General features: G+C 70.4%; 197 protein-coding genes, 6 tRNA genes, 3 rRNA genes and 1 pseudogene (2 of these 207 only partly in view). 143 read left to right on the top strand and 64 right to left on the bottom strand.

Going from position 1 to position 230,686, the window contains the following annotated elements; genetic code table 11:
- Positions 1 to 434, bottom strand: partial view of a glycoside hydrolase family 64 protein gene (locus OG206_RS09255; RefSeq protein ID WP_327122220.1) — the 5' end (the start) only. Its footprint begins 778 nt before the window's first position; 434 of the gene's 1,212 nt are visible here — the first part of the coding sequence; its start codon is at positions 432 to 434; the stop codon falls past the left edge of the window.
- 691 nt (positions 435 to 1,125) lie between these two features.
- On the opposite strand from OG206_RS09255, the gene OG206_RS09250 reads away from it, so the two are divergent.
- A complete protein-coding gene (locus tag OG206_RS09250) occupies positions 1,126 to 2,709 on the top strand; it encodes an acyl-CoA carboxylase subunit beta (RefSeq protein ID WP_327114148.1) in 1,584 nt (527 codons plus the stop codon).
- A 65-nt stretch (positions 2,710 to 2,774) separates the two neighbouring features.
- Complete coding sequence (locus OG206_RS09245) at positions 2,775 to 2,978, top strand: acyl-CoA carboxylase subunit epsilon (RefSeq protein ID WP_327114146.1); 204 nt, start codon at positions 2,775 to 2,777, stop codon at positions 2,976 to 2,978.
- A 105-nt stretch (positions 2,979 to 3,083) separates the two neighbouring features.
- On the opposite strand, the gene OG206_RS09240 is transcribed toward OG206_RS09245, so the two are convergent.
- The 8 genes from OG206_RS09240 to OG206_RS09205 form a co-directional block, all read right to left on the bottom strand.
- On the bottom strand, positions 3,084 to 3,665 hold the full coding sequence (locus OG206_RS09240) for a GTP-binding protein (protein ID WP_014048542.1): 582 nt from the start codon (positions 3,663 to 3,665) through the stop codon (positions 3,084 to 3,086).
- A complete protein-coding gene (locus OG206_RS09235; protein WP_327114139.1) occupies positions 3,646 to 4,302 on the bottom strand; it encodes a DUF742 domain-containing protein in 657 nt (218 codons plus the stop codon). Before OG206_RS09235 ends, OG206_RS09240 begins: the two co-directional genes overlap by 20 nt.
- Positions 4,303 to 4,391: 89 nt before the next feature.
- A complete protein-coding gene (locus tag OG206_RS09230; protein ID WP_327114137.1) occupies positions 4,392 to 4,805 on the bottom strand; it encodes a roadblock/LC7 domain-containing protein in 414 nt (137 codons plus the stop codon).
- Between the two features lie 10 nt (positions 4,806 to 4,815).
- The gene (locus OG206_RS09225; RefSeq protein WP_327114135.1) at positions 4,816 to 8,028 is read right to left on the bottom strand and encodes a sensor histidine kinase; all 3,213 of its coding nucleotides are present in this window, start codon (positions 8,026 to 8,028) and stop codon (positions 4,816 to 4,818) included.
- Positions 8,029 to 8,378: 350 nt separating this feature from the next.
- Positions 8,379 to 8,960, bottom strand: coding sequence for a GTP-binding protein (locus OG206_RS09220; protein ID WP_015611636.1), 582 nt, complete (start codon positions 8,958 to 8,960; stop codon positions 8,379 to 8,381).
- Positions 8,941 to 9,348, bottom strand: a complete 408-nt coding sequence (locus tag OG206_RS09215) for a DUF742 domain-containing protein (protein ID WP_003966010.1) — start codon at positions 9,346 to 9,348, stop codon at positions 8,941 to 8,943. The genes OG206_RS09220 and OG206_RS09215 overlap by 20 nt, the downstream gene beginning before the upstream one ends.
- 134 nt (positions 9,349 to 9,482) lie before the next feature.
- Positions 9,483 to 9,896 (bottom strand): roadblock/LC7 domain-containing protein, encoded by a 414-nt coding sequence (locus tag OG206_RS09210; RefSeq protein ID WP_006127850.1) that lies wholly within the window; start codon positions 9,894 to 9,896, stop codon positions 9,483 to 9,485.
- A 9-nt stretch (positions 9,897 to 9,905) separates the two neighbouring features.
- Complete coding sequence (locus tag OG206_RS09205) at positions 9,906 to 13,574, bottom strand: sensor histidine kinase (RefSeq protein WP_327114131.1); 3,669 nt, start codon at positions 13,572 to 13,574, stop codon at positions 9,906 to 9,908.
- A gap of 608 nt (positions 13,575 to 14,182) precedes the next feature.
- Here OG206_RS09205 and OG206_RS09200 point away from each other — a divergent pair.
- From OG206_RS09200 to OG206_RS09160, 9 genes are all read left to right on the top strand, one after another.
- A complete protein-coding gene (locus OG206_RS09200; protein ID WP_327114129.1) occupies positions 14,183 to 14,365 on the top strand; it encodes a hypothetical protein in 183 nt (60 codons plus the stop codon).
- Positions 14,366 to 14,658: 293 nt separating this feature from the next.
- Positions 14,659 to 15,435, top strand: a complete 777-nt coding sequence (locus tag OG206_RS09195) for a fumarylacetoacetate hydrolase family protein (protein ID WP_327114127.1) — start codon at positions 14,659 to 14,661, stop codon at positions 15,433 to 15,435.
- Positions 15,428 to 16,900, top strand: coding sequence for a glutamate--tRNA ligase (gene gltX, locus OG206_RS09190; RefSeq protein ID WP_327114125.1), 1,473 nt, complete (start codon positions 15,428 to 15,430; stop codon positions 16,898 to 16,900). Before OG206_RS09195 ends, gltX begins: the two co-directional genes overlap by 8 nt.
- Positions 16,901 to 17,044: 144 nt before the next feature.
- Positions 17,045 to 17,755, top strand: coding sequence for an HAD family hydrolase (locus tag OG206_RS09185; protein ID WP_327114123.1), 711 nt, complete (start codon positions 17,045 to 17,047; stop codon positions 17,753 to 17,755).
- A gap of 85 nt (positions 17,756 to 17,840) precedes the next feature.
- Positions 17,841 to 17,912, top strand: a tRNA-Gln gene (locus tag OG206_RS09180).
- An 18-nt stretch (positions 17,913 to 17,930) separates the two neighbouring features.
- Positions 17,931 to 18,003 (top strand) — tRNA-Glu (locus OG206_RS09175).
- A gap of 86 nt (positions 18,004 to 18,089) precedes the next feature.
- Positions 18,090 to 18,162: transfer RNA gene (locus tag OG206_RS09170), tRNA-Glu, on the top strand.
- A 12-nt stretch (positions 18,163 to 18,174) separates the two neighbouring features.
- Positions 18,175 to 18,246 (top strand) — tRNA-Gln (locus OG206_RS09165).
- Positions 18,247 to 18,266: 20 nt separating this feature from the next.
- Positions 18,267 to 18,339 (top strand) — tRNA-Glu (locus OG206_RS09160).
- Between the two features lie 473 nt (positions 18,340 to 18,812).
- On the opposite strand, the gene ndgR is transcribed toward OG206_RS09160, so the two are convergent.
- Positions 18,813 to 19,529 (bottom strand): IclR family transcriptional regulator NdgR, encoded by a 717-nt coding sequence (ndgR, locus tag OG206_RS09155; RefSeq protein ID WP_003966003.1) that lies wholly within the window; start codon positions 19,527 to 19,529, stop codon positions 18,813 to 18,815.
- Positions 19,530 to 19,702: 173 nt separating this feature from the next.
- On the opposite strand from ndgR, the gene leuC reads away from it, so the two are divergent.
- The 4 genes from leuC to OG206_RS09135 all read left to right on the top strand — a co-directional run bounded on the left by leuC (position 19,703) and on the right by OG206_RS09135 (position 22,863).
- Positions 19,703 to 21,127, top strand: coding sequence for a 3-isopropylmalate dehydratase large subunit (leuC, locus tag OG206_RS09150; RefSeq protein ID WP_327114122.1), 1,425 nt, complete (start codon positions 19,703 to 19,705; stop codon positions 21,125 to 21,127).
- A 5-nt stretch (positions 21,128 to 21,132) separates the two neighbouring features.
- Positions 21,133 to 21,726 carry a 3-isopropylmalate dehydratase small subunit gene (leuD, locus tag OG206_RS09145; protein ID WP_327114120.1) on the top strand — a complete coding sequence of 198 codons (594 nt, stop codon included), beginning with the start codon at positions 21,133 to 21,135 and terminating at the stop codon, positions 21,724 to 21,726.
- 104 nt (positions 21,727 to 21,830) lie between these two features.
- Positions 21,831 to 22,058 (top strand): hypothetical protein, encoded by a 228-nt coding sequence (locus OG206_RS09140; RefSeq protein ID WP_327114118.1) that lies wholly within the window; start codon positions 21,831 to 21,833, stop codon positions 22,056 to 22,058.
- 142 nt (positions 22,059 to 22,200) lie between these two features.
- The gene (locus OG206_RS09135; RefSeq protein ID WP_327114116.1) at positions 22,201 to 22,863 is read left to right on the top strand and encodes an HU family DNA-binding protein; all 663 of its coding nucleotides are present in this window, start codon (positions 22,201 to 22,203) and stop codon (positions 22,861 to 22,863) included.
- 81 nt (positions 22,864 to 22,944) lie between these two features.
- Here OG206_RS09135 and OG206_RS09130 read toward each other — a convergent pair whose 3' ends face one another.
- A complete protein-coding gene (locus OG206_RS09130) occupies positions 22,945 to 23,148 on the bottom strand; it encodes a hypothetical protein (protein ID WP_327114114.1) in 204 nt (67 codons plus the stop codon).
- 10 nt (positions 23,149 to 23,158) lie between these two features.
- Positions 23,159 to 23,842, bottom strand: coding sequence for a 2-phospho-L-lactate guanylyltransferase (gene cofC, locus OG206_RS09125; RefSeq protein WP_327114112.1), 684 nt, complete (start codon positions 23,840 to 23,842; stop codon positions 23,159 to 23,161).
- Between the two features lie 149 nt (positions 23,843 to 23,991).
- On the opposite strand from cofC, the gene OG206_RS09120 reads away from it, so the two are divergent.
- Genes OG206_RS09120 through OG206_RS09110 form a run of 3 tightly spaced genes read left to right on the top strand, consistent with a single transcriptional unit; the run spans position 23,992 to position 26,970 of the window.
- A complete protein-coding gene (locus tag OG206_RS09120) occupies positions 23,992 to 24,744 on the top strand; it encodes a lysophospholipid acyltransferase family protein (RefSeq protein ID WP_327114110.1) in 753 nt (250 codons plus the stop codon).
- On the top strand, positions 24,741 to 25,751 hold the full coding sequence (locus OG206_RS09115) for an NAD(P)H-dependent glycerol-3-phosphate dehydrogenase (RefSeq protein WP_327114108.1): 1,011 nt from the start codon (positions 24,741 to 24,743) through the stop codon (positions 25,749 to 25,751). The genes OG206_RS09120 and OG206_RS09115 overlap by 4 nt, the downstream gene beginning before the upstream one ends.
- 34 nt (positions 25,752 to 25,785) lie before the next feature.
- Positions 25,786 to 26,970: a D-alanine--D-alanine ligase family protein gene (locus tag OG206_RS09110; protein ID WP_327114106.1), complete on the top strand. Its 1,185-nt coding sequence runs from the start codon at positions 25,786 to 25,788 to the stop codon at positions 26,968 to 26,970.
- Between the two features lie 43 nt (positions 26,971 to 27,013).
- Here OG206_RS09110 and OG206_RS09105 read toward each other — a convergent pair whose 3' ends face one another.
- Positions 27,014 to 27,502: a DUF3515 domain-containing protein gene (locus OG206_RS09105; protein ID WP_327114104.1), complete on the bottom strand. Its 489-nt coding sequence runs from the start codon at positions 27,500 to 27,502 to the stop codon at positions 27,014 to 27,016.
- A gap of 20 nt (positions 27,503 to 27,522) precedes the next feature.
- Positions 27,523 to 27,756, bottom strand: coding sequence for an Lrp/AsnC family transcriptional regulator (locus OG206_RS09100; RefSeq protein ID WP_056791028.1), 234 nt, complete (start codon positions 27,754 to 27,756; stop codon positions 27,523 to 27,525).
- A 320-nt stretch (positions 27,757 to 28,076) separates the two neighbouring features.
- Between OG206_RS09100 and OG206_RS09095 the strand changes: the two genes are divergently transcribed.
- Complete coding sequence (locus tag OG206_RS09095) at positions 28,077 to 29,048, top strand: thiamine-phosphate kinase (RefSeq protein WP_327114100.1); 972 nt, start codon at positions 28,077 to 28,079, stop codon at positions 29,046 to 29,048.
- 10 nt (positions 29,049 to 29,058) lie between these two features.
- Positions 29,059 to 29,868, top strand: coding sequence for a bifunctional hydroxymethylpyrimidine kinase/phosphomethylpyrimidine kinase (gene thiD, locus OG206_RS09090; RefSeq protein WP_327114098.1), 810 nt, complete (start codon positions 29,059 to 29,061; stop codon positions 29,866 to 29,868).
- Positions 29,869 to 29,942: 74 nt separating this feature from the next.
- Here thiD and rpmB read toward each other — a convergent pair whose 3' ends face one another.
- The gene (gene rpmB / locus OG206_RS09085; RefSeq protein WP_003965989.1) at positions 29,943 to 30,128 is read right to left on the bottom strand and encodes a 50S ribosomal protein L28; all 186 of its coding nucleotides are present in this window, start codon (positions 30,126 to 30,128) and stop codon (positions 29,943 to 29,945) included.
- A 256-nt stretch (positions 30,129 to 30,384) separates the two neighbouring features.
- Between rpmB and OG206_RS09080 the strand changes: the two genes are divergently transcribed.
- The 9 genes from OG206_RS09080 (at position 30,385) to mutM (ending at position 39,464) form a co-directional block, all read left to right on the top strand.
- Positions 30,385 to 32,007 (top strand): DAK2 domain-containing protein, encoded by a 1,623-nt coding sequence (locus tag OG206_RS09080; RefSeq protein WP_327114094.1) that lies wholly within the window; start codon positions 30,385 to 30,387, stop codon positions 32,005 to 32,007.
- A gap of 51 nt (positions 32,008 to 32,058) precedes the next feature.
- The gene (gene recG / locus OG206_RS09075; protein WP_327114092.1) at positions 32,059 to 34,287 is read left to right on the top strand and encodes an ATP-dependent DNA helicase RecG; all 2,229 of its coding nucleotides are present in this window, start codon (positions 32,059 to 32,061) and stop codon (positions 34,285 to 34,287) included.
- Between the two features lie 98 nt (positions 34,288 to 34,385).
- On the top strand, positions 34,386 to 34,970 hold the full coding sequence (gene rsmD / locus OG206_RS09070; protein WP_327114090.1) for a 16S rRNA (guanine(966)-N(2))-methyltransferase RsmD: 585 nt from the start codon (positions 34,386 to 34,388) through the stop codon (positions 34,968 to 34,970).
- 26 nt (positions 34,971 to 34,996) lie between these two features.
- Complete coding sequence (gene coaD, locus OG206_RS09065; protein WP_327122219.1) at positions 34,997 to 35,476, top strand: pantetheine-phosphate adenylyltransferase; 480 nt, start codon at positions 34,997 to 34,999, stop codon at positions 35,474 to 35,476.
- 97 nt (positions 35,477 to 35,573) lie between these two features.
- Positions 35,574 to 36,710, top strand: a complete 1,137-nt coding sequence (locus tag OG206_RS09060; RefSeq protein ID WP_327114088.1) for an ATP synthase F0 subunit B — start codon at positions 35,574 to 35,576, stop codon at positions 36,708 to 36,710.
- A 137-nt stretch (positions 36,711 to 36,847) separates the two neighbouring features.
- The gene (locus tag OG206_RS09055) at positions 36,848 to 37,513 is read left to right on the top strand and encodes a YceD family protein (protein WP_327114086.1); all 666 of its coding nucleotides are present in this window, start codon (positions 36,848 to 36,850) and stop codon (positions 37,511 to 37,513) included.
- A gap of 2 nt (positions 37,514 to 37,515) precedes the next feature.
- Complete coding sequence (rpmF, locus tag OG206_RS09050; protein ID WP_003965982.1) at positions 37,516 to 37,689, top strand: 50S ribosomal protein L32; 174 nt, start codon at positions 37,516 to 37,518, stop codon at positions 37,687 to 37,689.
- A gap of 19 nt (positions 37,690 to 37,708) precedes the next feature.
- A complete protein-coding gene (gene rnc, locus OG206_RS09045; RefSeq protein ID WP_327114084.1) occupies positions 37,709 to 38,533 on the top strand; it encodes a ribonuclease III in 825 nt (274 codons plus the stop codon).
- A 76-nt stretch (positions 38,534 to 38,609) separates the two neighbouring features.
- Positions 38,610 to 39,464: a bifunctional DNA-formamidopyrimidine glycosylase/DNA-(apurinic or apyrimidinic site) lyase gene (gene mutM, locus OG206_RS09040; protein ID WP_327114082.1), complete on the top strand. Its 855-nt coding sequence runs from the start codon at positions 38,610 to 38,612 to the stop codon at positions 39,462 to 39,464.
- Positions 39,465 to 39,483: 19 nt separating this feature from the next.
- Here mutM and OG206_RS09035 read toward each other — a convergent pair whose 3' ends face one another.
- Complete coding sequence (locus tag OG206_RS09035; protein WP_327114080.1) at positions 39,484 to 39,885, bottom strand: winged helix-turn-helix transcriptional regulator; 402 nt, start codon at positions 39,883 to 39,885, stop codon at positions 39,484 to 39,486.
- A gap of 140 nt (positions 39,886 to 40,025) precedes the next feature.
- On the bottom strand, positions 40,026 to 40,958 hold the full coding sequence (locus tag OG206_RS09030; RefSeq protein WP_327114078.1) for a CAP domain-containing protein: 933 nt from the start codon (positions 40,956 to 40,958) through the stop codon (positions 40,026 to 40,028).
- A 154-nt stretch (positions 40,959 to 41,112) separates the two neighbouring features.
- Here OG206_RS09030 and OG206_RS09025 point away from each other — a divergent pair, with 154 nt between their 5' ends.
- The 4 genes from OG206_RS09025 to OG206_RS09010 all read left to right on the top strand — a co-directional run bounded on the left by OG206_RS09025 (position 41,113) and on the right by OG206_RS09010 (position 47,720).
- The gene (locus OG206_RS09025; RefSeq protein WP_327114076.1) at positions 41,113 to 41,394 is read left to right on the top strand and encodes an acylphosphatase; all 282 of its coding nucleotides are present in this window, start codon (positions 41,113 to 41,115) and stop codon (positions 41,392 to 41,394) included.
- Between the two features lie 435 nt (positions 41,395 to 41,829).
- A complete protein-coding gene (locus OG206_RS09020; RefSeq protein ID WP_203182693.1) occupies positions 41,830 to 42,042 on the top strand; it encodes a hypothetical protein in 213 nt (70 codons plus the stop codon).
- 312 nt (positions 42,043 to 42,354) lie between these two features.
- Positions 42,355 to 46,068, top strand: coding sequence for an AAA family ATPase (locus OG206_RS09015; protein ID WP_327114072.1), 3,714 nt, complete (start codon positions 42,355 to 42,357; stop codon positions 46,066 to 46,068).
- A gap of 233 nt (positions 46,069 to 46,301) precedes the next feature.
- A complete protein-coding gene (locus OG206_RS09010) occupies positions 46,302 to 47,720 on the top strand; it encodes a sugar porter family MFS transporter (protein WP_327114070.1) in 1,419 nt (472 codons plus the stop codon).
- Between the two features lie 98 nt (positions 47,721 to 47,818).
- Here the strand turns inward: OG206_RS09010 and OG206_RS09005 are convergent, their stop codons facing one another.
- Positions 47,819 to 49,210, bottom strand: coding sequence for a purine-cytosine permease family protein (locus OG206_RS09005; RefSeq protein ID WP_327114068.1), 1,392 nt, complete (start codon positions 49,208 to 49,210; stop codon positions 47,819 to 47,821).
- Positions 49,211 to 49,320: 110 nt separating this feature from the next.
- Between OG206_RS09005 and ftsY the strand changes: the two genes are divergently transcribed.
- Positions 49,321 to 50,526: a signal recognition particle-docking protein FtsY gene (ftsY, locus tag OG206_RS09000; protein WP_327114066.1), complete on the top strand. Its 1,206-nt coding sequence runs from the start codon at positions 49,321 to 49,323 to the stop codon at positions 50,524 to 50,526.
- 58 nt (positions 50,527 to 50,584) lie between these two features.
- Here the strand turns inward: ftsY and OG206_RS08995 are convergent, their stop codons facing one another.
- The gene (locus OG206_RS08995) at positions 50,585 to 51,235 is read right to left on the bottom strand and encodes a bifunctional DNA primase/polymerase (protein ID WP_327114064.1); all 651 of its coding nucleotides are present in this window, start codon (positions 51,233 to 51,235) and stop codon (positions 50,585 to 50,587) included.
- A 424-nt stretch (positions 51,236 to 51,659) separates the two neighbouring features.
- Here OG206_RS08995 and nsdA point away from each other — a divergent pair, with 424 nt between their 5' ends.
- From nsdA to ffh, 5 genes are all read left to right on the top strand, one after another.
- Positions 51,660 to 53,135 carry a transcriptional repressor NsdA gene (gene nsdA, locus OG206_RS08990; protein ID WP_327114062.1) on the top strand — a complete coding sequence of 492 codons (1,476 nt, stop codon included), beginning with the start codon at positions 51,660 to 51,662 and terminating at the stop codon, positions 53,133 to 53,135.
- Between the two features lie 338 nt (positions 53,136 to 53,473).
- The gene (locus OG206_RS08985; protein ID WP_327114060.1) at positions 53,474 to 54,826 is read left to right on the top strand and encodes an ammonium transporter; all 1,353 of its coding nucleotides are present in this window, start codon (positions 53,474 to 53,476) and stop codon (positions 54,824 to 54,826) included.
- Positions 54,823 to 55,161 carry a P-II family nitrogen regulator gene (locus OG206_RS08980; RefSeq protein ID WP_033304048.1) on the top strand — a complete coding sequence of 113 codons (339 nt, stop codon included), beginning with the start codon at positions 54,823 to 54,825 and terminating at the stop codon, positions 55,159 to 55,161. Before OG206_RS08985 ends, OG206_RS08980 begins: the two co-directional genes overlap by 4 nt.
- A gap of 32 nt (positions 55,162 to 55,193) precedes the next feature.
- Entirely contained in the window at positions 55,194 to 57,647 is a 2,454-nt protein-coding gene (locus OG206_RS08975) for a [protein-PII] uridylyltransferase (protein WP_327114056.1), read from the top strand.
- Between the two features lie 121 nt (positions 57,648 to 57,768).
- Positions 57,769 to 59,316, top strand: coding sequence for a signal recognition particle protein (gene ffh / locus OG206_RS08970; RefSeq protein ID WP_327114054.1), 1,548 nt, complete (start codon positions 57,769 to 57,771; stop codon positions 59,314 to 59,316).
- Positions 59,317 to 59,374: 58 nt separating this feature from the next.
- On the opposite strand, the gene OG206_RS08965 is transcribed toward ffh, so the two are convergent.
- Positions 59,375 to 60,235, bottom strand: a complete 861-nt coding sequence (locus tag OG206_RS08965) for an SAM-dependent methyltransferase (protein WP_327114052.1) — start codon at positions 60,233 to 60,235, stop codon at positions 59,375 to 59,377.
- A 521-nt stretch (positions 60,236 to 60,756) separates the two neighbouring features.
- On the opposite strand from OG206_RS08965, the gene OG206_RS08960 reads away from it, so the two are divergent.
- The 17 genes from OG206_RS08960 (at position 60,757) to OG206_RS08875 (ending at position 74,246) form a co-directional block, all read left to right on the top strand.
- On the top strand, positions 60,757 to 61,350 hold the full coding sequence (locus OG206_RS08960) for a hypothetical protein (RefSeq protein WP_327114050.1): 594 nt from the start codon (positions 60,757 to 60,759) through the stop codon (positions 61,348 to 61,350).
- A gap of 155 nt (positions 61,351 to 61,505) precedes the next feature.
- Complete coding sequence (gene rpsP / locus OG206_RS08955; RefSeq protein WP_015578912.1) at positions 61,506 to 61,946, top strand: 30S ribosomal protein S16; 441 nt, start codon at positions 61,506 to 61,508, stop codon at positions 61,944 to 61,946.
- 2 nt (positions 61,947 to 61,948) lie between these two features.
- A complete protein-coding gene (locus OG206_RS08950; protein WP_014153811.1) occupies positions 61,949 to 62,188 on the top strand; it encodes an RNA-binding protein in 240 nt (79 codons plus the stop codon).
- Between the two features lie 105 nt (positions 62,189 to 62,293).
- Positions 62,294 to 62,884, top strand: coding sequence for a ribosome maturation factor RimM (gene rimM, locus OG206_RS08945; protein ID WP_327114045.1), 591 nt, complete (start codon positions 62,294 to 62,296; stop codon positions 62,882 to 62,884).
- Positions 62,884 to 63,705 (top strand): tRNA (guanosine(37)-N1)-methyltransferase TrmD, encoded by an 822-nt coding sequence (gene trmD / locus OG206_RS08940; RefSeq protein WP_327122218.1) that lies wholly within the window; start codon positions 62,884 to 62,886, stop codon positions 63,703 to 63,705. The genes rimM and trmD overlap by 1 nt, the downstream gene beginning before the upstream one ends.
- A 124-nt stretch (positions 63,706 to 63,829) precedes the next feature.
- Positions 63,830 to 64,180: a 50S ribosomal protein L19 gene (rplS, locus tag OG206_RS08935; RefSeq protein WP_031100562.1), complete on the top strand. Its 351-nt coding sequence runs from the start codon at positions 63,830 to 63,832 to the stop codon at positions 64,178 to 64,180.
- Between the two features lie 45 nt (positions 64,181 to 64,225).
- On the top strand, positions 64,226 to 64,999 hold the full coding sequence (gene lepB, locus OG206_RS08930; RefSeq protein WP_327114043.1) for a signal peptidase I: 774 nt from the start codon (positions 64,226 to 64,228) through the stop codon (positions 64,997 to 64,999).
- The gene (gene lepB / locus OG206_RS08925; protein ID WP_327114041.1) at positions 64,992 to 66,050 is read left to right on the top strand and encodes a signal peptidase I; all 1,059 of its coding nucleotides are present in this window, start codon (positions 64,992 to 64,994) and stop codon (positions 66,048 to 66,050) included. The genes lepB (OG206_RS08930) and lepB (OG206_RS08925) overlap by 8 nt, the downstream gene beginning before the upstream one ends.
- Positions 65,968 to 66,849, top strand: a complete 882-nt coding sequence (lepB, locus tag OG206_RS08920) for a signal peptidase I (RefSeq protein ID WP_327122217.1) — start codon at positions 65,968 to 65,970, stop codon at positions 66,847 to 66,849. The genes lepB (OG206_RS08925) and lepB (OG206_RS08920) overlap by 83 nt, the downstream gene beginning before the upstream one ends.
- Before the next feature lie 50 nt (positions 66,850 to 66,899).
- Positions 66,900 to 67,676 carry a signal peptidase I gene (lepB, locus tag OG206_RS08915; protein WP_327114039.1) on the top strand — a complete coding sequence of 259 codons (777 nt, stop codon included), beginning with the start codon at positions 66,900 to 66,902 and terminating at the stop codon, positions 67,674 to 67,676.
- Positions 67,666 to 68,154 (top strand): NUDIX hydrolase, encoded by a 489-nt coding sequence (locus tag OG206_RS08910; protein ID WP_327114037.1) that lies wholly within the window; start codon positions 67,666 to 67,668, stop codon positions 68,152 to 68,154. The genes lepB (OG206_RS08915) and OG206_RS08910 overlap by 11 nt, the downstream gene beginning before the upstream one ends.
- A gap of 63 nt (positions 68,155 to 68,217) precedes the next feature.
- Positions 68,218 to 68,526 (top strand): DUF2469 domain-containing protein, encoded by a 309-nt coding sequence (locus OG206_RS08905; RefSeq protein ID WP_003965949.1) that lies wholly within the window; start codon positions 68,218 to 68,220, stop codon positions 68,524 to 68,526.
- A 131-nt stretch (positions 68,527 to 68,657) separates the two neighbouring features.
- Complete coding sequence (locus OG206_RS08900) at positions 68,658 to 69,017, top strand: YraN family protein (protein WP_327114035.1); 360 nt, start codon at positions 68,658 to 68,660, stop codon at positions 69,015 to 69,017.
- Entirely contained in the window at positions 69,017 to 70,639 is a 1,623-nt protein-coding gene (locus tag OG206_RS08895) for a YifB family Mg chelatase-like AAA ATPase (RefSeq protein ID WP_327114033.1), read from the top strand. The genes OG206_RS08900 and OG206_RS08895 overlap by 1 nt, the downstream gene beginning before the upstream one ends.
- Before the next feature lie 77 nt (positions 70,640 to 70,716).
- Positions 70,717 to 71,823 carry a DNA-processing protein DprA gene (dprA, locus tag OG206_RS08890; protein ID WP_442805828.1) on the top strand — a complete coding sequence of 369 codons (1,107 nt, stop codon included), beginning with the start codon at positions 70,717 to 70,719 and terminating at the stop codon, positions 71,821 to 71,823.
- Positions 71,824 to 72,759: 936 nt separating this feature from the next.
- Positions 72,760 to 73,596, top strand: coding sequence for an RNA polymerase sigma factor WhiG (gene whiG, locus OG206_RS08880; protein WP_327114029.1), 837 nt, complete (start codon positions 72,760 to 72,762; stop codon positions 73,594 to 73,596).
- A 92-nt stretch (positions 73,597 to 73,688) separates the two neighbouring features.
- Complete coding sequence (locus tag OG206_RS08875) at positions 73,689 to 74,246, top strand: TetR/AcrR family transcriptional regulator (RefSeq protein WP_327122216.1); 558 nt, start codon at positions 73,689 to 73,691, stop codon at positions 74,244 to 74,246.
- Positions 74,247 to 74,419: 173 nt separating this feature from the next.
- Here OG206_RS08875 and OG206_RS08870 read toward each other — a convergent pair.
- Positions 74,420 to 74,953, bottom strand: a pseudogene (locus OG206_RS08870) (murein hydrolase activator EnvC family protein); the annotation flags it as partial.
- 277 nt (positions 74,954 to 75,230) lie between these two features.
- Here OG206_RS08870 and rpsB point away from each other — a divergent pair.
- From rpsB to OG206_RS08845, 5 genes are all read left to right on the top strand, one after another.
- Positions 75,231 to 76,151 (top strand): 30S ribosomal protein S2, encoded by a 921-nt coding sequence (gene rpsB, locus OG206_RS08865; protein WP_014153797.1) that lies wholly within the window; start codon positions 75,231 to 75,233, stop codon positions 76,149 to 76,151.
- Positions 76,152 to 76,252: 101 nt separating this feature from the next.
- Positions 76,253 to 77,089, top strand: a complete 837-nt coding sequence (gene tsf, locus OG206_RS08860) for a translation elongation factor Ts (protein ID WP_327114025.1) — start codon at positions 76,253 to 76,255, stop codon at positions 77,087 to 77,089.
- A gap of 157 nt (positions 77,090 to 77,246) precedes the next feature.
- Positions 77,247 to 78,023 carry a UMP kinase gene (pyrH, locus tag OG206_RS08855; protein ID WP_327114023.1) on the top strand — a complete coding sequence of 259 codons (777 nt, stop codon included), beginning with the start codon at positions 77,247 to 77,249 and terminating at the stop codon, positions 78,021 to 78,023.
- Between the two features lie 115 nt (positions 78,024 to 78,138).
- Positions 78,139 to 78,696 (top strand): ribosome recycling factor, encoded by a 558-nt coding sequence (gene frr, locus OG206_RS08850; protein ID WP_031100531.1) that lies wholly within the window; start codon positions 78,139 to 78,141, stop codon positions 78,694 to 78,696.
- Positions 78,696 to 79,772: a phosphatidate cytidylyltransferase gene (locus OG206_RS08845; protein WP_327114018.1), complete on the top strand. Its 1,077-nt coding sequence runs from the start codon at positions 78,696 to 78,698 to the stop codon at positions 79,770 to 79,772. Before frr ends, OG206_RS08845 begins: the two co-directional genes overlap by 1 nt.
- A gap of 151 nt (positions 79,773 to 79,923) precedes the next feature.
- On the opposite strand, the gene OG206_RS08840 is transcribed toward OG206_RS08845, so the two are convergent.
- Positions 79,924 to 80,265 carry a DUF6233 domain-containing protein gene (locus OG206_RS08840; RefSeq protein ID WP_327114016.1) on the bottom strand — a complete coding sequence of 114 codons (342 nt, stop codon included), beginning with the start codon at positions 80,263 to 80,265 and terminating at the stop codon, positions 79,924 to 79,926.
- Positions 80,266 to 80,531: 266 nt separating this feature from the next.
- Between OG206_RS08840 and rlmN the strand changes: the two genes are divergently transcribed.
- From rlmN to OG206_RS08815, 5 genes are all read left to right on the top strand, one after another.
- The gene (gene rlmN / locus OG206_RS08835) at positions 80,532 to 81,638 is read left to right on the top strand and encodes a 23S rRNA (adenine(2503)-C(2))-methyltransferase RlmN (protein ID WP_327114014.1); all 1,107 of its coding nucleotides are present in this window, start codon (positions 80,532 to 80,534) and stop codon (positions 81,636 to 81,638) included.
- 311 nt (positions 81,639 to 81,949) lie between these two features.
- Entirely contained in the window at positions 81,950 to 83,044 is a 1,095-nt protein-coding gene (locus OG206_RS08830; protein ID WP_327114012.1) for a thiamine ABC transporter substrate-binding protein, read from the top strand.
- A 44-nt stretch (positions 83,045 to 83,088) separates the two neighbouring features.
- Positions 83,089 to 84,705, top strand: a complete 1,617-nt coding sequence (locus tag OG206_RS08825) for an ABC transporter permease (protein WP_327114010.1) — start codon at positions 83,089 to 83,091, stop codon at positions 84,703 to 84,705.
- A gap of 2 nt (positions 84,706 to 84,707) precedes the next feature.
- The gene (locus OG206_RS08820) at positions 84,708 to 85,730 is read left to right on the top strand and encodes an ABC transporter ATP-binding protein (protein WP_327114008.1); all 1,023 of its coding nucleotides are present in this window, start codon (positions 84,708 to 84,710) and stop codon (positions 85,728 to 85,730) included.
- Between the two features lie 109 nt (positions 85,731 to 85,839).
- Positions 85,840 to 86,292, top strand: coding sequence for an SRPBCC family protein (locus OG206_RS08815; protein ID WP_327114006.1), 453 nt, complete (start codon positions 85,840 to 85,842; stop codon positions 86,290 to 86,292).
- 57 nt (positions 86,293 to 86,349) lie between these two features.
- Here OG206_RS08815 and OG206_RS08810 read toward each other — a convergent pair whose 3' ends face one another.
- The 5 genes from OG206_RS08810 to OG206_RS08790 all read right to left on the bottom strand — a co-directional run bounded on the left by OG206_RS08810 (position 86,350) and on the right by OG206_RS08790 (position 91,482).
- Positions 86,350 to 87,483 (bottom strand): LOG family protein, encoded by a 1,134-nt coding sequence (locus OG206_RS08810; protein WP_327114004.1) that lies wholly within the window; start codon positions 87,481 to 87,483, stop codon positions 86,350 to 86,352.
- Positions 87,484 to 87,517: 34 nt separating this feature from the next.
- Positions 87,518 to 88,681 carry a hypothetical protein gene (locus tag OG206_RS08805; protein WP_327114002.1) on the bottom strand — a complete coding sequence of 388 codons (1,164 nt, stop codon included), beginning with the start codon at positions 88,679 to 88,681 and terminating at the stop codon, positions 87,518 to 87,520.
- Entirely contained in the window at positions 88,663 to 89,400 is a 738-nt protein-coding gene (locus OG206_RS08800) for an ABC transporter ATP-binding protein (RefSeq protein ID WP_327114000.1), read from the bottom strand. The genes OG206_RS08805 and OG206_RS08800 overlap by 19 nt, the downstream gene beginning before the upstream one ends.
- Before the next feature lie 226 nt (positions 89,401 to 89,626).
- Complete coding sequence (locus tag OG206_RS08795; protein WP_327113999.1) at positions 89,627 to 91,006, bottom strand: aspartate aminotransferase family protein; 1,380 nt, start codon at positions 91,004 to 91,006, stop codon at positions 89,627 to 89,629.
- Positions 90,991 to 91,482: an Lrp/AsnC family transcriptional regulator gene (locus OG206_RS08790; protein WP_327113997.1), complete on the bottom strand. Its 492-nt coding sequence runs from the start codon at positions 91,480 to 91,482 to the stop codon at positions 90,991 to 90,993. The genes OG206_RS08795 and OG206_RS08790 overlap by 16 nt, the downstream gene beginning before the upstream one ends.
- Before the next feature lie 177 nt (positions 91,483 to 91,659).
- On the opposite strand from OG206_RS08790, the gene OG206_RS08785 reads away from it, so the two are divergent.
- The 3 genes from OG206_RS08785 to OG206_RS08775 all read left to right on the top strand — a co-directional run bounded on the left by OG206_RS08785 (position 91,660) and on the right by OG206_RS08775 (position 95,196).
- Positions 91,660 to 93,099 (top strand): gamma-aminobutyraldehyde dehydrogenase, encoded by a 1,440-nt coding sequence (locus OG206_RS08785; protein WP_327113995.1) that lies wholly within the window; start codon positions 91,660 to 91,662, stop codon positions 93,097 to 93,099.
- 220 nt (positions 93,100 to 93,319) lie between these two features.
- Positions 93,320 to 94,483: an ABC transporter substrate-binding protein gene (locus OG206_RS08780; RefSeq protein ID WP_327122215.1), complete on the top strand. Its 1,164-nt coding sequence runs from the start codon at positions 93,320 to 93,322 to the stop codon at positions 94,481 to 94,483.
- A 176-nt stretch (positions 94,484 to 94,659) separates the two neighbouring features.
- Positions 94,660 to 95,196, top strand: a complete 537-nt coding sequence (locus OG206_RS08775) for a hypothetical protein (RefSeq protein WP_327113993.1) — start codon at positions 94,660 to 94,662, stop codon at positions 95,194 to 95,196.
- 138 nt (positions 95,197 to 95,334) lie between these two features.
- Here the strand turns inward: OG206_RS08775 and OG206_RS08770 are convergent, their stop codons facing one another.
- Genes OG206_RS08770 through OG206_RS08755 form a run of 4 tightly spaced genes read right to left on the bottom strand, consistent with a single transcriptional unit; the run spans position 95,335 to position 98,104 of the window.
- Positions 95,335 to 95,484: a hypothetical protein gene (locus tag OG206_RS08770; protein WP_327113991.1), complete on the bottom strand. Its 150-nt coding sequence runs from the start codon at positions 95,482 to 95,484 to the stop codon at positions 95,335 to 95,337.
- Positions 95,484 to 96,329 carry an SAM-dependent methyltransferase gene (locus tag OG206_RS08765; protein ID WP_442805827.1) on the bottom strand — a complete coding sequence of 282 codons (846 nt, stop codon included), beginning with the start codon at positions 96,327 to 96,329 and terminating at the stop codon, positions 95,484 to 95,486. Before OG206_RS08765 ends, OG206_RS08770 begins: the two co-directional genes overlap by 1 nt.
- Before the next feature lie 13 nt (positions 96,330 to 96,342).
- Entirely contained in the window at positions 96,343 to 97,047 is a 705-nt protein-coding gene (locus OG206_RS08760) for a glycerophosphodiester phosphodiesterase (RefSeq protein WP_327113987.1), read from the bottom strand.
- Positions 97,048 to 97,069: 22 nt separating this feature from the next.
- The gene (locus OG206_RS08755) at positions 97,070 to 98,104 is read right to left on the bottom strand and encodes an adenosine deaminase (protein WP_327113985.1); all 1,035 of its coding nucleotides are present in this window, start codon (positions 98,102 to 98,104) and stop codon (positions 97,070 to 97,072) included.
- 118 nt (positions 98,105 to 98,222) lie between these two features.
- Between OG206_RS08755 and OG206_RS08750 the strand changes: the two genes are divergently transcribed.
- The gene (locus tag OG206_RS08750; RefSeq protein WP_327113983.1) at positions 98,223 to 98,900 is read left to right on the top strand and encodes a DUF4190 domain-containing protein; all 678 of its coding nucleotides are present in this window, start codon (positions 98,223 to 98,225) and stop codon (positions 98,898 to 98,900) included.
- 105 nt (positions 98,901 to 99,005) lie between these two features.
- Here the strand turns inward: OG206_RS08750 and OG206_RS08745 are convergent, their stop codons facing one another.
- Entirely contained in the window at positions 99,006 to 99,545 is a 540-nt protein-coding gene (locus OG206_RS08745) for an NADAR family protein (RefSeq protein ID WP_442805940.1), read from the bottom strand.
- 218 nt (positions 99,546 to 99,763) lie between these two features.
- Between OG206_RS08745 and OG206_RS08740 the strand changes: the two genes are divergently transcribed.
- The 8 genes from OG206_RS08740 to OG206_RS08705 all read left to right on the top strand — a co-directional run bounded on the left by OG206_RS08740 (position 99,764) and on the right by OG206_RS08705 (position 109,455).
- The gene (locus OG206_RS08740; RefSeq protein WP_327113979.1) at positions 99,764 to 101,278 is read left to right on the top strand and encodes a gamma-aminobutyraldehyde dehydrogenase; all 1,515 of its coding nucleotides are present in this window, start codon (positions 99,764 to 99,766) and stop codon (positions 101,276 to 101,278) included.
- Between the two features lie 48 nt (positions 101,279 to 101,326).
- Entirely contained in the window at positions 101,327 to 102,577 is a 1,251-nt protein-coding gene (locus OG206_RS08735; RefSeq protein WP_327113977.1) for a polyamine ABC transporter substrate-binding protein, read from the top strand.
- 48 nt (positions 102,578 to 102,625) lie between these two features.
- The gene (locus OG206_RS08730; protein ID WP_327113975.1) at positions 102,626 to 103,777 is read left to right on the top strand and encodes an ABC transporter ATP-binding protein; all 1,152 of its coding nucleotides are present in this window, start codon (positions 102,626 to 102,628) and stop codon (positions 103,775 to 103,777) included.
- Positions 103,774 to 104,697 (top strand): ABC transporter permease, encoded by a 924-nt coding sequence (locus OG206_RS08725; protein WP_327113973.1) that lies wholly within the window; start codon positions 103,774 to 103,776, stop codon positions 104,695 to 104,697. The genes OG206_RS08730 and OG206_RS08725 overlap by 4 nt, the downstream gene beginning before the upstream one ends.
- Positions 104,697 to 105,503: an ABC transporter permease gene (locus tag OG206_RS08720; RefSeq protein ID WP_327113971.1), complete on the top strand. Its 807-nt coding sequence runs from the start codon at positions 104,697 to 104,699 to the stop codon at positions 105,501 to 105,503. The genes OG206_RS08725 and OG206_RS08720 overlap by 1 nt, the downstream gene beginning before the upstream one ends.
- A gap of 21 nt (positions 105,504 to 105,524) precedes the next feature.
- Entirely contained in the window at positions 105,525 to 106,940 is a 1,416-nt protein-coding gene (locus OG206_RS08715; RefSeq protein WP_327113969.1) for an NAD(P)/FAD-dependent oxidoreductase, read from the top strand.
- A 126-nt stretch (positions 106,941 to 107,066) separates the two neighbouring features.
- On the top strand, positions 107,067 to 107,525 hold the full coding sequence (locus OG206_RS08710) for a hypothetical protein (protein ID WP_327113967.1): 459 nt from the start codon (positions 107,067 to 107,069) through the stop codon (positions 107,523 to 107,525).
- Positions 107,526 to 107,610: 85 nt separating this feature from the next.
- Entirely contained in the window at positions 107,611 to 109,455 is a 1,845-nt protein-coding gene (locus OG206_RS08705) for a chitinase (RefSeq protein WP_327113965.1), read from the top strand.
- Here the strand turns inward: OG206_RS08705 and OG206_RS08700 are convergent.
- Together OG206_RS08700 and gabT are read right to left on the bottom strand one after the other, a co-directional pair.
- Positions 109,440 to 109,988, bottom strand: coding sequence for a phosphatase PAP2 family protein (locus OG206_RS08700; RefSeq protein ID WP_327113963.1), 549 nt, complete (start codon positions 109,986 to 109,988; stop codon positions 109,440 to 109,442). The two genes, OG206_RS08705 and OG206_RS08700, sit on opposite strands and share 16 nt — an antisense overlap.
- Before the next feature lie 395 nt (positions 109,989 to 110,383).
- The gene (gabT, locus tag OG206_RS08695) at positions 110,384 to 111,724 is read right to left on the bottom strand and encodes a 4-aminobutyrate--2-oxoglutarate transaminase (protein ID WP_327113961.1); all 1,341 of its coding nucleotides are present in this window, start codon (positions 111,722 to 111,724) and stop codon (positions 110,384 to 110,386) included.
- A 245-nt stretch (positions 111,725 to 111,969) separates the two neighbouring features.
- On the opposite strand from gabT, the gene OG206_RS08690 reads away from it, so the two are divergent.
- From OG206_RS08690 to OG206_RS08635, 12 genes are all read left to right on the top strand, one after another.
- Positions 111,970 to 114,336, top strand: coding sequence for an ATP/GTP-binding protein (locus OG206_RS08690; RefSeq protein ID WP_327113959.1), 2,367 nt, complete (start codon positions 111,970 to 111,972; stop codon positions 114,334 to 114,336).
- Positions 114,337 to 114,486: 150 nt separating this feature from the next.
- A complete protein-coding gene (locus OG206_RS08685; protein WP_327113957.1) occupies positions 114,487 to 116,064 on the top strand; it encodes a PucR family transcriptional regulator in 1,578 nt (525 codons plus the stop codon).
- 209 nt (positions 116,065 to 116,273) lie between these two features.
- Positions 116,274 to 117,719, top strand: coding sequence for an aldehyde dehydrogenase family protein (locus OG206_RS08680; protein WP_327113955.1), 1,446 nt, complete (start codon positions 116,274 to 116,276; stop codon positions 117,717 to 117,719).
- Between the two features lie 185 nt (positions 117,720 to 117,904).
- A complete protein-coding gene (locus OG206_RS08675) occupies positions 117,905 to 119,851 on the top strand; it encodes an acyl-CoA dehydrogenase family protein (RefSeq protein ID WP_327113953.1) in 1,947 nt (648 codons plus the stop codon).
- Positions 119,852 to 119,988: 137 nt separating this feature from the next.
- A complete protein-coding gene (locus OG206_RS08670; protein WP_327113951.1) occupies positions 119,989 to 120,483 on the top strand; it encodes a nucleotidyltransferase domain-containing protein in 495 nt (164 codons plus the stop codon).
- Positions 120,484 to 120,561: 78 nt separating this feature from the next.
- A complete protein-coding gene (locus tag OG206_RS08665) occupies positions 120,562 to 121,338 on the top strand; it encodes a hypothetical protein (RefSeq protein ID WP_327113949.1) in 777 nt (258 codons plus the stop codon).
- Positions 121,339 to 121,399: 61 nt separating this feature from the next.
- On the top strand, positions 121,400 to 122,653 hold the full coding sequence (gene dxr / locus OG206_RS08660; RefSeq protein WP_327113947.1) for a 1-deoxy-D-xylulose-5-phosphate reductoisomerase: 1,254 nt from the start codon (positions 121,400 to 121,402) through the stop codon (positions 122,651 to 122,653).
- Positions 122,650 to 123,960, top strand: coding sequence for a M50 family metallopeptidase (locus OG206_RS08655; protein ID WP_327113945.1), 1,311 nt, complete (start codon positions 122,650 to 122,652; stop codon positions 123,958 to 123,960). Before dxr ends, OG206_RS08655 begins: the two co-directional genes overlap by 4 nt.
- A gap of 181 nt (positions 123,961 to 124,141) precedes the next feature.
- On the top strand, positions 124,142 to 125,299 hold the full coding sequence (gene ispG, locus OG206_RS08650) for a flavodoxin-dependent (E)-4-hydroxy-3-methylbut-2-enyl-diphosphate synthase (RefSeq protein ID WP_327113943.1): 1,158 nt from the start codon (positions 124,142 to 124,144) through the stop codon (positions 125,297 to 125,299).
- Positions 125,300 to 125,448: 149 nt separating this feature from the next.
- A complete protein-coding gene (locus tag OG206_RS08645; RefSeq protein WP_327113941.1) occupies positions 125,449 to 126,294 on the top strand; it encodes a GNAT family N-acetyltransferase in 846 nt (281 codons plus the stop codon).
- A 29-nt stretch (positions 126,295 to 126,323) separates the two neighbouring features.
- A complete protein-coding gene (locus OG206_RS08640) occupies positions 126,324 to 126,899 on the top strand; it encodes a GNAT family N-acetyltransferase (RefSeq protein WP_327113939.1) in 576 nt (191 codons plus the stop codon).
- Between the two features lie 72 nt (positions 126,900 to 126,971).
- The gene (locus OG206_RS08635; RefSeq protein ID WP_327113937.1) at positions 126,972 to 128,675 is read left to right on the top strand and encodes a proline--tRNA ligase; all 1,704 of its coding nucleotides are present in this window, start codon (positions 126,972 to 126,974) and stop codon (positions 128,673 to 128,675) included.
- Between the two features lie 60 nt (positions 128,676 to 128,735).
- Here OG206_RS08635 and OG206_RS08630 read toward each other — a convergent pair whose 3' ends face one another.
- The 3 genes from OG206_RS08630 to OG206_RS08620 are packed head-to-tail and all read right to left on the bottom strand — an operon-like array spanning position 128,736 to position 130,691.
- Positions 128,736 to 129,656 carry an aminoglycoside phosphotransferase family protein gene (locus OG206_RS08630; RefSeq protein ID WP_327113935.1) on the bottom strand — a complete coding sequence of 307 codons (921 nt, stop codon included), beginning with the start codon at positions 129,654 to 129,656 and terminating at the stop codon, positions 128,736 to 128,738.
- A gap of 28 nt (positions 129,657 to 129,684) precedes the next feature.
- Positions 129,685 to 130,179 (bottom strand): ferritin-like domain-containing protein, encoded by a 495-nt coding sequence (locus tag OG206_RS08625; protein WP_327113933.1) that lies wholly within the window; start codon positions 130,177 to 130,179, stop codon positions 129,685 to 129,687.
- Positions 130,176 to 130,691, bottom strand: a complete 516-nt coding sequence (locus OG206_RS08620) for a hypothetical protein (protein WP_327113931.1) — start codon at positions 130,689 to 130,691, stop codon at positions 130,176 to 130,178. Before OG206_RS08620 ends, OG206_RS08625 begins: the two co-directional genes overlap by 4 nt.
- 171 nt (positions 130,692 to 130,862) lie before the next feature.
- On the opposite strand from OG206_RS08620, the gene rimP reads away from it, so the two are divergent.
- The 9 genes from rimP (at position 130,863) to OG206_RS08575 (ending at position 142,833) form a co-directional block, all read left to right on the top strand.
- Positions 130,863 to 131,360, top strand: coding sequence for a ribosome maturation factor RimP (rimP, locus tag OG206_RS08615; RefSeq protein WP_327113929.1), 498 nt, complete (start codon positions 130,863 to 130,865; stop codon positions 131,358 to 131,360).
- 2 nt (positions 131,361 to 131,362) lie between these two features.
- Entirely contained in the window at positions 131,363 to 132,403 is a 1,041-nt protein-coding gene (gene nusA / locus OG206_RS08610; protein ID WP_327113928.1) for a transcription termination factor NusA, read from the top strand.
- Positions 132,404 to 132,551: 148 nt separating this feature from the next.
- Positions 132,552 to 132,830 (top strand): YlxR family protein, encoded by a 279-nt coding sequence (locus tag OG206_RS08605; RefSeq protein ID WP_327113926.1) that lies wholly within the window; start codon positions 132,552 to 132,554, stop codon positions 132,828 to 132,830.
- 148 nt (positions 132,831 to 132,978) lie between these two features.
- Positions 132,979 to 136,110, top strand: a complete 3,132-nt coding sequence (gene infB / locus OG206_RS08600; protein WP_327113924.1) for a translation initiation factor IF-2 — start codon at positions 132,979 to 132,981, stop codon at positions 136,108 to 136,110.
- Between the two features lie 168 nt (positions 136,111 to 136,278).
- Entirely contained in the window at positions 136,279 to 136,575 is a 297-nt protein-coding gene (locus OG206_RS08595; RefSeq protein WP_327113922.1) for a DUF503 domain-containing protein, read from the top strand.
- A 26-nt stretch (positions 136,576 to 136,601) separates the two neighbouring features.
- The gene (gene rbfA, locus OG206_RS08590) at positions 136,602 to 137,063 is read left to right on the top strand and encodes a 30S ribosome-binding factor RbfA (RefSeq protein ID WP_327113920.1); all 462 of its coding nucleotides are present in this window, start codon (positions 136,602 to 136,604) and stop codon (positions 137,061 to 137,063) included.
- Positions 137,060 to 137,965, top strand: a complete 906-nt coding sequence (gene truB / locus OG206_RS08585) for a tRNA pseudouridine(55) synthase TruB (RefSeq protein WP_327113918.1) — start codon at positions 137,060 to 137,062, stop codon at positions 137,963 to 137,965. The genes rbfA and truB overlap by 4 nt, the downstream gene beginning before the upstream one ends.
- A 284-nt stretch (positions 137,966 to 138,249) precedes the next feature.
- The gene (locus tag OG206_RS08580; RefSeq protein ID WP_327113916.1) at positions 138,250 to 141,837 is read left to right on the top strand and encodes a serine protease; all 3,588 of its coding nucleotides are present in this window, start codon (positions 138,250 to 138,252) and stop codon (positions 141,835 to 141,837) included.
- Positions 141,838 to 141,879: 42 nt separating this feature from the next.
- On the top strand, positions 141,880 to 142,833 hold the full coding sequence (locus tag OG206_RS08575) for a bifunctional riboflavin kinase/FAD synthetase (RefSeq protein WP_327113914.1): 954 nt from the start codon (positions 141,880 to 141,882) through the stop codon (positions 142,831 to 142,833).
- 119 nt (positions 142,834 to 142,952) lie between these two features.
- Here OG206_RS08575 and OG206_RS08570 read toward each other — a convergent pair whose 3' ends face one another.
- From OG206_RS08570 to eccE, 8 genes are all read right to left on the bottom strand, one after another.
- Positions 142,953 to 143,963 (bottom strand): ABC transporter ATP-binding protein, encoded by a 1,011-nt coding sequence (locus OG206_RS08570; protein ID WP_327113912.1) that lies wholly within the window; start codon positions 143,961 to 143,963, stop codon positions 142,953 to 142,955.
- Complete coding sequence (locus OG206_RS08565; protein WP_327113910.1) at positions 143,960 to 145,021, bottom strand: ABC transporter ATP-binding protein; 1,062 nt, start codon at positions 145,019 to 145,021, stop codon at positions 143,960 to 143,962. The genes OG206_RS08570 and OG206_RS08565 overlap by 4 nt, the downstream gene beginning before the upstream one ends.
- Positions 145,018 to 145,944: an ABC transporter permease gene (locus OG206_RS08560; protein ID WP_327113908.1), complete on the bottom strand. Its 927-nt coding sequence runs from the start codon at positions 145,942 to 145,944 to the stop codon at positions 145,018 to 145,020. The genes OG206_RS08565 and OG206_RS08560 overlap by 4 nt, the downstream gene beginning before the upstream one ends.
- Positions 145,941 to 147,032 (bottom strand): ABC transporter permease, encoded by a 1,092-nt coding sequence (locus OG206_RS08555; protein ID WP_327113906.1) that lies wholly within the window; start codon positions 147,030 to 147,032, stop codon positions 145,941 to 145,943. The genes OG206_RS08560 and OG206_RS08555 overlap by 4 nt, the downstream gene beginning before the upstream one ends.
- 3 nt (positions 147,033 to 147,035) lie before the next feature.
- Positions 147,036 to 148,910, bottom strand: a complete 1,875-nt coding sequence (locus OG206_RS08550) for an ABC transporter substrate-binding protein (RefSeq protein WP_327113904.1) — start codon at positions 148,908 to 148,910, stop codon at positions 147,036 to 147,038.
- A 198-nt stretch (positions 148,911 to 149,108) separates the two neighbouring features.
- Positions 149,109 to 152,276, bottom strand: coding sequence for an SCO5717 family growth-regulating ATPase (locus OG206_RS08545; RefSeq protein ID WP_327113902.1), 3,168 nt, complete (start codon positions 152,274 to 152,276; stop codon positions 149,109 to 149,111).
- A gap of 356 nt (positions 152,277 to 152,632) precedes the next feature.
- A complete protein-coding gene (locus tag OG206_RS08540) occupies positions 152,633 to 153,355 on the bottom strand; it encodes a hypothetical protein (RefSeq protein ID WP_327113900.1) in 723 nt (240 codons plus the stop codon).
- Positions 153,355 to 154,707 (bottom strand): type VII secretion protein EccE, encoded by a 1,353-nt coding sequence (gene eccE, locus OG206_RS08535; RefSeq protein ID WP_327113898.1) that lies wholly within the window; start codon positions 154,705 to 154,707, stop codon positions 153,355 to 153,357. The genes OG206_RS08540 and eccE overlap by 1 nt, the downstream gene beginning before the upstream one ends.
- 223 nt (positions 154,708 to 154,930) lie before the next feature.
- Between eccE and eccB the strand changes: the two genes are divergently transcribed.
- From eccB to OG206_RS08515, 4 genes are all read left to right on the top strand, one after another.
- Positions 154,931 to 156,469 carry a type VII secretion protein EccB gene (gene eccB / locus OG206_RS08530; RefSeq protein ID WP_327113896.1) on the top strand — a complete coding sequence of 513 codons (1,539 nt, stop codon included), beginning with the start codon at positions 154,931 to 154,933 and terminating at the stop codon, positions 156,467 to 156,469.
- Between the two features lie 94 nt (positions 156,470 to 156,563).
- Positions 156,564 to 157,799, top strand: coding sequence for a type VII secretion-associated serine protease mycosin (mycP, locus tag OG206_RS08525; RefSeq protein ID WP_327113894.1), 1,236 nt, complete (start codon positions 156,564 to 156,566; stop codon positions 157,797 to 157,799).
- Positions 157,800 to 158,010: 211 nt separating this feature from the next.
- Positions 158,011 to 158,364, top strand: coding sequence for a hypothetical protein (locus tag OG206_RS08520; protein WP_327113892.1), 354 nt, complete (start codon positions 158,011 to 158,013; stop codon positions 158,362 to 158,364).
- Between the two features lie 56 nt (positions 158,365 to 158,420).
- Positions 158,421 to 158,726, top strand: coding sequence for a WXG100 family type VII secretion target (locus OG206_RS08515; protein WP_327113890.1), 306 nt, complete (start codon positions 158,421 to 158,423; stop codon positions 158,724 to 158,726).
- Between the two features lie 99 nt (positions 158,727 to 158,825).
- On the opposite strand, the gene OG206_RS08510 is transcribed toward OG206_RS08515, so the two are convergent.
- Entirely contained in the window at positions 158,826 to 159,059 is a 234-nt protein-coding gene (locus OG206_RS08510) for a DUF397 domain-containing protein (protein ID WP_014048676.1), read from the bottom strand.
- A 258-nt stretch (positions 159,060 to 159,317) separates the two neighbouring features.
- The gene (eccCa, locus tag OG206_RS08505; protein ID WP_327113885.1) at positions 159,318 to 163,274 is read right to left on the bottom strand and encodes a type VII secretion protein EccCa; all 3,957 of its coding nucleotides are present in this window, start codon (positions 163,272 to 163,274) and stop codon (positions 159,318 to 159,320) included.
- Positions 163,275 to 163,458: 184 nt separating this feature from the next.
- Between eccCa and eccD the strand changes: the two genes are divergently transcribed.
- The 6 genes from eccD (at position 163,459) to OG206_RS08475 (ending at position 170,512) form a co-directional block, all read left to right on the top strand.
- Positions 163,459 to 164,940, top strand: coding sequence for a type VII secretion integral membrane protein EccD (gene eccD, locus OG206_RS08500; protein WP_327113883.1), 1,482 nt, complete (start codon positions 163,459 to 163,461; stop codon positions 164,938 to 164,940).
- Positions 164,941 to 165,116: 176 nt separating this feature from the next.
- A complete protein-coding gene (gene rpsO / locus OG206_RS08495; protein WP_003965855.1) occupies positions 165,117 to 165,407 on the top strand; it encodes a 30S ribosomal protein S15 in 291 nt (96 codons plus the stop codon).
- Between the two features lie 272 nt (positions 165,408 to 165,679).
- Entirely contained in the window at positions 165,680 to 167,893 is a 2,214-nt protein-coding gene (locus OG206_RS08490) for a polyribonucleotide nucleotidyltransferase (protein ID WP_327122214.1), read from the top strand.
- Positions 167,890 to 169,281 (top strand): M16 family metallopeptidase, encoded by a 1,392-nt coding sequence (locus tag OG206_RS08485; protein WP_327113880.1) that lies wholly within the window; start codon positions 167,890 to 167,892, stop codon positions 169,279 to 169,281. The genes OG206_RS08490 and OG206_RS08485 overlap by 4 nt, the downstream gene beginning before the upstream one ends.
- A gap of 11 nt (positions 169,282 to 169,292) precedes the next feature.
- Entirely contained in the window at positions 169,293 to 170,045 is a 753-nt protein-coding gene (dapB, locus tag OG206_RS08480) for a 4-hydroxy-tetrahydrodipicolinate reductase (protein WP_327113878.1), read from the top strand.
- Between the two features lie 14 nt (positions 170,046 to 170,059).
- Positions 170,060 to 170,512, top strand: coding sequence for a hypothetical protein (locus OG206_RS08475; protein ID WP_327113876.1), 453 nt, complete (start codon positions 170,060 to 170,062; stop codon positions 170,510 to 170,512).
- A 42-nt stretch (positions 170,513 to 170,554) separates the two neighbouring features.
- On the opposite strand, the gene OG206_RS08470 is transcribed toward OG206_RS08475, so the two are convergent.
- On the bottom strand, positions 170,555 to 171,106 hold the full coding sequence (locus OG206_RS08470) for a hypothetical protein (RefSeq protein WP_327113874.1): 552 nt from the start codon (positions 171,104 to 171,106) through the stop codon (positions 170,555 to 170,557).
- A 93-nt stretch (positions 171,107 to 171,199) separates the two neighbouring features.
- Positions 171,200 to 171,439: a hypothetical protein gene (locus tag OG206_RS08465; RefSeq protein ID WP_327113872.1), complete on the bottom strand. Its 240-nt coding sequence runs from the start codon at positions 171,437 to 171,439 to the stop codon at positions 171,200 to 171,202.
- Between the two features lie 176 nt (positions 171,440 to 171,615).
- Between OG206_RS08465 and thyX the strand changes: the two genes are divergently transcribed.
- The 8 genes from thyX to OG206_RS08425 all read left to right on the top strand — a co-directional run bounded on the left by thyX (position 171,616) and on the right by OG206_RS08425 (position 182,094).
- Positions 171,616 to 172,353 (top strand): FAD-dependent thymidylate synthase, encoded by a 738-nt coding sequence (gene thyX, locus OG206_RS08460; RefSeq protein ID WP_327113870.1) that lies wholly within the window; start codon positions 171,616 to 171,618, stop codon positions 172,351 to 172,353.
- Between the two features lie 152 nt (positions 172,354 to 172,505).
- Entirely contained in the window at positions 172,506 to 173,405 is a 900-nt protein-coding gene (gene dapA / locus OG206_RS08455; RefSeq protein ID WP_327113868.1) for a 4-hydroxy-tetrahydrodipicolinate synthase, read from the top strand.
- 130 nt (positions 173,406 to 173,535) lie between these two features.
- Entirely contained in the window at positions 173,536 to 175,221 is a 1,686-nt protein-coding gene (locus tag OG206_RS08450; protein ID WP_327113866.1) for a ribonuclease J, read from the top strand.
- A gap of 637 nt (positions 175,222 to 175,858) precedes the next feature.
- Positions 175,859 to 177,384, top strand: a 16S ribosomal RNA gene (locus OG206_RS08445).
- Between the two features lie 296 nt (positions 177,385 to 177,680).
- Positions 177,681 to 180,806: ribosomal RNA gene (locus OG206_RS08440) — 23S ribosomal RNA — on the top strand.
- 79 nt (positions 180,807 to 180,885) lie between these two features.
- Positions 180,886 to 181,002, top strand: a 5S ribosomal RNA gene (gene rrf, locus OG206_RS08435).
- Together the 16S, 23S and 5S rRNA genes with 1 tRNA gene alongside form the textbook arrangement of a ribosomal RNA operon.
- Before the next feature lie 294 nt (positions 181,003 to 181,296).
- Positions 181,297 to 181,369, top strand: a tRNA-Thr gene (locus OG206_RS08430).
- 191 nt (positions 181,370 to 181,560) lie between these two features.
- Positions 181,561 to 182,094, top strand: coding sequence for a DinB family protein (locus tag OG206_RS08425; protein ID WP_327113864.1), 534 nt, complete (start codon positions 181,561 to 181,563; stop codon positions 182,092 to 182,094).
- Between the two features lie 87 nt (positions 182,095 to 182,181).
- Here the strand turns inward: OG206_RS08425 and OG206_RS08420 are convergent, their stop codons facing one another.
- The gene (locus OG206_RS08420; RefSeq protein ID WP_327113862.1) at positions 182,182 to 184,806 is read right to left on the bottom strand and encodes a SpoIIE family protein phosphatase; all 2,625 of its coding nucleotides are present in this window, start codon (positions 184,804 to 184,806) and stop codon (positions 182,182 to 182,184) included.
- A gap of 403 nt (positions 184,807 to 185,209) precedes the next feature.
- On the opposite strand from OG206_RS08420, the gene OG206_RS08415 reads away from it, so the two are divergent.
- The 11 genes from OG206_RS08415 to OG206_RS08365 all read left to right on the top strand — a co-directional run bounded on the left by OG206_RS08415 (position 185,210) and on the right by OG206_RS08365 (position 200,349).
- Positions 185,210 to 190,642, top strand: coding sequence for a HAMP domain-containing protein (locus tag OG206_RS08415; RefSeq protein ID WP_327113860.1), 5,433 nt, complete (start codon positions 185,210 to 185,212; stop codon positions 190,640 to 190,642).
- Positions 190,643 to 190,885: 243 nt separating this feature from the next.
- Positions 190,886 to 191,566: a response regulator gene (locus OG206_RS08410; RefSeq protein ID WP_327113858.1), complete on the top strand. Its 681-nt coding sequence runs from the start codon at positions 190,886 to 190,888 to the stop codon at positions 191,564 to 191,566.
- A gap of 109 nt (positions 191,567 to 191,675) precedes the next feature.
- Positions 191,676 to 194,432: a DNA translocase FtsK gene (locus OG206_RS08405; protein ID WP_327113856.1), complete on the top strand. Its 2,757-nt coding sequence runs from the start codon at positions 191,676 to 191,678 to the stop codon at positions 194,430 to 194,432.
- Positions 194,433 to 194,644: 212 nt separating this feature from the next.
- Entirely contained in the window at positions 194,645 to 195,445 is an 801-nt protein-coding gene (locus OG206_RS08400; protein ID WP_327113854.1) for a helix-turn-helix domain-containing protein, read from the top strand.
- A gap of 184 nt (positions 195,446 to 195,629) precedes the next feature.
- On the top strand, positions 195,630 to 197,108 hold the full coding sequence (gene rimO / locus OG206_RS08395; protein ID WP_327113851.1) for a 30S ribosomal protein S12 methylthiotransferase RimO: 1,479 nt from the start codon (positions 195,630 to 195,632) through the stop codon (positions 197,106 to 197,108).
- Positions 197,105 to 197,908, top strand: coding sequence for a CDP-diacylglycerol--glycerol-3-phosphate 3-phosphatidyltransferase (pgsA, locus tag OG206_RS08390; protein WP_327113849.1), 804 nt, complete (start codon positions 197,105 to 197,107; stop codon positions 197,906 to 197,908). The genes rimO and pgsA overlap by 4 nt, the downstream gene beginning before the upstream one ends.
- On the top strand, positions 197,905 to 198,402 hold the full coding sequence (locus tag OG206_RS08385) for a CinA family protein (RefSeq protein ID WP_327113847.1): 498 nt from the start codon (positions 197,905 to 197,907) through the stop codon (positions 198,400 to 198,402). Before pgsA ends, OG206_RS08385 begins: the two co-directional genes overlap by 4 nt.
- A 124-nt stretch (positions 198,403 to 198,526) precedes the next feature.
- Positions 198,527 to 198,901, top strand: a complete 375-nt coding sequence (locus tag OG206_RS08380) for a helix-turn-helix domain-containing protein (protein ID WP_327113845.1) — start codon at positions 198,527 to 198,529, stop codon at positions 198,899 to 198,901.
- Between the two features lie 215 nt (positions 198,902 to 199,116).
- Positions 199,117 to 199,587: a Dps family protein gene (locus OG206_RS08375; RefSeq protein ID WP_327113843.1), complete on the top strand. Its 471-nt coding sequence runs from the start codon at positions 199,117 to 199,119 to the stop codon at positions 199,585 to 199,587.
- Positions 199,588 to 199,612: 25 nt separating this feature from the next.
- Positions 199,613 to 199,801, top strand: a complete 189-nt coding sequence (locus tag OG206_RS08370) for a CsbD family protein (RefSeq protein WP_327113841.1) — start codon at positions 199,613 to 199,615, stop codon at positions 199,799 to 199,801.
- A gap of 254 nt (positions 199,802 to 200,055) precedes the next feature.
- Positions 200,056 to 200,349, top strand: a complete 294-nt coding sequence (locus OG206_RS08365) for a hypothetical protein (RefSeq protein WP_327113840.1) — start codon at positions 200,056 to 200,058, stop codon at positions 200,347 to 200,349.
- Here the strand turns inward: OG206_RS08365 and OG206_RS08360 are convergent.
- Positions 200,346 to 201,152 carry an Fpg/Nei family DNA glycosylase gene (locus tag OG206_RS08360; protein ID WP_327113839.1) on the bottom strand — a complete coding sequence of 269 codons (807 nt, stop codon included), beginning with the start codon at positions 201,150 to 201,152 and terminating at the stop codon, positions 200,346 to 200,348. The two genes, OG206_RS08365 and OG206_RS08360, sit on opposite strands and share 4 nt — an antisense overlap.
- 57 nt (positions 201,153 to 201,209) lie before the next feature.
- Positions 201,210 to 205,910: an Lhr family ATP-dependent helicase gene (locus OG206_RS08355; RefSeq protein WP_327113837.1), complete on the bottom strand. Its 4,701-nt coding sequence runs from the start codon at positions 205,908 to 205,910 to the stop codon at positions 201,210 to 201,212.
- A gap of 101 nt (positions 205,911 to 206,011) precedes the next feature.
- Here OG206_RS08355 and OG206_RS08350 point away from each other — a divergent pair, with 101 nt between their 5' ends.
- Genes OG206_RS08350 through OG206_RS08340 form a run of 3 tightly spaced genes read left to right on the top strand, consistent with a single transcriptional unit; the run spans position 206,012 to position 207,969 of the window.
- The gene (locus OG206_RS08350) at positions 206,012 to 206,875 is read left to right on the top strand and encodes an AraC family transcriptional regulator (protein WP_327113835.1); all 864 of its coding nucleotides are present in this window, start codon (positions 206,012 to 206,014) and stop codon (positions 206,873 to 206,875) included.
- Positions 206,876 to 206,884: 9 nt separating this feature from the next.
- Positions 206,885 to 207,667: an AzlC family ABC transporter permease gene (locus OG206_RS08345; RefSeq protein ID WP_327113833.1), complete on the top strand. Its 783-nt coding sequence runs from the start codon at positions 206,885 to 206,887 to the stop codon at positions 207,665 to 207,667.
- The gene (locus OG206_RS08340; protein ID WP_327113832.1) at positions 207,664 to 207,969 is read left to right on the top strand and encodes an AzlD domain-containing protein; all 306 of its coding nucleotides are present in this window, start codon (positions 207,664 to 207,666) and stop codon (positions 207,967 to 207,969) included. Before OG206_RS08345 ends, OG206_RS08340 begins: the two co-directional genes overlap by 4 nt.
- 10 nt (positions 207,970 to 207,979) lie before the next feature.
- Here OG206_RS08340 and OG206_RS08335 read toward each other — a convergent pair whose 3' ends face one another.
- Positions 207,980 to 208,894, bottom strand: a complete 915-nt coding sequence (locus OG206_RS08335) for a hypothetical protein (RefSeq protein ID WP_327113830.1) — start codon at positions 208,892 to 208,894, stop codon at positions 207,980 to 207,982.
- Between the two features lie 79 nt (positions 208,895 to 208,973).
- On the opposite strand from OG206_RS08335, the gene OG206_RS08330 reads away from it, so the two are divergent.
- From OG206_RS08330 to recX, 4 genes are all read left to right on the top strand, one after another.
- Positions 208,974 to 209,168 (top strand): DUF3046 domain-containing protein, encoded by a 195-nt coding sequence (locus OG206_RS08330; RefSeq protein WP_327113828.1) that lies wholly within the window; start codon positions 208,974 to 208,976, stop codon positions 209,166 to 209,168.
- Positions 209,169 to 209,480: 312 nt separating this feature from the next.
- A complete protein-coding gene (locus tag OG206_RS08325; protein ID WP_327122213.1) occupies positions 209,481 to 210,602 on the top strand; it encodes an AI-2E family transporter in 1,122 nt (373 codons plus the stop codon).
- Between the two features lie 646 nt (positions 210,603 to 211,248).
- Positions 211,249 to 212,379, top strand: coding sequence for a recombinase RecA (gene recA, locus OG206_RS08320; RefSeq protein ID WP_327113826.1), 1,131 nt, complete (start codon positions 211,249 to 211,251; stop codon positions 212,377 to 212,379).
- Between the two features lie 3 nt (positions 212,380 to 212,382).
- Positions 212,383 to 213,075 carry a recombination regulator RecX gene (gene recX / locus OG206_RS08315; protein ID WP_327113824.1) on the top strand — a complete coding sequence of 231 codons (693 nt, stop codon included), beginning with the start codon at positions 212,383 to 212,385 and terminating at the stop codon, positions 213,073 to 213,075.
- 357 nt (positions 213,076 to 213,432) lie between these two features.
- On the opposite strand, the gene OG206_RS08310 is transcribed toward recX, so the two are convergent.
- The 9 genes from OG206_RS08310 to OG206_RS08270 form a co-directional block, all read right to left on the bottom strand.
- Positions 213,433 to 214,149, bottom strand: coding sequence for a DUF6197 family protein (locus tag OG206_RS08310; protein WP_327113822.1), 717 nt, complete (start codon positions 214,147 to 214,149; stop codon positions 213,433 to 213,435).
- Between the two features lie 183 nt (positions 214,150 to 214,332).
- A complete protein-coding gene (locus tag OG206_RS08305; RefSeq protein WP_327113820.1) occupies positions 214,333 to 214,761 on the bottom strand; it encodes a rhodanese-like domain-containing protein in 429 nt (142 codons plus the stop codon).
- A complete protein-coding gene (locus OG206_RS08300; RefSeq protein ID WP_327113818.1) occupies positions 214,758 to 215,291 on the bottom strand; it encodes a cysteine dioxygenase in 534 nt (177 codons plus the stop codon). Before OG206_RS08300 ends, OG206_RS08305 begins: the two co-directional genes overlap by 4 nt.
- 235 nt (positions 215,292 to 215,526) lie before the next feature.
- Positions 215,527 to 215,613 carry a putative leader peptide gene (locus OG206_RS08295; RefSeq protein ID WP_311605579.1) on the bottom strand — a complete coding sequence of 29 codons (87 nt, stop codon included), beginning with the start codon at positions 215,611 to 215,613 and terminating at the stop codon, positions 215,527 to 215,529.
- Positions 215,614 to 215,645: 32 nt separating this feature from the next.
- Positions 215,646 to 217,280 (bottom strand): FAD-dependent monooxygenase, encoded by a 1,635-nt coding sequence (locus OG206_RS08290; protein WP_327113816.1) that lies wholly within the window; start codon positions 217,278 to 217,280, stop codon positions 215,646 to 215,648.
- A gap of 188 nt (positions 217,281 to 217,468) precedes the next feature.
- Entirely contained in the window at positions 217,469 to 218,383 is a 915-nt protein-coding gene (locus tag OG206_RS08285) for an amino acid ABC transporter permease (RefSeq protein ID WP_327113814.1), read from the bottom strand.
- Positions 218,380 to 219,048 carry an amino acid ABC transporter permease gene (locus tag OG206_RS08280; protein WP_327113812.1) on the bottom strand — a complete coding sequence of 223 codons (669 nt, stop codon included), beginning with the start codon at positions 219,046 to 219,048 and terminating at the stop codon, positions 218,380 to 218,382. The genes OG206_RS08285 and OG206_RS08280 overlap by 4 nt, the downstream gene beginning before the upstream one ends.
- A 98-nt stretch (positions 219,049 to 219,146) precedes the next feature.
- Positions 219,147 to 219,983 (bottom strand): glutamate ABC transporter substrate-binding protein, encoded by an 837-nt coding sequence (locus OG206_RS08275; protein WP_327113810.1) that lies wholly within the window; start codon positions 219,981 to 219,983, stop codon positions 219,147 to 219,149.
- A gap of 62 nt (positions 219,984 to 220,045) precedes the next feature.
- Positions 220,046 to 220,831: an amino acid ABC transporter ATP-binding protein gene (locus OG206_RS08270; RefSeq protein ID WP_327113807.1), complete on the bottom strand. Its 786-nt coding sequence runs from the start codon at positions 220,829 to 220,831 to the stop codon at positions 220,046 to 220,048.
- Positions 220,832 to 221,185: 354 nt separating this feature from the next.
- Between OG206_RS08270 and OG206_RS08265 the strand changes: the two genes are divergently transcribed.
- A complete protein-coding gene (locus tag OG206_RS08265) occupies positions 221,186 to 221,878 on the top strand; it encodes a response regulator transcription factor (RefSeq protein WP_327113805.1) in 693 nt (230 codons plus the stop codon).
- Between the two features lie 14 nt (positions 221,879 to 221,892).
- Positions 221,893 to 223,287, top strand: coding sequence for a sensor histidine kinase (locus OG206_RS08260; RefSeq protein WP_327113803.1), 1,395 nt, complete (start codon positions 221,893 to 221,895; stop codon positions 223,285 to 223,287).
- A gap of 120 nt (positions 223,288 to 223,407) precedes the next feature.
- Here the strand turns inward: OG206_RS08260 and OG206_RS08255 are convergent, their stop codons facing one another.
- Entirely contained in the window at positions 223,408 to 224,403 is a 996-nt protein-coding gene (locus OG206_RS08255) for a TAXI family TRAP transporter solute-binding subunit (protein ID WP_327113801.1), read from the bottom strand.
- A gap of 99 nt (positions 224,404 to 224,502) precedes the next feature.
- Here OG206_RS08255 and miaB point away from each other — a divergent pair, with 99 nt between their 5' ends.
- Positions 224,503 to 226,017: a tRNA (N6-isopentenyl adenosine(37)-C2)-methylthiotransferase MiaB gene (gene miaB / locus OG206_RS08250; RefSeq protein WP_327113799.1), complete on the top strand. Its 1,515-nt coding sequence runs from the start codon at positions 224,503 to 224,505 to the stop codon at positions 226,015 to 226,017.
- Between the two features lie 14 nt (positions 226,018 to 226,031).
- Entirely contained in the window at positions 226,032 to 226,751 is a 720-nt protein-coding gene (locus OG206_RS08245) for a class III extradiol dioxygenase subunit B-like domain-containing protein (protein WP_327113797.1), read from the top strand.
- A gap of 69 nt (positions 226,752 to 226,820) precedes the next feature.
- Here OG206_RS08245 and OG206_RS08240 read toward each other — a convergent pair whose 3' ends face one another.
- On the bottom strand, positions 226,821 to 227,078 hold the full coding sequence (locus OG206_RS08240; protein ID WP_327113795.1) for an antitoxin: 258 nt from the start codon (positions 227,076 to 227,078) through the stop codon (positions 226,821 to 226,823).
- Between the two features lie 177 nt (positions 227,079 to 227,255).
- On the opposite strand from OG206_RS08240, the gene miaA reads away from it, so the two are divergent.
- The 4 genes from miaA to OG206_RS08220 all read left to right on the top strand — a co-directional run.
- Positions 227,256 to 228,194, top strand: coding sequence for a tRNA (adenosine(37)-N6)-dimethylallyltransferase MiaA (gene miaA, locus OG206_RS08235; RefSeq protein ID WP_327113793.1), 939 nt, complete (start codon positions 227,256 to 227,258; stop codon positions 228,192 to 228,194).
- 107 nt (positions 228,195 to 228,301) lie between these two features.
- Positions 228,302 to 228,739, top strand: coding sequence for a hypothetical protein (locus OG206_RS08230; protein ID WP_327122212.1), 438 nt, complete (start codon positions 228,302 to 228,304; stop codon positions 228,737 to 228,739).
- Positions 228,740 to 228,818: 79 nt separating this feature from the next.
- A complete protein-coding gene (gene dapF / locus OG206_RS08225; protein ID WP_327113791.1) occupies positions 228,819 to 229,691 on the top strand; it encodes a diaminopimelate epimerase in 873 nt (290 codons plus the stop codon).
- 141 nt (positions 229,692 to 229,832) lie between these two features.
- On the top strand, positions 229,833 to 230,686 hold the 5' portion of the coding sequence (locus tag OG206_RS08220) for a RelA/SpoT family protein (protein ID WP_327113789.1). Its footprint extends 1,291 nt past the window's final position; only the first 854 of its 2,145 coding nucleotides appear in the window; its start codon is at positions 229,833 to 229,835; the stop codon falls past the right edge of the window.

Raw genomic sequence — 230,686 nt, 5'->3', positions numbered from 1 at the left:
CAGGTGCGCCCGTAGTTGGGGTCCGTCGCCGTCGCGAAGGCGGGCTCGACCAGGGACGGGCCCGGGTTCAGGTAGAAGTCCAGCTTGTCGTCGCGCACGAAGTAGACGCGCGCTCCGTACATCTGCGGCAGCGTCAGGACGACCGGGCCGGCACCGGCGGCCTTGAGCGGGATGGCGCAGTCCACCGGCAGGGGCGTCTGCGGGGCGCCGGGGGAGTCGGGGCGGTAGACGCCGCCGTCCGGGCGGAGCAGGACCCAGCGGTCGGTGCCCTGTTCGTGGCCGGTGACGTACGCGCGCACGGTGCCGGGCAACGAGCGGTTCTCCAGGGCCAGTTCGCAGGTCGCCGGGGCGGCCGAGGTGCGCGGGCTGAGGGCGCTGCCCCAGACCGGGTAGGTGAGCGCGGTCGCGGAGGCGGCGGCGCCCGTCAGGAACATTCTGCGCGAAATCACGAAGGAACTCCCGGGATGTGGGGGGTCGCAGACAGGGCTGTGGGGGGTGGAGCGGGGAGGAGCGGCCGTGAGGGCGTCTGCGGTGCGCACTACTTTCGCGACGCCTCCCGCAAGCGTCAAGAGTTATGACTGAGAGCGCTCTCATGAACGTGCTTTTCTTTACAACTCGACGCCTCTGGAGGGGTTTTGGCGACTCCTGGTCCGGCTTCGGATGCGCATGGTGAACAGGCTCTGAACGCGCCGGCGGGTGGACGTGCGGGGATCGGCGCCCAGGCGTCGGCAGCCGCGGATGCGGCGCGCGCAACGACGGGCGGGCCTCGCACCGTGCCCCAGGCGGGACCCGCGGTCCGCCGTGTGCCCTTTAGGAACGGCGCCGTACGGTGCGGGGCGTCACCTGTTGGAGGGGTGGTGCGTCAGAATCCCGCTCCGGGGCTCTCCTCTGCCATTGTGGTGTCACCGGTCGGCCGCCCCGGTGGATCCGCGGCGTGGCGCGCGGGCCCCGATGTGTCGGGGGCCACAACGAGGGGTTTGTCGGAGCCCTACAAAGCGAAAGTCCGCCGGGCTGGTGGATGGGCTGCACGGTGCGTGGGTTCTGTCAGGTGTTACCAGGAATCCGGGCAGGAGACTGTGTGGAGTGGACGGCGGTTTTGTGCTGTCGGCTTCGTAGGGTCGATGCATGACCGTTGTGGACGAAATCCCGGGCGAGCCGAGCGACACGCGTGGCCGCGTGGCCGAACTTCTGTCGCTGCGCGAGCAGGCCCGGCGTGGACCGAGCGACCGGGCGACCGAGGCGCAGCACGCCAAGGGCAAGCTGACGGCCCGCGAGCGCATCGCGCTGCTGCTGGACGAGGGATCGTTCAAGGAGGTCGAGCAGCTTCGCCGGCACCGGGCGACCGGATTCGGCCTGGAGACCAAGAAGCCGTACACCGACGGTGTCATCACCGGCTGGGGCACGGTCGACGGCCGGACGGTGTTCGTCTACGCCCACGACTTCCGCATCTTCGGCGGCGCGCTGGGCGAGGCCCACGCCACGAAGATCCACAAGATCATGGACATGGCCATCTCGGCCGGTGCCCCGCTGGTCTCGCTGAACGACGGCGCGGGCGCCCGCATCCAGGAGGGCGTGTCCGCGCTCGCCGGATACGGCGGGATCTTCCAGCGCAACACCCGGGCCTCCGGCGTCATCCCGCAGATCTCGGTGATGCTCGGCCCGTGCGCGGGCGGTGCCGCCTACAGCCCGGCACTCACCGACTTCGTCTTCATGGTCCGTGAGACCTCGCAGATGTTCATCACCGGTCCGGATGTCGTCAAGGCGGTCACCGGCGAGGAGATCACCCAGAACGGCCTCGGCGGCGCCGATGTGCACGCCGAGACCTCGGGCGTCGCGCACTTCGCGTACGACGACGAGGAGACCTGCATCGCCGAGGTCCGCTACCTCATCGGGATGCTGCCCTCCAACAACCGGGAGAACCCGCCGGTCCACCCGAGCGACGACCCGGCCGACCGGCGCGGCGACGTCCTGCTGGACCTGGTGCCGGCCGACGGCAACCGCCCGTACGACATGCACAAGGTCATCGAGGAGCTCGTCGACGACGGCGACTTCCTGGAGATCCACGAGCGCTGGGCCCGCAACATCGTCTGCGCCCTGGCGCGGCTCGACGGCCAGGTCGTCGGCATCGTGGCCAACCAGCCGCAGGCCCTCGCGGGTGTCCTGGACATCGAAGCGTCCGAGAAGGCCGCGCGATTCGTCCAGATGTGCGATGCGTTCAACATCCCCCTCGTCACTCTGCTGGACGTACCCGGCTTCCTGCCCGGCGTCGATCAGGAGCACGGTGGGATCATCCGCCACGGTGCGAAGCTCCTGTACGCGTACTGCAACGCGACCGTGCCGAGGATCTCGCTGATCCTGCGCAAGGCCTACGGAGGCGCGTACATCGTCATGGACAGCCAGTCCATCGGTGCGGACCTCACCTACGCCTGGCCGACCAACGAGATCGCGGTGATGGGCGCGGAAGGTGCCGCCAACGTCATCTTCCGCCGCCAGATCGCGGACGCCGAGGACCCCGAGGCCATGCGTGCCCGCATGGTCAAGGAGTACAAGGCCGAACTGATGCACCCCTACTACGCGGCCGAGCGCGGCCTGGTCGACGACGTCATCGACCCCGCCGAGACGCGCGAGGTGCTGATCGCCTCGCTCGCGATGCTCCGCAACAAGCACGCCGACCTGCCGTCCCGCAAGCACGGCAACCCGCCGCAGTAGTCGCAGCCGCAGCGGCCACCCCGCCCACGCCCGCGACCACCTGCCCAGAAGACGGAGACACCACCATGAGCGCCACCCCCGCCGATTCGGTCCTGCGCGTCGAGAAGGGCCAGGCCGGCCCCGAGGAGCTCGCCGCCATCACCGCGGTCCTGCTCGCCCGGGCGGCCGGCCGTGCCGACGTACCCGCCCGCCGTGGCCGTGACACGGCCGGATGGCGCCGGCTGGAGCGCACCCCCGGCTTCCGCGCTCCGCACAGCTGGCAGGGCTGATACAGGCTCTGAGGCCGTTCCGGAGCCCTGACCGGACTCCTTGGACGCACGAAGGGCCCCGTACTCCTGGGAGAGTACGGGGCCCTTCGCCATACGGCGGCGGGATCAGCGCAGACGGGCCATGAGGGCGTGCTCGACCAGGGTGATCAGAGCGCTCTTGGCGTCCGCGCGGTGGCGGGCGTCCGTCGTCAGGATCGGAGTGTCCGGGCCGATCTGGAGTGCTTCGCGTACCTCGTCGGGGGTGTAGGGCTGGTGTCCGTCGAAGCCGTTGAGCGCGATGACGAAGGGGAGGCCGCTGTTCTCGAAGTAGTCGACTGCGGGGAAGCAGTCGGCGAGGCGGCGGGTGTCGACGAGGACGACGGCGCCGATGGCGCCGCGGACCAGGTCGTCCCACATGAACCAGAAGCGGTCCTGTCCGGGGGTGCCGAACAGGTAGAGGATCAGGTCCTGGTCCAGGGTGATGCGTCCGAAGTCCATGGCCACGGTGGTCGTGGTCTTGTCCCCGGTGTGGGTCAGGTCGTCGATGCCCGCCGATGCGGACGTCATCACGGCTTCGGTGCGCAGCGGGTTGATCTCCGAGACGGCACCGACAAACGTGGTCTTACCCACGCCGAAGCCCCCTGCCACCACGATCTTCGCCGAGGTAGTGGAGCGGGCTGCTCCGCCGCTAGAGCTTGCGAAGTCCACTGAGCACCCTTTCGAGCAGTGTCACGGCTGGTTGGCCGCCGGCGGCCTCGTCGCCGCCGGGCTGATGAATAGCGACGAGTCCGGCCTCTGCCAGGTCGGCGACGAGGATCCGGGCAACGCCGAGTGGGATCGAGAGCAGGGCCGAGATCTCGGCCACCGACTTGATCTCGATGCAGAGCCGGCAGATCCGCTGGTGCTCGGGCAACTGCCCTTGCAGCCGGGCCGGATCGGCCGTGGTGCTGACCAGTGCCTCGATGGCGAGCTGGTAACGCGGCCGGGTCCGGCCGCCGGTCATGGCGTACGGACGGACCAGCGGGTTGTGCGCCGAGGGCTTCTCGGGCGCGGGCTCCTGCCGCTGGACGGGCTGGATGCGGGACGGCGGCGCCTCGTACCGCTGCGGCGGCCGCTGTTCGTGCTGCGGCTGCTGGTACGGAGGCTGCTGCTGCGGCCACCCGGGATCGGGCTGCTGCTGCCAGTCGCCGCCCTGCTGGGACTGCTGGTAGGGCTGATACGGCTGGTAAGGGTCTTGCGGACCCTGTCTGCCGGGCATGGAGGGGGCGTTGAAACGGTTGTCACCCTGCTCACCCGGGACCCGCTGACCGCCCTCGTACGGGTGTCCGCCTGTGGGTGTTGCCACGTTTCCTCCTCCGACTGCCGGTCGCCATCCCAGTGGTGCCGCGCCACCGCACCTTATGGCGCGGTGACGAGAAACGCACTGTCTGTCTATTAGTTAAGAAGACTTCCCTGCAGCTCGGCGCGGAGATCCGGGGTGAGGACACTTCCTGCACGGTCTACGAGAAGTGCCATTTCGTATCCAACCAGGCCAATATCGGCGTCCGGGTGGGCGAGGACGGCGAGTGAGGATCCGTCGGAGATGGACATGAGGAAGAGAAATCCTCGCTCCATCTCCACAACGGTCTGATTTACGGCACCGCCTTCGAAGATCCTGGAAGCACCCGCCGTCAGCGATGTCAGACCGGAGGCGACGGCCGCCAGCTGATCGGCGCGGTCGCGCGGGAAACCTTCGGACATCGCCAGCAGGAGTCCGTCGGCGGAGACCACCACAGTGTGGGACACCCCGGGGGTGCTGTCCACGAAGTTGGTGATCAACCAGTTCAGATTCTGCGCCGCCTGGCTCATCGGGCTCACACTAACGCTCCTGGTTGTAGGTATTACTTGTGTCCGACCCCGCGGTACGTCCCCGCTGGACCCCGCGGCGCAGGTTGCTCAACCTGCCCCGCACGTCCTCCGGAGCGCGGGAGACCTGGGGGCCGCCCTGCTGGGTCTGCTCCGCAGTGCCCTCGACCAGATTGGCCTTGGGCACGCGCCGGGGGAGTCCGGACGGGGTGATCCCGCCCGCCTTCGGATCCCGGAGCTTCTCGGCCCGCTCCCAGCGTTCGTCGTTCGCCGAACGCCAGTCCTCGCCGTTGCCGTCGGAGGTCTCCGTCTGCTGCTCCGGAACCTCCGGCTGCGGCCGCTGCGCCGGCAGCGCAGGCTGATCGTTTCCGCGGCCGGTCGGCTGCCAGTGCTGCTGGCCCGCACCACGGCGCGGGAGACCCGCTTCGGTCAGATCGTGACCGGGGCTGGGGGTGGGTCCCGGGCGGTCGAAGCCTACGCGCTCCGCCTCTTCGGCGGGAGGGCTCGGCGCAGATTCCGTTTGGGCCTGCACCTGGGGCTCGAAGGCACCCTGGTAGGAACCCTGAGCCGCCCATTCGCCCTGCTGGGACTGATCACCCGGCGGTGCGAACTGATCGGAGTACTGCTCCTGGGAGCCGCCCTGGGTCGGGTACGCGGATTCCGCATAACCGTTCTGCTGCGGCTCCTGGTACCCGTTCCCCGCGGCGTACGGCTCGTAGCCGGCCTCGTAGGCGGGCTGCTGCGCGTACTCCTGCTGCCCCTGGCCGTACTGCTCGGATGCGTACTGCCCCTGGGCGTACTGACCCTGCGGGAAGCCCTGCTGCTGCGCCTCCTGCGGGAAGCCCTGCTGCTGTGCGGCGCCGTTGCCCTGGAAGTCCGGGCGCTCGCCACCGGCCTGCGCCTCCAGAGCGGCACGCCGCTCCTCACGCATCAGCGAACGGTTGACCGGGTCCAGCTGCGGGGAGTCCGCCGCAGGGGTGTCGTAGCGGGAGTCGTCGAAGCCGAGCTCCGCCGCCGTACGCATCGGAAGCGGCTGCGGCATGGGGTCGAACGCGGTTGCCTGCTGTTGCTCCGGAATGATCGAGGAGACGGTGAAGTCCCCCTCGGGCGAGGAGTCGCCACCACCACCGTGGGTGATGGGGTCCGGCAGCATGACCAGCGACGTGGTGCCCGCCTGCTCGCCCGAGGGGCGCAGCTGGACACGGATGCCGTGCCGGTCGGCAAGCCGGCCGACCACGAACAGACCCATGCGCTGGGACACCGCGGCGTCCACGGTCGGCGGGTTGGCCAGCTTGTGGTTGATGTCCGCGAAGTCCTCGGCGGTGAGGCCGATGCCCTTGTCGTGGATCTCGACCATGACCCGCCCGTCAGGCAGCCGGGTCGCGGTGACGCGGACCTTGGTCTGCGGTGAGGAGAAGGTGGTCGCGTTCTCCAGCAGCTCGGCCAGCAGGTGCACGAGGTCGGTCACGGCCTGGCCGTGGATCTCGCTCTCCGGCACGCCGGTGAGCTCGATGCGCTCGTAGGACTCGACCTCGGACGAGGCGGCACGCAGCACGTCCACCAGCGGAACCGGCTGGTTCCAGCGGCGGCCGGGCTCCTCGCCCGCGAGGACGAGGAGGTTCTCGCCGTTGCGGCGCATACGCGTGGCCAGGTGGTCCAGCTTGAAGAGGATCTCCAGCTGGTCCGGGTCCGCCTCGTTGTTCTCCAGATCGGTGATGAGGGTCAACTGGCCCTCGATGAGCGACTGGTTGCGGCGCGAGAGGTTGGTGAAGATCGCGTTGACGTTGCCCCGGAGCATGGCCTGCTCGGCCGCGAGCCGGACCGCCTCGCGGTGGACCTGGTCGAAGGCGCGGGCGACCTCGCCGATCTCGTCCTGGCTGTTGATCGGGATGGGCTGTACCCGGGTGTCCACCCGGCCGGGCTCGGTCCGCGACAGCTGGTCGACGAGCATCGGGAGCCTCTGCTCGGCGATGCCGAAGGCGGCCGTACGCAGCTGGCGCATCGAGCGGCTCATCTGGCGGGCCATGAGTCCGGCGATGATGAAGGCCGCCAGCAGCGCGATGATCACGATCGCGGCGTTGACGATGGCGTCGTTCCTGGCGTCGGTGGAGATCTCCGCCGCCTCGGTCACCGCCTTGTCGACGAGCTCGTTCTCGACCGTGGTGTAACCGTCGAACTTCGCGGTGGCCGCGGCCATCCAGGTCTCGGGCGTGATGCCCTTGGCCTTCAGCTCGTCGGGCTGCTTGCCCTGCCCGATCTGCTGCGCCATGCCGTCGAACACCGAACCGTCGATGCTCGGGGGCGAGACGAAGGGCTTCCCGGCGGCCTTCGCCTGGGCCTTGGCGGCCTTCAGCTGCTCGGCCCCCTCGGCGGCCTTGCCGGCCATGACCTCCTTGAGGCGGGCAGCGTCCGCCCCCGTGCCTCCGGAGATGAACTCGCCGAGGGCGATCTGTTCCAGGTAGTTGTACGAGCTGAACGCCGTGACCTGGCCGTTGAAGTTGCGTTCCTCCTGGCTCGGCCGAACCAGCAGGTGCATGCCGATCGAGCGCTGAAGCGATTCTGCGGCCTTGGCCAGCTCGATCGCGTACACGGTCCGGCCGTAGCTCGTGATGTTGCCGGTGCCCAGGCCGAGCTCGTTGGAGAACTCCATGAGCGAGTGCTGGACCTTGGTGTAGCCCTCTTCCGTCTTCACCGGGTCCATGGCCTCGGCGTAGGCGGCCTTGCGCAGCTCGGGGAGGAGCGGCTCCTCCACCTTGAACAGCTTCAGGCGGCGGTCGAGCCCTTCCTTGTCCGGCATGTCCTGCACGGCTTCGGCGAACTTCGCGGCGGCGGCGTCGGTGGTGGCACGCACCTCCTCGACCTCGGAAGCGGCGCGCTTGTTGGACAGCAGCGGCTGGGCGGTGAGGTCTCGCTCGTTCAGCAGCGCCTGTCCGTACTCCCCGGCCGCGCGGACGACCAGTGCCGTCTTCTCGGCGTCCTGGGCTTCGTTCCAGGTGTCGACCGACCCCTTCACCTGGAATCCGCCCATGACCAGGCCGACCAGCGCGGGTATCAGGAGAATCGCGTTCAGCCGGGTGGGCACCCGCCAGTTGCGCGGTGACAGCCGGCTGGTGCTGCCCCCCGCCGGCTCCGCCTCGGACGTGACCGAAGGCGACACCGCGGCGCGCGGAGGGGTGAAGTTGCCCCGCTCCGGCTGCGCTGCGGAGCCCTCGTTGCTTCGCCTCACTCGACCAACAACCTCTCGGCGTCGGCACCTACGTTGTGCCGGATTATCGTTCAGGGGGCCGTACTACTCGGTAGTTCGAGGCATTGCAGCACGCGGACGGGTCGCGTTCCAAACAGTCGGAATCTGTAATTCCGGGTGACGCCCGTCAAAGATAAAACGGGCATAAAGAGCGAGCCCCGTCAAAAGGCGAGGCTCGTGTGCGCGCAGCGGCACCGGGCGTACGCGCCGGGTGGCGATGGCGGGACAATTCACTGTCGAAATGTTATGAACACGGGGGCGGATCGTGTCAAAGGACACAGCCCGCCCCCGTGTGACTACAGCAACTTCCGTAGATCGATACGGACTTGCGCCTACTTCAGCCGAGCCATGAGGGCGTGCTCGACCAGGGTGATCAGGCCGCTCTTGGCGTCCGCGCGGTGGCGGGCGTCCGTCGTGATGATCGGCGCGTCGGGGCCGATCTGGAGTGCTTCGCGTACCTCGTCGGGGGTGTAGGGCTGGTGTCCGTCGAAGCCGTTGAGCGCGATGACGAAGGGGAGGCCGCTGTTCTCGAAGTAGTCGACTGCGGGGAAGCAGTCGGCGAGGCGGCGGGTGTCGACGAGGACGACGGCGCCGATGGCGCCGCGGACCAGGTCGTCCCACATGAACCAGAAGCGGTCCTGTCCGGGGGTGCCGAACAGGTAGAGGATCAGGTCCTGGTCCAGGGTGATGCGTCCGAAGTCCATGGCCACGGTGGTCGTGGTCTTGTCCCCGGTGTGGGTCAGGTCGTCGATGCCCGCTGACGCGGACGTCATCACGGCTTCGGTGCGCAGCGGGTTGATCTCCGAGACGGCACCGACAAACGTGGTCTTACCCACGCCGAAGCCCCCTGCCACCACGATCTTCGCCGAGGTGGTGGCGCGGGCCGTACCGCCGCTAGAGCTTGCGAAGTCCACTGAGCACCCTTTCGAGCAGTGTCACATCCGGCGCGCCGCCGGCCTCTCCATTGCCCGGCTGGTGGATGGCCACCATGCCGGCTTCCGCCAGGTCTGCCACGAGGATCCGCGCCACACCCAGGGGCATGGAGAGCAGGGCCGAGACCTCGGCCACCGACTTGACCTCACGGCAGAGGTGGCAGATCCGCTGGTGCTCGGGGAGCAGCGTCCCGAGGTGAGCGGGGTCTGCCGTGGTGCTGACCAGCGCCTCTATGGCGAGCTGGTAACGCGGCCGGGTCCGGCCGCCGGTCATTGCGTACGGACGGACCAGCGGCTGGTCGCCTTCACCGTCGTACGACGCGTGGTGCAGTGCGCCGTACGGATCCGGTGAGGCGGGTGGCGGGGTCATAAATCCTCCGGGCGTGACAGCAGGGGGTCGGCCTGCGGTCTCAAGGTGGCCGGTGGGGGGCTCGTGCGGCCGGATGGGTGAGGGTTTTGAGTAGTACCTGGGGGGATCGTGTCGGGCGCCTGCCGCATGGCCGGCTAGTGGAGCAGACTGCCTTGTAGCTCGGCGCGGAGATCCGGGGTGAGGACGGTCCCCGCGCGGTCGACGAGAAGGGCCATCTCGTACCCGACCAGACCGATGTCCGCGTCCGGATGGGCGAGGACGGCGAGTGACGATCCGTCGGAGATGGACATGAGGAAGAGGAAACCCCTCTCCATCTCCACGACCGTCTGGCTCACGGCGCCGCCTTCGAAGATCCGGGAGGCCCCTGCCGTCAGCGACGTCAGACCGGACGCGACGGCCGCCAGCTGATCGGCGCGGTCGCGCGGGAAACCTTCGGACATCGCCAGCAGCAGGCCATCCGCGGAGACCACCACCGTGTGCGACACCCCTGGGGTGTTGTCCACGAAGTTGGTGATCAGCCAGTTCAGATTCTGCGCGGCCTGACTCATGGGGCTCAACTAACGCTCCTGCTGGTGAGTGGGGCCGAGATGGAAACTGCCGGTAGACGAGCCGTTGTTGGCCTGTCGTCCCTGCTGGATGCCCCGGCGGAGATTGGTCAGACGGCCGCGTACGTCATCGGGCGCACGCGAAACCTGGGGTCCGGACTGATGATTCTGCTGCTGAGCGGTGCCCGGTACCAAATTGGCACGTGGGACCCTGCGAGGCAGCCCGGACGTGGTGATCCCGCCCGCGGCGGGCTTCTTGACCCGCTCCGCCTGCCGCACGAGCTCGTCGTTGGGCGAAGCGCGCCAGGAACTCGTGACGCCCCCGTCGGCCGCACCACGCCGGGGCATGGGCGGAGCCGGGTTGCCGACGGGCTGGGGAGCGGCCGGTGCCTGCGGCTCGACGGCCGGCGGCTGCTGGCCGCCCTGCTGCGGGCCGTGGAACCAGTTCGTCTCCAGCGTGTCGAACAGCGGCGTACGTCCGTCACCGGGACCGGCGGGCGGCAGCACCTCGTGCTGCTGCGGCAGCGCCGGACGGTGCGGCAGCTCCCCGGCGGAAGGGGCCGGGTGCCGCGGTGCCCCGAAGCCGGCGTTGTCCTGCCGGTCCGGTGCGGGCATCTGCGGACGCTGCGGTGCCTGGGCGCCGTAGCCCTGGTCCTGCGGCATCGGCGCGCCGAAGTCCGGACGGGCGAACTGCGCGGTGCTCGCCGCGTCCGGGACCTGCGGCGCCTGCGGCGCGGAGAAGTCCGGGCGGGCGAACTCGGCCGTGGCGCCGTATTCCTGACGGTCGTTCACCGGCGGACGCTGGTTCTGCGGGCTGAACTGCTGGTTCGGTGCGGAGCTGCCCGGCCGCGCGAAGCGTCCGGCGTCCGTCTCCTCGTGACCGCGGGGGACGTCCGGCTGCGGGCGCCCCTGGGCGCCCTGCTCCTCGGCGCCCCAGTTCTGGGTCTGCGGGTGCTGCGCCTGCGGGTTGCCGCCAGGCAGCTCGGCCCGCGGTCCGCCGGACGGCGGCAGCTGGCGGCCGGGGCCGCCGGGCTGCTGCGGGGCGCCCTGACCGAACTGGGCCTGCTGCGGCTGCGGGGACTGCCGGGCGGGCGGGCCGCTCTGCTGGCCGGCCTGCGATCCGGAGTGACCGAAGAGGTTCGGCCGGTTCGGGTCCGTACCAGCCGATCCGTCCTGCGGCCCGCGTGCGCCCATCCGGGCACCGCCGCCGAAGGCTCCGGAGAGTCCGCCACCCTGACGCGGCGCCTCCGGGCGGCCCTGGTTCGGCAGGCCGGGGGCCTGCTGGTTGCCGAACTGCTGGCCGTTGCCCTGCTGCGGCTGGCGCGGTCCGCCGTCGCGCGAGGGCAGCGCGGCCCGCGGCGCGGAACCCGCGCCGACCTGGCCGAGCGGAGCGGACGAGCCCAGACCCTTGGCGGGAGCCCCTCCGGGGCCCGCGAGGCCGGGACGCTGCCCGCCGCCGGGAGCGCCGCCGGCGAGGAGCCCGCCGGGTGCGCCGCCCTGCTGGCCGTTGCTCTGCTTCGGCGGCTGCTTGCCACCGTGCGCGACCTCCATGGGCAGCATGACGAGCGCGGTCGTACCACCGGAGTCGGAGGGACGCAGCTGGATCCGGATGCCGTGACGCAGGGACAGCCGGCCGACCACGAACAGACCCATGCGGCGTGACACCGAGACGTCCACGGTCGGCGGCGAGGCCAGCCGCTCGTTGATCGCGGCCAGGTCCTCGGGGGAGAGGCCGATGCCGGTGTCGTGGATCTCGACGAGCACACGGCCGTCGGGCAGCGCGTGACCGGTGACCCGGACCTTCGTCTGGGGCGAGGAGAACGACGTGGCGTTCTCCAGCAGCTCGGCGAGCAGGTGCACGAGGTCGTTGACGACGCGGCCGGCGACCTCGGTGGCGGGCACCGCGGCCAGTTCGATGCGCTCGTACTGCTCCACCTCGGAGGCGGCGGCACGGAGCACGTCGACCAGTGGCACGGGACGCGTCCACCGGCGGCCGGGCTCCTCACCCGCGAGGACGAGGAGGTTCTCACCGTTCCGGCGCATACGGGTCGCGAGGTGGTCGAGCTTGAAGAGCGAGGACAGCTGGTCCGGGTCGGCCTCGCGGGACTCCAGTTCGGAGATGAGCGAGAGCTGACGCTGGATGAGGCCCTGGCTGCGGCGCGAGAGGTTGGTGAACATCGCGTTGACGTTGCCTCGCAGAAGCGCCTGCTCGGCGGCCAGACGGACCGCCTCGCGGTGCACGTCGTCGAAGGCCGCGGCCACCTTGCCGATCTCGTCGCGGGAGTGGACACCGACCGACTCGACGGAGGTGTCGACGTCCTGCGGGTCCGTCTCGGAGAGCTGCTTGACCAGCTCGGGCAGACGGTCCTGGGCGACCCGGGTCGCGGTGTCCTGCAGGCGGCGCAGCGAGCGGATCATGGACCGCGCCACGACGAAGGCGCCGACCAGTGACACACCGAGGACGATGAGGATGATCGCACCGTTGAGGATGGCGTCGCGCTGCGACTCCTCACGGAGCTCGCGGGCCTTGCTCTCCATGTCACCGAGGAGGGTCTCCTCGATGGTCTTCATGGCCTGGATCTTGTTGGAGCTCTGGTCGTACCAGTCCATGTACGTACGCGACTTGCTGCCCTCCATGCCCAGCGGGCTGTCGAGCACCCTCTTCGCGTACATGTCGGCAGCCTTGATCTCGGGGTTGCCGTTGTCCAGCGGCGCGAGGAGATCGGTGGAGCTCTTGCCCGTCGACTCGTAGGTCGACTCGAACGTCTGGAGGGTCGTGTCCGCCTTGTGGAGCGCGTTACGGCCGAACGCCTGGTCGTTCGGGTTCAGGTGGGTCTTCTCGCTGTCGCCGCCCGGGAGGGCCGCGGCGATGATGGCCCGCTCGACCGAGGCGTACTCCTTGGAGGAGGAGAAGGCGGCCAGGGCACGGGTGCGCTTGATCATCTCCGGGTTGCTGGTGGCCTGCGCCATGTCCTGGGAGAGGCTCAGCAGGGAGGTGATCAGCTGGCTGTACTGGTCGACCGTGTTGAGGCTCGGCGAACCCTTCGCGTAGGCGTCCTTGCGGATGCTCGTGATGTTGCCGAGCTGGTTGCTGATCTGGCTGACACTCGCGTGGATGCTGTCCAGGGCCGCGTCGCCGGGCGTGTTGCGGATCTCGTCCGTGGCCTCGAGGAAGGCCTGCTCGGCACGGTCGGTGCGCTTGCGGGGCTCGGTGACCTTGAAGTCGGTGGCCTTCACGCCGTTCGTCAGCGGACCGGCCGACTTGTCGCGCTCCTCCTGGAGCGCGTTGGCGAGCGCGGTCGCCTGCTTCGTCATCTTGGTGAGCAGCTGCATGTGCTCCAGCTGATCGATGTCGTTCATCGACTCGTTGATGCGCAGCCCGCCCAGGGTGGTCGCGGCGACCACGGGGAGGGCGAGCAGGGAGACCAGACGCGTGCTGATGCGCCAGTTGCGCAGGGCTATGCGTGAGCCGGTGTTGCTGGGGCCGGCCGGCTTGGCGGGCGCCGTGACGTCCGCACTCGCGCCGTTCTGGGCGCCGGGGCGCTGCGCCCGGTCGCCGCCGTCACCGGCCGCACCGGAATTCTGGGCGTGCTGGGGTGAGGCGCCGCGGTCGTTCCCGCCGCGCGGCTCCTGATCCGCCGGAGTTTCCCCTCGGCCCTGGCGGGGCTGGGGCGACCCCATGCCATCCCTCTTGAAACGTCCCTGCACTAGCGTCGCAACCTCTGGACCAGGCGTCCCTCCGCGCGTGGCACGGCAGGACGGTGTCGGCGTCGTGGGGCGCTCGACGCGCCCCATGGTGGTCGTGAGTGACCGGCGTACTTCCCCCTCCCGCCGCCACTCGGCGCTGCGTTGCGCCCCTGCGCGCTGGGCCTGAAACCCGCGGCGGTGCGTGGAATTCCAGCACAGTGGAGGATCTCCAACAAGGCCCGTGTACCGGGCTGTGACCTGTATGACACGGTGTGATGGGTGGGTAACAAGGCGTGGATCGTGTTCGGGGTCAAATGGGGTGAATAGGGGTGTCGTCGAGGGGGGTGAGGGGTGTCCCAGTCGACATGATCGGGAGCGGAATGACAGATTCAGTGACGGATTGTCTGCTTTGCCTCACGCGATCGACTGTCCGTGATGAGTGGATTGTCGCTCACTTCGTGAGCAAACTCACATGATGATCGACGTCTCTTCCCGGCCCGGGCGGGGAATCGGATGTTTAGCCTGACGCTTTACAGGGATAGCGAATCCGACAACCGGCGCCCCTCCTGGTGGCGCCCCAGCGGCAAGGGCCCATACGGCAGATGAAGACGACGATGACGTTCCGCAACATTGCCAACCCCCGGCGCACCACGCTGGCGCACCTCGACGGCGCCGGGACCCTGCACACGCCGGAACAGCCGGAGCACGCCGTCGACCTGCCGACCCAGACGGCCAACCCCCGCCGCACCATCCTCATGGAGGCCCCGGTCGCGGCCGCCGGCTGAGCGCCTGTCCGGTGACCCCTGATCGGGCGGTCACGCCCCGGCGCGCCCGCTTTTCCGGACGAAGGCCACCCGACAGCCTCTGAGGCCGGCGAGACCCCGGCGCCGCCCGCCCCGCGGCACCGCGCAGACGTCCGCGGTATCGACGCAAGGCCCCCGCAGCCCGGCTGCGGGGGCCTCCGTGTGCCCGTGTCGGCGCGTCCCGACGACGCCGGTAATGGGGGCGGAGCCCGCCGGGCGAGGCGATAGCCTGGAGCGTCAGTCTTCAGCCAGCAAGTGAGGGGCTACAGCTTCCCGTGCGCATCGCCAGGTTCTCCATCGACGGCAATGTCGCCTTCGGCGCGGTCGAGGGCGACAGCCCCGACAGCCTCGTCCTCGACATCATCAAGGGCATCCCGTACGCCGACTTCGAACTCTCCGGGACCAAGGTCCCGCTGAAGAAGGTCCGGCTGCTCCCGCCCGTGCTTCCGAACAAGGTCGTGGCCATCGGCCGTAACTACGCGGAACACGCCGCCGAGATGGGCAACGAGGTCCCGGACGTCCCCGTGGCCTTCTTCAAGCCCACCACCTCGGTGATCGGCTCGGGCGACGCCATCGAGTACCCCTCGTTCTCCGACGAACTGCACCACGAGGCGGAGCTCGCCGTGGTGATCGGGCGCATGTGCCGCGAGGTCCCGCGCGAGCGGGTCAAAGACGTCATTTTCGGCTACACCTGCGCCAACGACGTCACCGCCCGCGACGTCCAGCGTCGCGAGAGCCAGTGGGCCCGCGCGAAGGGCTTCGACACCGCGTGCCCGCTCGGGCCCTGGGTGGAGACCGACGTCGACCCCGGCAACCTGGCCATCCAGGCCACGGTCAACGGCGAGCAGCGACAGCTCGGCCGGACCAGCGACATGATCCGCTCCGTGGAGGATCTGGTCGTCCACATCACGGAGGCCATGACACTGCTCCCGGGCGACGTGATCCTGACGGGGACCCCCGCGGGCGTCGGACCCCTGCACGTCGGCGACGAGGTCGCCGTCACCATCGAAGGCATCGGCACTCTCACCAACAAGGTGATCAAGCGTGGCTAACCCCCCTGTCCGTGTACGTTTCTGTCCCTCCCCGACCGGCAACCCCCACGTGGGCCTGGTCCGGACAGCTCTCTTCAACTGGGCCTTCGCCCGGCACCACCAGGGCACCCTGGTCTTCCGCATCGAGGACACCGACGCGGCGCGCGACTCCGAGGAGTCGTACACGCAGCTGCTCGACTCGATGCGCTGGCTCGGCCTCGACTGGGACGAGGGCCCCGAGACCGGCGGCCCCCACGAGCCCTACCGCCAGTCGCAGCGGATGGACCTCTACAAGGACGTCGCCGAGAAGCTCCTGGCCGCCGGGTACGCGTACCCGTGCTACTGCACCACCGAGGAGCTCGACACCCGCCGCGACGCCGCCCGCGCCGCCGGCAGGCCCTCGGGCTACGACGGCCACTGCCGTGACCTGAGCGACGCGCAGAAGGCCGCGTACGAGGCCGAGGGCCGCACCTCGATCATCCGTTTCCGGATGCCCGACGAGGCGATCACCTTCACCGACCTGGTCCGCGGCGACATCACGGTCCAGCCGGAGAACGTCCCGGACTACGGCATCGTCCGTGCCAACGGTGCGCCCCTCTACACGCTCGTCAACCCGGTCGACGACGCGCTGATGGAGATCACCCACGTCCTGCGCGGCGAGGACCTGCTCTCCTCGACCCCGCGCCAGATCGCCCTGTACCGGGCGCTCATCGAACTGGGCATCGCCAAGTACACCCCTGCGTTCGGCCACCTGCCGTACGTCATGGGCGAGGGCAACAAGAAGCTCTCCAAGCGCGACCCGCAGGCCTCGCTCAACCTCTACCGCGAACGGGGTTTCCTGCCCGAGGGGCTGATCAACTACCTCTCGCTGCTCGGCTGGTCGATCGCGGAGGACCGCGACATCTTCGGCCGTGACGAACTGGTGGCGGCGTTCGACATCGCCGACGTCAACGCCAACCCGGCGCGCTTCGACCTGAAGAAGGCCGAGCACATCAACGCCGAGCACCTGCGGATGCTCGACGTGAAGACCTTCACCGAGGCGTGCGGCCCCTGGCTGAAGGCCCCCTTCGCGCCCTGGGCCCCCGAGGCCTTCGACGCGGAGCAGTTCGCCGAGATCGCCCCGCACGCGCAGACGCGCGTCACGGTCCTCTCGGACATCACGGCCAACGTGGACTTCCTCTTCCTGGACGAGCCCGTCCACGACGAGGCGTCCTGGGCGAAGGCCATGAAGGAGGGCTCCGACGCCCTGCTCGTCACGGCCCGGGCCGAGCTGGCCGCGGCGGAGTGGAACGCCGAGGCGCTCAAGACGGCCGTGCTCACCGCCGGCGAGAAGCACGGCCTGAAGCTCGGCAAGGCGCAGGCCCCGGTCCGTGTCGCCGTCACCGGCCGCACGGTCGGCCTGCCGCTCTTCGAGTCCCTGGAGATCCTGGGCCGCGAGAAGACGATCGCCCGGATCGACGCGGCACTGGCGAAGCTCGCGGCGTAGCGCCTCGCGGTGTCGCGGTGGGCGGTCACGGGAGCACCCGTGACCGCCCACCGGTGTTTCCGGGGGAGGGCCGGGGTCCGCGACCGGGCCCCGTGTTGTCCGGTCGGCCCGCATCGGCCGCACGACACGGGTAGGTTCGCCCGTATGGCCATCCGTGCGGTTCTCTGGGACGTCGACGACACGATCTTCGACTACGCGGGATCGGACCGCACCGGTCTCCTCACGCACCTGCGGGAGGAGGGTCTCCCCGATGACGGCGGGGACCACCACGCCCGGTGGATGAGCATCGCCTCGGTGCACTGGGCGCGGGTCGCCGCCGGCGAGTCCGACTGGCACGCGCACTGCCGCGACCGGGTCAGGGACTTCCTCGGCCGGGAGCTGAGCGACCGGGAGGCCGACGCCTGGTTCACGCGGTACACCGGGCACTACGAGCGATCCTGGGTGCTCTTTCCCGACACGCTGCCCGTACTGGACGCCCTGGCGGACACGCACCGGCACGCCGTGCTGTCGAACTCCTCGGTCGACCACCAGGAGCGCAAGCTGCGGGCGCTCGGCGTGCGCGACCGCTTCGAGGTCCTCCTGTGCGCGCGGGAACTGGGCGTCTACAAGCCGGACGCCAGGGCCTTCCTCGCGGCGTGCGAGGCGATGGAACTCGATCCGCACGAGGTGGTCTACGTGGGGGACGAGCCCGACATCGACGCCGCGGGAGCCGTGGCCGCCGGACTGACCGGCGTCTGGCTGGACCGCAGGGGCAGAGGCGGGCGGCCCGAACTCGTCCGGATCACGGGCCTCGGTGAACTCCCCGGGCTGCTGGCAGGCAATACCCGTTTTGGAGCGCCGGACACCTTCGGGTAATGTTCTTCCTGCGCCGCCCGAGCGGGCCGAAAGATCCGGTCGGGAAGCGCAGACAGAAACACTACCCCCAAGGGTTGCGTTTCAGTGGGCTATGGTGTAATTGGCAACACTACGGTTTCTGGTACCGTCATTCTAGGTTCGAGTCCTGGTAGCCCAGCGCAAGATCAAGTAGCAAGCCCCCGTTGTGTAGCGGCCTAGCACGCTGCCCTCTCACGGCAGTAGCGCCGGTTCGAATCCGGTCGGGGGTACAGATCCTTCCCGCGAGAACATCTGGGTCGCACCCACGTTCTTGCGGTGGCAATATCCGGCTAGCGCCGGATGGAGGATCGCTAGGGCCCCCGTTGTGTAGCGGCCTAGCACGCTGCCCTCTCACGGCAGTAGCGCCGGTTCGAATCCGGTCGGGGGTACTTGTCACACCATGGGCTATGGTGTAATTGGCAACACTACGGTTTCTGGTACCGTCATTCTAGGTTCGAGTCCTGGTAGCCCAGCGCAAGTCAGCAGTAACCACGCCCCCGTTGTGTAGCGGCCTAGCACGCTGCCCTCTCACGGCAGTAGCGCCGGTTCGAATCCGGTCGGGGGTACAACACAGCAGGAAGAGAAGGGCCCTTCACCTCGGTGGGGGCCTTTTTCTCGTGTCCGCCTGCCGACGCCTCGCTGCTTCCTGCGTGGCGTACTGCTCCGACGCGTCCGGATCCGGCACTGCCACCTCCCGTACAGGGCGGGCGGGTTGGGCGAGGCGCCCGACTTCGCGGGGACGTCCGGGCGGACGAGGACCGTCGCGGGGGTGACCAACGAGCGGCGCGCGGGGGAGAGTTCGCCGTGCTCCATCGCCGAACCGCACGGTCCGCGCGCGTGCACGCCGCTCACCGGCCGGCGTGCTGCCGGGGGAGAGGGGATGCGGAGTTCCCGCCACCTCGTGCGCGGAGCGCAGGGCGGCGGATGCCGCTGACTCCGGGAGGGGGCGCCGGAGGGGGCCGGGATGAAGCACCGGGGTGAAGGGGGCCGCCACGGCGCTGGGGCGGCCTGGGGGAGGAGAACCAGGAGCCGAAAGGTCTCAGCCCGTGCGGCGCAGGGCCTCGCTCAGCCGTGCGGCCGAGTCGATGACCGCCTGGGCGTGCATCCGCCCCGGATGACGGGTGAGGCGCTCGATCGGCCCGGAGACGGACACCGCGGCGACCACCCGGTTCGACGGGCCGCGTACCGGGGCCGAGACGGAGGCGACGCCCGGCTCGCGCTCGCCGATGGACTGGGCCCAGCCGCGTCGGCGCACTCCCGAAAGGGCGGTCGCGGTGAAGCGGGCGCCCTGCAGGCCCCGGTGCAGGCGCTCCGGCTCCTCCCAGGCCATCAGGATCTGCGCGGACGAGCCCGCCTTCATGGTGAGCGTGGAGCCGACCGGCACCGTGTCCCGCAGGCCGGACAACCGCTCCGCGGCGGCCACGCAGATCCGCATGTCGCCCTGTCGGCGGTAGAGCTGCGCGCTCTCGCCGGTGATGTCGCGCAGATGCGTGAGTACGGGTCCGGCCGTCGCCAGGAGGCGGTCCTCGCCGGCCGCGGCCGCGAGCTCCGACAGCCGGGGGCCGAGAATGAAACGGCCCTGCATGTCCCTCGCCACCATGCGGTGGTGTTCGAGTGCCACGGCAAGTCTGTGTGCCGTAGGCCTTGCGAGCCCTGTCGCCGCGACCAGCCCGGCGAGGGTGGCCGGACCGGACTCCAGGGCGCTCAATACCAGAGCTGCCTTGTCGAGAACGCCGACGCCGCTAGAGTTGTCCATACGACGATACTCGCGTCTCACTCTGTGAAACGCAAGTTCAATTTTCCCCGGAAGTTGCGAACCTGTAGGAGCGGCCTTACCGGGGCCCGCAGCCACCGCCCCGCTCGGGGGTCCGGACGGCGGCACCCGAATCTCTAGTTGGGCCGGCGAAGACGCCGGCCGAAGGGAAAGCGATGGGTAGGACACTCGCGGAGAAGGTCTGGGACGACCACGTCGTCCGGCGCGCCGATGGCGAGCCCGACCTTCTCTTCATCGATCTGCACCTGCTGCACGAGGTGACCAGCCCGCAGGCGTTCGACGGTCTGCGCCAGGCCGGCCGCCCGGTCCGGCGTCTCGACCTCACCATCGCCACCGAGGACCACAACACCCCGACCCTCGACATCGACAAGCCGATCGCCGACCCCGTCTCGCGTGCCCAGCTGGAGACCCTCCGCAAGAACTGCGCGGACTTCGGAGTCCGGCTGCACCCGCTGGGAGACGTCGAGCAGGGCGTCGTACACGTGGTCGGCCCGCAGCTGGGCCTGACCCAGCCGGGCACCACGGTCGTCTGCGGTGACTCGCACACCTCCACCCACGGCGCGTTCGGCGCGCTGGCCTTCGGTATCGGCACCAGCCAGGTCGAGCACGTCCTGGCCACCCAGACGCTGCCCCTGGCCCGCCCCCGCACGATGGCGATCACCGTGGAGGGCGAACTCCCCGACAGTGTCACCGCCAAGGACCTGATCCTGGCCATCATCGCCCGGATCGGCACCGGCGGCGGCCAGGGCTACATCCTCGAATACCGCGGTTCCGCCATCGAGAAGCTCTCGATGGAGGCCCGGATGACGATCTGCAACATGTCGATCGAGGCCGGTGCCCGCGCCGGGATGATCGCGCCGGACGAGACCACCTTCGACTACCTGCGAGGCCGTGACCACGCGCCCGAGGGCGAGGAGTGGGACGCGGCGGTGGAGTACTGGAAGACGCTGCGCACCGACGACGACGCCGTCTTCGACGCCGAGGTCGTCATCGACGGCCCGTCGCTCGCGCCGTTCGTCACCTGGGGCACCAACCCGGGCCAGGGTGCGCCCCTGTCCGCCGCCGTCCCCGACCCCGCTTCGTACGAGGACGCCTCGGAGCGCCACGCCGCCGAAAAGGCCCTTGAGTACATGGGGTTGACCGCGGGCCAGCCGCTGCGCGAGATCAGCGTGGACACCGTGTTCGTAGGTTCGTGCACCAACGGGCGTATCGAGGACCTGCGCAACGCGGCCTCGATCATGGACGGCCGCAAAGTCGCCGACGGCGTACGGATGCTGGTCGTCCCGGGTTCCGTCCGGGTCGCCCTGCAGGCCGTGGAAGAGGGCCTGGACAAGGTCTTCACCGCCGCCGGCGCCGAATGGCGGCACGCGGGCTGTTCGATGTGCCTCGGCATGAACCCCGACCAGCTGGCCCCCGGCGAGCGCTCCGCCTCCACCTCGAACCGGAACTTCGAGGGCAGGCAGGGCAAGGGCGGCCGCACCCACCTGGTCTCCCCGCAGGTCGCCGCCGCGACCGCGGTGCTGGGCCACCTGGCCTCGCCCGCCGATCTGTCCGACGTCCGTACGCCCGCCGGAGTCTGAGAGTCATGGAAGCATTCACCGCACACACCGGCCGGGTCGTCCCGCTGCGGCGCAGCAACGTCGACACCGACCAGATCATCCCGGCCCACTGGCTGAAGAAGGTCACCCGCGACGGCTTCGAGGACGGACTCTTCGAGGCCTGGCGCAAGGACGGGGACTTCGTCCTCAACCGCCCCGAGCGCAAGGGTGCCTCGGTCCTGGTCGCGGGTCCCGACTTCGGCACGGGCTCGTCCCGTGAGCACGCGGTCTGGGCCCTGCAGAACTACGGTTTCAAGGCCGTCATCTCCTCCCGGTTCGCCGATATCTTCCGCGGCAACTCCCTGAAGAACGGTCTCCTGACCGTCGTCCTCGACCAGGCGGTCGTGGACAGCATCTGGGAGCTGGCCGAGGCCGATCCGACGGCCGAGGTGACCGTCGACCTGGAGAAGCGCCAGGTGCTCGCCGAGGGCATCACGGCCGACTTCGAGCTCGACGAGAACGCCCGCTGGCGGCTGCTGAACGGGCTGGACGACATCAGCCTCACCCTTCAGAACGAAGCGGACATTGCGACTTACGAGGCGGCCCGTCCGTCCCACAAGCCGCGCACGATTGACGTCTGAGCAGCGCTTTTCCCGAACTGCGCCCCCTGTCCTCGGACAGGGGGCGCAGTCGCTTGTTGAGACCCCCTCGGGCGACAACTCGCCCCAGATGGCACAATCGGTGCATGGAACGCGACAGCCAACTCGAGCTCTATGGCCACGTCGCCGACCGATTGAAGGAAGCGCACGCAAAGGTGCGCGCACTGCAAGTCCCGGAGGGCGTAAGGATGGCGCTGTCCCGGAAGCTGATGGTCGTCACGGCCGCGGCTAAGCACGATCTCCCAGGCGCGGCACGGCGTCTGGACCGGTTGATGAAGGACCTCGATGAGGGCCGATTCCCCGAAGGTGACTGACTCTGCGGACAGCGCAGCGGTCGACTTCGTTGCGGCACTAGGGTGATTAGCCCGTTTCGTGTTTGATTTGCGGTATATATCTGCCTAACGTGCGAAAAAGCCTGAACAGTTTCGTTCGGGCAATGTCTCCGAAGGGGAAGACGTGAACAAGGCGCAGCTCGTAGAAGCGATTGCCGACAAGGTCGGCGGCCGCCAGCAGGCCGCTGACGCGGTCGACGTGGTACTCGATGCGATCGTCCGTGCGGTCGTCGGCGGCGACCGTGTCTCGGTCACCGGTTTCGGTTCGTTCGAGAAGGTCGACCGCCCCGCCCGCTACGCCCGCAACCCGCAGACGGGTGAGCGCGTCCGGGTCAAGAAGACCTCGGTGCCCCGCTTCCGTGCGGGACAGGGCTTCAAGGACCTGGTGAGCGGCTCCAAGAAGCTCCCCAAGGGTGGCGAGGTCTCCGTCAAGAAGGCCCCCAAGGGCAGCCTCTCGGGCGGTTCTTCCACCCGCACGACGGCGAAGGCCGCTGCGAAGAAGGCCACCGCCAAGAAGGCCACGGCCCGCAAGACCACGGCGGCCGCGAAGAAGACCACGGCAGCCGCGAAGACGGCGACGCCGGCGAAGAAGACCACCACGGCGGCCGCGAAGAAGACCACGGCGGCGGCGAAGAAGGCGACGCCGGCGAAGAAGGCCACCGCCACGAAGAAGGCCGTAGCGGCCAAGACAGCGCCCGCCAAGAAGACCACGGCGAAGAAGGCGCCCGCGAAGAAGACCACGGCACGCAAGACCACAGCCAAGAAGGTCACCGCACGCAAGAAGTGAGACCGGGCACCGCTCGTTCCTCACACGCGCCGGGCCGGGCTCCCCTCGGGGAGCCCGGCCCGCGGGCTGTCCGGAGGCCGTTCAGAGCGTCTGCAGCGTCACGAGGGTGATGCGCAGCGACGTGCCCTCGCCCTCGGTCTCGATCCGTACCCGCTGCCCCGGACGGAGCAGCCGCAGCCCTCCCGCGTCGAACGCCGGAGCGTCGAAATCCACCGGTGTGCCGTCGTCGAGGAGCACGCTGCCGCTGCGGGTCCCCGGGTCGTACGTGAACGAAGTCGCCTGCATGACCGGCAGCCTATCGGTCCGCGGCAGGCGCCACAGGGGCCGTCAGAACCGCGGTGAACCGCCCGACGCCCAGCGCGAGCGCCGCCCGCAGGTCTTCGCCCGTGTCCACGTCCCGGCGGACCGAATGGAGGCCGGACGGTGTGATCTCCACCGCGCCGGAAGCGAGATGCCGCGCCCTCGACGAACCGCCGAAGGCCGGGCGCAATTCCACTCCGGGTGCGGCGGAAAGAAATGTCGTTCCGATTCCCTGGGCATCGGCGACAAATGCGCGGGGAAATGCCGTCGCGAAATCGAGCACGCGAGCCAATTCGTGCGGACGGAGTGCGGGGAGATCCGCATTGAGCGCCGCCACCGCCGCGCCGCGTCCACACCTGCGCACCGACCGGGCACCGTGTTCCAGCGCCGCGTTGAGCCCCGCGGCAGGGGTGTCGGCCACCGTGCGGGCACCGAGGGCCGACAGCGCCGCACCGGCCACCGGATCGTCCGTGACGACCACCACATCACGCACCGCGGGGCAGGCCAGCGCCGCCGCGACGGTGTCCTGCGCGAACGCCAGGGCCAGGCGGGGCCGCAGCTCCCCGCCCACCGCGCGCCCCAGCCTGCTCTTGGCCCTGGCCAGCGGCTTCAACGGGACGACCAGGGACCAGGGGCCGGTCGGGTCGGTGTTCGTGGCGATCTCCCCCTCGTGAGGCATCAGCATTTATTCTCGCCTGCCGGTACGACAACCCGGCGGTCCGCCCCCACGCGTGAGGCGTACCGTGTTCCCCACACGCAGGGGCCCGGGGCAGTGAGCATCGCCGCGAGCCGCGCAGCAGCTCAGTAGTCCTAGAGGAAGGCCTCCGAGTGTCCCGCCGCAGAATCGGCTTCTGGTACCGCCTGGCTGCGGTGATCGCGAAACCGCCCCTGGTGGTTCTGTTCAAGCGGGACTGGCGGGGGATGGAACACATTCCGGCCGAGGGCGGATTCCTCACCGCGGTCAACCACAACTCGTATCTGGACCCGCTGTCCTACGCGCACTACCAGTACAACACCGGACGCGTGCCGCGGCTGCTCGCCAAGGCCGGACTGTTCAGGACCCCGTTCGTCGGCATGATGCTGCGCGGCACAGGACAGATCCCCGTCTACCGCGAGACGACCAACGCGCTCGACGCCTTCCGGGCCGCCGTCGAGGCCGTCGAGCGCGGTGAATGCGTCGCCTTCTACCCGGAGGGCACGCTTACCCGCGACCCCGACATGTGGCCGATGGTCGGCAAGACCGGCGCCGCCCGCGTCGCGCTGATGACCAAGGCCCCCGTCATCCCCGTCGCCCAGTGGGGCGCCAACCTCGCGATGCCGCCGTACGCCAAGGAGAACAAGCTCCGGCTGTTCCCGCGCAAGACCCTCCGGGTACAGGCGGGACCGCCCGTCGACCTGTCGAGCTACTACGGCCTCGACCCGACGCCCGAGGTGCTGCGCCGGGCGACCGAGACCATCATGGCCGCGATCACCGCCCAGCTCGAGGACCTGCGCGGCGAGAAGGCGCCCACCGAGCTCTACGATCACCGCAAGGCCCGTGCTGAACAGCGGCGCAAGGCAGAGGGAAAGGGATCCACGTGACGCACCCCGCCAAGGCGGCCGTCTTCGGAACCGGCTCATGGGGTACGGCCTTCGCCATGATCCTCGCCGACGCGGGCTGCGAGGTCACCCTCTGGGGGCGCCGGGCAGAGGTCGCCGAAGCGGTCAACACCACCCGCACCAACCCCGGGTACCTGCCGGGAATCGAGCTCCCCGCCTCGATCCGGGCCACCACGGACGCGGCGGAGGCGCTGCGCGGCGCCGACTTCGCCGTCCTGGTGGTGCCCTCCCAGACGCTGCGCGCCAACCTCGCGGACTGGGCCCCGCACCTGGAGCCGGACACGGTCCTCGTCTCCCTCATGAAGGGCGTCGAACTCGGCACCGCCAAGCGGATGAGCGAGGTCATCGAGGACGTCACGAAGGTGACCGCCGACCGCATCGCCGTCGTCACCGGCCCCAACCTCGCCAAGGAGATCGCCGAGCGCCGCCCCGCGGCGGCCGTCGTCGCCTGCGCGGACGAGAGCGTGGCCCAGCGCCTCCAGACCGCCTGCCACACCCCGTACTTCCGGCCGTACACCAACACCGACGTGGTGGGCTGCGAACTCGGCGGCGCCGTGAAGAACGTCATCGGCCTCGCCGTGGGCATCGCCGACGGCATGGGCCTGGGCGACAACACCAAGGGCTCGCTCATCACCAGGGGCCTCGCGGAGACCACCCGCCTGGGCATCGCCATGGGCGCCGACCCGCTGACCTTCTCCGGACTCGCCGGACTCGGTGACCTCGTGGCGACCTGCTCGTCCCCGCTGTCGCGCAACCACACCTTCGGAACCAACCTCGGCCGCGGGATGACGCTCCAGGAGACCGTGGCCGTCACCAAGCAGACCGCCGAGGGCGTCAAGTCCTGCGAATCGGTGCTCGATCTGGCGCGCAGGCACGGTGTCGACATGCCGATCACCGAGACGGTCGTCGGCATCGTCCACGAGGGCAAGCCCCCGGTGGTCGCGCTGAAGGAGCTGATGTCGCGCAGCGCCAAGCCCGAGCGGCGCTGACTCGGGCTCTACCAGCAGGTACGCTCATCGCGATATGAGCAGCCAGAACCTCCCCCAGAGCACCGAGAGCCCCCTCGGCCCCGAGCAGAGCTCCGAGCAGGGCCGCAAGCCGCGCGTGGCCGTCGTGTTCGGCGGCCGGAGTTCCGAACACGGCATCTCGGTCGTCACGGCGGGCGCCATCATGAGCGCCATCGACCGGACGAAGTACGACGTCCTGCCGATCGGCATCACCAGGGACGGACGTTGGGCCCTCACGTCCGACGACCCGGCCCGGATGGCCATCACCAACCGGCAGGTCCCCGACGTGGACCAGCTGGCCGAGTCCGCCCGCGGAGCGGTGACGCTCTCCGTCGACCCCGGCAACCGTGACGTCGTCGTCGGCGAACCCGGCGCGGTCCCCACGGCGCTCGGCGAGGTCGACGTGGTCTTCCCCATGCTCCACGGCCCGTACGGCGAGGACGGCACGCTCCAGGGCCTTCTGGAGCTCTCCGGGGTGCCGTATGTCGGCGCCGGTGTCCTGGCCTCGGCCGTCGGCCAGGACAAGGAGTACATGAAGCGGGTGTTCACCTCCTTCGGGCTGCCGGTCGGGCCGTACGAGGTCGTCCGCCCCCGGGAGTGGGAGTCCGACCGGCCCGCCGCCCGCAAGCGCATCATGGAGTTCGCCGCCGAACACGGCTGGCCGCTCTTCGTGAAGCCCGCCCGCGGCGGTTCCTCCATGGGCATCACCAAGGTCGACGACCCCTCCGGACTCGACGAGGCGATCGAGGAGGCCCGCCGGCACGACCCCAAGTTCCTGGTGGAGTCCCTGCTGCGCGGCCGCGAGATCGAATGCGGTGTCCTGGAGTTCGAGGACGGACCGCGCGCGAGCGTGCCCGCCGAGATCCCGCCGGTCACCGCGCACGACTTCTACGACTTCGAGGCCAAGTACATCGACTCGGCGGCCGGGCTGGTGCCCGCGCCGCTCACCGAGGAGCAGACAGCCGAGGTCCGGCGGCTCGCCGTGGACGCCTTCGAGGCCGTGTCCTGCGAGGGACTGGTGCGCGCCGACTTCTTCCTCACGGAGGACGGCACGTTCGTCATCAACGAGATCAACACCATGCCGGGATTCACCCCGATCTCCATGTACCCGCGCATGTGGCAGGAGAGCGGTGTGAGCTACGGGGAACTGGTCGACCGGCTGATCCAGGCCGCGCTGAACCGCCCCACCGGCCTGCGCTGAGCCGTACGAGGGCCGCCCCGCCGGGGGACGGCCCTCGAAGCCCTCAGAGGCTGCCGGGCACCGTCTTCGCGACCGGCGCCGCGAACGCCGACAGCGGGGTGGCGTCGTGCGCGTACTTCGGCCCGAGCGTCACCTCGACGTACGCCTTGCGATAGGTGGTCGTGAACCGCGGGCCGTCGCCCTCGCGCTGCTCCAGCAGCCAGTTGACGCCGTCCGCCTCCACCGCCTTCGACTGGGAATCGTCCATCCTCGCGGGCCGGGGGACACCGCAGCGCAGTACGATCGCCCCGTCCCCCCAGCCGGCGGTCAGATCCGACTCCGGTGAGGGGTCGCTCCGTTCCAGACCGGCGACCGTCTCCGGCAGTTCCCCGTGCAGTGCCTCGCAGTACCCGGCTGCCTCCGACGACGGAGTGGGTACCGCCACGGACGGCTGGGAACCGCCGGCGGAACAGCCCGCCGCGGCCAGGACGAACAGGGCGGCGGACACGGAGAGAACACGGGGTCCGGGAAGCGGGCGGCGGGTGCGGGTCACCGGGCCAGCGTAGACAGGGGTCAGAGGTGGACGACCGGGCAGGTCAGGGTTCTCGTGATGCCGTCCACCTGCTGGACCTTGGCGACCACCATGCGGCCGAGCGCGTCGACCGTGTCGGCCTGTGCGCGCACGATCACGTCGTAGGGGCCTGTGACGTCCTCTGCCTGAATCACTCCCGGAAGTTTTGCGATGGTCTCGGCGACGATCGACGCCTTGCCCACCTCGGTCTGGATGAGGATGTACGCCTGTACCACGGAACCTCCAGGGCGGCCACGAGGATCATGTGGGGGAAAGGGACGCCACGTTATCGCGTCGCCGCGGGCCGCGGGGAGACCCACGGGCCGGTTGACGCCCACAGCGTGGCGTACGCACCACAGAAGTTGACGTATCTCTTGACGGTACCGACAGCAGTTGGGGCTCGCGACCGCAAGCCCACCGGGGCGGAAGGGGGACGGTGACGCCCGCACGACCCGGGGCCGCCGGTGCCCCCGGGCCGTTCGTCCACGGCCCGGACCTCCGGCCGCTGAAGCAGCACGGACAGGTGTCCGGTGCGATACATGAGAGGTGAGACTCGGTGAAGGGAACCGTGGGCGAGTTGGGGGAGTTCGGGCTCATCAGAGAGCTCACTTCCCGGCTCACCACCACTCCGGCGGTACGGCTGGGACCCGGCGACGACGCCGCGGTCGTGGCCGCTCCCGACCGCAGGGTCGTGGCCAGTACGGACATCCTGCTGGAAGGGCGGCACTTCCGCCGCGACTGGTCCACCGCGTACGACGTCGGCCGCAAGGCGGCCGCCCAGAACCTCGCCGACATCGCGGCCATGGGCGCCGTGCCCACCGCCCTGCTCCTCGGCCTCGTCGTACCCTCCGACCTCCCGGTCACCTGGGCCGCCGAGCTGATGGACGGGCTGCGCGACGAATGCCAGGTCGCCGGTGCCGCGGTGGTCGGTGGCGACGTCGTCGGCGGTGACACCATCACCGTCGCGATCACCGCGCTCGGCGACCTGCGCAACCACGAACCCGTCACCCGCGCCGGTGCCCGGCCCGGCGACGTCGTCGCCGTCACCGGCTGGCTCGGCTGGTCCGCCGCCGGATTCGCCGTGCTCTCCCGCGGGTTCCGCTCACCCCGCGCCTTCGTCGAGGCACACCGGCGCCCCGAACCGCCGTACCACGCGGGCCCGGCGGCGGCCGGACTGGGCGCCACGGCCATGACGGACGTCAGCGACGGGCTCGTCGCGGACCTCGGGCACATCGCGGAGGCCAGCAAGGTCCGCATCGACCTGCGCTCGGGGCTCATCGACATCCCCTCGCAGATGTCGGACATCGGACAAGCCGTCGGGGTCGACCCCCTGCAGTGGGTGCTCACCGGGGGAGAGGACCACGCGATCGTGGCGACGTTCCCCGCGGACGTGAAGCTCCCCGCCCGCTGGAAAGTGATCGGCGAGGTCCTCAACCCGTCGGCGCTGCCCCAGGTGACCGTCGACGGTGCCCCGTGGACCAGCAAGGGCGGCTGGGACCATTTCGGGTCCATCGAGGACGCCCAGTAGATTCCGGGGCATGACAGCACCCGCCGCCGTACCGCCCCGTGTCCTCACCGTCGCCGGATCCGATTCCGGCGGCGGTGCGGGCATCCAGGCCGACCTGAAGACGATGCTGGCCCTCGGCACGCACGGGATGAGCGTGCTCACCGCCGTGACCGCCCAGAACTCGCTGGGCGTGCAAGGCGCCTGGGAACTCCCGGTGGAGGCCGTGCGCGCCCAGTACCGGAGCGTCGTCGACGACATAGGTGTCCAGGCCGTGAAGACGGGCATGCTGGGGTCGGCCGCGCTCGTCGACACCGTCGCGGGACTCCTCGCGGGCACACGGGCTCCCGTCGTCGTCGATCCCGTCGGGGTCTCCAAGCACGGGGACGCCCTGCTCGCCACCGAGGCCCTCGAATCCGTACGCACGAAACTGCTGCCCGTCGCCACGGTCGCCACCCCCAACCTCGACGAGGTGGCCCAGATCACCGGCATCACGGTCACCGACGAGGCCGGAATGCGCAGAGCCGCCGCCGAGATCCTCTCGTACGGACCCCGCTGGGTCGTCATCAAGGGCGGTCATCTGCCCGGCGACGCCGTCGACCTGCTGACCGACGGCTCCGAGGAACACTGGCTGCGCGCGCCGAGGTACGACAACCGGCACACCCACGGCACGGGCTGCACCCTCGCCTCCGCCATCGCGTGCGGACTGGCCTGCGGCCAGGACGTGCCGACGGCCGTGCGGAGCGCGAAGGAGTACGTCACCGGCGCGATCCGGGCCGGCTTCGCGCTGGGCGGCGGCATCGGCCCCGTCGATCACGGCTGGGCGCTGCGCCCCGCACGGTGAAGACAGCAAAAAGCCGGTCCACCGAGGTGGACCGGCTTTTTGGGCAACCGGAAGGCTGCGCTACGACGGGGACGTCAGCGCGCGACCTTGCCGGCCTTGATGCACGAGGTGCAGACGTTGAGCCGCTTCGGCGTCCGACCGACCACTGCACGCACGCGCTGGATGTTGGGATTCCAGCGACGGGACGTACGGCGGTGCGAGTGCGAAATGCTGTTGCCGAAGCTCGGCCCCTTGCCGCAAACGTCGCAGTTGGCAGCCACGGGTCACTCCAAAGACTTCAGATGCACTTACAGTGAATTCCGGCGCGCCGGAATCATTTTACTGAAGTGGCGGTACCGGAGGAATGTCCCGACTTTCGTCGGGCAACCGAAGCAGCATACAACGCCTGCGTCGGAGATACGAAACTACCACGGCTTCCCGGGCCCTCCTCCCCGCACCTCTGCCCGCCGGACCTGCGGGTGAGGACTACTCTGCGGTTCAGCCAGCCCCCCACGGCCGCCCCAAGGAGGACCAACGGTGCCGCAGTCCCACGACGTTCTCGACGCCGTCGCGGTGCGCACCTGGTGCTCGCTGGCCCTGGAGGCCCTGGGCCGGGAGCGTTCGGCGATCGACGCCATCAACGTCTACCCCGTCGCCGACGGGGACACGGGCACCAACCTGTACCTGACCGTCGAATCGGCGGCGGCGGCGGTCGAGGCGGTGTTCGCCGCCCACGAGACGGGTTCCACACTCCCCGCCCCCGCCGACGTCGTACGGGCCATGGCGCACGGCGCGCTCATCGGAGCCCGGGGGAACTCCGGCACCATCCTGGCGCAACTGCTGCGCGGCATGGCCGGAGTGCTGGCCGAGGCAGGTGACGCACCTCACCTGCGGACCGCCCTCGCGGAGGCCGCCGCCGCGGCGCGCAAGGCCGTCGCCCATCCCGTCGAAGGCACGGTGCTGACCGTCGCCACCGCCGCCGCCGAGGCGGCCGGGGCGGCGCCTGCCGGTGCGGGCCTCAGGGACGTGCTCGACGCGTCGTACGGAGGCGCCCTGGCCGCCTTGGCCGCCACCCCCGGCCAGTTGGCCGCCCTCGGACGGGCGGGCGTCGTGGACGCGGGCGGACAGGGCCTGGTCGCCGTGCTCGGAGCCCTGCTGGAAGCCGTCGGCGGCCGCCCCGCGGAGCGCACCGTCCCTCAGGGCCCCGATCTCCCGCCGCGCACCGGGGACTGCGGCGACGCCGACCCGGACGGCGGCCCCGCCTTCGAGGTCATCTACCTGCTGGAGGCCTCCGACGACGCCGTGACCGGGCTGCGGGCCCGGCTGGACGCCCTCGGGGACTCACTCGTCGTGGTCGGCGGCGACGGCCTGTGGAACGTCCACGTCCACGTCGACGACGCAGGGGCGGCCGTCGAAGCCGGGGTCGAGGCCGGGCGGCCCTACCGGATCCGGATCACGCACTTCGCCGCCGACCGGGTCCGTGCCCACCGCGAACCCGTCCAGCGCGCGGTCGTCCTCGTCGTCCCCGGCGACGGACTCTCCGGCCTGTGCACCGACGCCGGTGCGACCACCGTCCTGGCCCGCCCCGGCGAGCCGCCCGCAAGCGGCGAACTGGTCGACGCGATCCGCCGGGCCCACGCCCGCGAGGTCGTCCTGCTGCCCAACGACGCGCAGCTGCGCCACACGGCGGCGGCCGCCGCCGAACAGGCCAGGACCGAAGGCATCCGCGTCGCCCTGGTCCCCACGCGCGCCGCCGTCCAGGGCATCGCCGCCCTCGCCGTCCACGAACCGGGCCGCGGCTTCGACGAGGACGTCGTCGCCATGACCGCGGCGGCCGGTGCCACCCGGTACGCCGAACTGGCCGTCGCCGAGCGCCAGTCGTGGACGATGGCGGGGATCTGCCAGGCCGGCGACATCCTCGGGCTGATCGACGGGGACGTCGCCGTCATCGGCGAGGACGTGCCCGCCACCGCCCGAACCGTCCTCGACCGGATGCTGTCGGCCGGCGGCGAACTCGTCACCCTGGTCCTGGGGGAGGACGTCCCCGACAGCCTCGCCGACACCCTCAGCGCGTACGTGCGCGAGGGCTACCTGGCCGTCGACACCGTCGTCTACCGGGGCGGCCACCAGACCGCACCCCTGCTCATCGGCGTCGAGTGACGCCGTGCCCCGCGCCGCGCCCGGCGACATCTGTCAGTACCGTGGTGTGCAATGGACCGCGTGTCCGCTTTCGATGAACCCCTGAAGAAGCTACTCGGCGGAGCCACCGCGAAGGTGATGGCCGAACACCTCGACCTGCACACGGTCGGTGACCTGCTCCACCACTACCCGCGGCGGTACGAGGAGCGGGGCCGGCTGACGGCGCTCACGGACCTCCCGCTGGACGAGCACGTCACGGTCGTGGCCCAGGTCGCCGACGCGCGGATCATGATGTTCAACAACGGCCGGGGCAAGCGGCTCGAAGTGACCCTCACCGACGGCAGCGGCAGGCTCCAGCTCGTCTTCTTCGGGCACGGCGTCCACAAGCCGCACAAGGAGCTGCTGCCCGGGCGGCGCGCCATGTTCGCGGGCAAAGCCTCCGTGTTCAACCGGAAGATGCAGCTCGCCCACCCCACGTACCAGCTCCTCGACGCGCGGAACAGCGACGAGGAGGCCGACGTGACCGAGGCCGTCGACGCCTTCGCGGGCCGGCTGCTGCCGATCTACCCCGCCTGCAAGCAACTCGACTCCTGGCGGATCGCCAAAGCCGTCGACACCGTCCTGCCCAGTGCCCAGGAGGCCGTCGACCCGCTTCCCCCCTCGCTGCGGGAGGGGCGGGGCTTCGTCCCGCTCCCCGAGGCGCTGCTCAGGATCCACCGTCCTCAGACCAGGGCGGACGTCGCGGCCGCGCGTGACCGGCTGCGCTGGGACGAGGCCTTCGTCCTCCAGGTCGCCCTCGCCCGCCGCAGGTACGCCGACACGCAGCTTCCGGCGGTGGCCAGGAAGCCCGTGTCCGCAGGAGTGCTCGACGCCTTCGACGCCACGCTCCCCTTCACCCTCACCGAGGGCCAGCAGAAGGTCACCGAGGAGATCTTCGGCGACCTCGCGGCGGAACACCCGATGCACCGCCTGCTCCAGGGCGAGGTCGGCTCCGGCAAGACGCTGGTGGCCCTGCGGGCCATGCTCCGGGTCGTCGATGCGGGCGGCCAGGCCGCGATGCTCGCCCCGACCGAAGTGCTCGCCCAGCAGCACCACCGGTCGATCACCGAGATGATGGGCGAGCTGGCCGAAGGAGGAATGCTGGGCGGCTCCGACCTGGGCACGAAGGTCGTCCTGCTCACCGGGTCCATGGGCACGGCCGCCCGCCGTCAGGCACTGCTCGATCTGGTCACGGGCGAGGCGGGACTGGTCATCGGCACCCACGCGCTGATCGAGGACAAGGTCAAGTTCCACGACCTCGGCCTGGTCGTCGTGGACGAGCAGCACCGGTTCGGGGTGGAGCAGCGCGACGCCCTCCGCTCCAAAGGGAAACAGCCCCCGCACCTGCTCGTCATGACCGCCACACCCATTCCGCGCACGGTCGCGATGACGGTCTTCGGCGACCTGGAGACCTCCGTGCTCGACCAGTTGCCGGCCGGACGCTCCCCGATCGCCAGCCATGTCGTGCCCGCCAAGGACAAACCCCACTTCCTCGACCGCGCCTGGGAGCGGGTCCGCGAGGAGGTCGGGAACGGCCACCAGGCCTATGTCGTCTGCCCACGCATCGGCGACGAAGGGGACGAAGCGGCGGAGAAGAAGGACAAGGCCGCAAAGAAACAGGCCGCCCCAGCCGAGGACCCGGAGAAGCGCCCGCCGCTCGCCGTGCTGGACATCGCCGCCCAGCTGTCCCGTGGCCCGCTGAGCGGCCTGCGCATCGAGGTCCTCCACGGCAGGATGCCGCCCGACGACAAGGACGACGTCATGCGGCGCTTCGCCGCCGGCCAGGTCGACGTCCTCGTCGCCACCACGGTCATCGAGGTCGGGGTGAACGTCCCCAACGCCACCGCGATGGTGATCATGGACGCCGACCGCTTCGGGGTGTCCCAGCTGCACCAGCTCAGGGGCCGAGTAGGCCGCGGCAGCGCCCCCGGCCTCTGCCTGCTGGTCAGCGAGGCCCACGAGGCGAGCCCAGCCCGGGCCAGGCTCTCCGCGGTCGCCGCGACCCTCGACGGCTTCGAGCTGTCCCGCATCGACCTCGAACAGCGGCGGGAGGGCGACGTCCTCGGCCAGGCCCAGTCCGGCGTCCGGTCCTCCCTGCGGGTGCTCAGCGTCATCGACGACGAGGAAGTCATCGCGGCGGCCCGTGAGGAGGCGGTCCGGGTCGTCGCGGACGACCCGCAGCTCGACCGGCTCCCCGAGCTGCGCATCGCGCTGGACGCACTTCTGGACAAGGACCGGGAGGAGTACCTCGACAAGGGGTGACGGGGGTGACCGGGCGGAAATCCGGGGACGCCATATCGTGGGGAGCACGGCACACGTCCCGTCCTGTGCGCCGCCCGCGACCCGAGGACCAGACACCCATGACCCGCGTGATCGCCGGCACGGCCGGCGGACGCCGCCTGGCCGTCCCGCCCGGCACCGGCACCCGCCCCACATCCGACCGTGCGCGCGAGGGCCTGTTCTCCACATGGGCCGCGCTCCTCGGCACCATCGACGGCATCCGCCTCGCCGACCTGTACGCCGGCTCCGGCGCGGTGGGCCTGGAAGCCCTCTCCCGCGGCGCCGTCCACGCACTGCTCGTGGAGGCCGACGCCAAGGCGGCGCGTACGGTCCGCGAGAACATCCGGACCCTCGGTCTGCCCGGTGCGGAGTTCCGCGCCGGGCGGGCGGAACAGATCGTCACGGGACCCGCACCCTCGGAGCCGTACGACGTGGTGTTCCTCGACCCGCCGTACGCCGTCACCGACGACGATCTCCGGGAGATCCTGCTCACACTCCGTGCTCAGGGCTGGCTCACGGGCGACGCCCTCGTCACGGTGGAACGGAGCACGAGAGGCGGCGAATTCGGCTGGCCCGACGGTTTCGAGCCGCTACGGGCCCGCCGCTACGGCGAGGCCACGCTTTGGTACGGTCGCGCCGCCTCTACGTACGAAGACGCACGATGACCGCACCGGAGAGCGAGGGAACCACGTTGCGCCGCGCCGTCTGTCCGGGGTCGTTCGACCCCATCACCAACGGACATCTCGACATCATCGGTCGAGCCTCGAAGCTGTACGACGTCGTGCACGTCGCCGTGATGATCAACCAGTCCAAGAAGGGCCTGTTCACGGTCGACGAGCGGATCGAGATGATCCGCGAGGTCACGGCGGACTTCGGCAACGTCGAGGTCGAGTCGTTCCACGGGCTGCTGGTCGACTTCTGCAAGCAGCGCGACATCCCCGCGATCGTGAAGGGGCTGCGGGCCGTCAGCGACTTCGACTACGAGCTGCAGATGGCCCAGATGAACAACGGCCTCTCCGGTGTCGAGACGCTGTTCGTGCCGACCAACCCGACCTACAGCTTCCTGTCGTCCTCCCTGGTCAAGGAGGTCGCCACCTGGGGCGGCGACGTGGCGCACCTGCTGCCGCCCACGGTCCACCGCGCACTCACGGAGCGTCTCGGCGAGAAGTGATGCGCTGACCGACCGTCACCAGGTGTCGGACGGGAGGCGACTGGCCGTACAGTCGTCCCGTCCGTCTCCAACAGCGGCAGAGAGTGGCGAGCACACGGTGGACGTGCAGAAGAAGCTCGACGAGATCGTCGAAACGGTCGGGAACGCCCGGTCCATGCCCATGTCGGCGTCCTGTGTGGTCAACCGGGCCGAACTGCTCGCGCTGCTGGAGGAGGTGCGCGAGGCACTGCCCGGCTCGCTCGCCCACGCCCAGGAACTCATCGGCGGCCATGAGCAGCTCGTGGAACAGGCCCGGCAGGAGGCCGACCGGATCATCGAGTCCGCCCGCGCCGAGAGGGGCTCCCTGATCTCGGGCACGGAGGTGGCCCAGCGTTCCCAGGCGGAGGCCGACCGGATCCTGTCCGAGGCCCGCAGGGAGGCCGACGAGGTCCGCGCGGAGGCCGACGAGTACGTCGACAGCAAGCTCGCCAACTTCGAGGTCGTCCTCACCAAGACCATCGGCTCCGTGGACCGGGGCAGGGAGAAGCTCCTCGGACGCGGCGAGGGCCTCGACGAGCAGGGCTACCAGGACCCCGACTTCGCCGAGGCCCCGGAGCGCAGCGCCGACCCCGAGACGCTCAGGCGGCGCGCGGACGACTACGTGGACACCAAGCTCGGTGCCTTCGAGGCCGTGCTCGCCAAGACGCTGGAAGCCGTCGGCCGGGGCCGGCAGAAGCTGCACGGCCGGGTCGCCACCGACGACCTCGGCGCGCACATGGCCGCCCAGGACGCCGCGGGCGGCGGGCAGCACACCAGCGACGAGGACCACTGGGCCGGCCTCGCGGAACTCGCCACCCCCGAGCCGCAGCAGATCCCCCGGCAGCCGGACTACGCCGAACCCGTCCATCAGCCCTACACGGAGCCCGTGCAGCCGGACTACGCGCCGGTGGCCGGCTACCAGGACCCCGCACAGACGGGCTTTTCCGCTCAGCCCGGATCCGAGCCCCAGTACGCGCAGACGTACGGCTACCAGGACCAGCAACAGCTCCAGGACGGCTACGGATATCCGCAGCAGCAGGCCGACCCGTACGCGTACCAGCAGCAGGCGTACGACCCGAACCAGCAGCAGGAGTACTGGCCCCAGCAGGGCCAGGTGCCCGCGCAGCAGGGCGAGAGCGCGCTCGACGAGACCAGCCTCTTCGACACGAGCATGATCGACCTGGAGCAGCTGCGCCGGTACGAGCAGGGCCGCTGACCGGAGCGGGCCGTACCGGATTGGGAGCTGGGCGGTACGTCCAGTATCCTGGCTGTTCGGTCGCGCGTATGTCCGCGATCCAGGCTGCCCTCTTTCCATCCGGACAGGGGTGGCCCTCCCGAAACCGCACCACGCACATGATCTCGAAAGCAGGAAAAGCCCTGAACGGCCACCTCGACCACCGCAGCCCTCTCGTGTTCGATACGCGCGAGCTCGGCCGGCGTCCGGGTACCCAGAAGCGGCTGACCCGCACGGCGGAAGCACCGAAGGACCTCGGCATCGACGGGGTCGTCGGAGTTCCGGAGAACGCGCCCCTGGCGCTGGACCTCCGCCTCGAATCGGTCATGGAAGGGGTGCTCGTCACAGGCACCGCCCGTGCGACGGCCGAGGGGGAGTGCGTAAGGTGTCTGGAGCCGCTGACCCTCGAGGTCGAAGCGGATTTCCAGGAGATGTTCTCGTACCCTGACGCCGATGACCGGAACCGCAGCAGGAACGCGGACCCGGTCGACGACGCCGAGGACGACGAGGACAGGTTTTTCCTCGAGGACGACTCGTTCGACCTCGAGCCTGTGCTGCGTGACGCGGTGGTGCTCGCACTGCCGCTGCAGCCGGTGTGCAAGGAGACCTGTGCCGGTCTGTGTTCCGAATGCGGGATCAGGCTGGACGAGAATCCGGGCCACCACCACGACGTCGCCGACATCCGTTGGGCGGCACTGCAAGGACTCGCCGAGACCGTTCAGGACGGCGAGAAGGACAACATGGGCGGCGCCGAACCGGGCGTCGACGAGAAGCAGGAGAAGTAGCCGTGGCTGTTCCGAAGCGGAAGATGTCGCGCAGCAACACGCGCCACCGCCGGTCGCAGTGGAAGGCTGCGGTCCCCACCCTGGTTTCGTGCGAGCGTTGCCAGGAGCCGAAGCTCCAGCACATTGCGTGCCCGAGCTGCGGCACCTACAACAAGCGCCAGGTCCTCGAGGTCTGAGCGGCTGGTGAGAGGCCCGATGTCTGAGTTGTCCAGCGCCAAGAAGCAGGCAGACAACATCAACACAGCCTCGTCCCACACGCTTCTGGAAGGGCGGCTCGGGTATCACCTCGAGTCCGCCCTTCTGGTGCGTGCGCTGACCCATCGTTCGTACGCATACGAGAACGGCGGTCTGCCCACCAACGAGCGGCTGGAGTTCCTCGGGGATTCCGTGCTCGGCCTGGTGGTCACGGACACGCTGTACCGCACCCACCCCGACCTGCCCGAAGGCCAGCTGGCCAAGTTGCGGGCCGCGGTGGTCAACTCGCGTGCGCTTGCGGAAGTGGGCCGCGGCCTCGAACTCGGCTCCTTCATCCGGCTCGGCCGCGGTGAAGAGGGCACGGGGGGCCGGGACAAGGCTTCCATCCTCGCCGACACCCTTGAAGCGGTGATCGGCGCCGTCTATCTCGACCAGGGCCTCGGCGCGGCCTCGGAGCTGGTGCACCGGCTCTTCGACCCGCTGATCGACAGGTCCTCGAGCCTCGGAGCCGGCCTGGACTGGAAGACCAGTCTCCAGGAGCTCACCGCGAGCGAGAGCCTCGGAGTCCCCGAGTACCTCGTCACGGAGACCGGACCCGATCACGAGAAGACCTTTACTGCTGCTGCTCGCGTCGGTGGTGTCTCGTACGGCACCGGCACCGGCCGTAGCAAGAAGGAAGCGGAGCAGCAGGCGGCGGAGTCCGCCTGGCGCGAGATCAGCGCCGCCGCGGAAGCGCGGGAGGCAGCGGCGAAGGCGGCTGCCGACGGAGGGGTCGCCGACACCCCTGCCGACCCGTCGCCGCACTCGGGCGCCGCTCCGGCCTGACCCGTCCAGGAGCCCCTCGGTGCCACGTGCACCGGGGGGTTTTCGCTGTCCCTTTCCCCTCGAAGGAGTGCCCGCCGTGCCCGAACTGCCCGAGGTCGAAGTCGTACGGCGCGGTCTGGAGCGCTGGGTCTCCGGCCGCACCGTGAGCGGCGTCGAGGTCCTGCATCCGCGTGCGGTCCGCCGGCACCTCGCGGGCGGGGCGGACTTCGCCGCGCGGCTCCGGGGCCTGCGTTTCGGCACGGCGATGCGGCGCGGGAAGTACCTCTGGGTCCCTCTCGACGAGGCGCACTCGTCGATGCTGGGCCACCTCGGCATGAGCGGTCAGCTCCTCGTGCAGCCCACCGCGGCGGCGGACGAGAAGCACCTGCGGATCCGTATCGGCTTCGACGACGACCTCGGCACCGAGCTGCGCTTCGTGGACCAGCGGACCTTCGGCGGACTGTCGCTCCACGAGAACACCCCCGACGGGCTGCCCGACGTCATCGCGCACATCGCCCGCGACCCCCTCGACCCGGCCTTCGACGAAACGGCGTTCCACGTGGCGCTGCGTCTGCGCCGCACCACGGTCAAGCGTGCCCTGCTCGACCAGTCCCTGATCAGCGGGGTCGGCAACATCTACGCCGACGAGGCGCTCTGGCGCAGCCGGCTCCACTACGAACGGCCGACGGCCACCCTGACCCGGCCGAGGACGGCGGAGCTGCTCGGCCACATCCGTGACGTGATGCGGGAGGCCCTGGCCCAGGGCGGCACCAGCTTCGACAGTCTCTACGTCAACGTGAACGGTCAGTCCGGCTACTTCGACCGGTCACTGGACGCGTACGGACGTGAGGACGAGCCCTGCCACCGGTGCGGCACACCGATCCGCCGCCGCCCCTGGATGAACCGGTCCAGCTACTTCTGCCCCCGCTGCCAGCGCCCGCCGCGCGTCTGAGTGCGGCGGCCGCGGAGTCTCAGGCTCCCCGAGCCGCGTCGTAACGGTCCCGGGCCTCGATGACCTCGGGCATCCGGCCCTCGACGAGGCGGATGAGGTCCAGCAGCCTGCCCGCGACCTCGCGCCCCAGGGCTGTCAGCTCGTAGTCGACGCGTGGCGGATTGGTGAGCTGGGCGTCCCGGTGCACCAGACCGTCGCGCTCCAGGGCCTGCAGCGTCAGGGAGAGCATCTTCTCGCTGACACCGTCGATCCGGCGGCGCAGCTCGTTGAAGCGGGCCCCGCTTTCGTGCAGCGCGCCCAGGGTCAGGCCGCCCCAGCGGCCCGTGACGTGCTCCAGCGTCCCGCGCGAGGGGCACTGCCGTGAGAAGACGTCGAACGGCGACTCGTCGCCGTGCACGTGTTCCGTCTCTGCCAGAGCCATGCCCGAGAGCTTACGCCTGTGCAGTGCTCACTCCCGGTGAGCGCTGCACAGGCGTAAGCGGGAACGCGACGGGACGAGCGCGCCCGCCCCCGTACGTCAGGGGCGGGCGCGCCGTTCGGGCCTGCTGCGCGGACGGCGGATCAGAAGCCGAAGTCCTGAGTCCACCAGGGGCCGCCGGCACCGAGGTGCACGCCGACGCCCAGCGTCGTGTAGTCGCAGTTGAGAATGTTCGCGCGGTGACCGTCGCTGTTCATCCAGGCATCCATCACGGCCTGCGCGTCGGCCTGGCCGCGGGCGATGTTCTCGCCGCCGAGCCCTTCGACACCGGCAGCCGCAGCGCGGTCCCACGGGGTCGCCCCATCCGGGTCCGTGTGGCCGAAGAAGTCCCGCGCGGCCATGTCCTCGCTGAAGTCCTGTGCGAGCGCGGTCAGCGACGCGCTCCTGGTGACCGGGCTGCAGCCGACCTTCGCGCGCTCCTCGTTGACCAGTGCGAGCACCGCCGCCTGCGCGGAGGTGGAGGCAGGGCTCGACGGTGCGGTGGCCGCACGCGTCGGGGCGGCCGACGGGGTCTTCGAGGCGGTGGGGGCCTTGGTGGCCTGCCGGGACGACGCGCTCTTCTTCAGGGCGGGAACCTTCGTCCTCTCCGGACTCTTCGCCGCCCGCTTCGACGCGCTCGCCGAGGGCTTGCCGCTCGGCTTCCCGCTCGGGGTGGCGGAGGGGGACGCCGACGGCAGGGCCGAGGAGTCCGCGCTGCTGCCCGCTTCGGCCGACGCCGAGGTCCCGCCGGTCGGCTCGGCCGACGCGTCGCCCTGGGTCAGCAGGTCGGGGCCGCCGCCCGAGCGGACCTGGTCCGCGGCCGGTCCGCCGCTGACGCTGTAGGTGTCTCCGCCGGGCACGAGGCCGGAGGCGACGGCGACGGCGCCGACGGCCACGGCCGCCGAGATGCCGAGCAGTCCGGCGCGTACGGGCCGTCGTGCTCGCTTCCTCCGGCGTGCACTCCGGGGCCCGCCCGCCGCTTCTGCCGCGTGCTGCTCAGCGGCCGGGGCTGCGCCTGCGCGTCGATGGCGTCCCATGCGCTGTGCCTTCCTCGTGCTCCGGGCGTCGTTGCGACGTCACCGTATTCTTGATCAAACTCACCCGTTCGGGTGAGCTATTGCGAGGGGACCTTACGCCATGGCGGATTGGGGCGCCGTGCTCGTTGTGCAATTGGCCGGTTAGCGTTCGGGCATGAACACAGATGCGCGCCTCGTCGTATGGGTACGCGGCCGAGTACAGCAAGTAGGGTTTCGCTGGTTCACCAGGGCAAATGCTTTGGAGATCGGCGCGCTCACCGGCTTCGCCCTCAATCTCGACGACGGCCGGGTGCAGGTGGTGGCGGAAGGGCCGCGTGAGAATTGCCACCGCTTGCTCGACTGGCTCGGCTCCGACGACACACCCGGTCGCGTGGACGGAGTCACTGAGATCTGGGACACGCCTCGCGGTGGATATGAGGGATTCGCGATCCGCTGACGGCCGCCCGGGGAGAAGGCGCGGATCCGCTTCGTGTCCGACGGGGCGCCGGGCGTGACCGGGAGGGCGGGAAAGGCACCGCACCCGAAATGACCTGCGAAAGCGCCTGGCGGCGGCACATGGTTGCCAAGAAGTGGATGTCATGCAAGGCTGCGGCTCCGACGAAGGTCTCCCTATCCCTCGGGTGCCCGCAGGAGAGTCGCGCCGCATGATCGACAGGCCGCGCGCCCCCGGGACTCCCGGCCGTCGGCGTGTGATCGTGTTGACCGTCAAACTTTTTGGTGAGACGCTGAAAACCCCGCGCACCTCAGCTGTTCGGCAGGGCTGGTGACAGCAGAACAGCAGTGGACACTCATCACTGCCGAACACCGCGGGTGCGATTCCCACGACCCGCACCGCATTCGGTCGGTCACTCAGTGTGGAGGACCATCCATCATGGCAAAGGCGCTTCTCGGTTACGTCGGCGGTTCCGACCCGCGACTCCTCGCCGAGATGCGACGGCTTCAGAAGCGCGTCCAGGACCTGGAATCCGAGCTCGTACGGATCCAGGACGAGAACGACGCGCTCAACGCCGCCGCCCACCACCAGGAGTCGCTGCTCGACAGCATCGACATCGACGTACCCCAGGCGGAGCCCGCGCTGACCTGACCGTCAAGGCCCTGCCGGGTCCGGTGGGGCCGAACGTGCCAGCTGCTCGGGATCAGCCATGAAATGTCTTCGTCACGGATCGCTGTCCTGGATCACCGGGGATCTCCCGGGACCGGGTCACTCCGCGATCCGTCACGCAAGGCTGTGTGCGAACGCCGCATGAGCGGTGTCGCGCGTGATGTACAAGGGACGCTTCGGCGTCCCTTCTTTCATTCCCCCGGCCCGCCCCCGGTCCGTCGCTCTTCGCTTAACGTCTGATGTGCCCTGCACCTTCATCAGCGAAACCGAGAGTGAAAGGTAGAGTCCGGCGGCGTGCACCTCAAGGCCCTGACCCTGCGTGGTTTCAAATCATTCGCCTCCGCCACGACCCTTCGGTTCGAACCGGGGATCACCTGCGTCGTCGGCCCCAATGGGTCGGGCAAATCCAATGTGGTGGACGCGCTCTCCTGGGTCATGGGTGAGCAGGGCGCCAAATCATTGCGCGGCGGCAAGATGGAAGACGTGATCTTCGCCGGTACCACCGGGAGGCCACCGCTCGGCCGCGCCGAAGTGTCGCTGACCATCGACAATTCCGACGGCGCGCTTCCCATCGAGTACGCCGAAGTGACGATCACACGGATCATGTTCCGCAACGGCGGCAGCGAATACCAGATCAATGGCGACACCTGCCGGCTGCTCGATATCCAGGAACTCCTCTCCGACTCCGGGATCGGCCGTGAGATGCACGTCATCGTCGGCCAGGGCCGGCTCGACTCCGTCCTGCACGCCGACCCGACCGGACGCCGCGCCTTCATCGAAGAGGCCGCGGGTGTGCTCAAGCACCGCAGGCGCAAGGAGAAAGCGGCCCGGAAACTCGAGGCGATGGGAGCCAACCTCGCCCGCGTCCAGGACCTCAACGACGAACTGCGTCGCCAGCTCAAACCGCTGGGACGGCAGGCAGCCGTCGCCCGCAGGGCCGCCGTCATCCAGGCCGACCTCCGCGACGCCAGGCTGCGGCTCCTCGCCGACGACCTGGTGGGACTGCGGGAGGCGCTGCGCGGCGAGATCGCAGACGAGGCCGAGCTCAAACGGCGCAAGGAGACCGCCGAGGCCGAACTCAAGGCGGCGCTCGCCCGTGAGGCGGACCTGGAGGACGAGGTCCGGCGGCTGGCGCCGCGGCTGCAGCGGGCCCAGCAGACCTGGTACGAACTCTCCCAGTTGGCCGAGCGGGTACGGGGCACGATCTCGCTCGCCGACGCCCGGGTGAAGAGTGCCACCGGGGCGCCCGACGAGGAACGGCGCGGGCGTGATCCCGAGGACATGGAGCGCGAGGCCGCACGGATCCGTGAGCAGGAGGCGGAGCTGGAGGCCGCCCTCGAAGCGGCGGAGCACGCGCTGGAGGACACCACCGCACACCGGTCGGAGCTGGAGCGGCAGCTCGCCGCCGAGGAGCGCGCGCTGCGGGACGCGGCCCGCGCCATCGCCGACCGGCGAGAAGGACTCGCGCGGCTGACCGGGCAGGTCAACGCCGCCCGCAGCCGGGCGGGTTCGGCGCAGGCCGAGATCGACCGGCTGGCCGCAGCGCGCGACGAGGCGCAGGAGCGGGCGGTCGCCGCGCAGGAGGAGTACGAGCAGCTCAAGGCCGAGGTCGAGGGCATGGACGCGGGCGACGCCGAGCTGGCGGAGCGGCACGAGGAGGCCAAGCGGGAGCTCGCGACGGCCGAGGCGTCACTGGGAGCCGCGCGCGAGGAGGTCACCGCCGCGGAGCGCAGCCGCGCCGCCGTCTCCGCGCGGCACGATGCCCTGTCGCTGGGGCTCCGCCGCAAGGACGGCACCGGGGTGCTGCTGGGCGCGGGCGACCGGCTCCCCGGGCTGCTCGGCCCCCTGGCCGAGCTGCTCACCGTATCCCCGGGACATGAGGTCGCGGTGGCGGCGGCGCTGGGCGCGGCAGCCGACGCGGTCGCGGTGACGGATCCGGCCACGGCCGCGGAGGCGATCCGTCTGCTGCGCAAGCAGGACGCGGGCCGTGCGGCGCTGGTACCGGGCGGTGCCGGCCCGGGGCTGGTGCCCGCGCAGGGGGCGGAGCAGCCGCAGGGGCCGCCGGCCACCACCGCCGCGGGCCAGGTGCCCGGGCAGGCATCGGGGGCGGAGCACGGCGCCGCGGTGCCCGCCGGACAGCCCGCGCACTCCCCGTCCGCCCTCGCCGTCGCCACCGGGGACTGCCCCGCGCCCCAGGTGGCGGGTCTGCTGCACGGACCCGCCGAACTGCTCGGCCGCGTACGGCGCCTGGTGCGCGACATGGTCGTGGTCGGGACGCTGGAGGACGCCGAGGAGCTGGTCGCCGCACACCCCGGTCTGACCGCGGTCACCGCCGAGGGCGACGTCCTGGGCGCCCACTTCGCGCACGGCGGGTCCGCCGGGGCTCCCAGCCTGCTCGAGGTGCAGGCCTCCGTCGACGAGGCGGCCGCCGAACTGGCGGAGCTGGAGGTCCGGTGCGAGGAACTCGCCTCGGACCGGCGCGCCGCGGCCGCGCGGCGCGGTGACACCGCAGCGCTGGTGGAGGAGCTGGGGGAGCGGCGCAGGGCCGCCGACCGCGAGAAGTCGGGGGTCGCGCAGCACCTGGGACGGCTGGCCGGGCAGGCCCGCGGCGCCGTGGGGGAGGCGGAGCGTACGACGGCCGCAGCGCTCCGGGCGCAGGAGGCGCTGGAGCGGGCCACCGAGGAGGCCGGGGAACTGGCGGAACGTCTGCTGGTCGCCCAGGAGACGCCCGTCGAGGAGGAGCCGGACACATCCGTACGGGACCGGCTCGCCGCCGACGGTGCCAACGCGCGTCAGACCGAGATGGAGGCACGTCTCCAGGCCCGCACCCACGAGGAGCGGGTCAAGGCGCTGGCCGGCCGGGCGGACTCCCTGGACCGGGGGGCCCGCGCGGAGCGTGAGGCCCGCGCCCGGGCCGAGCAGCGCCGTGCCCGGCTGCGCCACGAGGCCGCCGTCGCCCAGGCGGTGGCCTCGGGGGCCCGGCAGCTGCTCGCCCACGTGGAGGTCTCGGTCGTACGGGCGGACGAGGAGCGGACCCGTGCCGAGGCGGCCAAGGCTGAGCGGGAGCGGGAGCTCGCTGCGGAACGCGGCAGGGGCCGTGACCTCAAGAGCGAGCTCGACCGGCTCACCGACTCGGTGCACCGCGGCGAGGTGCTCGGGGCCGAGAAGCGGCTGCGCATGGAGCAGGTCGAGGCGAAGGCGCTGGAGGACTTCGGTGTCGAGCCGGCGGCCCTGGCCGCCGAGTACGGACCGGAGCAGCCGGTACCGCCGTCGCCCGCCGCCGAGGGCGAGGAGCTGCCGGCCGATCCCGAGCACCCGCGCAACCTTCCGAAGCCCTTCGTCAGGGCCGAGCAGGAGAAGCGGCTGAAGGCGGCCGAACGGGCGTACCAGCAACTCGGGAAGGTGAATCCTCTCGCCCTGGAGGAGTTCTCGGCACTGGAAGAACGGCACAAGTTCCTCTCCGAGCAGCTCGAAGACCTGAAGAAGACCCGGGCCGACCTGATGCAGGTCATCAAGGAGGTCGACGAGCGGGTCGAGCAGGTGTTCACCGAGGCGTTCCGTGACACCGCCCGTGAGTTCGAGGGCGTCTTCTCACGGCTCTTCCCGGGGGGTGAGGGACGGCTGGTCCTCACCGATCCGGACAACATGCTGACGACCGGCCTCGACGTGGAGGCCCGGCCGCCGGGCAAGAAGGTCAAGCGGCTCTCACTGCTGTCGGGAGGCGAGAGATCCCTTACGGCCGTTGCCCTGTTGGTCTCCATCTTCAAGGCGCGGCCGAGTCCCTTCTACGTCATGGACGAGGTCGAGGCGGCCCTGGACGACACCAATCTGCAGCGGCTGATCCGGCTCATGGAGGAGCTCCAGGAGACTTCCCAGCTCATCGTGATCACACATCAGAAGCGGACGATGGAGGTCGCCGACGCGCTGTACGGGGTCTCGATGCAGGGCGACGGGGTGTCGAAGGTGATCAGCCAGCGGATTCGCCGGGAGACGCGCCGCCCGGCCTGACAGCACGCCAGGGCTTCTTTACTCGATCTTCAACACTTCACAGTGTGATGCGGGGATTCCTGGGCAGGTGTGGGGCCACGCCTTCGCCGGAGGCGCATCTTGACTTCAAAATTTGAATGCACAGCCTCAGTGACGCCGCGTTTAGCTTCAAGTGGTGGTCGGTGAGGTGTTGTGCGCCACTAAGAGGGCTCACCCCCCACACCTGACGTTGCGGCCAGGTACCAGGAGTTCATGTGACCAGCACAGCGCGCGGACCGGAGTCCGGAGCCCGGGATGCCCACCCGGATCATCTCGGCCATGTCATCTTCATCACGGCGGCCGCGGCGATGGGCGGCTTCCTCTTCGGCTACGACAGTTCCGTCATCAACGGCGCGGTCGAAGCCATCCGCGACCGTTACGACATCGGGTCGGGCACGCTCGCACAGGTCATCGCCATCGCCCTGATCGGCTGTGCGATCGGAGCGGCCACCGCGGGACGCATCGCCGACCGCATCGGCCGTATCCGCTGCATGCAGATCGCCTCGGTGCTCTTCACCATCAGCGCCGTCGGGTCGGCGCTGCCGTTCGCCCTCTGGGACCTCGCCATGTGGCGGATCATCGGCGGCTTCGCGATCGGCATGGCCTCCGTCATCGGCCCGGCCTACATCGCCGAGGTCTCACCGCCCGCCTACCGAGGCCGCCTCGGCTCGTTCCAGCAGGCCGCCATCGTCATCGGCATCGCCATCTCGCAGCTGGTCAACTACGGCATCCTGCAGATCGCCGACGGCGACCAGCGGGGCGACATCGCCGGCCTCGAGGCGTGGCAGTGGATGCTCGGGGTGATGGTCGTCCCGGCGATCCTCTACGGGCTGCTGTCCTTCGCCATCCCCGAGTCGCCGCGCTTCCTGATCTCCGTCGGCAAGAGGGACCGTGCCCGCAAGATCCTCGAAGAGGTCGAGGGCAAGAACATCGACCTCGACGCGCGCGTGAACGAGATCGAGACGGCCATGCGCCGCGAGCACAAGTCCAAGTTCAGCGACCTGCTCGGGAGCCGTCTCGGCTTCCTGCCGATCGTCTGGGTCGGTATCGGTCTCTCGGTCTTCCAGCAACTGGTGGGCATCAACGTCGCCTTCTACTACTCGGCGACGCTGTGGCAGTCCGTCGGCATCGACCCGACGGACTCCTTCTTCTACTCGTTCACCACGTCGATCATCAACATCATCGGCACCGTGATCGCCATGATCCTGGTGGACCGGGTCGGCCGGAGGCCGCTCGCGCTCGTCGGATCCATCGGCATGGCCGTCGCGCTGGCGTTCGAGGCCTGGGCCTTCTCCGCGAATCTGGTCGACGGCAAACTGCCGAACACCGAGGGCACCGTCGCCCTGATCGCGGCCCACGTCTTCGTGCTCTTCTTCGCACTCTCGTGGGGTGTCGTGGTCTGGGTCTTCCTCGGCGAGATGTTCCCGAACCGGATCCGGGCCGCCGCCCTCGGTGTCGCCGCGTCGGCGCAGTGGATCGCCAACTGGGCGATCACCGCGAGCTTCCCGAGCCTGGCCGACTGGAACCTCTCGGGCACCTACATCATCTACGCGTGCTTCGCCGTGCTCTCCATCCCCTTCGTGCTCAAGTTCGTGAAGGAGACCAAGGGCAAGGCGCTGGAGGAGATGGGCTGATCCCCGCTGTCCCGTTCCCGACCCGCTGCCCCGGTCCGGCCCCGTGCCGCCCGGGGCGGCTGCGTGCGGTGGACGAGGGCCGGCGCGAGGTGGGGGCGTCAGAAGACGGCGGGCCGGACGCCCGTGGCGGCGACGGGGCGCGGCAGCAGCGCGTAGACCCCCGCCGAGACGAGGACCGTCGCAGCCCAGCCCAGACCGCTGCGCCCCACCCAGGTGGAGGCGAGCGGGCCGCTGAACCACTCGACGTCGGTGAACAGCAGCCCTGTCACGAGGGCGACGGCCCAGGCGGCCACGGCCGGCCGGCTGAACCCTCCGGCGTACCAGTAACCGCTGCCCGGCGCGGTGTCCATGAGCGCCGCCGGGTCGTACGTACGGCCCCGGAGCGCGTCCACGCCGAAGACACCGATCCAGGCGGAGAACGTCACGCCGAGCAGGGCCAGGAACGACAGGAACGTGTCGAGGAAGTTCCTCGCCACGAGCATCAGCAGCCCGCCGAGCAGCAGGCTGATTCCGGCGTTCACACCCACGGCCCAGGCCCGGGGAATCGCGAAGCCGAGCGTCTGCGCGGTGAAGCCGGCGGAGTACATGGACATCGCGTTGATCAGCACCATGCCGAGCACGGCGGCCAGGAGATAGGGCACCGAGACCCACGTCGGCAGCAGTTCGCCGATGAAGGAAACCGGATCCCTCGTGACCGCCAGGCCGGGGGAGCTCACCGCCATCACCGCGCCCATCGCCACCATCGGCAGCACGGTGACGAGGGCGCCGCCCACGGCCGCGCAGACCATCCCTGGGCCGGACGCGGAACGCGGCAGGTAGCGGGCGAAGTCGGGGGCGGACGGGACCCAGCTGATCCCACCGGCGGCCAGCGTCCCGATCCCCGCGATCAGCAGCGCTGCCGGGGCGGGCGGCCGGTCGAGGACGGACCGCCAGGGGGTCGAGGCCGCGAGGTGGGCCAGCACGAGCAGGCTCGCGCCGCCGAACAGCCAGGCCGAGGACCGGGAGCAGAGCCGAAGGGCCCGGAAGCCGAGGCCCGAGACCAGGAAGCCCGCGCCGACGAAGGCCGTCAGGGTCAGCAGGATCAGCGTGTGGCTCCTGCGCAGGCCGAACAGCAGGTGCAGCACGGCCAGCAGCGCGTAGGAACCCGTGACCGCGTTGACGGTCTCCCACCCCCAGCGGGCCACCCACAGGACGGACCCCGGCAGGAGGTTGCCGCGCTGCCCGAACACCGCACGGGACAGCGCCATGCCGGGTGCGCCGCCGCGCTTGCCCGTGATCGACACGAGGCCGACGAGCCCGAACGAGAGCACGGGTGCGGTGAGTCCCACCACCAGCACCTGCCACAGGTTCAGCCCGTTGAAGACGGTGAGTCCGGCGCCCACGATCAGCAGCAGCACCGTCAGGTTCGCCGTCACCCACGTGGGGAACAGTGCGGGGACCCGGCCGGTGCGCTCGGCGTCGGGTACGGGATCCAGGCCGCGGTTTTCCACGGGCAGCAGCGTACCTTTACCCCCAAAAGTGGCATACCGCCCCGACGGTCTCCGCTGCCGCCGTCCGGAACCGCGCCCGGGCCGCGCCCGTGGCCGATACTGGACACGTTATGGACATCGTCATCCTTGCTGTAGTCATCGCCCTGGTCGCGGTCGGCCTGATCAGCGGGCTCGTGGTCAGCAGCCGCAAGAAGAAGCAGCTGCCGCCCTCGGCACCGTCGAGCACGCCGACCATCACTCCTCCCGCCGAGCCCCATGTCGGCGAGGAAGCCGAGACGTCGCGCGACGAAGCGCGGCGCACCATCGAGGAGGTCGGTCTCCCCGGCACCGGGACTCCCGTCGAGGACACCCCGGTGGTCCTCGAGCCGGAGATCCCCCAGCTCGAAGTACCCGAGCCCACCGCGGGCCGCCTGGTGCGCCTGCGCACCCGGCTCGCCCGTTCGCAGAACACCCTGGGCAAGGGGCTGCTCACGCTCCTGTCCCGCGACAACCTCGACGAGGACACCTGGGAGGAGATCGAGGACACCCTCCTCACCGCCGATGTCGGCGTGGCCCCCACCCAGGAGCTCGTGGAACGCCTCCGCGAGCGGGTCCGTGTCCTCGGTACCCGTACGCCCGACGAGTTGCGCGCACTCCTGCGCGAGGAGCTCATCACGCTGCTCGGTCCCGGTCTCGACCGCGAGGTGAAGACGGAGGGCGGCGCGGAGACTCCCGGTGTCGTCATGGTCGTCGGCGTCAACGGCACCGGCAAGACCACCACGACGGGCAAGCTCGCCCGCGTGCTCGTCGCCGACGGCCGCAGCGTCGTTCTCGGTGCCGCCGACACCTTCCGCGCCGCCGCGGCCGACCAGCTCCAGACCTGGGGTGAGCGCGTCGGCGCACGCACGGTGCGCGGTCCCGAGGGCGGCGACCCCGCGTCGATCGCCTTCGACGCGGTGAAGGAAGGTATCGCCGAGGGCGCCGACGTGGTGCTCATCGACACCGCGGGCAGGCTCCACACCAAGACCGGCCTGATGGACGAGCTCGGCAAGGTCAAGCGCGTCGTGGAGAAGCACGGTCCGCTCGACGAGATCCTGCTCGTCCTGGACGCCACCACCGGACAGAACGGCCTGGTGCAGGCGCGGGTGTTCGCCGAGGTCGTCGACATCTCCGGCATCGTCCTGACCAAGCTGGACGGCACCGCGAAGGGCGGCATCGTCATCGCCGTGCAGCGCGAGCTGGGGGTCCCGGTGAAGCTCATCGGCCTCGGCGAGGGCCCGGACGACCTGGCCCCGTTCGAGCCGGGCGCCTTCGTGGACGCGCTGATCGGCGACTGACCGAGGCAGGGTGCGTTGCGAAGGGCGGTGGACCGAGGGGTTCACCGCCCTTCGGCGCTCACCACCGGTGACATATGTAGGCGAGCGTGCCGAGCAGCAGCCTGGCCTGCGGGGGAGCGGCGGCCGTCCCGGGCGCCGGCGGCCGCAGCCAGCGGACGGGACCGAGGCCGCCGAGGTCCGAGGGCGGAGCCGTGATGTACGTGCCCGCCCCGAGCGCCCTCAGGTCCAGATCCGCGTCGTCCCAGCCCATCCGGTAGAGCAGGCCGGGCAGTCCGGCGGCTGCCCCTGGGGCGACGAAGAACTGGGCGCGCCCTGTCGGGGTGACGGCCACCGGCCCGAGCGGCACTCCCATCCGTTCCATCCGGACCAGCGCGCGGCGGCCGGCGGTCTCGGGGGCGTCGAGCACGTCGAAGCTCCGGCCGACGGGGAGCAGCACCGACGCGCCCGGCACCTCGGCCCAGGCGTCCGCGGCCATGCCGAGGGTGGCGCCGGGCGGGACCTCCGGCGCGAAGCCCAGCGGGTGGGCGCCGGGGGCGGCGCACCCGGGGTCGCCGCACGAGCAGACCCCTGCGGCCGCTCGCGCGCCGGGCGTCACGGCCCAGCCCCACAAACCCGTGTACTCGGCCACCGCCGTCGCCCAGCCCGCACGGCCGCGTCGCCGCGCGCCGCCCGGGCGCATCTCCCGGATGCCGCCGATCGTGAAGCCCATGCCCCCTCCAACGGGTCCGACTCACCGGTGGTTACGACCCGGAGTCTCCGAAGGCATCCGCGGCCGCCCCGGACCGGCGGCGCGTGGGGGTGGCGTACAAGGGGTGCGCGATGCGGCTCCCGCGCCCCAGAACGCTTCACTCCGCCTGCTGCTGATCGCGGTCTGTCAAGTCAATCGCGGACTGCCCGGAGCGGGTTCATCCGAAGGGGTGGCGAATGGTGGCGTTTCAGCAATCACCCTCGCGGCGACGGTGATCGTAGGATTACCGTCGGTACTCGAACCTGCAATTGCATGTGCGCCCGGGTATGCCCCGGGCAATCCGATGATCTGTTCGATGGTGCGCAACGCGCGTACAGACGGCACCGAGGCACGGCATTCTGATAGAGGTTCGCGCGACGGGTTTCAGCGGGATGGGGGCGTTCCAGTGAGTGGCAGCGGCGCAGGCGAGACGGATGCCGGAAAGCGCTCCAACGCGCGGTTGGGTTCGTGGTTCGTGCGCAGCGGCTGGTCGAAGGGGGAGCTCGCCCGGCAGGTGAACCGCCGGGCACGCCAGATGGGCGCCCACCACATCAGTACCGACACCTCCCGGGTGCGCCGCTGGCTCGACGGCGAGCAGCCCCGCGAACCGATCCCGCGCATCCTCTCGGAGCTCTTCTCCGAGCGCTTCGGCACCGTGGTCGCCGTCGAGGACCTCGGACTGCGCGCCACCCACCAGGCACCCTCGGTAGCGGGCGTGGACCTGCCCTGGGCCGGTCCCCAGACCGTCGCCCTGCTCAGCGAGTTCTCCCGCAGCGACCTCATGCTCGCCCGGCGCGGATTCCTCGGCAGCTCGCTCGCCCTGGCCGCGGGGCCCACTCTCATCGAACCCATGCAGCGCTGGCTGGTCCCCGTGGCCCCGGCGGCGCACGGCGAACCCGAGCGCCAGGTCGCGGTGAGCCGGCCGTCCCGGCTCTCCGGGCCGGAGCTCGACCTGCTGGAGTCCACCACGGCGATGTTCCGTCAGTGGGACGCCCAGTGCGGCGGCGGGCTGCGCCGCAAAGCCGTCGTGGGCCAGCTGCACGAAGTCACCGACCTGCTGCAGGAACCCCAGCCCGAGGCCACCTCGAAGCGGCTCTTCCGCTGCGCCGCCGAGCTGGCCGAGCTGGCGGGCTGGATGAGCTACGACGTGGGCCTCCAGCCCACCGCGCAGAAGTACTTCGTACTCGCGCTGCACGCCTCCAAGGAGGCGGGGGACAAGCCGCTCGGCTCGTACATCCTCTCCAGCATGAGCCGGCAGATGATCCACCTCGGCCGGCCCGACGACGCACTGGAACTCATCCACCTCGCCCAGTACGGAAGCCGGGAGTGCGCCACCGCCAGGACCCAGGCCATGCTGTATGCGATGGAGGCGCGCGCGTACGCCAACATGGGCCAGCCGAGCAGGTGCAAGCGAGCGGTCCGGATGGCCGAGGACACCTTCGCCGACGCCGTGCTCGACGACGAGCCCGAGCCCGACTGGATCCGTTTCTTCTCCGACGCGGAACTGCACGGCGAGAACGCCCACTCCTACCGTGACCTCGCCTACGTGGCGGGCCGCAGCCCCACCTACGCCTCACTCGCGGAGCCCGTCATGGCCCGCGCCGTGGACCTCTTCGGGGACGACGACGAGCACCAGAGGTCCTACGCCCTGAATCTGATCGGCATGGCCACGGTGCATCTCCTCAAGCGCGAGCCGGAGGAGTCGACGGTGCTGGCCACCCGGGCCCTGAAGATCGCCAAGAAGGTGAGATCGGAGCGCGTCAACACCAGGCTCCGCAAGACCGTCGACACCGCTGCCAGGGACTTCGGTGACATCCCCGAGGTCGCCCTGCTGACCGACCTGCTCACCGAGCAGCTCCCGGAGACCGCCGAAGCGGTCTGACCGGCACCCGCACCACCGGCCACGACAGCCGCCCCGTACCACCCGACTCGGCTCCCCCATTGCCAGGTCAGCGGGTCGCTGTCGTGGCCGGTTCACGTCCCGGGGCGTGCCGCCCGCACCGTATGCGGCGCTGCGGGCATGGTAGGCAGCGCACCGGGTCCGGCACCGGTGGTTCATCGGTACGTAACACGTGGGCCCCCTTCGTCACTGCGGCGAAACATCGTGCGGCATTCGTGGAAACCGCGTTGCGCGAATGTCATGGCGCATAACCGGCCCGCACCTTTTCACCGTGGTCCCGCACCCCCGCACGAGGCCGCACCGACGACGAGGAGACGCCGATGCCCCCAGGCATCACGACGCTTGCCGCAGACGCCCCCGAGCTGTCTGCCGCCAACACAGGGTTCATGCTCATCTGCACCGCCATGGTGATGCTCATGACCCCGGGTCTGGCCTTCTTCTACGGAGGCATGGTCCGCGTCAAGAGCACCCTGAACATGCTGATGATGAGCTTCATCAGCCTCGGGATCGTCACGATCCTGTGGGTGCTCTACGGATTCAGTCTCGCCTTCGGCACCGACGTCGGCTCCGTCATCGGATGGAGCTCGGACTACGTCGGCCTCAGCGGGATCGGGGTCACCGAGCTGTGGGACGGCTACACCATCCCGGTGTACGTCTTCGCGGTCTTCCAGCTGATGTTCGCCGTCCTGACGCCCGCCCTCATCAGCGGCGCCCTCGCGGACCGTGTCAAGTTCACCTCCTGGGCGCTGTTCATCACCCTCTGGGTCACGGTGGTCTACTTCCCGGTCGCCCACTGGGTCTGGGGTGCCGGCGGCTGGCTCTTCGAGCTGGGTGTCATCGACTTCGCCGGTGGTACGGCCGTCCACATCAACGCGGGTGCCGCCGCCCTCGGCGTGATCCTCGTCATCGGCAAGCGGGTGGGCTTCAAGAAGGACCCGATGCGGCCGCACAGCCTGCCGCTCGTCATGCTCGGCGCGGCTCTCCTGTGGTTCGGCTGGTTCGGCTTCAACGCCGGCTCGTGGCTCGGCAACGACGACGGTGTCGGTGCCGTCATGTTCGTCAACACGCAGGTCGCCACCGGTGCGGCGGTCCTCGGCTGGCTCGCCTACGAGAAGGTCCGCCACGGCTCCTTCACCACCCTCGGCGCCGCCTCCGGCGCCGTCGCGGGCCTCGTCGCCATCACCCCCGCGGGCGGTGCGGTCAGCCCGCTCGGCGCCATCGCGATCGGTGTGATCGCCGGTGTCCTGTGCGCCATGGCGGTCGGTCTGAAGTACAGGTTCGGCTACGACGACTCCCTCGACGTCGTCGGCGTCCACCTCGTCGGCGGTGTGCTCGGCTCCCTGCTCATCGGCTTCTTCGCCACCGGCGGAGTGCAGTCCGACGCCAAGGGCCTCTTCTACGGCGGCGGACTCGACCAGCTCGGCAAGCAGGCCGTCGGTGTCTTCGCGGTCCTCGCGTACTCTCTCGTCGTCTCCGCACTCCTGGCCCTCCTCCTCGACAAGACCATCGGGATGCGCGTCAGCGAGGACGACGAGATCTCCGGCATCGACCAGGTCGAGCACGCCGAGACCGCCTACGACTTCAGCGGCGCCGGCGGCGGCTCCGCCCCGCGCACCACGGCATCGGCGCCCGGTAACGGGGCAGCCCCGACGAACAAGAAGGTGGACGCATGAAGCTCATCACCGCAGTCGTGAAGCCGCACCGGCTGGACGAGATCAAGGAGGCCCTCCAGGCTTTCGGCGTCCAGGGCCTCACGGTCACGGAGGCCAGCGGCTACGGGCGTCAGCGCGGCCACACCGAGGTCTACCGGGGCGCCGAGTACACCGTCGACCTCGTCCCCAAGATCCGCATCGAGGTGCTGGTCGAGGACGAGGACGCCGAACAGCTCATCGACGTGGTGGTCAAGGCCGCCAGGACGGGCAAGATCGGTGACGGAAAGGTCTGGAGCGTCCCGGTCGACACGGCCATCCGCGTACGGACGGGCGAACGCGGCCCGGACGCACTCTGACCGACGGATCCTGTGAACGGAAAGGCAGCTGGGTGACGAGCACCGAAGTGACCACCGAATCCGAGGACTCGGGACCCAGCGGCTACGCGGCGGCCCGGCTGCGCCTCCTTCAGGAGGAGGTGCGGTCCGGGCCGCCGCGCCGTGCGGCCCTCGCCCGGCTCACCGACGACTGGCTGACCGGACTGTTCACCACGGCCGCCCAGCGGGCGGGCATCCGGGGAGCGGCCCTCGTCGCCGTCGGCGGGTACGGCCGCGGCGAACTCTCCCCCCGCAGCGACCTCGACCTGCTGCTCCTGCACGACGGCACCGCCGACGCCTCGGCGGTCGCCGCCCTCGCCGACGGAATCTGGTACCCCGTCTGGGACCTCGGCCTCGCCCTCGACCACTCCGTACGCACCCCCGGCGAGGCACGCGGCACCGCGGCGGACGACCTCAAGGTGCAGCTCGGACTGCTCGACGCGCGGCCCGTCGCCGGTGACATCGGCCTCGTCGCCGGACTGCGGACCGCGATCCTCGCCGACTGGCGGAACCAGGCCCCCAAGCGCCTGCCGGCCCTCGACGAGCTCTGCCGCGAGCGCGCCGAACGCATGGGCGAACTGCAGTTCCTCCTCGAACCCGACCTCAAGGAGGCCCGCGGAGGCCTCCGCGACGCGACCGCCCTGCGCGCCGTCGCCGCCTCCTGGGTCGCCGACGCCCCCCGCGAAGGGCTCGCCGAGGCCCGGCGCACCCTGCTCGACGCCCGCGACGCCCTCCACCTCACGACCGGACGGGCCACCGACCGCCTCGCCCTGCAGGAACAGGACCAGGTCGCCGGGGCCCTCGGCCTCCTCGACGCCGACGCCCTGCTGCGCCAGGTGTACGAGGCCGCGCGGACCGTCTCGTACGCCACCGACGTCACCTGGCGCGAGGTCAACCGTGTCCTGCGCTCCCGCTCGGCACGCCCCCGGCTGCGGACCCTCCTCGGCGGTGGCGCCAAGGCCGCCCCCGAGCGCACCCCGCTCGCCGACGGCGTCGTCGAGGCCGACGGCGAGGTCGTCCTCGCCCGCACCGCACGCCCGGAACGCGACCCCGTGCTCACCCTCCGCGCGGCGGCCGCCGCGGCCGAGGCCGGACTGCCGCTCTCCCGCCACCTCGTGCGCCACCTGAGCACCGCCGCCCAGCCGCTGCCCGTGCCGTGGCCTCCCCAGGCCCGCGAGGAACTCGTCACCCTCCTCGGCGCCGGGGCAGCGACCGTGGGGGTCTGGGAGGCCCTGGAGTCGGAGGGCATCATCACCCGCCTGCTGCCCGACTGGGAGCGGGTCCACTGCCGGCCGCAGCGCAACCCCGTCCACACCTGGACCGTCGACCGCCACCTCGTCGAGACGGCCGTCCGCGCGTCCCACCTCACCCGCCGGGTCGGCCGCCCCGACCTGCTCCTCGTCGCGGCCCTGCTGCACGACATCGGCAAGGGATGGCCCGGGGACCACTCCGTGGCCGGCGAGGTCATCGCCCGCGACATGGCCACCCGCATCGGCTTCGACAAGCAGGACGTCGGTGTCGTGGCCGCACTCGTGCGCCATCACCTGCTGCTCATCGACACGGCCACCCGGCGCGACCTCGACGACCCGGCGACCGTACGCTCCGTCGCCACCGCCGTCGGCAGTGCCTCCACGCTGGAACTCCTGCACGCGCTCACCGAGGCCGACGCGCTGGCCACCGGCCCCGCCGCCTGGAGTGCCTGGCGCGCCTCGCTCGTCGCCGACCTGGTCAGGCGCGTCGCCGCGCTCCTCGCCGGGGAGGAGCCGCCGGTGCCGGAACCTCTCGCCCCCAGCGCCGAGCAGGAGCGTCTGGCCGTCGAGGCCCTGCGCACCGGCGAACCCGTACTGTCGCTGCACACCCGGCCGGAAACGCCCTCCGAGGACGGCGAACCCGAGCCCATCGGCGTCGAACTCCTCATCGCCCTGCCCGACCGCCCCGGGGTGCTGCCCGCCGCTGCCGGGGTGCTGGCCCTGCACCGCCTCACCGTCCGCGCCGCCGACCTGCGGGCCGTCGAGCTGCCGACCGAGCTGGGAGGCACGGCCGATCTCCTGGTGCTCAGCTGGCGGGTAGCGGCCGAGTACGGCTCGCTCCCGCAGGCCGCCAGGCTCCGCGCCGACCTCGTACGCGCCCTGGACGGCTCCCTCGACATCCGGGCCAGGCTCGCCGAACGCGAGGCCGCCTACCCCCGGCGGCGCGGGGTGAAGGCCCCGCCGCCCCGGGTGACCGTCGCGGCGGCCGGATCGTGGCTGGCCACGGTCATCGAGGTCCGTGCCCAGGACGCCCCGGGGCTGCTGCACCGGATCGGCCGCGCGCTGGAGCAGAGTGCGGTGCTGGTGCGCAGCGCCCATGTCTCCACGCTCGGGGCGAACGCCGTGGACGCCTTCTACGTCACGGACGCCGAAGGCGCGCCGCTCCCGCCGGAACGGGCCGCCGAGGTGGCCGGAGAGGTCGAGAAGGCGCTGGGCTGACCCCCTGCTCCGGGCCCGTACGTCACGAGAACCGGGCGAGGGCTTTGCGTTCTCCGGGGTCCGGATACCCTTGAGGGCGACCGACCTGCCCCGCCCCCGACCCTGAGGACCGACGAGCGCCGTGTTCGATACTCTCTCCGACCGCCTTAGCGCGACTTTCAAAAACCTCAGGGGCAAGGGCCGCTTGTCCGAGGCGGACATCGACGCCACGGCTCGCGAGATCCGTATCGCCCTGCTCGAGGCCGATGTCGCCCTCCCCGTGGTGCGCGCGTTCATCGCCAACATCAAGGAGCGGGCGCGCGGCGCCGAGGTCTCCCAGTCGCTGAACCCCGCCCAGCAGGTCGTCAAGATCGTCAACGAGGAGCTCGTCGGCATCCTCGGCGGCGAGACCCGCCGGCTGCGGTTCGCGAAGAACCCGCCCACCGTGATCATGCTCGCGGGTCTGCAGGGTGCGGGCAAGACCACCCTGGCCGGAAAGCTGGGCCTCTGGCTCAAGTCCCAGGGCCACTCCCCGCTGCTCGTCGCGTGCGACCTCCAGCGGCCCAACGCCGTCAACCAGCTGAGCGTCGTCGCCGACCGCGCGGGTGTCGCGGTGTACGCGCCGGAGCCGGGCAACGGCGTGGGCGACCCGGTCAAGGTCGCCAAGGACTCCATCGAGTTCGCCAAGGCCAAGGTGCACGACATCGTCGTCGTCGACACCGCCGGCCGCCTCGGCATCGACGAGGAACTGATGCGGCAGGCCGCCGACATCCGTGACGCCGTCAGCCCGGACGAGATCCTCTTCGTCGTCGACGCGATGATCGGCCAGGACGCGGTCAACACCGCCGAGGCCTTCCGCGACGGTGTCGGCTTCGACGGTGTGGTGCTCTCGAAGCTCGACGGTGACGCCCGCGGTGGTGCTGCCCTGTCGATCGCCCACGTCACGGGCAAGCAGATCATGTTCGCGTCGAACGGTGAGAAGCTCGAGGACTTCGACGCCTTCCACCCCGACCGCATGGCGTCCCGCATCCTCGACATGGGTGACCTGCTCACCCTGATCGAGCAGGCGGAGAAGACCTTCAGCCAGGAAGAGGCCGCCAAAATGGCCTCCAAGCTGGCGTCGAGCAAGGGCAAGGACTTCACGCTCGACGACTTCCTGGCGCAGATGGAGCAGGTCAGGAAGATGGGCTCCATCTCCAAGCTGCTCGGGATGCTGCCCGGAATGGGACAGATCAAGGACCAGATCAACAACATCGACGAGCGCGACGTGGACCGCACGGCCGCGATCATCAAGTCGATGACCCCGAAGGAGCGCGCCGAGCCCACGCTCATCAACGGGTCGCGCCGGGCCCGTATCGCCAAGGGCTCGGGTGTCGAGGTCTCCGCGGTGAAGAACCTCGTGGAGCGCTTCTTCGAGGCCCGCAAGATGATGTCGAAGATGGCCCAGGGCGGCGGCATGCCCGGGATGCCCGGCATGCCGGGCATGGGTGGCGGTCCCGGCCGTCAGAAGAAGCAGGTCAAGCAGGCCAAGGGCAAGCGCAAGAGCGGCAACCCGATGAAGCGCAAGGCCGAGGAGCAGGCCGAGGCTGCCCGCCGGGAGCAGGCGGCGCAGGGTGGCGCGTTCAACCTGCCCGCCCAGGAGGAGAAGAACTTCGAACTCCCCGACGAGTTCAAGAAGTTCATGGGCTGACCGGCCCGTCGCACGCGAAGGGGCGCCCCGCCCGGCGGGGCGCCCCTTCGCGTTCCCGTCAGGTCACGCACACCAGGTAGCGGAAGACGTTCGGCATCCACACCGTGCCGTCGGCCCGCAGATGCGGATGCAGGGCCTCCGCGATCTCCTTCTCGACCTGGGCGCGGTCCGTCGCGCGTACGGCGGCGTCGAACAGGCCGGTCGACAGCAGCCCCCGCACGGCGCTGTCCACGTCCGCGTATCCGAACGGGCAGGACACCCGCCCGGAACCGTCCGGCTTCAGTCCCGCCCGTGCCGCCACGTCCTCCAGGTCGTCCCGCAGCGCCGGCCGCCAGCCGGCCTGGGTGCGCGGGGCGCGCGCGGACTCGGTGAGCCGGGCCGCGACCCGGAGAACCGGAGCCGTGGCACACCGCTCCGGCGGGCCCCAGCCGGCCAGCACCACCGTGGTCCCGCGGACGGCCAGTGGCACCGCCGACGCCAGTGCGGGCGCGAGCCCCTCGGAGTCACCGTCCGCGCACCCGATCGGCTGGAAGGCGGTCAGCAGGTTGTACGGCGCCGGGCGGTCCGCGCCGGCCGCCGCGACGCTGTCCACGAGCCTGGCCCGCGGAGCCCCGCTCCCCTCCTCCTGCCCCGCGCCGGCCAGGAGCCGTTCCCGGGCGAGGGCGAGCCGTTCCCGGTCGCTGTCGACGCCGGTGACGCGCGCCCCGCGTGACGCCGCCATCAGCAGCGCGAGCCCGGAACCACAGTCGAGGGAGAGCATCCGCGTGCCGGAGCCCACCTCGAGGCGCTCGTACACCGCCTCGTAGAGGGGCGCGAGCATGCGCTCCTGGATCTCGGCCCAGTCACGGGCGCGGGTACCGGCGTCCACCGGATCGGACGAGTCCGCGTACCTGTGGTGCCGGACGAGCGTTGGTGTCATGGAATGCGCCCCAATCCGCCGTGAGGTCGGTCGTGCCCGAGTGAGGTCCCCCATGTCTGTGTGCTGTGTATGTGTGCCCACAGCCCCCGTATGTCAGGGAACTCCGCATCGGCGGTCCCGTCCAGGGGTCGGACGGGGCGGGATCACATTGCTCGCGTGCTCCGGTCGTGCGCCCCCGGCGTCGCGCGGTGCGCGCGGACGCCGGGGTGCGACGCGCCGGCCGCTCGCTTCCTCACAGTCTTACCCGACACGCCGGGCGCAGCACGTCGAGCGCTCCGCGCCCGCCCTGCCGCCGGTGTGCCGCCTCTGCTCCGTCCCGGGTAATGTCCCCTGAGGGTGCCGGGTCCGCGCCGGTGCGTACGTGCGGCTACGTCCTACCTTGGTGCGAGCTGTGATGCTTCTCCGCTGATCTGCGCACCCGCCCTCGTCGCGGCGCATGGAGGGAAACTGACTGGTACGTGCAAATTATTTGGGATGCCCCGGAATAGGAACACCGGAGCGCTCAGGCTCGTTGTCACGACGTGAGCACGACACCACCTGTACTTGCCGCAGAGCTGGCACAGGCGTGGGCCGACATTCAGCGGTACCACCCCGAGCTGCCCGATCTTGCCGCGCCAGAGTCCCTGATCGGAGAGTCCTCGTCCGCCTGTGGCGCCGAGCTCTCCTTCGAACGGCTGCTCCATGAGGCAGTCCACGGCATCGCCGCCGCACGAGGTGTCCGGGACACCTCGCGAGCGGGCCGCTACCACAATCGACGCTTCCTCGCGATCGCCGAGGAGCTGGGCCTCGACCATGCCGAGGAGCCCCACCCCAGCAGCGGATTCTCGCTGGTGACCCTGAATACCGAGGCCAAACGCAGATACCGTCCCACGGCGGAGCGGCTGCAGCGCGCTCTCAAGGCGCACACCGTCGCCACGGCCGCGGACACCAAGCGCTCGTTCCGCGGTCCCGCCGCCCGGCACGGTTCGTCCGGGGGAGGCGTGCGGGTCAAGGCCGTCTGCGACTGCGGTCGCAACGTCCGCGTCGTCCCGTCCGTCCTCGCCCAGGCGCCGATCATGTGCGGCGGGTGCGGCAAGCCCTTCCGTATCCCGGAAGCGGCGGTCGCGGTGGGGTGACCCCATGGGGTGTGGCACAATGGTCAGCTGTACTCGACAGTCGCACAGGACCCCTCTCTCCTCCGGCTGACGCGTCCATCGGGCACCCGAGTACCGCAACCCCACGTGGCATCTTTTGTGCCCAACCACGTCACAGACCAGGAGAGACCACTTCCGTGGCAGTCAAGATCAAGCTGAAGCGTCTGGGCAAGATCCGTTCGCCTCACTACCGCATCGTCGTCGCCGACTCCCGTACCCGCCGTGACGGCCGGGCCATCGAGGAGATCGGTCTGTACCACCCGGTGCAGAACCCTTCCCGCATCGAGGTCAACGCGGAGCGCGCACAGTACTGGCTGTCTGTCGGCGCCCAGCCGACCGAGCCCGTCCTCGCGATCCTGAAGCTCACCGGTGACTGGCAGGCCCACAAGGGCCTCCCGGCCCCCGCGCCGCTCCTGCAGCCGGAGCCCAAGGCTGACAAGCGCGCCCTGTTCGAGGCCCTGGCCACGGACGGCGACGAGGCCAAGGGTGAGGCCATCACCCAGAAGGCCAAGAAGTCGGACAAGAAGGCGGACGAGGCGGCCGACGCTGCCGCGTCCACCGAGTCGACCGAGGCCTGAGCATGCTCGAGGAGGCTCTTGAGCACCTCGTGAAGGGCATCGTCGACAACCCCGACGATGTGCAGGTCGCCTCGCGCGATCTGCGCCGTGGACGCGTGCTGGAGGTCAGGGTTCACCCCGACGACCTCGGCAAGGTGATCGGCCGTAACGGCCGCACCGCGCGCGCCCTGCGTACCGTCGTGGGTGCCATCGGTGGACGTGGGATCCGGGTCGACCTCGTCGACGTGGACCAGGTTCGCTGAAGAGTTGAACACCGGCCGGGGCCGGGGAGGGCTTTCGAGCCGTCCCCGGCCTTTGTCGTCCGTACATCACCGCCTCCTCAGCAAGAGAACACCGGGAGAAACAGCGTGCAGTTGGTAGTTGCGCGGATCGGTCGCGCCCACGGCATCAAGGGCGAGGTCACCGTCGAGGTGCGCACCGACGAGCCCGAGCTCCGGCTCGGGCCCGGCGCCGTCCTGGCCACCGAGCCCGCCCACGTGGGGCCGCTGGCCATCGAGACCGGCCGGGTGCACAGCGGAAGGCTGCTGCTGCGGTTCGAGGGGGTGCGCGACCGCACGGCCGCCGAGGCGCTGCGCAACACCCTGCTGATCGCCGAGGTGGACCCCGCGGAACTGCCGGAGGATCCCGAGGAGTTCTACGACCACCAGCTGATGGACCTCGACGTCGTCCTGGCCGACGGCACCGAGATCGGCCGGATCACGGAGATCACTCACCTGCCCTCGCAGGACCTCTTCATCGTGGAACGCCCGGACGGCAGCGAGGTGATGATCCCGTTCGTCGAGGAGATCGTCACCGAGATCGACCTGGAGGAGCAGCGTGCCGTCATCACGCCGCCGCCCGGTCTGATCGACGAGAGCGAGGCCGTCATCGCGTCCGTGCGCGACGAGGACAGCGCCGGCGACGACGCCGCGGACGACGGGAAGAAGGGCGGCGCGTGATGCGGCTGGACGTCGTCACGATCTTCCCCGAGTACCTCGAACCCCTGAACGTCTCCCTCGTCGGCAAGGCCCGCGCCCGGGGCAGCCTCGACGTACACGTCCACGACCTGCGTGACTGGACCCACGACCGGCACAACACCGTGGACGACACCCCGTACGGCGGCGGCCCCGGCATGGTCATGAAGACCGGCCCGTGGGGCGAGGCCCTGGACGACGCGCTGGCCGACGGATACGAGGCAGGGGCGCACTCCCCGGTGCTCGTGGTGCCTACACCCAGTGGCCGGCCCTTCACCCAGGAGCTCGCCGTGGAGCTGTCGGAGCGGCCGTGGCTGGTCTTCGCTCCCGCCCGCTACGAGGGCATCGACCGCCGGGTGACGGACGAGTACGCGACCCGGATGCCCGTCGTCGAGGTCTCCATCGGGGACTACGTCCTGGCCGGCGGGGAGGCCGCCGTCCTGGTGATCACGGAGGCCGTGGCCAGGCTGCTGCCGGGGGTGCTCGGCAACGCCGAGTCGCACCGGGACGACTCCTTCGCGCCCGGAGCCATGGCCGACCTCCTGGAAGGCCCGGTCTACACGAAGCCCCCCGAGTGGCGTGGCCGGGGCATCCCGGACGTGCTGCTGAGCGGGCACCACGGGCGCATCGCGCGCTGGCGGCGGGACGAGGCATTCCGTCGTACCGCGCTCAACCGGCCGGATCTCATCGAGCGTTGCGAGGCATCCGGCTTCGACAAGAAGGACCGCGAGATCCTCTCCATCCTCGGCTGGTCCCCGGAGCCCGGCGGCCGATTTTGGCGCAGGCCGCAGGCCGTGGAAGAATAGGCCCGCTGTACGTCCGGCGTGCGCCCCTGCCACAGGGGGACAGACGCCCGCCCGATGGGATCAGCATCCCGACCTCACTCTCTCCCGTCGATGACCTGTGGCATCGGCGAAGAAAGCAGACAACATGACTTCCCTGCTCGATGGCGTCAACGCCGCCTCGCTCCGCACCGACCTCCCGGCGTTCCGCCCGGGTGACACCGTCAACGTCCACGTGCGCGTGATCGAGGGCAACCGCTCCCGTATCCAGCAGTTCAAGGGCGTAGTCATCCGTCGCCAGGGCTCGGGCGTCAGCGAGACCTTCACGGTCCGCAAGGTCTCCTTCAGCGTCGGCGTCGAGCGCACCTTCCCGGTGCACAGCCCGATCTTCGAGAAGATCGAGCTCGTCACCCGCGGTGATGTCCGTCGCGCCAAGCTGTACTTCCTCCGTGAGCTCCGCGGCAAGGCCGCGAAGATCAAGGAGAAGCGCGACCGCTGATTCACCTCCGGCGTCCACAGCGGGGCCGGATAGAATCCGGCCCCGATGGACACGGAAGCACAGCACACGGAGCGCGATCGTTCCTCAGGCCCCGCAGACGGGCCGGAGGAGGGGTCGCGCTCCGCGCATGTCCGGGACCGGCTGCCCAGGTCGGTGTCCTGGGGGCGGACGGCGTTCCTGGGGATGGCCTGCACCGCGGCCCTGCTGCTGTTCAGCGCGTTCGTGCTCCAGCCCTTCCTCATCCCCAGCGGATCTATGGAACCCACATTGAGAATCGGGGACCGGGTACTCGTCAACAAACTGGCGTACCGTTTCGGATCCGAACCCCGGCGCGGCGACGTGGTGGTCTTCGACGGCACCGGATCGTTCGTGCGGGAGGCGGACACCGGCGGCGACCCCGTGGGCGAACTGCTGCGCGGGGCGGCCGCGTCCCTGGGACTGGCCGAGCCCGCCGGGACGGACTTCGTGAAGCGGGTGGTGGGCGTGGGGGGCGACCGGGTGGTCTGCTGCGACAGGCTGGGAAGGCTCGAGGTGAACGGCACCGCGGTGAGCGAGGGCTACATCCACCCCGGGGACAGACCGTCCGAGGTCGCCTTCGACATCGTGGTGCCCGGCGGCACCCTGTGGGTGATGGGGGACCATCGCAGCAGGTCCCGGGACTCCCGCGACCACCTCGGGGAGCCGGGCGGCGGCATGGTGCCGCTCGACCGTGTGATCGGGCGGGTCGACTGGCTCGGCTGGCCGCTCGGCAGGGTCGGCTCCCTGGAGGGCACGGACGCCTTCGCGGGCATACGGCCGACAGGCGCGGACCGTGGGTAACCGCGGGCGTGGCCGCGACGGGACGGACGCCAGTCCTCCGCTGCCCACCGGATCACGGCCGACGACCCCACGCTCGCTGCCCACACGGGCGGAGCGGAGAAAACTCGCCCGCAAGGTGAAACGCCGCAGACGCAGATCCGCGATCAAGGAGATTCCGCTCCTCGTCGTGGTGGCCCTGCTGATCGCGCTGGTGCTGAAGACCTTCCTCGTCCAGGCCTTCGTGATCCCCTCCGGGTCGATGGAACAGACCATCAGGATCGGCGACCGGGTACTCGTGGACAAGCTGACCCCGTGGTTCGGCTCCGAACCCGAGCGCGGTGACGTCGTCGTCTTCAAGGACCCCGGTGGCTGGCTGCAGCAGGAGGCCCCCGCCACCGAGGACCCGCCGGCGGGCATCAAGCAGATGAAGGAGTTGCTGACGTTCATCGGGCTGCTGCCCTCCGAGGACGAACAGGATCTGATCAAGCGCGTGGTCGCCGTCGGGGGCGACACCGTGAAGTGCTGCGGTACCGACGGCAGGATCACGGTCAACGGCGTGGCGCTCGACGAGCCCTACCTGAACCCCGGTGATGTGCCCTCCACTCTCAAATTCGAGGTAAAGGTTCCGCAGGGCCGGATCTTCGTGATGGGCGACCATCGGTCCAACTCCGCGGACTCGCGCTTCCACCTCGACAAGCCCGGAAACGGCACGGTCTCACAGGACCAGGTCGTGGGCAGGGCCGTCGTGATCGCCTGGCCGTTCGGTCACTGGCGCAGGCTGGAGGAGCCCGGGACGTACGCGTCGGTCCCCGACGGGCGCGCCAGGACGACTGCGGGGCCGAGCCCGTCGAATAGTCTGTCCTCCCAGGATCGCAACGGAATGGTCCTGCTCCCGACCCCTGCGGAACTCCCGCTCGTTATGGGAGTGGTGGGCCTGCGCCGGATCGGACGCGGGCGGTGGCACGGAGTGAGGAGTGGATGTGGGGGATTTGGCGGTCGGCGCACGATCCGGACACGACGAACCCGAGGACCGGCCTTCTGGCGAGGGAGTTCCGGTGGGTGCGGACAGTGACGGCGATGCCGCGGGCGGTGGCAGCAGGGCGGTGAAGAAGCCGCGCTCCTTCTGGAAGGAACTGCCGCTCCTCATCGGTATCGCGCTCATTCTCGCGCTGCTGATCAAGACCTTCCTGGTACAGGCGTTCTCGATCCCCTCGGACTCGATGCAGAACACCCTTCAGCGGGGTGACCGGGTACTGGTCGACAAGCTGACCCCGTGGTTCGGCGCGGAGCCGGAGCGCGGCGAGGTCGTGGTCTTCCACGACCCGGGCGGCTGGCTCGAGGACACCGCGACGCCCGAGCCCAACGCGGTGCAGAAGTTCCTGAGCTTCATCGGGCTGATGCCGTCGGCCGAGGAGAAGGACCTGATCAAGCGGGTCATCGCGGTAGGCGGTGACACGGTCGAGTGCAAGAAGAACGGGCCGGTCACGGTCAACGGCAAGGCGCTCGACGACAAGTCGTTCATCTTCAAGGGCAACAGCGCGTGCGACGACGAGCCGTTCGGTCCGGTCCACGTGCCCAAGGGCCGGATCTGGGTGATGGGCGACCACCGGCAGAACTCGTGGGACTCCCGTTACCACCAGGAGCTTCCCGGCGGCGGCACGGTTCCCAACGACGAGGTCGTCGGCCGGGCCATCGTGATCGCATGGCCGATCAGCCGCTGGGCGACCCTGCCTGTGCCGAAGACGTTCGACCAGCCGGGGCTGAACGCTGCGGCCTCCGCCGCCGTGCCGGGAGCACTCGGTGTAGCCGGTGCGCTGCCCCTCGTGTTCTGGCGTCGCCGCAGGCTGACCCACGGGCGTACCGCCGGGTAGGGTGCCGACTCGGATCAGCGATTGTCGATCTCCGATGGGGGAGCGCTGGGATGAGTGGAACAGGACGTACGGATGACGGCCACGGTCGGCTCGGCACTGTGTTGTCGAACCTGGCCGTGGCCGTCGGCTGTGTGCTCTTCCTCGGCGGATTCGCCTGGGGAGCGGTGGTGTACGCGCCGTACACGGTGCCGACCGACTCGATGTCACCGACGGTGAACGCCGGGGACCGGGTGCTCGCCGAGCGGGTGGACGGCGGTGACGTGCGGCGTGGTGACGTGGTCGTTTTCACCGACTCGGCCTGGGGCGACGTGCCGATGGTCAAGCGTGTCGTCGGCGTCGGCGGTGACACGATCGCGTGTTGCGGCGACGACGGCCGCCTCACCGTCAACGGCAAGCCCATCGAGGAACCGTATCTGCGGGCGGACGGCGCCTCGTCACTCGTCGGCGCGGACGGCAAGGCCCCCGCCTCCGCCCAGAAGTTCACGGCCGACGTTCCGGAAGGACAGCTGTTCCTCCTCGGGGACGAGCGCGACACCTCGATGGACTCCCGCGTCCACCTGGAGGACCCCGGGCACGGTTCCGTACCGCGCAGTGCCGTCCAGGCGCGCGTGGACGCCGTGGCGTGGCCCCTGGACGGCATGATCGGCCGGCCGCAGGCCTTCGCGTCCCTGCCGGGAGGGGTGTCGTCCAGCGGGCCCCTGCCGCTGCAGGCCGGCGCCCTGGTGGTGGGAGTGGTCCTCATCCTGGGCGGAGCGGCCTACGGCCCTTTGGCGGCCCGGTCCGCCCGTGGCCCGAAGAGGCGGAAGGCGTCCGCCGGTGCCCGCTGAGGCACGCAGGGTCGCCAGGGTGATCCTCCTGGACCCTGACGACCGGATCCTGCTGCTCCACGGCTTCGAGCCCGACGACCCGGCCGACACCTGGTGGTTCACCCCGGGGGGCGGGCTGGAGGGGGACGAGACCCGCGAGCAGGCCGCGCTCCGTGAGCTCGCGGAGGAGTCCGGGATCACGGACGTCACGCTCGGTCCGCTGCTGTGGACGCGGGTCTGCTCCTTCCCGTTCGACGGGCGTCGCTGGGACCAGGACGAGTGGTACTTCCTGGCCCGTACGTCGCAGACCTCCACGGACCGGACGGGGCACACGGAGCTCGAGCTGCGCAGCGTTGCCGGTCTGAGGTGGTGGACTTCCGCCGAACTGCTGGCCACGCGTGAGACGGTGTACCCGACCAGGCTCGCCGGGCTGCTGCGCACGCTGCTCGACGAGGGTCCCCCGAGTGTTCCGCTGGTCCTCGCCCCCGAAATCGTCTAATCGGCCAGGGGTGCGCGGGGCTGACGCACAATAGGGGGACGCACGGCTGAAGGGGAACATGCCATGAGTGCCGAGGACCTCGAGAAGTACGAGACCGAGATGGAGCTGAAGCTCTACCGGGAGTACCGCGATGTCGTCGGTCTGTTCAAATATGTGATCGAGACCGAACGGCGCTTCTACCTCACCAACGACTACGAGATGCAGGTGCACTCGGTTCAGGGTGAGGTCTTTTTCGAGGTTTCCATGGCGGACGCGTGGGTCTGGGACATGTACAGGCCCGCCCGGTTCGTCAAGCAGGTCCGCGTCCTGACGTTCAAGGACGTGAACATCGAGGAGCTCAACAAGAGCGACCTCGAGCTTCCCGGAGGCTGATGCCGACGGCGCTCCCCGGTATCCCGGCTCACTCGTACGAGTGGCCGGGATTTCCACAATGAGGGGGTTATCCACCAAGATCCAATGGATTGCGCGTGAGGCGTCATCGTCGGTGCCGGAGGTGGTGCCGAATGAACGCACGGGGGGCACTCGGGCGGTACGGCGAGGACCTGGCGGCGCGGCTGCTGGCGGATGCCGGAATGGCCGTCCTGGAGCGCAACTGGCGATGCCGGGCGGGAGAGCTCGACATCGTCGCCATGGACGGCGACGCGGTGGTCGTCTGCGAGGTGAAGACACGCAGGGAGGGCTCCTTCGAGCATCCGATGGAGGCAGTCACGCCGGCCAAGGCCGACCGGCTCCGCAGGCTCGCGGAGATCTGGCTCGACAGGCACGGCGGGCCGCCGCCAGGCGGGGCCCGGATCGATCTGGTCGGGATCCTCGTGCCCAGGCGGGGCGCTCCGGTCGTCCAGCACGTGCGGGGCGTGGCCTGATGGGATTCGCGCGGGCGTGCTCGGTGGCGCTGGTCGGCGTCGAGGGTGTGGTGGTGGAGGTCCAGGCCGATCTGGAACCGGGTGTGGCGGCCTTCACGCTCGTCGGACTGCCGGACAAGAGCCTGGTGGAGAGCAGGGACCGGGTCAGGGCCGCGATCGTCAACAGCGGGGCGGAGTGGCCGCAGAAAAAGCTCACGGTGGGGCTCTCGCCCGCCTCCGTCCCGAAAAGCGGTTCGGGTTTCGATCTCGCTGTTGCGTGCGCGGTGCTCGGCGCGGCGGAGCGGATCGACCCGGCGGCCATCGCCGACGTGGTGATGATCGGAGAGCTCGGCCTGGACGGCCGGGTGCGACCCGTGCGCGGGGTACTGCCCGCGGTGCTCGCGGCGGCGGAGGCCGGGTACCGCCAGGTCGTCGTCCCGGAGCAGACGGCGGGGGAGGCCGCCCTGGTGCCGGGCATCTCGGTCCTCGGCGTGCGGAGCCTGCGCCAGCTGATCGCCGTCCTGGGTGACGAACCCGTACCGGACGAGACGGCGGCCGACCTCGGCCGCCCCGACGCGATGCTCGCCGGGCTGATGGTCCCGGGTGCGGGCATCGGCTCGGGGCTGGTGCCGCTCTCCGCCGACGGCACGGGGCACCGGCCGGACCTGGCCGACGTCGCGGGCCAGGTGCGGGCACGCACGGCCCTGGAGGTGGCGGCGGCGGGCGGACACCACCTGCTGCTCTCGGGTCCGCCCGGCGCGGGGAAGACCATGCTGGCCGAGCGGCTCACGGCGATCCTGCCTGCGCTGACCCGGCGGGAGTCCCTTGAGGTGACGGCGGTGCACTCGGTCGCGGGCATCCTCCCGCCGGGGGAGCCGCTGATCGGCAGGGCGCCGTACTGCGCCCCGCACCACTCGGCGACGATGCAGTCGCTGGTCGGCGGGGGAAACGGCCTTCCCAGGCCGGGAGCGGTGTCACTCGCGCACCGGGGCGTCCTGTTCCTGGACGAGGCTCCGGAGTTCTCGGGCAGGGCGCTGGACGCGCTGCGCCAGCCGCTCGAGTCCGGGCACGTCGTGGTCGCGCGTGCGGCCGGGGTCGTGCGGCTGCCCGCGCGCTTCCTGATGGTCCTCGCGGCGAACCCCTGCCCGTGCGGCAGGCACACCCTGGCCGGGTCGGGATGTGAATGCGCGCCCTCCGCGGTCCGCCGCTACCAGGCGCGGCTGTCCGGTCCGCTGCTGGACCGGGTGGATCTGCGGGTGGAGGTCGAGCCGGTGAGCAGAGCCGACCTGCTGGGCGGCGGAGGCCGGGGCGAGTCCTCGGCCGAGGTGGCCGCCAGGGTGCGGCAGGCCAGGGCCAGGGCCGCCGAACGGCTCGCCGGCACACCGTGGACGACCAACAGTGAGGTACCCGGCCACGAGCTGCGTACCCGGCTGGTCGCGGCGCCCGGCGCGCTGGCGGCCGCCGAGCGCGACATGGAGCGCGGCGCCCTCACGGCCCGCGGGCTGGACAGGGTCCTGCGCGTGGCGTGGACGGTGGCCGACCTGAGAGCCGCGGACCGTCCCGACGCCTCGGACATCGCCGTCGCCCTGGAGCTCCGGACGGGCATCCAGCGCGGCGTCCCGATGCGGGCGGGCGCCTCGTGAACGGGCAAGGTGTCCAGAGGCAGGGCCCGCCACCTGACGGTCACCGGGAGAGGCTGGCCCGTGCCGCACTGACCCGCGTGTTCGAACCCGGGGACGAGCGCGGCGGCCGCTGGCTCCGGGAGATGGGCCCCATCGAGCTGATGCGGCGTCTGACTGTCGGTGACGGACCGGGGCAGTTGCTCGAAGGGGCGAGCGTCACGCGCCTCGCGGGCTGCCGCCTGAGGGCATCGGGTGTCGATCCCGGGCGGGACCTGGCGGACGTGTCGGCGATCGGCGGGCGGTTCATCTGTCCCGGTGACCGGGAGTGGCCGACCCAGCTCGACGATCTGGGCGACGCGCGGCCCATCGGGCTGTGGGTCAGGGGCGCCCCCGACCTCCGGCTGTGGGCCCTGCGCTCGGTCGCGGTCGTCGGGGCCCGGGCGTGCACCCCGTACGGCGCCCATATGGCGGCGTCCCTCGGAGCGGGGCTTGCCGAACGGGGCTGGGTGGTGGTGTCCGGTGCGGCCTTCGGGGTGGACGCCGCGGCTCATCGCGGTGCGCTCGCCGCCGGAGGGGCGACCGTCGCGGTGCTGGCCTGCGGAGTGGACGTCGCCTACCCCAGAGGGCACACCGAGCTGATCGGACGCATCGCGGAACAAGGCCTGATCGTGGGGGAGTTGGCTCCTGCGTCACATCCGACCCGCAGCAGGTTCGTGATGCGGAACCGCGTCATCGCCGCGCTGACCCGCGGGACAGTGGTGGTGGAGGCGGAATACCGCAGCGGTTCGTTGGTCACCGCCCGCAACGCACAACGGTTGGGCCGTCATGCGATGGGTGTCCCCGGCCCCGCCACCAGCGGACTGTCGTCCGGAGTCCATGAACTCCTGCGCGGTGAGGGCACCCTGGTCACCGACGCCTCGGAGGTGGCCGAACTCGTGGGCAGCATAGGCGACCTGGCCCCGGTCCGGCGCGGCCCGGTGCTGCCGAGGGACCGGCTGGACGCGGACACCGCACACGTCCTGGACGCGCTTCCGCGCAGCGGGGCCGTGGGCGTGCCCGATGTGGCCCGCGAGGCCGGGGTGGGCGCCGACGAGACGCGCGCCCGGCTGTACGAACTGCACTCCATGGGGTTCGTCGAACGCGACGGCGGAGGCTGGAGGTTGGCGGAGGCACCTCCGTCGGCGGCAGGCGACGCGCTCCCGTAGCTGCCGTGCCTCGCCGCTCGCCGCCTTGTCCGCGGGGCGAACGTACGGTGTGAGGGGGTGCCGCGCCCACTTCCGGGCTCTTCCCGGCGGGTGCCGCACCCAGGTCCCCGGGGAGGTTCTGCGGCCGCAGTCCTCGTGGCGGCTCCCGGTTGACCGGCGCCCGCCGGGTGCCGTGCGCCGGGTGCCGGTTTCGAGCCGCCCTCCCCTCGGCTCGCGCGTGGACATCGCGCTCATGCCTCCGGCGTCCGGTTCACCCATGACGGTGAGATCCAGGCGCGGGCGTCGGACCGGCGCAACCGGACGCCCGCGGTGACCCGGCGGGCGCACCACGTGGCGGCGTCCCCTCGGCGGCCTTGCTGTCGGGGTGCCTATGGGTTCGGCTGCCCGGTTGCTTGTTGCCGAGGCGCCCGCGTCTTCGGGTGCCCGCATGTCTCCCCAGGTAGCGGTGCGGCGCCGGCCCGGCCGTCCGCCCGGATGCCCCCTCGTCCACGTTCACGCTCCGAGTGGCTGACGCGGCGGGTCGTCCGGCGTTCACGCCACGCCGTGCGTCGCCCGCAACGGTGCGCAGACCTCGGCCTGTTGTACGAACCGCACTTACTGGGGTTCGTCGAACGCGAGGGCGGCCGATGGCGGTTGACACCGGTACCCACACGCAATGGGGACGTGCGGCGAGGCGGTACTTGACCCGGAGCATTCGGGTGAAAAGGTGTTGCCGATGACCTCAGCAGCACCCGGTCAGGCCTCCGGGGGCCGGTGCGCGCGGCGGCGTCCCCCGCCTTCGGCCGCGTCCGGGGGTGGGGGAAATGAAACGCAATCGCACCGCACGGTTCCCTTGTCCTGAGCGCACCGCAACACCTCAGTCACGCTACGCTCACAAGGAATCCGCCCCAGAGACACGTCCCAGCACTCCCACAGCAGAACGGCTCAAGGCACCACATGCCCCAGCACACCTCCGGGTCTGACCGCGCGGCAGTCCCACCGGCTGCGCGTGGCACTGTGCGCCCCGCCGCTCCTTCCTCACTCGAAGAGTTGTGGCGTTCCTACAAGACCACCGGTGACGAGCGGCTGCGTGAGCAGCTGATCCTGCACTACTCGCCCCTGGTGAAGTACGTGGCCGGGCGGGTCAGCGTCGGGCTGCCGTCCAATGTGGAGCAGGCGGACTTCGTCTCCTCCGGCGTCTTCGGGCTGATCGACGCCATCGAGAAGTTCGACATCGAGCGCGCGATCAAGTTCGAGACCTACGCCATCACCAGGATCCGCGGTGCGATGATCGACGAACTCCGCGCGCTGGACTGGATTCCCCGGTCCGTCCGGCAGAAGGCGCGCAACGTCGAGCGTGCCTACGCCACCCTCGAGGCACAGCTGCGGCGTACCCCCTCGGAGGCCGAGGTCGCGGCGGAGATGGGCGTCGCCCTGGAGGAACTGCACGCGGTTTTCAGCCAGTTGTCGCTCGCCAATGTGGTGGCCCTGGAGGAACTGCTCCACGTCGGCGGTGAGGGCGGCGGCCGGCTGAGCCTGATGGACACCCTCGAGGACACCGCCGCCGACAATCCGGTCGAGGTCGCCGAGGACCGTGAACTCAGACGACTGCTCGCACGCGCCATCAACACACTTCCGGACCGGGAGAAGACCGTGGTGACCCTCTACTACTACGAGGGCCTGACCCTTGCCGAGATCGGCAACGTCCTCGGGGTCACCGAGAGCAGGGTCAGCCAGATCCACACCAAGTCCGTGCTCCAGCTCCGCGCGAAGCTGGCCGACGCCGGACGCTGACGGAAGCGGCCCCGCCCACCCCGCGTATGCCCACTCCCTTCCGACGGGCGCCGCCGTAGAGTGGACGGGTGCCCAGGATTCGAGCGGCCTCCGTGGCCGAGCACCGGACCATGCAGCGCGGCGCCCTCCTGGACGCCGCTCGCTCCTTGCTGTCCGAGGGCGGTACGGAGGCGCTGACCTTCCCCGCCCTCGCCGAGCGCACCGGCCTCGCCAGGTCCTCCGTGTACGAGTACTTCCGCTCCCGCGCAGCCGTCGTCGAGGAGCTCTGCACCGTCGACTTCCCCGTCTGGGCCGCCGAGGTCGAGAACGCCATGGAGCGCGCCGGTACGCCGGAGGCGAAGATCGAGGCCTACGTGCGCAGGCAGCTCGACCTGGTCGGGGACCGCAGGCACCGTGCGGTCGTGGCCATCTCCGCGAGCGAACTGGACGCGGGTGCCAGGGAGAAGATCCGCGCCGCGCACGGCGGGCTGATCGCCATGATCGTCGAGGCGCTCGCGGACCTCGGCCACACCGAGCCGAGACTGGCGGCCATGCTGCTCCAGGGCTCCGTGGACGCCGCTGTCCGCAGGATCGAGCTGGGTGCGGCGGAGGAGCCGGGCGTCGTCGCGGACACCGCCGTGGCCATGATCCTGCGCGGCGTGCGGGGCTGACCTGACTCACGTGCCGGGCCTGTGTGCGACGTGGCATCGGGCAGCGGCACGCCGAGCACCGGCAGCAGCCGGGAGGGCCCGCGCCGCAGCAGTGAGGGTGGCAGCAGCGTCAGAGGATCCAGGTAGACGTCGCCGCGTCTGAGGCCCCAGTGAAGACACCCGGCGGCGCAGTGCGAGGGTTCCGGCCCGACGACTCCGACCACCTGCCCTGCCGACACCTCGTCGCCCGCGGCGACCTCCGCGCGCACCGGCTCGTAGGTGAAGCGGAGCGGGGGCTCTCCGGTGCCGGCCACATCGACGGAGACCACCCCGCGCCCCGCCACCGGACCCGCGAAGACGACCCGCCCCGGCGCGGCGGCCCGCACCGGGGTACCCGGCGGGGCGCCGAGGTCGACGCCGCGGTGCCCCGGCGCGTACGGACCGGCGGGCTGCTCCCAGCCCCGTACGACAACGGGTCGTCCCGCCAGTGGCCAGGCCCGGCTGCCGTCCCCTCCCGTCGACGCCGGTGCCCCCGTCGACGTGGGCACCGAGGCCACCGTCGCTGCCGGTGCCGGTCTCCACGGGACGGAGGCTCCCGTCAGGACGGCGAGCAGTGGCGCCGCCGTCGAAAGGGCGAGCAGCACCGCGAGGAACGCGGCGGGAGGGCGGGCCTGCGAAGGGCGGACGAACGGGAGCCGGACTACGTTGATGGCAGGTGTGCGGCGCATGACCGAACCATCTCCCGGCGGCCCGTTCCGCGGGGATCATGGCCTTTTCCTGTGGACGGCCGAGCCCCTGTGGACATCGCCGTCACCCGGCACCCGACGGGTCCCGTACACTTCTTCTGGCGATCCGGGTCACCGGGTCGACTTCGCACGCCCCTCCATCTCCCTCTCTGCGGACGGTGGCCGCGCCTCTCGGTCCTTTGTGGCACGGCGCGTCGGGGCGTCAGGCGCGACAGCAATCCTGCGGTCGCGACAACCGAGTACCTCAAGGAGTACGGCCATGGCCGTCGTCACGATGCGGGAGCTGCTGGAAAGCGGCGTCCACTTCGGTCACCAGACCCGTCGCTGGAACCCGAAGATGAAGCGCTTCATCTTCACCGAGCGCAACGGCATCTACATCATCGACCTGCTCCAGTCGCTGTCGTACATCGACCGCGCCTACGAGTTCGTCAAGGAGACCGTCGCCCACGGCGGCTCCATCATGTTCGTGGGTACGAAGAAGCAGGCCCAGGAGGCCATCGCCGAGCAGGCGACGCGCGTCGGCATGCCGTACGTCAACCAGCGTTGGCTCGGTGGCATGCTCACCAACTTCTCCACCGTCTACAAGCGCCTTCAGCGTCTGAAGGAGCTCGAGCTCATCGACTTCGAGGACGTGGCCGCCTCCGGCCTCACCAAGAAGGAGCTCCTGGTCCTCTCCCGCGAGAAGGCCAAGCTGGAGAAGACCCTCGGTGGTATCCGCGAGATGCAGAAGGTGCCCAGCGCCGTCTGGATCGTCGACACCAAGAAGGAGCACATCGCCGTCGGTGAGGCGCGCAAGCTCCACATCCCGGTCGTCGCGATCCTCGACACCAACTGCGACCCCGACGAGGTCGACTACAAGATTCCGGGCAACGACGACGCGATCCGCTCCGTCACGCTGCTCACCCGCGTGATCGCCGACGCCGTCGCCGAGGGCCTCATCGCCCGTTCCGGTGCCGCGACCGGTGACTCGAAGCCGGGCGAGAAGGCCGCCGGCGAGCCCCTCGCCGAGTGGGAGCGCGACCTGCTCGCGGGCGACAAGAAGGCTGACGCCGAGGGCACGGACGAGGTCCAGTCCTCCGCCGAGACCGAGAAGGCCGCCGACGCCGAGCCGGCCGCCGCCGCTGCCGAGCAGGACGAGGCCGCCGCCGAGGCTCCGGCCGCGGACGCCGAGCAGGCCTGACACCCGTCAGTCACGGCTGAATGACGGCGGGGGCAGGTGCACTGGCACCGCCCCCGCCGTTCACCCGTAGATCTTTCAGACTTCGAGAGAGAAACAGACTCATGGCGAACTACACCGCCGCTGACGTCAAGAAGCTCCGCGAGCTCACCGGCGCCGGCATGATGGACTGCAAGAAGGCGCTCGACGAGGCCGACGGCAACGTCGACGGCGCTGTCGAGGCGCTCCGCATCAAGGGCCAGAAGGGCGTCGCCAAGCGCGAGGGCCGTTCCGCCGAGAACGGTGCCGTCGTCTCCCTCGTCTCCGAGGACAAGACGTCCGGCGTCCTGCTCGAGCTGAAGTGCGAGACGGACTTCGTCGCCAAGGGTGACAAGTTCCAGGCCGTCGCCAACACGCTCGCCGCGCACGTCGCCGCGACCTCTCCGGCCGACATCGAGGCGCTCCTCGCCTCGGAGATCGAGTCCGGCAAGACCGTCCAGGCGTACGTGGACGAGGCGAACGCCAACCTCGGCGAGAAGATCGTCCTGGACCGCTTCGCGCAGTTCGACGGTGCGTTCATCTCCGTGTACATGCACCGCACCATGCCCGACCTGCCGCCGCAGATCGGTGTCATGGTCGAGCTGGACAAGGCCGACGCCGACCTGGCCAAGGGGCTGGCTCAGCACATCGCCGCCTTCGCGCCGAAGTACCTGTCCCGCGAGGACGTCCCCGCCGAGATCGTCGAGGCCGAGCGCCGCGTCGCCGAGGAGACCACGCGCGCCGAGGGCAAGCCCGAGGCCGCGCTCCCGAAGATCGTCGAGGGTCGCGTCAACGGCTTCTTCAAGGAGGCCACCCTCCTCGGCCAGCCCTACGCGCTGGACAACAAGAAGTCCGTCCAGAAGGTCCTGGACGAGGCCGGTGTGACCCTGAAGCGCTTCACGCGTATCAAGGTCGGCATCTGAGTCCGTCCGCGAACAACGGTGGACCCGATAGGGTCTGGTGCAGTCGTCGGCCGCACTCAGCCGTACGACCGCAGATCTGACGAGGAGGCCATTGCCGCTGAGGGACGAGAGACCCACCGGCAATGGCCTTCTTCGTATGTGCACGAGGAGAATCTCCATGAACAAGGGCGCGGACGCCACACAGGGTGACCACAAGCGCGACGACGGCACGATTTCCGGACGCTTCATGCTGAAGCTCTCCGGCGAGGCCTTCGCCGGTGGCGGAGGCCTCGGCGTCGACCCCGACGTCGTGCACACCATCGCCCGCGAGATCGCCGCGGTCGTACGTGACGGTGCGGAGATCGCGGTCGTCATCGGCGGCGGCAACTTCTTCCGTGGCGCCGAGCTCCAGCAGCGTGGCATGGACCGGGCGCGGTCCGACTACATGGGCATGCTCGGCACCGTGATGAACTGCCTGGCGCTGCAGGACTTCCTGGAGAAGGAAGGCATCGACTCGCGCGTCCAGACCGCCATCACCATGGGCCAGGTCGCGGAGCCGTACATCCCGCTCCGTGCCGTGCGGCACCTGGAGAAGGGGCGCGTCGTGATCTTCGGCGCCGGCATGGGAATGCCGTACTTCTCCACCGACACGACCGCGGCCCAGCGTGCCCTGGAGATCGATGCCGAGGCGCTGCTGATGGGGAAGAACGGAGTGGACGGGGTCTACGACTCCGACCCGAAGGCCAACCCCGACGCGGTGAAGTTCGACGCCCTGGAGTACGGCGAGGTCATCGCACGCGACCTCAAGGTCGCCGACGCCACCGCGATCACGCTGTGCCGTGACAACCAGCTCCCGATCCTCGTCTTCGAGCTGACCGCCGAGGGCAATATCGCCCGCGCGGTCAAGGGTGAGAAGATCGGCACGCTGGTGAGCGACCGGAGCACCCGGGCCTGACAGCCCCGAAGATGGACAACGGCCTGCCGGTCGGACACCGTGCAGGTGAGGACGCGACGCAGGATCCGCAGGCCCCGGCTGTGCCGGGTCCGCTCAAGACACGCAGGAGCACGTGGTGATCGAAGAAATCCTCCTCGAGGCCGAGGAGAAGATGGAGAAGGCCGTCGTGGTCGCGAAAGAGGACTTCGCCGCCATCCGTACCGGCCGCGCGCACCCGGCGATGTTCAACAAGATCGTCGCCGACTACTACGGCGCTCTGACCCCGATCAACCAGCTCGCCTCGTTCTCGGTTCCCGAGCCGCGGATGGCCGTGGTGACCCCGTTCGACAAGACGGCGCTGCGGAACATCGAGCAGGCGATCCGTGACTCCGACCTCGGCGTCAACCCGAGCAACGACGGCAACATCATCCGCGTGACGTTCCCCGAGCTCACGCAGGACCGCCGCAAGGAGTACATCAAGGTCGCCAAGACCAAGGCCGAGGACTCCAAGATCTCGATCCGCTCCATCCGCCGCAAGGCCAAGGAGTCGCTCGACAAGCTGGTCAAGGACAAGGAGTCCGGCGAGGACGAGGTCCGTCGCGCCGAGAAGGAGCTCGACGACACCACCGCGAAGTACGTCGCGCAGGTGGACGAGCTGCTCAAGCACAAGGAAGCCGAGCTGCTCGAAGTCTGATGAACGACTCCTCCTGGGGCGCCCAGCAGGGAGCCGGCTACTGGGGCACGCCCGAGATGGGGGCGGCCCCGGCGGGTCCCGCGAACGATGTGCACGCCGCCCAGCAGACTCGGCCCATGCCCATCGTGCCGGACGTTCCCGACGAAGGTAGAGACGCTGACGACCGGAACAGGGACGCCGCGCGCGTCAGCGGCCCCCTGTTCCGTGACGAGAGCCCGCAGGAGCCCATGTCCACCACGCTGCCCCCACAGCCGCACAAGAAGCGTGCGGGGCGTGACCTGCGTGCCGCCATAGGGGTCGGCGTGGGCCTCGGCGCCCTCGTCGTCGGCTCGCTCTTCATCGTGAAGGCCGTCTTCGTCGGCGTGATCGCGCTGGCGGTGGTGGTCGGGCTGTGGGAGCTCACCTCCCGTCTCAAGGAACGCAAGGGCATCAACGCGCCCCTCGTTCCGCTGGCCGTCGGCGGCGCCGCGATGGTCGTCGCCGGCTATGTGCGGGGGTCCGAGGGCGCCTGGGTCGCCATGGCGCTCACGGCGCTCGCGGTGCTCGTGTGGAGGATGACGGAGGAGCCCGCGGGCTACCTCAAGGACGTCACGGCCGGCGTGTTCGCCGTCTTCTACGTGCCGTTCCTCGCCACGTTCGTCGCGATGATGCTGACCGCGGACGACGGTCCGTGGCGCGTGCTCACCTTCCTCCTGCTCACGGTGGTCAGTGACACCGGTGCGTACGCCGTCGGCTGGCGCTTCGGCACGCACAAGCTGGCGCCGCGCATCAGCCCCGGCAAGACGCGTGAGGGGCTGTTCGGTGCGGTGGGCTTCGCGATGGTCGCCGGTGCACTGTGCATGCAGTTCCTGATCGACGACGGGAGCTGGTGGCAGGGGCTTCTGATGGGCCTCGCCGTCGCCGCCAGTGCCACGCTGGGGGACCTCGGCGAGTCGATGATCAAGCGGGACCTGGGGATCAAGGACATGGGCACGCTGCTGCCCGGCCACGGCGGCATCATGGACCGGCTCGACTCCCTGCTGCCGAGCGCCCCGGTCGTGTGGCTGCTGCTGGTCCTGTTCGTCGGATCCGGCTGACACGGCCGCACCACACCGGCCCGCGTTCCGTCAACGGGGTCCGCCGTCCACAGGACGGCGGACCCCGTTCGCGTGTGCCGGGGTCGATCGTGCTCCCTTGGCCAGGGCTGACGGCCCACCCGTGGACGGCGGTTCTCCCACGCGGTGGGGCTTACAGCACCCCGAGCTCCCTGTCGGGCCGACAGTACGGGCAGGCTGTGACCCCGTCCTGAGTGAGTGCGCGCAGAGCCTGCTCACGGGTCATGACCTGTGTTCGTTTTCCGCCCATGCCGCAGTCGCCGGTGTGCACGGCGTCCGCCTGGTTCGAGCCACCCGCGCGCAGCACGGACAGCTTCCATCCGGGCGCCGGCGGCGGCAGGACGCGCGCCGCCCGGGCTGCCGAGGCTTCGCGTTCCTCCAGCTCGGCGATGGTCCGATCGGTCCGGCCGAGCTGATACGCCTGCCACTCGCGCACGATCCGGAGGCGGTCCAGACGAGAAAGGTTATCGGACACATATTCGATTCTAGGCCCCGGCGTCCCGTGCCGCGTACTTCCTCCTGGACTCCGGGGTGGGCGCTACATCTGGCACTGCACGGCCGGGTAGCGGGAGCAGGCCCAGTTAGGCGCCACCTCGAAGGCACAGGACACTCCCTGTCGTGCGATCGGTCACTGTTCTCGTGCCGCACCGTGCCGTCGCCCCTCGTCGGAGGCCCGCTGTGCGGCTCCTGACCCGTCGGCGGCCTCTACTACCACGGCGTGTCTGCGACACTGGATGAACCATGCCTAAGCCCGGAGAACTCACTTTTGTCGCGCCCCGCGGAGCCAAGCTGCCGCCGCGGCACCTCGCCGACCTCACACCCGACGAGCGCAAGGAAGCAGTCGCCGCGACCGGCGAGAAGGGCTTCCGTGCCAAGCAGCTGTCGCAGCACTACTTCACGCGGTACACGCACGATCCGGCCGAGTGGACCAACATCCCGGCCGGATCGCGGGACAAGCTCGCCGAGGCGATGTTCCCCGACCTGATGTCGGTCATGCGTCACGTCAGCTGCGACGACGACACCACCCGCAAGACTCTCTGGAAGCTGCACGACGGGACGCTCGTCGAGTCCGTCCTGATGCGGTATCCGGACCGGGTGACCATGTGCATCTCGTCGCAGGCCGGGTGCGGCATGAACTGCCCCTTCTGTGCGACCGGTCAGGCCGGCCTCGACCGGAACCTGTCTACCGCCGAGATCGTGCACCAGATCGTGGACGGCATGCGCGCGCTGCGCGACGGTGAGGTCCCGGGCGGGCCGGCACGGCTGTCCAACATCGTGTTCATGGGCATGGGCGAGCCGCTGGCCAACTACAAACGCGTGGTCGGGGCGATCCGGCGGCTGACGGACCCGGAGCCCGACGGCCTCGGGCTCTCGCAGCGCGGGATCACGGTGTCCACGGTCGGTCTGGTCCCCGCCATGCTGCGTTTCGCCGACGAGGGCTTCAAGTGCCGCCTCGCGGTCTCCCTGCACGCCCCGGACGACGAGCTGCGCGACACCCTCGTCCCCGTGAACACCCGCTGGAAGGTACGCGAAGTCCTGGACGCCGCGTGGGAGTACGCGGAGAAGTCCGGGCGCCGCATCTCCATCGAGTACGCGCTGATCCGTGACATCAACGACCAGGCATGGCGGGGTGACCGGCTGGGACGGCTGCTCAAGGGCAAGCGGGTCCACGTCAACCTCATCCCGCTGAACCCGACGCCCGGCTCCAAGTGGACCGCCTCGCGGCCCGAGGACGAGAAGGCGTTCGTCGAGGCCATCGCGGCCCACGGCGTGCCGGTCACCGTCCGGGACACCCGCGGCCAGGAGATCGACGGGGCCTGCGGACAGCTGGCGGCCTCCGAGCGCTGAGGAGACCTGGGCCGGGCCCCGCGCGCCGGCCCGGCCCGCCCGCTCCCACGCTGCCGGAGATCCCGATGATCCCGCCCGTGCCGAGCGATCGCGCCGGTGTAGCCTGGTCGGATAATCAACTTCATATTCCGACAGGGGAGCGCCACAGCGCTGAGAGTGCGGCACCGAGGACAGGTCGGCCGCAGACCCTCTGAACCTCGCCCGGGTCATTCCGGGTAGGAAGTTCGGACCTTACTCAAGCTGTTGCGCCCTGCCCGCTCGCCGAGCGGGTGGGGCCGCGTCTCTTCCTGGTCATCTCCAGGAGGAATCACATGAACACCACCACGAAGTACGCGGCCACGGCACTTGCCGCCGCGCTCGGTGTGTCCGTGCTGGCGGGCTGCGGGGGCGCGGACGACGGTGCCGCCGGTGCGGGAGCCGGGGGCTCCAAGACCGTCACGCTGGTCAGCCACGACTCCTTCAACGCCTCGGACGCCGTCCTGAAGGCGTTCACGAAGGAGACCGGCTACAAGATCAAGGTGCTGAAGAGCGGTGACGCCGGAGCGGCCCTCAACCAGGAGATCCTGACCAAGGGGTCCCCGCGCGGCGACGTGTTCTTCGGTGCCGACAACACGCTGCTCTCCCGCGCCCTCGACAACGGCCTGTTCACGCCGTACAAGGCGAAGGGTCTCGAACGCGTCGCGGCCGACACGCAACTCGACGCCGACAAGCACCGGGTCACACCGATCGACACCGGCGACATCTGCGTCAACTACGACAAGAAGTACTTCGCCGACAGGAAGCTCGACCCGCCGCAGTCCTTCGACGACCTGCTGAAGCCCGCGTACAAGAACCTCCTCGTCACCGAGAACGCCGCCACATCGTCACCCGGTCTCGGATTCCTCCTCGGTACCGTCGCCGCCCACGGTGAAACCGGCTACCAGGACTACTGGAAGAAGCTGAAGACCAACGGCGTCAAGGTGGTCGACGGCTGGGAACAGGCGTACAACGAGGAGTTCTCCGGCTCGGCCGGCGGGAAGAAGGCCAAGGCGGACCGGCCGCTCGTCGTCTCCTACGCCTCCAGTCCCCCCGTCGAGGTGCTGTACGCAGATCCGCAGCCCACGGAGGCCCCGACCGGCGTGGCCACCGGCACGTGCTTCCGCCAGATCGAGTTCGCCGGTCTGCTGAACGGCGCGAAGAACGAGGCGGGCGGCAAGGCGCTGCTGGACTTCCTGATCAGCAAGCGGTTCCAGGAGGACATGCCGTTGAACATGTTCGTGAACCCGGTGGCGAAGGACGCGAAACTGCCGGAGCTCTTCACGAAGTTCGGCGCCACCGTCGACAAGCCGGCGACCGTGGCACCGGACAAGATCGCCAAGAACCGTGAGCAGTGGGTCCAGTCGTGGTCCTCGCTCGTCGTGAAGTAGCCGCGCCTCCCGCGTGGCGGGGGAACGCGGCGCGGTTCGGGCTGATGGCCCTGCCCGTCGCGTTCTTCGCGGTGTTCTTCGCCTACCCGGTCGCCGCGATCGTCGGCCGCGGGCTGAGGACGGACGGGGTCTGGCAGTTCGGCCGGATCGGCGCGGTGCTGAGCCGGCCCGACATCCTGGACGTCCTGTGGTTCACCACCTGGCAGGCACTCGCCTCGACGGCGCTGACCCTGCTGATCGCGCTGCCCGGCGCATACGTCTTCGCCCGCCTCGACTTCCCGGGCAAGCAACTGCTGCGTGCCGTGGTGACGGTGCCGTTCGTCCTGCCGACCGTCGTGGTCGGCACGGCGTTCCTGGCGCTGCTGGGACGCGGAGGGCTCCTCGACGAACTCTGGGGCGTACGGCTCGACACCACGGTGTGGGCGATCCTGCTCGCCCACGTGTTCTTCAACTACGCCGTCGTCGTACGGACGGTGGGCGGACTCTGGTCCCAGCTCGACCCCCGCCAGGAGGAGGCCGCCCGGGTGCTCGGCGCCGGACGTCTCGCCGCCTGGCGGCGGGTGACCCTGCCCGCGCTGGCGCCCGCCGTGGCCGCCGCCGCGCTCATGGTCTTCCTCTTCACCTTCACCTCCTTCGGCGTCGTCCAGATCCTCGGCGGCCCGGCGTACTCCACCCTGGAGGTGGAGATCTACCGGCAGACCGCGCAGCTGCTCGACCTCCCGACGGCCGCCGTGCTCACCCTCGTGCAGTTCGCCGCGGTCGGCGGAATCCTCGCCGTCCACGCCTGGACCGTGCGCCGCAGGGAGACGGCGCTGAAGCTGGTCGACCCCGCGCAGACCTCGCGGCCGCCCCGGGGCGTGGGGCAGCGGACCCTGCTGGGCGGTGTGCTGCTCAGCATCCTGCTGCTCGTCCTGCTGCCGCTCGGCGTACTCGTGGAACGCTCTCTGGACACCTCGGGCGGCTACGGGTTCGCGTTCTACCGCGCGCTGCAGTCGGCCGACGCCAACGGCTCGACCTTCCTCGTGCCGCCGCTCGACGCCATCGGGAACTCCCTGCGTTACGCGCTGGTCGCCACCCTCATCGCCCTGGTGATCGGCGGCCTCGCCGCCGCCGCGCTGACCAGGCGGCGCGCGGGACGGCTGGTACGGGGCTTCGACGCGCTGTTGATGCTGCCGCTCGGGGTGTCGGCGGTCACCGTCGGCTTCGGCTTCCTCATCACCCTCGACCGGCCGCCGCTCGACCTGCGGACCTCCTGGATCCTGGTCCCGCTCGCCCAGGCGCTGGTGGGCGTCCCCTTCGTCGTACGCACGATGCTGCCCGTCCTGCGCGCGGTGGACGACCGGCTGCGTGAGGCCGCCGCCGTGCTCGGCGCCTCGCCGCTGCGTGCCTGGCGGGAGGTCGACCTGCCCCTGGTCCGGCGGGCGGTACTCGTGGCCGCGGGCTTCGCGTTCGCCGTGTCGCTCGGGGAGTTCGGCGCCACCGTGTTCATCGCCCGGCCCGACAACCCCACGCTGCCGGTCGCCGTGGCCAGGCTGCTGGGACGTTCGGGCGAGCTCAACTACGGCCAGGCGATGGCCCTCAGCACGATCCTGATGCTCGTCTGCGCGGTGTCCCTGCTCGTGCTCGAACGAATCCGCACCGACCGATCCGGGGAGTTCTGAAGATGCTGGAAGTGGATTCGGCCACGGTCCGGTTCGGTGGGCGGACCGCGCTCGACGGCGTGGACCTGGACGTCGCCGACCACGAGATCGTCTGCGTGCTGGGGCCGAGCGGCAGCGGGAAGTCGACGCTGCTGCGGGCTGTGGCCGGGCTGCAGCCCCTGGACGGGGGACGCGTGCTCCTGGACGGCGCGGACCAGGCCCCGCTGCCCGTGCACCGGCGCGGGCTCGGGCTGATGTTCCAGGACCACCAGCTGTTCCCGCACCGGGACGTCGGCGCGAACGTCGAGTTCGGGCTGCGGATGCACGGCGTCCCCCGCGCCGAGCGAAAGCGCAGGGCCGGGGAACTCCTGGACCTGGTCGGCCTGCCCGGCGCGGGCCGCCGCGCCGTCGCCGCCCTCTCCGGCGGCGAGCAGCAGCGGGTCGCCCTCGCCCGGGCGCTGGCGCCCCGCCCCGGCCTGCTGATGCTCGACGAGCCGCTGGGCCAGCTGGACCGGAGCCTGCGTGAACGCCTCGTCGTCGAACTGCGCACCCTCTTCGGCCGGCTGGGCACCACGGTGCTCGCCGTCACCCACGACCAGGGCGAGGCCTTCGCCCTCGCCGACCGGGTCGTGGTCATGCGCGACGGCAGGATCGCCCAGGAGGGCACCCCGCTGGAGGTCTGGCAGCGTCCCGCGTCCCCCTTCGTCGCCCGCTTCCTGGGCTTCGACAACCTGGTGGACGCGACGGTCACCGGCACAGCCGCCGACACCGTCTGGGGAAAGGTCCCGGTTCCCGAGGGATCCCCTCAGGGAAGGTCGGAGCTGCTGGTCCGGCCCGGCGGTGTCCGGCTCGGTGCCCCGCAGGACGGCCTGCGTTGCACGGCGGGCGTACGCACCTTCCGGGGGCATCACGTCAGCGTCGTCCTGCACCCCGACGAGGGGCCGGACCTGGAGGCCGAGTGTGCCCTTGGGGACGCTCCGGAGGAGGGGGCCGTGGTGGGCGTGACCTTCGACCCCGCGGAGACGGTGGTTCTGCCCCGGACCTGACAGTGCGGCGCGCTCGCCCCCACGGGCCCGGGGCGCGCCGCGACCGGCTGGCGGCGTCTCCCGGGCCGTGGTCCCCTGAGCGGGGGACCGACCGGAAGGGGCTGGAGCCATGCCGCAGTCCGCGCGCGAGGGGATCGACATCACCCGCGTCGTCCAGGCACCGCGGGACCGGGTCTTCGAGGCCTGGACCGTCCCCGAGCACTTCGCCACCTGGTACGGGGGCGACGCCGACGTGCCGCTGGACCAGGTGTCGATGGACGTGACCCCGGGTGGCACGTGGAGCCTGGTCATCGTGGTCCCGGGGGTGGAGATGCCGTTCCACGGTGTGTACAAGGAGGTGTCCGCCCCGGAGCGGCTCGTCTTCACGCTGAAGGACGCCAGCGCGCCGGCGGACGCCGAGGGCGAGACCGTCACAGTCACGCTGACCGAGCAGAGCGGCGGGGCCACCGAGATGGCCTTCCGGCAGCGAGGCGGCAACCTGACGCGTGAGCAGTACGCCGCGGCCGAGGACGGCTGGGAAGCCTTCTTCGACGCCCTCGACGCGACGCTCACCGCCCGCTGACGGTGTTCCGGGAGGGCGCGCCCGGCAGCGGACGCCGGCCGGACACCTGGGCCCGGATCAGCTCCCGGCGGTCGTCTCCGTGAGCCTGGCCAGTGCCCCTGCGGCCTCCTCGACGGAGTCGACGAGCGCGATACGCGACTCCATCGCCCGGCCCGCCGCCAGAGCGCGCAGCAGGGGCCAGGTGGGCAGCTTCTCGGTCCAGTGCGCGCGGTTCACCAGCACCATGGGGGTGGGCGCGGACCGCGACTCGTAGTAGTTCGGCGTCGCGTTGTCGAAGATCTCCTGCACTGTTCCGGCGGCGCCGGGCAGGAAGATCACACCGGCGGTCGAGCGGGCCAGCAGCCCGTCCTCGCGCACGGCGTTCGCGAAGTACTTGGCGATGTGGTCCGCGAAGGCGTTCGGCGGCTCGTGGCCGTAGAACCAGGTGGGTACCGCGACCGAGGAACCGCCGTCCGGCCACCGCTCGCGCACCGTGAACGCCGCCGAGGCCCAGTCGGTGACCGAAGGGCTGAACGAAGGCGCCGCGGCCAGGACTTCGCACGCCTTGAGCAGCATCGCGTCGGAGTGCGGGGCGGCGTAGGCACCGAGGTTGGCAGCCTCCATGGCGCCCGGCCCACCGCCCGTCGCCACGGTCAGGCCGCTGCGGGCCAGCTCCCGGCCGAGCACGGCGGCGCCCTGGTACTCGGCGGAGCCGCGTGCCATCGCGTGGCCGCCCATGACGCCCACCACCCGGGCGCCGGCGAGGTGTTCGTCCAGCGCGTCCGACACCGCGTCGTCGTGGAGGGCACGCAGCATCGACGCGAAGACGTCGCCGTTCGACCTGGTCAGCTGGAACCAGCTGTACGCCCTGGCGTCCGGCGTCGAGGCGTAACCGCCCTCGGCCAGGCCCTCGTAGAGCGCTTCCGGGGTGTAGAGCAGCCCGCGGTAGGGGTCGAAGGGCAGACCCGGTACCGGAGGGAAGACGAACGCGCCGTCCGCCCGTATCTTCGCCTCCGCGCGCGGCTCGATGCGGCAGCCGAGGAACACCGCGCCGCGGGTGTCGGTCCTGAGCAGTGCGTCGCCCCGGTCCGTCAGGTCGACGGACTGGACACGGTGCCCGGCCAGGGTTCCGGTCGTGACCGCCCGGTCGAATGCGGTGAGCGTCTCGATCTCGACGCCGGGTGCGTACGTACTCTCGTCCGAATTTTCCACGCGGCCATGCTACGTACCGCCACGGCGGAGGACGTCACTCCGTCAGCGGCAGGGCCGCCAGCTCCGCGATCGCCCAGGTCAGCGGGACGAAGACGGCGAGAAGCACCAGCGCGCGCAGGGCGGCGGCGCTGCGGAGCGCGGAGGCGGGTGCGCCGAGGCGCAGCAAAGTCCCGGCCGTACGGGCGCGGGCCTGCCTGGCTTCCAGAGCCGAGGTCAGGAGCGTCGCGGTGGTGCAGCCGATGACGAGGATCGCACCGAGAGCGGTGAGCGGGCCGAAGGGCCGGGGCCCGCCGGTGTACAGCACGGAGGCCGCGACCACCCCGGACACCACCGCGCAGAGGATGCCCAGCGGGCGGCCGATCCGCGTCGCCTCGTCCATGAGGACCCGGCCCGCCAGCAGGCGGACCGCCCCGGGGCGCACGGCCTGGAGCAGCCGTCCGCACAGATGGGTGAGGCCGGGGCCCGCCATGGCCAGGCCGATCGCCGTGAGGACCCACCCCGCCAGCACGGCCGCGGGGGTGGAGTCCAGCCGGCCGGGCAGCGGGAAGGGGCTGCCCGCCGAACCGCGGCTCGCGTAGGCCTCGACCGCGAGACCGGCCGCCGTGAGCGCCACGCCCCAGGGCAGGCCCGTCGGCGTGGCGGCGGGGGCGAGTTCCGCCTCCGCCTCCTGGGCCTCGGAGGACGGGACGGGCCTGGCACGCACCGCGAGCCCGCTCGCCGCCGACGCGGCCAGGGGGACCAGGGCCAGCAGCACGACGACCGCGGCGAGGGGCAGAGAGGTGCCCGCGCCCAGGAACTCGGCGGCACCGCCGTCGAACGGCAGCCCGCTGAGGTCCCCGCGCAGATGCAGGAAGAAGAGCAGGGCCACCATCGACCCCAGCGTGGTGGACACGGCGGTGGAGACCGCGGCGAGCGCCGCCAGCCGGACCGGGCCGAGGCCCGCGGCGAAGAGCCCGGGGCGCGGGCGGGTGCTCGGATCGGTACGGGCCACGGCGACAGCGAACTGCACGGTCGCGGCCAGCGGTACGGCGCACCACAGCAGCCGCAGGACGGAGCTCGACGCGTCCGCCGGGTGCCCGGATGCGTATCCGAGGGTGCACAGCAGCAGGAATCCGACCCCGGCCGACGCGGCGGCGAGGACCAGGCGCCGCATCAGGACCAGGGGGTGCGATCCACGGGTCAGACGGAGAGCGAGCACGCCGAGCGGCCTTCCGGGTCGGACGCGGCGGGCAGGGCGAGTGTGGTGACGCGGCGGCCGTCCAGCAGACCGACCACGCGGTCGGCGAGCGCGGCGACCTCCGCGTCGTGGGTGGCGAGGACGACCGTGATGCCGTGGGACCGAGCCGCCGTGGTGAGGGTGCGCAGGAGCTGGGCGCGTTCGGCGTGGTGCAGGGACGCCGTCGGTTCGTCGGCGAAGATGACGGAAGGCGATGCCGTCAGCGCGCGTGCCACCGAGATCCGCTGACGCTGTGCCTGCAGCAGCGTGTGCGGACGCTTCTTGGCGAGGGGACCGATGTCCAGCCGCTCCAGCCACTCGGCGGCCGCCTTCTTCGCGGCGCGGTGCGACACGCCCCTCAGCAGCAGAGGGAGGGCGGCGTTCTCCCAGGTGGTCAGCTCCGGAACGAGCTGCGGCTCGGCGCCGATCCAGCCGAACCGCTCGCGGCGCAGCTGCTCGCGCATCCGGGGCCCCATGGTGTGCACGGGAACGCTGTTGAACCACACCTCGCCCTGTTCGGGCACCAACTGTCCGGACAGGCAGTGCAGCAGGGTGGTCTTCCCGCTCCCGCGCGGGCCGGTGACGGCGAGGATCTCTCCGTCACGGACACCGATGGACACACCGGACAGCCCCGGGGATCCGTTGTGGGAGTGGTGCAGGGAACGTCCCCAGATCACGTCGTTGTCGGGCGGGGCCACCATGGCGTACACCTCGGTTCGGATGAGATTTCCCGTTCCCCCGTACGGGGGAACGAATACAACGAGAACGCAGCCGTTCGGTCACTCGGCACGCTAGGCAGCCGGACCGGGGTGTCGGGACAGCACACGGCCCGGATGCGCCCCTTCTCACTCGAAAGGGTGTACCCGGGCCGCGTAAACCGTATGAAATGACTTCCGGGGTGGTGTTCCCCGGTGGCCGGACCGTCGGTCAGAGCTTCGTCCAGGCCTCCGTCAGGACGTTCCGGAGGATGCCCTCGATCTCGTCGAACGTCGACTGGTCGGAGATCAGCGGCGGCGCGAGCTGGACGACCGGGTCGCCCCTGTCGTCGGCCCGGCAGTAGAGGCCGTTCTCGTACAGCGCCTTGGAGAGGAAGCCGTACAGGACGCGCTCGGTCTCCTCGTCGGTGAACGTCTCCTTGGTGGCCTTGTCCTTCACCAGTTCGATGCCGTAGAAGAAGCCGTTGCCCCGGACGTCACCGACGATGGGCAGGTCGTGCAGCTTCTGCAGGGTCGTCAGGAACGCGTTCTCGTTGTCCAGGACGTGCTGGTTCAGGCCCTCGCGCTCGAAGATGTCGAGGTTGGCGAGCCCGACCGCGGCGGAGACCGGGTGGCCGCCGAACGTGTAGCCGTGCAGGAAGGTGTTGTCGCCCCGGTAGAACGGCTCGGCCAGGCGGTCGGAGATGATGCAGGCGCCGATGGGGGAGTAGCCCGAGGTCATGCCCTTGGCGCAGGTGATCATGTCCGGGACGTAGCCGAACTTGTCGCAGGCGAACATCGTGCCGAGGCGGCCGAAGGCGCAGATGACCTCGTCGGAGACGAGCAGCACGTCGTACTGGTCGCAGATCTCCCGCACTCGCTGGAAGTAGCCGGGCGGCGGCGGGAAGCAGCCGCCCGCGTTCTGAACCGGCTCCAGGAAGACCGCGGCGACGGTGTCCGGGCCCTCGAAGAGGATCTGCTGCTCGATCTGGTCGGCGGCCCAGCGGCCGAAGGCCTCCGGGTCGTCACCGAACAGGGGCGCGCGGTAGATGTTGGTGTTCGGCACCTTGTGCGCGCCGGGTACCAGCGGTTCGAACGGGGCCTTGAGGGCGGGGAGCCCGGTGATCGACAGGGCACCCTGCGGGGTGCCGTGGTAGGCGACCGCACGCGAGATGACCTTGTACTTGGTCGGCTTGCCCTGCAGCTTGAAGTACTGCTTGGCGAGCTTCCAGGCGGTCTCGACGGCCTCACCGCCGCCGGTGGTGAAGAAGACCTTGTTGAGGTCGCCCGGTGCGTGGTGGGCGAGCCGCTCGGCGAGCTCGACGGCCTTGGGGTGGGCGTAGGACCACACCGGGAAGAAGGCCAGTTCCTGGCCCTGCTTGTACGCCGTCTCGGCGAGCTCGTGGCGGCCGTGTCCGGCGTTGACCACGAAGAGGCCGGAGAGGCCGTCGAGGTAGCGCTTGCCCTTGTCGTCGTAGATGTAGGTGCCCTCGCCACGCACGATGGTGGGAACGGGCGCGTTCTCGTAGTCCGACATGCGGGTGAAGTGCATCCACAGGTGGTCGTACGCGGTACGGCTGAGGTCCTTGCTCACGGCTATCGGGTTCCCCACATATAGGTCTGCTTCTTGAGCTTGAGGTAGACGAAGCTCTCGGTGGAGCGCACCCCGGGTATGGCCCGGATGCGTTTGTTGATCGTCTCCAGCAGGTGGTCGTCGTCCTCGCAGACGATCTCCACCATCAGGTCGAAGGAGCCCGCGGTCATCACCACGTACTCGCACTCGGCCATGGCCGACAGGGCTTCGGCCACCGGGTCGAGGTCACCCTCGACGTTGATGCCCACCATCGCCTGGCGCCGCAGGCCCACGGTGAGCGGGTCCGTGACGGCGACGATCTGCATCACGCCCTGGTCGAGCAGCTTCTGGACGCGCTGTCGTACGGCGGCCTCGGAGAGGCCCACGGCCTTGCCGATCGCGGCGTAGGGGCGGCGTCCGTCCTCCTGGAGCTGCTCGATGATTGCGAGGGAGACGGCGTCGACCGCTGGTGACGATCCGCTCCCGTTCCTGGAGTCTGTGCTACGGCTGACCACGTCCCCACTGTGCACCGCTACTCGTCTGTCTGGCAAGCATGAATCGATGAAATTCGTTGTCTGGGTGCTCGAATCTCACTGAATCCGAAGTTCCCAGTGGTTGGGTGTGTCGAAAGCGTCACCGCACGGTTTAGGGTGGAAGTCTCACCCATCGGACAGCCGACAGGAGGGGTGGTTGTGACCACCGAGGTGCGCCGTCTGCGCAACTACATCAACGGAGAGTTCCGGGACGCCGCGGACGGGCGGACCATCGACGTGGTCAGCCCGGTGACGGAAGAGGTCTACGCGACCTCCCCCCTCTCTGGACAGGCCGACGTCGATGCCGCCATGGACGCCGCCGCGGCCGCGTTCCCCGCGTGGCGTGACGTCACGCCCGCCGAACGCCAGAAGGCCCTGCTGAAGATCGCGGACGCCTTCGAGGAGCGCGCGGAGGACCTCATCGCGGCCGAGTCGGAGAACACCGGCAAGCCGCTGGAGCTCACCCGCACCGAAGAGATCCCGCCGATGGTGGACCAGATCCGCTTCTTCGCCGGCGCCGCGAGGCTGCTCGAAGGCCGCTCGGCCGGCGAGTACATGGAGGGCCTTACCTCCATCGTCCGCCGCGAGCCCGTGGGTGTGTGCGCCCAGGTCGCGCCGTGGAACTACCCCATGATGATGGCCGTGTGGAAGTTCGCCCCGGCGCTCGCCGCGGGCAACACCGTCGTGATCAAGCCGTCCGACACCACTCCGGCGTCGACCGTACTGATCGCCGAGATCATCGGGCAGATCCTGCCCAAGGGCGTCTTCAACGTCATCTGCGGCGACCGTGAGACGGGCCGTGCGATGGTCGAGCACCCGACGCCGGCGATGGCCTCCATCACCGGCTCGGTGCGGGCCGGTATGCAGGTCGCGGAGTCCGCGGCCAAGGACGTCAAGCGCGTTCACCTGGAGCTCGGCGGCAAGGCCCCGGTCGTCGTCTTCGAGGACGCCGACATCGCCAAGGCCGTCGAGGGCATCTCCGTCGCGGGCTACTTCAACGCCGGCCAGGACTGTACGGCCGCGACCCGCGTCCTGGTCCACGAGTCCGTCCACGACGAGTTCGTCACCGCCCTCGCAAAGGCGGCGGCCGACACGAAGACCGGCATGCCGGACGACGAGGACGTGCTCTACGGGCCGCTCAACAACGCCAACCAGCTCGCCCAGGTCAGCGGCTTCATCGAGCGGCTCCCGGCGCACGCCAAGGTCGAGGCGGGCGGTCACCGGGTCGGCGAGAAGGGCTACTTCTACGCCGCGACCGTCGTGTCCGGGCTCAAGCAGGACGACGAGATCATCCAGCACGAGGTCTTCGGTCCCGTCATCACCGTGCAGTCCTTCACCGACGAGACGCAGGCGGTCGAGTACGCCAACGGCGTCGAGTACGCGCTGGCCTCCTCGGTGTGGACCAAGGACCACTCCCGCGCGATGCGCATGTCCAAGCACCTGGACTTCGGCTGCGTGTGGATCAACACCCACATCCCGCTGGTGGCCGAGATGCCGCACGGCGGGTTCAAGAAGTCCGGCTACGGCAAGGACCTCTCGGCGTACGGCTTCGAGGATTACACCCGCATCAAGCACGTCATGACCTCGCTCGACGGCTGAGCGGCGACGCCCCGAGCGGCGGCGCCTCACCGACGGCCCCGGGCTCCGGCCCGGGGCCGTTCGCGTGCCTGCGGGGACGCGAACGCCCGTGCGGGGCAGGGGTGCCGCGCGCATGGACAGGGTGTGCGCAACGACCCCTCCGCGCTGGACGGTTGGTCCATTGCCCGGCACGGTGACGGACCGGCATGCTGCGCGGGTGCGCTCGATTCCGGACCACCTCATGTCCCGTCGTTCCCTGCTGCGTGCCCTCGGTGCCGTACCGGCCGGTGCCGCCCTGGCCGGCTGCGGTGTGCCCGCCGCCTTCGTCGAGCCGGGCGACCGCGCCGGCCACGACAGCTCCGACAGCGACCGCTCGCTGCACTTCGCCAACTGGCCGCTGTACATCGACACCGACGACGAGGACGAGTCGAGGCGGCCCACGCTCGACGCGTTCTCGCGCCGGACCGGGATCTCCGTCACCTACACCGAGGAGATCAACGACAACGACGAGTTCTTCGGAAAGATCAGCCCGGCACTGATGAACCATCAGCCGACCGGCCGGGACCTCGTCGTCATCAGTGACTGGATGGCTGCCCGGTTCGTGCGCCTCGGCTGGGTGCAGGAGATGGACCGGTCGAGGCAGCCCGACGTCGCCAGGTATCTGGACCCACAGCTGCGTTCGCCCGCCTTCGACCGCGGGAGGCGGCACAGCGTCCCCTGGCAGTCCGGGATCACCGGTATCGCGTACAACCGGACGGAACTCGGCCGGGAGATCCGGCACACGAGTGACCTCTGGGCGGACGACCTGCGCGGCCGCGTGACGCTGCTGTCCGGCCTCGACGAGGCGTTCGCGCTGCTGATGCAGGGCAATGGCGCCGACATCACCCGGTGGACCGCCGATGACTTCCACGGGATGTGCGAACAGGTCGAGAGACGTGTGCGGTCCCGTCACATCCGGCGCTTCACCGGCAACGACTACATCAAGGACCTGGCCAACGGGGACGTGCTCGCCTGCCAGGCCTACTCCGGTGACGTCATCCAGCTCCAGGCCGACAACCCGGACATCCGGTTCGTGGTGCCCGAGGAAGGTGCCGAACTCTGGTCGGAGTCGCTCATGATTCCCGATCTCGCCCGTCACAAGCGCAACGCGGAGGCGCTCGTCGACCATTACTACGACCCGGAGGTCGCCGCGGAGCTGGCCACCTGGGTGAACTACGTCTGCCCGGTCCCCGCCGCCCGCGAGATCCTGGCCTCCGCCAAGGACGAGGAGACCGCCGCGCTCGCCGAGGACCCGCTGATCTTCCCGGATGGTGCGATGCGTGAACGCCTCGCCATCGCCCGGGACATCACCTCCGCCGAGCGCACAGACTTCGCGAAGAGATGGAACAGCATCGTCGGTCTCTGACGGCCGGCCCGGGCGATGATCCTGTCCCGGCCGAGGGCCCCGTACGTCTGCCGGACGGCGGCGTCGGGGGCGGCGCGTGCGGCGCCGGGGTGATTCGGAGGGCGGTGCTCAGGCCGCGGAGCGTAAGACCGACCCCTGTTTTTGAACGTGTTCATGATGGGCGTACCCTTCCCGGCATGAGCGAGCGAGCGCTGTTGCGGCGCATACGCGTGTGGCTGGTCGTCTTCATCGTCTGTCCGGTGCTGAGCGGGCTGACCGCCTTCCCGCTGGTGCATGAACTCCGCTGGGCCGAGGACCTCCTGACGTCCCGGGCCTCCCCGTTCCCCGAACACCTGCCGGCCCTCACCGAGTGGATCACCAGGGTCCGGACCGGCCTCGACGAGGCCGACGCCGAGTACCCCTTCGTGCTGTACGGCACCGACTGGCTGGCCTTCGCCCACCTGGTCATCGCCGTCGCCTTCTACGGCCCCTACCGCGATCCGGTCCGCAACATCTGGGTGATCGAGTTCGGCATGATCGCCTGCGCGGGGATCATTCCGCTGGCCCTGATCTGCGGACCGATCCGGGACATCCCCCTCTGGTGGTCGGTCATCGACATGTCCTTCGGAGTCTTCGGCGTCATCCCGCTGTTCGTCGTCCGACGCATGATCAAGCGGCTGGGGGCGATGGGGGACACACCCGCCGTCCCCTCGCCCGCCCCGTCGCCGGCCTGACTCACCCCGCCGACGGGACCCGAAGGCCGCCATGACGACGACCATCGCCGTGCGGTTCACGTCCTGCCCCTTCGCGTCCGTCGAGTTGACGCTGTGGACGAGGTCCGGGACAGATCGCGGGTGGCGGCCGGCACCGAGTCAGTCCTGGACGGGTCCAGGTGGCGGCGGGCATGTCGGGGAGCGCGGTACCACGAACGGCATCGTCACCGCCGCCCGCACGATCAGCGCGATGCCGACGTCGGTGGCCCACGCCTCGCGCGGGTCCGCCGTGCCCAGGGTCTTCGGCATCAGGGTTTCCGGCCGACAGCGCCGAACTGCGCGACCTCGGGATTCCGCGCGGCGGAGCCGGACCGCCAGCGCGAGCAGGACACGATGCCGGGCTCCAGGACGTCGAGGCCGTCCAGGAAGGAGGCGATGTCGGAGCGGCTGCGCGCGGTGATCGGCGGAGTGGCGTTCTCGTTCCAGAAGCGCATGGCGGCCTCGTTGCCCCCGCCGTCCAGTTCCAGCGTCGGGTGGGTGAGCACCAGATGGCTGCCGGAGGGAAGCGCGTCCATGAGCGTGGCCACGATGTGCCGGGCCTCATCGGTGTCCAGGATGAAATTGAGGATGCCCAGCATCATCACCGCGACGGGCCGGCCGAGGTCCAGGGTGCGTCCGGCGAGCCGCAGGACCAGGTCCGGGTCCCTGGCGTCCGCCTCGATGTACTCGGTGGCGCCTTCGGGTGAACTGGTCAGCAGGGAGCGGGCGTGGGCCAGCACGATCGGGTCGTTGTCGAGATAGACGACGCGGGCGTCGGGCGCCGTGTGCTGGGCGACCTCGTGGGTGTTGTCCGCCGTCGGCAGGCCGGTGCCGATGTCCAGGAACTGGCCGATGCCCGCGTCCCCGGCCAGATGGCGCACCACCCGGCCCAGGAAAGCCCGGTCCGCGCGGGCCACTTCGCCGATGCTCGGATACATGCCCGTCACCTGCTCGCCGACCGCACGGTCCACGGGGAAGTAGTCCGTGCCGCCCAGCCAGTAGTTCCACACACGGGCGTTGTGGGCGATGTCGGAACGGACACGGGCTGGGACCGCGCTAGGGCTGGACTCGGGCACGACTGCTCCTGGGATCACGGACGGTACGGCACCGACCATGATGCCGGATCGATCAAGTGTGCTCGCGTGTAAGAGAGTTGGTGAGCTCGGCGCGCAGCGCCCCGATGCGGTTCGTCGTGATCGAGTCGGCGCCGCACGCGATCAGCCGGCGCATCGTGCGCCGGGTGTCCGCCGTCCAGGCGGAGACGAGCAGACCGTCGCCGTGGACCCGGTCGGTGATCTCGCGGCTGAGCAGACCGAACCGGTAGTTCAGCCAGCGCGGCCGCACCGCGTCGAGCAGCACGGGGCGCGGGGGTGCGAGCGTCGTCCAGGTCAGCGCGATCTCGGCCGACGGATCGGCGGCCCGCACGCGCAGCATCGCGTGCGTGTCCGCGCAGTAGTACACCTGCTCCTCCGCCCCGCACTCGCGGACCGCGCCCACGGTCCGCCGTACGGACACGTCGGTCGAGCCGGGAAGATCGACCATGACCCGGCAGGTGCCGGCGGCGGACAGCGCCTCGTCCAGTGTGGGCACCCCGCCGCCGGTCCGCTCCTCCAGCTCCTTGTGGTCCAGCCGGTCGACGCGGACGTCGTGGCCCCACAACCGCTCCAGGGTGGCGTCGTGGAGCAGGACCGGCACGCCGTCCCGGGTGACGCGGACGTCGATCTCGACCGCGTCCGCGCCCCGTTCCACGGCGGACCGGATCGAGGGCAGGGTGTTCTCGCGGGTGCGGTAGGGATCGCCGCGGTGGGCCACGGCGGTGACGGTGGTGGTCATGGGGCCATTGTGACCGCGAGGTTCACCGGCCGGGAGCCTCCAGCCAGTTCGTCGTGTACGTGTCGATCTCGGCGGCGAGCGTCTGCTTGCCCGCCGGGTCCAGATACGACGCCTCGACGGCGTTCTTCGCCAGCGCCGCCACCCCGTGCTCGTCCAGGGAGAGCAGCCTGGCCGCGACCGCGTACTCGTTGTTGAGGTCGGTGCCGAACATGGGCGGGTCGTCGCTGTTGACGGTGACGAGTACGCCGGCCTGGACCATCTCCCTGATCGGGTGCTGTTCGATGTCGGCCACCGCGCGCGTGGCGATGTTCGACGTCGGGCAGACCTCCAGGGCGATCCGGTGCTCGGCGAGGTGGGCCAGCAGCTCCGGATCCTGGGTGGAGCTCGTGCCGTGGCCGATGCGCTCCGCGCGCAGCGCGGTCAGTGCGTCCCAGACGGTCTGCGGGCCGGTGGTCTCCCCGGCGTGCGGCACGGAGTGCAGGCCCTCGGCGATCGCGCGGTCGAAGTACGGCTTGAACTGCGGGCGGTCCACACCGCGCTCGGGCCCGCCCAGGCCGAAGGAGACGAGCCCCTCCGGCCGCAGGTCCACGGCCAGCCGGGTCGTCTCCTCGGCGGCCTCCAGGCCGGCTTCACCCGGAATGTCGAAGCACCAGCGCAGCACGACGCCGAGCTCGGCCTCGGCGGTCTTGCGCGCGTCCTCGATGGCCTCCATGAAGCCCTGCTCCGGAATGCCCCGGCGGGTCGAGCTGAACGGTGTGACGGTCAGCTCCGCGTACCGGATGTTCTGCCGCGCCATGTCACGGGCCACCTCGTAGGTCAGCAGGCGGACGTCCTCCGGGGTGCGGATCAGGTCCACCACCGAGAGGTAGACGTCGATGAAGTGCCCGAAGTCGGTGAAGGTGAAGAAGTCCGACAGCGCCTCCGGGTCCGTGGGGACCTTGGAGTCGGGGTGGTGGGCCGCCAGTTCGGCCACGATGCGGGGCGAGGCGGACCCGACGTGGTGGACGTGGAGCTCTGCCTTGGGCAGCCCCGCGATGAAGGGGCGCAGGTCGTTCATCGGTATCTCCCGGATCTCGTTTTCCCGCCGGGCACACCGGCTGCACCGATCATCGTAGGCGGGGCCGTGCGGCCAGGCGCCGGGTCGTAGCATGGCGGCATCACGATGGGGGAGGCCCATGTCAGACAACACACAGCAGCCCGGTGGCGGGGGTGCGCCGCGCGATCCGTGGGCTCCGCCGGACAGCAGGGTCGATCTGGGGAAGTCCGCGGAGCCGCGCCCGCCGGCGGTGCACGACCAGCCCACGGTCACGTCCATGCCGGGCGCGGACGCGGGCACCGGGCCGATACCGGCGCCGCCGGCCGGAGCCTTCGGCCCGCAGCAGCCCGGCGTGCCCGCGCCGCCGATCGCGCCGACGGGGCCGGGGCAGCCCGCCCACTACGGCTACCCGGCGGCACCTGCCGCGCCCACGGCGTCGTACGGCTATCCGGGATACCCCGGTTACGGGGCACAGCCGCAGGGCTGGGGGGCTCCGGCACCCGCGAACGGGCTGGGTATCGCCGCGATGGTGCTCGGCATCGTCGCGGTGGCCGGCTTCTGCATGTGGGGGCTCGGCATCATCCTGGGCATCCTCGCCCTGATCTTCGGCCTCATCGGCCGGGGCCGTGCCAAGCGCGGGGAGGCGACCAACGGGGGTATGGCTCTCGCCGGGATCATCCTCGGGGCGATCTCGATCGTCATCAGCGCCGTCTTCCTCGGCTTCCTGATCTGGGCCATCGCCAACGACGAGTCGGGCACCGAGTTCGACTACGACGACCCGTACGCCACCTCACTGGTCGTCGGCGCCACGCGCTGACCCTCGCGGGGCGCGTGCCCGGCCGGAGGGACAGCGGACGGTCCCCGCATGAGTACCGCCCGGCCCGGGCGGGGAGGACCTTCTCCCCGCCCGGGCCGCCGCGTGTCACCCCGAACGCAGCTGTGACCGCGCCTCCATGAGCGCGAACCCCAGCAGATTGAGCCCCCGCCAGGACGCCGGATCCGCGGTGCGCGGATCGTCCTTGGCGAGCCCGATGCCCCATATCCGGTCCAGTGGGCTCGCCTCGACGAGCACACGGTCCCCGGTGCCCAGCAAATACGCCCGCAGCGCGGGGTCCTGGCCGAACTTGTGGACGCTGCCCTCCACCACCAGCGCGAACCGCTCCCGGGTCCACACCGTGTCGTCGAAGCCCCTGACCAGCCGGCCCACCTTCTTGGCCGCCGCGGGGCTGCCCGCCGCCACGGCTCGCCGCTCCGCCTCCGGGTCACCGAACAGCCTCGCCTTGCCGGCCATCATCCAGTGCTCGGCCGAGGCATAGGTCACGGAGCCGACCGTGAAGGGCGAGGGCCACCACTGGCTGAGACAGCTCGCCCCGAGCGTGCCGTCCGGACGGGGTCGATGCCCCCAGAAGGGCAGGTACTTCACGCGTTCACCGCGTGCCGTACGCGCCAGGAGGTCGTCCATGTGTTCCTGTCCCATGGCAGCCGAGTCTGACATCCGCCACTGACAGTCGGTATGGGGATTTCCGTGTTCACGCGACACATCGTCGACAGATTCCGTCGCGTAACCAAAAGGAAACAACGGAATCACTTGTTGGTAGAGGTCTCCTCTGTCAGGATCGGCACTCAAATCGAGAAGAAGCTACGCCGCCCCTGGTCAGGGGGGTGGCGGAGGAGAGCGTCATGGGCAACGGCTTCCAGGTGCAGGACCGCTTCGCCGAGGGTGCGCAGTACATCGGCGGACGGCTGCGAGCAGGCACGTCGGGGCGCCACCAGGAGGTGGTGAACCCGGCCACGGGCGAGACGGTGTTCCGGTACGAACTGGCGGGCCCCGACGACGTGGACGCCGCCGTCGGCGCCGCCCGCGCGGCGTTCCCCGGCTGGTCGGGAACCACCCCCGCCGAGCGCTCGGACGCACTGCACCGGTTCGCCGCCGTGCTCGCCGCGCGGTCCGACGACTTCGCGTACGCCGAATCCCTGCAGTGCGGCAAGCCGGCCAAGCTGTCCGCCGAGTTCGACGTACCCGGCACGGTGGACAACGCCTCGTTCTTCGCGGGCGCCGCCCGCCACCTGGAGGGGAGGTCCGCGGCCGAGTACAGCGGCGACCACACCTCGTACGTACGCCGGGAGGCCATCGGGGTCGTCGGGTCGATCGCCCCGTGGAACTACCCGCTCCAGATGGCCGCCTGGAAGATCCTGCCGGCCGTCGCGGCGGGCAACACGATCGTGCTCAAGCCCGCCGAGATCACCCCGCTCACCTCGCTGATGTTCGCGCAGGCGGCGACGGAGGCGGGTATCCCCGACGGTGTGATCAACATCGTGTCCGGCGCCGGCCGTGACGCGGGGGAGCACCTCGTCGGCCACCCCGACGTCGTGATGACCTCCTTCACCGGCTCCACCGCGGTCGGCAGGCGGGTGGCCGAGATCGCCACGGCCACCGTCAAGCGCCTGCACCTGGAACTCGGCGGCAAGGCGCCCTTCGTCGTGTTCGACGACGCCGACCTCGACGCCGCCGTCAACGGCGCGGTCGCCGCCTCGCTCATCAACACCGGCCAGGACTGCACGGCCGCCACCCGCGCCTACGTCCAGCGCCCGCTGTACGACGCCTTCGTGGCGGGCGTCGCGGCGCTGATGGAGACCGTGAGGCTCGGTGACCCCTTCGATCCGTCGACCGACCTCGGCCCGCTGATCAGTCACCAGCAGCGCGACCGCGTGGCGGGCTTCGTCGAGCGGGCCCGTGCCTACGCCACCGTCGTCACCGGTGGCGAGGCCCCGGGCGGCGAGCTCGCGGCGGGCGCCTACTACCGGCCCACCCTGATCACCGGCGCCGCCCAGGACAGCGAGGTCGTCCGCTCGGAGATCTTCGGCCCGGTCCTCGTGGTGCTGCCCTTCGACTCCGACGACGAGGGAATCCGCCTCGCCAACGACACCCCGTACGGCCTCGCCGCGTCGGCCTGGAGCCGCGACCTGTACCGGGCGAACCGCGCGACCCGCGAGATCGCGGCGGGCTGCGTGTGGATCAACGACCACATCCCGATCATCAGCGAGATGCCGCACGGCGGATACAAGGCCAGTGGCTTCGGCAAGGACATGTCGTCGTACTCCTTCGAGGAGTACACGCAGGTCAAGCACGTCATGTACGACAACACCGCGGTGGCCAGGAAGGACTGGCACCGCACCGTCTTCGGGGACCGATAGCAAGCGGCCGCCACCAGGCGGCCCCACCCACCCGGAAGGGCAACGCGTATGGAGCAGTACGAGCCCGAGCGCCTCTCCGCGCCCCAGCTTGCCGCCATGAGGCGCAGCCTCAGAAATGGCAGGGGAGCCCTCACCCGCCGTTCACTCCTGCGGGCGTCCGGCGTGGGCGCCCTCGCGCTCGGCGGCCTCGGCACGCTGAGCGCGTGCGGCATCCCGCCGGCGGAACGGCAGGGTGACGCCGCCGCGGCCTCGGACGACCACTCGGCAGCGGAGAAGCAGATCAACTTCTCCAACTGGACCGAGTACATGGACGTCAGCGAGGACGAGAAGAGCCGCCCGACCCTCGACGCGTTCACGAAACGCACCGGGATCGAGGTCAAGTACACCGAGGACATCAACGACAACGTCGAGTTCTTCGGGAAGATCAAGCCGCAGCTCGCGGCCGGCCAGGACACCGGCCGCGACCTCGTCATCGTCACGGACTGGCTCGCCGCCCGCATCATCCGGCTCGGCTGGGCGCAGAAGCTCGACCCCTCGAACCTCCCGCACGCGTTCGCGAACCTCTCGCCCCAGTTCCGCACCCCCGACTGGGACCCCGGACGGGCCTACTCCTACCCCTGGACCGGCATCCCGACGGTCATCGCCTACAACCAGAAGGCGACCGGCGGCCGCAAGGTCGACTCCATCACCCAGCTGCTCGACGATCCCAAGCTCAAGGGGAAGGTCTCCTTCCTGTCGGAGATGCGCGACTCGGTCGGCATGACGCTCCTCGACATGGGCAAGGACCCCGGATCCTTCAGCGACGCCGACTACGACGCTGCCATCGGCCGCATACAGAAGGGCGTCGACAGGAAGCAGATACGCCGCTTCACCGGCAACGACTACACCGCCGACCTCAGCAAGGGCGACATCGCGGCCTGCGTGGCCTGGGCGGGCGACATCATCCAGCTGCAGGCCGACAACCCGGACATCAAGTTCGCGATACCGGCGGCCGGTTACATCACGTCGAGCGACAACATGCTGGTCCCGGCCAGGGCGCGGCACAAGACCAACGCCGAGAAGCTCATGGACTACTACTACGAACCCCCGGTGGCCGCCCAGCTCGCCGCGTACATCAACTACGTCTGCCCGGTCGACGGGGTCGCCGCGGAACTCGCGAAGATCGACGAGGCGATGGCCTCCAACACGCTGATCCTGCCCGACAGGGCGATGGCCGCGAAGTCGCGGGCCTTCCGCTCCCTCAGCTCGGAAGAAGAGACGGCGTACGAGGAGAAGTTCGCCAAGCTCATCGGCGCCTGACAGGCCCGCCCCTCCCGATCTCCTCCGACACCACTGGGACCGCGACCCATGACACAGCAGCAGACGGCGGGCGGCGACGTCCGCCTCACCGGGATCAGCAAGACGTACGGCTCCTTCACCGCCGTGCACCCCCTCGACCTGACCGTCCCGCAGGGCTCCTTCTTCGCGCTGCTCGGCGCGTCCGGCTGCGGCAAGACCACCACCCTGCGGATGATCGCGGGGCTGGAGGAGGCCACCACCGGCACCGTGACCCTGGGCGGCCGCGACATCACGGGGCTCCCCCCGTACAAGAGGCCCGTCAACACCGTCTTCCAGAGTTACGCGCTCTTCCCGCACCTCGACGTCACCGAGAACGTGGCCTTCGGCCTGCGTCGGCGCGGCGTGAAGTCCGTGAAGAAGCAGGTCGGCGACATGCTCGACCTCGTGCAGCTGGGCGACTTCGCCCACCGGCGCCCGCACCAGCTCTCCGGCGGCCAGCAACAACGCGTCGCCGTGGCCCGCGCCCTCATCAACCACCCCCAGGTGCTCCTCCTGGACGAGCCGCTCGGCGCCCTCGACCTCAAACTGCGCCGCCAGATGCAGCTCGAACTCAAGCGGATCCAGACCGAGGTGGGCATCACCTTCGTCCACGTCACCCACGACCAGGAGGAGGCCATGACGATGGCCGACACCGTCGCGGTGATGAACGGCGGCCGGGTCGAACAGCTCGGTGCCCCCGCCGATCTGTACGAGAACCCCCGGACCACCTTCGTGGCGAACTTCCTCGGGACCTCCAACCTCATCGAGGGCGAGGTCGTCTCCACCGGCACGGAGGTCGTCGTCTCCGCGGGCGGCGGCAAGCTCCGGCTGCCCGGTTCGCGATGTCAGGCCCCGGCCACAGGCGGCGGCAGGCTGCTGCTCGGCATCCGGCCCGAGAAGATCTCCCTCGCACGCGCCGAGGACGGCGGAGCCATAGCCGAGGGCCGCAACCGCGTCGCCGGGCGCATAGTCGACTCCAGCTTCATCGGGGTCAGCACCCAGTACGTCGTCGAGAGCCCGGCGGGCGAGGCGCTGCACGTCTACGAGCAGAACGTCGAGCACCGCGCCGGCCTCGCCCCGGGCGCCGAGGTCGTCCTGCACTGGAATCCCGACCACACCTTCGGTCTGGACGCCGCCCAGGACATCGCCGCCGGAGTGGAAAGCGTGGAGGACGCGGCGTGAGCGTCACCGAGGCGCCACCGGCGCGGACCACCGAACCGAAGATCCGTAAGCCGTCGGCCCGCAAGCGGCTCGTCCCCTACTGGCTGCTGCTCCCCGGCATCCTGTGGCTGCTCGTGTTCTTCGCCCTGCCGATGGTCTACCAGGCGTCGACCTCCGTGCAGACGGGTTCCCTGGAGAAGGGATTCCAGGTCACCTGGCACTTCCAGACGTACTGGGACGCCCTCACCGACTACTACCCGCAGTTCATCAGGTCCCTGCTGTACGCCGGCACCGCGACGCTCCTGTGCCTGCTGCTCGGCTACCCGCTCGCGTATCTGATCGCCTTCAAGGCGGGGCGCTGGCGCAACCTCGTCCTCGTGCTGGTCATCGCACCCTTCTTCACCAGCTTCCTGATCCGCACGCTCGCCTGGAAGACGATCCTGGCCGACGGCGGTGCGGTCGTGGACGTCCTCGGCACGCTGCACGTCCTCGACGTCACGAGCTGGCTCGGCTGGACGGAGAACAACCGCGTCCTCGCCACCCCCATGGCCGTCGTCTGCGGTCTGACGTACAACTTCCTGCCGTTCATGATCCTGCCGCTCTACACCTCGCTGGACCGCATCGACGGCCGGCTCCACGAGGCCGCGGGCGACCTCTACGCCACCCCGGCCACCACCTTCCGCACGGTGACGTTCCCGCTGTCGATGCCCGGGGTCGTCTCCGGCACGCTGCTGACCTTCATCCCGGCCAGCGGCGACTACGTCAACGCGGAACTCCTCGGCTCCACCGACACCAAGATGGTCGGCAGCGTCATCCAGAGCCAGTTCCTCCGGGTCCTGGACTATCCGACGGCAGCCGCCCTCTCCTTCATCCTCATGGCGGTCGTGCTCCTCGTGGTCACCGTCTACATCCGCCGCTCCGGTACGGAGGACCTGGTCTGATGCCCGTACTCCGATGGATCCGCCGCAACCTGGTCGTGCTCGCCGGTCTGCTGACCCTCACGTACATGATCCTGCCGAACGCCGTCGTCATGGTGTTCTCCTTCAACAAGCCGAACGGGCGCTTCAACTACGCCTGGCAGCGGTTCTCCCTGGACGCCTGGAAGGACCCCTGCGGCGTCGCCGACCTCTGCGGTTCGCTGTCGCTCTCGCTGCGGATCGCCGTCTGGGCCACGGCCGGCGCGACCGTGCTCGGCACGATGATCGCCTTCGCCCTGGTCCGCTACCGCTTCCGGGCACGCGGCGCGATCAACTCGCTGATCTTCCTTCCGATGGCCATGCCCGAAGTCGTCATGGCCGCCTCACTGCTCACGCTCTTCCTCAACATGGGCGCCAGGCTCGGCTTCTGGACCGTGCTGATCGCCCACATCATGTTCTGCCTCAGCTTCGTCGTCACGGCGGTCAAGGCGCGCGTGATGTCGATGGACCCGAGGCTGGAGGAGGCCGCCCGCGATCTGTACGCGGGCCCCGTCCAGACCTTCGTCCGGGTGACGCTGCCGATCGCCGCACCCGGGATCGCGGCGGGAGCGCTGCTGGCCTTCGCGCTCTCCTTCGACGACTTCATCATCACCAACTTCAACGCCGGCTCCACGGTGACCTTCCCCATGTTCGTCTGGGGATCGGCCCAGCGTGGGACACCTGTGCAGATCAACGTCATCGGTACGGCCATGTTCGTCATCGCCGTGGCGGTGGTCCTCGCCGGACAGCTCATAGCGAACCGGCGGAAGAGCAATGCGGGAAAACAGTAGAACCCGAAGGAGTTGGAAACCATGGCCCCGGATGCCATGCGTACCGCCGCACAGTCACTCTCCGACGCACGCCCCCTGTCCTACTGGCTCGACGACCCCGGGCGGCCTCAGGCCCTCCCCGCCCTCACGGGGGACGAGCACTGTGACCTCCTCGTCGTCGGCGGCGGGTACAGCGGTCTGTGGACCGCCCTGCTCGCCAAGGAGCGGGACCCCGGTCGCGATGTCGTCCTGATCGAGGGCGACGAGGTGGGCTGGGCCGCCTCCGGTCGCAACGGGGGGTTCTGCGCGGCGTCCCTCACCCACGGCCTCGCCAACGGACTGGAGCGCTGGCCGGACGAGATCGGGAAGCTGGAGGAACTGGGCGCGCGGAACCTCGACGCCATCGAGGCGGCCGTCACCCGCTACTCCATCGACTGCGAGTTCGAGCGCACCGGTGAGATCGACGTGGCCACCCAGCCCCACCAGCTCGAAGAGCTGCGCGCCTGGCACCGCAGCACGCGGGAGCTCGGATTCACCGGGCTGGAACTCCTCGACCGCGACCAGGTGCGCGCCGAAGTCGATTCACCGACATTCCTGGGCGGACTGCTGGACCGGCGCGGCGTCGCCATGCTGCATCCGGCGAAGCTCGCCTGGGGACTGAAGGAGGCCTGCCTCGGCCTCGGCGTACGGATCTTCGAGCACACCCGGGGCCTGGACCTCGCGACGTCGGGTCCCGGAGCCGCGGTGCGCACCCCGTACGGCCGGGTGTTCGCCCGCAGGGTCGCACTGGCCACGAACATCTTCCCGTCGCTGGTCAGGAGGGTGCGCGCGTACACGGTGCCGGTGTACGACTACGCGCTGATGACGGAGCCCCTCGACGCGGACCGGCTCGCCTCGATCGGCTGGGGGAACCGCCAGGGCCTCGGCGACAGCGCGAACCAGTTCCACTACTTCCGGCTCTCGGCGGACAACCGCATCCTGTGGGGCGGATACGACGCGATCTACCCCTACGGCGGCCGGCTGGACGCCTCCCTGGACCAGCGGCCCGAGACCTTCCTGAAGCTCGCCGGACAGTTCTTCGCGTGCTTCCCCCGGCTTTCCGGAGTGCGCTTCAGCCATGCGTGGGGCGGTGCGATCGACACCTGCTCACGCTTCTCCGCGTTCTTCGGCACGGCGCACGGCGGGCGCGTCGCCTATGCCGCCGGATACACCGGCCTGGGGGTCGGGGCCACGCGTTTCGGGGCCGACGTGATGCTCGACCTCCTCGCGGGCGAGGAGACGGAACGCACCACGCTCGCCATGGTCCGCTCCAAGCCGATGCCCTTCCCGCCCGAGCCCTTCGCCTGGGCCGGGATCGAGCTCACCAAGAGGTCACTCGCCCGGGCCGACAGCCATGGGGGCCACCGCAATCTGTGGCTGCGGACCATGGACCGGATGGGGCTCGGCTTCGACAGCTGACCCGGGGTGACCCAGGTCACCGCCGGCGGGTGGCCGAACCCGCGTCATGATCCGGTCCGGCCCCTCTCTCTTCCGTGAACGCACCGCCGGAACACCGCCGGTGCCCACGGGAGAGGGAGGCAGTTCATGGCCGGTACGGGGGCGAAAGCCGCGGTCGTATGGCTCGCATCGGTGGCACCGGATCCGGAGGCCTGCCGGGAGGAGTGGGAGCGCAATCCGCGGGGGATCGCGCTCCTGCCCGCCGGGAAACGCTGGGACGTGCTGATCGTCCCCGGTGAACTGGGCTATCCGACGCTGGACGTGATCACGCGCCTCATCGACCGGCCGGGGCCGGTGCTGGCGGACTTCGGCGACTCCCGGATGGGCTTCTTCGTGCCCCCGGGGACGGCTGCCCGGTGGGTCGGGACGGGCATCCGCGGGGTCGGCCGGGGCGCCTGGATCGTCGTGCCGCGTCCGGGCAGCACGGTCGGGGGTGTGCGGTGGCTCATCCCGCCCGACGGGTCGGGGGTGCTCACCGACGCCACGCTTCTCGAACTCGCTCTGCACGAGGCCGCCGCAGCCCGCGGCAGCCGTGACGGGCGATGATGCGGCGCCAGAGGTCTTGACAACGTGATTGGTCTGGACCATGTTGTGCGCGAACCGCTCCATTCCTGCGCGCACGGAGGCTGTTGTGGAACGCACCGCATCCCGTACCGGACCATCCGCCAGACCGTCCGGTCTGCTCGCCGGGTTCTCGGCGGTCCTGCTCGCCGCCGGTGCCCTGGTCGCCGCGGCGCCGGCCGCCGGCGCCGCGGACGCCGATCTGGCGCGCAACGGGGGCTTCGAGGCGGGCCTGGACGGCTGGTCCTGCTCGGCCGGCAGCGGAGCGGTCGTCAGCACGCCCGTGCACGGCGGCACAGCGGCACTGAAGGCGACACCGGCCGGCAGTGACCATGCCCGGTGCTCCCAGACGGTGACGGTGAAGCCCGACTCCACCTACACGCTCGGTGCGTGGGTGCGGGGCGACTACGTCTACCTCGGGGCATCCGGCACCGGCACCACCGACGTGTCCACGTGGACCCAGTCCGCCGGTGCCTACAAGCAGCTCACCACGACCTTCAGGACCGGCCCGGCGACCACCTCGGTGACCGTCTACACGCACGGCTGGTACGGCACCCCCGCCTACTACGCCGACGACCTCAGCCTGGTCGGCCCGGGCGGCACCCCCGTCACCGTCCCCCCGGTCCCCACCGGGCTCGAGGCCGGGACGGCCACCGCCTCCTCCGTGCCGCTGTCCTGGACCGCGTCCGCCGGAGCCACCGGTTACCGCGTCTACCGCGGCGGCACCAAGGCCCTCGACACCACCGGGACCTCGGCGACCGTGACGGGCCTGGCGGCCTCCACCGCGTACGGCTTCCAGGTCAGCGCCGTCAACGCCGCAGGGGAGTCCGCGAAGTCCGCCGCCGTGAACGTCACCACGGGCACGGGCGGCGGCGGGGGCGACGGCGGCGGGCTCCCGGCCCACGCACTCGTCGGCTACCTCCACTCCAGCTTCGCCAACGGTTCCGGGTACACACGCATGGCCGACGTGCCGGACTCGTGGGACGTCATCAACCTCGCCTTCGGCGAGCCGACGTCCGTCACCTCGGGCGACATCCGCTTCTCGCTCTGCCCGGCCACCGAGTGCCCGAACGTGGAGAGCGAAGCCGAGTTCAAGGCCGCCATCAAGGCCAAGCAGGCCGCCGGCAAGAAGGTGCTGATCTCGATCGGCGGCCAGAACGGCCAGGTGCAGCTCGCCTCGACCGCTGCCCGTGACGCCTTCGTCTCCTCCGTCAGCACGATCATCGACACCTACGGCCTCGACGGCCTGGACATCGACTTCGAGGGCCACTCGCTGTCACTCGCCACGGGAGACACCGACTTCCGCAGCCCGACGACCCCCGTCATCGTGAACCTCGTCTCCGCGGTGAAGTCGCTCAAGGCGAAGTACGGCGAGAGCTTCGTCCTCACCATGGCGCCCGAGACCTTCTTCGTGCAGCTCGGCTACCAGTACTACGGCTCCGGCCCCTGGGGCGGCCAGGACCCGCGCGCCGGCGCCTACCTGCCGGTCATCCACGCCCTGCGCGACGACCTCACCCTGCTCCACGTCCAGGACTACAACTCGGGCCCGATCATGGGCCTGGACAACCAGTACCACTCGATGGGCGGCGCCGACTTCCACATCGCGATGACCGACATGCTGCTCACCGGCTTCCCCGTCGCGGGCGACCAGTCCAGGGTCTTCCCCGCGCTCCGCCCCGAGCAGGTGGCCTTCGGCCTCCCGGCATCCATCCAGGCGGGCAACGGCCACACCTCGCCCGCCGAGGTCACCAAGGCGCTGAACTGCCTGACGAAGAAGGCGGGCACGAGCTGTGGCTCGTACCAGACGCACGGCACCTGGCCGGGGCTCCGCGGGCTGATGACCTGGTCCATCAACTGGGACCGCTTCAACAACTGGGAGTTCTCCAGGAACTTCGACGCCTACTTCGGCGGCTGACCACTCCGCGTGAGGGCCCGCAGCGTGAGCAGCAGCACCGCGCTCAGGCACCAGCCGGCCACCACGTCCAGCGGCCAGTGGTAGCCGCGCAGCACCAGACCGACGCTCGTCGCCGCCGTCAGCAGGACGGCGGCGACGAGCGTCATCCATGACCGCCTCACATACGGGGCGAGCAGCAGGGCCGCCGCGCCGTACGCCACCGCCGCCGTGGTCGTGTGGCCCGAGGGGTAGTAGCCCGTGGCCTCCGTCAGCGGGCCCTGACGGTCCGTCCACAGCTTCAGCGGGACGACCAGTGCCGGCACGGCCGCCATGGCCAGGACGGCGTACAGGGCCGCGCGCCGGGCCCGGCGGAACCAGGCCACCAGGACGGCGCACGCCAGCACGGGCACGGCGACCTGCATGTTGCCGAGGTCGGCGAAGAGATCCGCGAGCCCGGCCGGGCCGCGTCCCGCCAGCTCCAGGCCGAGGCGCTCGTCGGGCCCGAGCAGGGGCCCGGCGGTCAGCACCTGCCAGGTGACCAGGACGAAGAGCACCGCCGCCGCGGCCGTGGAAACGAGAAGAACCGGCCACCCGGGAACAGGGGGGATTGTTCCGGGGTGGCCGGTCGGATCGGGTTGCCGCGCGCCCCGGGGGGTGTGGGGCGAGCGGCCATCCGATCGGTGAGGAGTTCCGGAGCCCGAAGCTCCGGTGGTGTGCGCGAGGGCACGGCCGGCACGGCGCTGGGGGAGCCCCGTCCCGGCTTCGTCCGCAGTCCCCTGCGGGCGGGGTGTTTCTCTCATCTGGGAAAACCGTACGTCAGAGGGAGTGGGCACCGGAAGCGACAACGGTATCCCGCCATCGCCCCCGCACACCTTCTTCACACGCCCTCACCCGGTCCCCGGTCATTGCCGTCGAAAACGGCGCCCGGCGGCCGGGTGGGTCGCCCGGATCAGAGCTGCGCGAACGCCTGCTCGAGGATGTCGAGGCCCTCGTTCAGCAGGTCCTCGCCGATGACGAGCGGCGGCAGGAAGCGGAGCACATTGCCGTAGGTGCCGCAGGTCAGCACCAGCAGTCCCTCGGCGTGGCACGCCTTGGCCAGCGACGCTGCCGCGGCGGCGTCGGGGTCCTTCGTCCCGGACTTCACCAGCTCGATCGCGATCATGGCGCCACGGCCGCGGATGTCACCGATGATGTCGCCGTTGGACAGCTTGGCCCGCATCTCGCCGAGGCGGCCCTTCATGACCTCCTCGATGCGCTTGGCCCTCCCGTTCAGGTCCAGCTCGCGCATCGTCTCGATGGCGCCGAGCGCACCCGCGCAGGCCACCGGGTTTCCGCCGTACGTGCCGCCGAGGCCACCCGCGTGGGCGGCGTCCATGATCTCGGCACGGCCGGTCACCGCGGAGAGCGGGAGACCGCCGGCGATGCCCTTGGCCGTGGTGATGAGGTCGGGCACGATGCCCTCGTCCTCGCAGGCGAACCACTGGCCGGTGCGGCAGAAGCCGGACTGGATCTCGTCCGCGACGAAGACGATGCCGTTGTCCTTCGCGAACTGTGCGATCGCCGGGAGGAAGCCCTTGGCGGGCTCGATGAAGCCGCCCTCGCCGAGGACCGGCTCGATGATGATCGCGGCGACGTTGTCGGCGCCGATCTGCTTGGTGATCTCGTCGATGGCCTGGGCGGACGCCTCGGCGCCGGCGTTCTCGGCCCCCGTCGGCCAGCGGTAGCCGTACGCGACGGGCACGCGGTAGACCTCGGGCGCGAACGGACCGAAGCCCTGCTTGTACGGCATGTTCTTCGCCGTCAGGGCCATCGTCAGGTTGGTCCGGCCGTGGTAGCCGTGGTCGAAGACGACGACCGCGGTGCGCCTGGTGTGGGCGCGGGCGATCTTCACGGCGTTCTCGACGGCCTCGGCGCCCGAGTTGAACAGCGCGGACTTCTTGGCGTGGTCGCCCGGCGTCAGCTCGGCGAGCTGCTCACAGACCTCGACGTACCCCTCGTACGGCGTGACCATGAAACAGGTGTGGGTGAAGTCGGCGAGCTGCGCGGACGCCCGGCGCACGACGGCCTCGGCGGAGGCGCCCACGGACGTCACGGCGATACCGGAACCGAAGTCGATCAGCCGGTTGCCGTCCACGTCCTCGATGATCCCGCCGCCGGCCCGGGCGGTGAAGACCGGGAGCGTGGAACCCACACCCGCGGCGACGGCCGCCACGCGGCGAGCCTGCAGCTCGACCGACTTCGGGCCGGGGATGGCAGTGACGACGCGGCGCTCCTGCGGGATGTCGGACATGCGGGGCTCCTGGGGGTGTTTCGGACGCTTCTGTTTCTGCAGGCTAGGGGTGGGCGCGGGCAGCGGTCATGCTCCGATCGGGAGTGGTGCCGGCGTGTCCTTGTCCGCGACGGACAGATGGGCGGGCGCCAGCCCGGCGGGACGCCTCGCCGGGTCATCCGGCCGCATGGCTGAACTCCCGGTGCCCGGGCACTAGATTGGCCGGTGCAGAAGGCGGGACCTGGCTGGTCAGGGGGCAGCGGTTCATGGACACCGAAGGCATGTACGACGCACGGGGCACGGGCGCGGGCCGGGTGCCCCGTCCGGCGGGGCCACCGCCCGCCGCGCCGCCGCCGCCCACGCACGCCCCGCACCCGGGGCCCCCGCCGGCCGGCGGGGGCCTGGACGCCTGGATGCGCGCACCCCGCCCCGAGGCCGGCCCGGGCGTCTGGCGCTACGGCCACACCCCGCGCCCGCCGGAGAGGCCCGAAGGTGTGTCGGACCGCTCACTGGTGGTGGGGGTCCTCATCTCCGCGCTCTCCGGACTGCTCCTGTGGTCCCTGTGGCGCAACGGCTACATCCCCTACCGACTCGTCCCGCTGAAGCTGTTCACCCCCCGTGACTGGTGGTACGCCGGGACGTTCGGCGGGCCCAGGACGATCGAGGGGGCCGACGCCCTCACGGTCTACGAGGCCGTCCTCTTCGGGCTCCTCGTCCACGCCTGCGGAAGGCTCGGCAATTGGTCCGAGATCTTCCGGCGCCATGTCGCCGGACGCGGACAGCCCTTTCTCGCGCTGGCCACCGCCGCCGGGGGAGCCGTCGCCGAGGTCCTCGTGTGGAAGGACGCCGTCCCGCTCGTCAGGCCGGTGCTGATCCTGGTCGCAGCGGTCGCCGGCGGTGAGATCTACCAGAGCCAGGCCGTGGTCGACGTGATCTACGCCGTGATCGCCCTCGGGGTCCTCTGGCCGTTCGCCCGCCTCGGGCGCTGGCGCGAGCTGGTCGCCGCCCGCACCGGAAAGGGCGCCGCCGGGGCGTCCGCAGCCCCCGCCGCGCCCCCGGACGCGCCGGCCCCCGAGCAGTGGCCCGAGCTGCGTGCCGCAGGGCTGACCGATGCCGCCGAGACTCTCACCGCGGAGGTGCGGACCGGCCGGATGAACGACGTGGACGTCGCGCGACTGCGCCACGCCTGGACCGTCGGCCGGGCGCACCCGGAACGCCTCAGCGCACTCACCGAGGCCGTCCTGCGCACCGGAGGCGCGGCCGCGCTGCACCCCTCCGGCGCGCGCGACCTTCCCCGCCGCGCCGCCCGGCACGACCTGCTCACGGGCCAGGTGAGGATCGGCACCTTCGCCGACGACCCCCACAACCCGTACGCCCGACGCGGCTCCGGCACCGCCCTGGAACCCGCGCTGCTGGGCACCTCCCTGCTCGCCGTCGGGCCGCCCGGGGCGGGCAAGTCCGCCCGGCTCGTGCGCCCCGTCGTGGAGTCGCTCGCCCTGCAGGCGCTCGCCGGCCGGGCCGCCGTGCTCGCCGTCGGCGGGGGCGGGGGCGAGCTCGGCCCCGACGAGGCGTTCGACGTCGTGGTCCGGATCGGCGACCCCTCGTCCGTCCACGACTTCGACCTGTACGGCGGCACGACGGACCCCGACGAGGCCGCGAGCGTGCTCGCGGAGGGACTGGTCGGCGACGTGCCCCAGCTGGACAGCAGGCGTGCCGCGACCGTGCTCGCCCAGCTGCTGGGCCCCTACCGCGCCGCCCACGGGCACTTCCCCGGGGTACCCGAGCTCCGGCAGCTCCTGGACGGCGACCACGCGCCGACCGACGCACTGCGGGAGGCACTGGCGGCCGGCGGTCATGAGTCGATGCTGCGTGAGCTGGAGGCCCGCACCCGGCAGAAGGGCGGCGCCGGGGACCCCGGGCTCGCCCTCGCCGACCGGATCGCCCTCCTCGACCGCCCCGCGTTCGCCCCCTTCTTCACCACCGGTGAGCAGGCCCGGCCCTTCTCGCTGCGCTCTCTGGAGCACCTGCCGCTCCGGGTCAGGATCGACCTCCCGGAGCGGGCGCACGCGGAGGCGTCCCGCCTGCTGACCCGGCTGGTGCTCGCCCAGTTCACTGCCGTGACCGCCGCCCGGACCGACCGGTCGCTGTTCGTCTGCCTGGTGCTCGACGACGCCACGCACACGGTCACCGCGGGGACCGTCCGCGGTGTCCGGCGGCTTCGCTCGGTCAACGCGGGCGCCGTTCTCGCCCTGCGTACCGTCGACGACGTCCCCGAGCAGCTGCACACCGCGCTGCTGGGCGCGGTCGGCTGCTGCATGGCGTTCAGCGGGGTCACGACCTGGGACGGCAAGCGTTTCTCGGAGGCCTGGGGCAAGGAGTGGATCGAGACCCGCGAGGTCGCCGAGCACGCCGTCTTCGCCGACCAGCCCTTCACCCGCGCCCTGCACGCCCTGCGCAAGCTCGTCACCGGCAAGGCCGTGACGAGGGAAGCCGTCACCGTGCGGCGGGTCGAACGGGAGCGCTGGTCGGCCTCGGAGCTGGCGTACTCCCTGCCCGCCGGACACGCGGTCCTGTCCCTGACGACGGTGGACGGTGAACACGCGCCCCCGCTCCTGGTCGAGCTGAGTGGCTGACCGGGCGGTGACGGGGACCCTGCCGCCCTGGCAGAATTGCCCCCGTCCGTCTGTACGAGGCGGCGTAATCGAGCCGTCCGCCCAGGGCGGCACAACCGGGCCGCGCCCCCCGAGGACGGTCCCATCGACTCCCGGAGGTCCGGCGGTCCCATGCCTCCCACTCTCGCCTCCCTCGTCCAGCACTCGGCGCTCAGGCTGACCGTCCGGGCGGGGGCCGACCGGCTCGGTACCCCGGTGCGCTGGGTGCACGCCAGCGAGCTGGCCGACCCCGTGCCGTACATGGAGGGCGGCGAGCTGCTGCTCGTCACGGCGACCAACCTCGACGCCCGGGACCCGGGGACCATGCGCCGGTACGTACAGCGGCTCGCCGGCGCGGGAGTCGTGGGTGTGGGCTTCGGTGTCGGCGTCACGTACGACGACATCCCGGCGGCTCTCGTGGACGCCGCCGAGGAAGCGGGACTGCCGCTCCTCGAAGTGCCCAGACGCACGCCGTTCCTGGCCATCAGCAAGGCCGTGTCGGCGGCCATCGCGGCCGACCAGTACCGCTCGGTCACGGCCGGATTCGAGGCACAGCGCGAGCTGACCAGGGCGGCCGTCGCCGGGGACGGTCCCACGGCGCTCCTCACACGGCTCGCCGCGCACATCGACGGCTGGGCGGCCCTCTACGACTCCTCGGGAGCCGTCCTCACCGCCGCACCGGACTGGGCCGCCCGGCGCGCGGCCCGGCTCACGCCCGAGGTGGAGCGCCTGCGCGACCGCCCGGCCCCGGCCAGCGCCGTCGTGGGTGACGCCGAGGGCGACGACCGGGTCGAGCTCCAGACCCTGGGAACCGGCCGCCGGGCCCGCGGCGCGCTGGCCGTCGGCACGGGCGCGGCGCTCGGCACGGCAGAGAGGTACGCCGTGAACTCGGCCGTGGCGCTGCTGACGCTGACCACGGCACGCTCCCGCGCGCTCCAGGGCGCGGAACAGCGTCTCGGAGCGGCGGTCCTGCGGATGCTGCTCGCGGGCCAGTCGGATCACGCCAGGGCCGTCGCGGGGGATCTGTACGGAGGGCTCCTCGACGCCCCCTTCCGGCTCCTCATCGCGGAGGCGCCGGTCCCGGCCGGGACCGAACCGCTCGCCGAGGCGCTCGACGCGGCGGCCGGCCGGTCCGGCGAGACCCTGCTGATGGTGCCCGAGGGGGAGCGCCTCGTGGTCCTGGCCGTGGACGGCGGCGCCGTGGTCGCGGCCTGCGCGGCGTACGCGCGGGCCGAGGAGGAGCGGCCGCCGCGCGACTCCGGTGCCGAAGAACCCGACGTCGTCGTCGGCCTCTCGGCGCCCGCCGGGCCGATCGCGGTCTCCGCCGCCTACAAGCAGGCCGAACAGGCCCTCTCGGTCGCCCGCCGCCGCGGCCGGGTGCTCGTCGAGCACGAGGAGCTCGCCGCGGGGTCCGTCCTGCCGCTCCTCGCCGACGACGCCGTACGCGCCTTCGCCGACGGGATGCTGCGGCCGTTGCAGGAGCACGACGCCAAGGGCCGCGGGGACCTCGTCGCCTCCCTGCGCGCCTGGCTCTCCCGGCACGGCCAGTGGGACGCGGCGGCCGCCGACCTCGGTGTCCACCGCCACACCCTGCGCTACCGGATGCGCCGCGTCGAGGAGATCCTCGGCCGCTCGCTGGACGACCCGGACGTGCGCATGGAGCTGTGGCTGGCACTGAAGGCGACGGCGGCCTCGTCGGGGACGCCGTAGCGCCGTGCCGGAGCGGCCGGCTCCCGTCTCCCGCCGTCGCAGGCGGGAGACGGCCGTGGCCGCATCCGACAAAGCGGCGCACCGTCCACCCGCTCCACTCCACGGTGGACAAGCCTCATTCGTCGCGGGTCGCCCTACGGTGGGGCCGAAGGGCGCCTCCGCGGTGCCCGGCGATCCTCGTTCACCACCCCTGAAGGGCCGGAACCGCCATGACTTCCACCCACGCCTTCTGGCTGGCCGGCCGCCGGGCCACCGGCGAGGACAGCTTCGACGTCACCAACTCCTGGGACGGACGCCTCGTCGGCACGGTCTCCGTACCGACCGACGCCCAGGTCGAGGAAGCCGTCGCGGCGGCTTGGGCCGTGCGCGAGGAGTTCGCGGCGACCCCGGCCCACGTACGGGCCGCCGCGCTCGACCACGTCGTACGCCGCCTCACGGAGCGCACCGAAGAGATCGCGCAGCTGATCTCGGCGGAGAACGGCAAGCCGGTCAAGTGGGCGCGCGGCGAGGTCGGCCGGGCCGTGTCCGTGTTCCGGTTCGCCGCCGAGGAGGCCCGCCGCTTCAACGGGGGCGAGGCCCAGCGCCTCGACACCGACCCCGGCGGCACCGGCCGCCTCGGGCTGACCCGGCGCTTCCCGCGCGGCCCCGTGCTCGGCATCTCGCCGTTCAACTTCCCGCTCAACCTGAGCGCCCACAAGGTCGCCCCGGCCATCGCCGTCGGCGCGCCGATCATCCTCAAGCCGGCGCCTGCCACCCCGATCTCCTCGCTGATCCTGGGCGAGCTGCTGGCCGAGACCGACCTCCCCGCCGGGTCCTGGTCCGTGCTGACCGTGCCCAACGACAAGATGCCCGCCCTGGTCCAGGACGAGCGGCTGCCCGTGATCTCCTTCACCGGGTCCGGCCCCGTCGGCTACTCGATCATGGAGTCGGTGCCGCGTAAGCACTGCACCCTCGAACTCGGCGGCAACGGCGCCGCCGTCGTGCTCGGCGACTGGTCCTCCGAGGAGGACCTGGACCGTGCGGCGGACCGCATCGCGACCTTCTCCAACTACCAGGGCGGCCAGTCCTGCATCTCGGTGCAGCGGGTCATCGCCGACGCCACCGTGTACGACCGGCTCGTCCCGAAGATCGTCGCCGCCGTCGAGGCCCTGGTGACCGGTGACCCCTCCGACGCGGCCACCGACGTCGGCCCGCTGGTCAGCGAGGACGCCGCCCGCCGTGTCGAGTCCTGGGTCGACGAGGCCGTCACCGCCGGCGCCACCCTGCTCACCGGCGGCAAGCGCGACGGCGCCACCTACGCCCCGACGGTCCTCACCGACCTCCCGGACACCACGACGATCGCCGGCGAGGAGGTCTTCGGACCGGTCCTGTCCATCCGGAGGACACAGGGCGAGGCCGAGGCGTTCGCCGCCGTCAACGACTCCAAGTACGGCCTGCAGGCGGGTGTCTTCACCCACGACCTGCAGACCGCCTTCCGTGCCCACCGCGCCCTGGAGGTCGGCGGCGTGATCATCGGCGACGTGCCCTCCTACCGGGCCGACCAGATGCCGTACGGCGGCGCCAAGCAGTCCGGAGTGGGCCGCGAGGGCGTGCGCTACGCCATGGACGACTACACCTACGAGCGGGTCCTGGTCCTCACTGGCCTGGCCCTGTAGCCGCCAGCACCGACGGAACCGGCCGGAGCCCGCTGTGCGGGGGCTCCGGCCGGTTCCGTGTGCCGCCGGGAGCCCGCCGCAGGGGTGGTGGGGGTGACGCAGATCGGGTAGATACGGACGAGTGGTACCGATCGGCACGCGTACGGCCCGACCCATATCCCGACTCGCGGCGAGGTGAGCTCCTCATGTCCGCCCCATCCGACATCCCCCAGGCCCCCAAAGTCACCGAGCGCGAAGCACGGCAGGTGGCCGAGGCCGCCCGCGAACAGGACTGGCGCAAACCCAGCTTCGCCAAGGAACTCTTCCTCGGACGCTTCCGGCTCGACCTGATCCACCCCCATCCCCAGCCCGCCCCCGACGACGTGCGGCGCGGCGAGGCCTTCCTCGCCCGGATGCGCGAATTCTGCGAGACCCGGGTCGACGGCGCCCTCATCGAGCGCGAGGCGAAGATCCCCGACGAGGTGATCAACGGGCTCAGGGAGCTCGGCGCCCTCGGCATGAAGATCGAGACGAAGTACGGCGGCCTGGGGCTGACCCAGGTCTACTACAACAAGGCGCTCGCGCTCGCCGGTTCGGCGAGCCCCGCCATCGGCGCGCTCCTCTCCGCGCACCAGTCCATCGGCGTACCGCAGCCGCTCAAGATGTTCGGCACCCAGGAGCAGAAGGACACCTTCCTGCCCCGCCTGGCGCGCACGGACATCTCGGCGTTCCTGCTCACGGAACCCGACGTCGGCTCCGACCCGGCACGGCTCGCGACGACCGCGGTGCCCGACGGCGACGACTACGTCCTGGACGGCGTGAAGCTCTGGACGACCAACGGAGTCGTCGCCGACCTGCTCGTGGTGATGGCCCGCGTCCCGGAGTCCGACGGCCACCGGGGCGGCATCACCGCCTTCGTCGTCGAGGCCGACTCGCCGGGCATCACCGTGGAGCACCGCAACGCCTTCATGGGCCTGCGCGGCATCGAGAACGGCCTGACCCGCTTCCACGGCGTACGCGTCCCCGCAGCCAACCGGATCGGGCCCGAGGGCGCGGGTCTCAAGATCGCGCTCACCACGCTCAACACCGGCCGTCTCTCGCTGCCCGCGATGTGCGTCGGCGTCGGGAAGTGGTCCCTGAAGATCGCCCGCGAATGGTCGGCGGTCCGTGAGCAGTGGGGCAGGCCGGTGGCCCGCCACGAGGCGGTCGGCGCCAAGATCTCCTTCATCGCCGCCACCACCTTCGCCCTCGAAGCGGTCGTGGACCTCTCCTCGCAGATGGCCGACGAGAGCCGCAACGACATCCGCATCGAGGCCGCGCTCGCCAAGCTGTACGGCTCCGAGATGGGCTGGCTCATCTCCGACGAACTGGTCCAGATCCGCGGCGGACGCGGCTTCGAGACCGCCGACTCGCTCGCCGCCCGCGGCGAACGGGCCGTCCCCGCCGAGCAGATGCTCCGCGACATGCGGATCAACCGGATCTTCGAGGGCTCCACGGAGATCATGCACCTGCTGATCGCCCGCGAGGCCGTCGACGCCCACCTCAAGGTCGCCGGTGACATCATCGACCCCGACAAGCCGCTCGCCGACAAGGCGCGGGCGGGTGCCAACGCGGCGCAGTTCTACGCGCGCTGGCTGCCCAAGCTGGTCAGCGGCCCCGGCCGGGTGCCCAGCTCCTACGGCGAGTTCCGCGTCCCCGGACACCCCGACCTCTCCACCCACCTGCGGTACGTCGAACGCTCCTCCCGCAAGCTGGCCCGCTCGACCTTCTACGCGATGTCCCGCTGGCAGGGGCGCATGGAGACCAAGCAGGGCTTCCTCGGACGGATCGTCGACATCGGCGCCGAACTCTTCGCGATGAGCGCGGCCTGTGTCCGCGCCGAGCACCTGCGCGCCGACAACGACCACGGACGCGAGGCCTACCAGCTCGCCGACGTGTTCTGCCGGCAGTCCCGGCTCCGCGTCGAGGAACTCTTCGGCCGGCTGTGGTCCAACACCGACGACATCGACCGCCGCGTGGTCGACGGAGTCCTCGCCGGGACCTACACCTGGCTGGAGGAGGGCGTCATCGACCCGAGCGGCGAAGGCGCCTGGATCGCCGACGCCACCCCCGGACCCGCCGCGGGGGACAACGTCCACCGTCCCATCCGCTGACCCACCGCATCGGCGGGGCGCGTCCACTGCCTGGACGCGCCCCGCCGCCGCACGCTCGGCACGCCGCCTCTTCGTGGCGAGGAGGCCGACGGGAAATGACCCGGCGCCCCGGCACGGGGCGCGCTACGGTCGCCCGCATGATGGCGCGGAACGATGTCCTGGCCGTCCTCGCACTGCTGCGCGGGGCCGGCGCCGACGTGGTGCTCGCCGGGGGCTGGGGCATCGACGCCCTGCTGGGTGAGGAGACGCGCGAGCACCGCGATCTCGACCTGCTGCACGACCAGGGGCAGGAGAGCGCGGTCGTGGCCGCGCTGGAGTCCGCCGGTTACGCCGAGACGCTGGACCAGCGGCCTGTCCGCTTCGTCCTCACCCACCCCTCCGGGGCCGAGATCGACCTGCACCCACTGGAGTTCGCGGCCGACGGCTCGGCCGTGCAGTCCTCGCCGGACCCCGAGGCGCCTTTCCGCTATCCGGCGGCCTGCTTCGTCACCGGCACCATCGGCACGACCACCGTGCGCTGCATCTCCGCCGAGCGGCAGGCGGACTTCCACCGGGGCTACGAACCCGCCGACCGGGACGTGCGGGACATGGCGCACCTGCGGGACAAGTTCGGCATCGACACCGCATTCTGATCACCGGATGCCGCACAATCGAGCCTCGGCCGCGATCAGACACCGGTCCCGGCTCGTCAACGGGAGACAGGGGCAGGCATGTTCGGGGTGCGCGGAGCGGATGTCCGGCGACGGGGCGGCGGCCGGCGGGGCGCCGCAGCGGCGGGCTGCGCGGTGATCGCTCTCGCGGGTGTCACCGGATGCGGCGGCGACGGTGACGACGGCAAGCCGGAGGCCGCGAGGAGTTCGGCGCCCTCCCGCCCGGGAGCCGCCGCCCGCGGGCTCACCGAGGCGCAGCTCACCGCCCTCGCCCTCGCCGACGGGGAGAAGGCCGGCAGCCTCACCGTGTCCGAGTACTCCCTGGGCGGACCGCTCGGCGACGCCTACACGGCCTCGCCCGCCGTGTGCCAGCCACTGGTCAGCCTGGCCGGTGACGTCTCCGGCCACACCCCCACCGCACAGGTGCAGCGGAAGGCCGACGAGCCCGGCGAGATACTCGGCGTCACCGTCGACGTGACGCTGCGCTCCTACGCCGGCGGGGACGCGGCCCAGGTCATGCGGTCGCTCGCCAGGGCGGGCCGGGAGTGCGCCGGGGGCCTCACGGAGGAGCGGGCCGTCGCCCGCGCCACGTACGAGAAGGTCGAACCCGCCGCGCTGCCCTCCTTCGCGGACGAAGCCGACGAGGCGAAGGCCTTCCGCTTCACCGTCCTCGACGTGAAGGGGAAGCTCAAGCTTTACGAGTACCTCACCGTCCTGCGGTCCGGGGCCACCACGCTCGCCTTCCGCGGTGAGGTCCTCGGCACGAAGGACATCGGCCGGATTCCCGAGGACGTCATGGCCGCCCAGTGGAGGAAATTCCGTGCCGGGCGGGCCTGAGGCACACGCCGACGGGGATGCCCTGTCGGTGCGCCCGGCGGATGCGGCAACAATGGGGGCCATGAGCGACAGCCCCGCACCCCTCGCCGACCCGCATCTCGTCTTCGACGCCGTGGACGGCCGCCGGGATCTGGTGATCCTCGGCTCCACCGGGTCCATCGGCACCCAGGCCATCGACCTGGTGCTCCGCAACCCCGGCCGTTTCCGCGTCACCGCGCTCTCCGCGGCGGGCGGCAGGGTCCAGCTCCTCGCCGAGCAGGCCGCGCAGCTGCGGGTGCGTACCGTCGCGGTCGCCGACGCGGACAAGGTGCCGGCCCTCCGGGAGGCCCTTCGCGAGGCGTACGGGGCGGGGGAGCCGCTGCCCGGGATCCTCGCCGGACCCGACGCAGCCACGGAGCTCGCCGCGAGCGCGTGCCACACCGTGCTGAACGGGATCACCGGCTCGATCGGCCTCGCGCCCACGCTCGCCGCCCTGAAGGCCGGCCGCACCCTGGCCCTGGCCAACAAGGAGTCGCTGATCGTCGGCGGCCCCCTGGTGAAGGCGCTCGCGGCCCCGGGCCAGATCATCCCGGTCGACTCCGAGCACGCAGCCCTCTTCCAGGCGCTCGCCGCAGGCAAGCGCGCCGACGTACGCAAGCTCGTCGTGACCGCCTCGGGCGGGCCGTTCCGAGGCCGTACGCGCGCCGAGCTGGCCGACGTGACCAGGGAGCAGGCGCTGGCGCACCCGACCTGGGCGATGGGGCCGGTCATCACGGTCAACTCCGCGACCCTGGTCAACAAGGGCCTGGAGGTCATCGAGGCGCACCTCCTCTACGACATCCCGTTCGACCGGATCGAGGTCGTGGTCCACCCCCAGTCCTACGTTCACTCGATGGTGGAGTTCACCGACGGCTCCACGCTCGCCCAGGCGACCCCGCCCGACATGGGGGGCCCCATCGCCATCGGCCTCGGATGGCCCGAGCGGGTCCCGGACGCCGCCCCCGCCTTCGACTGGACGAAGGCCTCCAGCTGGGAGTTCTTCCCGCTGGACACCGAGGCGTTCCCGTCCGTCGGGCTCGCCCGGCACGTCGGCACCCTCGGGGGCACCGCCCCCGCCGTGTTCAACGCGGCCAACGAGGAATGCGTGGACGCGTTCCTGGCGGGACGGCTGCCGTTCAACGGCATCATGGATACGGTCACAGCGGTGGTGGCCGAACACGGCACACCCGCCACGGGAACTTCGCTGACGGTCGCGGACGTCCTCGAAGCGGAGACCTGGGCCCGTGCCCGGGCCCGCGAACTCTCGGCGGCAGCGACAGCGGAGGCGCACGTATGAGTACGACGACGATCCTGATGACGGTCCTGGGGATCGCCATCTTCGCCGTGGGTCTATTGTTCTCGATCGCCTGGCACGAACTCGGCCACCTCTCGACGGCCAAGCTCTTCGGTATCCGGGTCCCCCAGTACATGGTCGGCTTCGGCCCGACGGTCTGGTCGCGGAAGAAGGGCGACACCGAGTACGGCATCAAGGCTATCCCCGCGGGCGGCTACATCCGCATGATCGGCATGTTCCCGCCGGGCGCCGACGGACGGCTGGAAGCGCGCTCCACCTCCCCGTGGCGCGGGATGATCGAGGACGCCAGATCCGCCGCCTTCGAGGAGCTCCAGCCGGGCGACGAGTCGCGCCTCTTCTACACGCGCAAGCCGTGGAAGCGCGTGATCGTGATGTTCGCCGGGCCCTTCATGAACCTGGTCCTGGCCGTCGCGATCTTCATGGGCGTCGCGATGACCTTCGGCTTCCAGACGCAGACCACGGAGGTCGCCGGTGTCCAGCAGTGCGTGATCGCGCAGAGCGAGAACCGCGACACCTGCAAGGCAGCCGACCCGGTCTCGCCTGCCAAGGCCGCGGGACTGAAGGAGGGCGACAGGATCGTCGCCTTCGACGGCCGGAAGATCGACGACTGGGCCACGCTCTCGGACAGGATCCGCGAGACCACCGGTCCCGCCACCATCACCGTGCAGCGTGACGGGCGGGAACAGACCCTGAACGCGGTCCTGAGGAAGAACGCGGTCGCGAAGAAGGACGCCGACGGCGAGGTCATCCCCGACCAGTACGTCACCGCCGGCTACCTCGGCTTCGCCGCGAACACGGAGATCGTGCCGCTCTCCTTCGGCGACTCGGTCGTCCGCATGGGCGACATGATCGAGAACGGCGTCGATTCGATCATCGCGCTGCCCTCGAAGATCCCCGACCTGTGGAGCGCGGCCTTCAGCGACGGCGAGCGCGCCGACGACTCGCCGGTCGGGGTGGTGGGCGCGGCCAGGATCGGCGGCGAGGTGATGAACCTCGACGTCCCGGCGCAGAACCAGATCGCGATGATGCTGTTCCTGCTGGCCGGCTTCAACCTCTCGCTGTTCCTGTTCAACATGCTGCCCCTGCTGCCACTGGACGGCGGGCACATCGCGGGCGCGCTCTGGGAGGCCCTGCGCCGCAACGTGGCCAAGGTCTTCAAGCGCCCCGACCCCGGCCCGTTCGACGTGGCGAAGCTCATGCCGGTCGCCTACGTGGTCGCGGGCATCTTCATCTGCTTCACGCTGCTGGTGCTGGTCGCCGACATCGTGAACCCGGTGAAGATCACCTGATGCCTCACACGTCCCACAGCTGGCGGCCGGTCGCACAGGTGGTCTCCGGCCGCACACCGACGGGCGGGCTTGACGACGGGATGCACCCCGTCGTCCTCCGGTGCCGTAACCTCGAAGCCCGGAGCCCGCTGTTGTCGGGACCTCGATCCACACTGATCCACACCTTGGGGATGCTCAGCGCATGACTGCGATTTCTCTCGGAATGCCGGCCGTTCCGACCAAGCTCGCCGACCGACGGGTCAGCCGACAGATCCAGGTCGGGTCGGTGGCGGTCGGTGGGGACGCACCTGTGTCGGTGCAGTCGATGACGACGACGCGGACGTCGGACATCGGTGCGACGTTGCAGCAGATCGCGGAGCTGACGGCGTCGGGCTGTCAGATCGTGCGGGTGGCGTGTCCGACGCAGGATGACGCGGACGCGTTGGCGACGATCGCGCGGAAGTCGCAGATCCCGGTGATCGCGGACATTCATTTCCAGCCGAAGTACGTGTTCGCGGCGATTGACGCGGGGTGTGCGGCGGTGCGGGTGAATCCGGGGAACATCAAGCAGTTCGACGACAAGGTCAAGGAGATCGCGAGGGCGGCGGGGGACGCGGGTACTCCGATTCGTATCGGTGTGAACGCGGGTTCGCTGGACGCGCGGCTGTTGAAGAAGTACGGGAAGGCGACGCCGGAGGCTCTGGTGGAGTCGGCGTTGTGGGAGGCGTCGCTGTTCGAGGAGCACGGGTTCCGCGACATCAAGATCTCGGTGAAGCACAATGACCCGGTCGTGATGGTGAACGCCTACCGGCAGTTGGCGGCGCAGTCGGACTATCCGTTGCACCTGGGTGTGACGGAGGCGGGTCCGGCGTTCCAGGGGACGATCAAGTCGGCGGTGGCGTTCGGTGCGCTGCTGTCGGAGGGTATCGGGGACACGATCCGGGTGTCGTTGTCGGCTCCTCCGGCGGAGGAGGTCAAGGTCGGTCTGCAGATTCTGGAGGCGCTGAATCTGAAGCAGCGGCGTCTGGAGATCGTGTCGTGTCCGTCGTGCGGGCGTGCGCAGGTGGATGTGTACAAGCTGGCGGATCAGGTGAGTGCGGGTCTGGAGGGTATGGAGGTCCCGCTGCGGGTCGCGGTGATGGGCTGTGTCGTGAACGGTCCGGGTGAGGCGCGTGAGGCCGATCTGGGTGTGGCGTCCGGTAACGGCAAGGGTCAGATCTTCGTGAAGGGCGAGGTCATCAAGACCGTCCCGGAGTCGAAGATCGTGGAGACCCTCATCGAGGAGGCCATGAAGATCGCGGAGCAGATGGAGAAGGACGGCATCGCCTCGGGCGAGCCCCAGGTCTCCATCGCCGGCTGACCCCCCCGACCGTGTGCCACTGTGCCCCGCAGGACGTGTCCTGCGGGGCACAGCCGTCTCCGTGTGCTAACGGTCCCGCACCTGCGGGGGCACCGCACAGCCTTCTTGGGTACAGTGCGGACATCAGCAGACTGTTTGGTGAGGCCCCAGTGTTGACGCAGACCACTACCCGGGTCCTCGACCCCGGCGAGCTTCCCGCCGCGCTCGCCATCCTCGAGAGCGAACCCGTGGACAACGCGTTCGTGGCCGCCCGCGTCCAGGTCGCCGGCCTCGACCCCTGGCGGCTCGGTGGCGAGATGTGGGGCTGGTACGCCGACGGACGGCTCCGCTCGCTCTGCTACTCCGGTGCCAACCTCGTGCCCATCTGCGCCACCCCCGAGGCCATCAGGGCGTTCGCGGACCGCGCCCGCAGAGCCGGGCGCCGCTGCTCCTCCATCGTGGGCCCCGCGGGCCCCACCACCCAGCTGTGGCGTCTGCTCGAACCCAGCTGGGGTCCCGCCAGGGAAGTCCGGCCCCACCAGCCGCTCATGGTCACCGAGAGCCCCTCCGTGGAGATCGCACCCGACCCCCTCGTGCGCAGGGTCCGCCGGGACGAGATCGACATCCTCATGCCGGCCTGCGTGGCCATGTTCACCGAGGAGGTCGGTGTCTCGCCGCTCGCGGGTGACGGCGGGCTCCTCTACCAGGCACGCGTCGCGGAACTGATCAGCACCGGACGGTCCTTCGCCCGCATAGAGGACGGCAGGGTCCTGTTCAAGGCGGAGATCGGCGCAGCCACCTCCCGCGCGTGCCAGATCCAGGGCGTCTGGGTGGCGCCCGAGGCCCGGGGGCGGGGGCTCTCCGAGACGGGCATGGCCGCTGTCCTGCGCCACGCGCTCAGCGACGTGGCACCGATCGTGAGCCTGTACGTGAACGACTACAACACCCCCGCCCGCAGGGCCTACAGCCGCGTCGGCTTCCGCGAGACGGGTGCGTTCATGAGCGTGCTGTTCTGACCCGGCCACCCGGACAGTAGGGTTCCCGCATGGCAGCAGCAGCACCCGCGTCCACCCGGGGCTCCGGGACCCCCGACATCGTGGTCGGACCGCTCGACCTCGCCGCCCGCGTCGACGAGGCGCTCGCCGTGCAGGCGGTCGCCTTCGGCCTCGGCCAGGACGAGATCGACGTACGCCGCCATATCGTGCTCCGGCACCTCGACCACCCGCAGGCCCGCGCCCTCGGCGCCACCACCGCGGACGGACGGCTGGTCGGGTTCGTCTACGGGCTGCCGAACCACCGGACGCACTGGTGGTCCACCGTCGTCGAGCCCTACCTGCGCGCGACCGGATCCGAGGACTGGCTCGACGACTCGTTCGTGATCACCGAGCTGCACGTCCACCCCGAGTTCCAGCAGCGCGGCATCGGACGCGAGCTGATCACTACCATCACCGACGCCGTCGGCCTGCCGCGTTCCATCCTCTCGGCGATCGACACCGAGAGCCCCGCCCGGGGCCTCTACCGCGCCCTGGGGTACCAGGACCTGGCCCGTCAGGTGCTCTTCCCGAGCGCGCCCAAGCCGTACGCGGTGATGGGCGCGCCCCTGCCGCTGCGCCGTCGCTGAGGAATCGATTTCCGCCCGCGCGGGCCCCCCGGCTAACCTCGGGCTCACCACCCTTGCGAGCAGGAGTTCATCATGGCCCAGGTCCAGCGCATGTCCCGATTGATGATCAAGACACTGCGCGACGACCCGGCGGACGCCGAGACGCTCAACCACAAGCTCCTCGTCCGCGCCGGATACGTACGCCGCACCGCGGCCGGCATCTGGTCCTGGCTGCCGCTCGGCAAGAAGGTCCTGGACAACATCACCCGCGTCGTGCGCGAGGAGATGGACGCCATCGGCGGCCAGGAGGTGCTGCTCCCCGCACTCCTCCCCAAGGAGGCGTACGAGGCGAGCGGTCGGTACGACGAGTACGGCGACCTGCTCTTCAGGCTCCAGGACCGCAAGGGCGCCGACTACCTCCTCGGCCCCACCCACGAGGAGATCTTCACCCAGATCGTCAAGGACATGTGCTCGTCCTACAAGGACCTGCCCGTGATCCTCTACCAGATCCAGACCAAGTACCGTGACGAGGCCCGCCCCCGCGCCGGTGTGCTGCGCGGCCGCGAGTTCCAGATGAAGGACTCGTACTCCTTCGACACCACCGACGAGGGACTCGCCGAGGCCTACCAGCTCCACCGCGCCGCCTACATCCGTATCTTCGAGCGCCTCGGCCTCGACCACCGCGTCGTGTCCGCGGTCTCCGGTGCCATGGGCGGCTCGGCGTCCGAGGAGTTCCTCGCCCCCGCGCCCGCCGGCGAGGACACCTTCGTCGACTGCCCCAACTGCGACTACGCCGCCAACACCGAGGCCGTGACGTACAAGGCCACGACCGTCGCCGACGCCTCGGCGACCGGCGCCGTCGAGGAGCTGGACACCCCCGACACCCCGACCATCGAGACCCTCGCCGCCCACCTGGGCGTGGCGGCCTCCGCCACGCTGAAGAACCTGCTGGTCAAGGTCGACGGCGAGATCGTGGCCGTGGGCGTGCCCGGCGACCGCGAGGTCGACCTGGGCAAGCTCGGTGAGCACCTCGCCCCCGCGGTCGTCGAGCTCGTCACCGCCGAGGACTTCGTGGGCCGCCCCGACCTCGTGCGCGGCTACGTCGGCCCCCAGGGCCTGGAGAAGGTCCGCTACATCGCCGACCCCCGCGTCGCCGCGGGCACCGCCTGGATCACGGGTGCCAACAAGGAGGGCGTGCACGCGAAGAACGTCGTCGCGGGCCGCGACTTCGAGGTCGACGACTACCTCGACGTCGTCGTCGTCGAGGCGGGCGACCCCTGCCCCAAGTGCGGCACCGGCCTCCAGGTCGACCGCGCCATCGAGATCGGCCACATCTTCCAGCTCGGCCGCAAGTACGCCGACATCTTCTCCCTCGACGTGCTCGGCCAGCAGGGCAAGCCGGTCCGCGTCACGATGGGCTCGTACGGTATCGGGGTCTCCCGCGCCGTGGCCGCCCTCGCCGAGCAGACCGCCGACGACAAGGGCCTGTGCTGGCCCCGCGAGATCGCCCCGGCCGACGTGCACGTCGTCGCCGCGGGCAAGGCGCTCCAGACCGAGCTGGCCCTGGAGGTCTCCGAGAAGCTGAACGCCGCGGGCCTGCGGGTCCTGGTCGACGACCGCGCGGGTGTCTCGCCCGGCGTGAAGTTCACCGACTCCGAACTGATCGGTGTCCCGAAGATCCTCGTGGCGGGCCGCCGTTCGGCGGAGGGCGTCCTGGAGCTGAAGGACCGCCGCACCGGGGAGCGCGAGGAGCTCACCGTGGACGAGGCGATCGCCCGGCTGACCGACCAGGGCTGAACCGGCCCGGCAGGACATCACGAAGGGCCCCGGGCACCGCGCGGGGCCCTTCGTGCACGCCTACAGCCAGCCGGCGAACTCCAGTGCCAGCTCCCCGTCCTGCCGCCGGCCCACCGTCAGCGACCGGGTGCCGGACTCGACCGCCCGGAACAGCGTCCAGCCGCGCAGCCGGTCCTGGTCCACCTCGAGCGAGTCGGCGAGCTTCTTGACCCGGCGGCGGGCCGTGACAGCGCCCCCCGGGGACGCGATCAGGTCCTCGACCCGGTCGCGCGCCAGCCGCGCCAGGTCGTAGGCGCGCTCGCCGGTCAGCGGTTCCGGGCCGACGGCCAGCCACGGCGCACGCTCGGCGGACAGGACCTTGCTCTGCCGGAAGTTGCCGTGCAGCAGGAGGAGTTCGGGGGGCTCCGTGACCAGCTCGTCACGCGCCGCGAGCGCGGCCGAGACGAGCGGCCCGAGCTCCGCGTCCCGCTCGGCGGCGGCCAACATCGGCTCCGCCTGCCGGGCGGTGCGCCCGGTGACCGTCTCGAAGGGGTGACCTGCCGGGGGCTCGACCCACAGCCGCCGCACCGTGCCCGCCGCCTCCAGCAGGGCCTTCGCCTCGGGGAGGGACCGCAGGGAGATCTCGTGGTGCAGCCGCTCCAGGAGCAGGGCGTCGTCCGGCACCCCGGCGTCCGCGCCGGTCAGGAGCTCGACGGCGCCCCAGCCGTTCCAGTGCGCGAGAGCGGCCCGTTCGAGTGCGGGTGCGGCGCCCGCGGGCGCCACCTTCAGGACGGCGGGCGTTCCGTCCTCCCGGTGCACCAGGAGGACGAGACTGCTGCGTCCCCCGGGTGCGACGACCCGGTCGAGGGTGACCCGGTGCCCCGCTGCGGACATCGCTTTGCCGGTGAGTGCGGGGAGCCGGCCGAGCCACTCGGCGGCGGCCGTGTCCCCGTACGTCTCGCCGAGCGCTCGCACCAGACGCTGCGGCGGTTCGAAACCCATACGTGCCTTGTTCCCTTTCAGAGCTTCCTCAGTGCGTGACACCCGTGGAGCCCGCCTCCGCCGTGGTGTCCGGGGAGTCGGCCTTCTCCGCGAGCCCAGGAAAGGCTACGCCGGACCCGCGCCACCGCACCGCACGCACCGCGGCCTCCCGGAGCGCACCCGCGGCGTCCTGCCGCAGCGGCCCCCGTGCGGCCCGTACGAGATCGGAGTAGACGCCCGCGACCCGCTCCTCCAGCACGGCCGCCAGCCGCATCGCGGAGGCCGGGTCCCGGACCGCGAAGGGCAGGGCGTACGCGGCGTCCGCCGCCACCGGTGTGCCGCCGAGGTCACGCACGGTCCGGGTGAGCGCGTCGCGCCGGGCGCGGTGGGCGTCGACGGCCGCTGTCGCGTCGCCGCGGCGGGCGCCGTCCAGCCTGCCGCCCAGGGCCCCGTACCCGTAGACCGCGGCGTGCTCGGCGGCGAGTGCGGCCTGCGCGGCGGTCAGCGGCTCCGTGCTGCCGGGGCTGTCGGCCTCCTGTGTCATGCCGGGGTCTCCTTGGCCAGTTCGGTCAGCAGATACGCGTTGGCGGCGCCGGCCGCGGCGATGGAGGCCAGCAGCCTGGCCAGTTCGGAATCGGCCTCCAGGAGGGCCGCGGCGCGTTCGTCCGCCACCCGCCGCTCCTGGGCCGCCAGCTCGCGCAGCGCCGCCTTCGCGTCGGTGGGAGGAGCCGGCGGGGCGGGGGCGGGCGGGCCGCCCTTCGGCGGCCCGCCGAGCGCGGCCAGGTGTGCTCCCACGGCGGCCCTCAGGGGTGCGAGCCCGGCCTCCGTCAGGGGATGTGCGGCGGCGACCTGGTCGTAGCGGGCGAGCAGGGAGACCCCGGCCCGGGCGGCGGTGGCCCTCAGTGTGCTCCGTGCCCGGAGCGAGACCGCCTCCGCCTGTGCGCGGGGGGTCCGTGGCTCGTCCGGCCCGCTCCCGCACCCGGTCAGCACCGCCCCCAGGGCGAAGGCCCCCGTAGCGGTGAGCGCCCCCCTGCGCGTCGTCCCCGTCCGGTGCACTTGTCTCCTTCGGCCTGGTTTTTGACAGTTTCTGACCTGAAGTGATCACCGGGGGTGAGCGTACCCGCGGTGGGGCGGGAGGCGGACGGCAACACCCCTGCGGACCGGATACCCTTTGATCCGACACGCGACGATCCACACAACAGCACACGCGGCCGAGGAGTCACCCGGATGAGCACCACCCAGAGCGACAGGCTGCGCGAACTGCTGGAGCCCCTCGTCGACGCCCAGGAGCTGGACCTCGAGGAGATCGAGCTGTCCCGGGCGGGCCGCCGTCAGGTGCTGCGGGTGATCGTGGACTCCGAGGACGGCGTGGAGCTCGACACCTGTGCGGAGCTCAGCCGCACCATCTCCACGACGCTGGACGAGACCGACGTGATGGGAGAGGGCGAGTACGTCCTCGAGGTGAGCTCTCCGGGCGCCGACCGCCCGTTGACCGAGCACCGCCACTACGTCCGCGCCACCGGCCGGCTCGCGAGACTCACCCTGGGTGACGGCGGCGAACTGGTGGCCCGCATCCTCGGGGTGGACGACGAGGGACTCGATCTCGATGTGCCGGGCGTCAAGGGCCGCAAGCCCACGGCGCGCCGTGTCGCCTTCGACGAGATCGCGAAGGCCCGCGTGGAGATCGAATTCAACCGCAAGGACAAGAAGGAAGAGGAGGCGTAGCCGTGGACATCGATGTGAAGCTTCTGAAGGGCTTGGCGCAGGACAAGGAGATCCCCTTCGACGTGCTCGTCGGGGCGATCGAGTCGGCCCTCCTCATCGCGTACCACCGCACCGAGGGCAGCCACCGCCGTGCGCGCGTCGAACTGGACGCCAACGGCCACGTCACGGTGTGGGCGAAGGACGACCCGGCCGAGCTCGAAGAGGGCCAGGAGCCCAAGGAGTTCGACGACACCCCGTCCGGCTTCGGCCGCATCGCCGCGACGACGGCCAAGCAGGTCATCCTGCAGCGGCTGCGCGACGCCGAGGACGACCGCACGTTCGGTGAGTACGCCGGCCACGAGGGCGACGTCGTGACGGGCCTGGTCCAGCAGGGCAAGGACCCGAAGAACGTCCTGGTCGACATCGGCAAGCTGGAAGCGATCCTGCCGGTGCAGGAGCAGGTGCCCGGCGAGGAGTACACCCACGGCCTGCGGCTGCGCACGTATGTCGTCCGGGTGGCCAAGGGTGTGCGCGGTCCTTCCGTCACGCTCTCGCGCACCCACCCGAACCTCGTGAAGAAGCTCTTCGCGCTGGAGGTCCCGGAGATCGCGGACGGTTCCGTCGTCATCGAGGCCATCGCCCGCGAGGCCGGACACCGCACCAAGATCGCGGTTCGTTCGACCCGGGCCGGCCTCAATCCCAAGGGTGCCTGCATCGGCCCGATGGGCAGCCGTGTGCGCAACGTCATGGCCGAGCTGCACGGCGAGAAGATCGACATCGTCGACTGGTCGGACGACCCCGCCGAGATGGTCGCCAACGCGCTGTCACCCGCGCGGGTGAGCATGGTCGAGGTGGTGGACCTCGGTGCGCGCTCCGCCCGGGTGACCGTGCCGGACTACCAGCTGTCGCTCGCGATCGGCAAGGAGGGCCAGAACGCCCGCCTGGCCGCCCGGCTCACCGGCTGGCGCATCGACATCCGCCCGGACACCGAGACGGACGCCGAGCGCGACGTCGCCGACCGTGAGCGGGCCGAGCGGGCCCGGGAACGGTCCGAGCGAGGCTGATCACCGGGCTGATCGCGAGTCGCAGAGCCGGCGACCCGGGAAGCGCCCGAAGGAACAGATCGAGGCTGTACGCCGCCGAGATCACGACAACATCCGTTCGATTCTTGCCCCAAAGGGGTGAGGTCGGTGCGGGGAGGTAGACTTAGCCGTGTCTGGCCGGACGCACGCCCGCGCTTGCCCCGAGCGAACCTGTGTGGGATGCCGGGAGCGAGCGGCCAAGAGCGAGCTGCTGCGCATCGTGGTGGTCGAGGGAGAAGTAGTCCCCGATCCACGCGGTACGCTGCCCGGCCGGGGTGCGTACGTGCACCCCGTCTCTGCCTGTCTCGACCTGGCGGTCCGCCGCCGGGCATTCCCCCGGGCCTTCAAGGCCAAGGGGCCGTTCGACTCCGCGGCACTGCAGCGGTTCGTCGAGCGGGTGACACCGTAAGAAAGTGAACGGCACGGGTCCCCGTGCGGTCAGGTACCTCGCGAGTTGGAAGTAGGTCGAGATTGCGATGAGCACTCGATGAGTACGCGATGAGTACGCCCATGAAGTAGCGACGGTCCGGCGGTAACCCGGACCTAAAAGGAGCGAAGTGGCTAAGGTCCGGGTATACGAACTCGCCAAGGAGTTCGGCGTCGAGAGCAAGGTCGTCATGGCCAAGCTCCAAGAACTCGGTGAATTCGTCCGTTCGGCGTCCTCGACGATCGAGGCGCCGGTTGTACGCAAATTGACTGACGCACTGCAGGGTCCCGGCGGCAACGCCGGCAAGTCCGCTGCAAAGCCTGGCGCGCCTCGCAAGGCCGCCCCCGCAAAACCCGCGGCGCCGGCTCCGGCCGCCTCGGCACGTCCTGCCGCCCCGAAGCCCGGCGTCCCGGCCCCCAAGCCGGCCGCAGCCGAGGCTCCGGCGGAGAGCAGCACCCCCTCGGCGCCTTCCGCGCCGTCGGCGGGTCCCCGTCCGGGCCCCAGGCCCGCGCCGAAGCCCGCCCCGGTCACCCCGGTGCCCGCAGCCGAGTTCTCGGCCCCGGCACCGGCCCAGCCGAGCACCCCCCAGCAGGCCCCGCGTCCCGCGGGTGCCACCCCGGGACCGCGTCCTGCCGGTGGCCCTGCCCGTCCGGCTCCGGCCGGCGGTCAGCGTGACGGCGGCCGTGGTGGCGAGCGTGACGGCGGCCGTGGCGGCGAGCGCGGCGGAGACCGCCCCGCACGTCCCGCGGGCCAGGGGGCACCGCGTCCGGGCGGCTCCCGTCCGGCCGGTCCCCGTCCGGGCAACAACCCCTTCACCTCCGGCGGCTCCACCGGCATGGCGCGCCCCCAGGCGCCCCGTCCCGGCGGTGCCCCGCGCCCCGGCGGCGGTCAGGAGCGCCCCGGCGCCCCGCGCCCGCAGGGTGGTCCCGGTGGCGCCCCGCGCCCCCAGGGCCAGGGTGGCGCACGTCCGTCCCCGGGCGGCATGCCCCGTCCGCAGGCTCCCCGTCCGGGCGGTGCCCCCTCGGGTAACCGTCCGAACCCCGGCATGATGCCGCAGCGTCCCGCTGCGGGCCCCCGCCCCGGCGGTGGCCCCGGTGGCGGTGGCCGTGGTCCCGGTGCCGGCGGCGGTCGTCCCGGCGGTGGCGGCGGCGGTCGTCCCGGTGGCGGCGGCTTCGCAGGCCGTCCGGCCGGTCCCGGTGGTGGCGGCGGCGGCTTCGCCGGCCGTCCCGGTGGTCCCGGCGGCGGTGGCGGCGCAGGCCGTCCCGGTGGTGGCGGCGGCTTCGGCGGTCGTCCCGGCTTCGGTGGACGTCCCGGCGGCCCCGGTGCCCGTGGTGGCACACAGGGTGCCTTCGGCCGTCCCGGTGGTCCCGCGCGTCGTGGCCGCAAGTCGAAGCGTCAGAGGCGCCAGGAGTACGAGGCCATGCAGGCCCCGTCGGTGGGCGGCGTCATGCTGCCTCGCGGCAACGGGCAGGCCGTCCGGCTGTCGCGCGGTGCGTCCCTGACCGACTTCGCGGAGAAGATCAACGCCAACCCGGCGTCGCTCGTCGGCGTGATGATGAACCTCGGCGAGATGGTCACCGCCACGCAGTCCGTCTCCGACGAGACGCTGAAGATGCTCGCGGACGAGATGAACTTCGTCCTGGAGATCGTCAGCCCGGAGGAGGAGGACCGCGAGCTGCTCGAGTCCTTCGACATCGAGTTCGGCGAGGACGAGGGCGGCGAAGAGGCCCTGGTCTCCCGTCCGCCGGTCGTGACCGTCATGGGTCACGTCGACCACGGTAAGACCCGACTGCTGGACGCGATCCGCAAGACGAACGTCGTCGCGGGCGAGGCCGGCGGCATCACGCAGCACATCGGTGCGTACCAGGTCTCCTCCGAGGTCAACGGCGAGGACCGCCGTATCACCTTCATCGACACCCCGGGTCACGAGGCGTTCACCGCCATGCGTGCACGTGGTGCGAAGTCCACCGACATCGCGATCCTCGTGGTGGCGGCGAACGACGGTGTGATGCCCCAGACGATCGAGGCGCTGAACCACGCCAAGGCGGCCGACGTGCCGATCGTGGTGGCGGTCAACAAGATCGACGTCGAGGGTGCCGACCCGACCAAGGTGCGCGGTCAGCTCACCGAGTTCGGTCTGGTGGCCGAGGAGTACGGCGGCGACACGATGTTCGTCGACATCTCCGCCAAGCAGGGCCTCAACATCGAGGCGCTGCTGGAGGCCGTCGTCCTCACCGCCGACGCCTCGCTCGACCTGCGGGCCAACCCCGACCAGGACGCGCAGGGTATTGCGATCGAGTCCCACCTCGACCGCGGCCGCGGTGCGGTCTCGACCGTCCTCGTCCAGCGCGGAACGCTGCGCATCGGCGACACGATGGTCGTCGGCGACGCGTACGGCCGTGTCCGGGCGATGCTCGACGACAACGGCAACAACGTCCAGGAAGCGGGTCCCTCGACCCCCGTCCTGGTGCTGGGTCTCACCAACGTCCCGGGTGCCGGAGACAACTTCCTGGTGGTCGACGAGGACCGTACGGCCCGTCAGATCGCCGAGAAGCGTGCTGCCCGTGAGCGCAACGCCAACTTCGCCCGCAAGGGTGTCCGGTTCTCCCTGGAGAACCTGGACGAGGCGCTCAAGGCCGGTCTGGTCCAGGAACTCAACCTCATCATCAAGGGCGACGCGTCCGGTTCGGTGGAGGCTCTCGAGTCCTCGCTGCTCCAGCTCGACGTCGGCGAAGAGGTCGACATCCGGGTCCTGCACCGCGGTGTGGGTGCGGTCACCGAGTCGGACATCAACCTGGCGACCGGCTCCGACGCCATCGTGATCGGCTTCAACGTGCGCGCCGCAGGGCGTGCCGAGCAGATGGCCGAGCGCGAGGGTGTGGACGTCCGGTACTACTCGGTCATCTACCAGGCGATCGAAGAGATCGAAGCGGCCCTCAAGGGCATGCTCAAGCCGGAGTACGAAGAGGTCGAGCTCGGTACGGCGGAGATCCGCGAGATCTTCCGCTCGTCCAAGCTGGGCAACATCGCCGGTGTGCTGGTCCGCTCCGGCGAGGTCAAGCGCAACACCAAGGCGCGCCTGCTGCGCGATGGCAAGGTCATCGCGGAGAACCTCAACATCTCCGGTCTGCGCCGCTTCAAGGACGACGTCACCGAGATCCGCGAAGGCTACGAGGGTGGTATCAACCTCGGAAACTTCAACGACATCAAGATCGACGACGTCATCGCGACGTACGAGATGCGCGAGAAGCCGCGAGGCTGATCGACGGGGATTCCCGGGGGGCGACCCCCGGGTTCTCTTCCACAGTCGGGGCCGGTCGACGGGTCGTATTTCCGTCGATCGGCCCCGGCCGTTCCGTGTACGGTTCTGGTGTCCCCGCCAAGCGATGGCGGGGCACCGACCCCGAACCGGCGGGACATCCGGACACACATGTATGTGGGGACTCTGTCCTTCGATCTGCTCCTCGGCGACGTACGGTCGTTGAAGGAGAAACGCTCGGTCGTCCGCCCGATGGTCGCCGAGCTCCACCGCAGGTTCGCGGTGAGTGTCGCGGAGACGGGCGACCAGGACCTCTACCGCAGGGCCGAGATCGGTCTTGCCATGGTCTCCGGGGACACCGGACACCTCACAGACGTACTCGACCGGTGCGAACGCATGATCGCGGGCCGGCCGGAAGTGGAGCTGCTGTCCGTACGACGGCGGCTGCACAGCGACGAAGACGATTGAGCAAGGCTTAAGAAGGAGACGGACCAGTGGCCGACAACGCGCGGGCAAAGAAGCTGGCGGACCTCATCCAGGTGGTGGTCGCCGAGAAACTGCAGCGCGGTATCAAGGACCCGCGTCTGGGTACGCACGTGACCATCACGGACACCCGTGTCACCGGCGACCTGCGGGAGGCCACGGTCTTCTACACGGTCTACGGCGACGACGAGGAGCGGGCCAGCGCGGCCGCGGGCCTGGAGAGCGCCAAGGGCATCCTGCGCTCGGCGGTCGGTGCGGCGGCGGGGACGAAGTTCACCCCGACCCTGGCCTTCGTGGCCGACGCCCTGCCGGACAACGCCAAGGCGATCGAGGACCTGCTCGACCGGGCACGCGCCTCGGACGCCAAGGTGCGCGAGGTGTCTTCCGGTGCCACGTACGCCGGTGACGCCGACCCGTACCGCAAGCCGGAGGACGAGTCCGCCGGCGACGACGAGGACTCGCCTTCCGCATGACGCAGAACAAGCAGGAAAAGACGCCGGACGGACTCGTCATCGTCGACAAGCCGTCCGGCTTCACCTCGCACGACGTCGTGGCGAAGATGCGCGGCATCGCCCGCACCCGGCGGGTCGGTCACGCCGGCACGCTGGACCCGATGGCGACCGGTGTCCTCGTGCTCGGCGTGGAGCGGGCGACCAAGCTGCTCGGCCACCTCGCGCTCACCGAGAAGGAGTACCTGGGGACGATCCGCCTCGGCCAGGACACCGTCACCGACGACGCGGAGGGCGAGTTCACCTCGTCCACCGATGCTTCGGGGGTGACCCGCGAGGGCATCGACGCCGGAGTCGCCGGGCTGACCGGCGCGATCATGCAGGTGCCGTCCAAGGTCAGCGCCATCAAGATCGACGGCAAGCGGTCCTACGCGCGGGTGCGCGGCGGGGAGGAGTTCGAGATCCCGGCCCGCCCGGTGACCATCTCGTCCTTCCGCGTCTACGACGTCCGGCCGGAGGTCGCCGAGGACGGCACCCCGGTCGTCGACCTGGTGGTCTCGGTCGTCTGTTCCTCGGGCACGTACATCAGGGCCCTGGCGCGCGACCTCGGCGCCGGGCTCGGCGTCGGAGGCCACCTGACCGCGCTGCGGCGCACCCGCGTCGGGCCGTACGGCCTGGACGCGGCCCGGACGCTCGACCAGCACCAGGAGGAGCTGACCGTGATGCCGGTGGCCGAGGCCGCCGCATCCGCCTTCCACCGCTGGGACGTGGACGAGAAGCGCGCCCGGCTGCTGCTCAACGGTGTGCGGCTCGACATGCCGTCGTACCCGCCGGGGCCGGTCGGGGTCTACGGACCCGACGGGACCTTTCTGGTGCTCGTCGAGGAGGAGAAGGGCAAGGCCAAGAGCCTCGCCGTCTTCGCCTGAGCGGGCCGACTGCCTGAGCAGCCCCGACCGCCTGAACAGGTCCGGCCGACCGAGCCGCCCCGGTGGCCGGTGGACCGAGAGGTGCCCCGCGGGCCCGTCGTGGGGCGGGCAGGCCCCCCAGCCGCTGCCCGCCCCACGATCCCCCTCCCCGGACCATCCCTGTCCACGCGGACCCGTCGATTCACCCCGATGGACGGGCGCTCGGAGCGTCAGGGGGGTGTGAGGGGGGCGCTTTCGCCCCTCGCGTTTCTCGCGCGCATCGCTCGGCATCTACCGTCTGACCCATGGGCAGCGGGGACCGGTCGAAACTTGTGAGAATCTGCGATCAGGCCGGCCGGCCTCGGGGCACCGGGTTCGTCGCGGACGACCGGGGGACCGTCGTCACCAGCCATCAAGCCGTCGCACGGTCGGCCCCGCTGACGCTGCACGCCGCGGACGGCCGCAGCTGCGAGGTCGGCTCCGACGACATCACCGCCCTGCCGGACCTGGGCCTCGCCCTGCTCCGGACCGGCGGACCCGAGTCACTGGGGGTGGAGCCGCTCCCCATCGCCGTACGCGAACAGATCGGCACCGGCACCTACGTGCGCATCGCCGCCCACGGGTGGCGCGAGGCGCGGGTGCTCGGGACGATCCCCGCGACGTACACCGAGGGTGGACGCGAGCATCCCGTGGGCGAGGCGCTCGAACTGGCCCTCGGCACGGACGGGCGCGACGCGCTGCGCTCCGGCGGCGCCGCGGTCGGCGGGCCCGTGACCGACCCCTGTACGGGCGCCGTCCTGGGAGTGCTCTCGACCGCGCTGAGCGCGGGGCGGGAGACGGCCGGGCTCGCCGTGCCGCTGACCGGCGGGGGCCCGCTGGACGAAGTGCTCCGGCGCAACGCGAGCGGTGTCCCGGGATACGGCTGCGACCTCAACCTCGCGGGGGCGCTCCAGCTGACCGCCACCTCGCTCGGTCACGCCGACATCCGCCCCGGCGGCGTCGAGGCCGTCGAGCGCCCACGGATCGGCGCGGAGTTCGCGGCCTTCGAGGCCGGGACGGGACCGGTCCTCGGGCTGGTCGGCGCACCGGGGACCGGCCGCACCACCGAGCTGGCCGCACTGGCCGGCCGCAGGGCCCGCGGGCCCGTCCCCGCCCTCACGCTCTGGCTGCGCGGCGCCGATCTGCTGGCCGACGACACCTCGGTCACCGAGGCCATGACCCGGGCCCTGCAGCGCTCCGGCAGGATCATCACGGCGGCCGGGGCCCGGGGCGACATGGCGGCCGCCACTCCGGAGCGGGTGGCCCGCCTCGCGGCCGATTCGGGAAATCCGCTGCTCGTCGTCGTGGACGGTCCCGAGGAGATGCCGCCGCTGCTGGCCCACCGGCTCGGCGGATGGACCGCGGCGACGGCCGAATGGCTCCTTTTCCACGGCGTCCGGATGGTGGTCGCCTGCCGCCCCGAGCACTGGGAGACCGCCGGTGCGCTGTACCCGCGGGAAGCCCTGCACCGGCCCGAGCGGCCCGCCGCAGGGCTGCCGCCCGCGGTCCGGCTCGGCGACCTCACGACCGGCCAGGCCGAGCTGGCCCGCGAGCGCTACGGCATCCCGCCCGGCACCATCGCACCCGGCCACGACAGACACCCCCTCACGCTGCGCCTGCTCGCCGAGGTGCGGAAGGCCCTGCCCCCGGACGTGCCCGGCACGCCCGGCACCGAGGAGGTCTTCGCCGCCCACCTGGACCTCGCCTGCGTCCGCATCGCCGTCCGGATCGGCGCCCAGTCCGAGCCCAGGCTCCGGGGCACAGCGGTCCGCAGGCTGGCCGCGAAGGTCGCCGGACAGGTCCACGAGGCGGCCAGGCGCTGTCTCGGTCCGGGCCAGGGCGAGCTGGACCGGGAGGCGTTCGAGGAGATCTTCCCCTGGCGTACGGGGTGGGCCTCGGCGGTGCTCACCGAGGGGCTGCTGGTCCCCGCCGGCCGCGGATACCGCTTCGCCCACGAGGAGGTCGGAGACTGGGTGCAGGGCGCCCACCTCGACCTGGACGCCGCCCTGCGCTCCCTCGTGCACCGGTGGCACGCCGAGGAGCAGCCGGACGGGAACGGCCAGGGACCAGGGACCCGGCCTCCGGACCCGGCCGTCCCTCCGGCCGTGGCCGGAGACCCGGACGAGCCCCGCAACCTCCCCGTGCCGCGCCACCGCACCGGCCCCGTGATCCAGGCCATGCTCCTGCTGGAGCGGCGGCAGGGCCCGGCGGCGCTGGCCCACCGGATGGCGGACCTGATCGAGGCCATGGACCGTCTCGGCGCCGAGCCCGGGACGGGTGCCCGGCACCCCGACGCCGCCTGGTGGGCCGCCCGTCTGCTGCGGGAAAGCCTGCTCAGGGTGCCCGACGCGCGTCCCTACCTCGGGGTGCTGCGGGTCCTCACCGGGCGGATCACCCGGCGCTCCCTGTCCGGGGGCGGGCCCGCAGGCCTCGGGCCCTACACGGAGTTCGGGCCGTGGTTCTGGTGCCGGACGCGGCTGCCCGAGCACGACCGGATCGATCTTCTGCGCAGACTGCTGCCCGCCGACGGCGCACCGCGGGCGGACGGCGGCCGGCCCTATCTGGACGCGGTGGCCCGGCGCCTGGCCGCCGACCCGAAAGCCGTGCAGGGACTGCTGTGCCGCTGGTTCACCGACGAGAGCCCGCTGCCCGCCGAGGAGGACGCGCCCGTCCGGCTCACCGTGGCCGCCGCCGCCCAGGCGCTGCTGTACGCCCGCCGGGACCTCGCCGTCGACGACCTGACCGAGGCGCTCGTCGACACCTCCCACCCCCGCGCCGCCGAACTGCTCTCCGCGCTCGCCGAGGACGAGCCGTCGGCCCTGTGCAGGGCCGTCAGCCGCTGGGCGCGCGACGAGGAGCGGCCCGGACGGCGCGCCGCGGCGGCCGTCCACGGCACGCTCGCCGCCGCACGTACTCTCACCTCTGCCGACCGCACCCTGCTGCGCGGCGCGGCGCTCACCCTGTTGGCCCGCCCGGACGACACCGCCCTGCACGCGCGGGCCCTCACCGTCCTGGTCCGCGACCCGGGCACCGGCGGCCGCTACCTGCCGCAGGCGCTTCGGATCTTCGCGACCGGCGACCCACGGCTGCCGGTGTCCTTGCTGACGGAGGTGTTCCCGAGGTACCCCCAACCCGTGCTCGAGGCGCTGCGCGCCCGGCTGTCGCTGCCCGGTGAGGCCGCCGACGCGGTGCTGAGGGAGCTGGCGGGTCTGGACACCCCCGCCCTGGCGCTGCACGCGCCGGGGCTCGTACGCCGGTACATCGACAGCCGTCCCGGGGGCGAGGGCGGGGCGCAGACCGCCGCGTACGTGGAGCTGAGGCTGGAGCACAGCCCGGCCGCCCGCGCGCTCCTGCTGCCCCTGGTGACCGGCCTGCTGCGGGACCGCCCCGCACCGCCGTCGGTGCGGGCCGCTCTGGCCCGCGTGCTCGCCGCACCAGGGAGCGCCGCGTCCAGGCCGCTGCGCGCCGAGCTGCTGGAGGTCCTGCTGGAGTTCGAACAGAACACCGGGAGGGACCCCGAGGTCCTCGAAGCGCTGCTGCGGGCCGCGGCGGCCGGTTCCGGACGCCGTCCCGAGGCGCGCACACGGGCCCTGGTGCACCGCACGGGCCTGCTCCTCGTCCGGACGCCGGAGGGGGCGGCCCGCTTCGACCGCGGGATCGTCGAACTCGCCCGGGAGGTTCCCGGATTCGCGGCCCTCGTCAGCGGATGGCTGGCCGACGCTCCGCAGGAATGGGCCGCCGTTGTGGGCCCCTCCGCCCGCCGGACGACCCAGGCGCCGGACGCTCCGAGGCCCGGGATCCAGATGCCGATGCAGGCTGCGGGGTGTGAGCATGGCAGTCTTAGACCTGCGTAATGACATACACACGTACACAGGTTCGGGCGAGGAGCGGTCACAGTGCAGTGCTGGCGTGGCTTGGAGGACATCCCCGAGGGATGGGGACGCAGCGTCGTCACCATCGGCTCCTACGACGGGGTGCACCGTGGGCACCAGCTGATCATCGGCCGTGCCGTGGAGCGGGCACGCGAGCTCGGCGTGCCCTCCGTCGTCGTCACCTTCGATCCGCATCCGAGTGAGGTCGTCCGCCCCGGCGCGCATCCGCCGCTGCTCGCCGCGCACACGCGGCGTGCCGAGCTGATGACGGAGCTGGGGGTGGACGCGGTGCTGATCCTGCCGTTCACCGCCGAGTTCTCGAAGCTCGCGCCCTCCGAGTTCATCGCGAAGGTGCTCGTCGACAAGCTCCACGCGCGGCTGGTCATCGAGGGGCCGAACTTCCGGTTCGGTCACAAGGCGGCGGGCAACGTCACGCTCCTGGCCGAGCTCGGCCCGGCGTACGACTACAAGGTCGAGGTCATCGACCTCTTCGTCAGCGGTGAGGCGGGCGGCGGCGAGCCGTTCTCGTCCACGCTGACCCGCCGCCTCGTCGCCGAGGGCGACGTCGAGGGGGCGGCGGAGATCCTCGGCCGTCCGCACCGGGTGGAGGGCATCGTGGTGCGCGGCGCGCAGCGCGGCCGCGACCTGGGCTACCCCACGGCGAACGTGGAGACCCTGCCGCACACCGCGATCCCGGCCGACGGCGTCTACGCCGGCTGGCTGACCGCGAACGGCGAGGTGATGCCCGCCGCGATCTCCGTCGGCACGAACCCGCAGTTCGACGGGACCGAGCGGACCGTCGAGGCGTACGCGATCGACCGCGTCGGTCTCGACCTGTACGGGCTGCACGTGGCGGTGGACTTCCTCGCCTATGTGCGCGGCATGCTGAAATTCGATTCGATCGACGACCTGCTGGTCGCCATGGCAGCCGACGTGAAGCGGTGCGGCGAGCTGATCGCGGCGTACGAGCGGTCCTGACGCCCGCCGCACACCGTACAGCGGTGCCGGGCGGCCGGGGGCGTTCCCCGCGGACCGTCCGGCACGACTCCGGGCCCGGCACGTGGCGTGCCGGGCCCGGAGTCCTGTCAGGACGACGTTCAGGGCACCGCGGGTGCCTCGGCCGCTCGGGCCGCCGCCCAGTGGCAGGCGACGCCGGTCCGGCCGTCGCCCTCCAGCACCGGCAGGTCCTTCGTGCGGCACGCGTCGGCGACCCCGGCCCGCTCAGCCTCGCCCGAGGCGAGGATCTGGCAGCGGGCGTGGAAGCGGCAGCCGGACGGGACCTTCGAGGGGTCCGGCGGCTCGCCCGTCAGGATGACCGGCTCCCCGTCCGCCTCCGGCAGCACGGACAGCAGCGCCTGGGTGTACGGATGCCGGGGGGCCGTGAGGATCTGCTCCACATCACCCGTCTCCACGATCCGGCCGAGATACATCACCGCGACCCGGTCGGCGATGTTCCACGCCAGCCCCAGGTCGTGTGTCACCACCAGCGCCGACAGCCCAAGCTCGTCGCGCAGCCGCAGCAGAAGCGCCAGGATCTCGCCCCGCACGGAGGCGTCCAGCGAGGCGACCGGCTCGTCCGCGACGATGAGCTCCGGCTCCAGGACCAGGGCGCCCGCGATCACGACGCGCTGGCGCTGCCCGCCCGACAGTTCGTGCGGGAAGCGCAGGAAGAACCGCTCCGGGGGCCGTAGCCCAGCGCGCGACAGGGCCCCGGACACGGCAGCCCGCTCGTCGCCCGTGTAACCGTGGATACGCAGGCCCTCCGCCACCGCGTCGTAGACGGTGTGGCGCGGGTTGAGCGAGCCGCTCGGGTCCTGGAGCACCAGCTGCACGCGCTTGCGGTACGCCTTGAGCGCCCGGCCCCTGTAGTCGAGCGGTTCGCCACCGAACGTGACCCGGCCGGCGGTGGGCGGGACGAGGCCCAGCAGGGACCGGGCCAGCGTCGTCTTCCCGCAGCCCGACTCGCCGACCAGGGCGACGATCTCGCCGGGCCGGATGTCGAGGTCCACGCCGTCCACCGCACGCGCGGTCGCCGCCCCGCGCCGGCCGGGGAAGGCGACCTCCAGAGACTCGGCGCTGAGCAGCGGGGCCGGGGGAGTCGTGGTCATGAGGTGCTCCTTGCTTCCTCGGTGCCGGCGTGCGGTGCCGGCCCCGGGGTGACGTCCGCTTCCACCAGCACGCAGGCTGCCCGCCGTGCGGGGCCGGCGTGCCGCAGTTCCTGGTCCTGTGTGGCACAGGAATCCAGCGCCGCCGCGCAGCGCGGATGGAACGTGCAGCCCGAGGGCAGGGCCGAGGGGTCCGGCGGGTCGCCCGGCAGCCCGCGGGGCGCGTGCCGGGACGCGAGGTCGCCGATGCGCGGGAAGGCGGCCGACAGAGCACTTCCGTACGGGTGCCTGGCGCTCTCGTACACCTGCTTGGCCGGGCCCTCCTCGACGACCCGGCCGGCGTACATCACCGAGAGCCGGTCGCAGGTGTCGGAGAGCACCGCCAGGTCGTGGCTGATCATGATCAGCCCCAGGTCCTGCTCGCTGACGAGCTGCTCGATCAGCCGCAGGATCTGAGCCTGGATCATCACGTCGAGAGCCGTGGTGGGCTCGTCGGCGATGACCAGCCGCGGGTCGCAGGCGAGCGCCATCGCGATCATCACGCGCTGGCGCTGCCCCCCTGACAGCTCGTGCGGATACGCGTCCGCGCGGGCGGCCGGCAGGCCCACCTGCTCCAGCAGCTCACCTGCGCGCCGACGAGCGGCGGCGGGCGTCGCCCTGCGGTGCAGCAGGATCGGTTCGGCGATCTGGTCCCCGATGCGGTGCACGGCGTTCAGCGAGTGCATCGCGCCCTGGAAGACGATCGACGCCCCTGCCCAGCGCACGGCGCGCAGCCGCCCCCACTTCATGGTGAGGACGTCCTCGCCGTCGAGCAGGATCTCCCCGCTCATGGTCGCCGAGGCGGGCAGCAGCCGGAGCAGCGCCAGCGCCAGCGTCGACTTCCCGCAGCCGGACTCCCCGGCGATCCCGAGTTTCTGGCCGGCCTCGACCCGCAGGTCGACGCCGCGGACGGCGGGGACCGCGGAGGCCCCGGAACCGTAGGTGACGTGCAGGTTCCGGACGTCGAGCAACGGCTGCCCGGTCTCCGGCCTCTCCACGCTCTCTGTCTTCACAGCGGTCAACGGGACACCCCCAGCTTGGGGTTGAGCACGGATTCGATGGTGCGGCCGCACAGCGTGAACGCGAGGGCGACGACCGCGATGGCGAGTCCGGGCGGAGCGAGGTACCACCAGTTCCCGGAGCTGACCGCTCCGGCCTCACGGGCGTCCTGGAGCAGCCCGCCCCAGGAGACGATCGTCGGATCGCCGAGCCCGAGGAAGGCGAGGGTCGCCTCGGTGAGGATGGCGGTGGAGATCACGAGGGTGGTCTGCGCGAGCACGAGGGGCATCACGTTCGGCAGCACGTGGCGGGACATGATGTGGCCGTGCCCGCCGCCGAGCGCCTTGGACCGTTCGATGTACGGACGGGACTCCACGGACAGCGTCTGCGCCCGCACGAGCCGTGCCGTCGTCGGCCAGGTCGTGACGCCGATGGCGAGGATCGTCGTCCAGAGCGACCGTGAGAGCACCGTCGCCAGCGCGATGGCGAGCACCAGCGTCGGCATCACCAGGAACCAGTCGGTGATCCGCATGACGACGTTGCCGTACCACCCCTTGAAGTGGCCTGCCGTGATGCCCACCAGCGTCCCGATGGCCACCGAGAGGAACGCGGCGAGCAGACCCACCGTCAGCGAGACCCGCGTCCCCCACACGAGCAGGGCGAGCAGGCTGCGTCCGAACTGGTCGGTACCGAGGGGGAACTCGGCGCTCGGCGACTCCAGGGGGCCGCCGGGGGCGTCGGTGACGCTCTGCGAGTCCGCCCCGACGAGCAGCGGGGCGGCCAGCGCGATCAGGGCGATGAGGGCGAGCACGGTGAGGCCGGCCAGTCCCGCCCGGTGCGTGCGGTACTGCTGCCAGAAGCGTGCCGCCGCCTGTCGCCTTCGGGCCCGGGCGAGGGCGCGCGGGCCGATGGCCGGTGCGGCGTCGGTCGTGGTCGTGGTCGTCATCGGCCCACCCGGGGATCGAGGAGCGGATAGAGCACATCGGCGAGCGTGTTCATCAGGATCACCGCGGCGGCGAACACGAAGAACAGCGCCTGCACGAGTGGCAGGTCGGGCACGCTGAGCGCCTGGTAGAACAGGCCGCCCAGGCCCGGCCAGGAGAACACCGTCTCCACCAGGATGGCGCCCGCCACCGTGTTGCCCAGGTTGACGAAGAGCAGGGTCACCGTCGGCAGCATGGCGTTGGGTACGGCGTGCCGACGGCGTACGAGGTCGTCGCGCAGCCCCTTGGCCCGGGCCGTCGTCAGGTAGTCGCTGCCCATCTCGTCGAGCAGCGAGGAGCGCATCACCAGGAGGGTGCGCGCGTACTCGACGGCGACGAGGGTGACGACGGGCAGCACCAGATGGTGGGCCACGTCCATGACGTACGCGAAGCCGGTCTCGCTGCCTGACTCCATGCCTCCGGTCGGGAACATGCCGGGGATCGGCCCGATGCCCACCGACAGGGTGATGATCAGGAGCAGGCCGAGCCAGAACGAGGGCACCGAGTACAGCGTCAGGGCGAAGGCGGTGTGGAAGCGGTCGCCGGCCGAGCCGTTGCGCCAGGCGGACCTGGCGCCCAGCCAGATGCCGATCGCGGTGTAGATCACGAAGGCGGTGCCGGTGAGCAGCAGCGTCGCGGGCAGTGCCTCGCTGATCTTGTCCATGACCGGCGCGTGGAACTGGTACGACGTGCCGAAGTCCCCGGTCAGGGCCTTGCCGCAGTATTCGGTGAACTGCTGCCAGAGTGGCAGGTCCAGGCCGAATTCCTTGCGCATCGCGGCGATCTGCTCGGTCGAGACCTGCCGGCCGCCGGTCATCTGCTTGACCGGGTCGCCGGGGATCAGACGGAACAGGAAGAAGCTGGTGACGAGCACGGCGAACAGCGAGACGGCCGCACCGGCCAGCTTGCCCGCCGCATAGCGGAGATAAGCGGTCGTGCTGCGGGCGCGAGGACTGCGGGCCGACGGCCCGGCCGGAGCCGGACCGTCGGTCGCAACAGCGTCCACGCCCGCCGCGCCCTTCAGGAGCGCGGGAGTGCTTTCTGTGCTCATGGACTATTCACGGTCTTCCGCGGTGGAACGACGACGCATGGCGAACAGGAGCCCGCCACCGGCGAGGACGACTACGGCGACACCGACACCGATGAGGACCCCGGTGGAGCTGCCACTGCCGCCGGACGAGTCGCCCGACGCACCGGCGGCCGGCACCGCCGACCACCAGCTCCAGTAGCCGTCCTGACCGAAGATGTTGCCCGCGTCCGACGGCATGGTCGTGATGGACTTGATCTGGTCGGTCCGGTAGGCCTCGACGGCATTCGGGTACGCCATGACGTTCATGTACCCCGTGTCGTACAGCCGCGACTCCATCTGCTTGACGAGGTCGGCCCGTTTGGCGGGGTCGTATTCGGCCAGCTGCTTCGCGTAGAGCTCGTCGTACTGCTTGTCGCAGATGAAGTTGTCGGTCGCGGCGGATTCCTTCGCCTTGGCCGGCAGCGCCGCGCAGGTGTGGATCGACATGACGAAGTCGGGGTCCGGGTTGACGGACCAGCCGTCGAAGGCGAGGTCGTACTCGCCCGCGTACCAGGGGTCCGAGACGTTGTCGCGGCAGTCGACCTTCAGGCCGACGCCGAGGTCGCCCCACCACTCCTGGAGGTATTTGCCGATCGCCTTGTCGTTCGGGTCCGTGGCGTGGCACAGGATGCGGAAGTCGAGCGGCTTGCCGTCCTTGCCCGCCCGCTTGCCGTCGCTGTTCTTCTTGTAGCCCGCCTCGTCGAGGAGCGCCCCCGCCTTGGCGGGGTCGAAGGCGTGCTTCTGATCGGCCGCCGGCTTCCAGAAGTACGAGCCGTAGCGGGGCGGGATGTAGCCCTCACCCTCTATGGCGTGGCCCTGGAAGACCTTGTCGATGATGGTGGTGCGGTCCACCGCCATGAAGAGCGCCTGACGGACCTTCTGGTCCAGCAGCGCCGCGTGCCCGTCACCGAACTTCTTGCCGTCCTTGGTCCGCGCGCCCGGATTGGTGGCCAGGGCGTAGAAGCGCCGGCCGGGGGCGTCGTTCACCTTGATGTTCTCGGCCGTCTTCAGGGACGCGGCCTGGGCGGGGGTCAGGCTCGGGCTGCCGGCGACGAAGGAGACTTCACCCTTTCGGAGGGCGGCGACGGCGGCGTCCTGGTCCTTGTAGTAGCGGAAGACCAGCTCGTCGAACTTCGGCGCACCGCGCCAGAAGTCCTTGTTGGCCTTGAGCTTCACATAGCTGTCGACCTTGTAGTCCGTCAGGATGAACGGACCGTTCCCCACGATCGGGAACTTCGTGTCGTTGTTGAACTTGGAGAAGTCGCCGACCTTCTCCCACACGTGCTTGGGCACGATCGGCACGTCGAGCGCCGTCATCGTCGCCTGAGGCTGCTTCAGCTCTATGACCAGCTTGTCCGGGCTGGGAGCCGTCACCTTCCTGAAGTTGGAGACGAAGCTGCCGTTCGAGGTCGCCGCACCCTCGTCGGTCATCATCGTGTTGAAGGTCCACGCCGCGTCCTCTGCGGTGGCCTTCTCGCCGTCCGACCACTTCGAGTCGGACCGGATCGTGTACGTCCACGTCAGCTTGTCGGCCGACGGCTCCCACGCCGTGGCCAGCCCGGGAATCGTGTGGTTGTCCTTGGCGTCGTAGTTCGTCAGGAAGTCGTACATCAGCCGGTGGATGCTCGTGGAGAGCAACCGCTGTGCGAGGAACGGGCTCAGGGAGTCCACGCTCTGCGCGACCGCGACCGTGAGCGTCGACGTGCCGTCGGCGGCGTGCGCCTCCTGGGGGGCGGGGGCAAGCGGGTTGCCGGGCACGACCGATCCGGCGGCCAGGGCCAGAGCGGCCGCGCCGGAAGCGAGAAGGACGCGCAGGCGGCCGCGTGGGCGGGACGGGTGTGGAGGGACTCTTGTGACCATAGGACGTGGACCTCGCGTCATGACTCGCATGGTGAAGGCGGGCAGATCTCTGGTTCGCCAGCTGGTGAAGCGAAGGTTTATCAGCGGCGGTCGAGTCGCGTCAACGGTCGTCCAAACCGCGTGTGGGCTGCGGGAATGCGATGAGGGCCCGCACCGGGTGAACGGTGCGAGCCCTCATTGGTTTAGACCTCTACTGCCTTACTGCTGAGGCGCCGAAGGCGGCTGCGGAGGGTATTGCTCCCGGCCTGCCGGCGGAACCGGGCCTCGCAGTTCGGGCTGCCCGGACTGATTGGCCTGGCCGTCGTGGTGCGCGGGGGCCGGAGGCGCTCCGGCGGGCGCCACTCCGGGCTGCCCCTGGGCAGACGGCGGTTGCTGCTGCCATCCGCCGGGCTGGGCGCCCGGAGCGGGGTGCGGCGGGTACGGCTGCCGGGGCACGGCGGTCTGCGGCGGCTGCTGCCCGTACTGCGGCTGTCCCCCGTACGGCTGCTGGGGCGGATACGGCTGACCGGGGTACGGCTGAGGGGGATACGGCTGCCCCGGCTGCGGCTGACCGGGGTAGGGGCCGCCCGGCTGCTGCTGCGGCGCGTACTGCTGCTGTGCGACTCCCGGCTGACCGGGCGTCTGCTGTCCCGGCATCGGCGGCGCGAACTGCGGCGGCGGGCTGCTGCCGTCGGACGTCCACAGACCCTGCTGCTGCTGGGCACGCTGGAAGTCCTCCGCCACGAGCGCGGACAGGTTGAAGTACGCCTCACGGGTCTTCGGGCGCATCATGTCGAGGTCGACCTCGGCACCCGCCGACAGGTGCTCGTCGAACGGCACCACCACGACGCCGCGGCAGCGCGTCTCGAAGTGCTGCACGATGTCGTCGACCTTGATCATTTTTCCGGTCTCACGCACACCGGAGATGACGGTCAGGGAGCGCTGTACCAGATCCGCGTATCCGTGCGCCGACAGCCAGTCCAGCGTGGTGGACGCGCTCGACGCGCCGTCGACGGAGGGCGTGGAGATGATGATCAGCTGGTCGGCGAGGTCCAGTACCCCGCGCATCGCGCTGTAGAGCAGGCCGGTCCCCGAGTCGGTGAGGATGATCGGGTACTGCTTGCCCAGGACGTCGATCGCCCGGCGGTAGTCCTCGTCGTTGAAGGCCGTGGAGACCGCGGGGTCGACGTCGTTGGCGATGATCTCCAGACCGGAAGGCGCCTGCGAGGTGAAACGGCGGATGTCCATGTACGAGTTCAGGTACGGGATCGCCTGGACCAGGTCGCGGATCGTCGCCCCGGTCTCGCGGCGCACCCGGCGGCCGAGCGTGCCGGCGTCAGGGTTGGCGTCGATGGCGAGGATCTTGTCCTGCCGCTCGGTGGCCAGGGTCGATCCGAGAGCGGTCGTCGTCGTGGTCTTGCCGACGCCGCCCTTGAGGCTGATGACCGCGATCCGGTAGCAGGACAGGACCGGGGTGCGGATCAGTTCCAGCTTGCGCTGCCGCTCGATCTCCTCCTTCTTGCCGCCCAGCTTGAAGCGTGAGGCACCGGAGGGCGTACGGCTGCTCTTGGCCTTCTGCTTGCCCCGGACGAGCCGGTCCGACGAGAGTTCCACCGCGGCCGTGTAACCGAGCGGGGCGCCCGGTACGGAACGCTCCCGCTGGTCGTGGGTGACCGCGGTCGGCCACGCGGAGCCGGTACGGGGGTCGACGGGAGCCTGGGGCTGGTAGGCCTCGGGCTGCTGCTGCTGCTGCGCGGCGGGGGCGGGGAGGTTCGGGGTGCCCTGGGCCGGCTGCTGCGGGATCTGCGCCGGGAGCGGCTGCTGCCCCGGTGCGGGGAAATGAGGAGGCTGCGGGGTCTGCGGTGCGGGGAACCCGTAACCGCTCTGTGGAGCGGGCGCGGCGGGCTGCTGGGCGCCCTGGGGGAAGCCGTATCCGCCGTAGTGCGGTGCGGCAGGGGGCAGTTGGGGTGAGCCCTGGGCGGGGATCTGCTGCGGGGGTGCCTGCGGAGCCGGGAAACCGTAGCCGCCCTGCTGGGCGCCCTGGGGGAAGCCGTATCCGCTGTGCTGCGGTGGGCCAGGGGGCAGTTGGGATGCGACGCCCTGGGCCGGGACCGGCTGCGGAGGTGCCTGCGGGAAGCCGTAGCCGCCCTGCGGCGCGGCCGCGTCGGGGTGGGCGGGCGGCTGCGGCGGCGCCGGAGGTGCGGGGCGGGCCGGCGGGGCGGCTACGGCGGGTGTCTGCGGGGATCCGTACCCTCCCGGCGTTTCGCCCGGCCGCGCGGGCTCCGGCTGCTGGGCGGGCCACCGTGCCGCGGGCTGCGGCGCGTTCGCCTGCGGGGCGGCAGGCTGGAAGGAGGGCGGCAGGGGCGGCAGAGCACCCTGCGCGGGCGCCCCCGGTGACCACGGGGCCGGTACGTTCGACGGCACGGCGTCCTGGGGCGCGTCGGCTGACGGAGGCGCACCCACGTGTGACGACGGGTTCGCATCGGCCGCTGGAGCCTGTGCCGTGTCCCCCGGCGCGGCGTCCGGCACCGCGTCCGCGGGCTCGTCGCCTGCCTGTGCGCCGTCCGCCTGCGCGTCGTTTGCCGCCGGTGCCGGTGCCGGTGCCGGTGCCGGTGCCGTTGCGCTGTCGGGCGCCCCGGCCTCGTCGGCCTCGGCGTCCTTCTCCGTGTCGGGAATGGCGGCGCCGTCGCCGGCCCCGGATTCCACCTCGCCCGTCTGCGGTGCCGTGGTGACGGCACCGTCCGGGGACGATGCGGCATCGGACGGTCCGGCAGACGAGGACGCGGCCTCGTGCGTGTCCGTACCGGACGGGGCGGCTGCCTCCGGCGGGACGGACGCGGGCGTCACGGGCGCGGTGGTTGCCGACGCGGGCTCGGCGGCTCCGTCCGCGGCACCGGGGCGGGACACGGCCGATTCGGCCTCGGCGGCCGCCTCACGCTCCGCGATCTCCCGCTTCAGCGCGGCGGGCGAGAAGCGCATGGTGGCCCCGCTCTCCACGTCGCCGCCTCCGAACGCACCGGACGGCCCGCTCCCCACGGGCGGCTCCGCCGAGGCGGAGACCGGGGACGCCGGCTCGGCGGGTGAAGGCGCCGGCCGTACCGGGGACGCCGACTGAGCCGGAGGGCCCGGCTGCACCGGGGGCCAGCCCGGTTCGAATCCCCCGGATGCCGGCAGGCCCGGCACGGAGACCGGCGCGCCGTTCGGCGGCGGCGGCGCGAGGTGCGACCCCGCTCCGCCCGACGTGTCCCCGGACGCGTTCTGCGTGTACCAGGCGGGCGGGGTGTAGTCGATGGTGAACTCACCCGTCATCTCTGCGGGCTCCGCGTCGGACGACTCGTCGACGGGCGTGTTCCATCCCCCGCGGATCTCGTCCCGATCGCCGTTCACTTTGCCTCCTGGTGTGGTCGAGCACCCTTGTGCCGTGGTGGGTGGGGGCGACCGTTCCCGTGGTGCGATCCGCCCGGCTCTCCCCCTTGCGACGCGCAGTGCCTGCCCGCAGGTTCCTCTGCCGCGCACCCACCACCCTAATCGCCACAGGGCGCACTACGGCAGGCCGTACCGCAAGGGAAGAACTGTCCAGTAGGTCACGTCACGCCACAAGTGAACCAAGTGTGAAGGAGCAGCTGCAGAGAAGTGGTCGAAAACGTACATCTGCCCGCGAAATGAGGGCTGTTCCGCGCATGCCCTTCAGGGGTGCATCCGCCCCGGCACGCCCCTCAGGGCATCCGTCCCACGGGAACGGCTCAGTCCATCCGCCGGGCGCCGCCCAGCAGCCCCGACTCGGCATCGGTGGCCTGGGTCATCACGAACTGCCGGTCCCCGCCCGAACACCACAGGGTGACGCCGTCGGCGAGCGTGGACAGCGCCTGGGTCTCGGCGGCCGACAGGTTCAGGATCCGTCCGATCTGTGCGGCCTCGTCCGGAGAGACGCGCTGCACGCCCACGAGCGCGGACTTGTCCATCAGTCGTGGGGCCACCGGGCTCAGGTAGGGAAGCAGGGTCACCACGGACTGCCAGGGCCCGGCCACCACACGTCCTCGCGGCGGACGCATCCCGCAGTCCCGCACCACGACCACCGGAGAGCCGGCCGACGCGCCCTGCGGCGGCACCCGCCCCACGTCGTGCAGCGAGATGCACGGCTGTCCGCCGCCCGCCGCCTGCGCGAGAGCCGTCCAGGCCTGCGCGCGGCCGGTCTCCACGGCGATTCGCGCCCCCGTCGCCGCCGACCGCAGGGCGAGCACCTGCGCGGTCCACAGCCCGCCGATGAGCGTGACCTCGTACGGCGTGGGCCGGTTGACGCCCAGCACGGCCGGGCGCCCCTCCGCGTCCACACCGATGACCGTGCCGTCGTCCCCGACGGGCACGGCGAGCGAGGCCAGTTCGTCGTACGACACCGTGTGCCGGCCCCGTCGGGGGCCGATGAGACCGAATCCCAGCCGGGACCTGGCGCTCGTGCCTGCGGACATCAGCGGGTACCCCCGAGCGGCAGAGTGGCGAGCACGCCGGGCACCTGTTCGCGGTCCAGCCTGACCAGGGACGCCTTGACGCCACGCGCGGTGCGCTCGAGTTCATGACGGGCGGCGAGGAGTTCCTCGTCGCTGCGCCCGGTGATGCGGAGGTGCCCCGTGACCGAGACCGCCGAACGGGCGCCGTGCCCCAGGGTCAGGCTGAACGTCGTGGCGAGCGCCGGGATGGAGGTGAGCAGGGCGACCAGCTGCGGCATCGACGCACCGCCGCCACCGAGATTCGGCCAACGGCTCACCCAGTAACTGGTGTGCCAACGGTCGTCGCAGCGCCAGGTGCGCGAGGTCTCCTCCGTGCGGCGGCCCGGTGTCTCCGTGCGGCCGGCCTGCGCCATGGCCAGCGGGCTCACGCACGCCGACGTCGCGATCGCCGACGTCAGCTCCTGTTCCGTCAACACGGTGGCACGGAAACCCGCACCCGTCAGCCGGCTGGCCAGCTGGTCGGCCGCGCGCACCGCGCACTTCTGCGCGCCGACGACCCCGCCGCCCCGCGCCTCCACGGCCTCCGGGCAGAGCTCGGGGTCGAGCTTCAGCGCGATCCAGGTGATCCGTAGCGCCGGCGATCCCGTCTGCGCCTGCAACGGCGCGTAGTTGCGCGCCGCGACCGACTGCGACGGCAGGTGCGGAGCCGGAGCGGGCTGGGTGTGCTGCACTATCTGTGCGGACTCCAGCCGGATCCCGTCGACCTCCAGCACCTCACGCACGAGGCTCAGGGGCAGCGGCCGCGCCGAGCGGTCGGGCCGCAGCGCGGTGGCGTCCGACTCCACCTGGACCACGGCGGAGAGGTAGGTGCCGTCGCCGATCATCCCGACCGGGCGCCGGTCGCGGTCGCTGAACGAGTAGGTACGCAGGGCCGGTTCGGCCTCCACCGCGGGGGCCAGTCCGGGTTCCGTTCCCACCGGGAGTGTCAGGGAGGCCGCTCGCCTGGTGCGGGCGCGCAGGGCGAAGACGGTGCCCAGCCACTCCGGCAGCGAACGGCGGTGGCGGCGGACCACGGCGAGCAGCACGAGGACCGTGGCGAGGACACCGGCGGGCATGAGCAGCAGCGGATCGGTCACCCAGGCAGCCACGAGCAGCGCTGCCGCGATTTCGATCAGTACGAGTTGTTGCAATCGGAACGAACCGATCTGTCCGGCACGTCCGTTCAGCCGCGGAGCGACCGCTCCGCCGGGTCCCTGGGGGCCGCTGGGGGAGGTGCGTGGACCGTTGCCGGAGGCGCCCCGCCGGCCCGCTCCGGACCCTCCGGACGGCCGGGTGTTCCCGGCCGGACGTGTCCGCGTCGTGGAAGCCATCATTCCGGCATTCCCCCGTTCATAAGGCCCCAACTCCACCCGATCGCCCCGCTCCCGCCGGGGCTTCGGCGGCTGGATCACCCTACCCGCCCCATCGGTGCGCGCGGTCAGCAGGCATAGTAGGGGCCGGTCCGGCACCAGGGTCCGGCATCCGGGTCCGGCACAGGGGGCGGGAACGCCCGCGCTCCCGGGCCGCGCGGGGAGACACGGGGAGACAGACACACTCATGGCATCACGGCGGGACGAGCTCAACGCGTACACCTTTGCGAAGAAGCGCACGGTGGCCGCATTCCTCCAACCCTCGCCCACGGGTTCCGAGGAGGGCGCCCCGCGGCCCCTGCGAGCCGTCGTCCCGAGCCTGATCGTGGGAGCGCTGGTCATGGCAGGCTTCGGCGCCTGGGGGATGTTCAAGCCCACCGCGCCCAAGGGATGGGACAAGCCGTACGCCAAGGTGATCGTCGGCAAGAAGTCCACCACCCGGTACGTCGTCCTCGAGACGGGTGAGGGCAAGCAGAAGAGGACCCTGCTGCACCCCGTGCTGAACCTCGCCTCGGCCCGGCTCCTCCTCACGCCCCAGCAGTTCGACGTCATCCAGGTCAGCGACGACATCCTCGACGCGGGCAAGCCTCCGCGCGGCCCGATCCTCGGTATCCCGTACGCCCCCGACCGGTTGCCGGACGAGATGGACGCGGGCCGCGCCAAGCGGTGGGCGGTCTGCGAACAGCCCGGTGGCAAGGGCAACACCGTGCAGAAGGCGGCCTTCGTCTTCGCGGAACGGGACAACGGGCTGACCGACGGCGCGAACCGCCTCGACGGCGGCCAGGTGCTCTACGTCCAGGGCCAGGACAGGACCCGCTACCTCGTCGACGCGAGCGGCTCCAAATACCGCGTCGACGAGACGGCGGACGACAACGGCTTCCTGACGAGCGCCCTCGTCGGCAGCACGCGGCCGCAGGCCGTGACCGACGACTGGCTGGCCACCCTCCACGAGGGCAGCCCGCTCGTCTTCCCGCGGATCCCCGGCACGGTCGGCGCGCCCGCGCACATCAAGGGCCAGCTGTCCGCCGAGGAGGACAGGGTCGGGATGGTCCTGCGGACCACGACGGGCGAGGGCACCGCCTACTACGTCGTCCTCGACGGCAAGGTCCAGCCGGTCTCCCAGTTCACCGCCTGGCTGCTGACCAGCTCACCCCAGACCGCGACGCTCAACCTGGCCGGCGAGGCCCGAGCCGTCGGTCTGCAGGACTTCGTCCCGGACACGCGGACCTTCGCGGGCCAGGCCGCCCACTGGCCCGCCCACCGGGCCAAGCAGGTCAACTCGGCCGGCGGCGGCCGGGACACCGTGTGCAGTGTGCTGCGCAAGGTCGACGACAAGGGCCGGACGACACTGAGCACCTGGGCAGGCACCGCCTACCCGGCCGCCATCAACGCCGGGGGCACCAGCACCTACGTCACCCCGGGCAGCGGCCTGCTCTACACACAGGTCCGGGGCCGGCAGTCCAGGCCCGACGGATCGCTCTTCCTGGTGACCGACACGGGACTGCGCTACGCGGTCCAGGCGAACGGCGACAGCGACGCCCAGCGCTCCGACATCGGCACCGGAGGCCAGAAGACCCAGGACGGCAGGCCCGAGCCCAGCCAGGCGCAGGTCAGGCTGGGCTACGAGAAGGTGACCCCCTCGCTCGTGCCGATCGCCTGGTCCGAGTTCCTGTCCAAGGGGCCCAGGCTCGACACCAACAGCGCACGCCAGCCCCAGGGCTCCTAGGGCCTCTCGTTCGGATCAAGCCGCGCCCGCCTGATGCAGACGAGAGACCTGGCCGCGAACCGTACGAACGCGGGATCCGGGGGAGAGGAAACAGATGTTGTACCGGAAGACGGCAGTGCTGACGGCGGCCATCGCCGCGCTGGCGGCGCCCCACGCCGCGTACGCCACCGGAGGACCGGCGGACCGCACCGGACCGGCTCTGGACGGCAGCGGCGAATGCACCTTCCCGATGAAGGAGCAGTTCGCGGGCCGCCCCTGGCCGTTGCAGCGCGTCCTGCTCGACGAACTGTGGCAGGACACCAAGGGCAAGGGCGTACGGGTCGCCGTCATCGACACCGGGGTGGACGACGCCAACCCGCAGCTCAAGGGGGCGGTGGACGCCTCGGCGGGTCGCAACCTCCTCAAGGGGGGCAGCAGCGACGGCACCACGGACGAGGTCGGCCACGGCACCAAGGTCGCCGGCATCATCGCCGCCCGCCCCCGCAAGGGGACGGGGTTCGTCGGGCTGGCTCCCGAGGCCACCATCATCCCGATCCGGCAGAACGACGAGAACAACAGCGGCAAGGACACCACGATGGCCACCGCGATCGACCACGCGATCGCCAAGGGCGCCAAGGTCATCAACATCTCCCAGGACACCACCAAGCCCCTCACCGAGGACTCTGCGCTGGGCAGGGCCGTGGCCAGGGCGCTCGCCCGCGACATCGTCGTCGTCGCCTCGGCGGGCAACGACGGCATGGACGGCAGAATGAAGGAGACGTACCCGGCCGCCTTCCCCGGTGTCCTCGCGGTCGCCTCCTCCGACCGCAACAACGAACGCGCCGCGTTCTCCCAGGCGGGCGAGTTCGTGGGGGTGGCCGCGCCGGGCGTCGACATCGTCTCCACGGTCCCCGGGAACGGCCAGTGCACGGACAACGGAACCAGCTTCTCCGCGCCCTACGTGGCCGGGGTCGCCGCCCTCCTCGTCGCCAAGTACCCCGCATGGTCGCCTGCCGAGATCGTCGCCCGCATCGAGCAGACCGCCGAACGCTCCGTCACCGGCCACGACGCCTACGTCGGATGGGGGGTGGTGGACCCGGTACAAGCGCTCGCCGGGGACGAGGACGACGTCCCGTCGGCCTCGGCGCACCCGGATCCCGCGCCGCCCGAGGCCCCCGCACCCCGGGCCGCGCACCTGTCGATGTCCGAGACCTCGCAGGAACGCAGCGAGCGCTACGCCACCTACGTCCTGGCCCTGGCGGCCGTCCTGGTGTGCGTCGTGGCCGGTACGGCCACGGTCGTCCGTGATGTCCGGCGTCGGCGCGGTGTGCGTCGAGAGGGGCGTCCGTGAAGTAGATCTCCAACCGGAAAGCGCAGTTGGGGAGAGATGGCTAAGTGGCTAGGGTGGTAGCAGACTTCACGTGTGTGACGGGGGAACGAGAAGTGGCTGAGTCCGATTCCGGCGTGTGCGAACGCCGCCGGGAGCTTCCGGGACCCCGTGCAGCGACAAGCCCGTCCGCGACCTGCGGACGGGCCCGGGAACTGAGAGATAGGACCTCCGGATGAGCAGCCCCACCGGTTCTGGGTTCGGACTTGCCGACGATCCGATCGTCCAGGCCAAGAACAAGATCATCGAGACCGCGCAGGCGGTGTCCAAGCAGTCCCGCGAGCTGGCCGACATCCTCGCGACCGTCAGTGCCGGGTGGACCGGCGTCGGCGCCGGTGGATTCACATCCGCACAGATCGTGATCAACGAGGACCACGACGACATCCGTCGGCTCCTGAACGTGCTCCTCGACGGTGTGGGCCAGACGAAGAACCTCTCCAACGCGAACGACGACGAGGTCCGCGCGGCCTTCAACGCCGTGAAGGAGCCCGCTTCCTCGTCGAACACCTCCGGACTCAACAACCTCTGAGCCCGGCCGCCGCCGCAGCACCACCTTCTACACGTCGACATCCGAGGAGCAGACAGATGGCCGGAGATCCGAACACCAAGGTCAGGTACGAGAGCGTCCAGGAGATGGCGAACCGCCTCCGCGTCGTCTCGCGCAACATCATCAAGGACCTCGAGGAGATGGACGCCGCCCTCAAGGTCGTCACCGACACCTGGGACGGTGACGCCCACGCCGGGTACGTCGGCCTGCAGAAGCAGTACAAGGGCAAGGCCGACCACATGAAGGACCGGCTGGAGCACGTCGCCAAGATCATCGAGAGCGGCAAGGACAGCTACCGCTCGACGGACGTCAAGGCCTCGCGCCTGTTCACCGAGGCGTACTGACCCGAGCCGGGGCCGGTCACCGGAAGAGGGGCACGCCCGACGGGCCGTGCCCCTCTTCCGTCCGCCCGCCGCCCCGCGCGAGCCCGGCGGGGACCACGCCTACTTCAGGTCGAACTCGCCGTCCCGCGCGCCCAGTACGAAGGCACGCCACTCGGCCTCCGTGTAGCGCAGCACCGTCTCCGGGTCGAGCGAGGACCGCATCGCCACGGCCCCGCCCGGCAGATGCGCGATCTCGACCCGTTCCTCCGCCTCCTCCGTCCCGGGGGCGCTCAGCCACTCGACCCCCGAGATGTCGAGTGCGTACAGCTCGTCCTTCTCCTGCTGGGTGCCCATCAGACGCCTTTCCCTGTTCCGCGACGGAGCGCGCTCCCGCGGGCCGTTCCACGTCCCGGGCCCGCGCACCGATTATCCCCGGACGGCGGATCGCCAGGGCAAGGAGCCGAATTAGATGCGCCCGCGCCCGCCGTCGGCTAAGGCTGTCCCGCAATCCCTGGCGGGCGCGCGACGACAGCTACGGCGCCGCGCGGCGTTCGCACGAAGGACCCCCCGCGCCCGCGCGGGGGGCCTTCCTGCCGTACCGGGCCGTCCTGCTCAGTGCTGCTCGGGCAGCCGGCCCGTCTGCACCAGCGGTGTCCCGCGCCGGCGCGACGCGAAGTACCCGCGTCCGGCCGGCATCGTGTGACCGCGCACCGAACCGATCAGGTCGCCCTCCGACGGGTCGCCCGACAACACCACCCCCTGCGCGCCCAGTTCCTTGATGCGCTGCATGAAGCCCTCGTACATGGCCCGCGAGGCACCCGCGGAGTTCCGCGCGATGATGAACCTGACCCCCGTGTCACGGGCGAACGGCAGGTACTCCGCGAGCGGCGCCAGCGGATTGCCCGCGTTCGTGGCGACCAGGTCGTAGTCGTCGACGATGATGAAGATCTGCGGGCCCGACCACCAACTGCGGTCCCGCAACTGCTGTGGCGTCACGTCGGTCGGCGGCTGACGGCGGGCGAACACCCCGGCGAGTGCCTCCATGTGCATCTGCATGGCACTCGCCATCGGCGCGTACTCCAGCAGATGGGACTCCGGCAGGGCGCCGAGCAGCGCCCGGCGGTAGTCGCCGACCACGATCTTCGCCTCGTCGGGGGAGTAGCGCTCCCCGATCTGCTTGGCGATCAGCCGCAGCAGGTTGGTCTTGCCGGACTCGCTCTCGCCGAAGACCAGGAAGAACGGATCCGTCTCGAAGTCGACGAAGACCGGCTCCAGCGAGGTCTCGTCGATACCGATGGCGATGCCCCGCTCGGGGAACTCGAAGCCCTTGGGCAGCTGGTCGGCCGGGAGCTTGCGCGGCAGCAGCCGTACGGACGGGGCCACCGGGCCCGCCCAGTTCGACGCCACCGCGGTGACGAGGGCCGCCGTGCCCTCGGACAGGTCCTCGCCGCTGCTGACGGAGTCGATGCGCGGCAGCGCGCCCATGAAGTGCAGCTTCTGCGGGACCTGGCCGCGACCGGGCACCCCGGCCGGGACGTTCGCCGCGACCTTGCGGTCGAACTCGGAGTCCATGACGTCGCCGAGCCGCAGTTCGAGCCGCCCCAGGATCTGGTCCTTCAGCGCCGCCCGCACCTCCATGTAGCGGGCCGCGGTGATGACCACGTGGATGCCGTAGCCGAGGCCGCGCGCCGCGATCTCGGTGACGACCTGTTCCAGGCCCTCGTACTCGTTGCGGAAACCGCCCCAGCCGTCGATCACCAGGAACACGTCGCCCCAGGCCTCGCCGGGGAGCTCACCCCGGGCGCGCTTGCGCCGGTAGGTGGCGATCGAGTCGATGGAGTGGGCGCGGAAGAACTCCTCGCGGCGGTTGAGGACACCGCCGACCTCCGCGACCGTCCGGCGCACCCGCTCCGGGTCCAGCCGCGACGCCATCCCCCCGACGTGCGGCAGCCCGGCGAGCGAGACGAGACCACCACCGCCGAAGTCCAGCCCGTAGAACTGGACCTCGTGCGGCGTGTGCGTCAGGGCGAACGAGGAGATCAGGGCCCGCATCATCGTGGACTTGCCCGACTGCGGACCGCCCACCACCAGCATGTGTCCGGCCGCGCCGGAGAAGTCCCGGTACAGCACCTCGCGGCGCTGCTCGAACGGCTTGTCGATCAGGCCGAGGGGCACGGTCAGTCCGCCGGGCCGGGTGTACTCGGTCGCGGTGAACCCGCGCTCCTCCGTCGGCGCCAGCCCCGGCAGCAGCTGGTCCAGCGTCGGCGCCCGGTCCAGCGGCGGCAGCCACACCTGGTGGGCCGGCACGCCCTGCCCCTCCAGCCGGCGCACGATCACGTCGAGCACCGTGTCGGCGAGCGCGTCGTCGTCCGCGGCGGCCCGGGCGGCGAGATGTGCCGGGTCCGGCGCCGCGTACACGACCGGCACCGGAGCGGCACTGAACACCGCCGGCCGGCGTTCGATCGGCAACTGCCCCACGGGCAGAGCGGGACCGCCCGTACGGTAGGTCCCCGACACGTAGGCCGCCTTGAAGCGGGTCATCTCCTCCGTACCGAACTTGAGGTAGCCCGAACCCGGTACCGACGGCAGGTGGTACGCGTCCGGCACACCCAGCGCCGTGCGCGACTCGGCCGCCGAGAAGGTCCGCAGGCCGATCCGGTACGACAGATACGTGTCGAGGCCGCGCAGCTTGCCCTCCTCCAGGCGCTGCGACGCGAGTAGCAGATGCACCCCGAGCGAACGGCCGATGCGGCCGATCTGGATGAACATCTCGATGAAGTCCGGCTTGGCCGTAAGGAGTTCGGAGAACTCGTCGATCACCAGCACCAGGGATGCCAGCGGTTCCAGGGCAGCGCCCGCCGCCCGCGCCTTCTCGTAGTCGTGGATGTTCGCGTAGTTGCCCGCCGATCGCAGCAGCTCCTGCCGGCGCTGCAGCTCACCGCGGATCGCGTCACCCATGCGGTCGACCAGGGTGAGGTCGTCCGCCAGGTTGGTGATGACCGCGGCGACGTGCGGCATCTGCGACATCCCGGCGAACGTCGCACCGCCCTTGAAGTCCGCGAGCACGAAGTTCAGAGTCTCCGACGAATGCGTGACCGCGAGACCGAGCACCAGCGTCCGCAGCAGCTCCGACTTACCGGAACCCGTCGCGCCGACACACAGCCCGTGCGGGCCCATGCCCTCCTGCGCGGCCTCCTTCAGGTCCAGCATCACCGGCCGGCCGTCCTCGCCGACGCCGATCGGCACCCGCAGCCGCTCCGACACCGAGCGCGGCCGCCAGGTGCGGCCCACGTCGACGGAGCCCGCGTCGCCGAGACTCAGCAGATCCGTGAAGTCCAGGTTGGCGAGCAGCGGTTCGTCGTCGTCACCCCCGCCCATGCGCAGCGGTGCGAGCTGCCTGGCCAGCGCCTCGGCGGCCTCCGGCGACATGCTGTCCGGCACCCCCTCGTACGCCAGCCCCGAACCCGACTCCAGGCGCAGCAGCCCCGGACGCACCACCACGGAGAGACCGCCGCGCGGCTCGTCGAGCTCGCCCGGCACCACCTCGACGATGGTCACGCCCTGCAGTCCCTCGGCGGCCGCGAACAGGGAGTCCGGCGGCACCATCCCGCCGTCGAGCACCACCACGATGTGCGGCTGGTCCAGCACCGGGCTGCTCTCCCGGCCGAAGCGCGGACGGCCGTCCAGCCTGCCCGCGAGCAGGCTCTCCAGCTCGCCCAGGTCATCCCCGAACAGCCGCTTCGTGCCCGCCCCGTCGACCTGGCCGGGCACCTGCGTGTGCGGCAGCCACTTCGTCCAGTCCCAGCGCCCCACCGCACCCGGCGCCGCCACCACCGCGACCATCAGGTCCTCGGGGGAGTGCAGCGTCACCAGCTGCGCCACGATGGACCGCGCCGTCGACTGCGCCGACTCCGGGCGTCCCGACACCGTCACGTGGTAGAAGGCGCGCATCGAGACCGCCATCGGCAGCCCGTCCAACGACCCGTGCACCGCCAGGAACCGCTGCATCGCGCCCGCGCACATCGGCTCCAGCTCGTCCACGGGAGCGGTGTCCGGGGCGATCAGCGGGGTCGACAGCTGCTGCGCCCCGAGGCCGACCCGTACCTGGGCGAAGTCCTTGTCCCCGACGCGCCGTTCCCACACCCGGCTGCCCTCCGCCACCACCGACCACAACTGCTCCGGTGCCGGGTGCAGATAGAGCTGCACATCACGCTGGGCGCGAGCGGTACGGCGTACCGTCCGCCGCGTCTGGGCGAGGTACTTCAGGTAGTCACGACGGACATCGCCCATTTGCCCTTGCGTACCGCGACGGTGCCGGACGATCTGGGCGGCGACCATGCCGACCGTCGAGACCAGCATCAGGACACCCATGATCCGCATGAACGGAGGTGCCTGCGGAGAGAAGAAGAAGACGACCGACGAGCCCATGCCGAGCACCGGCAGGACCTGCATCAGCATGCCCTCCTGCTGCCCGCGGGGCAGTTCGGGAGGAGCCTCCAAAGTCAACTCGTCAGCGGGTACTTCCGGCGGCAGAGACCGCGGAGGTCGTTTCACGACGATCTGGCTCACCGGAACATCAATCCCTCAATACGGACGGGCGGAAGGCCGGCCGGTCCGCACCGACGCCCCCGTGGCTGCGACTGCTGCGGACTCGGATCCGCGCGACGGTGATCCTACGTGCAGATCACCTCGACCCCTCCCGGTAGGGTGGCGCGCGCACTGTGCGCAACCGCGAATCAGGGGGACCAGACACGTGAGTACGACCGCAGCGACGGGTTTCTGCCGCGTCACCGTCGTGGCACCCGACAGCCGGATCGACGTCGCGCTTCCCGAGGACATCGCCGTCGCCGACGTCTACCCCGAGATACTGCGTCTCACGGGCCAGACCCAGGCGGCGGGCACACCCACCGGCTATCACCTCGTGCGCCGTGACGGCAGCGTCCTCGACGGTGCCCGCACCCTCGCCGCGCAACAGGTGCTCGACGGTGAACTCCTCAGCCTGCGGCCTTTCGCACAGTCACTGCCGCCCGCCGTCTTCGACGACGTCTCCGACGCCGTCGCCTCCGCCGTCACCCGGGACCGCCACCTGTGGAGCGACGAACTCCTGCGCGGCGCGGGCCTGGTGGGCGGTGTCCTGCTGCTCGTCCTGATGGGCTTCGTGCTCTGGTTCGCCGATCCCGTACGCCACGACATGCACAGCCTGCCGGGCATCATCGCCGGATCCGCCGGCCTGCTGCTGACCGCCTTCGCGGGCGTACGCGCGCGGGTCTACGCGGACCGGGCCACGGCGGTCGCCCTCGGGCTCGGAGCCCTGCCCCTCGTCCTCATCGCGGGCTCCGGCGTCATCGGCGCCGACGCCGGCCAGGGCCCCGGCCGGCTGCAGTTCCTGCTCGGCTGCGTCGCCGTCCTGCTCGCCTCCGTCGTCCTGGTCGCCCTCACCCCCAGCGGCGACGCCCCGTTCGTGGCGGCGACCTTCCTCGCCACCGTCGGCACCCTCGCCACCTTCGTCGCGATCCTCGCCGAGGCCACCGCCACCGAGACCGCCGCCGTCTGCGCCCCCGTGGCGCTCGGCCTGGTCGCCTTCCTGCCCGGCCTCTCCGCACGCTTCGCCCGCCTGCCCATCGGCTACGCCTCGCCGCGGACCGCCCCCGCCGGCTACGACGAACCCTTCGCCGAGCCGGGCGGCGCTCCCGAGACCCAGGGCGGGCCCGTCGACGCCGACCGCATCGCCGCCCAGGCGCGCCGCGGCCACGAGATGCTCCTCGGCCTGGTCGGCGGCTGCTCCGCCGTCGTCGTCGGCTCCGCCGCCGTCCTCGGCTTCTCCGACAGTGTCTGGGGCCAGGTACTCGCCCTTGCCGCGGGACTCGCGATGCTGCTGCGCGCCCGTCTCTTCCGCTACACCTCACAGGTCGCCTGCGTCCTGGTCGCGGGCATCGGCGCCGTGGCACTGCTGGTCCTCGGCCTGTCGCTGAACCCGCCGGCCGGCCTGCTGTACGACCTGGTGCGCTACGGCGACCGGAGCTCCCTGGACATCCGTACGATCTGGCTGTCGGCCGCCGTCGCCGCGGGCGCCGCCCTGCTCACCGCGATCGGCCTGATCATCCCGCGCAAGGGTCTCTCACCGTTCTGGGGCCGTCTCCTCGACCTCACGGAGAGCGCCCTGCTGCTCTCCCTGGTCCCGCTCTGCCTCGCCGTGCTCGACATCTTCGCCCGGGCCAGGGCCATGACCAGCTGACGCCCGTCGGAGGCGCTCCCGGCGACTGGTACTCTGACTGGTGGCCGTTTGTGTACGCGCCTCCGGGTCACCCTGGGGGCTGCGCTCATCGGACCTTCGCCTCCGAGTCACGGAAGCTCCCCTGAGATCAAGACCAGGGGCACTCGTGGGCGCATCGAACATCAAGAGGAGTACGCGTGCCGCTCGACGCCGCTACGAAGAAGCAGATCATGTCCGAGTTCGCCCAGAAGGAGGGTGACACCGGATCCCCCGAGGTCCAGGTCGCCATGCTCTCCCGCCGGATCTCGGACCTGACGGAGCACCTCAAGACGCACAAGCACGACCACCACTCCCGTCGTGGTCTGCTGATCCTGGTCGGCCAGCGTCGCCGCCTCCTGCAGTACCTTGCCAAGAAGGACATCCAGCGCTTCCGTGCGCTCGTCGACCGCCTCGGCATCCGCCGCGGTGCGGCCGGCGGCGCCAAGTAAGGACGCTGTGAGAGGGAGCGGTTCCCCCATTCCTGGGGGCCGCTCCCTTTGCTGTACGTGCGGGACCGGGGTCTGGATCAGTAACCTGGACGCACGACACCATGACGAGGGGAAGCGCCCCACGGCCGCCGCCGGTCCTCGGTAGTGGCCCCCGGGACAACGCCCGGGAGCTTCGATCGAAGACCGGCCCGCACACAGGGGAGCGCTTCTCCGCACCGTCCTCCGCCACACGGGCGGCAGGACGAAAGACGACGAGTATGGAGAAATCACTAGTGGAGAACGAGACCCACTACGCCGAAGCCGTGATCGACAACGGTACCTTCGGCACCCGCACCATCCGCTTCGAGACGGGCCGCCTGGCCAAGCAGGCCGCAGGCTCCGCCGTCGCGTACCTGGACGACGACACCATGGTGCTGTCGGCCACCACCGCTTCCAAGCGGCCCAAGGACCAGCTCGACTTCTTCCCCCTCACGGTGGACGTCGAGGAGCGGCAGTACGCGGCCGGCAAGATCCCCGGCTCCTTCTTCCGCCGTGAGGGCCGGCCCTCCGAGGACGCGATCCTCACGTGCCGCCTGATCGACCGCCCGCTGCGCCCCTCCTTCAAGAAGGGCCTGCGCAACGAGATCCAGATCGTCGAGACGATCATGGCGCTCAACCCCGACCACCTGTACGACGTGGTCGCGATCAACGCCGCCTCCGCTTCCACGATCCTGGCGGGCCTGCCCTTCTCCGGCCCGATCGGCGCCACCCGCGTCGCCCTGATCAAGGGCCAGTGGGTCGCCTTCCCGACGCACACCGAGCTCGAGGACGCCGTCTTCGACATGGTCGTCGCCGGTCGCGTCCTCGAGGACGGCGACGTCGCGATCATGATGGTCGAGGCCGAGGCCACCGAGAAGACCATCCAGCTCGTCAAGGACGGCGCCGAGGCGCCGACCGAAGAGGTCGTCGCCGCCGGTCTGGAAGCCGCGAAGCCCTTCATCAAGGCGCTCTGCAAGGCCCAGTCCGACCTCGCCGCCAAGGCCGCCAAGCCCACCGGCGAGTTCCCGGTCTTCCTCGACTACCAGGACGACGTCCTGGAGGCGCTCACCAAGGCCGTCCGCACCGAGCTCGCCAAGGCGCTCACCATCGCCGGCAAGCAGGAGCGCGAGGCCGAGCTGGACCGCATCAAGGAGATCGCCGGCGAGAAGCTGCTCCCGGCGTTCGAAGGCCGCGAGAAGGAGATCTCGGGTGCCTACCGCGCGCTGACCAAGAAGCTGGTCCGTGAGCGCGTCATCAAGGACAAGGTCCGCATCGACGGCCGTGGCGTCACGGACATCCGTACGCTGGCCGCCGAGGTCGAGGCCATCCCGCGCGTGCACGGCTCCGCGCTGTTCGAGCGTGGCGAGACCCAGATCCTGGGCGTCACCACCCTCAACATGCTCCGCATGGAGCAGCAGCTGGACACCCTCTCCCCGGTGACCCGCAAGCGCTACATGCACAACTACAACTTCCCGCCGTACTCCGTCGGCGAGACCGGCCGCGTGGGCTCGCCGAAGCGCCGTGAGATCGGCCACGGCGCGCTCGCCGAGCGCGCCATCGTGCCGGTGCTGCCGTCGCGCGAGGAGTTCCCCTACGCGATCCGCCAGGTCTCCGAGGCGCTGGGTTCCAACGGCTCGACGTCCATGGGCTCGGTCTGCGCCTCCACCATGTCCCTGCTGAACGCCGGTGTGCCGCTCAAGGCCGCCGTCGCCGGTATCGCCATGGGCCTGATCTCCGAGGAGATCGACGGCAAGACCCACTACGTCGCCCTCACCGACATCCTCGGTGCGGAGGACGCCTTCGGTGACATGGACTTCAAGGTCGCCGGCACCAAGCAGTTCGTGACCGCGCTCCAGCTCGACACCAAGCTCGACGGCATCCCCGCCTCGGTCCTGGCCGCCGCGCTGAAGCAGGCCCGTGACGCGCGTCTGCACATCCTGGACGTCATGAACGAGGCCATCGACGTCCCGGACGAGATGTCCCCGAACGCCCCGCGGATCATCACGGTCAAGATCCCGGTGGACAAGATCGGTGAGGTCATCGGCCCCAAGGGCAAGATGATCAACCAGATCCAGGAGGACACCGGCGCCGACATCACGATCGAGGACGACGGCACCATCTACATCGGTGCCCAGCAGGGCTCGCAGGCCGAGGCCGCCCGCGCCACGATCAACGCGATCGCCAACCCGACCATGCCGGAGGTCGGCGAGCGCTACCTGGGTACGGTCGTCAAGACCACCACCTTCGGTGCGTTCGTCTCCCTGATGCCCGGCAAGGACGGCCTGCTGCACATCTCGCAGATCCGCAAGCTCGCCGGTGGCAAGCGCGTGGAGAACGTCGAGGACGTGCTCGGCGTCGGCGCCAAGGTCCAGGTCGAGATCGCGGAGATCGACTCCCGCGGCAAGCTCTCCCTGATCCCGGTCGTCGAGGGTGAAGAGGACGAGAAGAAGGACGACACCGACAAGTGACGTCCCGTAGTTCCGTGACGACGGCCCGCCCCTCCGAGGAGGGGCGGGCCGTCGCCCGTACCCAAACGCTTCTCAAGGGCAGCAACGGCATCGGCACGGTCCGCCGCACGGTCCTCCCCGGCGGCCTCCGGGTCGTCACCGAGACACTGCCCTCCGTCCGCTCCGCCACCTTCGGGATCTGGGCCAACGTCGGTTCGCGCGACGAGACACCCACCCTGAACGGCGCGACGCACTACCTCGAACACCTCCTCTTCAAGGGCACGGCCAAGCGCAGCGCCCTCGACATCTCGTCCGCGATCGACGCGGTCGGCGGCGAGATGAACGCCTTCACGGCGAAGGAGTACACCTGCTACTACGCGCGGGTCCTGGACACCGACCTGCCGCTCGCCATCGACGTGGTCTGCGACATGCTGACCGGCTCGCTGATCACCCCCGAGGACGTCGACGCCGAGCGCGGCGTCATCCTCGAGGAGATCGCGATGACGGAGGACGACCCGGGCGACTGTGTGCACGACCTGTTCGCGCACACCATGCTCGGTGACACTCCGCTGGGACGCCCGGTCCTCGGCACCGTCGACACGATCAACGCGCTGAACCGCGGCCAGATCGCCCGCTTCTACAAGAAGCACTACGACCCCACGCACCTGGTGGTCGCCGCGGCGGGCAACGTGGACCACGCCACCGTCGTACGGCAGGTCCGGAAGGCCTTCGAGCGGGCAGGCGCCCTCACCCGCACCGACGCCGTCCCCACGGCGCCGCGCGAGGGCTCCCGCACCCTGCGGGCCGCCGGCAAGGTCGAGCTGCTCAACCGCAAGACCGAGCAGGCCCACGTCGTCCTCGGCATGCCCGGCCTGGCCAGGACCGACGAGCGCCGCTGGGCGCTCGGCGTCCTGAACACGGCACTCGGCGGCGGCATGAGCTCGCGCCTCTTCCAGGAGGTGCGCGAGAAGCGCGGCCTGGCCTACAGCGTGTACTCGTACACCTCCGGCTTCGCCGACTGCGGCCTCTTCGGCGTGTACGCGGGCTGCCGGCCCAGCCAGGTCCACGACGTACTCAAGATCTGCCGCGACGAGCTCGACCGCGCGGCGACGGACGGCCTCGGTGACGACGAGATCGCCCGAGCGGTCGGACAGCTCGCGGGTTCCACGGTCCTGGGCCTGGAGGACACCGGCGCGCTCATGAACCGCATCGGCAAGAGCGAGCTCTGCTGGGGCGAACAGATGTCCGTCGATGACATGCTGGCCAAGATCGCGGCGGTCACCCCCGACGAGGTCCGGGCCGTCGCGGCGGACGTCCTCGGACAGCGGCCCTCGCTCTCGGTCATCGGCCCGCTGAAGGACAAGCAGGCCGACCGCCTCCAGGAAGCGGTCTCTCTCACCACCCCGTAAGGAAAGAACACATGAGCAAGCTGCGCGTGGCCGTTCTCGGCGCCAAGGGACGCATCGGGTCCGAGGCGGTGCGAGCCGTCGAGGCCGCTGACGACATGGAGCTGGTGGCCGCCCTCGGCCGCGGTGACACGCTGGAGACCCTCACCGAGACCGGCGCCCAGGCCGTCGTCGAGCTCACCACACCGGCGTCGGTGATGGAGAACCTCGACTTCTGCGTCCGGCACGGCATCCACGCGGTGGTCGGCACCACCGGCTGGACCGACGAACGGCTCGCGCAGCTGAACACCTGGCTCACCGGATCGCCGGAGACCGGTGTGCTCATCGCGCCGAACTTCTCCATCGGCGCCGTGCTCACGATGAAGTTCGCGGAGCAGGCCGCCCGCTACTTCGAGTCCGTCGAGGTGATCGAGCTCCACCACCCGAACAAGGCGGACGCCCCGTCCGGCACCGCGACCCGTACCGCCCAGCTCATCGCCGCGGCCCGCGAGAAGGCCGGCGCGGCGCCCCAGCCGGACGCCACGGCCACGGCGCTGGACGGGGCGCGGGGCGCGGACGTCGACGGCGTACCGGTCCACTCGGTCAGGCTCCGCGGCCTCCTCGCCCACCAGGAGGTCCTGCTGGGCGGCGAGGGCGAGACCCTCACCCTTCGCCACGACTCGCTCCACCACAGCAGCTTCATGCCGGGCATCCTGCTCGGCACCCGCCGTGTGGTGACCACTCCCGGCCTCACCTTCGGCCTGGAACACTTCCTCGACCTGAACTGACTGGGCCCAACCCCATGCGCGCAAAGCTCACCTACCTCGTCACCGCGGCCGTCCTGGTCTTCTACTTCGTCCTGGCCGGCAGCCGCGGCGTCCTGCTCATCCGGCACGGCACGCTGCTCACGGTCACGTTCGGGGTCGCTGTGCTGATCCTGCCGGTGATCGGTGTCTGGTTCCTCTGGAAGAACACCCAGTTCGTCCGCAGGGCCAACGCCCTGGCCGCCGAGCTGGACGCGGAGGGCGGTCTGCCCGTCGACGAGCTCGTGCGCACCCCGTCGGGGCGGATCGACCGTGATTCGGCCGACGCCGTGTTCACCAGGCGCCGTGAGGAGACCGAGGACAGTCCGGACGACTGGCGCTGCTGGTTCCGTCTGGCTGTGGCGTACCAGGACGCCAGGGACACCCCCCGCGCCCGCAAGGCGATGCAGCGCGCGATCGCCCTGCACGCAAACAAGCCGGTACGCGCCTGATCGGCGCCGTACCGGCTTGTCGTGGGGGCGAACCGTCCGGTGTCAGCCGGTGCGGTACTCGTCGCTCCAGGCCTCGACCGTGTCGGTGGCACGCTCGAAGGCCTCGGCACGCGCCAGGAAGTCCGCGTTGTGGTCCGTCAGCAGCGGCGTCGCTGTCTCGCCGCCCCGGCGCACCACGATCAGGGCCTGGCCCTGGACGGTGCGCGGGAAGCCGAGCCACCTCACCGGCTGCTGGACCGTACGGACGACGGAGGCGTCGCTCCACGCGATCGTGGTCGTACGGAGGAAGCCCACCCGCCGTACGCCGTGCCGGCTCACCCAGGCGCCCACACGCAGCAGGCGCAGCGCGCTCGCGATGACCACGCCGGCGAGCGCGAAGCACACGCTCGCACCGGACAGCGATCCGGTCACCGTGATGATCACGCCGGCGAGCAGCACGAAGGACGCGAGCAACAGGAGGGTGGCCGCCGCCGCGACCCGCCACGGGCCGGGACGGTAGGGCCGCCGCCAGCTGTCATGGTCGTCGAACGGCAGTGCGATGTCCTCTGCGTCCGCGTCGAATACGCGGTCGGCCGTCAGGAAGGGCAGGGGCACGACTGATCCTCACTCACAAGCACGCTCGATTGCTGTGCCCGGTGAGGCTACCGAGAGGCCCCCAGGCCGACCACCCCAGGGGGCCCGTACGGGTCAGCGGTGCTGCGACGCCTCGGACGTCTGGCTGTGCGAACGGGTGCTGTCGGTGTCCAGCGCGGGCAGTCCGAAGAGCAGCGACCCGGCGAATCCGGCGATCAGGGTCAGCCCGACGAGCGAACGGCTCGCCAGCTGCGAGGCGCTCGGACGCCGACGGGGAGGAGGCGTGACGTTACTGCGGAACCGGTCGGCGTCGGCGACGAACGAGAACGGGACGGATTCACGCCGGCGGAACATGAGGAAACTCTCCTTGAACTCTGTGACGGGTGCTGCTGATGAGTCAGACGTACGGAAGGCCCGATCGGTGCCCCGAATCGCCGAACAGGTGCGGGAATTCCCGCTGACGGGGGCCCGGCCGGCGCCCCGTAGAGTGGATGCCGCCCCGAGCGACGCAATGGGAAGGACCCCCGCCGGTGACCGACACCCCCGAGCCCACCAAGGCCCACTTCCGCAGCGATGTCACCGTTGACCTGGTGAAATCCGCCGCAAGCGACTCCGACGTGCTGTTCGCGGCCCGTGTGTCGACGGCCGGTGAGCAGTCCCTGGAAGAGGTCACGAAGGACCCCGAGCGCTCCAAGGGTCTCATCAATTACCTCATGCGGGACCGGCACGGCAGCCCGTTCGAGCACAACTCGATGACTTTCTTCATCAGTGCCCCGATCTTCGTGTTCCGCGAGTTCATGAGGCACCGCGTGGGCTGGTCCTACAACGAGGAATCGGGCCGGTACAGGGAGCTCGAGCCGGTCTTCTACGTCCCGGGGGAGTCCCGCAAGCTCGTCCAGCAGGGCCGTCCCGGCAAGTACGAGTTCGTCGAGGGAACGCCGGAACAGCACGAGCTCACGAGCCGAGCCATGGAGGACTCCTACCGCCAGGCGTACGACGCCTACCAGGAGATGCTCGCCGCCGGGGTCGCCCGCGAGGTCGCCCGCGCTGTGCTGCCCGTCGGCCTGTTCTCGACGATGTACGCCACCTGCAACGCCCGCTCGCTGATGCACTTCCTCGGACTGCGGACGCAGCACGAACTGGCGAAGGTCCCGTCCTTCCCGCAGCGCGAGATCGAGATGGTCGGCGAACAGATGGAACAGCACTGGCAGACCCTCATGCCGCTCACTCATGCCGCTTTCAACAAAAACGGACGTGTAGCCCCGTAAGCGGTGTCCGTATTGCGACGTTTCGTGAAGTTCATCTAGGCTGATCAAACGGACCCGGCACTGCTTGAACCCCCGAGCAGGCAGTGCCGGGCTCCTCTTCCCCGTCCCCCCGAGGGGGCGCGGCGCTCCGACCAACGAGTAGCGTGTTACCCATGGCTCCGATCTCCACTCCGCAGACCCCCTTCGGGCGGGTCCTCACCGCTATGGTCACGCCCTTCACGGCGGACGGCGCACTCGACATCGACGGCGCCCAGCGGCTCGCCGCCCACCTGGTGGACGCAGGCAACGACGGCCTGATCATCAACGGCACCACGGGCGAGTCCCCGACCACCAGCGACGCGGAGAAAGACCAGCTCGTCAGGGCTGTCCTCGAAGCCGTCGGAGACCGGGCACATGTCGTCGCGGGTGTCGGCACCAACGACACCCGGCACAGCATCGAGCTGGCCCAGGCCGCCGAGCGGGCGGGCGCCCACGGTCTCCTCGCGGTCACCCCCTACTACAACAAGCCGCCGCAGGAAGGCCTCCTGCGGCACTTCAACGTCATCGCGGACTCCACCGGACTCCCGGTGATGCTGTACGACATTCCCGGCCGCAGCGGTGTGCCGATCGACACGGAGACACTCGTCCGGCTCGCCGAGCACCCCCGGATCGTCGCGAACAAGGACGCCAAGGGCGACCTGGGCCGCTCCAGCTGGGCCATCGCCCAGTCCGGCCTCGCCTGGTACTCCGGCGACGACATGCTCAACCTGCCGCTGCTCTCGGTCGGCGCCTGCGGATTCGTGTCCGTCGTGGGCCACGTCGTCACCCCCGAGCTGCGCGCGCTCATCGAGGCCCACCTCGGCGGCGACGTGCAGAAGGCCACCGAGATCCACCAGAAGCTGCTCCCCGTCTTCACCGGCATGTTCCGCACCCAGGGCGTGATCACCACCAAGGCGGCGCTCACCCTGCAGGGCCTGCCCGCCGGACCGCTCCGCCTCCCGCTCGTGGAACTCTCGGCGCAGGAGACGGCCCAGCTCAAGATCGATCTGGCAGCCGGCGGGGTACAGCTCTAACCACGGACTTCACAACTGAATACGCGGGGAAACTCGCGACGGAAACACCACCTGACAACAGCAAGTGCACGAATGACATGCGCGCCACGTGCCCTCAGCGGTACGTGGCGTGCGTGGTAAGGAGAGTCTTTTGAGTCATCCGCATCCCGAACTCGGTACCCCGCCGAAGCTCCCGAAGGGCGGCCTGCGGGTCACCCCGCTCGGTGGCCTGGGCGAAATCGGCCGCAACATGACGGTCTTCGAATACGGCGGCCGTCTGCTCATCGTCGACTGCGGTGTGCTCTTCCCGGAGGAGGAGCAGCCCGGCATCGACCTGATCCTGCCGGACTTCACCACGATCCGGGACCGCCTGGACGACATCGAGGGCATCGTCCTCACGCACGGCCACGAGGACCACATCGGTGGCGTGCCCTATCTGCTCCGCCTGAAGCCGGACATCCCGCTGATCGGCTCGAAGCTGACCCTCGCCCTCATCGAGGCCAAGCTCCAGGAGCACCGGATCCGTCCGTACACCCTGGAGGTGGCGGAGGGGCAGCGCGAGCGCCTCGGCGTGTTCGACTGCGAGTTCATCGCTGTCAACCACTCCATCCCGGACGCTCTGGCCGTCGCCATCCGGACCCCCGCGGGCCTGGCCGTCGCGACCGGTGACTTCAAGATGGACCAGCTTCCGCTGGACGGCCGTCTCACCGACCTGCACGCCTTCGCGAGGCTGAGCGAGGAGGGCATCGACCTGCTGCTCTCCGACTCGACGAACGCCGAGGTCCCCGGATTCGTTCCGCCCGAGCGGGACATCTCCAACGTCCTGCGCACGGTGTTCGCCAACGCCCAGAAGCGCATCATCGTCGCGAGCTTCGCCAGTCACGTGCACCGCATCCAGCAGATCCTGGACGCCGCCCACGAGTACGGCCGCAGGGTCGCGTTCGTCGGCCGGTCCATGGTCCGCAACATGGGCATCGCCCGTGACCTGGGCTACCTGAAGGTTCCCGCGGGTCTGGTCGTCGACGTCAAGACACTCGACGACCTGCCGGACGACGAGGTCGTGCTCGTCTGCACCGGTTCCCAGGGTGAGCCGATGGCCGCGCTGTCGCGCATGGCCAACCGCGACCACCAGATCCGGATCGTCCCGGGCGACACCGTGATCCTGGCGTCGTCCCTGATCCCGGGCAACGAGAACGCGGTCTACCGCGTGATCAACGGCCTGACCCGCTGGGGCGCGAACGTCGTCCACAAGGGCAACGCCAAGGTCCACGTCTCGGGCCACGCCTCGGCCGGCGAACTGCTGTACTTCTACAACATCTGCAAGCCGAAGAACCTGATGCCGGTCCACGGTGAATGGCGTCACCTCAGGGCCAACGCCGAACTCGGTGCGCTGACCGGCGTGCCGAAGGACCACATCGTCATCGCCGAGGACGGCGTCGTCGTCGACCTCGTCGACGGCAAGGCGAAGATCGTCGGCAAGGTCCAGGCCGGCTACGTGTACGTCGACGGCCTTTCCGTCGGCGACGTCACGGAGACGTCCCTCAAGGACCGCCGCATCCTCGGCGACGAGGGGATCATCTCGGTCTTCATCGTGGTCGACAGCTCGTCCGGCAAGATCGTGGGTGGCCCGCACATCCAGGCCCGAGGCTCCGGTATCGACGACTCCGCCTTCGGAGCGGTGGTGCCGAAGGTCGAGGAGGCGCTCAACAAGTCGGCCCAGGACGGAGTGATGGAACCGCACCAGCTCCAGCAGCTGATCCGCCGCACGGTCGGCAAGTGGGTGTCGGACACCTATCGCCGGCGCCCGATGATCCTTCCGGTCGTCGTCGAGGTCTGACCGTCGGAGGCCGTCACCTGCGGCCGACGAGGAGCGGGCCGCCCCGATTTGCATCGGGGCGGCCCGCTCCAGTACGTTTGCCATTCCGCCTGAACGGGAAGCACCCCGCGCACGTATGTGCGCGGGAGCCCTTCGAGGAGGCGGGAAATCCCGACTCAGAACTTCTGCTAAAGTCGGGATCGCCGAAAGGCAAAGACCACTCCACAGGTCGCCGGAATCAAATTCGGACCGGAAACGGAACGAAAAAGAGTCTGGTAAAGTTGGAACCGCCGGAAAGGGAAACGCGAAAGCGAAGAACTGGAAAGCGAAACAAGCAGTAGCCCGCTTCGACCGGGAATCGGACACGAAAGAGTCTGATAGAGTCGGAAACGCAAGAACGAAGGGAAGCGCCCGGAGGGCCCCGGTGAAACGGGACCGAAGGAAGCGTCCGTTCCTTGAGAACTCAACAGCGTGCCAAAAGTCAACGCCAGATATGTTGATACCCCGGCCTGCTTCGGCAGGTTGGTGGTTCCTTTGAAAAAGTCCTGCGGGATCTTCGGATCCGGTAGGCAACAACAGCGAGGACGCTGTGAACAACCGGTCATATTCCGACCTGGTTGTTCCGCTCTCGTGTTGTGATCCCGATTACGGGAAAACATTCACGGAGAGTTTGATCCTGGCTCAGGACGAACGCTGGCGGCGTGCTTAACACATGCAAGTCGAACGATGAAGCCTTTCGGGGTGGATTAGTGGCGAACGGGTGAGTAACACGTGGGCAATCTGCCCTTCACTCTGGGACAAGCCCTGGAAACGGGGTCTAATACCGGATAACACTCTGTCCCTCATGGGGCGGGGTTAAAAGCTCCGGCGGTGAAGGATGAGCCCGCGGCCTATCAGCTTGTTGGTGGGGTAATGGCCTACCAAGGCGACGACGGGTAGCCGGCCTGAGAGGGCGACCGGCCACACTGGGACTGAGACACGGCCCAGACTCCTACGGGAGGCAGCAGTGGGGAATATTGCACAATGGGCGAAAGCCTGATGCAGCGACGCCGCGTGAGGGATGACGGCCTTCGGGTTGTAAACCTCTTTCAGCAGGGAAGAAGCGAAAGTGACGGTACCTGCAGAAGAAGCGCCGGCTAACTACGTGCCAGCAGCCGCGGTAATACGTAGGGCGCAAGCGTTGTCCGGAATTATTGGGCGTAAAGAGCTCGTAGGCGGCTTGTCACGTCGGATGTGAAAGCTCGGGGCTTAACCCCGAGTCTGCATTCGATACGGGCTAGCTAGAGTGTGGTAGGGGAGATCGGAATTCCTGGTGTAGCGGTGAAATGCGCAGATATCAGGAGGAACACCGGTGGCGAAGGCGGATCTCTGGGCCATTACTGACGCTGAGGAGCGAAAGCGTGGGGAGCGAACAGGATTAGATACCCTGGTAGTCCACGCCGTAAACGTTGGGAACTAGGTGTTGGCGACATTCCACGTCGTCGGTGCCGCAGCTAACGCATTAAGTTCCCCGCCTGGGGAGTACGGCCGCAAGGCTAAAACTCAAAGGAATTGACGGGGGCCCGCACAAGCAGCGGAGCATGTGGCTTAATTCGACGCAACGCGAAGAACCTTACCAAGGCTTGACATATACCGGAAAGCATCAGAGATGGTGCCCCCCTTGTGGTCGGTATACAGGTGGTGCATGGCTGTCGTCAGCTCGTGTCGTGAGATGTTGGGTTAAGTCCCGCAACGAGCGCAACCCTTGTTCTGTGTTGCCAGCATGCCCTTCGGGGTGATGGGGACTCACAGGAGACTGCCGGGGTCAACTCGGAGGAAGGTGGGGACGACGTCAAGTCATCATGCCCCTTATGTCTTGGGCTGCACACGTGCTACAATGGCCGGTACAATGAGCTGCGATGCCGCGAGGCGGAGCGAATCTCAAAAAGCCGGTCTCAGTTCGGATTGGGGTCTGCAACTCGACCCCATGAAGTCGGAGTTGCTAGTAATCGCAGATCAGCATTGCTGCGGTGAATACGTTCCCGGGCCTTGTACACACCGCCCGTCACGTCACGAAAGTCGGTAACACCCGAAGCCGGTGGCCCAACCCCTTGTGGGAGGGAGCTGTCGAAGGTGGGACTGGCGATTGGGACGAAGTCGTAACAAGGTAGCCGTACCGGAAGGTGCGGCTGGATCACCTCCTTTCTAAGGAGCATCTAGATTCCGCAAGGAATCCAGAGCCACTACGTCGGCAAATGTTCGACGGTGGTTAGCTCATGGGTGGAACGTTGACTATTCGGCACGGCTGGTTGATCACTGCAAGTACTGCTTCGGCGTGGAACGTGGTGGGTGATCGGTCGGGTCGGGCACGCTGTTGGGTATCTGAAGGTATGGCCGTGAGGCTGCCTTCGGTTGCCGGCCCCAGTGCACTCACCTGTAAGGGTGGGGTGATGGGTGGCTGGTCGTTGTTTGAGAACTGCACAGTGGACGCGAGCATCTGTGGCCAAGTTTTTAAGGGCGCACGGTGGATGCCTTGGCACCAGGAACCGATGAAGGACGTGGGAGGCCACGATAGTCCCCGGGGAGCTGTCAACCAAGCTTTGATCCGGGGGTTTCCGAATGGGGAAACCCGGCAGTCGTCATGGGCTGTCACCCGCTGCTGAACACATAGGCAGTGTGGAGGGAACGCGGGGAAGTGAAACATCTCAGTACCCGCAGGAAGAGAAAACAACCGTGATTCCGGGAGTAGTGGCGAGCGAAACTGGATGAGGCCAAACCGTATGCGTGTGATACCCGGCAGGGGTTGCGCATGCGGGGTTGTGGGATCTCTCTTTCATAGTCTGCCGACTGTGAGACGAGTCAGAAACCGTTGGTGTAGGCGAAGGACATGCGAAAGGTCCGGCGTAGAGGGTAAGACCCCCGTAGCTGAAACATCAACGGCTCGTTTGAGAGACACCCAAGTAGCACGGGGCCCGAGAAATCCCGTGTGAATCTGGCGGGACCACCCGCTAAGCCTAAATATTCCCTGGTGACCGATAGCGGATAGTACCGTGAGGGAATGGTGAAAAGTACCGCGGGAGCGGAGTGAAATAGTACCTGAAACCGTGTGCCTACAAGCCGTGGGAGCGTCGCGCATCGAGCTTGCTCGGTGCGTCGTGACTGCGTGCCTTTTGAAGAATGAGCCTGCGAGTTAGCGGTGTGTAGCGAGGTTAACCCGTGTGGGGAAGCCGTAGCGAAAGCGAGTCCGAATAGGGCGATTGAGTTGCACGCTCTAGACCCGAAGCGGAGTGATCTAGCCATGGGCAGGTTGAAGCGGAGGTAAGACTTCGTGGAGGACCGAACCCACCAGGGTTGAAAACCTGGGGGATGACCTGTGGTTAGGGGTGAAAGGCCAATCAAACTCCGTGATAGCTGGTTCTCCCCGAAATGCATTTAGGTGCAGCGTCGTGTGTTTCTTGCCGGAGGTAGAGCACTGGATAGGCGATGGGCCCTACCGGGTTACTGACCTTAGCCAAACTCCGAATGCCGGTAAGTGAGAGCACGGCAGTGAGACTGTGGGGGATAAGCTCCATGGTCGAGAGGGAAACAGCCCAGAGCATCGACTAAGGCCCCTAAGCGTACGCTAAGTGGGAAAGGATGTGGAGTCGCAGAGACAACCAGGAGGTTGGCTTAGAAGCAGCCACCCTTGAAAGAGTGCGTAATAGCTCACTGGTCAAGTGATTCCGCGCCGACAATGTAGCGGGGCTCAAGCGTACCGCCGAAGTCGTGTCATTCACACATATAGGGCCAACGCCTGTGTGGATGGGTAGGGGAGCGTCGTGTGCCGGGTGAAGCAGCCGCGGAAGCGAGTTGTGGACGGTTCACGAGTGAGAATGCAGGCATGAGTAGCGATACACACGTGAGAAACGTGTGCGCCGATTGACTAAGGGTTCCTGGGTCAAGCTGATCTGCCCAGGGTAAGTCGGGACCTAAGGCGAGGCCGACAGGCGTAGTCGATGGACAACCGGTTGATATTCCGGTACCCGCTTTGAAACGCCCAATACTGAATCAGGCGATGCTAAGTCCGTGAAGCCGGCCCGATCTCTTCGGAGTTGAGGGTAGTGGTGGAGCCGACGAACCAGACTTGTACTAGGTAAGCGATGGGGTGACGCAGGAAGGTAGTCCAACCCGGGCGATGGTTGTTCCCGGGGTAAGGGTGTAGGCCGTGTGGTAGGCAAATCCGTCACACATTAAGGCTGAGACCTGATGCCGAGCCGATTGTGGTGAAGTGGATGATCCTATGCTGTCGAGAAAAGCCTCTAGCGAGTTTCATGGCGGCCCGTACCCTAAACCGACTCAGGTAGTCAGGTAGAGAATACCGAGGCGTTCGGGTGAACTATGGTTAAGGAACTCGGCAAAATGCCCCCGTAACTTCGGGAGAAGGGGGGCCATCACTGGTGATTGGATTTACTCCATGAGCTGGGGGTGGCCGCAGAGACCAGCGAGAAGCGACTGTTTACTAAAAACACAGGTCCGTGCGAAGCCGTAAGGCGATGTATACGGACTGACGCCTGCCCGGTGCTGGAACGTTAAGGGGACCGGTTAGTGCACTTTCGGGTGTGCGAAGCTGAGAACTTAAGCGCCAGTAAACGGCGGTGGTAACTATAACCATCCTAAGGTAGCGAAATTCCTTGTCGGGTAAGTTCCGACCTGCACGAATGGCGTAACGACTTCTCGACTGTCTCAACCATAGGCCCGGTGAAATTGCACTACGAGTAAAGATGCTCGTTTCGCGCAGCAGGACGGAAAGACCCCGGGACCTTTACTATAGTTTGATATTGGTGTTCGGTTCGGCTTGTGTAGGATAGGTGGGAGACTTTGAAGCAGCCACGCCAGTGGTTGTGGAGTCGCCGTTGAAATACCACTCTGGTCGTGCTGGATGTCTAACCTGGGTCCGTGATCCGGATCAGGGACAGTGTCTGATGGGTAGTTTAACTGGGGCGGTTGCCTCCTAAAGAGTAACGGAGGCGCCCAAAGGTTCCCTCAGCCTGGTTGGCAATCAGGTGTTGAGTGTAAGTGCACAAGGGAGCTTGACTGTGAGACCGACGGGTCGAGCAGGGACGAAAGTCGGGACTAGTGATCCGGCAGTGGCTTGTGGAAGCGCTGTCGCTCAACGGATAAAAGGTACCCCGGGGATAACAGGCTGATCTTCCCCAAGAGTCCATATCGACGGGATGGTTTGGCACCTCGATGTCGGCTCGTCGCATCCTGGGGCTGGAGTCGGTCCCAAGGGTTGGGCTGTTCGCCCATTAAAGCGGTACGCGAGCTGGGTTTAGAACGTCGTGAGACAGTTCGGTCCCTATCCGCTGTGCGCGTAGGAATATTGAGAAGGGCTGTCCCTAGTACGAGAGGACCGGGACGGACGAACCTCTGGTGTGCCAGTTGTCCTGCCAAGGGCATGGCTGGTTGGCTACGTTCGGAAAGGATAACCGCTGAAAGCATCTAAGCGGGAAGCCTGCTTCGAGATGAGTATTCCCACCACCTTGAGTGGTTAAGGCTCCCAGTAGACGACTGGGTTGATAGGCCAGATGTGGAAGCCCGGTAACGGGTGGAGCTGACTGGTACTAATAGGCCGAGGGCTTGTCCTCAGTTGCTCGCGTCCACTGTGTTAGTTCTGAAATAACGAACGGCCGTGTTTTCATCCGGTGTTGGTTAATTTCATAGTGTTTCGGTGGTCATTGCGTTAGGGAAACGCCCGGTTACATTCCGAACCCGGAAGCTAAGCCTTTCAGCGCCGATGGTACTGCAGGGGGGACCCTGTGGGAGAGTAGGACGCCGCCGAACAATTATTCCGGGAAAGCCCCGTGCCCTTGTGGCACGGGGCTTTTCTGCGTTCCCGGCCGGCTTCCGTTGCTGATGCCCCCTGCGCAGCACACCCCCTCGGCTCCTGTGGCCGACGTCGGCTGCGGCAGGATGCGAGCCCGGCCCCGCCTCCGGAACTGAGCTGCCCGACGCGGCCTCAGGACCCTGGTCCAGCAGGCAACACCACGCGAGCCGCCGGTGACAGACACCGCGTCAGACGGTTTTGAACACCCCCTCGTTCGGGGTATGCTTTAGCTCGTTGCCGCAAGGCAGCAGGCCCCAATAGCTCAGTCGGTAGAGCGTCTCCATGGTAAGGAGAAGGTCTGCGGTTCGATTCCGCATTGGGGCTCGGCAAAGAAAAGGCCCCCGCCACTGGCGGGGGCCTTTTTCGTGTCCCCAAGACAGGATCGTCGGGCACGGAGCACATGGTCGTGAGGGAATAGGCGCCGTCGGGCGAGGGAATGGCCATGGTGGCAGGGTGCCAGGCCCGAGCCGGCTCCCTTCCTTGAACCTGCCCGTCACGAGGGGCAGGGTGGGTGCATGGCATGGACAGCAGCGCCCGTCGTCCGGACCGTGGAGCTCGGGAATCTGGGAACCGTCCCCGAACGTCAGATGCTGGAAGGCTGGCTGCAGTGGCACCGGGAGACGCTCATGGCCAAATGCGCCGGGCTTGAGGCCGCGCAGCTGGCCAGGACAACCGTCAAGCCATCCACGCTCACTCTCCTCGGCCTCGTCCGTCACATGGCGGAGGTCGAGCGCTGGTGGTTCCGGAGGAGTCTCGCGGGCGAGGCTCTCGGCGACGTCTTCACAGGCCCGGAGGACGGAAACGAAGGGCTGGACGGAGTCGGGGTGGCGGATGCGGCTCAGGCATTCGAATGCTTCCGGACCGAGCTTCGCCTGTGCGACGCGGCGGCCGCCGGGCGCGGCCTCGACGAGACGTTCGTGTCGCCCCGGGGAGTCTCGCTCAGCCTGCGCTGGGTCTACGTACTGCTCATCCAGGAGTACGCCCGGCACAACGGTCACGCGGACTTCCTGAGGGAACGGACGGACGGGGCGACGGGGGACGCCGGCTGATCGGATCGGGCGGGGCGCCCCTCGACCGCGAGGAGACAAGGGGCCCGCCGCATCGCGGGAGTTGCCGGGCCCCTACGCGCCACACACCTAGTTCTGCGGCTCCGGGACACGCATGGCCAGGATCGCCATGTCATCGGAGGCGGGCTCCGCGGCGAAGCGCTCGACCGCCCGCAGGATGCGTCCGGCCACGGCGCCCGCCGTCAGGCCCGTACATGTGGCGAGGACCTCGGCCAGGCCGTCGTCGCCCAGCATGCGGGTCCCCTCGCGGCGTTCGGTGACCCCGTCGGTCACGCACAGGAGCACGTCGCCGGGGGCGAGCGTGACCTCCTCCTCGTAGAGTTCGAGGTCCTCGATGACCCCCAGCAGGGGCTGCGGTTCGGCCGCCGCCTCCACGGAGCCGTCCTGGCGAAGGCGCAGGGGGAGCGGGTGGCCGGCGCACACGACTTTCAGGAGGGCGCTGCCGTCCTCCTGGGGCCACAGCTCGCCGTAGAGCAGCGTGAGGAAGCGGCTGCGGGCACCCTCGTCCAGGATGGCCGCGTTCAGCCGCTCCAGTACCGCAGGTCCGCCGAAGCCCTCGCGGGCGAGCAGTCGCAGGGCGTGCCGCGCGAGCCCCGTGACGGCCGCGGCCTCCGGACCCGTGCCGCAGACGTCGCCGATGGCGAACCCGTAGGCGCCGTCGCGGATGGGAAAGACGTCGTAGAAGTCGCCGCCGACCTCGTTGCCCTCGCCCGCGGCCCGGTAGATGACCTCGATCTCGACGTTGGGTACATCGGGCAGGCCGGGCGGCAGGAGGCTGCGCTGGAGGGACTGGCTGATGGCCATGCGCTCCGAGTACAGGCGGGCGTTGTCGAGGGCCAGAGCGGCCCGCCTGGACAGGTCCTCGGCCAGTTCCAGGATCTCCTGGCGGAAGTGCTCGTCGGACGGCTTGCCGAGCGTCAGCATGCCGATGACGCGGTTCCTCGCGACGAGCGGCAGAACCACGGTCTCGCCGCCGACAGCCGCGGCTGTGGCCAGCGTGGTGCGGGCGGCCGCGCCCATGCTCAGCGGGGCGTCCCGGCCCAGGGTGCGCTTGGACGTGCGCATGGCGGCCGCGTGACCCGCCTCCGTGGGAGCCGGCCAGATGCGGGCCCCGGGGGCCGGGACGGGATCGGGCGGATTGATCGAGGACAGCAGCGCCTTCAAGCCGTCGATGAGCTCCTCGTCCTCGTGGAGGACGTACGAGAGGAAGGGCTCCGACGACTGGTCCGCGATGGTGTAGACGGCGCACCAGGTGGCCAGGGTGGGAACTGTCATCTGGGCCATCAAAGCCAGTGTCTGATCCCTGTCCAGAGTGCCGGCGAGGAGGTCGGAGGCCTCGACGAGGAAGGACAGCGAACCGCGGCGCAGGCGTTCGAGCTCACCGAGCCGCGCCGACTCGACGGCGAGCGCGATGCGGTCGGCGGCGAACTGCAGCCGGAGTGCCTCTTCGTTGGAGTACCGGCCCGGTGCCTCCGCGGAGACGCCCAGGGAGCCGGTGAGCCGGCCTTCGACCTTGAGCGGCACCGTGACGACCGAGCGCATTCCCGTGTCGCTCAGCAGGGGTACGGCGCCCGGCACGACGGTGAGGTCTTCATGGACGGCGGGCATGCGCGCGGAACCGTAACGCCCCGTGCCCGCCTCCACGGGAACGCGAGCGAAGCGCTGGCGGGCGGAGGGGAGGCCCGTCGTCGCGCGGACCTCCAGCTCCGTCTCGTCGTCGGTGGCGAGCAGCAGGAACGCCGCGTCGGCGTCCAGCATGTCGCGGGCGCGCTCGACCGTGCGCTGCAGCAGTCCGTCGAGGTCGTCGGGGGCGGGGGAGCCGATGAAGATCTCGAAGGGGTCCGTACTGCGGTTCTCGGCAGAGGTGTCGGAGACGGGGGCGCGCACCGGGCTCTGGAGCACGGCTCGTTCGTAGTCGCGCACGAGGAGACAGACGGTGGACGGCTCGCCCTGAGTGTCACGGACTCTGAGGTGCGAGGCGTAGACGGGGATGACACGGCCGTCCGCGCCGCGGATGCCGTAGCTGCCCTCCCACCGGGAGAGACGCAGCGCGTCGGCGATGCCCGTGCTCGTGCCCGGGGTGTGCGGCCACGCCACGAAGTCGGTGAGCTGCTTGCCCTCTACCTGCTCCGCCGCGTGCCCGAAGAGGAAGGAGGCGTCCTCGTTCCACGAGGCGATGGCACCCGAGCCGTCGGTCTGGACGACGGCCACCCGTACCCGCTGTTCCGCGACGGGAAGGAGCGCGGTCGGCAGCACCGGGCTCGCCGAGCGGACACCCACGGGACGTTCGGGAAGATCGAGCTGGAACCAGACGTGCTTGTGCGTCGGGGTGTACTCGACGCCCCAGCGGGTGGCGAGAGCGGCGCAGAGCAGCAGGCCGCGACCGCCTTCCCGGTCCGGGCTGCCGAAGTCGAGGCCGGAGCTCTGGAGCGGGACCTCGCGCTCCGGGTAGTGGTCGGAGACCTCTACGCGTACGCCGTCCTCGGTACGCAGGCAGAGCACGTCGGCGGCGGTCCCCGCATGCACGACGGCATTGGTCACGAGTTCGCTCGTGAGCACGACGGCGTCGTCGACGACGTCCGCGTAACCCCACCCCTGAAGGGTGTCGCGTACGAACGCGCGAGCGGTCGCGACCGAGCGTCCGACCGGATCGAAGGTGGCAGCCGCGCGCGCGGTGATCACAGCACTCCCCATAATGGTGTCTCGTCGCTTCCCCGAGTCCTGTGCCCGTTTCTCGCCGCTTCGATTCGCCTGCCAGGCTAGACGCTCGTCCGGTGTCCCGTGTACACGAGGGCGGACTCGGGCGCGCGGACCGCCCGCCGGGTGTGCGCCGGGCGTACGATTTTGGTCCTCCCCGTGAGGGAAGTGGGACGACCCTGGGACTTTCTCCGCACGCCGGTTTCGGCCTGGTACGTTTCAACGATTTGACGGCCGCATAGTCACCCGTCGACGGTGTGCTGTGGCGGTGAGCCAAAGTGGAACTGGGCAAGCTTCCGAAAACGGCCCGAGCGATACGGTCAACCCCTGCGGGAGGGACACGGTGGAGTCTGGCGTGGCGGCGCGGGGTTCAGGAACGCGTACAAAAGGCGGGCAGCCCGTGAAAAAGCAGCGCAATGGGACCATCGATGTGGACGCGGCAGCTCTGAACAGACTGCTCGCGGCCCTCGTGGCGATGCGTGACGGCAACTTCCGCAGGCGGCTCACCGTCTCCGGTGACGGCGTGCTCACGGAGATCGCGGCGGTCTTCAACGAGGTGGCCGACCGTAATCTGCACCTGACGGGCGAGCTCGCCCGTGTGCGGCGAGTGGTCGGGCGGGAGGGGAAGCTCACCGAGCGCCTGGAGACCGGGGCCTGCGAGGGCTCGTGGGCGGCGGCCATCGACGCGTCCAACGAGCTCGTGGACGATCTGGCGCGACCCGTCTCCGAGGTCGGGCGGGTGCTCTCCGCGGTCGCCGACGGTGATCTCGACCAACGGATGGAGCTGCGCACCCACGCGGCCGACGAGACGGTGCGCCCGCTGCGGGGGGAGTTCCTGAAGGTCGCCCGTACGGTCAACAACCTGGTCGACCAGCTCTCCGCGTTCACCGAGCAGGTGACCCGGGTCGCCGTCGAGGTCGGTACCGAGGGCAAGCTCGGCGGTCAGGCCCAGGTGCGTGGCATGTCCGGGTCGTGGAAAGACCTCACCGACTCCGTGAACACCATGGCCTACCGGCTGACCGCCCAGGTGCGTGACATCGCCCTGGTGACGACGGCGGTGGCCAAGGGGGATCTCTCCCGCAAGGTCACCGTCCACGTGGCCGGTGAGATGCTCCAGCTCAAGAACACCGTCAACACGATGGTCGACCAGCTGTCGTCGTTCTCCTCGGAGGTGACCCGGGTCGCCCGTGAGGTGGGCACCGAGGGCGAGCTGGGCGGACAGGCGACCGTGCCGGGGGTGGCCGGGGTCTGGAAGGACCTGACCGACTCCGTCAACACGATGGCCGGGAACCTCACGTCCCAGGTACGCGGTATCGCCGAGGTGACGACGGCCGTCGCCAACGGCGATCTGTCGCAGAAGGTCACGGTCAGCGCCCGCGGCGAGGTCGCTCAGCTCGCCGAGACGATCAACCAGATGACCGAGACGCTGCGCACCTTCGCCGACGAGGTGACGCGCGTGGCGAGCGAGGTCGGCGGCGAGGGTCTGCTCGGCGGGCAGGCGCAGGTGCCCGGCGCCGCCGGCACCTGGAAGGACCTCACCGACTCGGTCAACACGGTCTTCCGGAACCTGACGACCCAGGTGCGTGACATCGCGCAGGTGACCACCGCGGTGGCCAGCGGTGACATGACGCAGAAGGTCACGGTCGACGTGGCCGGCGAGATGCTGGAGCTGAAGAACACCGTCAACACGATGGTGGACCAGCTCCAGGCCTTCGGTTCGGAGGTGACCCGGGTCGCCCGGGAGGTCGGCGTCGAGGGCCGGCTCGGCGGACAGGCCGAGGTCCCCGGGGCTGCGGGGACGTGGAAGGACCTCACCGACTCGGTGAACACCGCCTTCCGCAACCTCACCGGCCAGGTGCGCGACATCGCACAGGTGACGACGGCCGTGGCCAACGGCGATCTCTCGCAGAAGGTCACGGTCGACGTGGCCGGCGAGATGCTGGAGCTGAAGAACACCGTCAACACGATGGTGGCGCAGCTGTCCAACTTCGCCGACCAGGTGACCCGGATGGCGCGCGACGTGGGCACGGAGGGCCGGCTCGGGGGCCAGGCGCGCGTCGACGGTGTCTCCGGGACGTGGAAGGAGCTCACCGACTCCGTCAACTTCATGGCCGGCAACCTCACCTCCCAGGTGCGTCAGATCGCCCAGGTGACGACGGCCGTGGCGCGGGGTGACCTGTCGCAGAAGATCGACGTGGACGCCCGGGGCGAGATCCTGGAGCTGAAGAACACCATCAACACGATGGTCGACCAGCTCTCGGCGTTCGCCGACCAGGTGACCCGGGTCGCCCGCGAGGTGGGCACGGACGGCCGTCTCGGCGGCCAGGCGCAGGTGCCCGGTGTGGCGGGAGTCTGGCGCGACCTGACGGACTCGGTGAACGGCATGGCCGGGAACCTCACGGCCCAGGTGCGCAACATCGCCCAGGTCGCCACGGCCGTGGCGCGGGGTGACCTGTCGCAGAAGATCGACGTGGACGCCCGGGGCGAGATCCTGGAGCTGAAGAACACCCTCAACACGATGGTCGACCAGCTGTCGAACTTCGCGGAGCAGGTGACCCGGGTCGCCCGCGAGGTGGGTACGGAGGGCATCCTCGGCGGCCAGGCGGAGGTCCAGGGGGTCTCCGGTACGTGGAAGGACCTCACTCAGTCCGTCAACGGCATGGCGAACAACCTGACCCTCCAGGTACGCAACATCGCCGAGGTGACGACGGCGGTCGCGAAGGGCGATCTCTCCAAGAAGATCACCGTCGATGCCAAGGGCGAGATCCTCGAACTGGTGACGACGGTCAACACGATGGTCGACCAGTTGCTCAACTTCGCGGACGAGGTGACGAGGGTCGCCCGTGAGGTGGGTACGGAGGGCATCCTCGGTGGCCAGGCGCGGGTGCGGGGCGCTACGGGCATCTGGAAGGACCTCAGCGACAACGTCAACCTGATGGCCAACAACCTCACCAGCCAGGTGCGGAACATCTCCCGGGTCTCGTCGGCCGTGGCCAACGGCGACCTGACGAAGAAGGTGACCGTCGAAGCGCGGGGTGAGGTCGCCGAACTCGCCGACACCGTCAACACGATGGTGACGACCCTGTCCTCGTTCGCCGACGAGGTCACCCGGGTGGCGCGCGAGGTGGGTACCGAGGGCGAACTGGGCGGCCAGGCACGTGTCCCGGGTGTCTCGGGCACCTGGAAGGACCTCACCGAGTCGGTGAACTCCATGGCCTCCAACCTGACCGGTCAGGTGCGCCAGATCGCCACGGTCACCACGGCCATCGCCAAGGGTGATCTCACCAAGAAGATCGACATCGACGCGCGGGGGGAGATCCAGGAGCTGAAGAACACCATCAACACGATGGTCGACCAGCTCTCCTCGTTCGCCGAGCAGGTCACCCGGGTCGCCCGGGAGGTGGGTACCGAGGGCCAGCTGGGCGGGCAGGCCCGCGTCCGGGACGTCGACGGGACGTGGCGCGACCTCACCGAGTCGGTGAACGAGATGGCCGGGAACCTGACCCGTCAGGTGCGGGCCATCGCGGCCGTCGCCACCGCGGTGACCCGCGGCGATCTGAACCTCAAGATCGACGTGGACGCCGCCGGTGAGATCCAGGTGCTGCAGGACAACATCAACACGATGATCGCCAACCTGCGCGACACGACCCTGGCGAACAAGGAGCAGGACTGGCTCAAGGGCAACCTCGCGCGCATCTCCGGCCTCATGCAGGGCCGCCGCGATCTGGACGACGTCGCCTCCCTCATCATGAGCGAGCTGACCCCCGTCGTCTCGGCCCAGCACGGCGCCTTCTTCCTCGCCATGACCACCGGGGAAGCGGACGAGGTCGGATCCGACAGCGGCAGGGAGAACTCGTACGAGCTCCGCATGCGCGGCAGTTACGGCTATTCGGCGGGCTCCATGCCGACCTCCTTCCGGCCGGGCGAGACGCTCATCGGCACGGCGGCCGAGGAGAAGCGGACGATCCAGGTGGACAACGTCCCGCCGGGATACCTGAAGATCTCCTCCGGTCTGGGCGAGGCACCTCCCGCCCACGTGATCGTGCTGCCGGTGCTCTTCGAGGGCCAGGTGCTCGGCGTCATCGAGCTGGCCTCCTTCCAGCCGTTCACGCACATCCAGCGGGACTTCCTCAACCAGCTCGCCGAGATGATCGCCACGAGCGTCAACACCATCAGCGTCAACACGAAGACGGAGAAGCTCCTCGAGCAGTCCCAGGAGCTCACCGAACAGCTCCGGGACCGGTCCCAGGAGCTGGAGAACCGGCAGAAGGCACTGCAGGCGTCCAACGCCGAACTCGAGGAGAAGGCGGAACTGCTCGCTCAGCAGAACCGCGACATCGAGGTGAAGAACACCGAGATCGAGGAGGCGCGGCAGGTCCTGGAGGAGCGCGCCGAACAGCTCGCCGTCTCGATGCGCTACAAGTCCGAGTTCCTCGCGAACATGTCGCACGAGCTGCGCACGCCGCTCAACTCGCTGCTCATCCTGGCCAAGCTGCTCGCGGACAACGCCGAGGGCAATCTCTCGCCGAAGCAGGTGGAGTTCGCCGAGACGATCCACGGGGCGGGTTCCGACCTGCTCCAGCTGATCAACGACATCCTCGACCTGTCCAAGGTCGAGGCGGGCAAGATGGACGTCAGTCCGACGCGGATCGCCCTCGTCCAGCTGGTGGACTACGTCGAGGCGACGTTCCGGCCGCTCACCGCGGAGAAGGGGCTCGACTTCTCCGTACGGGTCTCCCCGGAACTGCCCGCCACGCTGCACACGGACGAGCAGCGGCTGCTGCAGGTCCTGCGCAACCTCCTGTCGAACGCGGTGAAGTTCACCGACAGCGGGGCCGTCGAGCTGGTGATCAGGCCGGCCGGGGCGGACGTGCCCGACTCCATCCGGGAACACCTGCTGGAGGCCGGCTCGCTGCGGGACGCCGACGGCGACCTGATCGCCTTCTCCGTGACGGACACCGGGATCGGTATCGCGTCGAGCAAGATGCTGGTGATCTTCGAGGCGTTCAAGCAGGCGGACGGCACGACCAGCCGGAAGTACGGGGGCACGGGCCTCGGCCTCTCGATCAGCCGGGAGATCGCCCGGCTGCTGGGCGGCGAGATCCACGCGGCGAGCGAACCCGGACGGGGCTCGACCTTCACGCTCTACCTTCCCTTGCACCCCAGCGAGTTGCCCCCGCAGGGCTACCCGCAGACGGTGCCCGGCACCGTCGAGGCGCGCGGGGGCTCCGCCGGCGGCGTCCTGCGCCTGGAGGCCTCGCAGCCCGGCGGTACCGAGCAGCCGCTCGGTGATCCTGCCAACTCCGCCGGGGTGTTCCGGCGCAGGCGCAAGGCGCTGGGAGGCGGTGCACAGCGTCCTGCCCTGGCGAATGGCAGGACCGGCGACGAGGGCGCGACGCCGGAGGAGTGGGTCCAGGGCCCGCAGGAGAACCAGGAGCCCCGCAGGACGTTCCGGTTCCAGGGGGAGAAGGTGCTGATCGTCGACGACGACATCCGCAACGTCTTCGCCCTGACCAGCGTGCTGGAGCAGCACGGGCTCTCGGTGCTGTACGCGGAGAACGGGCGCGAGGGGATCGAGGTCCTCGAGCAGCACGACGATGTGACGATCGTCCTGATGGACATCATGATGCCCGAGATGGACGGTTACGCCACGACCACGGCGATCCGGAGGATGCCGCAGTTCGCCGGCCTTCCGATCGTCGCGCTGACCGCGAAGGCGATGAAGGGGGACCGTGAGAAGGCGATCGACTGCGGGGCCTCGGACTACGTGACCAAGCCGGTGGATTCCGATCACCTGCTGTCCGTGATGGAGACGTGGATGCACGGCGAGTGACGGGCCCGGGACCGGCTCCCCGGTGTCCGTGGCCGGCACCTCCCCGAGGGGTGTGAGCGAGCGGATTCCGGGGAACCTTCTGGTCTTCGACCGCGTTTTCGCTGTGTGCACAGTGACATCTCGGTGACAGGGTGTGGTGATGGGTGGGGTGCAGCTACCATGACCGGCACAAGGACGGACGGCGTAAGGGAGTCGTCCCCTGGGGCGGAACCCGGTGCGATGCCGGGGCGAGGAGGGCGGGCCATGGTGCAGAAGGCCAAGATCCTCCTGGTCGATGACCGGCCGGAGAATCTGCTGGCGCTGGAGGCCATCCTCTCTGCGCTCGATCAGACACTGGTGAGGGCATCGTCAGGGGAGGAAGCGCTCAAGGCGCTGCTCACGGACGATTTCGCGGTCATTCTGCTGGACGTGCAGATGCCGGGGATGGATGGATTCGAGACGGCCGCGCACATCAAGCGGCGGGAGCGGACCCGGGACATCCCGATCATCTTCCTGACGGCGATCAACCACGGTCCGCACCACACCTTCCGGGGATACGCGGCGGGTGCGGTGGACTACATCTCGAAGCCGTTCGACCCCTGGGTGCTCCGCGCCAAGGTCTCGGTCTTCGTCGAGCTCTACATGAAGAACTGCCAGCTGCGCGAGCAGGCGGCGCTGCTGAGGCTCCAGCTCGAAGGCGGCACGCATCAGGGCGCCGACGAGAAGGAACCGGCCGGCCTCCTCGCCGAGCTCTCGGCGCGGCTCGCCGCCGTAGAGGAGCAGGCCGAGGCGCTCTCCAAGCAGTTGGACGACGATTCGGCCGACGCCGCCGCCGTGGCGACGGCGGCCCATCTGGAGCGCAAGCTCACCGGGCTGCGCCGCGCGCTGGACGCTCTCGAGCCGGGCACGGGCGGGTCCACGGCCGCACTGCCCACCCAGAGCTGACCTGCGACTGGTGACGGCACGTCAGTCGAGCGCTTGCGCAAGGCGACACGGACGGGTGAAGCGGTAGGCACACGTGTCCACCGGCGTCGACACCGGTAACCTCAGTCACATGGCCTCACGTACGTCCGGCAAGGGTTCCCTGGGTACGGCGGGCACCGCGAAGCGCGCCGGCCGTACCCAGGGGCCGGCGAAGAAAGCCGCGCCAGTCAAGAAGGCGGCGGCGAAGAAGACGGTGCCCGCGAAGAAAGCCCCCGCCCGCAAGGCGGCGGTGAAGAGGCCCGTGGCCAAGCCCGCACCGTCGCCCACCGGGGGGCTGTACCGGCTCGTCCGCGCGCTCTGGCTCGGCACGGCGCACGGCGTGGGCGCGGTCTTCCGCTCCATAGGGCGCGGTGCGAAGGGACTTGACCCCGCACACCGCAAGGACGGCCTCGCCCTCCTGCTCCTCGGACTCGCCCTCGTCGTGGCCGCGGGCACCTGGTCGCACCTCAAGGGGCCCGTCGGCGACCTGGTCGAGATGCTCGTCACCGGGGCGTTCGGACGCCTCGACCTGCTGCTGCCGATACTGCTGGGCGCCGTCGCCGTACGGCTGATCCTCTATCCCGAGAAGCCCGAGGCCAACGGCCGCATCGTGATCGGGCTCTCGGCCCTCGTCGTGGGAGTGCTCGGCCAGGTCCACATCGCCTGCGGCTCGCCGGGCCGCGAGGACGGCACGGCCGCGATGCAGGATGCGGGCGGGCTGATCGGCTGGGCCGCCTCGCAGCCGCTCGTCTTCACGATGGGTGAGGTCCTCGCGGTTCCGCTGCTCCTCCTCCTGACCGTCTTCGGGCTCCTCGTCGTCACCGCCACCCCGGTCAACGCCATCCCGCGGCGTCTGCGGCAGCTCGGCGAACGGCTGGGCATCCTCGACCCGGTGTACGTACCCGGCGAGGAAGGCGAGGGCGACGACGAGCAGTGGCGCGACGGTCTGCCGCGCTCGGGCAGGGCCGTGCGCGGCCCGGAGGGCGACGGGGAGTACGACCCGGACGCCGCCGAGGGGCAGGCCCTGGCCAAGCGGCGCCGTCCGCGCAGGCACTCGGCCCAGCCCGCCATGAACCGCGGCATGGACGCCGTCGACGTGGCCGCCGCCGCTGCCGCGGCCCTGGACGGGGCGGTGCTCAACGGCATGCCTCCCTCACCGGTCGTGGCCGACCTCACCCAGGGCGTCTCCGCCGACCGCGAGCGGACCGGAACCCCCGTTCCCGGAGCCCGGTCCGCGGAGAAGACAGGCGCCGACGGCGAGAGCACGCGGAAGCCTGGCTCGGCCGGTGGGGCCGTACCCGACCTGACCAAGCCCGTTCCCGAACGCACCGGGGCGCTGCCCGCGCGTGCCGAGCAGCTCCAGCTCTCCGGCGACATCACCTACTCCCTGCCCTCGCTCGACCTCCTGGAGCGCGGTGGTCCCGGCAAGACGCGCAGCGCCGCCAACGACGCCGTGGTCGCCTCACTGACCAACGTCTTCACGGAGTTCAAGGTCGACGCGGCCGTCACCGGCTTCACGCGCGGCCCGACGGTGACCCGCTACGAGGTGGAACTCGGCCCCGCCGTCAAGGTCGAGCGGATCACCGCCCTCACCAAGAACATCGCCTACGCCGTCGCCAGCCCGGACGTACGGATCATCTCGCCGATCCCGGGCAAGTCCGCCGTGGGCATCGAGATCCCCAACTCGGACCGGGAGATGGTCAATCTCGGCGACGTCCTGCGCCTCGCGGACGCCGCCGAGGACGACCACCCCATGCTCGTCGCGCTGGGAAAGAACGTCGAGGGCGGCTACGAGATGGCCAACCTGGCGAAGATGCCGCACGTCCTGGTGGCCGGCGCGACGGGTTCCGGAAAGTCCTCGTGCATCAACTGCCTGATCACCTCGGTCATGGTGCGGGCGACCCCGGAGGACGTCCGGATGGTGCTCGTCGACCCCAAACGGGTCGAGCTCACCGCCTACGAGGGCATCCCGCACCTCATCACGCCCATCATCACCAACCCGAAGAAGGCCGCCGAGGCGCTGCAGTGGGTCGTGCGGGAGATGGACCTGCGTTACGACGACCTCGCGGCATACGGCTACCGGCACATCGACGACTTCAACCACGCGGTTCGCACGGGCAAGGCGAAGGCGCCCGAGGGCAGCGAGCGCGAGCTCTCGCCCTACCCGTATCTGCTGGTCATCGTCGATGAGCTCGCCGACCTCATGATGGTCGCCCCGCGTGACGTCGAGGACTCCATCGTCCGTATCACCCAACTGGCCCGCGCCGCCGGTATCCATCTGGTGCTCGCCACACAGCGTCCGTCGGTCGACGTCGTCACCGGTCTGATCAAGGCGAACGTGCCCTCCCGGCTCGCCTTCGCGACCTCGTCGCTCGCCGACAGCCGGGTCATCCTCGACCAGCCCGGCGCCGAGAAGCTCATCGGAAAGGGTGACGGACTGTTCCTGCCGATGGGAGCGAACAAGCCGACCCGGATGCAGGGCGCCTTCGTCACCGAGGACGAGGTCGCGGCAGTCGTGCAGCACTGCAAGGATCAGATGGCGCCGGTCTTCCGTGACGACGTCACGGCCGGCGCGAAGCAGAAGAAGGAGATCGACGAGGACATCGGCGACGACCTCGATCTGCTCTGCCAGGCGGCCGAACTGGTCGTCTCCACGCAGTTCGGCTCGACCTCGATGCTCCAGCGCAAGCTCCGGGTCGGTTTCGCGAAGGCCGGCCGGCTGATGGACCTGATGGAGTCACGCAACATCGTGGGTCCCAGCGAGGGTTCCAAGGCGCGCGATGTCATGGTGAAGCCGGACGAACTCGACGGGGTGTTGGCCGTCATTCGTGGGGAAACCGCTTCGTAAGAGTTTTGCGGGCAACCGTTTCGCCGCGTCGTACGTCAAGTTGAAGAAGGGAGCAGAGGGATGATCCATCCTGTGCTCCACCCCTGCCCTGCCCAAGGGGCTGCCCGGCGAATCCGATGGCGTACAAAGCCGTCCCTCCCGGTTGCCCCACCCTTTCGTACCACCCCTAGACTGGACATCCAGCAGGTGGCTCACGCTCGAAAGGCGCCCCCGTGTCCATCGGCAACTCTCCCGAAGACGACCGGCCTTCGATCGGTCGCGCGCTTCACCAGGCTCGTATCGCCGCAGGTCTGACGGTCGAGGAAGTCAGCAGCTCCACCCGGGTGCGCATCCCCATCGTGCACGCGATCGAGGAGGACGACTTCTCGCGCAGCGGCGGCGACGTCTACGCACGCGGCCACATCCGAATGCTCGCCCGCGCCGTCGGGCTGGACCCCGATCCGATGATCGAGCAGTTCGACGCCGAGCACGGTGGCCGCCCCGCGCCCACCCCCGCGGCGCCCCTGTTCGAGGCGGAGCGGATCCGGTCCGAACCCCGTCGGCCCAACTGGACCGCGGCCATGGTGGCCGCGATCGTCGCCGTGGTCGGCTTCGTCGGCTTCACGCTCTTCAACGGTGACGACGAGGGATCGGGCGCGGCGCAGGTCGCCGAGGGCTCGGCCCCCGACAAGACCACTCCCAAGCCCACTCCGTCCAAGCCCGCCGATCCCAAGCCCGCCCCCTCCGAAAGCGCCATCGCCGCCGCTCCGCGCGACAAGGTGACGGTCAAGCTGAGCGCCACCGAGGGCAAGAGCTGGATCTCGGCCAAGGACCACAACGGACGCCTGCTGTTCGACGGGCTGCTGCTCGAGGGCGACTCCAAGACCTTCCAGGACAAGGAGCGGGTCGACCTCGTCCTCGGTGACGCCGGCGCGATCGAGCTCTTCGTGAACGGCAAGAAGGTCGAGGACCAGTTCGAGCCGGGGCAGGTCGAACGGCTTTCGTACACCAAGGGTGACCCCGAGGTCGGCTGACCTCTCCACCCCTCCTTCCCCACATCGGTGGGTGCCCGGCAACCGTGCCGGGCACCCACCGATGTGTTTTGTCCCGTGAGCCGCTTCGGGTCACGCGCGGTCCAGCGGGCACCGCAGCCGTCACTGCGCGTAGCGGGAACCCTGCACGGCAGGGCGAGTGCCGGGACAAAGTAGTCTTGAGCCCATGCCTGAACGCCGTACCGTCGCCCTTGTCACTCTCGGCTGCGCCCGTAACGAGGTGGACTCGGAGGAGCTTGCAGGCCGCTTGGCAGCGGACGGCTGGGAGCTCGTCGAGAACGCCACGGACGCCGATGTCGCCGTCGTCAACACCTGTGGATTCGTCGAAGCCGCCAAGAAGGACTCCGTCGACGCCCTTCTCGAAGCCAATGATCTGAAGGATCACGGCAGAACCCAGGCCGTCGTGGCCGTCGGCTGCATGGCCGAGCGCTACGGCAAGGACCTCGCCGAGGCGCTGCCGGAGGCCGACGGGGTCCTCGGCTTCGACGACTACGCCGACATCTCCGACCGCCTGCAGACCATCCTCAACGGCGGGATCCACGCCTCCCACACCCCGCGTGACCGCCGCAAGCTGCTGCCCATCAGCCCGGCCGAACGGCAGGACAGCGCCGTCGCGCTGCCGGGCCACGCCCAGGAGATCGTGCCGGCCCCCGCCGACCTGCCGGACGGCGTCGCCCCCGTGTCCGGGCCGCGCGCCCCCCTGCGCCGCAGGCTGGGGACCAGCCCGGTCGCCTCCGTGAAGCTCGCGTCGGGCTGCGACCGGCGCTGTACGTTCTGCGCCATCCCCTCCTTCCGCGGGTCGTTCATCTCCCGCCGCCCCTCGGACGTCCTGGGGGAGACGCGCTGGCTCGCCGAGCAGGGCGTCAAGGAGGTCATGCTGGTCTCCGAGAACAACACCTCGTACGGCAAGGACCTCGGTGACATCAGGCTTCTGGAGACCCTTCTGCCCGAGCTCGCCGACGTCGACGGGATCGAGCGGATCCGCGTCAGCTACCTGCAGCCCGCGGAGATGCGGCCGGGACTGATCGACGTGCTCACATCCACGCCCAAGGTCGCCCCCTACTTCGACCTCTCCTTCCAGCACTCCGCCCCCGGGGTGCTGCGCGCGATGCGGCGGTTCGGCGACACGGACCGATTCCTCGAGCTGCTGGACACCATCCGGAGCAAGGCCCCGCAGGCGGGAGCCCGGTCCAACTTCATCGTGGGCTTCCCCGGCGAGACCGAGGCCGATCTCGCCGAGCTGGAACGCTTCCTCACCGGCGCCCGGCTGGATGCCATCGGCGTCTTCGGGTACTCCGACGAGGAGGGTACCGAGGCCCTCGGTTACGAGAACAAGCTGGACGCGGACGTCATCGCGGAGCGCCTGGCGCACATCTCGCAGCTCGCGGAGGAGCTGACGTCGCAGCGCGCCGAGGAGCGGGTCGGCGAGACCCTCCAGGTGCTCGTCGAATCGGTCGAGTCGGAGGAGGACGGGCCGGTCGCCGTGGGCCGCGCGGCGCATCAGGCACCTGAAACGGACGGCCAGGTCGTCTTCACGGCACGCGAAGGGCTCGTGCCGGGCCGTATGGTCGAAGCCAAGGCAGTCGGCAGCGAGGGAGTGGACCTCGTGGCCGAACACCACGAGCTTGTGGAGGCAGCCAGATGACGGAAGTCCCGGCATCCGCGGCAGGCGGCTCCGGCGCGACGCCGGCGCACCGCGGCGGCAAGCTGGGCGCGGCGGCCGTCAACCAGGCCGGCCTGTGGAACATCGCGAACATCCTCACCATGGTGCGGCTGCTGCTCGTGCCGGGGTTCGTCGTACTCCTCCTGCACGACGGCGGCTACGATCCGGCGTGGCGCTCGTTCGCCTGGGCGGCCTTCGCCATCGCGATGATCACCGATGTCTTCGACGGCCATCTGGCCCGCACGTACAACCTGGTCACCGACTTCGGGAAGATCGCCGACCCCATCGCGGACAAGGCGATCATGGGTGCGGCGCTGATCAGTCTGTCGTGGCTGGGTGACCTGCCGTGGTGGATCACGGCTGTGATCCTCTTCCGCGAGCTGGGGATCACCCTCATGCGCTTCTGGGTCATCCGGCACTCGGTGATCCCTGCCAGCCGGGGCGGGAAGATCAAGACCCTCGCCCAGGGCATCGCCGTGGGGATGTACGTCCTGGCGCTGACGGGTCCCCTCGCGACCCTGCGCTTCTGGGTGATGATGGCCGCCGTGGTGCTCACGGTGGTCACCGGTCTCGACTACGTACGCCAGGCATTCGTGCTGCGCAGGCTGGGGATCGCGGCGGAACACGCGGCCGCGATGGAGGCTGTCGCGGTTGCGGCGGACGAAGCCGGCCGGGGCGTCTGCGTCACGGACGAACCGGCGGCCGGCGCCACCGCACCCGCCGTGGAGCCGCTCGGTGAGCCCGTCGTGGGGGGCCGAGGCGCCGCCGAGGCCGACCGGTGACCTCCGGCGCGGCACAGGTGCTGCGGCGACTCGAGGAGCGCGGTGAGACGCTCGGCGTCGCCGAGTCCCTCACCGGCGGCCTCGTGGCCGCGGAGCTCACCTCGGTGCCGGGGGCCTCGCGGACCTTCCGCGGGTCCGTGACGGCCTACGCCACGCCTCTGAAGCGTGACGTGCTGGGTGTGGACGGGGCGCTCCTCGACGAGCGGGGCGCTGTGGACCCGGACGTCGCACTGGCCATGGCCGTCGGTGTGCGCCGGCTCCTGGGTGCGGACTGGGGGATCTCGACCACAGGCGTCGCGGGCCCCGACCCTCAGGACGGCAAGCCGGTCGGAACCGTCTTCCTGGCCGTCGCCGGGCCGGAGGGCGTGCGGAAAGTGGCCGGGCTGAGGTTGAACGGTGGCCGGGCGGACATCCGTAGAGAGAGTGTGCGGACCCTGCTCGAGCTGCTCTCCGGCGAACTCGGCGAAAATGCGAGGGCACAGGATACGGAATAGATCGGGGGGAATTGATGTTTGCAGCCCTGAGTGAACACGACATCGCTCCCCGCACGGCCGCAGCGCGAGGCGGTACGGTGGGGCGTGAAGGATGCGGCTACGCGGTCCGAGGAGGGAGCCACCGATGATTCTGCTCCGTCGCCTGCTTGGTGACGTGCTGCGTCGGCAGCGCCAGCGCCAAGGCCGTACTCTGCGCGAAGTCTCCTCGTCCGCCCGAGTCTCGCTCGGCTATCTCTCCGAGGTGGAGCGGGGGCAGAAGGAGGCATCCTCCGAACTGCTCTCCGCCATTTGCGACGCGCTGGACGTACGGATGTCCGAGCTCATGCGTGAAGTGAGCGATGAACTGTCGTTGGCCGAGCTCGCCGAGTCGGCGGCGGCCACCGATGCGATGGCTGTGCCGGTACGTCCGATGCTGAATGCCGTCTCCGTCGCCGGAGTACCGGCGGGACGGGTGACGATCAAGGCACCGGCCGAAGCGGTGGACGTCGTCGCCGCCTGACCGGCGCGATTCACGTGCAAGAAAGGCCCCGGCCGACCCGCAACGGGTCGGCCGGGGCCTTTCGCGTACCGGTGTGTGCGGGGCCTGTCCCGGGGCAGGTGCGAGATGAGCCCGGAAGGCGGCTTTCGGGACCGACTACCAAAATGACCGTTTCGCGCCATATGTGACATCGTGGACGGGTGATACGTCGAACAGCTATCTGAACGGAGAAGTGGATGTCTGTCGTGAAGAGCGCCCTGTCCGAAGGCGACCGCAAGGTCGTGGGTGACGCACTGCAGGGTGCGCTGGTCGACCTCGTGGACCTCTCGCTGGTGGCCAAGCAGGTCCACTGGAATGTGGTCGGCCCGCGCTTCCGGTCCGTGCACCTCCAGCTCGACGAGGTCGTGGACACGGCGCGACAGCACTCGGACACGGTGGCGGAGCGGGCTTCCGCGGTCGGCGTCAACCCCGACGGCCGGTCCCGCACTCTTGCCAAGACCACCGCCATCGACGCCGTCCCGGAGGGATGGATCAAGGACGTGGACGCGGTACGCGTGCTCGTCGACGCCCTGCGGGTCGTCATCGACCGTATGCGGGAGCGCATCGAGGCGACCGACGAACCCGACCCCATCAGCCAGGACATCCTGATCACGCTCACAGCGGATCTCGAGAAGCACGCGTGGATGTTCCAGGCCGAGAGTGCCTGAGCTCGAACTCGAGGAAGGAACCGCCGTGACGGACAAGAAGGCAGTGGACAAGCTCAAGGGCAAGGCCAAGGAGACCACCGGAAAGCTCACCGGAGACCGCCGCAAGGAGGCCGAGGGCAAGTCCGACCAGGCCAAGGCCAAGGCGGAAGGGGCCATGGGCGGGGTCGGGGAGCGCGCCAAGGGCGTGAAGGACTCCCTGGGCGACGACACATAGCGGAGAGCGCTCACGCGGTGTGCCCCCGAGGAATGCACGTTCCCGGGGGCACCGGCATGTCCGGGGCGGACCGCGGGATGCAGGCGGCGCCGACCCGGGAGAGACTGCGGGGGAGGCCCGTGGTTCGCCGCTCCCCACGAAGACCTCGGACGGCGCTCGGACGCGCTGTCCGCGCGCCCCGCACGCCTGTGATGCAACGGTGCGCCCTCCTGAAGCGGATCAAGCCGTACTAGCGTCGGCCTGAGGAGGCAGCCATGGTGCGGCGATGGGTGCCCGTGCTCGCCCTCGGCGGCATGTGGTGGTGGGCGGTCCTGCGTCTCCTCCTCGAACCGGAGCACGCCGGACTCGTGGAGGGCGCCGTCGTGGCCGGTGGATGGGGGCTCAGCCTCCTGCCGGTGCACGTGACTGCCACGGCGCGGCCGGCTCGGGCCCCCGGAGAACTACGGACTTCGCGCCCATATCAGGCCTTCGACGAGCCGCGGACCTGTATATCCGCCCCGCCCCCGACCGCGGACCGTCCGGGCGGCGCGGACGGTGAGCCGTTCTAAACCGTGGGCCCCGGCTGGCATTGTGGGCACCAGTAGACGGGCCGGTCATCGCGCTCCGCCCTTCTGATGGGTGTCCGGCAGCGCAGACAGGGGCGATCGCCCCGGCCGTAGACGAAAAGACGTTCGCGCACCCTGCCGCGCGACACGGCGGCGACGGCGCCCGTCGTGGTCCGGGTAGGACGATCGCGATTGGCTTCCAGGAGCTGCTTGGCCGTGTGGACGAGACGCGTGGCCAGCGGCGGCGGGATCTCACCCATCGGGAGCCACGGCGTCACACGGGCCATGAAGCAGAGCTCGCACATGTAGACATTGCCGATGCCCGCGAGATTGCGCTGGTCCAGCAGGGCCTCACCCACGGGACGTGCCGGGTCATCGAGCAGGTTGCGCAGCGCGGTATCCGGGTCCCAGTCGGACCCCAGCAGATCAGGACCGAGATGGCCGACGACCTGCTCCTCGTCCCGGGTCCGGAGCAACTCCAGGACAGGCAGCCTGTAGCCGACGGCCGTGTGTTCCGCCGTCGCCAGTACGGCGCGGATCTGGAAGGCCGGGCCACCCCGCCAGCGCTCGCCGGGATCGTAGACACACCATGCGCCGTCCATGCGCAGATGACTGTGGAGCGTGAAGCCCTCCTCGAACCGGGTGAGCAGGTGCTTGCCCCGTGAGACGACGCCCAGGACCCTGCGGCCCGTCAGGTCGGACGTGGCGAACCGGGGGACCCGCAGATCGAACCGAGTCAGCACATGACCTGCCAGCGCGGTGTCGAGACGCCGCGCGGCCTGCAGGACGGTGTCACCTTCGGGCATGCCTCCATGATGCGGGTTCGCCGCCGGAGACGGCCCGGCCGGCGCCGTAGGGCCACGTCAGGCACGCAGGCGCAGTCCTCGCGGCGTGGCCAGGAAGCCGGCGGCCTCCAGGGTGCGGCCCAGCGGTGACGTGAGGGAGGACGCGCCGTTGGTCCGCTCCACCGTGACCGTGCCGAGCGTCCCCGCGCGGGCCGCCGAGGCGAGTGCCTCGGCCGCCGCGCGGAGTGCGGGGTCGGCCGGGTCGACGGGCCAGGCGAGGAGGGACTTGCCGCCCCGCTCCATGTACAGCGCCAGTTCGCCGTCGACGAGGACGACCAGGGCTCCGGCCTTACGGCCAGGCTTGTGACCGGCGCCGTCCGGCGATTCGGGCCAGGGCAGGGCGGCACCGTACGCGTTGGCCGGATCGGCCGCAGCCAGCACCAGGGCGCGGGGGGCGGCACCCGGATCGGCCCGGTCACGCGCCGTCGACGCCGCCCTGAGCCGGTCCACGGCGCCGTCCATCGCGAACTGCGCGGCTCCCAGGCCCTCGACGACATAACCGCGGCGGGCCTGCCCGCTGTCCTCGAACGCGGCGAGAATGCGGTAGACCGCCGAGAACCCGCCCTCGACGCCCTCGGCCTGCACGGCACCCCGGGTCACCACACCGTGGCGGTCCAGGAGCGTACGGGCCAGGGCGTGCGCGCGATGCGTCGGTTCAGGCTCGGACGGGGGCAGGAGCGACCATCGCCCCGACACGGTCGGCGGCCCGGTACGGGACGCGGGACGGGCCGCGGCGGTCAGCGACCCGTAACGCCCGCGCGGCACATTGCGCTTCGCCCGGTGTGCGGTGGAACCCGCCGTGCGGCCGGAGCCGAGGAGTGACCGCAGCGGGGCGAGGGTGTCGTTGGTGAGGCGCCCCGACCAGACCAGGTCCCAGAGAGCGTCGGCCAGTTGCGGATCCGTGCAGTCCGGGTGGGTGGTGGCACGGACCTGGTCGGCGATCTGCCGGAAGAAGAGCCCGTATCCGCCGGAGAGGACGGTGAGCACGGACTCGTGCAGCGCGGTCTGCTCCAACGGCTGGGGAGGCGGCAGGAGCAGGGGAGCGCTGTCGGCGAGGTAGAGCGACAGCCAGCCGTCCTTGCCGGGGAGGGCGCCCGCTCCCGCCCACACGACCTCGCCGGTGGTGGTGAGCTCGTCGAGCAGGGCCGGGTGATATCCCGGGACCCGGCTCGGGAGGACCAGCTTCTCCAGGGCGGACGCGGGGACCGGGGCGCCCTGCAACTGCTCGATGGCGCGGGCCAGTCCGTCGATCCCGCGCAGGCTGTTGTCGCCGATGTGCTGCCACTGCGGAAGGAAGCCGGCCAGTGCCGCGGGAGGAACCGGCTCCAGTTCTTGACGGAGCGCGGCCAGCGAGCGCCGGCGCAGCCTCCGCAGGACCGTCGCGTCGCACCACTCCTGGCCGATGCCGGCGGGATGGAACTCCCCCTGGACGACCCTGCCGGACGCGGCAAGCCGTTGGAGTGCGCCGTCCGTCACCGCGGTGCCCAGACCGAAGCGGTTCGCCGCCTGCGTGGCGGTGAACGGGCCGTGGGTACGGGCGTAGCGGGCGAGCAGGTCGCCGAGCGGATCCTTGACCGGCTCGGTGAACGCCTCCGGCACTCCCACGGGGAGGGCGGTGCCGAGCGCGTCGCGCAGTCGCCCCGCGTCCTCGACGGCCGCCCAGTGCGGGGCGCCGCCGATACGGACCTGGATGGCCCGCCTGGCCGTCTCCAGCGCCGGCGCCCACGTCGATTCAGCACCGCGTTCGGTGAGTTCGGCGTCGCTGAGCGGACCGAGGACGCGCAGGAGATCGGCGACACCCTCGGCGTCCTTGATCTTCCTGTCGTCCGTCAGCCACTGCAGCTCACGCTCCAGCTCGCCGAGGACGTCGGCGTCGAGCAACTCGCGGAGTTCCGCCTGGCCGAGGAGTTCGGCAAGGAGGTGGGAGTCCAGGGACAGGGCTGCCGCCCTGCGCTCGGCGAGCGGTGAGTCGCCCTCGTACAGGAACTGCGCGACGTAGCCGAAGAGCAGCGAGCGGGCGAACGGGGACGGCTCGGGTGTGGTCACTTCGACCAGGCGGATGCGCCTGGCCTCCAGGTCGCCCATCAGCTCCGTGAGACCCGGGACGTCGAAGACGTCCTGCAGGCATTCGCGGACGGCTTCGAGGACGATCGGGAACGAGCCGAACTCCGAGGCCACCTGGAGCAACTGTGACGCGCGCTGGCGCTGCTGCCACAGGGGAGTGCGTTTTCCGGGACTGCGCCGGGGAAGCAGCAGCGCACGCGCGGCGCACTCCCGGAACCGTGAGGCGAACAGGGCGGACCCACCGACCTGGTCGGTCACGACCTGGCTGATCTCCCCCTTGTCGAAGACCACGTCGGCGGCGGCAACGGGGGGCTGGTCGCTGTCGTACCCCGCGGCGGGGAAGGCTTTGCCCTGATTCTCGGCGCCACCGCCACTCCCGCCGGACTGGGCGGGGTCGAAGTCGAGGAGGTCGAGGCCCATCAGATCCGCGTCGGGCAGCCGCAGGACGATGCCGTCGTCCGCGTGCATCACCTGTGCGTCCATGCCGTAGCGCTCGCCGAGCCTGGCGGACAGGGCGAGCGCCCAGGGGGCGTGCACCTGGGCGCCGAACGGAGAGTGCACCACGATCCGCCAGTCGCCCAGCTCGTCCCGGAACCTCTCGACGAGGACGGTCCGGTCGTCCGGGACATGGCCGCAGGCCCGGCGCTGCTCGTCCAGGTACGCCAGGATGTTGTCCGCCGCCCACGCGTCGAGCCCCGCGGCGAGCAGCCGGAGCCTCGCGTCCTCCCCCGACAGCGCTCCGATCTCCCGGAGGAACGCGCCCAGCGCACGGCCCAGTTCGAGCGGCCGGCCCAGCTGGTCGCCCTTCCAGAACGGCAGCCGTCCGGGGACCCCGGGGGCCGGAGACACCAGCACCCGGTCCCTGGTGATGTCCTCGATCCGCCAGGACGTGGTGCCCAGCGTGAAGACGTCGCCGACCCGGGACTCGTAGACCATCTCCTCGTCGAGCTCCCCGACGCGTCCGCCGCCCTTCTTCGGATCCGCGCCCGCGAGGAAGACCCCGAAGAGCCCCCGGTCGGGAATCGTGCCGCCCGAGGTGACGGCCAGCCGCTGTGCCCCGGGGCGCCCGGTGACCGTCCCCGCGACGCGGTCCCACACCACCCGGGGGCGCAGTTCGGCGAAGGCGTCGGAGGGGTAACGCCCGGCGAGCATGTCGAGCACCGCGGTGAACGCGGACTCGGGGAGCGACGCGAAAGGGGCGGCCCGGCGAGCGAGAGCCAGCAGGTCGTCGGCCTGCCAGCTGTCGAGCGCCACCATGGCGACGATCTGCTGGGCGAGCACGTCCAGCGGGTTGGACGGGATCCGGAGAGCCTCGATCGCCCCTTCGCGCATGCGCTCCGTGACGACCGCGGCCTGCACGAGATCGCCGCGGTACTTCGGGAAGACCACGCCGGTGGACACCGCCCCGACCTGGTGACCGGCCCGTCCCACACGCTGCAGTCCGGAGGCCACGGACGGCGGCGACTCGACCTGGATCACCAGATCGACCGCCCCCATGTCGATGCCCAGTTCCAGGCTCGAGGTGGCGACCACCGCGGGCAGTCTGCCCGCTTTCAGGTCCTCCTCCACCTGGGAACGCTGCTCCTTGGACACCGAGCCGTGGTGCGCGCGGGCGAGCAGGGCGGGCGCACCCTTGGCCGCTCCGGACTGGGCCATGACCTCGGCGGGGGAGTGGGCCTCGGGCAACGCCCCGACGCTCTCCGAGGGCTCCTCGAAGGCGGTGCCCGTCGCGCGCTCGTAGGCGATCTCGTTGAGCCGGTTGCACAGGCGCTCGGCCAGCCGCCGGGAGTTGGCGAAGACGATCGTGGAGCGGTGCGACTGGACGAGGTCGGCGATCCGCTCCTCGACGTGCGGCCAGATGGACGGCTTCTCGGCCTGCCCGCCCTCGTCACCCGTGGCGGGAGAACCGCTCAGCTCGCCGAGGTCCTCCACCGGGACCACGACGGACAGATCGAACTCCTTGGCGGAGGGAGGCTGGACGATCTCCACCTTCCGCTGCGGCGACAGGAACCGGGCGACCTCGTCGACCGGCCGGACCGTCGCCGACAGTCCGATCCGCCGTGCCGGCCTCGGCAGCAACGCGTCCAGACGCTCCAGGGACACGGCCATATGCGCCCCGCGCTTGGTCCCCGCCACGGCGTGCACCTCGTCGATGATCACGGTCTCGATGCCGGCGAGCGCCTCGCGGGCCGAGGAGGTGAGCATCAGGAACAGCGATTCGGGTGTGGTGATCAGGATGTCCGGAGGCCTCGTGGCCATCGAGCGCCGCTCGGCGGGGGGAGTGTCGCCTGAGCGGATCCCGACGCGCACCTCCGGCTCGGGCAGGCCAAGGCGCACGGACTCCTGACGGATCCCGGTCAGCGGGGAGCGCAGATTGCGTTCCACGTCGACCGCGAGTGCCTTCATCGGTGACACGTAGAGCACACGGCAGCGCTTCTTCGCGTCCGCGGGCGGCGGAACGGCCGCCAGCTGGTCCAAGGAGGCGAGGAAGGCGGCGAGCGTCTTGCCCGATCCGGTCGGGGCGACGACCAGCACGTCCGAACCCTCGCCGATCGCCCGCCAGGCACCCTCCTGCGCAGCGGTGGGCGCGTCGAAAGCGCCCGCGAACCAGCCGCGGGTCGCGGGCGAGAACGAATCGAGTGCTGAACCGGCCATGCCCCCCATCGTGCACCCCGGCACCGACAACGGCCGGTGGACGTGCCCGCCGCGCACCCTCACGACCGCCTCCCACCGTTTGGACCTGGGAGAATACGAACATGGCGGAGGCGGACACCACGCGGGAATGGGCGCGGCACTGGCAGTGCGCGGACCTGCCGGACCTCGACCTGCTGCGTGCCAGGTACGTCCGCCACACCTTTCCGCGTCACAGCCACGAGGGCTACGTCCTCGCCACCGTCACCAGTGGCGTCGAGGACGTCGGGCTCCCCGGCGGAAGTCTGCGCGCGGGACCCGGCACAGTGATCATGATCAATCCGGAGGTGCCCCACACCGCGCGTGCCGGTGTGGCCGAAGGATGGGTGTACGCCACGCTCTACCCCTCGGCGCAGGTCATCGACGACATAGCCGCCGACGCGACCGGTCTGCGCGGTACGGTCCGCTTCGCGGAGGCCGGCGTACGCGACCCGCACGCCGCCCGGCTCATCACCGAGGTCCACCGGGCCGCCGAGGAGGGTAACGCGCTGGCAGCCGACAGCGTGCTGCGCGTGCTGGTCGCCGGACTGCTGGACCGGCACGGCAGAGTGCCGCAGGCCGGGGCGCCGCACTACGCCGGTGCCCGCGACGCCGCCCGCGCCCGCGCCGTGCTGGAGGAGCGGATGGAACGGCCCCCGACCCTGGAGGCACTCGCCTCCGAACTGGGCACCAGCCCCTTCGCACTCCTGCGGGCCTTCAAGAAGCGCTACGGGATGCCCCCGCACACCTGGCTCACCGACGCGAGGGTGCGCCGTGCGCGGCGCATGCTCGACGCCGGATCCGCACCGGCGGACGCCGCGGCCGCGGTCGGCTTCACCGATCAGCCCCATCTCAACCGGCACTTCACCCGGATCGTCGGCGTGCCCCCCGGGGCCTACCGGCGCGAGCGCGCAAGAACGTACAAGACCGGCGTGGACCTCTGCCCGTAGCGTCCGGGGGTGGCAGAACAGACAGCACCCCCGCAGAACACCGGCACCGCGGATCCACCGGGCGAGGCCGGGGGCAAGCCCGACGCCTCGGTCGTCAGGGACGCACTAGGCGTGGGCATAGCCGTGGGCCTCTCCGGATTCGCCTTCGGCGTGACCTCGGCAGGCTCCGGACTGACCCTTCTCCAGACCTGCGCACTGAGCCTCCTCGTCTTCACCGGCGCCTCGCAGTTCGCCCTCGTAGGCGCCCTCGCGGCGGGCGGGAACCCCTGCACCGCGGCGGCCGGGGCGTTCTTCCTCGGCATCCGCAACGCTTTCTACGGGCTGCGCCTGTCCCAGCTCCTCGACGTTCCGAGGATGCTCCGCCCGTTCGCCGCCCAGTGGGTCATCGACGAGACGACCGCGGTCGCTTTGGGGCAGCCCACCCGGAGGGCCGCGCGCATCGGGTTCACAGTCACCGGGCTCAGCCTCTACGTCCTGTGGAACCTGACCACGCTGGCCGGCGCCCTCGGGGCCGAGGCGCTGGGCGACACCGACGCCTGGGGTCTGGACGCGGCGAGTCCCGCCGTGTTCCTCGCCCTGCTGGCCCCGATGCTGAAAAGCACCACGGAGCGTGTGACGGCGGGCCTCGCGGTCCTGCTGGTCCTCGGTCTCCTGCCGGTCCTCCCGGCGGGCGTGCCCGTGCTCATGGCCGCCCTCGCGGCCCCCGTCGTCCTCTTCCTGAAGGGCCGCGGTCAGGACGCCCGGGGCGACTCCGCCACCGAGGACACGACGACGCCCCGGGAGGGCCGATGACCATCTGGATCGCTGTCGGGCTCACCGCCGCGGGCTGCTACCTCGCGAAGCTCCTGGGCCTGCTCGTCCCCGCCGGAGTGCTGGAACGCCCGCTGGTGCAGCTACTGGCGGCACTCCTGCCGGTGGCACTGCTCGCGGCCCTCACCGCCCAGCAGACCTTCGGCGACAGTCAGCGACTCGTCCTGGACGCCAGGGCAGCGGGCCTCGCCGCAGCCGCTCTGGCCCTGGTCGTGCGGGCTCCCTTCCTGGTCGTCGTCGGTGCCGCTGTCGTGGTCACCGCGGCCGGTCGCGCCCTCTTCTGAGGCATGACGGTCAGCGGAGAGCGCGCCCGAACGCCCGCAGTGTCCGCAGCGCCCTGAGCGTCACGATGGGGCGGCCCTCCAGGGCCGTCCCGGGGGCCCATTGCCGCCAGTGGACCGGCCAGCCCCCGTCCTCCTGCTGCTCCGCCGCGAGGTGGTCCAGTGCCCTCTCCAGCTCGTCGGCGGTGAACCAGTGACGGGCCAGGGACCCGGGGGTGCGGGCGTAGTCGTACGGGAAGTGGTGCTCCTCCGGGGCATAGCCGGGGGAGACCGGGTACTCGGACCTCCTGCCCGGATCCAGCACCACCAGTCGCTGCTCGCGCACCAGCCGGCCCAGACGTTCGGCGGCGGCCTCCGCACGCGCCCGGTCCGGCACGCCGTCCAGGAAGGCGACGGCCGCCTCGATCTCGTACGGGTGGGACTGATCCAGTGCCTCCACGGCGGCCCAGCAGAAGTCAGTGGCCCGGAAGAGCCAGGCGTGCCAGACCTGATTGCGGTGCAGCAGCCCGACCACGGGGCCCGTCGCGAGGAGCTCGGCGGGCGGGTCGTCGACCACAGGGATGAAAGGCGCGGCGGGATAGCCCCGCTGCGAGGGATGAAGCGCGGGCAGCGCACCCTCCTTGGTCGACACGTCGGTCAGGTAGCGGCAGATCCGCTCCACGCGCAGACCGCCGCAGCGATCGATGGAATCGAGGACGTTCAGTGCGTGAGCCGCGTGCAGCGGCTGGCTCACCGGCCCCCTGAGGTCGGGTTCGAGCGCGTGACCGTAGCCACCGTCCTCGTTCCTGTAGGCGGCGAGTGCGGTCTCGACGGCGTCCGCGCTCCCTTGCAGGAAAAGATGCGCGAACCGCCGCTGCTCGAGGACGCGTGCGGTGAGCCAGATGAACTGCTCGGCTTGGGCGAGGGGGCTTGCTCCGGTTCCAGCCATGGACCGACCGTAGAGGCGAACCGTTGCCGGCAGGGGCGGCCCGGCCCGTCTGCACCCTCAGGAGCGGGATACTGAGGGCATGCGGTTGACGATTTTCTGGGAACGGATGGCGGACCACTTCGGTGAGGCCTACGCCGAGTCCTTCGCGCGCGACCATGTCATGGCCGAGCTCGGGGGCCGCACGGTGCACGAGGCCCTGGCCGCCGGCTGGGAGACGAAGGACGTCTGGCGAGGGGTCTGCTCCGCGGTGGGCATCCCCGCCGACAAGCGCTGACGCGCCGGCCGGTCTCGCACCGACGCTCCCGTCGGCATCCCGCCGGACCGGCAACTGTCGCTCCGGCCGGCGTTCACCGGCAGGCGCTGAAGGCTATGGACGGGATCCCCCCGGCCGGCACTGGCGCCCGGCCCCGGGGTCGGGCGCGTCACCGGTGCCGGCGAGCGGCCCGCGCGACCTGCTGTCAGCGCGGTGCGCGAGACTTGTCCCGTGGCACCGACAGACGAGACCGCCCAGACCCAGCCGCCCGCCTCGCCGTCCGCTCCGTCGGCCGCACCACCCGGTGCGCCGACAGGGGCCGGCCCCGTCCGCATGCCCCGCTGGCTCCCGCGTGCCATGGTCATGGCACTGGCTCTCTACGGGTGCTTCCGGCTGGGCAGCTGGGCGTTCGACCAGCTCATCGGGCTGCTCATCAACATCCTCATCGCCTTCTTCCTGGCGCTGGCGATCGAACCCGCCATCAGCCGCATGGCCGGGCGCGGGATGCGCAGGGGGCTCGCGACCTTCCTGGTCTTCCTGGGGGTCCTGATCGCGGTCGTCGGATTCGTGGTCCTGCTGGGCTCCATGCTCGCGGGCCAGATCGTCGACATGGTCGACGAGTTCCCGAAGTACCTCGACTCGGTGATCAACTGGGTCAACCAGACCTTCCGCACGGAACTCTCGCGGGTCGAGGTGCAGGACAGCCTCCTGCACTCCGACTGGCTGCAGAAGTACGTGCAGAACAGTGCGACCGGAGTGCTCGACGTCTCCACCACCGTGCTCGGCGGGCTGTTCCGGCTGCTGACGATCTTCCTGTTCTCCTTCTACTTCGCCGCGGACGGTCCCCGCCTCAGGCGCGCACTGTGCTCCGTGCTCCCGCCCTCCCGGCAGGCGGAGGTCCTGCGTGCCTGGGAGATCGCGGTGGACAAGACCGGCGGCTACATATACTCGCGAGGGCTGATGGCCCTGATCTCCGGGGCGGCGCACTACGTCCTGCTGGTCGTCCTCGGGGTGCCGTACGCTCCCGCGCTCGCCGTCTGGGTCGGACTCGTCTCGCAGTTCATCCCCACGATCGGTACGTATCTCGCCGGTGCGCTGCCCATGCTGATCGCCTTCACCATGGACCCCTGGTACGCGCTGTGGATCCTCGGATTCGTCGTTGTCTACCAGCAGTTCGAGAACTACGTGCTGCAGCCGAAACTCACCTCCAAGACCGTCGACATCCACCCGGCGGTCGCCTTCGGATCGGTGGTCGCGGGGACCGCGCTGATGGGCGCGGTCGGGGCGCTGATCGCCATTCCGGCCGTCGCCACACTGCAGGCGTTCCTCGGCGCGTACGTGAAGCGCTACGACGTGACCGACGACCCGAGGATGCACGGCGACCACCGCCTGCGCCGTGGCATGCCGCTCCTGGCGAGGGTGCGGAGCGCGGTGCGGGGCGAGTACGGGGAGTGAGGTGTCCTGCGGGTGGTGGCCGGTGATCCGCCCGCAGGACGGATCCGGACCCCCGCCGGATCTCGGCCGGGGCTTCGGGGCGGCTCCGCCGATCTCGGCGGAGCCGCAGACGTGTGCGAGCTGCCCGCCCGACAATGAGTCCCATTTCGGCGCCGCGACGTCGGGATCCGGTGTGGCGCGGCAACGTCGGATGCCCTGTGGCGCAGCTACGGTCCGGCGGCATGCATGCGACTCGGGGGGTGCCGCAACGGGGTGCGGGGGTGACGGTGTCCGAGCCGTCGGTCACCTCGGCGGCGTCATGCTCTCCCGCGGGCCCGGACGGATGCGCCGCGGGCTGGCTGGATCTCGCGTGGCTCGTGCCGGCTCATGTCACGGATAATTAGTTTGTCTGTTATCGACTGTTTTGTGCTGCTGTTCTGTGCGGCTACTCTCGGCCGTGGCGGCCCGACGCGGTGGGTCTGGCGGCCCGGCGGGGCGCGCTTGACACCAAAATCGAACATCCATTCTTATGGGATTCCGGCCGGGTTTTCCCGGGCCCGACCGTGGAGTTGTCCACAGGCCGGGAGGACGTCGAGGCCCATTGTCAGTGGCAGGGGTTAGCGTCTGTGACGTGAAGCGATCGACTCAAGCAAATCGGGTGGAACCCATGGCAGGAACCGACCGCGAGAAGGCGCTGGACGCCGCACTCGCACAGATTGAACGGCAATTCGGCAAGGGCGCTGTGATGCGCCTCGGTGAGCGGCCGAACGAGCCGATCGAGGTGATCCCCACCGGGTCCACCGCGCTCGACGTCGCGCTCGGCGTCGGCGGTCTGCCCCGCGGCCGCGTGGTGGAGGTGTACGGACCGGAGTCCTCCGGCAAGACGACGCTGACGCTGCACGCCGTGGCGAACGCGCAGCGGCTCGGCGGCTCGGTGGCGTTCATCGACGCGGAGCACGCTCTCGACCCCGAGTACGCGAAGAAGCTCGGCGTCGACATCGACAGCCTCATCCTCTCGCAGCCGGACAACGGCGAGCAGGCGCTGGAGATCGTGGACATGCTGGTCCGCTCCGGTGCGCTGGACCTGATCGTCATCGACTCCGTCGCGGCCCTGGTGCCCCGTGCCGAGATCGAGGGCGAGATGGGCGACTCGCACGTGGGCCTGCAGGCCCGCCTGATGAGCCAGGCACTCCGCAAGATCACCAGCGCGCTCAACCAGTCCAAGACCACAGCGATCTTCATCAACCAGCTCCGCGAGAAGATCGGGGTCATGTTCGGCTCCCCGGAGACCACGACGGGTGGCCGGGCGCTGAAGTTCTACGCCTCGGTGCGTCTGGACATCCGCCGTATCGAGACCCTCAAGGACGGCACCGACGCAGTGGGTAACCGCACCCGCGTCAAGGTCGTCAAGAACAAGGTCGCGCCGCCGTTCAAGCAGGCCGAGTTCGACATCCTCTACGGTCAGGGCATCAGTCGTGAGGGCGGCCTGATCGACATGGGCGTCGAGCACGGCTTCGTCCGCAAGGCCGGCGCCTGGTACACCTACGAGGGCGACCAGCTCGGCCAAGGCAAGGAGAACGCCCGTAACTTCCTCAAGGACAACCCCGATCTCGCCAACGAGATCGAGAAGAAGATCCTCGAGAAGCTCGGCGTCGGCGTCCGTCCGGACGAGTCTCCCGCGGAGCCCGCGGCCGATGCCGCGGTCACCACGGGTGCTCCGGCCGATGCGGCGGCCAAGTCGGTGCCGGCTCCCGCGACCAAGGCCAAGCCCGTGAAGGCCGCGGCGGCCAAGAGCTAGGCGATGACGCGTCGCACGGAGTGGCCGGGTGTCGAATCAGACGCGGGCCCCGGCTCCGAGTACGCCGCAGACGTCTCCGGGTCTCCCGCGGAGCCCGGTCGGGGGGCCGGGTTCGGCGAGGGGGCGGGACGGCGTTCACGTTCCCGCTCCGGAGGCGGCGGTTCCCCCTCCTCGTCGAGGGCCGAGAAGGGGGAACCGCGAGACCCGGTCGAGCAGGCGCGCACCATCTGTCTGAGGCTGCTGACCGGGACTCCGCGTACTCGTAAGCAGCTGGCCGACGCCCTGCGCAAGCGGGAGATCCCCGACGAGGCGGCGGAGGAAGTGTTGTCGCGGTTCGAGGACGTGGGGCTGATCAACGACGCGGCGTTCGCGGATGCCTGGGTCGAGTCCCGGCATCACGGCCGAGGGCTCGGCCGCCGTGCCCTCGTGCGGGAGCTGCGTACCAAGGGGGTGGACTCCGCTCTGATCGACGAGGCGGTCGGGCAGCTCGACTCCGATCAGGAGGAGGAGACCGCCAGGGAACTCGTGGCGCGGAAACTGCGCTCCACCAGAGGGCTGGACCGAGACAAGCGGATTCGCAGGCTCGCGGGCATGCTCGCGCGCAAGGGATATGGCGAGGGGATGGCCCTGCGCGTGGTGCGCCAGGCGTTGGAGGCCGAGGGGGAGGACACCGAAGGGCTGGACGAGCCCTTCTGAGCGGGACTTACCGAACAGCGGCACGGACCGAACGCCGAACGGCACGGCAGGACGGACGCGAATCGGGGCGGTGCGGAGCCGTCGGCTGCCCAGGTGCGCGGCCGGGGTGAGGGGGGCGGGGGGTGCGGACGAGAGCTGCGCCGCTCGGTGTCACACGGGGTTCGAGGGGCCCGAGGCCGATGCGTCCAGGGCGCGCGCAAGGCCTGAGCCGGCCTGCGGCGGTGGCGGAGGGGGCCACCGCCGCCTGACCGGAGTGCCCGGCTCGCTAGGGGTAATCGGTCGGAAGGACGGCTGCCGGGGGTCGGGCTTGACTCGGTTGTAGTGGCCGCTGGATCCCCGGTGCGCCGCCAGGAGGGGTCATTCGCCTGCCAGTGAAGCCCGCCGGATGGTCGCGTCGACCAGGGCGAGTGCATCGTCGGCTGTGCGGCCGGGGTGCCGGTTCCAAGGGCCGATCAGATCGGTCCAGCCCTGTGAGCGCAGCTCGGTGATCATCCAGGCGCCGGCGCGGTCGACGGTCCGGAGGGAGCCGTAGCCGAGCCGGTGGGCCGTCAGCATGGCCCCACAGACGCAGCGCGCACCACGCGCGTTGCGCAGGCGATAGGGGGTGTTCTGCCAGCCCCATTCCGTCAGGATCCGCCGGGCGTGGCCGAGATGGGTCGAGGGGCGTACGTCGGGTTGTCCGATTCGGCGCCAGGCGTGCAGGTGGTCGGGCAGCAATGCACCGATGCGCCCGGGGAGCCTGCGCTCGCCGACGGGCAGTGCGGGCAGCGTCCGCAGGGATTCCTCGACCAACTGCTCGACGGGCACGGACAAGAGATCCCGCCATTCGGCAGGGTGTGCGGGCAGCGCCCCGTCGTGCGGTGCGGGCGTCGGGTGCAGGTACTCGGGGGCGACGGGATCCGCCGCGGGGACCGTGCGAGCGGCCTCCGTCTCCGGGGCGTGCTCGGGGGCCGGGCACGCGGCCTCGGGAGTCGTGACGTCCCAGCCCATGACGATGCGCTGCCACACGTCCGTGTCGTGGAGCCGGGAGGCCTGAGCGTCGAGCTGATCCGGGGTGAGCTGGGCGGTATCCATCGACGCGACATCTCCGTACATTCCGGTCCTCAGTGATGAGGTGAATGTCGGTTGCGCGCGCTGACAGCTCCACCGGAAAGCAGCGTTCGGGTGTGTCGGGGAGGCATTCGGGGCTTTTCGGCACCCGGGAGGCCGGTCGCGACGCCACTGGCCTCCCCGGTACGCGAGCCCGTGGGAACCGGGTCAGGGGATGGCGGGAAGCCCGGGGATGACAGGGAGCCCTGCGGTGCGCCATGCCTGGAAGCCGCCGGTGACGTCCGTGGCCCGGTGCAGTCCCAGTTGGCGCAGGGAGGCGACGGCGAGGCTCGACGCGTAGCCCTCGTTGCAGATGATCACGATACGGAGGTCGTGGCTGACCGCCTCCTGGGCGCGGTGACTGCCCCGGGGGTCGAGGCGCCACTCGAGTTCGTTGCGCTCGACGACCAGCGCGCCGGGGATCAGCCCGTCCCTCTCACGCAGGGCCGCGTAGCGGATGTCGACCAGCAGCGCGCCTTCCTCGGCAGCGGCCGAGGCTTCTTCGGGGCTGATGCGGGTGTAGCCCGCCCGGACCCGGTCCACCAGTTCGTCGATGCCGGGCGGCTCCTGCGGACGGTCCCGGTCGTCGACGCTCACTGCCAGTCCTCCGGGCGCTCGGTCTGCTCGAGCCGGAGCACCGCTCCTGTGCGGCTGAACCGTCGGATCTGCGGAAGGGGTGGGTAATACGCGTGCACGGAGACTGCGTGTTCGTGTTCCGACTCGTTCAGGACCTCGTGCACGTGGTGCCTGCCGAAGGCCCGGCCCTGGCCGGTGGCCAGTCGACGTGTCCGGTCGATGTCCTCACTGAGCTCGAGGGTCTTCCAGCCGTCGGCGGGGAGGCGCGCGGCGAGCGAGTGCTCCCTGAGCGTGCCTGCTGCCACGGTGAAGGCTCCCGTCGACTCGGCGTGGTCGTGCCAGCCGGTGCCGGTGCCGGGGGGCCAGGCGATCAGCCATGCCTCGCTGCCACCAGGACCCTCCAGCCGCAGCCAGGTGCGCCCTTCGGGGTCAAGGGGGAGCGAGGCGACGAGCGCGGTGTCCTCCGCGGTCCGGCGGACGAAGGCGAGCAGTTCCGCGGCGGTCGGGGCCGGGGCCCCCACGTCGGCGGCGGAGAACGCGGTACCGCTCACGCCGGGAGTGTTTCCGGCGGAGGCCGGAGCGCCGCTGCCACTCGGCGTCGGGGCTACGGCCGGGGCACCAAGCTCGGCGCCGGGAGCGGTGAGGTGGGGGGCATCGGTGTCGACGGCGGGCGCTGACGTGGGCAGGGGGGAAGAAGAGGATGCAGACACGGGAGACCGTCCTGTGGAGTTCGCGAGGAGGCACGGCCAGGCGCCGAAGACAGCGCGGGGTGCCGGGGCAGGCGATTCAGCAGGACGGGCGACACACGCAGCCCGCGTAGCGGACCAGGTCCATATGGACCCTCCGCCACAGGCGCACATCGGTGTCGGTCATGATCTGGAGTACACCATGTGGGCCTGCGACGGTCAATTGACGTCCGCGGTCCGGTCGGAGCTCGCCGTGGTGCGCGCCCCGCTCCCGTGCGCCGCGCCCGTGCCACCCCCGCGTGCCGTGTCGGCGGCCGCATACAGCTCTGCCGCCCGTACCCCGCTGAAGGCGGTCACGAGATGCCCGTCCGGCCTGACCAGCAGCACCGTGTGGGCCGTCGCTCCCGGGTAACTCTCGGTCACCAGCAGCTCAGCCTTGGCCGGAAGGGCGTTCACCGCGTCGACGAGCCGGGGCATGACTCCGGCCGTGAGCCAGTGCCGCCGGTCCCACACCCCGGTGCCCGGTGCGACGAGGATCACCAGCAGATGCCCCTGCCCCAGCCGCTCGCGCAGCCGGACCGCCGTCCCGTCGGGCGCGGTCACCCGCACGTCGGCGACCGGCGCTCCGGGAGCCGTCCCCACCGGGGCGTGAGCCTCGGCGTGTTGGGGTGAGAGGGGGGAGTGCGTGTAGGACGGCGGCGCACCCAGCGGCCCGCACCCCAGGTGGCCATCGGCGAGCAGCGTGTCGTGCCCGCGTGCGCCGCCCGGCACGAGCGTGCGGAGGCCCGCACCGCCGCGCAGTATCGGCAGCGACTGGTCGGCGGCCCGGAGCCGCGCGGCGACCGCCGCCCTGCGCTCGGCCTGGTAGCTGTCGAGCAGCACCTCGGAGGCACCCTGGTGCCAGGCCTGCGCCAGTTTCCAGGCCAGGTTCTCGGCGTCCCGCAGCCCCTCGTCCACCCCCTGGGTCCCGAGCGCGCCCAGCAGATGCGCGGCGTCCCCGGCGAGGAAGGCGCGCTTGGACCGCCAGCGCCTGGCCAGCCGGTGGTGCAGCGTGTAGACGCCGGTGTCCAGCAGGTCGTAGGCCGGCGTCTCGCCGCACCAGCCCTCGAGGGTGTCGCGGATACGGATGATCAGGGCGTCGGGAGTGACCAGCTCGCCGCGTGGCGGGAGGAGCCAGTCCAGCCGCCACACCCCGCCGGGCAGCGGCCGGGCGGTGACCTCGGTACCGCCCGAACGCCAGGGCGGCGACCGGTGCAGCACGGCCTCGCCGGGCCAGGGCAGTTCGGCGCGCAGCGCTGCGACAGCGTGCCGCTCGACCGCCGTACGCCCGGGGAACCTGATGTCGAGGAGCTTGCGCACCGTCGACCTGGCGCCGTCGCAGCCGACCAGGTAACTCCCGCGCCACCAGGTCGAACCGGGCTCCCTGGTGTGCACGGTGACACCGTCCGCGTCCTGCTCCAGCGTGTCGATCCGGCTGAACGGCACCATCTCGACCAAATCGTGCGCGGCGACCGCCGCTCGCAGTCCCGCGGTGAGGGCGTGCTGAGAGAGATGGACGGGGGAGGGCAGCGGTACGTTGGCCCCTTCGTCGCCCAGGGGCACGGCCCGCACCAGCTGCTTGCGCCGTACCGAGCGCCAGCCCGCCCAGCGCAGCCCCTCGTCGCGGATCGCGGAGCAGCCGAGCCGCTCCACCAGGTCCGCGGTGTCCTCGCGTAGCACCACGGTGCGCGCGGGGCGTGGTTCGTCCTTGCCGGGGCCTTCGTCGAGCAGGACCGAGGGAACGCCCTGGGTGGCGAGAGCGAGCGACAGCGCCAGACCGACCGGCCCGGCGCCGACGACGATCACCGGGTCCACGGTGTGATCCCTCCGGCGCAGGTCGTCGGGGTCGAGGGGGAGGGGAGGGGTGCGGCGGGGGCTGTTCGGGGCGGGATCACAGAACGTATGCAACCTATTGCCGGTGCTTGCGTCAAGTGACCGGGGGACGTGGCGGGGGGCGCGGCGTATGCGCCGGCGCCCCCCGTGGTTCCGTCATCGACGGACCGTCAGTTCCCCTGTCCGTCCTGGAGGACGAGCGGCGCTTCGCCGATGGACTTGATGTCCCCGCCGGGGCCGGCGGCGACCACCGTGCCCGTGCTCTTCTTCCCGCGCCGGAGCCTGCGCTCGAGCCAGCTCGCGAACGAGGTGAGAGCGAAGTTCAGCGCGATGTAGATCAGCGCGATGATCGTGAAGCACGCGATGGTGTTCGCGCCGTAGTTCGCGCTCATCGGGCGGACCGAGGCCAGCAGCTCCGGGAAGGTCAGCACGGCGCCGCCGAGCGCGGTGTCCTTCACGATGACGACGAGCTGGCTGACGATCGCGGGCAGCATCGCGGTGACCGACTGCGGGAGCAGCACGTACCGCATCGTCTGGCCCTTGCGCATGCCGATCGCCTTCGCGGCGTCGGTCTGCCCGTGGGGGAGGGAGAGGATCCCGGCCCGCACGATCTCGGCGAGCACCGAGGCGTTGTAGAGCACCAGGCCCGTCACGACCGCGTACAGCAGACGCTCGTCGGTGTCGAAGTCGGCGAACTCCGCGTAGGCGGCGTTCGCGGTGATCATCAGGATCAGGACGGGGATGGCCCGGAAGAACTCCACGACGACGCCGGCGGGCATGCGCACCCAGCGGTGGTCCGAGAGCCGGCCGATGCCGAACAGGGCGCCGAGCGGCAGGGCGACCAGGAGGGCGAGGAACGCCGCCTTGATCGTGTTCTGGAAGCCCGGCCAGATGTAGGTCTCCCACGGCTGGGGGCTCGTGAAGAACGGTTCCCACTTGACCCAGTCGAGCTGGTGCTTCTCGTCGAGGCTGGTGTACACCCACCAGGCCACCGCGGCGAGGGCCGCCAGGAAGACGACGGTGTACAGGATGTTGCGCCGCTTGGCGCGCGGCCCCTGTGCGTCGAAGAGGACGGAGGTCGTCATCGCTTCACCGCCACCTTCTTGCTCACCCAGCCGAGCAGGAGCCCGGTCGGGAGGGTGAGGCAGACGAATCCGAACGCGAAGACGGCGGATATGAGGATCAGTTGGGCTTCTGCTTCGATCATCGACTTCATCAGGGTCGCCGCTTCGAGAACGCCGATCGCCGCGGCGACGGTGGTGTTCTTGGTCAGCGCGATGAGCACGTTGGCCAGCGGGTTCACGACCGAGCGGAAGGCCTGCGGGAGGATGATCAGCCGCAGCACCTGGACGAAGCTCAGGCCCAGCGCACGCGCGGCCTCGGCCTGTCCGGCCGGCACCGTGTTGATGCCCGACCGCAGCGCCTCGCACACGAAGGCGGCGGTGTAGAGGGCCAGCGCGAGCACGGCGAGCCGGAAGTTGATGACCTCGAAGTTGCCGCCGCCACCGAGGGTGACCTGCAGGGTCTGGAAGAGGCCCAGCGAGGCGAAGACGATGATGACGGTCAGCGGGATGTTGCGGACGATGTTCACGTAAGCGGTACCGAAACCGCGCATCAAGGGGACCGGGCCGACCCGCATACCGGCCAGCAGCGTTCCCCATATGAGGGAACCGAGGGCGGAGTAGACGGTGAGTTTCACCGTCACCCAGAAGGCCCCCAGTAGGTCGTAACCTTCAAGAAAGTCGAACACGATCTCCCGTGCTTCCACGTGTGGGGAGGGCTCGGTGCGCCGCCTCGGCGGCGGCGCACCTCGTCAGCCCGGCTTCGGACCGTCCGGAGAGTGGAGCCCTACTTGACGACGTTGCCGATCTTCGGCGCGGGGTCGTTCTTGTAGTTGGCGGGGCCGAAGTTGGTCTCGACCGCCTTGTCCCAGGAACCGTCCGAGACCATCTTCGTCAGCGCGGCGTCGATCTTCTTCTTGAGGTCGGCGTCGCCCTTCTTGAGGCCGATGCCGTAGTTCTCGTTGGTCATCTTGAAGCCGGCCAGCTTGAACTTGCCCTTGTGGACGTCCTGCGCCGCGTAACCGGCGAGGATCGAGTCGTCCGTCGTCAGGGCGTCGATGGCCTTGTTCTCCAGGCCGGTGAGGCACTCGGAGTAGCCGCCGTAGTTCTGCAGCTGGGCCTTCGGGGCCAGCTTCTCCTTGACGTTCTTCGCGGAGGTCGAACCGGTGACCGAGCAGAGGTTCTTGTTGTTCAGGTCGGCGGGCGTCTTGATGGAGTCGTCGTCCGCGCGGACGAGGACGTCCTGGTGCGCGAGGAGGTACGGGCCCGCGAAGTCGACCTTCTGCAGGCGCTCGTCGTTGATGGAGTACGTGGCGGCGATGAACTTCACGTCGCCGCGCTCGATCGCGGTCTCGCGGTCGGCGCTCTTCGTCTCGACGAACTTGATGTTCTCGGCGTCGTAGCCGAGCTCCTTGGCGACGTACGTGGCGACGTCGACGTCGAAGCCGGCGAACTTGCCGTCCGGCGTCTTCAGACCGAGACCGGGCTGGTCGATCTTGATACCGATCGTGATCTTGCCACCGCCGCCCGCGGCGTCGTCCTTGTCGTCGGAGCCGCACGCGGTGGCGGTGAGGGCGAGAGCGAGCACGGCGGCGGACGCGGCGGTGACCTTGCGAAGCTGCATGATGGAATTCCTCGGGTTGACGCGATGTGAGTGTTCAGCCGGCACTGGACCAGCCGTGCGGGTCAGTGGTGAAGGATCTTCGACAGGAAGTCCTTGGCCCGGTCGCTGCGCGGGTTGCTGAAGAACTGGTCCGGCGTGGCCTCTTCGACGATCTTTCCGTCGGCCATGAAGACGACCCGGTTGGCAGCGGAACGGGCGAAGCCCATCTCGTGGGTGACGACGACCATGGTCATCCCCTCCCGCGCCAGCTGCTGCATGACCTCCAGGACCTCGTTGATCATCTCCGGGTCGAGCGCCGACGTGGGCTCGTCGAAGAGCATGACCTTCGGGTCCATGGCCAGTGCGCGGGCGATCGCGACGCGCTGCTGCTGGCCTCCGGAGAGCTGCGCCGGGTACTTGTCGGCCTGTACGCCGACCCCGACGCGGTCGAGCAGCGCCCGGGCCTTCTCCTCGGCGAGCTTCTTCTCCGTCCTGCGGACCTTGGTCTGGCCCAGCATCACGTTCTCGAGCACCGTCTTGTGCGCGAAGAGATTGAACGACTGGAAGACCATGCCGACATCGGCACGCAGCCTGGCGAGCTCCTTGCCCTCCTGGGGCAGCGGCTTGCCGTCGATCGAGATCGCGCCCGAGTCGATCGTCTCCAAGCGGTTGATCGTGCGGCACAGCGTGGACTTCCCGGACCCGGAGGGTCCGATGACTACGACGACCTCGCCGCTGGCGATGGTCAGGTCGATGTCCTGGAGCACATGCAGCGCGCCGAAGTGCTTGTTGACGTTGCTCAGTACGACAAGGTCGTCTCCCGCAGGTGCGGCATCCTCGGCGGCCTTGGTCACTGACACTCCGCTCATCGGCTTCTTGCTCCGTCCTCCTCGGTTAGGGAAGGACCCTAGTGACGCAGTGCGACGAACGTCATTACATCTGAGCGGAAATTGAGCATAACGATCCGGCCTCAGCCGGACACACCGCGTGAACGGGACACCACGGCCCGCTCATCGGCGTACCGGGTGGGTAACGGAAACCCGCTGGTAACCGGGAGGGTCTTGACTGGCGTACCCGTCATCGGAGTGGATGCCCTGATGCGGGATGGCGTGAATCGTCGCCGTACGCGAAGGTTCACCCGGCGGAACTTCCGCCGGCCATCACGGATAGTTTCCGCTGTCCCGGAAAAGGGGACCCGGAAACGTGAACGGAGGGGAGGGGTCTTGAGGCTTCTGCTCGTCGAGGACGACGACCACGTCGCGGCGGCCCTGTCAGCCGTTCTCGCACGCCACGGCTTCCGGGTGGTGCACGCCCGCAGCGGCGAGGAAGCGCTGCAGGCGCTGCTGCCCGCCGAGAAGGAGCCCTTCGGAGTCGTGCTCCTCGACCTCGGGCTGCCCGACCAGGACGGTTACGAGGTGTGCGGGAAGATCCGCAAGCGGTCCGCGATCCCAGTGATCATGGTGACCGCGCGTTCCGACATCCGTTCCCGCATCCACGGCCTCAACCTCGGCGCGGACGACTACGTCGTGAAGCCCTACGACACCGGCGAACTCCTCGCCCGAATCCACGCCGTGGCCCGGCGCAGGACGGCCGTCGAGGACACCGGGCCGACCCCGCTCGCGGCCCTGCTGCTCGGCCCCGTCCGCATCGAGCTGCCCACCCGCAGGGTCAGTGTCGGCGGCCGCGAAGTCCAGCTCACCCGCAAGGAGTTCGACCTGCTCGCGCTGCTCGCGCAACGGCCCGGTGTCGTCTTCCGCCGGGAACAGATCATCAGCGAGGTATGGCGGACCAGCTGGGAGGGGACCGGGCGCACGCTGGAGGTCCACGTGGCGTCGCTGCGCTCCAAGCTCGGGCTTCCCGCCCTGATCGAGACCGTCCGGGGCGTCGGCTACCGGCTCGTGCCTCCGTCGGGCTGAGGACACAACGCCCTGTGCGCACACGCCTGCTCCCCCTGCTCATCGTCCTCATGGCCGCCGTGCTGCTCGCCCTGGGCTTCCCGCTCGCCGTGCGGGTGGCCGCCGCCGAGCAGCAGCGCGTCGTCATCGACCGCATCGACGACACCGCGCGCTTCGCCGCCCTCGCCCAGTTCGTGAGCGAACCGGTCGGAGGCTCGGACGAGCGACGGCGGATCCTGCAGACCGAACTCGGTTCCTACGACTCGGTGTACGGGATCAGGGCCGGCGTCTTCTACCGCGACGACAGGGCTCTCGCCAAGGCGCCGTCCGACTGGACCCTGCCCGCCGAGGGGGAGGGCCGTGGCGCCTTCCAGGAGGCCCTGCTCGGCCGTAGGTCCCACGACCCCGCACAGGTCTGGCCGTGGCAGCGGGGCAGGCTCGCCGTGGCCTCTCCGGTGGTCAGGGACGGGGATGTGGTCGCTGTCGTCGTGACCGATTCCCCCACCGGCGAGATGCGTTCCAGGACCCTGCGCGGCTGGCTGCTCATCGCGCTGGGCGAGGCCGTGGCCATGCTGGTGGCGGTGGGCGCGGCCTTCCGCCTCACCGGCTGGGTACTTCTGCCCGTACGGACCCTGGACGCGGCCACTCACGACATCGCCAGCGGCAGGATGCGCTCCCGGGTCGTCGCGTCCGGAGGGCCCCCGGAACTCAGGCGCCTGGCACGGTCGTTCAACGAGATGGCCGACAACGTCGAGGACGTGCTCGAACAGCAGCGCGCCTTCGTCGCCGACGCCTCCCACCAACTGCGCAACCCGCTGGCCGCGCTGCTCCTGCGCATCGAACTCCTCGCGCTCGAACTCCCCGAGGGCAACGAGGAGATCGCCTCGGTGCGCACCGAGGGCAAGCGCCTGGCGAACGTCCTGGACGACCTGCTGGACTTGGCGCTCGCCGAGCACGCCGAGGCCGACCTCCGCCTCACGGACATCGGCGCCCTCACCGGCGAACGGGTCGCCGCCTGGCGCCCTCTCGCCGAGGAGAAGGGTGTCACGCTGACCTTGGACGGCGCCCCCGCGGTCACCGGCTGGGCCGACCCCATCGCCCTCTCGAGCGCGCTCGACGCCGTCATCGACAACGCGCTGAAGTTCACACCCGGGGGCGAGGAGGTCCGGGTCACGGCGGGCACCGACGGGACCGGTGCGACCGTCACCGTCGCCGACCGGGGGCCCGGGCTCACCGAGCAGGAGATGGAGCGCGTCGGCGACCGCTTCTGGCGCAGCGGACGGCACCAGAACATCAAGGGATCCGGTCTCGGTCTCTCCATCTCGCGCGCCCTGCTCGCGGCGGGCGGCGGCACGATCGGCTACGGCACGCACGAGCCGCACGGCCTGCTGGTGACGGTCACCGTGCCGCGCGACGCCCCGCACGTGTGAGCCGGCGCATCCGAGCCGGCACGTTTGAGCCCGCAATGTCTCAGCCCGGCCCGTCTGAGCCGGCCAGCCCCGTCCGAGCCCACGCGCCCGGGCCCGCGCGCCCGGGCCCGCGCGGACGCCTCAGGGCTTCGCGGAGCGGTAGTACCGCCTGGCCCCTTCGTGCAGGGCGAGTGGATCGGTGTAGATCGCCGTACGCAGGTCCACCAGCTGCGCCGCGTGCACCTCGCGTCCGATCCGGTCCCGGCTGTCGATCACGGTCCGGGTGAACGCCTCGGTCATCAGCGGGTCCGTGCGGTCCGTGGTGATCAGCAGGTTGGCCACCGCCACCGTCTGCACGGCCTGGCCCTGCTGCGCGTGGTCGTAGGCGTCGGCCGGCATGACGGCGGACCTGTAGTGGCGGGTGGATCCGCCCGCCGCCTGGAGCTTGCTGATCAGGGGCGCCTCCAGCGGCACCAGCCTGATGTCGAACTTCTGCGAGAGCTCCTCCACCGCGCCGGTCGGCAGCCCGCCGGACCAGAAGAAGGCGTCGAGTTCGCCGTCGGTCAGCCGCTGCGGCATCGTGTCGATGCCGGCCTCGACCGGGGTGATGTCCGCGGACGGGTCGACGCCCGCCGCCGTCATGAGACGGTCGGCGACGAGGAGCACGCCCGATCCCCTCTGCCCGACGCCGACCCGCTTGCCCCGCAGGTCCGAGACCTTTTCGATGTCCGAGCCCCGGGGCACGACCAGCTGCACGTAGTCGTCGTACAGCCGCACGCACCCGCGCAGCCGTTCGCCACCGGGCTTGCCGCTCTGCAGGTAGGTGGCCACCGCGTCGACGGTGGCGATGGTGAAGTCGGCCTTGCCGGTGGCGACCCGCTCGATGTTCTGCTGCGATCCCTCGCTGTTCTGCAGCCGTATCGACACCTTGGGCATGTCCTTGGCCAGCGCGCCCTCGAGCCGCTGCCCGTACCGCTGGTAGACCCCGCTCCGTACGCCGGTGGAGAAGGTGAGCGAGCCGCTCGGCTCCCCGTCGCCGAGCGGGAGGACCCACCACAGCAGCAGCCCGAGCACGACGGCGGCGGCGCCCCCCTGGAGGGTGCGGCGCCGGCCGGCCCGGGACAGTGCGTGGAGCATGGCGCGATCCTGCCAGGCGGTGCCCCGTCCTGGCCAGGCCGGACCGGGGCCGGACCTCAGGCGGAGGGGGGAGGTCCCGCCAGCGCCTACCCTTGTCCCATGACCAGCGGCAACCGGAGCGAAGCAGTGGACGTCCAGAAGAGCTACGAGGTACGCACTTACGGGTGCCAGATGAACGTCCACGACTCCGAGCGCTTGTCGGGGCTGCTGGAGGGCGCCGGCTACGTGCGCGCCCCCGAGGGATCGGACGGCGACGCCGACGTCGTCGTCTTCAACACCTGTGCGGTGCGTGAGAACGCCGACAACAAGCTCTACGGCAACCTCGGCCGCCTCGCCCCGATGAAGACGAAGCGCCCCGGGATGCAGATCGCCGTCGGCGGCTGCCTGGCGCAGAAGGACCGCGACACCATCGTGCGGCGGGCCCCCTGGGTCGACGTCGTCTTCGGTACGCACAACATCGGCAAGCTGCCGGTGCTCCTGGAGCGCGCCCGGATCCAGGAGGAGGCGCAGGTCGAGATCGCGGAGTCCCTGGAGGCGTTCCCCTCGACGCTGCCCACCCGGCGTGAGTCCGCCTACGCGGCGTGGGTGTCGATCTCCGTCGGCTGCAACAACACCTGCACGTTCTGTATCGTCCCCGCGCTGCGCGGCAAGGAGAAGGACCGCCGGACCGGCGACATCCTCGCCGAGATCGAGGCCCTCGTCGCCGAGGGCGTCAGCGAGATCACCCTGCTCGGCCAGAACGTCAACGCCTACGGATCCGACATCGGCGACCGTGAGGCCTTCTCCAAGCTGCTGAGGGCCTGCGGCACGATCGAGGGCCTGGAGCGCGTCCGCTTCACCTCGCCGCACCCGCGCGACTTCACCGACGACGTGATCGCCGCCATGGCCGAGACCCCGAACGTGATGCCCCAGCTGCACATGCCGATGCAGTCGGGCTCGGACACGATCCTCAGGGCGATGCGCCGCTCCTACCGCCAGGAGCGCTTCCTCGGGATCATCGAGAAGGTGCGCGCCGCCATGCCGGACGCCGCCATCTCCACCGACATCATCGTCGGCTTCCCCGGGGAGACCGAGGAGGACTTCGAGCAGACGATGCACGCCGTGCGCGAGGCCCGCTTCGCCAACGCCTTCACCTTCCAGTACTCCAAGCGCCCCGGGACCCCCGCCGCCGACATGGAGGGACAGATCCCCAAGGAGGTCGTCCAGGAGCGCTACATGCGCCTGTCCGCCCTCCAGGAGGAGATCTCCTGGAACGAGAACAAGAAGCAGGTCGGCCGCACCCTGGACGTCATGGTCGCGGAGGGCGAGGGCCGCAAGGACGGCGCCACGCACCGCCTCTCCGGCCGCGCTCCCGACAACCGCCTGGTCCACTTCACCAAGCCGTCGCAGGACGTGCGCCCCGGCGACGTGGTGACCGTCGAGACCACCTACGCCGCGCCGCACCACCTGCTCGCCGAGGGCGCCCCCCTGGCCGTCCGGCGCACCCGGTCGGGCGATGCCTGGGAGAAGCGCACCGCCGCTCCGGCCGCGCAGCCCGCCGGAGTGATGCTCGGCCTGCCCGGTGTCGGTGTGCCCGCCCCGCTGCCCGCGGCCCAGGGCTGCGCCGTCGACTGAGTACGCTGACCGGCATGCTTGTCGCCGCAGCCGTCTGCCCCTGCCCGCCCCTGCTGGTTCCCGAGGTGGCCGCGGGAGCCGGGCCCGAACTCGATGCCGCGCGGAACGCGTGTCTCGACGCCCTGGGCGTGCTCGCCGCGGCCAGGCCGGACCTGCTGATCGTGGCCGGGCCCGCCGCACGGGACGGCCTCGTCCCCTTCCCCGCCGGATCGGCCGGTTCCTTCGCGGGCTTCGGGGTGGACCTGACCGTGCGGCTGGGTGGAACACCAGCCGCGTCCGCCGCCCCGGAGCAACGGCTCCCGGCATCCCTGGCAGTCGGTGCGTGGCTCCTGGAGCGCGCCCGTTGGGACGGTGCGCCGGCCGAAGGGCTGGGGGTCGGCGAGCCGCTCTCCACCGACCGCTGCCTGCGGGCCGGGGCGGAACTCGCGGACCGCGCGGAGCGGGTCGCCCTGCTGGTCATGGGCGATGGCAGTGCCTGCCGGACGGTCAAGGCGCCGGGTTACCTGGACGAACGGGCCGAGGCTTTCGACGCGGAGGCTGCCAGGGCCCTGGGCGCGGCGGACGCCGCCGCACTCGGCGCGCTGGACGAGACGCTCGCGTACGAGCTGAAGGTGTCCGGCCGGGCACCCTGGCAGGTGCTCGCGGGCGCGGCCGGCGGGGCGGACCTGGACGGGCGGCTGCTGTACGAGGACGCGCCGTACGGCGTGGGGTACGTCGTCGCCACCTGGTCGTGACTCCGGGCACGGCGCAGGGAGGGCCGAGCAGCCGTACGGCTGCTCGGCCCTCCCTGCGCGGTCGGTGCGTCAGGCGGCGGGGGGCGCGGGCGGTGTCGTCGGCGGGGTGCCGCCACCGTCCTTCTGCCCCAGCCGGTCGACCGCGTCCTTCGCCTTCTGCGTGCCGGACACGATCTTGTCGCTGTACTTGCCCTTGGTCTTCTGATCGACCGTGCGGGCGGCCCTGTCAAGACCCTGGTCGATCTTGCCCCCGTGCTGCTGCGCGAGGTCGCCGACCTTCTCCTTGGCCGGGGCCAGCTTGGCCTTCAGGTTGTCCAGGAAACCCATGGGGCACCTTCCGTGCTGGGGGACTGTCGTCACATTTTACTCGCCAGCGGGCAAACACGCGTGACTCGCCGTGACCGGACGCAGCCGCTGTCCGCACGGACACCGGCTCGTTCCCGGGGGCCGGGAACGCCTCCCCGGGCGGTCGGGACGGGCCGCGGAGTTTGGGAGACTGTCCCGGTGAGAAGACCAGTTCCCGCCCCCCGTGTCATCACCGTCGTCGGTCCCACAGCGGCCGGCAAATCCGATCTGGGCGTCTACCTCGCCCAGCAGCTCGGTGGTGAGGTGGTCAACGCCGACTCCATGCAGCTCTACCGGGGCATGGACATCGGCACGGCGAAGCTGACCCTCCAGGAACGCGACGGCGTCCCCCACCACCTGCTGGACGTCTGGGACGTCACCGAGGCCGCGAGTGTGGCCGAATACCAACGCCTCGCCCGCGCCGAGATCGACCGGCTGCTGGCATCGGGTCGCACCCCGGTCCTGGTCGGCGGCTCCGGGCTCTACGTGAAGGGTGCAATCGACGCCCTGGAGTTCCCCGGCACGGACCCCGAGGTGCGGGCCGGGCTCGAGCAGGAGCTGACGGAGCACGGCTCCGGCGCCCTGCACGCCCGGCTGGCCGCGGCCGACCCGGCGGCGGCCCACGCCATCCTGCCCGGCAACGGGCGAAGGATCGTCCGCGCGCTGGAGGTCATCGAGATCACGGGCAAGCCCTTCACGGCCAACCTCCCCGGCGGCGAGGCGGTGTACGACGCGATCCAGATCGGTGTGGACGTCGGGCGCCCCGAACTCGACGGGCGTATCACCGCCCGGGTGGACCGGATGTGGGAGGCCGGCCTGGTCGACGAGGTGCGCGCGCTCGAAGCCCTCGGGCTGCGTGGGGGACGCACGGCATCGCGGGCGCTCGGCTACCAGCAGGTGCTCGCGGCGCTCGCGGGGGAGTGCGACGAGGAGGAGGCGCGCAACGAGACCGTGCGCGCGACCAAGCGCTTCGCGCGCCGTCAGGACTCGTGGTTCCGGCGCGACCCGCGCGTCACGTGGCTGAATGGTGCCGAAGAACACCGCGCGGAACTCCCGCACCAGGCGCTGGCGTTGGTCGAACGAGCGGTCACAGCCTGATCACGTGATGGCATCGGGACGCCCCGCCCGTCATTTCGGCGCCCTGGAGCGTGCCATCATCGAGCATCGATCGACCAGTGGAGTCCGAGTTGGGAGGGCGCGTGGCGATGGAAGCCGGCCCCCGCGACACAGACCAGGATGTACCGGGTACGCAGCACGGGACGGGGAGTCTGAGCCCTGACGGGCCCGACGAGCACGACGTCGTCCCCGAGGTCGAGGTCGAACTCCGCCCGGCCCGCAGGCTGCGGATCTGGCAGCTCGCGCCGATCGTGGCGCTGGCGGCGGTCGGATCCCTCATGTTCGCCTTCCCCCTCGCCTTCGAGTTCGGCGGCGGTGGCGCCGTGGTGGCGATGCTGGGGCTGCTGATCAGCTGCTGCGCCGCAGGCTGGGGCATGATGGCGGCCCGCCGCGTCGGACACACCTGGCCGGGCCTGACGGCCGGGGGACCGCACGAGCGCCCCGACTGGCGGGTCATCACGCTGTACGTCGCCCTCTGCGCCGCACTGGTCGCCCTGGCGGTGTGGCGCGTGGCCCGCCTCCGCTGATACTCCGCGGTGGGGCCTGCCACCGGGAGCGGGAGCCCCGGTCCGGCGGACATCCGGCGCGGCCTCGTACAGTTGGTTCGTGAGCACATCGCAGATCGCCTTCCTCAAGGGCCACGGCACCGAGAACGACTTCGTGATCGTCCCGGACCCCGACAACGCCCTGGACCTGCCTGTCTCCCTCGTCGTCCGGCTGTGCGACCGCAGGGCCGGCATCGGCGGTGACGGGCTGCTGCACGTCGTGCGTTCCGCCGCGCACCCCGACGCCGAGAGCATGGCGGAGCAGGCGGAGTGGTTCATGGACTACCGCAACGCCGACGGATCGGTCGCCGAGATGTGCGGCAACGGTGTCCGCGTCTTCGCCCGCTACCTCCAGCGTGCGGGTCTCGCCGCCGAGGGCGATCTCGCCGTCGCGACCCGGGACGGGGTCAAGCGGGTGCACATCGCCAAGGACGGCGACGTCACGGTCTCCATGGGAAGCGCGGTGCTCCCCGCTGAGGGCGTCACGGTCACGGTGGACGGCCGCAGCTGGGACGCCCGCAACGTGAACATGGGCAATCCGCACGCCGTCGCGTTCGTCGAGGACCTGGACCACGCCGGGAACCTGTACTCCGTACCGCCGTTCAGCCCGCAGTCCGTCTACCCGGACGGGGTCAACATCGAGTTCGTCGCGGACCGCGGACCGCGGCACGTCGCGATGCGCGTCCACGAGCGCGGATCCGGCGAGACACGGTCCTGCGGCACGGGCGCCTGCGCCGTCGCCGTCGCCGCCGCGCGGAGGGACGGTGTGGACCCGGCGCTGACGGGAGCCCCGGCCACGTACACCGTGGACCTGCCCGGGGGGACCCTGGTGATCACCGAACACCCCGACGGCGGGATCGACATGACGGGCCCCGCGGTCATCGTCGCCGAGGGTGTCATCGACGCCGCGTGGCTCGAAACGATGATCGGTTAGAGCTTCGCTCGAATGGGTGATCCGTTTCACGCTGGGCGAGAGCTGGACTGCGCCACGTGGTGGGGTCGATAGCATCAAGCACCGGCCCGGGGGTGTATCCGCACCCCTTCCCTGCCGGTCGACGTTCGCCGGAGGTGCCCCATGAGCGCAGAGGCCGCCAATCCAGGTGCTCCCCTTCGCAAGCGCGGTCGTGCGCGGATCGACCTGCGCAGGCTGGGCCGGGTCGCCCTGCTCGGGCCCGTCTCCCGTGACCGTCTCCCCGACGCCATCGGGCATGTGGCGGAGGCGCACCGCGCGCACTATCCGGACGCCGACCTCGCCATTCTGCGCAAGGCCTACGTGCTCGCCGAGTCCTCGCACCGCGGCCAGATGCGCAAGAGCGGTGAGCCCTACATCACCCACCCGCTCGCGGTCACCCTGATCCTGGCCGAACTCGGCGCCGAGACGACGACCCTGACGGCGTCCCTGCTGCACGACACGGTCGAGGACACCGACGTGACGCTCGACCAGGTGCGGCAGGAGTTCGGCGACGAGGTCTGCTATCTGGTCGACGGCGTCACCAAGCTGGAGAAGGTCGACTACGGCGCCGCCGCCGAGCCGGAGACCTTCCGCAAAATGCTCGTGGCCACCGGCAACGACGTCAGGGTCATGTCGATCAAACTCGCCGACCGGCTGCACAACATGCGGACCCTCGGTGTCATGCGCCCCGAGAAGCAGGCCAGGATCGCCAAGGTCACCCACGACGTGCTCATCCCCCTCGCCGAACGCCTGGGCGTCCAGGCGCTGAAGACGGAGCTGGAGGACCTCGTCTTCGCGATCCTCCATCCCGTCGAGTACGAGAGCACCCGTGCCCTGATCACCGCGTGGGAGGGGGCGCAGGATCCGCTGACCGAGATCGCCGACGGCGTCCGCGCGACCCTGCGGGATGCGGGGATCAGCGCCGAAGTGCTCATCAGGCCGCGGCACTTCGTGTCGGTGCACCGGGTGAAGGCCAA

Origin of the sequence: Streptomyces sp. NBC_01341, assembly GCF_035946055.1 — a bacterium.
GTDB lineage: Bacteria > Actinomycetota > Actinomycetes > Streptomycetales > Streptomycetaceae > Streptomyces.
This window is presented reverse-complemented; position numbering and strand designations above follow the sequence as displayed.

What these genes read in the sequence shown, in the direction of transcription:
- OG206_RS09250 (WP_327114148.1), top strand. Translation starts at nt 1,126, where the DNA reads ATGACCGTTGTGGACGAAATCCCGGGCGAGCCGAGCGACACGCGTGGC.
- OG206_RS09245 (WP_327114146.1), top strand. Translation starts at nt 2,775, where the DNA reads ATGAGCGCCACCCCCGCCGATTCGGTCCTGCGCGTCGAGAAGGGCCAG.
- OG206_RS09230 (WP_327114137.1), bottom strand. Translation starts at nt 4,805, where the DNA reads ATGAGCCAGGCGGCGCAGAATCTGAACTGGTTGATCACCAACTTCGTG.
- OG206_RS09215 (WP_003966010.1), bottom strand. Translation starts at nt 9,348, where the DNA reads ATGACCCCGCCACCCGCCTCACCGGATCCGTACGGCGCACTGCACCAC.
- OG206_RS09210 (WP_006127850.1), bottom strand. Translation starts at nt 9,896, where the DNA reads ATGAGTCAGGCCGCGCAGAATCTGAACTGGCTGATCACCAACTTCGTG.
- OG206_RS09205 (WP_327114131.1), bottom strand. Translation starts at nt 13,574, where the DNA reads ATGGGGTCGCCCCAGCCCCGCCAGGGCCGAGGGGAAACTCCGGCGGAT.
- OG206_RS09200 (WP_327114129.1), top strand. Translation starts at nt 14,183, where the DNA reads ATGAAGACGACGATGACGTTCCGCAACATTGCCAACCCCCGGCGCACC.
- OG206_RS09185 (WP_327114123.1), top strand. Translation starts at nt 17,045, where the DNA reads ATGGCCATCCGTGCGGTTCTCTGGGACGTCGACGACACGATCTTCGAC.
- ndgR (WP_003966003.1), bottom strand. Translation starts at nt 19,529, where the DNA reads ATGGACAACTCTAGCGGCGTCGGCGTTCTCGACAAGGCAGCTCTGGTA.
- leuC (WP_327114122.1), top strand. Translation starts at nt 19,703, where the DNA reads ATGGGTAGGACACTCGCGGAGAAGGTCTGGGACGACCACGTCGTCCGG.
- leuD (WP_327114120.1), top strand. Translation starts at nt 21,133, where the DNA reads ATGGAAGCATTCACCGCACACACCGGCCGGGTCGTCCCGCTGCGGCGC.
- OG206_RS09140 (WP_327114118.1), top strand. Translation starts at nt 21,831, where the DNA reads ATGGAACGCGACAGCCAACTCGAGCTCTATGGCCACGTCGCCGACCGA.
- OG206_RS09130 (WP_327114114.1), bottom strand. Translation starts at nt 23,148, where the DNA reads ATGCAGGCGACTTCGTTCACGTACGACCCGGGGACCCGCAGCGGCAGC.
- cofC (WP_327114112.1), bottom strand. Translation starts at nt 23,842, where the DNA reads ATGCCTCACGAGGGGGAGATCGCCACGAACACCGACCCGACCGGCCCC.
- OG206_RS09110 (WP_327114106.1), top strand. Translation starts at nt 25,786, where the DNA reads ATGAGCAGCCAGAACCTCCCCCAGAGCACCGAGAGCCCCCTCGGCCCC.
- thiD (WP_327114098.1), top strand. Translation starts at nt 29,059, where the DNA reads ATGACAGCACCCGCCGCCGTACCGCCCCGTGTCCTCACCGTCGCCGGA.
- recG (WP_327114092.1), top strand. Translation starts at nt 32,059, where the DNA reads ATGGACCGCGTGTCCGCTTTCGATGAACCCCTGAAGAAGCTACTCGGC.
- rsmD (WP_327114090.1), top strand. Translation starts at nt 34,386, where the DNA reads ATGACCCGCGTGATCGCCGGCACGGCCGGCGGACGCCGCCTGGCCGTC.
- OG206_RS09055 (WP_327114086.1), top strand. Translation starts at nt 36,848, where the DNA reads ATGATCTCGAAAGCAGGAAAAGCCCTGAACGGCCACCTCGACCACCGC.
- rnc (WP_327114084.1), top strand. Translation starts at nt 37,709, where the DNA reads ATGTCTGAGTTGTCCAGCGCCAAGAAGCAGGCAGACAACATCAACACA.
- OG206_RS09035 (WP_327114080.1), bottom strand. Translation starts at nt 39,885, where the DNA reads ATGGCTCTGGCAGAGACGGAACACGTGCACGGCGACGAGTCGCCGTTC.
- OG206_RS09030 (WP_327114078.1), bottom strand. Translation starts at nt 40,958, where the DNA reads ATGGGACGCCATCGACGCGCAGGCGCAGCCCCGGCCGCTGAGCAGCAC.
- OG206_RS09025 (WP_327114076.1), top strand. Translation starts at nt 41,113, where the DNA reads ATGAACACAGATGCGCGCCTCGTCGTATGGGTACGCGGCCGAGTACAG.
- OG206_RS09020 (WP_203182693.1), top strand. Translation starts at nt 41,830, where the DNA reads ATGGCAAAGGCGCTTCTCGGTTACGTCGGCGGTTCCGACCCGCGACTC.
- ftsY (WP_327114066.1), top strand. Translation starts at nt 49,321, where the DNA reads ATGGACATCGTCATCCTTGCTGTAGTCATCGCCCTGGTCGCGGTCGGC.
- OG206_RS08995 (WP_327114064.1), bottom strand. Translation starts at nt 51,235, where the DNA reads ATGGGCTTCACGATCGGCGGCATCCGGGAGATGCGCCCGGGCGGCGCG.
- OG206_RS08985 (WP_327114060.1), top strand. Translation starts at nt 53,474, where the DNA reads ATGCCCCCAGGCATCACGACGCTTGCCGCAGACGCCCCCGAGCTGTCT.
- OG206_RS08980 (WP_033304048.1), top strand. Translation starts at nt 54,823, where the DNA reads ATGAAGCTCATCACCGCAGTCGTGAAGCCGCACCGGCTGGACGAGATC.
- OG206_RS08965 (WP_327114052.1), bottom strand. Translation starts at nt 60,235, where the DNA reads ATGACACCAACGCTCGTCCGGCACCACAGGTACGCGGACTCGTCCGAT.
- OG206_RS08950 (WP_014153811.1), top strand. Translation starts at nt 61,949, where the DNA reads ATGCTCGAGGAGGCTCTTGAGCACCTCGTGAAGGGCATCGTCGACAAC.
- trmD (WP_327122218.1), top strand. Translation starts at nt 62,884, where the DNA reads ATGCGGCTGGACGTCGTCACGATCTTCCCCGAGTACCTCGAACCCCTG.
- rplS (WP_031100562.1), top strand. Translation starts at nt 63,830, where the DNA reads ATGACTTCCCTGCTCGATGGCGTCAACGCCGCCTCGCTCCGCACCGAC.
- lepB (WP_327114043.1), top strand. Translation starts at nt 64,226, where the DNA reads ATGGACACGGAAGCACAGCACACGGAGCGCGATCGTTCCTCAGGCCCC.
- lepB (WP_327114039.1), top strand. Translation starts at nt 66,900, where the DNA reads ATGAGTGGAACAGGACGTACGGATGACGGCCACGGTCGGCTCGGCACT.
- OG206_RS08905 (WP_003965949.1), top strand. Translation starts at nt 68,218, where the DNA reads ATGAGTGCCGAGGACCTCGAGAAGTACGAGACCGAGATGGAGCTGAAG.
- OG206_RS08900 (WP_327114035.1), top strand. Translation starts at nt 68,658, where the DNA reads ATGAACGCACGGGGGGCACTCGGGCGGTACGGCGAGGACCTGGCGGCG.
- OG206_RS08895 (WP_327114033.1), top strand. Translation starts at nt 69,017, where the DNA reads ATGGGATTCGCGCGGGCGTGCTCGGTGGCGCTGGTCGGCGTCGAGGGT.
- whiG (WP_327114029.1), top strand. Translation starts at nt 72,760, where the DNA reads ATGCCCCAGCACACCTCCGGGTCTGACCGCGCGGCAGTCCCACCGGCT.
- rpsB (WP_014153797.1), top strand. Translation starts at nt 75,231, where the DNA reads ATGGCCGTCGTCACGATGCGGGAGCTGCTGGAAAGCGGCGTCCACTTC.
- tsf (WP_327114025.1), top strand. Translation starts at nt 76,253, where the DNA reads ATGGCGAACTACACCGCCGCTGACGTCAAGAAGCTCCGCGAGCTCACC.
- pyrH (WP_327114023.1), top strand. Translation starts at nt 77,247, where the DNA reads ATGAACAAGGGCGCGGACGCCACACAGGGTGACCACAAGCGCGACGAC.
- OG206_RS08845 (WP_327114018.1), top strand. Translation starts at nt 78,696, where the DNA reads ATGAACGACTCCTCCTGGGGCGCCCAGCAGGGAGCCGGCTACTGGGGC.
- rlmN (WP_327114014.1), top strand. Translation starts at nt 80,532, where the DNA reads ATGCCTAAGCCCGGAGAACTCACTTTTGTCGCGCCCCGCGGAGCCAAG.
- OG206_RS08830 (WP_327114012.1), top strand. Translation starts at nt 81,950, where the DNA reads ATGAACACCACCACGAAGTACGCGGCCACGGCACTTGCCGCCGCGCTC.
- OG206_RS08825 (WP_327114010.1), top strand. Translation starts at nt 83,089, where the DNA reads ATGGCCCTGCCCGTCGCGTTCTTCGCGGTGTTCTTCGCCTACCCGGTC.
- OG206_RS08820 (WP_327114008.1), top strand. Translation starts at nt 84,708, where the DNA reads ATGCTGGAAGTGGATTCGGCCACGGTCCGGTTCGGTGGGCGGACCGCG.
- OG206_RS08815 (WP_327114006.1), top strand. Translation starts at nt 85,840, where the DNA reads ATGCCGCAGTCCGCGCGCGAGGGGATCGACATCACCCGCGTCGTCCAG.
- OG206_RS08800 (WP_327114000.1), bottom strand. Translation starts at nt 89,400, where the DNA reads ATGGTGGCCCCGCCCGACAACGACGTGATCTGGGGACGTTCCCTGCAC.
- OG206_RS08780 (WP_327122215.1), top strand. Translation starts at nt 93,320, where the DNA reads ATGTCCCGTCGTTCCCTGCTGCGTGCCCTCGGTGCCGTACCGGCCGGT.
- OG206_RS08775 (WP_327113993.1), top strand. Translation starts at nt 94,660, where the DNA reads ATGAGCGAGCGAGCGCTGTTGCGGCGCATACGCGTGTGGCTGGTCGTC.
- OG206_RS08770 (WP_327113991.1), bottom strand. Translation starts at nt 95,484, where the DNA reads ATGCCGAAGACCCTGGGCACGGCGGACCCGCGCGAGGCGTGGGCCACC.
- OG206_RS08765 (WP_442805827.1), bottom strand. Translation starts at nt 96,329, where the DNA reads ATGGTCGGTGCCGTACCGTCCGTGATCCCAGGAGCAGTCGTGCCCGAG.
- OG206_RS08760 (WP_327113987.1), bottom strand. Translation starts at nt 97,047, where the DNA reads ATGACCACCACCGTCACCGCCGTGGCCCACCGCGGCGATCCCTACCGC.
- OG206_RS08755 (WP_327113985.1), bottom strand. Translation starts at nt 98,104, where the DNA reads ATGAACGACCTGCGCCCCTTCATCGCGGGGCTGCCCAAGGCAGAGCTC.
- OG206_RS08750 (WP_327113983.1), top strand. Translation starts at nt 98,223, where the DNA reads ATGTCAGACAACACACAGCAGCCCGGTGGCGGGGGTGCGCCGCGCGAT.
- OG206_RS08745 (WP_442805940.1), bottom strand. Translation starts at nt 99,545, where the DNA reads ATGGACGACCTCCTGGCGCGTACGGCACGCGGTGAACGCGTGAAGTAC.
- OG206_RS08740 (WP_327113979.1), top strand. Translation starts at nt 99,764, where the DNA reads ATGGGCAACGGCTTCCAGGTGCAGGACCGCTTCGCCGAGGGTGCGCAG.
- OG206_RS08735 (WP_327113977.1), top strand. Translation starts at nt 101,327, where the DNA reads ATGGAGCAGTACGAGCCCGAGCGCCTCTCCGCGCCCCAGCTTGCCGCC.
- OG206_RS08730 (WP_327113975.1), top strand. Translation starts at nt 102,626, where the DNA reads ATGACACAGCAGCAGACGGCGGGCGGCGACGTCCGCCTCACCGGGATC.
- OG206_RS08720 (WP_327113971.1), top strand. Translation starts at nt 104,697, where the DNA reads ATGCCCGTACTCCGATGGATCCGCCGCAACCTGGTCGTGCTCGCCGGT.
- OG206_RS08715 (WP_327113969.1), top strand. Translation starts at nt 105,525, where the DNA reads ATGGCCCCGGATGCCATGCGTACCGCCGCACAGTCACTCTCCGACGCA.
- OG206_RS08710 (WP_327113967.1), top strand. Translation starts at nt 107,067, where the DNA reads ATGGCCGGTACGGGGGCGAAAGCCGCGGTCGTATGGCTCGCATCGGTG.
- gabT (WP_327113961.1), bottom strand. Translation starts at nt 111,724, where the DNA reads ATGTCCGACATCCCGCAGGAGCGCCGCGTCGTCACTGCCATCCCCGGC.
- OG206_RS08690 (WP_327113959.1), top strand. Translation starts at nt 111,970, where the DNA reads ATGGACACCGAAGGCATGTACGACGCACGGGGCACGGGCGCGGGCCGG.
- OG206_RS08685 (WP_327113957.1), top strand. Translation starts at nt 114,487, where the DNA reads ATGCCTCCCACTCTCGCCTCCCTCGTCCAGCACTCGGCGCTCAGGCTG.
- OG206_RS08680 (WP_327113955.1), top strand. Translation starts at nt 116,274, where the DNA reads ATGACTTCCACCCACGCCTTCTGGCTGGCCGGCCGCCGGGCCACCGGC.
- OG206_RS08675 (WP_327113953.1), top strand. Translation starts at nt 117,905, where the DNA reads ATGTCCGCCCCATCCGACATCCCCCAGGCCCCCAAAGTCACCGAGCGC.
- OG206_RS08670 (WP_327113951.1), top strand. Translation starts at nt 119,989, where the DNA reads ATGATGGCGCGGAACGATGTCCTGGCCGTCCTCGCACTGCTGCGCGGG.
- OG206_RS08665 (WP_327113949.1), top strand. Translation starts at nt 120,562, where the DNA reads ATGTTCGGGGTGCGCGGAGCGGATGTCCGGCGACGGGGCGGCGGCCGG.
- dxr (WP_327113947.1), top strand. Translation starts at nt 121,400, where the DNA reads ATGAGCGACAGCCCCGCACCCCTCGCCGACCCGCATCTCGTCTTCGAC.
- OG206_RS08655 (WP_327113945.1), top strand. Translation starts at nt 122,650, where the DNA reads ATGAGTACGACGACGATCCTGATGACGGTCCTGGGGATCGCCATCTTC.
- ispG (WP_327113943.1), top strand. Translation starts at nt 124,142, where the DNA reads ATGACTGCGATTTCTCTCGGAATGCCGGCCGTTCCGACCAAGCTCGCC.
- OG206_RS08640 (WP_327113939.1), top strand. Translation starts at nt 126,324, where the DNA reads ATGGCAGCAGCAGCACCCGCGTCCACCCGGGGCTCCGGGACCCCCGAC.
- OG206_RS08635 (WP_327113937.1), top strand. Translation starts at nt 126,972, where the DNA reads ATGGCCCAGGTCCAGCGCATGTCCCGATTGATGATCAAGACACTGCGC.
- OG206_RS08630 (WP_327113935.1), bottom strand. Translation starts at nt 129,656, where the DNA reads ATGGGTTTCGAACCGCCGCAGCGTCTGGTGCGAGCGCTCGGCGAGACG.
- OG206_RS08625 (WP_327113933.1), bottom strand. Translation starts at nt 130,179, where the DNA reads ATGACACAGGAGGCCGACAGCCCCGGCAGCACGGAGCCGCTGACCGCC.
- rimP (WP_327113929.1), top strand. Translation starts at nt 130,863, where the DNA reads ATGAGCACCACCCAGAGCGACAGGCTGCGCGAACTGCTGGAGCCCCTC.
- OG206_RS08595 (WP_327113922.1), top strand. Translation starts at nt 136,279, where the DNA reads ATGTATGTGGGGACTCTGTCCTTCGATCTGCTCCTCGGCGACGTACGG.
- truB (WP_327113918.1), top strand. Translation starts at nt 137,060, where the DNA reads ATGACGCAGAACAAGCAGGAAAAGACGCCGGACGGACTCGTCATCGTC.
- OG206_RS08580 (WP_327113916.1), top strand. Translation starts at nt 138,250, where the DNA reads ATGGGCAGCGGGGACCGGTCGAAACTTGTGAGAATCTGCGATCAGGCC.
- OG206_RS08570 (WP_327113912.1), bottom strand. Translation starts at nt 143,963, where the DNA reads ATGACCACGACTCCCCCGGCCCCGCTGCTCAGCGCCGAGTCTCTGGAG.
- OG206_RS08560 (WP_327113908.1), bottom strand. Translation starts at nt 145,944, where the DNA reads ATGACGACCACGACCACGACCGACGCCGCACCGGCCATCGGCCCGCGC.
- OG206_RS08555 (WP_327113906.1), bottom strand. Translation starts at nt 147,032, where the DNA reads ATGAGCACAGAAAGCACTCCCGCGCTCCTGAAGGGCGCGGCGGGCGTG.
- OG206_RS08550 (WP_327113904.1), bottom strand. Translation starts at nt 148,910, where the DNA reads ATGGTCACAAGAGTCCCTCCACACCCGTCCCGCCCACGCGGCCGCCTG.
- OG206_RS08540 (WP_327113900.1), bottom strand. Translation starts at nt 153,355, where the DNA reads ATGTCCGCAGGCACGAGCGCCAGGTCCCGGCTGGGATTCGGTCTCATC.
- eccE (WP_327113898.1), bottom strand. Translation starts at nt 154,707, where the DNA reads ATGATGGCTTCCACGACGCGGACACGTCCGGCCGGGAACACCCGGCCG.
- eccB (WP_327113896.1), top strand. Translation starts at nt 154,931, where the DNA reads ATGGCATCACGGCGGGACGAGCTCAACGCGTACACCTTTGCGAAGAAG.
- mycP (WP_327113894.1), top strand. Translation starts at nt 156,564, where the DNA reads ATGTTGTACCGGAAGACGGCAGTGCTGACGGCGGCCATCGCCGCGCTG.
- OG206_RS08520 (WP_327113892.1), top strand. Translation starts at nt 158,011, where the DNA reads ATGAGCAGCCCCACCGGTTCTGGGTTCGGACTTGCCGACGATCCGATC.
- OG206_RS08515 (WP_327113890.1), top strand. Translation starts at nt 158,421, where the DNA reads ATGGCCGGAGATCCGAACACCAAGGTCAGGTACGAGAGCGTCCAGGAG.
- OG206_RS08510 (WP_014048676.1), bottom strand. Translation starts at nt 159,059, where the DNA reads ATGGGCACCCAGCAGGAGAAGGACGAGCTGTACGCACTCGACATCTCG.
- dapB (WP_327113878.1), top strand. Translation starts at nt 169,293, where the DNA reads ATGAGCAAGCTGCGCGTGGCCGTTCTCGGCGCCAAGGGACGCATCGGG.
- OG206_RS08475 (WP_327113876.1), top strand. Translation starts at nt 170,060, where the DNA reads ATGCGCGCAAAGCTCACCTACCTCGTCACCGCGGCCGTCCTGGTCTTC.
- OG206_RS08465 (WP_327113872.1), bottom strand. Translation starts at nt 171,439, where the DNA reads ATGTTCCGCCGGCGTGAATCCGTCCCGTTCTCGTTCGTCGCCGACGCC.
- dapA (WP_327113868.1), top strand. Translation starts at nt 172,506, where the DNA reads ATGGCTCCGATCTCCACTCCGCAGACCCCCTTCGGGCGGGTCCTCACC.
- OG206_RS08425 (WP_327113864.1), top strand. Translation starts at nt 181,561, where the DNA reads ATGGCATGGACAGCAGCGCCCGTCGTCCGGACCGTGGAGCTCGGGAAT.
- OG206_RS08420 (WP_327113862.1), bottom strand. Translation starts at nt 184,806, where the DNA reads ATGGGGAGTGCTGTGATCACCGCGCGCGCGGCTGCCACCTTCGATCCG.
- OG206_RS08410 (WP_327113858.1), top strand. Translation starts at nt 190,886, where the DNA reads ATGGTGCAGAAGGCCAAGATCCTCCTGGTCGATGACCGGCCGGAGAAT.
- OG206_RS08405 (WP_327113856.1), top strand. Translation starts at nt 191,676, where the DNA reads ATGGCCTCACGTACGTCCGGCAAGGGTTCCCTGGGTACGGCGGGCACC.
- rimO (WP_327113851.1), top strand. Translation starts at nt 195,630, where the DNA reads ATGCCTGAACGCCGTACCGTCGCCCTTGTCACTCTCGGCTGCGCCCGT.
- pgsA (WP_327113849.1), top strand. Translation starts at nt 197,105, where the DNA reads ATGACGGAAGTCCCGGCATCCGCGGCAGGCGGCTCCGGCGCGACGCCG.
- OG206_RS08380 (WP_327113845.1), top strand. Translation starts at nt 198,527, where the DNA reads ATGATTCTGCTCCGTCGCCTGCTTGGTGACGTGCTGCGTCGGCAGCGC.
- OG206_RS08375 (WP_327113843.1), top strand. Translation starts at nt 199,117, where the DNA reads ATGTCTGTCGTGAAGAGCGCCCTGTCCGAAGGCGACCGCAAGGTCGTG.
- OG206_RS08365 (WP_327113840.1), top strand. Translation starts at nt 200,056, where the DNA reads ATGGTGCGGCGATGGGTGCCCGTGCTCGCCCTCGGCGGCATGTGGTGG.
- OG206_RS08360 (WP_327113839.1), bottom strand. Translation starts at nt 201,152, where the DNA reads ATGCCCGAAGGTGACACCGTCCTGCAGGCCGCGCGGCGTCTCGACACC.
- OG206_RS08355 (WP_327113837.1), bottom strand. Translation starts at nt 205,910, where the DNA reads ATGGCCGGTTCAGCACTCGATTCGTTCTCGCCCGCGACCCGCGGCTGG.
- OG206_RS08350 (WP_327113835.1), top strand. Translation starts at nt 206,012, where the DNA reads ATGGCGGAGGCGGACACCACGCGGGAATGGGCGCGGCACTGGCAGTGC.
- OG206_RS08340 (WP_327113832.1), top strand. Translation starts at nt 207,664, where the DNA reads ATGACCATCTGGATCGCTGTCGGGCTCACCGCCGCGGGCTGCTACCTC.
- OG206_RS08335 (WP_327113830.1), bottom strand. Translation starts at nt 208,894, where the DNA reads ATGGCTGGAACCGGAGCAAGCCCCCTCGCCCAAGCCGAGCAGTTCATC.
- OG206_RS08330 (WP_327113828.1), top strand. Translation starts at nt 208,974, where the DNA reads ATGCGGTTGACGATTTTCTGGGAACGGATGGCGGACCACTTCGGTGAG.
- OG206_RS08325 (WP_327122213.1), top strand. Translation starts at nt 209,481, where the DNA reads ATGCCCCGCTGGCTCCCGCGTGCCATGGTCATGGCACTGGCTCTCTAC.
- recA (WP_327113826.1), top strand. Translation starts at nt 211,249, where the DNA reads ATGGCAGGAACCGACCGCGAGAAGGCGCTGGACGCCGCACTCGCACAG.
- recX (WP_327113824.1), top strand. Translation starts at nt 212,383, where the DNA reads ATGACGCGTCGCACGGAGTGGCCGGGTGTCGAATCAGACGCGGGCCCC.
- OG206_RS08310 (WP_327113822.1), bottom strand. Translation starts at nt 214,149, where the DNA reads ATGGATACCGCCCAGCTCACCCCGGATCAGCTCGACGCTCAGGCCTCC.
- OG206_RS08295 (WP_311605579.1), bottom strand. Translation starts at nt 215,613, where the DNA reads ATGACCGACACCGATGTGCGCCTGTGGCGGAGGGTCCATATGGACCTG.
- OG206_RS08285 (WP_327113814.1), bottom strand. Translation starts at nt 218,383, where the DNA reads ATGACGACCTCCGTCCTCTTCGACGCACAGGGGCCGCGCGCCAAGCGG.
- OG206_RS08275 (WP_327113810.1), bottom strand. Translation starts at nt 219,983, where the DNA reads ATGCAGCTTCGCAAGGTCACCGCCGCGTCCGCCGCCGTGCTCGCTCTC.
- OG206_RS08270 (WP_327113807.1), bottom strand. Translation starts at nt 220,831, where the DNA reads ATGAGCGGAGTGTCAGTGACCAAGGCCGCCGAGGATGCCGCACCTGCG.
- OG206_RS08255 (WP_327113801.1), bottom strand. Translation starts at nt 224,403, where the DNA reads ATGCTCCACGCACTGTCCCGGGCCGGCCGGCGCCGCACCCTCCAGGGG.
- miaB (WP_327113799.1), top strand. Translation starts at nt 224,503, where the DNA reads ATGACCAGCGGCAACCGGAGCGAAGCAGTGGACGTCCAGAAGAGCTAC.
- OG206_RS08245 (WP_327113797.1), top strand. Translation starts at nt 226,032, where the DNA reads ATGCTTGTCGCCGCAGCCGTCTGCCCCTGCCCGCCCCTGCTGGTTCCC.
- OG206_RS08240 (WP_327113795.1), bottom strand. Translation starts at nt 227,078, where the DNA reads ATGGGTTTCCTGGACAACCTGAAGGCCAAGCTGGCCCCGGCCAAGGAG.
- OG206_RS08230 (WP_327122212.1), top strand. Translation starts at nt 228,302, where the DNA reads ATGGAAGCCGGCCCCCGCGACACAGACCAGGATGTACCGGGTACGCAG.